210 protein-coding genes, 3 tRNA genes, 2 pseudogenes and 1 other annotated feature (2 of these 216 only partly in view) are annotated in these 230686 nt (G+C 57.6%); of the genes and pseudogenes, 101 read left to right on the forward strand and 114 right to left on the reverse strand.

The annotated features are described in order from the left end of the window. On the reverse strand, positions 1-127 hold the 5' portion of the coding sequence (gene mrcB / locus AS136_RS09920; RefSeq protein WP_063266759.1) for a bifunctional glycosyl transferase/transpeptidase. 2432 nt of this gene lie to the left of the window's left edge; the window shows 127 of its 2559 coding nt (coding positions 1-127); the start codon lies at positions 125-127; the stop codon falls past the left edge of the window. A 587-nt stretch (positions 128-714) separates the two neighbouring features. Here mrcB and gspS point away from each other — a divergent pair. Then, on the forward strand, positions 715-1089 hold the full coding sequence (gene gspS, locus AS136_RS09925; protein WP_012968915.1) for a type II secretion system pilot lipoprotein GspS: 375 nt from the start codon (positions 715-717) through the stop codon (positions 1087-1089). A 39-nt stretch (positions 1090-1128) separates the two neighbouring features. Here gspS and gspB read toward each other — a convergent pair whose 3' ends face one another. Together gspB and pulA are read right to left on the reverse strand one after the other, a co-directional pair. Further along, complete coding sequence (gspB, locus tag AS136_RS09930) at positions 1129-1686, reverse strand: type II secretion system assembly factor GspB (protein ID WP_012968916.1); 558 nt, start codon at positions 1684-1686, stop codon at positions 1129-1131. A gap of 256 nt (positions 1687-1942) precedes the next feature. After that, positions 1943-5251 (reverse strand): pullulanase-type alpha-1,6-glucosidase, encoded by a 3309-nt coding sequence (gene pulA / locus AS136_RS09935; RefSeq protein WP_063266760.1) that lies wholly within the window; start codon positions 5249-5251, stop codon positions 1943-1945. 184 nt (positions 5252-5435) lie between these two features. On the opposite strand from pulA, the gene AS136_RS28470 reads away from it, so the two are divergent. From AS136_RS28470 to AS136_RS10000, 14 genes are read left to right on the forward strand one after another with little or no spacing between them, the layout of a single operon-like run. Next, on the forward strand, positions 5436-5573 hold the full coding sequence (locus AS136_RS28470) for a hypothetical protein (RefSeq protein WP_162542770.1): 138 nt from the start codon (positions 5436-5438) through the stop codon (positions 5571-5573). Beyond that, on the forward strand, positions 5558-6400 hold the full coding sequence (gene gspC / locus AS136_RS09940; RefSeq protein WP_016160314.1) for a type II secretion system protein GspC: 843 nt from the start codon (positions 5558-5560) through the stop codon (positions 6398-6400). The genes AS136_RS28470 and gspC overlap by 16 nt, the downstream gene beginning before the upstream one ends. A gap of 9 nt (positions 6401-6409) precedes the next feature. Then, positions 6410-8383, forward strand: a complete 1974-nt coding sequence (gene pulD, locus AS136_RS09945) for a GspD family T2SS secretin variant PulD (RefSeq protein WP_162493344.1) — start codon at positions 6410-6412, stop codon at positions 8381-8383. Then, positions 8380-9873 (forward strand): type II secretion system ATPase GspE, encoded by a 1494-nt coding sequence (gene gspE, locus AS136_RS09950; protein WP_023322081.1) that lies wholly within the window; start codon positions 8380-8382, stop codon positions 9871-9873. The genes pulD and gspE (AS136_RS09950) overlap by 4 nt, the downstream gene beginning before the upstream one ends. A gap of 1 nt (position 9874) precedes the next feature. Next, positions 9875-11089, forward strand: coding sequence for a type II secretion system inner membrane protein GspF (gene gspF, locus AS136_RS09955; RefSeq protein ID WP_023322080.1), 1215 nt, complete (start codon positions 9875-9877; stop codon positions 11087-11089). Between the two features lie 20 nt (positions 11090-11109). After that, positions 11110-11532: a type II secretion system major pseudopilin GspG gene (gspG, locus tag AS136_RS09960; protein ID WP_002889054.1), complete on the forward strand. Its 423-nt coding sequence runs from the start codon at positions 11110-11112 to the stop codon at positions 11530-11532. After that, positions 11532-12047, forward strand: a complete 516-nt coding sequence (gspH, locus tag AS136_RS09965) for a type II secretion system minor pseudopilin GspH (protein ID WP_008807378.1) — start codon at positions 11532-11534, stop codon at positions 12045-12047. The genes gspG and gspH overlap by 1 nt, the downstream gene beginning before the upstream one ends. Continuing rightward, entirely contained in the window at positions 12044-12409 is a 366-nt protein-coding gene (gene gspI / locus AS136_RS09970) for a type II secretion system minor pseudopilin GspI (RefSeq protein ID WP_004894160.1), read from the forward strand. The genes gspH and gspI overlap by 4 nt, the downstream gene beginning before the upstream one ends. Continuing rightward, positions 12406-13002 carry a type II secretion system minor pseudopilin GspJ gene (gene gspJ, locus AS136_RS09975; protein WP_008807379.1) on the forward strand — a complete coding sequence of 199 codons (597 nt, stop codon included), beginning with the start codon at positions 12406-12408 and terminating at the stop codon, positions 13000-13002. The genes gspI and gspJ overlap by 4 nt, the downstream gene beginning before the upstream one ends. Further along, complete coding sequence (gene gspK / locus AS136_RS09980; RefSeq protein ID WP_023322079.1) at positions 12999-13979, forward strand: type II secretion system minor pseudopilin GspK; 981 nt, start codon at positions 12999-13001, stop codon at positions 13977-13979. The genes gspJ and gspK overlap by 4 nt, the downstream gene beginning before the upstream one ends. Next, positions 13972-15168: a type II secretion system protein GspL gene (gspL, locus tag AS136_RS09985; protein ID WP_032738815.1), complete on the forward strand. Its 1197-nt coding sequence runs from the start codon at positions 13972-13974 to the stop codon at positions 15166-15168. Before gspK ends, gspL begins: the two co-directional genes overlap by 8 nt. Then, positions 15161-15646, forward strand: a complete 486-nt coding sequence (locus AS136_RS09990; RefSeq protein WP_012968921.1) for a type II secretion system protein M — start codon at positions 15161-15163, stop codon at positions 15644-15646. Before gspL ends, AS136_RS09990 begins: the two co-directional genes overlap by 8 nt. Beyond that, positions 15636-16382, forward strand: coding sequence for a type II secretion system protein N (locus AS136_RS09995; RefSeq protein ID WP_048267462.1), 747 nt, complete (start codon positions 15636-15638; stop codon positions 16380-16382). Before AS136_RS09990 ends, AS136_RS09995 begins: the two co-directional genes overlap by 11 nt. Further along, positions 16379-17179, forward strand: a complete 801-nt coding sequence (locus AS136_RS10000; RefSeq protein ID WP_023322076.1) for a prepilin peptidase — start codon at positions 16379-16381, stop codon at positions 17177-17179. Before AS136_RS09995 ends, AS136_RS10000 begins: the two co-directional genes overlap by 4 nt. A 46-nt stretch (positions 17180-17225) precedes the next feature. On the opposite strand, the gene hrpB is transcribed toward AS136_RS10000, so the two are convergent. Continuing rightward, positions 17226-19655 carry an ATP-dependent helicase HrpB gene (gene hrpB / locus AS136_RS10005; protein WP_023322075.1) on the reverse strand — a complete coding sequence of 810 codons (2430 nt, stop codon included), beginning with the start codon at positions 19653-19655 and terminating at the stop codon, positions 17226-17228. Between the two features lie 72 nt (positions 19656-19727). Here hrpB and thpR point away from each other — a divergent pair, with 72 nt between their 5' ends. From thpR to panD, 9 genes are all read left to right on the forward strand, one after another. Further along, on the forward strand, positions 19728-20264 hold the full coding sequence (gene thpR / locus AS136_RS10010) for an RNA 2',3'-cyclic phosphodiesterase (protein WP_008807387.1): 537 nt from the start codon (positions 19728-19730) through the stop codon (positions 20262-20264). Continuing rightward, a complete protein-coding gene (gene sfsA, locus AS136_RS10015; protein ID WP_008807388.1) occupies positions 20264-20980 on the forward strand; it encodes a DNA/RNA nuclease SfsA in 717 nt (238 codons plus the stop codon). Before thpR ends, sfsA begins: the two co-directional genes overlap by 1 nt. A gap of 162 nt (positions 20981-21142) precedes the next feature. Beyond that, entirely contained in the window at positions 21143-21598 is a 456-nt protein-coding gene (gene dksA, locus AS136_RS10020; protein WP_007749299.1) for an RNA polymerase-binding protein DksA, read from the forward strand. A 59-nt stretch (positions 21599-21657) separates the two neighbouring features. Next, positions 21658-22539: a tRNA glutamyl-Q(34) synthetase GluQRS gene (gene gluQRS / locus AS136_RS10025; RefSeq protein ID WP_023322074.1), complete on the forward strand. Its 882-nt coding sequence runs from the start codon at positions 21658-21660 to the stop codon at positions 22537-22539. A gap of 62 nt (positions 22540-22601) precedes the next feature. After that, positions 22602-23996 (forward strand): polynucleotide adenylyltransferase PcnB, encoded by a 1395-nt coding sequence (gene pcnB, locus AS136_RS10030; protein ID WP_071582539.1) that lies wholly within the window; start codon positions 22602-22604, stop codon positions 23994-23996. After that, the gene (folK, locus tag AS136_RS10035; protein ID WP_012542831.1) at positions 23993-24472 is read left to right on the forward strand and encodes a 2-amino-4-hydroxy-6-hydroxymethyldihydropteridine diphosphokinase; all 480 of its coding nucleotides are present in this window, start codon (positions 23993-23995) and stop codon (positions 24470-24472) included. The genes pcnB and folK overlap by 4 nt, the downstream gene beginning before the upstream one ends. A gap of 119 nt (positions 24473-24591) precedes the next feature. Beyond that, complete coding sequence (gene panB / locus AS136_RS10040; protein ID WP_012542832.1) at positions 24592-25383, forward strand: 3-methyl-2-oxobutanoate hydroxymethyltransferase; 792 nt, start codon at positions 24592-24594, stop codon at positions 25381-25383. An 11-nt stretch (positions 25384-25394) separates the two neighbouring features. After that, positions 25395-26249, forward strand: a complete 855-nt coding sequence (panC, locus tag AS136_RS10045) for a pantoate--beta-alanine ligase (RefSeq protein ID WP_008807394.1) — start codon at positions 25395-25397, stop codon at positions 26247-26249. Between the two features lie 93 nt (positions 26250-26342). Further along, on the forward strand, positions 26343-26723 hold the full coding sequence (gene panD, locus AS136_RS10050; RefSeq protein WP_004204397.1) for an aspartate 1-decarboxylase: 381 nt from the start codon (positions 26343-26345) through the stop codon (positions 26721-26723). 35 nt (positions 26724-26758) lie between these two features. Here panD and AS136_RS10055 read toward each other — a convergent pair whose 3' ends face one another. From AS136_RS10055 to AS136_RS10070, 4 genes are all read right to left on the reverse strand, one after another. Then, positions 26759-28012: a polysaccharide deacetylase family protein gene (locus tag AS136_RS10055; RefSeq protein ID WP_008807396.1), complete on the reverse strand. Its 1254-nt coding sequence runs from the start codon at positions 28010-28012 to the stop codon at positions 26759-26761. 58 nt (positions 28013-28070) lie between these two features. Then, the gene (locus tag AS136_RS10060) at positions 28071-28511 is read right to left on the reverse strand and encodes a PTS sugar transporter subunit IIA (protein WP_008807397.1); all 441 of its coding nucleotides are present in this window, start codon (positions 28509-28511) and stop codon (positions 28071-28073) included. Between the two features lie 122 nt (positions 28512-28633). Next, entirely contained in the window at positions 28634-29404 is a 771-nt protein-coding gene (locus AS136_RS10065; RefSeq protein ID WP_008807398.1) for an ABC transporter permease, read from the reverse strand. After that, positions 29401-30327 carry an ABC transporter ATP-binding protein gene (locus AS136_RS10070; RefSeq protein ID WP_008807399.1) on the reverse strand — a complete coding sequence of 309 codons (927 nt, stop codon included), beginning with the start codon at positions 30325-30327 and terminating at the stop codon, positions 29401-29403. Before AS136_RS10070 ends, AS136_RS10065 begins: the two co-directional genes overlap by 4 nt. A 184-nt stretch (positions 30328-30511) precedes the next feature. Here AS136_RS10070 and can point away from each other — a divergent pair, with 184 nt between their 5' ends. After that, a complete protein-coding gene (can, locus tag AS136_RS10075; RefSeq protein WP_004204385.1) occupies positions 30512-31174 on the forward strand; it encodes a carbonate dehydratase in 663 nt (220 codons plus the stop codon). Positions 31175-31231: 57 nt separating this feature from the next. Here can and hpt read toward each other — a convergent pair whose 3' ends face one another. Together hpt and AS136_RS28615 are read right to left on the reverse strand one after the other, a co-directional pair. Further along, positions 31232-31768 (reverse strand): hypoxanthine phosphoribosyltransferase, encoded by a 537-nt coding sequence (gene hpt / locus AS136_RS10080; protein ID WP_023322073.1) that lies wholly within the window; start codon positions 31766-31768, stop codon positions 31232-31234. 4 nt (positions 31769-31772) lie between these two features. Continuing rightward, positions 31773-31892 (reverse strand): hypothetical protein, encoded by a 120-nt coding sequence (locus tag AS136_RS28615; RefSeq protein WP_012542835.1) that lies wholly within the window; start codon positions 31890-31892, stop codon positions 31773-31775. 79 nt (positions 31893-31971) lie between these two features. Here AS136_RS28615 and AS136_RS10085 point away from each other — a divergent pair, with 79 nt between their 5' ends. Next, entirely contained in the window at positions 31972-34362 is a 2391-nt protein-coding gene (locus tag AS136_RS10085) for a glucose/quinate/shikimate family membrane-bound PQQ-dependent dehydrogenase (protein ID WP_008807401.1), read from the forward strand. Positions 34363-34444: 82 nt separating this feature from the next. Here AS136_RS10085 and cueO read toward each other — a convergent pair whose 3' ends face one another. Then, a complete protein-coding gene (cueO, locus tag AS136_RS10090; protein ID WP_063266761.1) occupies positions 34445-36082 on the reverse strand; it encodes a multicopper oxidase CueO in 1638 nt (545 codons plus the stop codon). A gap of 146 nt (positions 36083-36228) precedes the next feature. Between cueO and AS136_RS10095 the strand changes: the two genes are divergently transcribed. The 5 genes from AS136_RS10095 to speD all read left to right on the forward strand — a co-directional run bounded on the left by AS136_RS10095 (position 36229) and on the right by speD (position 41009). Then, entirely contained in the window at positions 36229-36576 is a 348-nt protein-coding gene (locus AS136_RS10095; RefSeq protein ID WP_002888808.1) for a YacC family pilotin-like protein, read from the forward strand. A 253-nt stretch (positions 36577-36829) separates the two neighbouring features. Further along, positions 36830-37240, forward strand: a complete 411-nt coding sequence (locus tag AS136_RS10100; RefSeq protein ID WP_023297070.1) for a hypothetical protein — start codon at positions 36830-36832, stop codon at positions 37238-37240. 680 nt (positions 37241-37920) lie between these two features. Then, positions 37921-39183 (forward strand): FKBP-type peptidyl-prolyl cis-trans isomerase, encoded by a 1263-nt coding sequence (locus AS136_RS28620; protein ID WP_131027579.1) that lies wholly within the window; start codon positions 37921-37923, stop codon positions 39181-39183. Positions 39184-39329: 146 nt separating this feature from the next. Further along, entirely contained in the window at positions 39330-40190 is an 861-nt protein-coding gene (speE, locus tag AS136_RS10110; protein ID WP_008807405.1) for a polyamine aminopropyltransferase, read from the forward strand. 24 nt (positions 40191-40214) lie between these two features. Continuing rightward, positions 40215-41009, forward strand: a complete 795-nt coding sequence (gene speD / locus AS136_RS10115; protein WP_008807406.1) for an adenosylmethionine decarboxylase — start codon at positions 40215-40217, stop codon at positions 41007-41009. Between the two features lie 157 nt (positions 41010-41166). Here the strand turns inward: speD and yacL are convergent, their stop codons facing one another. Both yacL and acnB read right to left on the reverse strand, forming a co-directional pair. After that, on the reverse strand, positions 41167-41529 hold the full coding sequence (gene yacL, locus AS136_RS10120; protein ID WP_004204373.1) for a protein YacL: 363 nt from the start codon (positions 41527-41529) through the stop codon (positions 41167-41169). A 187-nt stretch (positions 41530-41716) separates the two neighbouring features. Then, positions 41717-44314: a bifunctional aconitate hydratase 2/2-methylisocitrate dehydratase gene (gene acnB, locus AS136_RS10125; RefSeq protein ID WP_008807407.1), complete on the reverse strand. Its 2598-nt coding sequence runs from the start codon at positions 44312-44314 to the stop codon at positions 41717-41719. A gap of 431 nt (positions 44315-44745) precedes the next feature. Here acnB and AS136_RS10130 point away from each other — a divergent pair, with 431 nt between their 5' ends. Beyond that, positions 44746-46368, forward strand: coding sequence for a DUF3300 domain-containing protein (locus AS136_RS10130; protein ID WP_012968928.1), 1623 nt, complete (start codon positions 44746-44748; stop codon positions 46366-46368). Between the two features lie 11 nt (positions 46369-46379). Beyond that, positions 46380-47186: a DUF2950 family protein gene (locus tag AS136_RS10135; RefSeq protein WP_012968929.1), complete on the forward strand. Its 807-nt coding sequence runs from the start codon at positions 46380-46382 to the stop codon at positions 47184-47186. Between the two features lie 44 nt (positions 47187-47230). Here AS136_RS10135 and AS136_RS10140 read toward each other — a convergent pair whose 3' ends face one another. From AS136_RS10140 to pdhR, 5 genes are all read right to left on the reverse strand, one after another. Further along, on the reverse strand, positions 47231-47515 hold the full coding sequence (locus AS136_RS10140) for a hypothetical protein (protein ID WP_008807410.1): 285 nt from the start codon (positions 47513-47515) through the stop codon (positions 47231-47233). Between the two features lie 164 nt (positions 47516-47679). Then, entirely contained in the window at positions 47680-49104 is a 1425-nt protein-coding gene (lpdA, locus tag AS136_RS10145; protein ID WP_002888731.1) for a dihydrolipoyl dehydrogenase, read from the reverse strand. Positions 49105-49310: 206 nt separating this feature from the next. Beyond that, a complete protein-coding gene (gene aceF / locus AS136_RS10150; RefSeq protein ID WP_012542843.1) occupies positions 49311-51203 on the reverse strand; it encodes a pyruvate dehydrogenase complex dihydrolipoyllysine-residue acetyltransferase in 1893 nt (630 codons plus the stop codon). A gap of 14 nt (positions 51204-51217) precedes the next feature. Then, complete coding sequence (gene aceE, locus AS136_RS10155) at positions 51218-53881, reverse strand: pyruvate dehydrogenase (acetyl-transferring), homodimeric type (RefSeq protein ID WP_008807412.1); 2664 nt, start codon at positions 53879-53881, stop codon at positions 51218-51220. A 137-nt stretch (positions 53882-54018) separates the two neighbouring features. Beyond that, entirely contained in the window at positions 54019-54798 is a 780-nt protein-coding gene (gene pdhR / locus AS136_RS10160) for a pyruvate dehydrogenase complex transcriptional repressor PdhR (RefSeq protein WP_002888699.1), read from the reverse strand. 644 nt (positions 54799-55442) lie between these two features. On the opposite strand from pdhR, the gene aroP reads away from it, so the two are divergent. The 3 genes from aroP to AS136_RS10175 all read left to right on the forward strand — a co-directional run bounded on the left by aroP (position 55443) and on the right by AS136_RS10175 (position 59354). Next, entirely contained in the window at positions 55443-56813 is a 1371-nt protein-coding gene (aroP, locus tag AS136_RS10165; protein WP_008807413.1) for an aromatic amino acid transporter AroP, read from the forward strand. Between the two features lie 184 nt (positions 56814-56997). Beyond that, positions 56998-58404 carry a glycoside-pentoside-hexuronide (GPH):cation symporter gene (locus AS136_RS10170; protein ID WP_008807414.1) on the forward strand — a complete coding sequence of 469 codons (1407 nt, stop codon included), beginning with the start codon at positions 56998-57000 and terminating at the stop codon, positions 58402-58404. Next, positions 58404-59354, forward strand: a complete 951-nt coding sequence (locus tag AS136_RS10175; protein ID WP_012968931.1) for a glycoside hydrolase family 43 protein — start codon at positions 58404-58406, stop codon at positions 59352-59354. The genes AS136_RS10170 and AS136_RS10175 overlap by 1 nt, the downstream gene beginning before the upstream one ends. 120 nt (positions 59355-59474) lie before the next feature. Here AS136_RS10175 and ampE read toward each other — a convergent pair whose 3' ends face one another. Both ampE and ampD read right to left on the reverse strand, forming a co-directional pair. Then, positions 59475-60329: a beta-lactamase regulator AmpE gene (gene ampE / locus AS136_RS10180; RefSeq protein WP_012542846.1), complete on the reverse strand. Its 855-nt coding sequence runs from the start codon at positions 60327-60329 to the stop codon at positions 59475-59477. Continuing rightward, positions 60326-60889: a 1,6-anhydro-N-acetylmuramyl-L-alanine amidase AmpD gene (gene ampD, locus AS136_RS10185; protein ID WP_012968932.1), complete on the reverse strand. Its 564-nt coding sequence runs from the start codon at positions 60887-60889 to the stop codon at positions 60326-60328. The genes ampE and ampD overlap by 4 nt, the downstream gene beginning before the upstream one ends. A gap of 133 nt (positions 60890-61022) precedes the next feature. On the opposite strand from ampD, the gene nadC reads away from it, so the two are divergent. The 4 genes from nadC (at position 61023) to hofC (ending at position 65120) form a co-directional block, all read left to right on the forward strand. Then, positions 61023-61916 (forward strand): carboxylating nicotinate-nucleotide diphosphorylase, encoded by an 894-nt coding sequence (nadC, locus tag AS136_RS10190; protein ID WP_002888684.1) that lies wholly within the window; start codon positions 61023-61025, stop codon positions 61914-61916. A 181-nt stretch (positions 61917-62097) separates the two neighbouring features. Then, positions 62098-62529, forward strand: coding sequence for a prepilin peptidase-dependent pilin (gene ppdD / locus AS136_RS10195; RefSeq protein ID WP_008807418.1), 432 nt, complete (start codon positions 62098-62100; stop codon positions 62527-62529). A 10-nt stretch (positions 62530-62539) separates the two neighbouring features. Continuing rightward, entirely contained in the window at positions 62540-63925 is a 1386-nt protein-coding gene (gene gspE / locus AS136_RS10200) for a type II secretion system protein GspE (protein WP_023322068.1), read from the forward strand. Continuing rightward, on the forward strand, positions 63915-65120 hold the full coding sequence (hofC, locus tag AS136_RS10205) for a protein transport protein HofC (protein ID WP_022066124.1): 1206 nt from the start codon (positions 63915-63917) through the stop codon (positions 65118-65120). Before gspE (AS136_RS10200) ends, hofC begins: the two co-directional genes overlap by 11 nt. 36 nt (positions 65121-65156) lie before the next feature. Here hofC and AS136_RS10210 read toward each other — a convergent pair whose 3' ends face one another. Continuing rightward, a complete protein-coding gene (locus AS136_RS10210; RefSeq protein ID WP_012542849.1) occupies positions 65157-66200 on the reverse strand; it encodes a GMP reductase in 1044 nt (347 codons plus the stop codon). Positions 66201-66543: 343 nt separating this feature from the next. On the opposite strand from AS136_RS10210, the gene coaE reads away from it, so the two are divergent. Genes coaE through yacG form a run of 3 tightly spaced genes read left to right on the forward strand, consistent with a single transcriptional unit; the run spans position 66544 to position 68111 of the window. Beyond that, the gene (gene coaE / locus AS136_RS10215) at positions 66544-67164 is read left to right on the forward strand and encodes a dephospho-CoA kinase (protein WP_016160296.1); all 621 of its coding nucleotides are present in this window, start codon (positions 66544-66546) and stop codon (positions 67162-67164) included. Beyond that, entirely contained in the window at positions 67164-67907 is a 744-nt protein-coding gene (gene zapD / locus AS136_RS10220; RefSeq protein WP_023322067.1) for a cell division protein ZapD, read from the forward strand. The genes coaE and zapD overlap by 1 nt, the downstream gene beginning before the upstream one ends. A 9-nt stretch (positions 67908-67916) precedes the next feature. After that, a complete protein-coding gene (yacG, locus tag AS136_RS10225) occupies positions 67917-68111 on the forward strand; it encodes a DNA gyrase inhibitor YacG (protein WP_008807425.1) in 195 nt (64 codons plus the stop codon). Between the two features lie 52 nt (positions 68112-68163). Here the strand turns inward: yacG and mutT are convergent, their stop codons facing one another. The 23 genes from mutT to leuO all read right to left on the reverse strand — a co-directional run bounded on the left by mutT (position 68164) and on the right by leuO (position 95481). Beyond that, positions 68164-68556, reverse strand: coding sequence for an 8-oxo-dGTP diphosphatase MutT (mutT, locus tag AS136_RS10230; RefSeq protein WP_012968936.1), 393 nt, complete (start codon positions 68554-68556; stop codon positions 68164-68166). Between the two features lie 57 nt (positions 68557-68613). Continuing rightward, positions 68614-71319, reverse strand: coding sequence for a preprotein translocase subunit SecA (gene secA / locus AS136_RS10235; protein ID WP_012542851.1), 2706 nt, complete (start codon positions 71317-71319; stop codon positions 68614-68616). A gap of 62 nt (positions 71320-71381) precedes the next feature. Further along, a complete protein-coding gene (gene secM, locus AS136_RS10240) occupies positions 71382-71879 on the reverse strand; it encodes a secA translation cis-regulator SecM (protein WP_049245540.1) in 498 nt (165 codons plus the stop codon). A 323-nt stretch (positions 71880-72202) separates the two neighbouring features. Beyond that, positions 72203-73120, reverse strand: coding sequence for a UDP-3-O-acyl-N-acetylglucosamine deacetylase (gene lpxC / locus AS136_RS10245; RefSeq protein ID WP_002888632.1), 918 nt, complete (start codon positions 73118-73120; stop codon positions 72203-72205). 100 nt (positions 73121-73220) lie between these two features. Continuing rightward, positions 73221-74372 (reverse strand): cell division protein FtsZ, encoded by a 1152-nt coding sequence (gene ftsZ, locus AS136_RS10250; protein ID WP_002888628.1) that lies wholly within the window; start codon positions 74370-74372, stop codon positions 73221-73223. A gap of 62 nt (positions 74373-74434) precedes the next feature. Next, complete coding sequence (ftsA, locus tag AS136_RS10255; RefSeq protein WP_004204343.1) at positions 74435-75697, reverse strand: cell division protein FtsA; 1263 nt, start codon at positions 75695-75697, stop codon at positions 74435-74437. Further along, entirely contained in the window at positions 75694-76524 is an 831-nt protein-coding gene (gene ftsQ, locus AS136_RS10260) for a cell division protein FtsQ (RefSeq protein WP_008807429.1), read from the reverse strand. The genes ftsA and ftsQ overlap by 4 nt, the downstream gene beginning before the upstream one ends. A gap of 1 nt (position 76525) precedes the next feature. After that, on the reverse strand, positions 76526-77446 hold the full coding sequence (locus AS136_RS10265) for a D-alanine--D-alanine ligase (protein ID WP_008807430.1): 921 nt from the start codon (positions 77444-77446) through the stop codon (positions 76526-76528). Next, the gene (gene murC, locus AS136_RS10270; protein ID WP_008807431.1) at positions 77439-78914 is read right to left on the reverse strand and encodes a UDP-N-acetylmuramate--L-alanine ligase; all 1476 of its coding nucleotides are present in this window, start codon (positions 78912-78914) and stop codon (positions 77439-77441) included. The genes AS136_RS10265 and murC overlap by 8 nt, the downstream gene beginning before the upstream one ends. Before the next feature lie 48 nt (positions 78915-78962). Further along, complete coding sequence (murG, locus tag AS136_RS10275) at positions 78963-80033, reverse strand: undecaprenyldiphospho-muramoylpentapeptide beta-N-acetylglucosaminyltransferase (RefSeq protein ID WP_008807432.1); 1071 nt, start codon at positions 80031-80033, stop codon at positions 78963-78965. Then, positions 80030-81304 (reverse strand): cell division protein FtsW, encoded by a 1275-nt coding sequence (gene ftsW / locus AS136_RS10280; RefSeq protein ID WP_004204337.1) that lies wholly within the window; start codon positions 81302-81304, stop codon positions 80030-80032. The genes murG and ftsW overlap by 4 nt, the downstream gene beginning before the upstream one ends. Beyond that, positions 81304-82620 carry a UDP-N-acetylmuramoyl-L-alanine--D-glutamate ligase gene (gene murD / locus AS136_RS10285; protein WP_008807433.1) on the reverse strand — a complete coding sequence of 439 codons (1317 nt, stop codon included), beginning with the start codon at positions 82618-82620 and terminating at the stop codon, positions 81304-81306. Before murD ends, ftsW begins: the two co-directional genes overlap by 1 nt. Positions 82621-82622: 2 nt before the next feature. Continuing rightward, complete coding sequence (gene mraY, locus AS136_RS10290; RefSeq protein WP_008807434.1) at positions 82623-83705, reverse strand: phospho-N-acetylmuramoyl-pentapeptide-transferase; 1083 nt, start codon at positions 83703-83705, stop codon at positions 82623-82625. Then, complete coding sequence (gene murF / locus AS136_RS10295; RefSeq protein ID WP_012968939.1) at positions 83699-85057, reverse strand: UDP-N-acetylmuramoyl-tripeptide--D-alanyl-D-alanine ligase; 1359 nt, start codon at positions 85055-85057, stop codon at positions 83699-83701. Before murF ends, mraY begins: the two co-directional genes overlap by 7 nt. Then, on the reverse strand, positions 85054-86541 hold the full coding sequence (murE, locus tag AS136_RS10300) for a UDP-N-acetylmuramoyl-L-alanyl-D-glutamate--2,6-diaminopimelate ligase (protein WP_008807436.1): 1488 nt from the start codon (positions 86539-86541) through the stop codon (positions 85054-85056). Before murE ends, murF begins: the two co-directional genes overlap by 4 nt. Beyond that, a complete protein-coding gene (locus AS136_RS10305; RefSeq protein ID WP_008807437.1) occupies positions 86528-88294 on the reverse strand; it encodes a peptidoglycan glycosyltransferase FtsI in 1767 nt (588 codons plus the stop codon). The genes murE and AS136_RS10305 overlap by 14 nt, the downstream gene beginning before the upstream one ends. A gap of 15 nt (positions 88295-88309) precedes the next feature. Beyond that, positions 88310-88675 (reverse strand): cell division protein FtsL, encoded by a 366-nt coding sequence (gene ftsL / locus AS136_RS10310; protein WP_002888550.1) that lies wholly within the window; start codon positions 88673-88675, stop codon positions 88310-88312. Beyond that, on the reverse strand, positions 88672-89613 hold the full coding sequence (gene rsmH / locus AS136_RS10315; RefSeq protein ID WP_008807438.1) for a 16S rRNA (cytosine(1402)-N(4))-methyltransferase RsmH: 942 nt from the start codon (positions 89611-89613) through the stop codon (positions 88672-88674). The genes ftsL and rsmH overlap by 4 nt, the downstream gene beginning before the upstream one ends. A 2-nt stretch (positions 89614-89615) precedes the next feature. Beyond that, positions 89616-90074, reverse strand: a complete 459-nt coding sequence (gene mraZ, locus AS136_RS10320) for a division/cell wall cluster transcriptional repressor MraZ (protein WP_012542858.1) — start codon at positions 90072-90074, stop codon at positions 89616-89618. Between the two features lie 640 nt (positions 90075-90714). Beyond that, positions 90715-91719 carry a catabolite repressor/activator gene (gene cra, locus AS136_RS10325; protein WP_004145952.1) on the reverse strand — a complete coding sequence of 335 codons (1005 nt, stop codon included), beginning with the start codon at positions 91717-91719 and terminating at the stop codon, positions 90715-90717. Between the two features lie 180 nt (positions 91720-91899). After that, positions 91900-92391 (reverse strand): acetolactate synthase small subunit, encoded by a 492-nt coding sequence (ilvN, locus tag AS136_RS10330; protein ID WP_002888536.1) that lies wholly within the window; start codon positions 92389-92391, stop codon positions 91900-91902. Positions 92392-92393: 2 nt separating this feature from the next. After that, positions 92394-94118, reverse strand: coding sequence for an acetolactate synthase 3 large subunit (gene ilvI / locus AS136_RS10335; protein ID WP_023322066.1), 1725 nt, complete (start codon positions 94116-94118; stop codon positions 92394-92396). Between the two features lie 394 nt (positions 94119-94512). Further along, on the reverse strand, positions 94513-95481 hold the full coding sequence (gene leuO / locus AS136_RS10340) for a transcriptional regulator LeuO (RefSeq protein ID WP_072121929.1): 969 nt from the start codon (positions 95479-95481) through the stop codon (positions 94513-94515). A gap of 612 nt (positions 95482-96093) precedes the next feature. On the opposite strand from leuO, the gene leuL reads away from it, so the two are divergent. The 9 genes from leuL (at position 96094) to aroD (ending at position 106274) form a co-directional block, all read left to right on the forward strand. After that, the gene (gene leuL, locus AS136_RS26650) at positions 96094-96180 is read left to right on the forward strand and encodes a leu operon leader peptide (protein ID WP_004222662.1); all 87 of its coding nucleotides are present in this window, start codon (positions 96094-96096) and stop codon (positions 96178-96180) included. A 95-nt stretch (positions 96181-96275) separates the two neighbouring features. Further along, on the forward strand, positions 96276-97847 hold the full coding sequence (gene leuA, locus AS136_RS10345; RefSeq protein WP_008807443.1) for a 2-isopropylmalate synthase: 1572 nt from the start codon (positions 96276-96278) through the stop codon (positions 97845-97847). Then, positions 97847-98938, forward strand: coding sequence for a 3-isopropylmalate dehydrogenase (leuB, locus tag AS136_RS10350; RefSeq protein ID WP_008807444.1), 1092 nt, complete (start codon positions 97847-97849; stop codon positions 98936-98938). The genes leuA and leuB overlap by 1 nt, the downstream gene beginning before the upstream one ends. 2 nt (positions 98939-98940) lie before the next feature. Continuing rightward, positions 98941-100341, forward strand: a complete 1401-nt coding sequence (leuC, locus tag AS136_RS10355) for a 3-isopropylmalate dehydratase large subunit (protein WP_008807445.1) — start codon at positions 98941-98943, stop codon at positions 100339-100341. Positions 100342-100351: 10 nt separating this feature from the next. Further along, the gene (leuD, locus tag AS136_RS10360) at positions 100352-100957 is read left to right on the forward strand and encodes a 3-isopropylmalate dehydratase small subunit (protein WP_008807446.1); all 606 of its coding nucleotides are present in this window, start codon (positions 100352-100354) and stop codon (positions 100955-100957) included. A gap of 397 nt (positions 100958-101354) precedes the next feature. Beyond that, positions 101355-103388 (forward strand): oxidoreductase, encoded by a 2034-nt coding sequence (locus tag AS136_RS10365; RefSeq protein WP_023322065.1) that lies wholly within the window; start codon positions 101355-101357, stop codon positions 103386-103388. Positions 103389-103399: 11 nt separating this feature from the next. Continuing rightward, positions 103400-104263, forward strand: coding sequence for a shikimate dehydrogenase (locus AS136_RS10370; RefSeq protein ID WP_008807448.1), 864 nt, complete (start codon positions 103400-103402; stop codon positions 104261-104263). Between the two features lie 10 nt (positions 104264-104273). Continuing rightward, positions 104274-105488 (forward strand): MFS transporter, encoded by a 1215-nt coding sequence (locus tag AS136_RS10375; RefSeq protein WP_038422109.1) that lies wholly within the window; start codon positions 104274-104276, stop codon positions 105486-105488. A gap of 30 nt (positions 105489-105518) precedes the next feature. After that, complete coding sequence (aroD, locus tag AS136_RS10380) at positions 105519-106274, forward strand: type I 3-dehydroquinate dehydratase (RefSeq protein WP_023322063.1); 756 nt, start codon at positions 105519-105521, stop codon at positions 106272-106274. Between the two features lie 37 nt (positions 106275-106311). Here the strand turns inward: aroD and AS136_RS10385 are convergent, their stop codons facing one another. Beyond that, positions 106312-107208: a LysR family transcriptional regulator gene (locus AS136_RS10385; RefSeq protein ID WP_012542863.1), complete on the reverse strand. Its 897-nt coding sequence runs from the start codon at positions 107206-107208 to the stop codon at positions 106312-106314. Positions 107209-107439: 231 nt separating this feature from the next. Between AS136_RS10385 and AS136_RS10390 the strand changes: the two genes are divergently transcribed. Continuing rightward, positions 107440-108750, forward strand: coding sequence for an MFS transporter (locus AS136_RS10390; protein WP_012542864.1), 1311 nt, complete (start codon positions 107440-107442; stop codon positions 108748-108750). Between the two features lie 44 nt (positions 108751-108794). Here AS136_RS10390 and AS136_RS10395 read toward each other — a convergent pair whose 3' ends face one another. Together AS136_RS10395 and sgrT are read right to left on the reverse strand one after the other, a co-directional pair. Next, positions 108795-109979, reverse strand: coding sequence for a sugar efflux transporter (locus tag AS136_RS10395; RefSeq protein WP_023322062.1), 1185 nt, complete (start codon positions 109977-109979; stop codon positions 108795-108797). Positions 109980-110250: 271 nt separating this feature from the next. Further along, a complete protein-coding gene (sgrT, locus tag AS136_RS26660; protein ID WP_012542866.1) occupies positions 110251-110403 on the reverse strand; it encodes a glucose uptake inhibitor SgrT in 153 nt (50 codons plus the stop codon). Positions 110404-110490: 87 nt separating this feature from the next. Here sgrT and sgrR point away from each other — a divergent pair, with 87 nt between their 5' ends. The 4 genes from sgrR (at position 110491) to thiQ (ending at position 115690) form a co-directional block, all read left to right on the forward strand. Continuing rightward, complete coding sequence (sgrR, locus tag AS136_RS10400) at positions 110491-112146, forward strand: HTH-type transcriptional regulator SgrR (protein ID WP_023322061.1); 1656 nt, start codon at positions 110491-110493, stop codon at positions 112144-112146. Positions 112147-112435: 289 nt separating this feature from the next. Further along, entirely contained in the window at positions 112436-113419 is a 984-nt protein-coding gene (gene thiB / locus AS136_RS10405; protein WP_023322060.1) for a thiamine ABC transporter substrate binding subunit, read from the forward strand. Beyond that, positions 113395-115005 carry a thiamine/thiamine pyrophosphate ABC transporter permease ThiP gene (thiP, locus tag AS136_RS10410; RefSeq protein ID WP_023322059.1) on the forward strand — a complete coding sequence of 537 codons (1611 nt, stop codon included), beginning with the start codon at positions 113395-113397 and terminating at the stop codon, positions 115003-115005. Before thiB ends, thiP begins: the two co-directional genes overlap by 25 nt. Next, entirely contained in the window at positions 114989-115690 is a 702-nt protein-coding gene (thiQ, locus tag AS136_RS10415; protein WP_023322058.1) for a thiamine ABC transporter ATP-binding protein ThiQ, read from the forward strand. Before thiP ends, thiQ begins: the two co-directional genes overlap by 17 nt. Here thiQ and AS136_RS10420 read toward each other — a convergent pair. Both AS136_RS10420 and araC read right to left on the reverse strand, forming a co-directional pair. Further along, positions 115677-116444 carry a DedA family protein gene (locus AS136_RS10420; RefSeq protein ID WP_008807458.1) on the reverse strand — a complete coding sequence of 256 codons (768 nt, stop codon included), beginning with the start codon at positions 116442-116444 and terminating at the stop codon, positions 115677-115679. The two genes, thiQ and AS136_RS10420, sit on opposite strands and share 14 nt — an antisense overlap. A gap of 128 nt (positions 116445-116572) precedes the next feature. Further along, entirely contained in the window at positions 116573-117418 is an 846-nt protein-coding gene (araC, locus tag AS136_RS10425) for an arabinose operon transcriptional regulator AraC (protein WP_004204301.1), read from the reverse strand. 336 nt (positions 117419-117754) lie between these two features. On the opposite strand from araC, the gene araB reads away from it, so the two are divergent. The 6 genes from araB to rluA all read left to right on the forward strand — a co-directional run bounded on the left by araB (position 117755) and on the right by rluA (position 128037). After that, the gene (araB, locus tag AS136_RS10430; protein WP_012968947.1) at positions 117755-119464 is read left to right on the forward strand and encodes a ribulokinase; all 1710 of its coding nucleotides are present in this window, start codon (positions 117755-117757) and stop codon (positions 119462-119464) included. Positions 119465-119474: 10 nt separating this feature from the next. Then, positions 119475-120977, forward strand: a complete 1503-nt coding sequence (gene araA, locus AS136_RS10435) for an L-arabinose isomerase (RefSeq protein WP_008807461.1) — start codon at positions 119475-119477, stop codon at positions 120975-120977. A gap of 137 nt (positions 120978-121114) precedes the next feature. After that, positions 121115-121810: an L-ribulose-5-phosphate 4-epimerase gene (gene araD / locus AS136_RS10440; protein WP_023322057.1), complete on the forward strand. Its 696-nt coding sequence runs from the start codon at positions 121115-121117 to the stop codon at positions 121808-121810. Between the two features lie 104 nt (positions 121811-121914). Next, the gene (polB, locus tag AS136_RS10445) at positions 121915-124272 is read left to right on the forward strand and encodes a DNA polymerase II (RefSeq protein ID WP_008807463.1); all 2358 of its coding nucleotides are present in this window, start codon (positions 121915-121917) and stop codon (positions 124270-124272) included. Between the two features lie 186 nt (positions 124273-124458). Continuing rightward, positions 124459-127365 carry an RNA polymerase-associated protein RapA gene (gene rapA, locus AS136_RS10455; protein WP_016160286.1) on the forward strand — a complete coding sequence of 969 codons (2907 nt, stop codon included), beginning with the start codon at positions 124459-124461 and terminating at the stop codon, positions 127363-127365. Between the two features lie 12 nt (positions 127366-127377). Further along, entirely contained in the window at positions 127378-128037 is a 660-nt protein-coding gene (gene rluA, locus AS136_RS10460) for a bifunctional tRNA pseudouridine(32) synthase/23S rRNA pseudouridine(746) synthase RluA (protein WP_008807465.1), read from the forward strand. Positions 128038-128079: 42 nt separating this feature from the next. Here the strand turns inward: rluA and citX are convergent, their stop codons facing one another. Together citX and AS136_RS10470 are read right to left on the reverse strand one after the other, a co-directional pair. Further along, a complete protein-coding gene (gene citX, locus AS136_RS10465; protein WP_008807466.1) occupies positions 128080-128619 on the reverse strand; it encodes a citrate lyase holo-[acyl-carrier protein] synthase in 540 nt (179 codons plus the stop codon). A gap of 179 nt (positions 128620-128798) precedes the next feature. Beyond that, complete coding sequence (locus AS136_RS10470; RefSeq protein WP_008807467.1) at positions 128799-130163, reverse strand: 2-hydroxycarboxylate transporter family protein; 1365 nt, start codon at positions 130161-130163, stop codon at positions 128799-128801. Positions 130164-130486: 323 nt separating this feature from the next. Here AS136_RS10470 and AS136_RS10475 point away from each other — a divergent pair, with 323 nt between their 5' ends. Both AS136_RS10475 and AS136_RS10480 read left to right on the forward strand, forming a co-directional pair. Continuing rightward, positions 130487-132112, forward strand: a complete 1626-nt coding sequence (locus tag AS136_RS10475) for an ATP-binding protein (RefSeq protein WP_023322056.1) — start codon at positions 130487-130489, stop codon at positions 132110-132112. Further along, entirely contained in the window at positions 132102-132800 is a 699-nt protein-coding gene (locus AS136_RS10480; RefSeq protein WP_008807469.1) for a response regulator, read from the forward strand. The genes AS136_RS10475 and AS136_RS10480 overlap by 11 nt, the downstream gene beginning before the upstream one ends. A gap of 32 nt (positions 132801-132832) precedes the next feature. On the opposite strand, the gene djlA is transcribed toward AS136_RS10480, so the two are convergent. Continuing rightward, a complete protein-coding gene (djlA, locus tag AS136_RS10485; protein WP_008807470.1) occupies positions 132833-133660 on the reverse strand; it encodes a co-chaperone DjlA in 828 nt (275 codons plus the stop codon). Between the two features lie 243 nt (positions 133661-133903). Here djlA and lptD point away from each other — a divergent pair, with 243 nt between their 5' ends. The 6 genes from lptD to apaH are packed head-to-tail and all read left to right on the forward strand — an operon-like array spanning position 133904 to position 140639. Next, positions 133904-136252, forward strand: a complete 2349-nt coding sequence (lptD, locus tag AS136_RS10490; RefSeq protein WP_008807471.1) for an LPS assembly protein LptD — start codon at positions 133904-133906, stop codon at positions 136250-136252. Positions 136253-136306: 54 nt separating this feature from the next. After that, positions 136307-137593 (forward strand): peptidylprolyl isomerase SurA, encoded by a 1287-nt coding sequence (gene surA / locus AS136_RS10495; RefSeq protein ID WP_008807472.1) that lies wholly within the window; start codon positions 136307-136309, stop codon positions 137591-137593. Positions 137594-137598: 5 nt separating this feature from the next. Next, positions 137599-138588 (forward strand): 4-hydroxythreonine-4-phosphate dehydrogenase PdxA, encoded by a 990-nt coding sequence (pdxA, locus tag AS136_RS10500; protein ID WP_023322055.1) that lies wholly within the window; start codon positions 137599-137601, stop codon positions 138586-138588. Next, complete coding sequence (gene rsmA, locus AS136_RS10505; protein WP_008807474.1) at positions 138585-139406, forward strand: 16S rRNA (adenine(1518)-N(6)/adenine(1519)-N(6))-dimethyltransferase RsmA; 822 nt, start codon at positions 138585-138587, stop codon at positions 139404-139406. Before pdxA ends, rsmA begins: the two co-directional genes overlap by 4 nt. Before the next feature lie 2 nt (positions 139407-139408). After that, positions 139409-139786 carry a Co2+/Mg2+ efflux protein ApaG gene (gene apaG, locus AS136_RS10510; protein ID WP_004204274.1) on the forward strand — a complete coding sequence of 126 codons (378 nt, stop codon included), beginning with the start codon at positions 139409-139411 and terminating at the stop codon, positions 139784-139786. A 4-nt stretch (positions 139787-139790) separates the two neighbouring features. Beyond that, positions 139791-140639 (forward strand): bis(5'-nucleosyl)-tetraphosphatase (symmetrical) ApaH, encoded by an 849-nt coding sequence (gene apaH, locus AS136_RS10515; RefSeq protein ID WP_008807475.1) that lies wholly within the window; start codon positions 139791-139793, stop codon positions 140637-140639. Positions 140640-140931: 292 nt separating this feature from the next. Here the strand turns inward: apaH and folA are convergent, their stop codons facing one another. From folA to AS136_RS10545, 6 genes are all read right to left on the reverse strand, one after another. Continuing rightward, positions 140932-141411 carry a type 3 dihydrofolate reductase gene (gene folA, locus AS136_RS10520; RefSeq protein WP_008807476.1) on the reverse strand — a complete coding sequence of 160 codons (480 nt, stop codon included), beginning with the start codon at positions 141409-141411 and terminating at the stop codon, positions 140932-140934. 174 nt (positions 141412-141585) lie between these two features. Next, positions 141586-143451 carry a glutathione-regulated potassium-efflux system protein KefC gene (kefC, locus tag AS136_RS10525; RefSeq protein ID WP_063266762.1) on the reverse strand — a complete coding sequence of 622 codons (1866 nt, stop codon included), beginning with the start codon at positions 143449-143451 and terminating at the stop codon, positions 141586-141588. Then, the gene (gene kefF / locus AS136_RS10530) at positions 143444-143977 is read right to left on the reverse strand and encodes a glutathione-regulated potassium-efflux system oxidoreductase KefF (protein WP_008807478.1); all 534 of its coding nucleotides are present in this window, start codon (positions 143975-143977) and stop codon (positions 143444-143446) included. Before kefF ends, kefC begins: the two co-directional genes overlap by 8 nt. Before the next feature lie 95 nt (positions 143978-144072). Further along, complete coding sequence (locus tag AS136_RS10535; protein ID WP_008807479.1) at positions 144073-145377, reverse strand: MFS transporter; 1305 nt, start codon at positions 145375-145377, stop codon at positions 144073-144075. 70 nt (positions 145378-145447) lie between these two features. Next, on the reverse strand, positions 145448-146398 hold the full coding sequence (locus AS136_RS10540) for a 2-hydroxyacid dehydrogenase (RefSeq protein WP_022066144.1): 951 nt from the start codon (positions 146396-146398) through the stop codon (positions 145448-145450). Between the two features lie 210 nt (positions 146399-146608). Then, complete coding sequence (locus AS136_RS10545; RefSeq protein WP_008807481.1) at positions 146609-147601, reverse strand: LacI family DNA-binding transcriptional regulator; 993 nt, start codon at positions 147599-147601, stop codon at positions 146609-146611. A gap of 236 nt (positions 147602-147837) precedes the next feature. Here AS136_RS10545 and idnO point away from each other — a divergent pair, with 236 nt between their 5' ends. The 3 genes from idnO to AS136_RS10560 are packed head-to-tail and all read left to right on the forward strand — an operon-like array spanning position 147838 to position 149612. Beyond that, a complete protein-coding gene (gene idnO, locus AS136_RS10550) occupies positions 147838-148602 on the forward strand; it encodes a gluconate 5-dehydrogenase (RefSeq protein WP_008807482.1) in 765 nt (254 codons plus the stop codon). A 15-nt stretch (positions 148603-148617) separates the two neighbouring features. Further along, complete coding sequence (locus AS136_RS10555) at positions 148618-149148, forward strand: gluconokinase (protein WP_008807483.1); 531 nt, start codon at positions 148618-148620, stop codon at positions 149146-149148. After that, on the forward strand, positions 149145-149612 hold the full coding sequence (locus AS136_RS10560) for a NanQ anomerase/TabA/YiaL family protein (RefSeq protein ID WP_008807484.1): 468 nt from the start codon (positions 149145-149147) through the stop codon (positions 149610-149612). Before AS136_RS10555 ends, AS136_RS10560 begins: the two co-directional genes overlap by 4 nt. Positions 149613-149659: 47 nt before the next feature. On the opposite strand, the gene AS136_RS10565 is transcribed toward AS136_RS10560, so the two are convergent. From AS136_RS10565 to AS136_RS10585, 5 genes are all read right to left on the reverse strand, one after another. Continuing rightward, positions 149660-149893, reverse strand: coding sequence for a YgdI/YgdR family lipoprotein (locus tag AS136_RS10565; RefSeq protein WP_002888059.1), 234 nt, complete (start codon positions 149891-149893; stop codon positions 149660-149662). Between the two features lie 167 nt (positions 149894-150060). Continuing rightward, a complete protein-coding gene (gene carB, locus AS136_RS10570) occupies positions 150061-153285 on the reverse strand; it encodes a carbamoyl-phosphate synthase large subunit (RefSeq protein ID WP_008807485.1) in 3225 nt (1074 codons plus the stop codon). 17 nt (positions 153286-153302) lie between these two features. Continuing rightward, the gene (carA, locus tag AS136_RS10575; protein ID WP_012542883.1) at positions 153303-154451 is read right to left on the reverse strand and encodes a glutamine-hydrolyzing carbamoyl-phosphate synthase small subunit; all 1149 of its coding nucleotides are present in this window, start codon (positions 154449-154451) and stop codon (positions 153303-153305) included. 457 nt (positions 154452-154908) lie between these two features. Next, positions 154909-155730 (reverse strand): 4-hydroxy-tetrahydrodipicolinate reductase, encoded by an 822-nt coding sequence (gene dapB / locus AS136_RS10580; protein ID WP_008807487.1) that lies wholly within the window; start codon positions 155728-155730, stop codon positions 154909-154911. 294 nt (positions 155731-156024) lie between these two features. Continuing rightward, a complete protein-coding gene (locus AS136_RS10585) occupies positions 156025-156654 on the reverse strand; it encodes an alanyl-tRNA editing protein (protein ID WP_016160278.1) in 630 nt (209 codons plus the stop codon). A 92-nt stretch (positions 156655-156746) separates the two neighbouring features. On the opposite strand from AS136_RS10585, the gene AS136_RS10590 reads away from it, so the two are divergent. Continuing rightward, a complete protein-coding gene (locus tag AS136_RS10590; protein WP_008807489.1) occupies positions 156747-157676 on the forward strand; it encodes a LysR family transcriptional regulator in 930 nt (309 codons plus the stop codon). Here the strand turns inward: AS136_RS10590 and AS136_RS10595 are convergent. From AS136_RS10595 to AS136_RS29335, 8 genes and pseudogenes are all read right to left on the reverse strand, one after another. Next, entirely contained in the window at positions 157624-157989 is a 366-nt protein-coding gene (locus tag AS136_RS10595) for a DUF805 domain-containing protein (RefSeq protein ID WP_016160277.1), read from the reverse strand. The two genes, AS136_RS10590 and AS136_RS10595, sit on opposite strands and share 53 nt — an antisense overlap. Positions 157990-158019: 30 nt before the next feature. Beyond that, complete coding sequence (gene rihC / locus AS136_RS10600; protein WP_023322053.1) at positions 158020-158934, reverse strand: ribonucleoside hydrolase RihC; 915 nt, start codon at positions 158932-158934, stop codon at positions 158020-158022. Positions 158935-159001: 67 nt separating this feature from the next. Beyond that, positions 159002-159952, reverse strand: coding sequence for a 4-hydroxy-3-methylbut-2-enyl diphosphate reductase (ispH, locus tag AS136_RS10605; protein WP_002887979.1), 951 nt, complete (start codon positions 159950-159952; stop codon positions 159002-159004). A 1-nt stretch (position 159953) separates the two neighbouring features. Next, a complete protein-coding gene (gene fkpB / locus AS136_RS10610) occupies positions 159954-160403 on the reverse strand; it encodes an FKBP-type peptidyl-prolyl cis-trans isomerase (protein ID WP_002887976.1) in 450 nt (149 codons plus the stop codon). 117 nt (positions 160404-160520) lie between these two features. Further along, positions 160521-161021, reverse strand: a complete 501-nt coding sequence (gene lspA / locus AS136_RS10615) for a signal peptidase II (RefSeq protein ID WP_008807492.1) — start codon at positions 161019-161021, stop codon at positions 160521-160523. Continuing rightward, positions 161021-163837: an isoleucine--tRNA ligase gene (ileS, locus tag AS136_RS10620; protein WP_032733435.1), complete on the reverse strand. Its 2817-nt coding sequence runs from the start codon at positions 163835-163837 to the stop codon at positions 161021-161023. Before ileS ends, lspA begins: the two co-directional genes overlap by 1 nt. 43 nt (positions 163838-163880) lie before the next feature. Then, a complete protein-coding gene (gene ribF / locus AS136_RS10625) occupies positions 163881-164819 on the reverse strand; it encodes a bifunctional riboflavin kinase/FAD synthetase (RefSeq protein ID WP_008807494.1) in 939 nt (312 codons plus the stop codon). Positions 164820-164826: 7 nt separating this feature from the next. Beyond that, positions 164827-165032: pseudogene (locus tag AS136_RS29335) on the reverse strand (DUF2575 domain-containing protein); the annotation flags it as partial. 116 nt (positions 165033-165148) lie between these two features. Here AS136_RS29335 and rpsT point away from each other — a divergent pair. Continuing rightward, positions 165149-165412: a 30S ribosomal protein S20 gene (rpsT, locus tag AS136_RS10630; RefSeq protein WP_002887965.1), complete on the forward strand. Its 264-nt coding sequence runs from the start codon at positions 165149-165151 to the stop codon at positions 165410-165412. Positions 165413-165531: 119 nt separating this feature from the next. Here rpsT and nhaR read toward each other — a convergent pair whose 3' ends face one another. From nhaR to dnaK, 4 genes are all read right to left on the reverse strand, one after another. Then, entirely contained in the window at positions 165532-166428 is an 897-nt protein-coding gene (gene nhaR, locus AS136_RS10635; protein WP_008807495.1) for a transcriptional activator NhaR, read from the reverse strand. Positions 166429-166482: 54 nt separating this feature from the next. Further along, a complete protein-coding gene (nhaA, locus tag AS136_RS10640; protein ID WP_008807496.1) occupies positions 166483-167658 on the reverse strand; it encodes a Na+/H+ antiporter NhaA in 1176 nt (391 codons plus the stop codon). Between the two features lie 175 nt (positions 167659-167833). Next, the gene (gene dnaJ / locus AS136_RS10645) at positions 167834-168967 is read right to left on the reverse strand and encodes a molecular chaperone DnaJ (RefSeq protein ID WP_008807497.1); all 1134 of its coding nucleotides are present in this window, start codon (positions 168965-168967) and stop codon (positions 167834-167836) included. A gap of 87 nt (positions 168968-169054) precedes the next feature. Beyond that, the gene (dnaK, locus tag AS136_RS10650) at positions 169055-170971 is read right to left on the reverse strand and encodes a molecular chaperone DnaK (RefSeq protein ID WP_008807498.1); all 1917 of its coding nucleotides are present in this window, start codon (positions 170969-170971) and stop codon (positions 169055-169057) included. Between the two features lie 386 nt (positions 170972-171357). Between dnaK and AS136_RS10655 the strand changes: the two genes are divergently transcribed. The 3 genes and pseudogenes from AS136_RS10655 (at position 171358) to satP (ending at position 173194) form a co-directional block, all read left to right on the forward strand. Then, positions 171358-171762, forward strand: coding sequence for a DUF2541 family protein (locus AS136_RS10655; RefSeq protein ID WP_063266763.1), 405 nt, complete (start codon positions 171358-171360; stop codon positions 171760-171762). 27 nt (positions 171763-171789) lie between these two features. Further along, positions 171790-172539 (forward strand): annotated as a pseudogene (gene msyB, locus AS136_RS10660) (acidic protein MsyB). 88 nt (positions 172540-172627) lie between these two features. Continuing rightward, entirely contained in the window at positions 172628-173194 is a 567-nt protein-coding gene (satP, locus tag AS136_RS10665) for an acetate uptake transporter (protein WP_012542907.1), read from the forward strand. A gap of 56 nt (positions 173195-173250) precedes the next feature. Here the strand turns inward: satP and AS136_RS10670 are convergent, their stop codons facing one another. From AS136_RS10670 to tal, 3 genes are all read right to left on the reverse strand, one after another. Then, the gene (locus tag AS136_RS10670; protein WP_012968977.1) at positions 173251-174555 is read right to left on the reverse strand and encodes an MFS transporter; all 1305 of its coding nucleotides are present in this window, start codon (positions 174553-174555) and stop codon (positions 173251-173253) included. 119 nt (positions 174556-174674) lie between these two features. Beyond that, positions 174675-175262: a molybdopterin adenylyltransferase gene (mog, locus tag AS136_RS10675; protein ID WP_008807503.1), complete on the reverse strand. Its 588-nt coding sequence runs from the start codon at positions 175260-175262 to the stop codon at positions 174675-174677. Between the two features lie 99 nt (positions 175263-175361). Continuing rightward, positions 175362-176315 carry a transaldolase gene (gene tal / locus AS136_RS10680; RefSeq protein WP_004204228.1) on the reverse strand — a complete coding sequence of 318 codons (954 nt, stop codon included), beginning with the start codon at positions 176313-176315 and terminating at the stop codon, positions 175362-175364. A gap of 202 nt (positions 176316-176517) precedes the next feature. Between tal and AS136_RS10685 the strand changes: the two genes are divergently transcribed. Further along, positions 176518-177948 carry an alanine/glycine:cation symporter family protein gene (locus AS136_RS10685; protein WP_016160272.1) on the forward strand — a complete coding sequence of 477 codons (1431 nt, stop codon included), beginning with the start codon at positions 176518-176520 and terminating at the stop codon, positions 177946-177948. A 77-nt stretch (positions 177949-178025) separates the two neighbouring features. Next, positions 178026-178799: a peroxide stress protein YaaA gene (gene yaaA / locus AS136_RS10690; protein ID WP_008807505.1), complete on the forward strand. Its 774-nt coding sequence runs from the start codon at positions 178026-178028 to the stop codon at positions 178797-178799. A gap of 39 nt (positions 178800-178838) precedes the next feature. Here the strand turns inward: yaaA and AS136_RS10695 are convergent, their stop codons facing one another. The 7 genes from AS136_RS10695 to yjjY all read right to left on the reverse strand — a co-directional run bounded on the left by AS136_RS10695 (position 178839) and on the right by yjjY (position 185596). Next, positions 178839-179138 (reverse strand): DUF2502 domain-containing protein, encoded by a 300-nt coding sequence (locus AS136_RS10695; protein ID WP_012968980.1) that lies wholly within the window; start codon positions 179136-179138, stop codon positions 178839-178841. 194 nt (positions 179139-179332) lie between these two features. Continuing rightward, complete coding sequence (thrC, locus tag AS136_RS10700) at positions 179333-180613, reverse strand: threonine synthase (RefSeq protein ID WP_023322049.1); 1281 nt, start codon at positions 180611-180613, stop codon at positions 179333-179335. A gap of 3 nt (positions 180614-180616) precedes the next feature. Beyond that, a complete protein-coding gene (gene thrB / locus AS136_RS10705) occupies positions 180617-181546 on the reverse strand; it encodes a homoserine kinase (RefSeq protein WP_008807508.1) in 930 nt (309 codons plus the stop codon). 1 nt (position 181547) lies between these two features. Further along, complete coding sequence (gene thrA / locus AS136_RS10710; RefSeq protein WP_008807509.1) at positions 181548-184010, reverse strand: bifunctional aspartate kinase/homoserine dehydrogenase I; 2463 nt, start codon at positions 184008-184010, stop codon at positions 181548-181550. Positions 184011-184035: 25 nt separating this feature from the next. After that, positions 184036-184153, reverse strand: a sequence feature (Thr leader region). Beyond that, entirely contained in the window at positions 184092-184160 is a 69-nt protein-coding gene (gene thrL, locus AS136_RS26685) for a thr operon leader peptide (RefSeq protein ID WP_004222578.1), read from the reverse strand. It overlaps the preceding feature by 62 nt. A 212-nt stretch (positions 184161-184372) precedes the next feature. After that, positions 184373-185059: a tRNA/rRNA methyltransferase gene (locus AS136_RS10715; RefSeq protein WP_008807510.1), complete on the reverse strand. Its 687-nt coding sequence runs from the start codon at positions 185057-185059 to the stop codon at positions 184373-184375. A 396-nt stretch (positions 185060-185455) separates the two neighbouring features. Beyond that, positions 185456-185596, reverse strand: coding sequence for a YjjY family protein (yjjY, locus tag AS136_RS28180; protein ID WP_001541509.1), 141 nt, complete (start codon positions 185594-185596; stop codon positions 185456-185458). 95 nt (positions 185597-185691) lie between these two features. On the opposite strand from yjjY, the gene arcA reads away from it, so the two are divergent. Then, positions 185692-186408 (forward strand): two-component system response regulator ArcA, encoded by a 717-nt coding sequence (gene arcA, locus AS136_RS10720; protein ID WP_002887843.1) that lies wholly within the window; start codon positions 185692-185694, stop codon positions 186406-186408. Positions 186409-186470: 62 nt separating this feature from the next. Here arcA and creD read toward each other — a convergent pair whose 3' ends face one another. Genes creD through creA form a run of 4 tightly spaced genes read right to left on the reverse strand, consistent with a single transcriptional unit; the run spans position 186471 to position 190489 of the window. After that, a complete protein-coding gene (creD, locus tag AS136_RS10725) occupies positions 186471-187829 on the reverse strand; it encodes a cell envelope integrity protein CreD (protein ID WP_023322048.1) in 1359 nt (452 codons plus the stop codon). 60 nt (positions 187830-187889) lie between these two features. Next, complete coding sequence (creC, locus tag AS136_RS10730; protein ID WP_023322047.1) at positions 187890-189314, reverse strand: two-component system sensor histidine kinase CreC; 1425 nt, start codon at positions 189312-189314, stop codon at positions 187890-187892. Further along, entirely contained in the window at positions 189314-190003 is a 690-nt protein-coding gene (gene creB, locus AS136_RS10735) for a two-component system response regulator CreB (protein ID WP_008807513.1), read from the reverse strand. Before creB ends, creC begins: the two co-directional genes overlap by 1 nt. 12 nt (positions 190004-190015) lie before the next feature. After that, positions 190016-190489 (reverse strand): protein CreA, encoded by a 474-nt coding sequence (gene creA / locus AS136_RS10740; protein ID WP_023322046.1) that lies wholly within the window; start codon positions 190487-190489, stop codon positions 190016-190018. 209 nt (positions 190490-190698) lie between these two features. Between creA and robA the strand changes: the two genes are divergently transcribed. Then, the gene (gene robA / locus AS136_RS10745; RefSeq protein WP_023322045.1) at positions 190699-191568 is read left to right on the forward strand and encodes an MDR efflux pump AcrAB transcriptional activator RobA; all 870 of its coding nucleotides are present in this window, start codon (positions 190699-190701) and stop codon (positions 191566-191568) included. Here robA and gpmB read toward each other — a convergent pair. Then, the gene (gene gpmB / locus AS136_RS10750; protein ID WP_008807516.1) at positions 191565-192212 is read right to left on the reverse strand and encodes a 2,3-diphosphoglycerate-dependent phosphoglycerate mutase GpmB; all 648 of its coding nucleotides are present in this window, start codon (positions 192210-192212) and stop codon (positions 191565-191567) included. The two genes, robA and gpmB, sit on opposite strands and share 4 nt — an antisense overlap. A gap of 113 nt (positions 192213-192325) precedes the next feature. Here gpmB and yjjX point away from each other — a divergent pair, with 113 nt between their 5' ends. Further along, positions 192326-192841 (forward strand): inosine/xanthosine triphosphatase, encoded by a 516-nt coding sequence (gene yjjX, locus AS136_RS10755; RefSeq protein WP_008807517.1) that lies wholly within the window; start codon positions 192326-192328, stop codon positions 192839-192841. Here yjjX and trpR read toward each other — a convergent pair. Together trpR and sltY are read right to left on the reverse strand one after the other, a co-directional pair. Next, on the reverse strand, positions 192828-193157 hold the full coding sequence (gene trpR, locus AS136_RS10760) for a trp operon repressor (protein ID WP_008807518.1): 330 nt from the start codon (positions 193155-193157) through the stop codon (positions 192828-192830). The genes yjjX and trpR overlap by 14 nt on opposite strands. A gap of 88 nt (positions 193158-193245) precedes the next feature. Then, positions 193246-195183, reverse strand: coding sequence for a murein transglycosylase (gene sltY / locus AS136_RS10765; RefSeq protein ID WP_008807519.1), 1938 nt, complete (start codon positions 195181-195183; stop codon positions 193246-193248). Positions 195184-195411: 228 nt separating this feature from the next. Here sltY and ettA point away from each other — a divergent pair, with 228 nt between their 5' ends. Beyond that, complete coding sequence (ettA, locus tag AS136_RS10770) at positions 195412-197079, forward strand: energy-dependent translational throttle protein EttA (protein ID WP_012968984.1); 1668 nt, start codon at positions 195412-195414, stop codon at positions 197077-197079. Between the two features lie 93 nt (positions 197080-197172). On the opposite strand, the gene nadR is transcribed toward ettA, so the two are convergent. From nadR to serB, 3 genes are read right to left on the reverse strand one after another with little or no spacing between them, the layout of a single operon-like run. After that, the gene (gene nadR / locus AS136_RS10775) at positions 197173-198405 is read right to left on the reverse strand and encodes a multifunctional transcriptional regulator/nicotinamide-nucleotide adenylyltransferase/ribosylnicotinamide kinase NadR (protein WP_002887802.1); all 1233 of its coding nucleotides are present in this window, start codon (positions 198403-198405) and stop codon (positions 197173-197175) included. Between the two features lie 21 nt (positions 198406-198426). Beyond that, entirely contained in the window at positions 198427-199809 is a 1383-nt protein-coding gene (gene radA, locus AS136_RS10780; RefSeq protein WP_002887800.1) for a DNA repair protein RadA, read from the reverse strand. Positions 199810-199818: 9 nt separating this feature from the next. After that, on the reverse strand, positions 199819-200790 hold the full coding sequence (gene serB / locus AS136_RS10785; RefSeq protein ID WP_016160266.1) for a phosphoserine phosphatase: 972 nt from the start codon (positions 200788-200790) through the stop codon (positions 199819-199821). A gap of 104 nt (positions 200791-200894) precedes the next feature. Here serB and AS136_RS10790 point away from each other — a divergent pair, with 104 nt between their 5' ends. After that, positions 200895-201542 (forward strand): YtjB family periplasmic protein, encoded by a 648-nt coding sequence (locus AS136_RS10790; protein WP_012542920.1) that lies wholly within the window; start codon positions 200895-200897, stop codon positions 201540-201542. Continuing rightward, positions 201542-202558, forward strand: a complete 1017-nt coding sequence (gene lplA / locus AS136_RS10795; protein ID WP_023322043.1) for a lipoate--protein ligase LplA — start codon at positions 201542-201544, stop codon at positions 202556-202558. Before AS136_RS10790 ends, lplA begins: the two co-directional genes overlap by 1 nt. Positions 202559-202638: 80 nt before the next feature. On the opposite strand, the gene deoD is transcribed toward lplA, so the two are convergent. The 12 genes from deoD to AS136_RS10850 all read right to left on the reverse strand — a co-directional run bounded on the left by deoD (position 202639) and on the right by AS136_RS10850 (position 213709). Next, positions 202639-203358 (reverse strand): purine-nucleoside phosphorylase, encoded by a 720-nt coding sequence (gene deoD, locus AS136_RS10800; RefSeq protein WP_002887789.1) that lies wholly within the window; start codon positions 203356-203358, stop codon positions 202639-202641. Positions 203359-203460: 102 nt separating this feature from the next. After that, complete coding sequence (gene deoB / locus AS136_RS10805) at positions 203461-204684, reverse strand: phosphopentomutase (RefSeq protein ID WP_012542922.1); 1224 nt, start codon at positions 204682-204684, stop codon at positions 203461-203463. 52 nt (positions 204685-204736) lie between these two features. Further along, positions 204737-206059, reverse strand: coding sequence for a thymidine phosphorylase (gene deoA / locus AS136_RS10810; protein ID WP_008807525.1), 1323 nt, complete (start codon positions 206057-206059; stop codon positions 204737-204739). A gap of 113 nt (positions 206060-206172) precedes the next feature. After that, positions 206173-206952 carry a deoxyribose-phosphate aldolase gene (gene deoC, locus AS136_RS10815; RefSeq protein WP_002887784.1) on the reverse strand — a complete coding sequence of 260 codons (780 nt, stop codon included), beginning with the start codon at positions 206950-206952 and terminating at the stop codon, positions 206173-206175. A 416-nt stretch (positions 206953-207368) separates the two neighbouring features. Then, on the reverse strand, positions 207369-208154 hold the full coding sequence (locus tag AS136_RS10820; protein WP_022065753.1) for a TatD family hydrolase: 786 nt from the start codon (positions 208152-208154) through the stop codon (positions 207369-207371). Beyond that, positions 208151-209224: a patatin-like phospholipase family protein gene (locus AS136_RS10825; RefSeq protein ID WP_016160262.1), complete on the reverse strand. Its 1074-nt coding sequence runs from the start codon at positions 209222-209224 to the stop codon at positions 208151-208153. Before AS136_RS10825 ends, AS136_RS10820 begins: the two co-directional genes overlap by 4 nt. Positions 209225-209377: 153 nt before the next feature. After that, a complete protein-coding gene (locus AS136_RS25990; RefSeq protein ID WP_002887716.1) occupies positions 209378-209539 on the reverse strand; it encodes a DUF1328 domain-containing protein in 162 nt (53 codons plus the stop codon). Positions 209540-209668: 129 nt separating this feature from the next. Next, on the reverse strand, positions 209669-210289 hold the full coding sequence (gene osmY, locus AS136_RS10830) for a molecular chaperone OsmY (protein ID WP_023322042.1): 621 nt from the start codon (positions 210287-210289) through the stop codon (positions 209669-209671). A gap of 219 nt (positions 210290-210508) precedes the next feature. Continuing rightward, positions 210509-212098 carry a peptide chain release factor 3 gene (gene prfC / locus AS136_RS10835; RefSeq protein ID WP_008807529.1) on the reverse strand — a complete coding sequence of 530 codons (1590 nt, stop codon included), beginning with the start codon at positions 212096-212098 and terminating at the stop codon, positions 210509-210511. A 90-nt stretch (positions 212099-212188) separates the two neighbouring features. Continuing rightward, the gene (gene yjjG, locus AS136_RS10840; protein ID WP_012542924.1) at positions 212189-212866 is read right to left on the reverse strand and encodes a pyrimidine 5'-nucleotidase; all 678 of its coding nucleotides are present in this window, start codon (positions 212864-212866) and stop codon (positions 212189-212191) included. A 14-nt stretch (positions 212867-212880) separates the two neighbouring features. Beyond that, positions 212881-213327: a ribosomal protein S18-alanine N-acetyltransferase gene (rimI, locus tag AS136_RS10845; RefSeq protein WP_008807531.1), complete on the reverse strand. Its 447-nt coding sequence runs from the start codon at positions 213325-213327 to the stop codon at positions 212881-212883. Continuing rightward, positions 213296-213709 (reverse strand): DNA polymerase III subunit psi, encoded by a 414-nt coding sequence (locus tag AS136_RS10850; protein ID WP_023322041.1) that lies wholly within the window; start codon positions 213707-213709, stop codon positions 213296-213298. Before AS136_RS10850 ends, rimI begins: the two co-directional genes overlap by 32 nt. A gap of 102 nt (positions 213710-213811) precedes the next feature. On the opposite strand from AS136_RS10850, the gene rsmC reads away from it, so the two are divergent. The 4 genes from rsmC to AS136_RS10870 all read left to right on the forward strand — a co-directional run bounded on the left by rsmC (position 213812) and on the right by AS136_RS10870 (position 215331). Next, the gene (rsmC, locus tag AS136_RS10855; protein WP_032732473.1) at positions 213812-214840 is read left to right on the forward strand and encodes a 16S rRNA (guanine(1207)-N(2))-methyltransferase RsmC; all 1029 of its coding nucleotides are present in this window, start codon (positions 213812-213814) and stop codon (positions 214838-214840) included. Positions 214841-215011: 171 nt separating this feature from the next. Next, a tRNA-Leu gene (locus AS136_RS10860) sits at positions 215012-215098 on the forward strand. A gap of 28 nt (positions 215099-215126) precedes the next feature. Then, a tRNA-Leu gene (locus AS136_RS10865) sits at positions 215127-215213 on the forward strand. Positions 215214-215244: 31 nt separating this feature from the next. Next, positions 215245-215331, forward strand: a tRNA-Leu gene (locus AS136_RS10870). 21 nt (positions 215332-215352) lie between these two features. Here the strand turns inward: AS136_RS10870 and AS136_RS10875 are convergent. Then, entirely contained in the window at positions 215353-215592 is a 240-nt protein-coding gene (locus tag AS136_RS10875) for a DUF1435 domain-containing protein (RefSeq protein ID WP_012542928.1), read from the reverse strand. Positions 215593-215662: 70 nt separating this feature from the next. On the opposite strand from AS136_RS10875, the gene AS136_RS28625 reads away from it, so the two are divergent. The 3 genes from AS136_RS28625 (at position 215663) to fhuF (ending at position 217803) form a co-directional block, all read left to right on the forward strand. Next, positions 215663-215833 carry a hypothetical protein gene (locus tag AS136_RS28625; RefSeq protein WP_162823401.1) on the forward strand — a complete coding sequence of 57 codons (171 nt, stop codon included), beginning with the start codon at positions 215663-215665 and terminating at the stop codon, positions 215831-215833. 23 nt (positions 215834-215856) lie between these two features. Further along, on the forward strand, positions 215857-216903 hold the full coding sequence (locus AS136_RS10880; protein ID WP_008807534.1) for a GGDEF domain-containing protein: 1047 nt from the start codon (positions 215857-215859) through the stop codon (positions 216901-216903). Positions 216904-217014: 111 nt separating this feature from the next. Then, entirely contained in the window at positions 217015-217803 is a 789-nt protein-coding gene (fhuF, locus tag AS136_RS10885; RefSeq protein ID WP_016160257.1) for a siderophore-iron reductase FhuF, read from the forward strand. 48 nt (positions 217804-217851) lie between these two features. Here the strand turns inward: fhuF and AS136_RS10890 are convergent, their stop codons facing one another. Beyond that, positions 217852-219195, reverse strand: coding sequence for a PTS cellobiose transporter subunit IIC (locus AS136_RS10890; protein WP_008807536.1), 1344 nt, complete (start codon positions 219193-219195; stop codon positions 217852-217854). A 333-nt stretch (positions 219196-219528) separates the two neighbouring features. Here AS136_RS10890 and AS136_RS10895 point away from each other — a divergent pair, with 333 nt between their 5' ends. Then, positions 219529-219987, forward strand: coding sequence for a YbaK/EbsC family protein (locus tag AS136_RS10895; RefSeq protein WP_008807537.1), 459 nt, complete (start codon positions 219529-219531; stop codon positions 219985-219987). Between the two features lie 5 nt (positions 219988-219992). Here AS136_RS10895 and bglJ read toward each other — a convergent pair whose 3' ends face one another. The 4 genes from bglJ to pobA all read right to left on the reverse strand — a co-directional run bounded on the left by bglJ (position 219993) and on the right by pobA (position 223697). Then, the gene (gene bglJ, locus AS136_RS10900) at positions 219993-220667 is read right to left on the reverse strand and encodes a DNA-binding transcriptional activator BglJ (RefSeq protein ID WP_016160256.1); all 675 of its coding nucleotides are present in this window, start codon (positions 220665-220667) and stop codon (positions 219993-219995) included. Further along, a complete protein-coding gene (locus tag AS136_RS10905) occupies positions 220628-221350 on the reverse strand; it encodes a helix-turn-helix transcriptional regulator (RefSeq protein WP_008807539.1) in 723 nt (240 codons plus the stop codon). Before AS136_RS10905 ends, bglJ begins: the two co-directional genes overlap by 40 nt. Before the next feature lie 264 nt (positions 221351-221614). Beyond that, a complete protein-coding gene (locus AS136_RS10910; protein WP_049163119.1) occupies positions 221615-222496 on the reverse strand; it encodes a helix-turn-helix domain-containing protein in 882 nt (293 codons plus the stop codon). Positions 222497-222512: 16 nt separating this feature from the next. Further along, entirely contained in the window at positions 222513-223697 is a 1185-nt protein-coding gene (gene pobA / locus AS136_RS10915) for a 4-hydroxybenzoate 3-monooxygenase (RefSeq protein ID WP_063266764.1), read from the reverse strand. A gap of 281 nt (positions 223698-223978) precedes the next feature. Between pobA and AS136_RS10920 the strand changes: the two genes are divergently transcribed. The 6 genes from AS136_RS10920 (at position 223979) to opgB (ending at position 229698) form a co-directional block, all read left to right on the forward strand. Further along, complete coding sequence (locus AS136_RS10920) at positions 223979-224755, forward strand: threonine/serine exporter family protein (RefSeq protein WP_008807542.1); 777 nt, start codon at positions 223979-223981, stop codon at positions 224753-224755. Continuing rightward, a complete protein-coding gene (locus tag AS136_RS10925; protein WP_012542936.1) occupies positions 224746-225219 on the forward strand; it encodes a threonine/serine exporter in 474 nt (157 codons plus the stop codon). Before AS136_RS10920 ends, AS136_RS10925 begins: the two co-directional genes overlap by 10 nt. 102 nt (positions 225220-225321) lie before the next feature. Then, on the forward strand, positions 225322-225861 hold the full coding sequence (gene dnaT, locus AS136_RS10930; protein ID WP_008807544.1) for a primosomal protein DnaT: 540 nt from the start codon (positions 225322-225324) through the stop codon (positions 225859-225861). A gap of 2 nt (positions 225862-225863) precedes the next feature. Beyond that, positions 225864-226601 carry a DNA replication protein DnaC gene (dnaC, locus tag AS136_RS10935; protein WP_008807545.1) on the forward strand — a complete coding sequence of 246 codons (738 nt, stop codon included), beginning with the start codon at positions 225864-225866 and terminating at the stop codon, positions 226599-226601. Between the two features lie 65 nt (positions 226602-226666). Then, positions 226667-227161 (forward strand): YjjA family protein, encoded by a 495-nt coding sequence (locus AS136_RS10940; protein WP_039102823.1) that lies wholly within the window; start codon positions 226667-226669, stop codon positions 227159-227161. Between the two features lie 245 nt (positions 227162-227406). Next, on the forward strand, positions 227407-229698 hold the full coding sequence (gene opgB, locus AS136_RS10945; RefSeq protein ID WP_012542938.1) for a phosphatidylglycerol--membrane-oligosaccharide glycerophosphotransferase: 2292 nt from the start codon (positions 227407-227409) through the stop codon (positions 229696-229698). 60 nt (positions 229699-229758) lie between these two features. Here the strand turns inward: opgB and AS136_RS10950 are convergent, their stop codons facing one another. Next, on the reverse strand, positions 229759-230686 hold the 3' portion of the coding sequence (locus AS136_RS10950; RefSeq protein ID WP_162823402.1) for an Rpn family recombination-promoting nuclease/putative transposase. 23 nt of this gene lie beyond the right edge of the window; only the last 928 of its 951 coding nucleotides appear in the window; its start codon lies beyond the right edge, outside the window; the stop codon is at positions 229759-229761.

A 230686-nucleotide genomic window follows, 5' to 3' on the forward strand; every position in this document is an offset into this window, starting at 1 on the left:
CATAATCATCGTCATCATACTCATCGTCGTAGTCCTCTTCCCGGACCCGGCGACGGGTAACTTTTTGTTTTGTCGGACGTGAGGGTCTCCCCTTACGTCCGATAGGCTCGCGGTCATCTCCCGCCATGCTTTTTCTCCGCAACGTTCAGGCGCAAGGGCCTGATTCTCAATACTTCCCCTGCACAGAGGAAGAAGAAATCTCTCAAATTAACGTCCAGGCTGCTTATCCTTCGGACGACAACCTGCTGGCAGGCAGGACATACCGCCAGCCTTTCATGAGGTTGGTTTGCTTCGTTTTACATGATATTAACAATAAGAATTCACCATAAAATCATTATGTTAAACGCATCATCAGCAGAAATGGTCAGAACATAGCACGTAATGTTCAGGGCATACAGGATAGCACTAAAATGCGACATTCTTAACCAGCATTTTACCGCCTGCGCACGTAACAAGATGGGAAAGAGTATGTTTTTTAATAACATAAAAAATGGCGCTCGCCCTGATGCCAAATGCGGCGGCATCGCCTCACACTGAAAATATATTTCCCGGACGACAACATTTATTATTGAGAGAAGTAAAGGGAATTAATCGAGTTTCTGCCAATAAAAATGAGAGCCTGTTAACATTTATGCAGAATAATATTTTATGATGACACCAGGAAAATCTTTGTTAAACTAGCGGCCAGTGATTCATTATTTTGATTACTTTACTATGCGCATTCCGCTTATATTTTCGCTTTGCGTGGTCGCCGTGCTCTCTGGCTGCCAACAGAAACCCGCCTCAACGCTCAGCCCGGCCATCAGCAGCCAGGCGCAGCTGGAGCAGCTCTCGTCGGTAGCAGCCGGGACGCGCTATCTCAAGAATAAATGTAATCGTAGCGATCTGCCCGCCGATGAAACGATATATCGGGCAGCGGTGAATGTCGGCAAAGCGCGCGGGTGGGGAAATATTGACGTGGCGACGTTAAGCCAAAATAGCGACCGGCTTTATCAACAACTTTTGCAGGACAGCACTCCGGAAGCCACACAGTGTAGTCAATTTAATCGCCAGCTCGCTCCCTTTATTGCCAGCTTGCGCAGCGACTAAACAAAATATTCTCAACGCGCATTTTATTGCGCGTAGCCCTTATTCCCCTTTCGGCTCCTCGTCAATTTTCCCGCCGGGCCAGTCATCCAGCGCCGCCAGGGTAAATGTTGTGCCGTTGAAGCTAAAGATCGTCACATCCTGCTGGATCTGCTCCACCACCAGATTGGGCAGCGGGGAATCACCCTCCGACCACGCTTTGCCGTTTAACACAATGCTGCGCTTTTCCGGTAGCGAGGCGTAGACATGGGCGCTGTAGCGCAGGGGCGGCAGCGTATCGCTGTCCACTACCGGCGCCGCTGGCGCGCTGGGTTTTACCGCCGACGGCGGGTTTTTTGGCGCGGTCTCCCCGGCGGCGGTTAACGGCAAAAGCGCCGCATGAGCCACCGGCAGAGGCAGCGTTTGCGGCGGTGACGGATGGCGCCACTGCTCGCCGCCAAACCAGCCGAGCGCGATAAATAATCCGGCGTACAGCGGGATAATCCAGCCGGGGATCTGCACCATCCGACCGCGGCTCACCGGCGCGTCTGCCTGCGCGGACGGCGGCTGATGCGCCACCAGAGGCGGGATGCCTCTTTCACTATCATCACGAACAATCACAACCGTCTCCTGTTCCCTCACGGTGCAGAGAAGGCGCCCTTACTGGCGCCCCAGACTGCTGACAAAGTGCATTCTTCAGAGATTGCCCGGCGGCGCTACGCTAGTGCGGGCCGACAGATAACCGCATAACTGTTTGATATTGCAGTCTTTCGTAGGCCGGGTAAGGCGTAAGCCGCCACCCGGCAGAAAGGCGAGCATAATAACGAAACAGGTTTGTCATCAGCCAGAGGCGCCCTTACGGGCGCCCCACGTTATGTTATTTACTGCTCACCGGCAGGCCAGCGCCCTGCGATTCCCCCTGTGGCAGCTCGAGGACCGCTACCGACCAGGCCGGCAGCGTGACCGAGCCGTCAGCGGCAACCTGCACGCCGCTCGCCAGCGAACGGTCGCCTGCCGCCTGCTGGATGGCGCTCAGCTGCAGCGATGTGCCGGCGAAGTCCTGCAGCGTCCGGCTTTCCGGTGCGGCGTTGATCGCCACCACGATGCCGTCGACACGGCTGTCCAGACTGGCGCCAGCCTGCATCCCATCATCGATGGTCATCACCAGCAGACCCGTCTGCTGATCGGCGCCGGTATTGCGGAAGTCCACGCGCTTCATCACCGTCGCGCCGTCACCGAGGGTAAACAGCGGAGAGGATTTACGCAGCGCGGTCAGCTCCTGATAAAACGCGGTCATCTGCTTGAGCTCCGTTTCACCCGGGGTCGCCACCGCGTCTTTTACCCGGGCGATGATGTCATAGTTGCTGCCATCATCGCTGCTGCGCGGCATACCGACGTTGTAGTTGTTGTCCTGCAGGGAGTAATCCACGCGGTTAAACCAGTCACCGGAATCATACGAATCGCGGGTAAAAGATTTAGAGCGCAGCAGCTCCGAGCCCTGCTGGTCAAAGGCGATCCCCTGGCCGAGCATCACGGTCGCCAGCGACACCGCCTGCATCCGGACGCGGGTATTGAGATCCGCCTCCTGAGCAGCTTTATAGCTGATCATGTCCCACAGCGTTTGGTTGTCGTGTTTTGACACATAATTCACGACTTCCGTCGGGTCAGCCGCATAGCCGCCAGGCGCGCCGTTATAGCCAATCTCGCTGCCTTTCTTCACCGCGCCGTCTTTGTCGATCAGCACGAAGTCCGCGAGGTTACCGGCCATGCCCAGACGGGTCAGATCGGCGAGGTGGCGCGCCTGATCGTCGGTCATGCTGGTCAGCTCATTTGGCTGAACGCCGGCGCCGCTGCCCCCCCCCTGATTCTGGCGCAATGCATCGCCGGAATCGAACGGCCCGCCACCGCGCACGGCGTCGCGCAGACGATCGGAGAACGTGCCGATCCCGGTGCCTTTCAGATTGATTTGCGAGGCAATTTCAAAGCGATCGCTCTGGTTGGAATCCCAGCCTTCACCAAAGAAATAAATGTCCGGGTTCAGCGCTTTAATGCGCTCCCAGGCCGAGAGGATCTGCGCTTTCGGATGATAGCCCATCAGGTCGAAGCGGAAGCCATCGATCTTATAATCGGTGGTCCATACCGCCAGTGAATCGGCGATAAGCTTGGCGAACATCCGGTGCTCTGGCGCCGAGTCGGAGCAACAGGTGGCCGATTCCACGCTGCCGGTGGTTTCATTCAGGCGCTGATAGTACCAGGGGACGATCTTATCCAGCACCGAGGTGCGATCGGTCGGGCCGGCGGCGTTGGTGTGGTTGTACACCACGTCCATAATGACGTTCATTCCCAGATCCTGCTTGATCGCCTGAATCATGGTGCGGAACTCTTTAATGCGCGCCGTGCCTTCCGGATCGGTGGCGTAGGATCCTTCCGGCACCGTGTAGTGGAACGGATCGTAGCCCCAGTTATAGGAGTCGGTCTGCGCCACCAGCGTATTCAACGCCTGCACCTGCGGGTTATCCTTGCTGTCGTTCTGCTTCAGCTGGGTCAGCACCTCTTCGACCGTCGAACCGCTGTCGCAATAGCCCGCGAACTCGCTGCTCTTCACCGCGCTGTTGATCTCGCACAGGCGACTGAACGGCTGCTGAATATCGGCGACTTTGTCGCTGAACTCATTGACCGTCGCCAGATCGAAGACCGGCAGCAGCTCAATATGGGTCACGCCCGAGGCCGACAGCTGTTTCAGATGCTGGACCATATTGCTCTCCTGGGCGGTGAGCGCCAGATACTTACCGCGCAGTTCGGCGGGAACGGTTTGATCCCAGGCGGAGAGATCGCGAATATGCGACTCGTGGATCGTCATTTTCGCCAGGTCGGCTTTGGTTTTCTGCGCGTGCGGCATCGTCAGCCCGTCCCAGCCTTCCGGCTTCAGCGCGCTGTCGTTGAGATCGACCACCTGGCTGTACTCCGAGTTGGTCGACAAACTATGGGCGTAGGGATCGGTCACTTCGTACTGCTCGACTTTACGCGACTGCGGGTGGTAGACGGTCATCGCGTAGCGGTAGAACGCGCCCTTCAGGTCGCTCCCGCCCTGCCAGGACCAGGCGCCGGAGGCGCTGTCGCGGGTCATCGGATGGCTGGCCACCACCTTCTTGTCGGCGCTGTAGACCACCAGCTCAACCTGCTGCGCCGTGGGCGCCCAGACGCGGAAGGTCACGCCGCTATCGGTTAGCTGGGCACCATAGCTCAGCGCCTCGGCGGCAGCGGCATAGGTATCGTCCAGCACGCCGGCGGTCTGCACCTGGGTGGCGGAGCTAAGGATCCCGTCGCTTTCGGCGGATATCGCCACCGTCTCGCCCTGCAGCAATTCATCGACGTTGACATCATCCGGCAGCTTAAAGGCAGGATAGCTGGCGAGATGCGGGAAGCGCATGCTCACCTGCTGGCTGACAGTAGTGGGGGTCAGCTTGACATATTTATCGGTAAATTCGCCGTTACTGTCGGCGGCCACCTTACTGCTGTGGCTGTAATAGAGGCGCACAATGGGTTTATTTTCCCCGCCCGGCCACAGCAGGGTGGTTTTATCGATCCAGTGCGCATCGGCCAGCGCCACGCCAAAGGCGGCGCGGAAGGCGTCGGCGCGGGAGTCATAGACCGCGCTGTTGCCAGCGATGACCGATACCGTGCGATCGGTGAAATCGCCAAAAGAGACGCGCAGATCACTGTCGATAAGCTTATTGGTGCCATCGCGGACGATAACGTTGATACATCCGCTCTCTTTAGTCAGCGGGATCACCCAGTAAGGGCCATATTTGTCGCTGCCGGTCGGCGTAGTGCTGACATCATTCCAGTCCGCCACCGGCGCGCTCAGCGCATCACAGGTTTCGTTATTCCATAGATAGAGGTTTTTAGTCGCATAGTCGGCCGGCGTGCTGCTGGTGATGCCGGCGATATCGACAAGGTGAATGACAGCCTGGTTGGCGGAAGCCTGCGCCGCTTCGCCAGGGACGGCAACGTCCGGTAAGCGGACGACCACATCCTGCGGGTCGGGCGTACCGGGCGTGCCTGGGTTGCCAGGATTGCCTGGTGAACCCGGTGAGCCAGAGGGTGAAGAGGAAGAGCTGTTATCACAGCCACTCAATAATACTAACGATCCAAGAAATAGGGCATGACAGGTATATCTGAGCATTCGATAGTCCCTAATATGCTTATTAAATTATAAAAGGTAAGAAAGGATGAATATCTTTACAGCGCGCTAATTAGATATTTTTGCTTTCCGGGGCGCAATCATCCCCCACAAATGAGAGGGGGGCGTAGGAAGCCGGGGGAGTAAATCAATAAAGGGAATGACGACCCGAAACCGCAAACTGATTATGATTCGCCAAGCTTATCGCCACTCTCCGGCAATAAATAATTCAAAAGCCAATAATCACCTACCTGTTTCGGTAGGGTATTACGCCAACGTGCAGAAAAATAAATTAGTAAAGGAATTAAAATGCCAGTTTCTGTGATGGGGTTAACAAATATAAATAAAGGGATAATTAAATTATTACCACAAATTGTGACGCTCATCATATTAATAACCGCTATCCCCCAGCTGGCGAAATTAACCTGGCGCGTGGTATTCCCTGTGAGTCCTGAGGATATTTCCGCCCTGCCATTAACCGCTTCTCCAATGGCGGAGTCGGAATTAAAAACCGAACGGCCTGTATTTACCCTGTTTGGTCTGGCGGCAAAAAACAACCCCGCGCCAACGGATGCAACCCACCTCAATCAGGTGCCGGTTTCCAGCCTGAAACTACGCCTTACGGGTCTGCTCGCCAGCAGTAACCCGGCACGATCCATCGCCATTATAGAAAAAGGAAATCAGCAGGTTAGCCTTAGCGCCGGCGATACTATCCCGGGGTATGATGCGCGGATCGTCGCCATTCTTCCCGACCGGATCATCGTTAACTATCAGGGACGCAAAGAGGCTATTTTGTTATTTAACGATACCCGCGCGCCGTCGTCATCGCCCGCTACAGCGGCCACTCCGCCTCTTGTGAAGCAACTCCGCGAACAGCCGCAAAATATCCTCACTTATTTATCTATTTCGCCGGTGCTCAGTGGCGACAAACTGCAGGGCTATCGCCTTAATCCAGGCAAAGACGCCTCGCTATTTCGTCAGTCCGGCCTGCAGGAAAATGATTTAGCCATTGCCCTAAATGGCATTGATTTACGCGATCAGGCGCAAGCACAGCAGGCGCTGCAACACCTGAATGAACAGACCGAAATAACGCTGACCGTTGAGCGAGAAGGTCAACGACACGATATCGCTTTCGCGCTGGGGGATGAATAATTGCCAACCATAAAACGACTGCGGAAAATGCTGACTGTGCTGCTGATATTAACGCCGCTGCTATTTCGTCCGGCCATCGCAGAAGAATTTTCCGCCAGCTTTAAAGGCACCGATATCCAGGAATTTATCAATACCGTCAGCAAAAACCTGAATAAAACGGTGATTATCGATCCCAGCGTGCGCGGCACCATTACCGTACGCAGTTACGATATGCTCAATGAAGAGCAATATTATCAATTCTTCCTTAGCGTGCTGGATGTGTATGGCTTCGCCGTGATCAATATGAATAACGGCGTACTGAAGGTGGTGCGGGCTAAAGATGCGAAAACCTCGGCCGTCCCGGTCGCCAGCGAGGCAGCACCGGGCGAAGGCGATGAAGTGGTCACCCGGGTGGTGCCCCTGACCAACGTCGCCGCCCGCGATCTCGCCCCGCTGCTTCGCCAGCTGAACGATAACGCCGGCGCCGGCAGCGTGGTCCATTATGAGCCCTCCAACGTATTGCTGATGACCGGCCGCGCAGCGGTCATCAAACGCCTGCTGACCATTGTCGAGCGCGTCGACAACGCCGGGGATCGCAGCGTGGTGACCGTTCCCCTCTCCTGGGCCTCCGCCGCGGAGGTGGTCAAACTGGTTACCGAGCTCAATAAAGACAGCAGCAAGTCGGCACTGCCGGGCTCGATGGTGGCGAACGTGGTGGCCGATGAGCGCACCAACGCGGTACTGGTCAGCGGCGAGCCGAACTCGCGCCAGCGCATTATCGCCATGATCAAACAGCTCGACCGCCAGCAGGCGGTGCAGGGCAACACCAAAGTGATCTACCTGAAGTACGCCAAAGCCGCCGATCTGGTGGAGGTCCTCACCGGGATCAGCAGCTCACTGCAGAACGATAAGCAAAGCGCCAAACCGGTGGCCGCGATCGACAAAAATATCATTATCAAAGCCCACGGCCAGACCAACGCCCTGATCGTCACCGCGGCGCCGGACGTGATGAACGATCTTGAGCGAGTGATCGCCCAGCTCGATATCCGCCGCCCGCAGGTGCTGGTGGAGGCGATTATCGCCGAAGTGCAGGATGCCGACGGCCTCAACCTCGGTATCCAGTGGGCCAATAAAAATGCCGGCATGACCCAGTTCACCAACAGCGGGCTGCCGATCTCCACGGTTATCGCTGGCGCCAACCAATACAACAAAGACGGTACCGTCAGCAGCTCGCTGGCCAGCGCTCTGGGCTCGTTTAACGGTATCGCCGCCGGCTTCTATCAGGGGAACTGGGCGATGCTGCTCACCGCCCTCTCCAGCAGTACCAAGAACGATATTCTGGCCACCCCCAGCATCGTCACCCTCGACAACATGCAAGCCACCTTTAACGTCGGCCAGGAAGTTCCGGTATTAACCGGCTCGCAAACCACTTCCGGCGACAACATCTTTAATACCGTCGAGCGCAAAACCGTCGGCATTAAGCTGAAGGTGAAACCGCAGATTAACGAAGGCGATGCCGTGCTGCTGGAGATTGAGCAGGAGGTATCAAGCGTCGCCGACTCGGCCTCCAGCACCAGTAGCGATCTCGGCGCGACCTTCAATACCCGGACGGTGAATAACGCCGTGCTGGTCGGCAGCGGTGAAACGGTGGTGGTTGGCGGGCTGCTGGATAAAAGCGTCACCGATACCGCCGACAAAGTGCCGCTGCTCGGCGACATCCCGGTGATCGGCGCCCTGTTCCGCTCCGAGAGCAAGAAAGTGTCGAAACGCAACCTGATGCTGTTTATCCGTCCGACCATCATTCGCGATCGTGATGAGTACCGTCAGGCCTCTTCCGGCCAGTACACCGCATTCGACAATGCGCAAACCAAACAGCGGGGCAAAGACAGCAGCGAAGCGACACTCAGTAATGACCTGCTGCACATCTATCCAAAGCAGGAGACCCAGGCCTTCCGCCAGGTCAGCGCCGCCATTGACGCCTTTAACCTCGGAGGCCGCCCATGACGCCAGCCGCCGAACGCCGTCCGCTGCTGCCCTTTGCCTGGGCCCGCGCGCATCATCTTGTGCTGCTCAGCGACGGCGAACGCTGCGAAGCGCTGTGCCGCTCCGATACCGCCGCCCGGGCGCTGCTGGAAGCGCGTCGCCTGGCGGACGGACCGATGAGCGTCAGCCGTCTGGCTCCGGACGCGTTCGAGAAAGTGCTGGTGCTCAGCTATCAGCGCGACTCGGCGGAAGCGCACCGCATGATGGCCGATATCGGCAATGAGCTCGACCTCTATACCCTCGCCGAAGAGCTACCGGACACCGACGATCTGCTCGACAGCGAGGACGACGCGCCGATCATACGCCTGATCAACGCCATGCTCACCGAGGCCATCAAAGAGAAAGCCTCGGATATTCATATCGAAACCTATGAGCGCCATCTGCAGATCCGCTTTCGCGTCGACGGCGTGCTGCGCGAAATTCTGCGCCCGCAGCGGCGGCTGGCCGCGCTGTTAATTTCGCGTATCAAGGTGATGGCCAGCCTGGATATTGCTGAAAAACGGATCCCTCAGGATGGGCGGATGGCGCTGCGCATCGGCGGGCGGGCGATCGACGTGCGCGTCTCCACCCTCCCCTCCAGCCACGGCGAACGCGTCGTCCTGCGCCTGCTGGACAAAAACAGCGTCAACCTGGATCTGCTGACGTTGGGCATGCCCCCCGCTCTGCTCGATCGGGTCGACGCGCTGATCGCCCGGCCACACGGCATTATTCTGGTCACCGGGCCGACCGGGTCAGGGAAAAGCACCACCCTGTATGCCGCCCTCAGCCGCCTCGACGCCCACGAACGCAATATCATGACCATTGAAGATCCGGTGGAGTATGAGCTGGAGGGCATCGGCCAGACTCAGGTCAACGCCAAAGTCGATATGACTTTCGCCCGCGGCCTGCGCGCCATACTGCGCCAGGATCCGGATGTGGTACTGGTGGGGGAAATCCGCGATGGCGAAACCGCCCAGATCGCCGTCCAGGCCTCGCTGACCGGACACCTGGTGCTGTCGACCCTGCACACCAACAGCGCGCTGGGCGCCATTTCCCGTCTGCAGGATATGGGCGTGGAGCCTTTTTTACTCTCCACGTCGCTGCTGGCGGTGATGTCGCAGCGGCTGGTGCGCCAACTGTGCCCGCACTGTCGTCAGCCCACGCAGGCGGATGCCGACACCGCCCGGCAGATGGCGGTCCCGGTCGGCGCGCGGCTGTGGCAGCCCAAAGGCTGTCCGGAGTGTAATTTCATCGGCTATCGCGGACGCACCGGTATTCATGAACTGCTGCTGGTTGACGACCGCGTCCGCGCCGCCATCCACCGCGGCGAGAATGAGATCACCCTGATCCAGCAGCTGGGGCCAGCCTGGCAAACCCTGCGCCATGCCGGACGCGACAAAGCGCTGGCGGGGATCACCAGCTGGGAAGAGGTGATGCGGGTCACCGAACAGCAAACGACGGAAAGCGTCTGAGATGGCCCTGTTTCGCTATCAGGCACTGGACCCGCAGGGCAAAACCCGCCGCGGCGTTCAGCAGGCCGACTCCGCCCGCCACGCCCGCCAGCTGCTGCGGGACAACGGCTGGCTGGCGCTGGAAGTGACCGCCGCCGACCCGGCGCGCCGGCTGTGGCGCGGCGGATCCCTCACCCGGCGCACCAGCGCCGGTGATTTAGCCCTGCTCACCCGTCAGCTGGCCACCCTGGTTGCCGCCGGGATCCCGCTGGAAAAGGCGCTCGATGCCGTCGCCCAGCAGTGCGAAAAGGCGCCGCTAAGAACGTTAATGGCCGGGGTGCGCAGCAAAGTACTCGAAGGCCATTCGCTGGCGGAGGCGATGCGCGGCTATCCCGCCTGCTTCGATGGACTGTTCTGCGCCATGGTGGCGGCTGGCGAAACCTCCGGCCATCTCGACGGCGTGCTGAACCGACTGGCGGACTATACCGAGCAGCGCCAGCAGCTTCGCGCCCGCCTGCTGCAGGCGATGATCTATCCCATCGTGCTGACGCTGGTCGCCATCAGCGTGATCGCCATTCTGCTCTCCACTGTGGTCCCAAAAGTCGTTGAGCAGTTTGTTCATCTGAAACAGGCCCTGCCGTTCTCCACCCGGCTGCTGATGAGCCTGAGCGATATCGTGCGCAGCGCGGGGCCCTGGCTGGTGCTGCTGTCGCTACTGGCGCTGCTGACGCTGCGTTATCTGCTGCGCCAGCCCGCCCGGCGGCTCGCCTGGGACCGGATGCTGCTGCGCCTGCCGGTCATCGGCCGCGTGGCCCGCAGCGTGAACAGCGCACGCTACGCCCGCACCTTAAGCATTCTCAATGCCAGCGCGGTGCCGCTGCTGCTGTCGATGCGCATCAGCGCCGACGTCCTCAGCAACGCCTGGGCGCGCAGCCAGCTGGCGGCGGCCAGCGAATCGGTACGCGAAGGCGTCAGTCTGCATCGGGCGCTGGAATCCACCGCCCTGTTCCCGCCGATGATGCGCTACATGATCGCCAGCGGCGAGCAGAGCGGCGAGTTGACCGCGATGCTGGAGCGCGCGGCGGAGAACCAGGACCGGGAGCTGAGCGCGCAGATCCAGATGGCCCTCAGTCTGTTTGAACCCCTGCTGGTGGTCACCATGGCCGGCATGGTGCTGTTTATCGTGCTGGCCATCCTGCAGCCGATCCTGCAACTGAACACCCTTATGAGTATGTAACTGTATTAATGGAGAAAACTATGCAACGGCAACGCGGTTTCACGTTACTGGAAATTATGGTGGTGATCGTCATTCTCGGCATTCTCGCCAGCCTGGTGGTGCCCAACCTGATGGGCAACAAGGAGAAAGCGGACCGCCAGAAAGTCGTCAGCGATCTGGTGGCGCTCGAGGGGGCGCTGGATATGTATAAACTGGACAACAGCCGCTACCCCAACACCGAGCAGGGACTGCAGGCGCTGGTGACCGCCCCGGCCGCCGAGCCGCACGCCCGCAACTACCCGGAAGGCGGCTATATCCGCCGCCTGCCGCAGGACCCGTGGGGAAATGAGTATCAGCTGTTAAGCCCGGGTCAGCATGGTGCCATCGACGTCTTCAGCGTCGGCCCGGACGGGATGCCCGACACCAATGACGACATCGGCAACTGGACCCTCGGGAAGAAATAGTGTCTCAGCGCGGTTTCACGCTCCTTGAGATGATGCTGGTCCTGCTGCTGATTGGCGTCAGCGCCAGCATGGTGCTGCTGGCGTTTCCCTCCGCCCGCACCCAGGAGGCTACGCAGATCCTGGCGCGCTTTCAGGCGCAGCTGGATTTTGTCCGCGAGCGCGGGCAGCAAACCGGTCAGCTCTTCGGGATCGTCATCCACCCTGACCGCTGGCAGTTTATGCGCCTGCAGCCTGCCGACGAAGACGCTCCGGCGGCGGCTGATGACCGCTGGGGCAACGCGCAGTGGCTGCCACTGCAGGCCGGACGCGTCACCACGGCGGAAACCCTCCCCCGGACCAGGCTGACGCTGCGCTTTCCCGACGGCCAGGCGTGGACGCCAGGCGAGCAGCCCGACGTGCTGATCTTCCCAGGCGGCGAAGTCACACCGTTTCAGCTGCGGATTGACGCCGCGACGGGCATCACCATCGACGCCCAGGGTGACAGCCAGCCGCTGGCGGCGCGGGAGCAGCCATGAAACGCCAGGCCGGGATGACGCTTATCGAAGTGATGGTCGCGCTGGTGATTTTCGCCCTCGCCGGTCTGGCGGTGATGCAGTCCACCCTGCAGCAGACGCGCCAGCTTGGGCGTATGGAAGAGAAAATCCTCGCCAGCTGGCTGGCGGATAATCAGCTGGTGCAGCTGCGGCTGGAGAAACGCTGGCCCGCCCTCAGCTGGTCCGAAACCACCGTGGAAGCCGCCGGAACGCGCTGGTTTGTCCGCTGGCAGGGAGTGGAAACCGCGCTGCCGCAGCTGCGGGCGCTGGACGTGGAGGTCCGGCGGCAAAAAAGCGATCCCGCGCCGCTGGCGACCCTGCGCACCTGGGTGACGCCGCCATGATAACGAAAATGCGCGGTTTCACCCTGATTGAAACGCTGCTGGCGCTGGCTATCCTCGCCGTCCTTAGCGCCGCCGCCGTGATGGTGCTGCAGAACGTCATCCGCGCCGATGGCCTGACCCGCGAGAAGAGCCAGCAGATCGCCGCCCTCCAGCGCGCCTTTCGCCAGATCGCCGACGATGTCACGCACATCATTCCCCGTCGCGCCAGAAACAGCGACACGCTTTTCTTCGCCGGACGTTTCCAGTTGCAGAGCGACGACTGGGGGCTGGCCTTCAGCCGCAGCGGCTGGCCGAACCCACTGGGGATCCTCCCACGTTCGGAGATCCAGAACGTCAGCTACCGTCTGCGCCAGCAACAGCTTGAGCGACTGAGCTTCGATCAGCAGGATCCGCTGACCGGCAGCCAGCCGACGGTTCGGGTGGTATTGCGCGAGGTGACGGCGTTTCGTCTGCGCTTCTACGCCGACGGACGCTGGCAGGAGACCTGGGATCGCTCGCAGACGCTGCCGCAGGGGCTGGAGATCACCCTGACGCTGGCGAACAGCGGGGAGATCACCCGCCTGTTTTTACTCACCCCGGGAGGCAGCCAGTGAAAAATCGGCAACGCGGCGTCGCGCTCCTGATGGTGCTGTTCATCCTCGCCCTGATGATGATCCTCGCCAGCGCCATGACCGAACGCACCGCGGTCATGTATCAGCATACCGCCGTGACCCTCGATAATCTGCAGGCCAGATGGTACGCCCTGGCGGCGGAAAACATGGCCGCCGCGCTCCTGCAACGCGACGCGCTGGACTCACCCAGTCAAACGAACCTGGCGCAAAGCTGGGCGCAGGAGGGGCGCCGCTTTACCCTCGACGATGGCGAAATCCTCGCCACGATCCGCGACGGGCACGCCTGCTTTAACCTCAATGCCATCAACCATCGCGCGGATGAAACCAGCGGCGGAACGCCCTACCCGACCGACGTCTTCGTCCGGCTGTTGGCGCTGCTCGGCGAATCGCCGCTGCGCGCCAGCCAGATCGCCGCCGCCCTTGGCGACTGGACGGACAGCGACGGCCAGCCGCGGCTGAACGGAGCAGAGGATGAGGTCTATATGGCGCAAACCCCGGGCTATCTCGCCGCCAACCAGCCGATGCAGGATGTCAGCGAGCTGCGCCTGCTGGCGGGTATGGACGCCGCCCTCTATCAGCGCCTGCTCCCCTTCGTCTGCGCCCAGCCGGATGACGCGCTGCAGGTCAATGTCAACACCCTGCGGCCCTCCCAGGCCCCCCTGCTGGTGGCCCTCTTTCCCGGCGAGCTGACGCTGCAGGAGGCGCAACAACTGCTGCACAACCGCCCGCGAACCGGGTGGAGCAGCGTCGCTGCGTTTCTCGCGCAGCCGACGCTGCAGAAAACCGATACCACGCTTGCCCGCCCCTGGCTGACGGTGCACAGCACGCGCTTTATCGCCGCCTTTACCGTGGCGACCGGCAATCTTCGCTTTCAGCTGCACAGCGTCCTGCAACAGGAGGGGCGCACGTTTACCGTCGTCCAGCGGCGATATGGACTTTCTATGGTGGTCGATGAATAAGTTTAACGCTTCTCCCCAGGCCATGCTGATCGTGCGCTTCGCCCCCGGGCTGGCGCCGCTGCACTGGCAACTCTTCGCCCCCGGCGAGCCACACCACGAGGCCAGCGGCCGGTGGCCGGCTGACGACGCCAGCCCTTTCCCGGCGCTGGCGGCGCACTACCCCGCCTGGGTGCTGATCCCGGCCAGCGACTGCGCGTTTCACTCGCTCACCCTGCCGGCGGGCTTGCGTAAACCGCCGCTGCAGGTCGCCCCATTCCTGCTCGAAGAGCAGCTGGCCGACGATGTCGAAGCCACCCATTTTGCCCTGCTCCACCGCCAGCAGGCGCAGTGCGAGATCGTCGCCGTACAGCGGCAAAAAATGCGCGACTGGCTGGCCCGCTGCGAGTCGCTCTCCCTTCGGCCCCTGGCGTTGACGCCCGACGTGCTGGCCCTGCCCTTGCATCCGCCAGCGTGGAGCGCGGTGCAGGTGGACGAGCAGTGGCTGTTCCGCCACCAGCCGTGGGGCGGCATGGCGGCGGAAAACGTCTGGCTGACGGAGCTGCTGCAGAGCGAGGCGGAAGAACCAGTCATCGACAGCTATTCACCGCCGCCCGCGGCGCCGGGCGTCTGGCGGGCGCAACCTGCGCAGACATTGCTGACCCTTGCCGCACGCTATCCGGCAACGCAGCAGCTCAGTCTGCTGCAGGGGGAGTTTGCCGTCCGTCGGCGGCGGCCTGCACAGGCGACCTGGCGTTCGGCGCAATATGCCGCACTGGCTCTGGCGTTACTGGTGGGGACAAACAGCGTGCTGGACCATCTCGATCTGGCGCGTCAGGCCGAGGCGGCGCAGCAGGCCAGCCGGGCTTTCTATCACCGCTGGTTTCCGACGGAGAAAAAGGTGATTAATCCGCGACTGCAGATGCAGCAACACCTGCAAACCCTCACCCGTCAGGCGCAGCATGCCCCCCTCGTCGATCGCCTCAACGCGCTGCAAAACATCCTCAGCGACACGCCGGGGATCCGCCTGCGGACGCTGAGCTGGGATGCCGCGGGCAACCGTCTGCAGTTGGATATCGCCGCGGTCTCTTCCCGGGCGCTGGAGCAGTTCACCCAGCGGGCGCAGCCGCGGTTTCGCGTCCGGCCAGGCGACATGACCACGAAACCGGATGGCATTGAGGGACAACTGACGCTGGAGGAAAACAATGGCTAATCTGCTTATCTGGTGGCGGCAGCGCACGCCGTCCGAACAGCGCCTGCTGCTCGGACTCGCGGGGCTGCTGGTGGTATGCGCCCTCTGGTACGGATTGTGGCAGCCCTGGCGAGCCCGTGAGGCGCAGTGGCGACAAACCCTGATGAAAGAGCAGGCCAGCCTGCGCTGGATGACGCAGCAGAGCCCGCGCCTGCAGCAGCTCAGCCAGCAGCCCACGCCGACGGCAAAAGAGGCGCTCACCGCCCTGGTGATGCGCGAGGCGGCGAGCCACGGGCTGGCCGTCGCCCGCCTGCAGCCGCAGGGAAAACGTCTGCAGGTCACCCTCCAGCCCTGCACCTTCCAGGCGCTGATGGCGTGGCTCGACGCCCCGGCGATGCGTGGCGTCAACGCGGTCTCCCTGTCCGTGACCGGGCAGCCGTCGCGGCCCGGCTGGGTTATGGTCAACCATCTGCTGCTGGAGCGCGACGATGAAAGCTAAAGGGATCGCGGGCGGACTGCTGCTGGTCCTCTATCTGCTGTGGCTGGCTGCTACCGCCCCGGCGCGCCTGCTGGTCCCGATGCTGCCGCCCGGCGTACAGGTGGGCAGCCTCAGCGGCAGCGTCTGGCGCGGCGCGGCGCAACCGGTCTACTGGCATGGCGAACGGCTTGAACGACTGGCGTGGTCGCTGACCCTGGCTGGCTGGCAGGTCTCTCTCAGCGATCCCCGCGGTGTGGAGGGTCAGGCCCGGCTGTGGGGCCTGCGCGATCTGCGCCTGCAGGAGGGGCGGCTCACCGCCCCCGCCAGCCTGCTCAGCCGCTGGCTGATGTCGACCATGCCCGTCAGCGCCGAGGGAGAGGTCACTTTCAGCCTGGCCGAAGCGCACTTCAGCGAGGGGCGCTGCCGACAAATCACCGCCGGAGGCGCGCAGTGGCGTCAGGCCCGACTGCACTCCCCGGTCGGCAGCCTGGAGCTGGCCCAGGTTAATGGCACCTTCCGCTGTACGGCGGACGGCGCCGTGGCGCTGACCCTCCGCCAGGATTCTCATCAGCTGAGCCTCAGCGGCCAGGGGACCCTGTCGCCCGATGGCCGCTATCTGTTTCGCGGTACGCTACAGCCCCGGCAGGGAATGCCGCCGCTGTTGGCGCTGCTGGTGACGCGCCCCGCCTCTAAAAACGAGCCGGGTCGCACACCGTGGCAGATTCAGGGAAAATGGTTACCCCAGGAGCAAAAATGACGATATTAACGGCATTATCGCTGCACTTTCCCCTTGTCTGGTATGGCTTCCTGCTGCTGTTCGGCCTGGCGCTGGGCAGCTTTTACAACGTGGTGATCTATCGTCTGCCGCGCATGTTGACCCAGACCGCGGACGACGAGCGGATAACCCTCAGCACCCCGGGCTCCTCCTGCCCGCAGTGCCGCCAGCCGATCGCCTGGCGGGACAATATCCCGCTGCTCAGTTTCCTCTGGCTGGGCCGTCGCGCCCGCTGCTGTCAGGCGCCCATCGCGTGGAGCTATCCGCTGACCGAGCTGGCCACCGGCCTGCTGTTTATCCTCGCCGGGGCGCTGCTCGCGCCGGGCCTGCCGCTGGCGGGCGGCCTGCTGCTGCTCTCGTTCCTGCTGATGCTGGCGCGGATTGACGCCCGGACCCAGCTGTTGCCCGACCGTCTGACGCTGCCCCTGCTGTGGGCCGGGCTGCTGTTCAATCTTAACGAGGTGTACATTGCCCTGCCGGACGCGGTCGCCGGGGCGATGGCCGGTTATCTGGCGCTGTGGTCGGTCTACTGGCTGTTCCGCCTGCTGACCGGGAAAGAGGCGCTGGGCTATGGCGATTTTAAGCTGCTGGCGGCGCTGGGCGCCTGGTGCGGCTGGCAGGTTCTGCCGCAGGTGCTGTTGCTCGCCTCGGCCTGCGGGCTGGTGTGGACCCTGCTGCAGCGCCTGTGGACCCGGCAGTCGCTGCAGCAGCCGCTGGCCTTCGGCCCCTGGCTGGCGCTGGCCGGAGGGGGCATTTTTCTCTGGCAGCAGATGGTCTAGCGGTTACTGCCCGCCTGGCCGGGCAGGATACCGCCCGGCCAGCCGACTACGAATATTTTTTGCTGCGCCGGGTCGGGGCGGTGTTGGCCGGATCGTCCGGCCAGACGTGTTTCGGGTAGCGTCCCTTCATCTCTTTTTGCACCTCGCGGTAGCTTCCCTGCCAGAAGGCGCTCAGATCGCGGGTGATCTGCAGCGGACGCTGGGCGGGCGACAGCAGCTCCAGCACCAGCGGCACCCGCCCCTCGGCGATAACCGGCGTCGTGGCCTCGCCGAACATCTCCTGCATACGTACCGCCAGCGCTGGCGGGTTCTCCGCATGGTAACGGATCGCCAGACGGCTGCCGGTCGGCACGGTATAGTGCGTCGGCAGCTCGCGATCCAGCTTCTGGCGCAGCGGCCACGGCAGCCAGTCCTGTAGCGCCTGACGCAGATCCAGTGCCTTCAGCGCCCGCAGCGAGTGAACGCCGTTCATCTGCGGCAGCAGCCATGCCTCCAGCGAGGCCAACAGCGAAGCGTCATCCACCGCGGGCCACGCCTCTTCCGGCAACCACTGCGCCGCACACTGCAGCCGCAGTCGCAGCTGCTCAGCCTCTGGCGTCCAGTTGAGCACACCGAGGCCTTTCTCACGAATACCGTTGAGCATCGCCTGATGCAGCTCCGCCTCAGAGGGCTTCGCCAGCGGCTGGGTCTTGATCACCAACTGGCCTATCACCGTCCGCCGCCAGGCTTTCAGCGTCCCCTGCGCTTCATCCCACTCCACCGTGTCGGAACGCTGCGCCAGCTCGGGACGGGCGGCGATCAGCTCGCCGATATCCACTGGCAGAGCCAACAGCATGCGGGCATCCGGCGAGGCGCTGCCCTGCAGCAGCAGCGGAGCGATCAGCCACTCATGGCGGCCCAGCGCGTCGTCGGCGTCCAGCATCGCGCCCATGCCGTTCGCCAGCTGGTAGCGCCCCTCCTGACCGCGGCGGCGGGCGATGCGATCGGCGAAGGCCGACGCCAGCAACCCCGCCATTCCTCCGGCATCGGGCTGGCCGCCGCGGCGGGCCAGACGCTTCATCAGCTGCTGCGCCCGCTGCTGCCAGTTGGCCTGCTGACGGGAAAAGACGGCGCCCAAATCCACCAGCCCGCCGCGCGGAGGCTCCTCAAGGATCGCCGCCAGCCTGGCCGCCGTCGCCGCCTCGTCATCGGTCTGCGCGGCGGCCAGCATCGCCGCCAGCCGGGGCTCGTTGCCGAGGGTCGCCATTTTGCGGCCAAACGCCGACAGCCGCTCGCCGTCCAGCGCCGAGAGCGCCTCCAGCAGGCGGCGCGCGGCGGCCAGGTTCACCGCGGGCGGCTGATCCAGCCAGGCCAGCGCGGCCGGATCGTGGCAGCCCCACTGCAGCAGCTCCAGCAGTAGCGCCGACAGATCGCTGTGCAGGATCTCCGGCTCGCTCTGCGCCGCCGCCCGTTCCGCCTGTTCTTTGCCGAGCAAATGCAGGCAGATCCCCGGAGAGAGACGACCGGCGCGTCCGGCACGCTGCGTCATCGATGCCTGGCTGATGCGCTGCGTCACCAGCCGGGTCAGGCCGGTGCGCGGGTCAAAGCGGGCGACCCGCTCCTGGGCGCTGTCGACCACCAGGCGGATCCCCTCGATGGTCAGACTGGTCTCGGCGATATTGGTGGCCAGCACCACTTTGCGCTTCCCGGCCGGCGCCGGGAGGATCGCTTTGCGCTGCTCGCTTAGGGGCAGCGCGCCGTACAGCGGGCAGAGGATGACATCCTCCGCCACGCGCTCCGTCAGCTGTTCCTGAACGCGCTGGATCTCACCGACGCCGGGCAGAAACAGCAGCATCGATCCCTGCTCATGTCGCAACAGCTCCGCTGCCGCCACCGCCACCGCCTCATCAAAGCGCTGGTGCGTGGGAAGCGGGTTGAAACGGCGCTCCACCGGATAAGCGCGTCCCTCCGAGACCACCACTGGCGCCTCAGGCAGCAGACGCTGCAGGCGATCGTTATCGAGGGTCGCCGACATGATCAGCAGCTTGAGATCGTCACGCAATCCCTGCTGGACGTCGAGCAGCAAGGCCAGCGCCAGATCCGCCTGCAGGCTACGCTCGTGAAACTCATCGAGGATCACCAGCCCCACACCCGCCAGCTCCGGATCGCGCTGGATCATGCGCGTCAGGATCCCCTCCGTAACCACCTCCAGGCGGGTCTGCGGCCCGACGCAGGTTTCGGCGCGCATGCGGTAACCCACGGTCTCCCCCGGCTTTTCGCCAAGCAGTTCAGCCAGCCGCTGCGCGACATTACGCGCCGCCAGGCGCCTCGGCTCCAGCAGGATAATGCGTCCCGCGATGTTGCCCTCGGCGAGGATCTGCAGCGGCAGCCAGGTCGATTTCCCGGCGCCGGTCGGCGCGTTGAGCAAAACCTGCGGCGCGTGCTGCAGGGCGGATAACAGTTCTGGGAGGACGGCGGCAACCGGCAATGAGGACACAAAAGGCTCCGGGGGTTAACATTCAGGGGCTCGCATTGTAGCATCCCCCTAATTCATTACCGAGTCTCTATCATGTCTGAGCCGAAAAGGCTGTTTTTTGCGCTTGAACTGCCGTCTGCCGTCCAGAAACAGATCGTCCAGTGGCGGGCAAGCCACTTCCCCGAGGATGCCGGCAGGCCCGTCGCGGCGGATAACCTCCATCTGACGCTGGCGTTTCTCGGCGAGGTGAGCGCGGAAAAACAGCGGGCGCTGGCCGCCCTCGCCGGCCGCCTCCGCCAGCCGGGCTTTACCCTGACGCTGGACGATGCCGGACAGTGGCTGCGCTCGCGAGTGGTCTGGCTCGGGACCCGTCAGCCGCCGCGCGGCCTGCTGCAGCTCGCCAGTATGCTGCGCGCTCAGGCGGCGCGCAGCGGCTGCTATCAGAGCCCGCAGCCGTTTCATCCGCATATTACCCTGTGGCGCGATGCCCGCCAGGCGGTGCCGATCCCGGCTCCCGGCTTTCACTGGTCGTTTCCAGTGAACGAGTTCGTGCTCTATGAGTCCAGCTTCGGCCGGGGGCGCACGCGCTACACGGCGCTGGAACGTTATCCGTTTCATAAGGAAAGTTGATGCAGTTTGATCCGCCGTTACAGCCCGCTATTTTGCTTAAACGTTACAAACGATTTCTTGCTGACGTGGTTACCCCCGATGGCCGTGAGCTGACGCTTCACTGCCCCAATACCGGCGCAATGACCGGTTGCGCCGCCCCGGGCGACACCGTCTGGTATTCCACTTCTGACAATGCGAAGCGCAAATATGCCCACACCTGGGAATTAACTGAAACGCAACAGGGCGCGGTTATTTGCGTCAATACGCTGCGCGCGAATTCGCTGGCAAAAGAGGCGATTTCCGCCGGAATAATCCCTGAGCTTTCCGGCTATAACCAGCTGAAAAGCGAAGTGAAATATGGCGAAGAGAATAGCCGTATCGATATTATGTTACAGGCAGATGACCGACAAAACTGCTATATTGAAGTGAAATCGGTTACGTTGGCGGAGAAAGAATACGGTTATTTTCCCGATGCGGTGACCACGCGCGGCCAGAAGCACCTGCGGGAGCTGATGGCCGTCGCGGCAAATGGCGACCGTGCGGTGATTTTATTTGCCGTTTTGCATTCGGCAATTGACCGTTTCTCTCCCGCGCATCATATTGATGCCAGATACGCACAGCTGTTAACAGAAGCCCGCGACAAGGGGGTGGAAATTCTCGCCTGGAAGGCGGAACTTTCTACGACGAAGATGACTCTGAATAAGCCGATTGCCGTGGTGTTAAACCCCGGGAAATAAGTGGCTAAATAGTGTTCGGGTCGCAAGCGCGAATACGCTTTTCTTCACAGGGTTGTCAAGTGTAACGTTTAGATAATTGCTATCCGGAAAAGCATCTGCTATTTATAGCGGCCTGATTTTCCCCCACATGGGGATCGATAGTGCGTGTTAAGGAGAAGCAACATGCAAGAAGGGCAAAACCGTAAAACATCGTCCCTGAGTATTCTCGCCATCGCTGGGGTGGAGCCGTACCAAGAGAAACCGGGCGAAGAGTATATGAACGAAGCCCAGCTGGCGCACTTCAAGCGTATTCTTGAAGCATGGCGTAATCAACTCAGGGATGAAGTGGATCGCACCGTAACGCACATGCAGGATGAAGCTGCTAACTTCCCGGATCCGGTAGACCGTGCCGCCCAGGAAGAAGAGTTCAGCCTGGAACTGCGTAACCGCGACCGCGAACGTAAACTGATCAAAAAGATCGAGAAAACGCTGAAAAAAGTTGAAGATGAAGACTTCGGCTACTGCGAATCCTGCGGCGTGGAGATCGGCATTCGCCGTCTGGAAGCGCGTCCGACTGCGGATCTGTGCATTGACTGCAAAACCCTGGCGGAAATTCGCGAAAAACAGATGGCGGGCTAATCCCCTGCTGCCTCACTCTCTGGCGGGAGTCTCTCCCGCCTGGTTCTGTTGTCCGTAACATGACTGACTCACGCTATATTGGGCGCTTTGCTCCCTCCCCCTCCGGTGAACTCCACTTCGGCTCTTTGATTGCCGCGCTCGGCAGCTACCTGCAAGCCCGCGCGAACCAGGGTATCTGGCGCGTTCGTATTGAAGATATCGACCCGCCGCGCGAAGTCCCCGGGGCCGCCGACACCATTCTGCGCCAGCTTGACCACTACGGTCTGCACTGGGACGGCGAGGTGCTCTGGCAGTCGCAACGACATGAAGCTTACCGCGAGGCGCTGGCCTGGCTGGGTGAACAAGGGCTGAGCTATTACTGCACCTGCACCCGCGCGCGGATCCATGCCGTAGGCGGGATCTACGATGGTCACTGCCGCGACCTCGGGCTGGGGGCGGAAAACGCCGCGCTGCGCCTGCGCCAGACCCGTCCGGTGCTGCAGTTCACCGATCGCCTGCGCGGCACGCTGGTCGCCAACGAGCCGCTGGCGCGCGAGGATTTTATTATCCACCGTCGCGACGGCCTGTTTGCCTACAATCTGGCGGTGGTGGTTGATGACCACTTTCAGGGGATCACCGAGATCGTCCGCGGCGCTGACCTGATTGAGCCGACGGTCCGGCAGATTTCACTGTATCAGCATTTTGGCTGGCAGGCGCCGGACTACCTCCATCTGCCGCTGGCCCTCAATGCTGACGGGAATAAACTCTCTAAACAAAACCACGCACCGGCGCTGCCGGAAGGCGATCCGCGCCCCGAAATTGTCCGGGCGCTCCGGTTTCTTAATCAGGACATCGCCCAGGACTGGCAAGCCCTGAGCATGGACGATTTACTCAGTCAGGCCGTCGCCAACTGGCAGCCCGCAAAAATCGAGCATTCTCAAATGGCTCCCGCTGAGCTATGATTAGCCGCTATTTTTATACTGTACAGTTGATCTGAAGTCCGTCTGACACTACGAGGTGCACCATTTTTACCCGAGTCGCTAATTTTTGCCGTAAGGTGCTAAGCCGTGAGGAGCGCGAGGCAGAAGCCGCCGTCGAACCCATGCCTATGACGGTGATCCCGCGTGAGCAGCATGCTATTTCCCGCAAAGATATCAGTGAAAACGCCCTCAAGGTCATGTACCGCCTCAACAAGGCAGGCTACGAATCCTGGCTGGTCGGCGGCGGTGTCCGCGACCTGCTGCTTGGCAAAAAGCCGAAAGATTTTGACGTCACCACCAACGCCACACCGGATCAGGTGCGCAAGCTGTTCCGCAACTGCCGTCTGGTCGGGCGACGTTTCCGCCTGGCGCACGTCATGTTCGGGCCGGAAATCATTGAAGTGGCCACCTTCCGCGGCCACCACGAAGGGCACACCACCGATCGCGTGACCTCCCAGCAGGGCCAGAATGGCATGCTGCTGCGGGATAACATCTTCGGCTCGATCGAAGAGGATGCCCAGCGTCGCGACTTCACCATCAATAGCCTTTATTACAGCGTGGCTGACTTTACCGTTCGCGACTACGTCGGCGGCATGAAGGATCTGCAGGACGGCGTGATCCGCCTGATCGGCAATCCGGAAACCCGCTATCGCGAAGATCCGGTACGCATGCTGCGCGCGGTGCGCTTTGCCGCCAAGCTGGATATGCGTATCAGCCCGGAAACGGCTGAACCGCTGCCGCGCCTGGCCACCCTGCTCCACGACGTGCCGCCGGCACGCCTGTTTGAAGAGGTGCTTAAGCTGCTGCAGGCCGGGTATGGCTACCAGACCTACATGCTGCTGCGCGAATACAACCTGTTCCAGCCGCTGTTCCCGACCATCACCCGCTACTTTACCGAACGCGGCGACAGCCCGATGGAACGGATCATCAGCCAGGTGCTGAAGAACACCGATAACCGCATTCATAACGACATGCGCGTCAATCCGGCCTTCCTCTTCGCGGTGATGTTCTGGTATCCGCTGCTGGAGACGGCGCAAAAAATCGCCCAGGAGAGCGGCCTGGCATACTACGATGCCTTCGCTCTGGCGATGAACGATGTCCTGGACGAAGCCTGCCGTACGCTGGCGATCCCTAAACGCATCACTACCCTTATTCGTGATATCTGGCAGCTGCAGCTGCGCATGTCCCGTCGCCAGGGCAAACGCGCCTGGAAACTGATGGAGCATCCGAAATTCCGTGCCGCCTACGATCTGCTGGAGCTGCGCGCCGGGGCGGAAAACAACAGCGAACTGCAGCGTCTGACCAAATGGTGGGGCGAATTCCAGGTCGCCGCGCCGCCGGAACAAAAAGACATGCTCAACGACCTCGGGGACGATCCGGCGCCACGCCGTCGCCACCGTCGTCCGCGCAAACGCGCGCCGCGTCAGGGTAACGCATGACCCTGGTCTATATCGCGCTTGGCAGTAACCTTGCTTCTCCGCTGGAGCAGGTGCAGGCAGCCATCCGCGCGCTGGGCGATATTCCGCACAGCCGCGTGGTGAACGTCTCTTCGTTCTACCGCACGCCGCCGCTGGGCCCGCAGGATCAGCCGGACTATCTCAACGCCGCCGTCGCGCTGGAAACCACCCTGGCGCCCGATGCGCTGCTCGATCACACTCAGCGCATCGAGCTGCAGCAGGGTCGGGTGCGCAAAGCTGAACGCTGGGGACCGCGCACGCTCGACCTCGACATCATGCTGTTTGGCGATGAGGTCATCAATAGCCCGCGCCTGACCGTTCCGCACTATGATATGAAAAACCGCGGCTTTATGCTCTGGCCGCTGTTCGAGATCGCTCCGGATCTCCATTTTCCTGACGGCCCTGCGCTGCGCGCCGTGCTGGATGATCTGGGCGCGGAAAAACCCGCGAGCTGGTAATCCCCTCTCCTTTTTTAGCATTTGCGGCGATCGTCGTAATCGGTTGCCCAAAATCATTGCCCCTCTGAATGCTGCTGTTAGAATGCCGGTTAATATGACTTTCATCATCAGGAAATGTTATGAAACCGACCACCATTGCCCTGCTGCAGAAATGCAAACAGGAAAAGAAGCGCTTTGCCACCATTACCGCCTACGACCATAGCTTCGCGAAGCTGTTCGCCGATGAAGGCATTAATGTGCTGCTGGTGGGCGATTCCCTGGGAATGACGGTACAGGGTCACGACTCCACCCTGCCGGTCACCGTGGAAGATATCGCCTATCACACCCGCGCCGTCCGCCGCGGTGCGCCGAACAGCCTGCTGCTTGCCGACCTGCCGTTCATGGCCTACGCCACCCCCGAACAGACCTTCGAAAATGCGGCCATCGTGATGCGCGCTGGCGCCAATATGGTCAAACTCGAAGGCGGCGCCTGGCTGGCCGATACCGTGAAGATGCTGGCGGAACGCGCGGTGCCGGTTTGCGGCCACCTCGGCCTCACGCCGCAGTCGGTAAACGTATTCGGCGGGTATAAAGTGCAGGGGCGCGGCGATGCAGCGCAGACCCTGTTTGACGACGCATTAGCGCTGGAAGCGGCTGGCGCGCAGCTGCTGGTGCTGGAGTGCGTCCCGGTAGAACTGGCGAAACGCATTACCGACGCCCTGACCATTCCAGTGATCGGCATCGGCGCGGGCAACGTCACCGACGGGCAGATCCTGGTGATGCATGACGCATTCGGGATCACCGGCGGCCACATCCCTAAATTCGCCAAGAATTTCCTTGCCGAAGCGGGCGACATCCGCGCCGCGGTACGGCAGTATATTGCCGAAGTTGAATCCGGGGTCTATCCGGGCGAAGAACACAGTTTCCATTAAGGAGTCTTGTTGTGCTGATTATTGAATCCGTGCTGCTGCTGCGTCAGCATATCCGCCGTCTGCGTCAGGAAGGTAAGCGTATCGCGCTGGTTCCGACGATGGGCAACCTGCATGATGGTCATATGAAGCTGGTTGATGAGGCTAAAGCCAGCGCGGACGTGGTGGTGGTCAGTATTTTCGTCAATCCGATGCAGTTTGACCGCGCCGACGACCTGGCGCGCTATCCGCGTACCCTGCAGGATGATTGCGAAAAGCTGAACAAGCGCCATGTCGACTTTGTCTTCGCGCCGACGCCGGCGGAAGTTTATCCCCAGGGCACCGAAGGCCAGACCTACGTCGACGTCCCCGGCCTGTCCACTATGCTGGAAGGCGCCAGCCGCCCGGGCCACTTCCGCGGCGTGTCGACCATCGTCAGTAAGCTGTTCAATCTGGTTCAGCCGGACGTCGCCTGCTTCGGCGAGAAAGACTTTCAGCAGCTGGCGCTGATCCGCAAGATGGTCGCCGACATGGGCTACGATATCGAGATTATCGGCGTGCCAATCGTCCGCGCGAAAGATGGCCTGGCGCTGAGCTCGCGTAACGGCTACCTGACCGCCGACCAGCGCAAAATCGCTCCCGGCCTCTACAAAGTGCTGAGCGCGGTGGCGGAAAAACTGGCCGCCGGCGATCGCCAGCTCGATGAGATCATCGCTATCGCTGAACAGGAGCTGAATGAAAAAGGCTTCCGCGCCGACGACATTCAGATCCGCGATGCCGACACCCTGCTTGAGCTGACGGATGCCAGCCAGCGCGCGGTGATCCTGATGGCCGCCTGGCTGGGTCAGGCCCGCCTGATCGACAACCAGATCGTCACGCTCGGTCAGTAGACAGCGGGTAAAAATCGGGCAATACTTGCCCGGGCTTTTCTCAGGGCGGACGACCTGTCCGCTCTGCTACATTAAGGTTGAAGGGTAGAAGTTATGATGCGTAATATGCTGCAGGGCAAGCTCCACCGCGTAAAAGTCACGCAGGCTGACCTGCACTATGAAGGTTCATGCGCCATTGACCAGGATTTCCTGGATGCGGCCGGTATTCTGGAGAATGAAACCATTCACCTCTGGAACGTCACCAACGGCAACCGTTTCTCCACCTACGCCATTGCCGCCGAGCGGGGCTCCAGAATCATCTCCGTCAACGGCGCCGCCGCGCACTGCGCCAGCGTCGGCGATATCCTGATCATCGCCAGCTTCGTCACCATGTCGGACGAAGAGGCGCGCCGCTGGCAGCCCAACATCGCCTACTTCGAAGGCGACAATGAAATGAAGCGCCAGGCGAAAGCCATTCCGGTGCAGGTCGCCTGATGACCGCGGCGCTGCGCTCAGGCACAGCGCCGGTATTACCCCTGCGGCTGGTTACTGATCAGCCGCGACATCGTCTCCAGCGAATCCGTGCGTAAGATATATAACCGCTTTAGCAGAAACGGATTGTCCCCCGGCTTCACCTTCCCACGCACCGTCGTCACCGCCATATGAAACCCGGCGTCATTCGCCGCCTGCACCGCCGTGGCGTTATAGCCGCCGAAGGGATAGGAAAGGTAGAGAACATGCGGATTAAACTGGCTGAGCGCCCGGCGCGAGCGGGCGAAATCAAACAGAATATTATGGTAATTGCGGCTGAATAAAATCGGCCGGCGGCCGGCGTCAACCCGATGCAGGAAGTGGGTATGCGACTGAATATCAAAAACATCCTGGATCTGCCGGAGTTCAGAAATACTCATGAACTGCAGCGATTTCGGATCCCATTTCTGCGGATGGCGCTTAATACGCGAGGAGATAATAAACGCGGTGGCATGAAAACCGTACTGCTTTAGTACCGGATAGGCGTAACGGTTTACCGATTTCAGGCCGTCATCGAAGGTGATGACCACTGCCCGCGCCGGAAGGTTGATTTTATTACGCACATAGCCTTCCAGCTGATACAGGGTCAGCGTGGTATAGCCCTGATCGCGCAGCCAGGTCATCTGGTTGTTGAAGGCGCGTACCGAGGTGGTGGTCGAGGTATGGCGGAAACGGGTGTTCTCTTCGTCGCGCAGAATGTGATGATAGGTCAGTACGGGAATACCATTATCTTCCTGTGCATCCAGACTGCTGACCCACGCCAGCCGGTCGCCAATGCGGATCTGAAACCAGGTCTGATTGAGCCGGTCTTTTAGCTTGCTGAGGATCGGATAGCGCAGGTTAGTGGCCAGCGTACCAAACGGCACGCTGCTCACGGCGGGTGTGTTGTAGAGCGGCGTATCTTTCCAGGTGAGCAAATTCTGGTTACTCAACGGTTTATTGAGATCCCCCAGTCGGTCCTCCACTCGCTGCTTACCCTGTACCGGCTCGAGGTGGCCTTTATCAATAAACCCGGTGCCGAAGCCGAAGCGAAATTCATAATAGTCAGCCGCCGTCGGGACGACCGCGAGGATCTGCCCGGCACGCACATTGCCGACGCTGACCACATGATTCCCCACCTGCGCCCAGATGACCGCATCTTCGGTGGTCTGCATATAGTGTACAGGCTTGCCCTGCTGGCTAAGCAGACTGGCGGAAGCGCTGAGCGAGGTCAGTAAAAGAAGCAGTGTAAAAAATCGGGCAAGCATGCGCATCGAACCGGTAAACCATCAACGGCAGTTATTGTAACAAAAGCAGCATCTGTCACGCTGCTTAATTTCCGAAGGTATCATGGCGCAAGCGGAACGGGGGATTCTTCTGCTGCTGATGCCACAGGCTGCTCACCATCGGCCCGCCTGCGCTGACGATGGCCTGGCGAAACGCCTCGCTGCTTAACGTGTTCCGCAGCAGATACATTCGCTCAAGTAATGAATAGCTGACGCCGGAGATCACTTCGCAGTGGGTATGTTTGTGGCTCATCAACGCCGCGGCCCGATAAGGCGCCGCGCCGGTTCTGTCGGTCAGGAAAATGACTCCGTCCCCGGAGTCGGTGGCATGCAGCGCATCGCACATCATCCGGCTCAACATATTACTGCTGAGATTGCGCCAGTAATTGACCGCCCGGCACTGGGCCAGCGGACCAAATTTTCGTTCAAGACGATCCAGCATCTCCTGCGCCAGCTCATCGTGGCAGGTAATGACCCAACCAAGCATGCTTCCCTCCTTAGCCAGCCAACAATGTAGCAAGGGGAGGATGGCGTATCGGTGATGGCGGTCAAAGATAAGCGGTTAGCGCTTCGCGTATTGGCATCAGGAAGCGCTAACCGTGATGAGCATCAGCTGCGCAGGCCGCGGCCGCGCTGGATTAACGACCAGCAAAGCAGATAGAAGGCGACGATGAAGACCACCAGCACCGCAAAGGTGGTCACCAGCGGCACATCGTTGATACCCAGGAAGCCGAAGCGGAAACCGCTGATCATGTAGACGATGGGATTCAGATGCGACAGCCCCTGCCAGAACGGCGGCAGCAAGGTCAACGAGTAGAACACCCCGCCGAGGTAGGTCAGCGGCGTCAGCACAAAGGTCGGGATCAGGCTAATGTCGTCAAAGGTCTTGGCAAACACCGCGTTCAACAGACCCGCCAGCGAGAACAGCACCGCGGTGAGGATCAGCGTCAGGGCGACAAACAGCCAGGAGTGAACCTGGAACGGCACAAAGAACAGCGACACCGCCGTCACCAGGATCCCCACGCACAGTCCGCGCGCCACGCCGCCGCCAACGTAGCCAGCGATGATCACATGCGTCGGCACCGGCGCCACCAGCAGCTCTTCAATATTGCGCTGAAACTTGGCGCTGAAGAACGACGAGGCGACATTGGCATAAGCGTTGGTGATCACCGCCATCATGATCAGGCCCGGCACGATAAACTGCATATAGGTAAAGCCGTGCATCTCGCCGATGCGCGACCCGATCAGGTTGCCGAAAATCACGAAGTACAGGGTCATGGTGATCACCGGCGGCACCAGCGTCTGGATCCAGATGCGCATAAAACGGTGGATCTCTTTGGTCCAGATGCTTTTCAGCGCGACCCAATAAAGCTGCATCATGCTGACTCTCCTTTTCGCTCATGCACCAGCGTGACAAACAGCTCTTCCAGACGGTTAGCTTTGTTACGCATACTCAATACCTGCACCCCCTGGGCGCTCAGTTGGGCAAAGACGCTGTTAATCCCCTGCTCGCGCAGAACCTCGACTTCCAGCGTCGAGGTATCGACCAGTTGATACTGGTAGCCTTCGAGCTTCGGTACCGGGCTTTTTGGCGCGAGGTCAAGAATAAAGGTCTCTGACTTCAGCTTCGACAGCAATGCTTTCATCGAGGTGTTTTCCACCAGCGCGCCGTGCTGGATGATGCCGATGTTACGGCATAGCATTTCGGCCTCTTCGAGATAGTGGGTGGTCAGGATAATGGTGGTTCCGCGATCGTTCAGATCCTTAAGAAAGCCCCACATTGAGCGACGCAGTTCAATATCGACGCCAGCGGTCGGTTCGTCGAGGATCAGCAGCTTCGGCTCATGCATTAGCGCGCGGGCGATCATCAGGCGACGCTTCATCCCGCCGGAGAGCATCCGCGCGCGTTCGTTGCGTTTTTCCCACAGATCGAGCTGTTTTAGGTATTTTTCGCTGCGGGCGACAGCTTCTTTGCGTTCCACGCCGTAGTAGCCCGCCTGGTTAACGACAATCTGCTGCACGGTCTCGAACGGGTTGAAGTTAAATTCCTGCGGCACCAGGCCAAGCTGACGCTTGGCATTGACGACGTCTTTTTCCAGATCGTAGCCAAAGACATTGACCTGACCGGAGGTTTTATTCACCAGCGAACTGATGATGCCGATAGTCGTGGATTTTCCGGCCCCGTTCGGCCCCAGCAGGGCATAGAAATCCCCCGCCTCGACCTGCAGGTCGATTCCCCGCAGCGCCTGAACCCCGCCGGGGTAGGTTTTTTTGAGCTGTTTTAATTCCAGAGCAATGGTCATTAAATATCTCTTCTCGTGTCGTGACACGTCATTAACCCGCCTGACTCACGTTTGCGTTCTACTGGCGCTGGCGCCGCCAACGCATCGGTAGCCTGACGTATCACGGGTTAAGATGGTTTTAAAAAAGGTGAGCTTACCCTATATTAGCGCAACGCACTTACTTGGTTACAGGCCGATAACGTCCATGAATGATATAGATACACTCATCAGCAATAATGCACTATGGTCAAAAATGCTGGTGGAAGAGGACCCCGGCTTTTTTGAGAAACTGTCGCAGACGCAGAAACCGCGCTTCCTTTGGATTGGCTGCTCTGACAGCCGCGTTCCCGCTGAGCGACTTACCGGCCTGGAACCTGGCGAACTGTTTGTCCATCGTAACGTCGCTAACCTGGTGATCCACACCGACCTGAACTGCCTGTCGGTGGTGCAGTATGCCGTCGATGTCCTCGAAGTCGAGCACATTATTATTTGCGGCCACTACGGCTGCGGCGGCGTGCAGGCGGCGGTGGAAAACCCGGAGCTGGGGCTTATCGACAACTGGCTCCTGCATATCCGCGATATCTGGTTCAAGCACAGCTCACTGCTGGGTGAAATGCCGGAGGAGCGCCGTCTGGATACCCTTTGCGAACTCAACGTGATGGAGCAGGTGTACAACCTGGGACATTCGACGATTATGCAATCGGCGTGGAAGCGCGGACAGAAGGTCACCATCCACGGCTGGGCATATGGCATTCACGACGGGCTGCTGCGCGATCTGGATGTCACCGCCGTGAGCCGGGAAACCCTCGAACAGCGCTATCGCCACGGCATCTCCAACCTCAAGATCAAGCACATCAACCACAAATAGCCTTCAGGCTTAGCCCCCCTGGAGAGCGCAGCGCGCGCTGTCCTGGGGGGATATCTCTTACTCGTCCAGCAGGGTAACTTTGCCAATATACGGCAGATGACGGTAGCGCTGGGCGTAGTCGATACCGTAGCCCACCACGAACTCGTCCGGAATGGCGAAACCGACGAACTCAACCGGGACATTCACTTCACGACGGCTTGGTTTATCCAGCAGCGTACAAATGGCCAGCGATTTCGGCTCGCGCAGGCTGAGGATCTCACGCACTTTAGACAGGGTATTGCCGGAATCGATGATGTCTTCCACGATCAGTACATCTTTACCACGGATGTCTTCATCCAGATCTTTGAGGATTTTCACATCACGGGTGGTGGACATGCCGCTGCCGTAGCTGGAGGCGGTCATAAAATCGACTTCATGCGGCACCTGCACTTCACGGCACAGGTCGGCCATGAACATAAATGAGCCGCGCAGCAGCCCCACCAGCACCATTTCGCTGCCGCTGTCCTGGTAATGTTCGTTGATTTGACGACCCAGTTCCGCGATGCGCGCTTTGATCTCGGTTTCCGGGATCATCACTTCTACAGTATGTTTCATAAGACTAACCATTTGATTCTAAATATAAATCATCAAAGCCGCTGCTTTCGCCCCGACGATGACCGGCAAGCCATCCAGTATACCAGCAAAAAGAAATCTTCGGTGCAGGGATTAATAAAGCCATATTTGTGATTCCGATCACACTTGTTAAAACCTATAATTAATTGCAGTTAAAAAATTAACAAACACATGAGTAACTTTCTATGGCTGAAACAAAGTCTCAACAATCAAGGCTCCTGGTGACGCTGACTGCGCTATTTGCAGCGTTCTGCGGCCTCTATCTTTTAATCGGCGGAGCATGGCTGGTCGTGCTTGGCGGCTCCTGGTACTACCCTATCGCCGGTCTGGTGATGCTGGGCGTGACCGTAATGCTGCTGCGCGGCAAACGCGCTGCGCTGTGGCTGTACGCTGCGCTGCTGCTGGCGACCATGATCTGGGGCGTCTGGGAAGTCGGCTTCGACTTCTGGGCGCTGACGCCGCGTAGCGATATCCTCGTCTTCTTTGGCATCTGGCTGATCCTGCCCTTTGTCTGGCGTCGTCTGCCGGTGCCTTCCGCTGGCGCCGTTGGCGCGCTGGTCGTCGCCCTGCTGATCAGCGGCGGCATGCTGACCTGGGCTGGTTTTAACGACCCGCAGGAAGTCAACGGCACCCTGAGCGCCGACGCCACCCCGGCCGCGCCGATCTCCAACGTTGCCGACGGCGACTGGCCGGCCTATGGCCGCAACCAGGAAGGCCAGCGCTTCTCTCCGCTGAAGCAGATTAACGCCGACAACGTGAAGAACCTGAAGGAAGCCTGGGTATTCCGCACCGGCGACCTGAAGCAACCGAACGACCCGGGTGAAATCACCAACGAAGTGACGCCGATTAAAGTCGGCGACACGCTCTTCCTGTGTACCGCCCACCAGCGTCTGTTCGCGCTGGACGCGGCCACCGGTAAAGAGAAGTGGCATTTTGACCCGCAGCTGAACGCCGATCCGTCGTTCCAGCACGTCACCTGCCGCGGCGTCTCTTATCACGAAGCCAAAGCGGATAACGCGCCTGCCGACGTCGTCGCCGACTGTCCGCGCCGTATTATCCTGCCGGTGAACGATGGCCGCCTGTTCGCGGTGAACGCCGACAACGGTAAGCTGTGCGAAACCTTTGCCAATAAAGGTATTCTCAACCTGCAGACCAACATGCCGGTCACCACGCCGGGTATGTATGAACCCACTTCTCCGCCGATTATCACCGATAAAACCATCGTGATTGCCGGCGCGGTCACCGATAACTTCTCAACCCGCGAGCCGTCTGGCGTCATCCGCGGCTTTGATGTGAATACCGGTAAACTCTTGTGGGCCTTCGATCCGGGTGCGAAAGATCCGAACGCCATCCCGAGCGATGAACATCACTTCACGCTCAACTCACCGAACTCCTGGGCGCCTGCCGCCTACGACGCTAAGCTGGATCTGGTCTATCTGCCGATGGGCGTGACCACCCCGGATATCTGGGGCGGCAACCGCACGCCGGAGCAAGAGCGTTACGCCAGCTCGATTGTGGCGCTGAACGCCACCACCGGTAAGCTGGCCTGGAGCTACCAGACCGTCCACCACGATCTGTGGGATATGGATATGCCCTCCCAGCCGACGCTGGCTGACATTGAGGTTAATGGTAAAACCGTACCGGTCGTCTATGCCCCGGCGAAAACCGGCAACATCTTCGTACTGGATCGCCGTAATGGCGAGCTGGTGGTCCCGGCCCCGGAAAAACCGGTTCCGCAGGGCGCTGCCAAAGGGGATTACGTCGCCAAAACCCAGCCGTTCTCCGATCTGAGCTTCCGTCCGAAGAAAGATCTGACCGGGGCGGACATGTGGGGCGCCACTATGTTCGACCAGCTGGTGTGTCGCGTGATCTTCCACCAGATGCGCTATGAAGGTATCTTCACCCCGCCATCTGAGCAGGGCACTCTCGTCTTCCCGGGTAACCTGGGGATGTTTGAATGGGGCGGTATCTCCGTCGATCCGAACCGTCAGGTGGCTATTGCCAACCCGATGGCGCTGCCGTTCGTCTCTAAACTGATCCCACGCGGCCCGGGCAACCCGATGGAGCCGCCGAAAGATGCGAAAGGCTCTGGCACCGAGTCCGGCGTGCAGCCACAGTACGGTGTCCCGTACGGCGTCACCCTGAATCCGTTCCTGTCGCCGTTCGGTCTGCCGTGCAAACAACCGGCCTGGGGCTATATCTCCGCGCTGGATCTGAAAACCAACGAAGTGGTATGGAAAAAACGTATCGGTACGCCGCAGGACAGCCTGCCGTTCCCGATGCCGGTTAAGCTGCCGTTCACCATGGGGATGCCGATGCTTGGCGGTCCGATCTCCACGGCCGGTAACGTCCTGTTCATCGGCGCGACTGCAGATAACTACCTGCGCGCGTACAATATGAGCAACGGCGAGAAGCTGTGGGAAGCCCGTCTGCCAGCCGGCGGTCAGGCCACCCCAATGACCTACGAAGTGAATGGCAAACAGTATGTTGTCATCTCTGCCGGCGGTCACGGCTCGTTCGGTACCAAAATGGGCGATTACATCGTCGCCTATGCGCTCCCGGATGACGCCAAATAAAACGCAAAACGGCAACGAAAGTTGCCGTTTTTTTTGTGTTTATCCCTTCTCCCCATGGAAGATGGCAGCAGGCCGCCGAGCCCTAAACCGTGAATCCCAACATCATCCCGGTGTCTTCATGCTCCAGCAGGTGGCAGTGGGCCATATAGGCAAACTCCTTCGGCGCCGGATGATCAAACTTCACCAACACTTCACTGACGTCACCTTCCACGCGGACGGTATCTTTCCAGCCGCTGCGGTGCGCGGCTGGCGGCTTGCCGTTCTCGCTGAGGATACGGAACTGGGTGCCGTGGATATGGAACGGATGCAGCATCATGTCGCCCTTACCCGATATCACCCAGCGCTCATACTGGCCTCTGGCCGCGGCAAACATCGGCACATTCATGTCGAAGGCTTTGCCGTTGATGCGGTTGGCGTTATGGAAATCAAACCCCTTGCCTGACGACATGCCATGATCCCGACCAGCCTCGTGGTTCATATTGCTCATATTGCTCATATTGCTCATATTGCTCATATTGCTCATGTCGCCATGGTGCATATTGCTCATGTCGCCCATGCCGCCATGCCCCATCATGCCGTGGTCCATTCCCGCCATCGCCTGGTCGCCATACTTCTCCATCAGCGCCTGCATGCCCATCCTGTCGAGCATCGGATCCATCGACAGCTGGAGCTGACGCTGCGTCAGCCCCGTCAGGGACGGTAGCGCCGGCAGCGTGGCCAGCGTATCCAGCAGTTTGCCGGAGGCGGGAATGACCAGCGGCTGAACGCGCAGCACCGGCTGCGGTTTATCAAAAGGCGCAATGGCCATGCCCATCTGGCTCACCGGCAGGGTCACCAGATCGAAAGGTTTACCGTCGCTGGTGTCCACCAGCACCTCAAAGCGTTCCCCCATCAACACCGGCAATTCATCGACCTTCACCGGCTCGGCCAACAGACCGCCGTCACTGGCCACCACGTACAGCGGACGCCTATCGCTGGTGGCAAAATTGAGGGAACGGGCATTACAGCCGTTTAGCAAGCGCAGACGTAGCCAGCCCCGTGGGGCGGCATGTTCGGGATAGAGAGCGCCATTGGTCAGCAGCGTATCGCCAAACCAGCCGACAGCGGCGCTCATCACATCCAGCTGGTAGTCGATCTCGCCGGCGGCGGTGAACTTCTTGTCCTGGACAATCACCGGCACATCATCGATTCCCCATTGCTTAGGCAGCAGCAGGCGTCCGCTCTCTTCATCCTCGATCAGCACCAGGCCGGCCAGCCCCATGGCCACCTGCCGGCCGGTGGTCCCATGTTGATGCGGATGAAACCAGCAGGTGGCCGCCCGCTGCGTCGGCGTGAAGCTCACCGTACGGGTGGCGCCCGGGGCGATAACCCCCTGCGGTCCGCCGTCGACCTCGCCCGGGACCTCCAGGCCATGCCAGTGCAGCGTGGTCTCTTCCGCCAGCTGGTTGGTAATGTCAACCGTAATGGTCTTCCCCTGCGTCAACTGTAGCGCAGGACCCAGCAGTGAACCGTTATAGCCCCAGGTGGTGGCGTGCAGAGCGCCAAACTGTGTTTTGCCCGCCTGGATCGTCAGGGCGATACGGTTGCGCGCATCGGCCGTCAACAGCGTCGGTATCGGCAGAGCCGGGCGACTGGCCGCAAAAACCGCACGGCTCCATAGCGGTAATGCGCTGGCCACGCTAACCGCGGCGGTCAGTTTGAGGAAGTCTCGACGTTGCATATTCACATCCTTTTTATTCTGCGGGCGAATATTTGAGCTTAAACCCTACCGTAACGGGAAGGTCAAGCAGAAGAGTAAGAATAAAGATCGGCGCTGTGTAAAGAAGTATGCTAATTTGAAGCGTCGGTGATCTAATGGTAGAAAAAATGAAGACGCTTTTCAGAACAATGGTACTCGGCAGCCTGCTTGCTCTCTCCGCCAACAGCTACGCGCTCAGCGAATCAGAAGCAGAAGATATGGCTGATTTAACCGCGGTTTTTGTGTTTCTGAAAAACGACTGTGGCTACCAGAACCTGCCCAATACACAGATCCGACGCGCGCTGGTGTTCTTTGCCCAACAGAACCAGTGGGACCTGAGCAACTACGACAGCTACAACATGAAAGCGCTTGGCGAGGATAGCTACCGCGATCTCAGCGGTATTAACATCCCGACGGCGAAAAAATGCAAAGCGCTGGCCCGCGATTCGCTCAGCCTGTTGGCTTACGTCAAATAATGACCGGCGCGGACGGTCACGCTCCGCGCCTTTGCCGTTTCATTTGTCACATTTAAATATTTATATCTATATTTATTATTGTATATAAACAAACATTATTTAATTGCAAACCTATCAATTCGCCAAATAAATTAAACCCCTAATAATGATGAATGACTAAAAAACTAATAAAATATCATTAGCCATATATTGCAAAATAAAAATCACCCTTCTAGAATCCGGTGAAAATATCCCTACTTCATGGACTGAAATTGTGAATATCTCGCCGACTCTCTGTATTATCCCGCTCGCCGCACTTTTATTAGTGGGCTGTAGCAATACCTCTTCTCGCCAGCAGGTAAAACCGATCACCACGCCGCTCACATCACAGCAGCAGGCTGAGCAGGAGCGAGCGGCCAGCGAACAGGAGCGTATTGAGTCCTGCCGAAAGGCGCTGGATTCACTTAAAGAGGTGAACCCACAGCAGGCAACTAAACTCAGCAATGAGTTCAATGCCCTGGTGCGTTCGGCATCGCAATACAACAATGTGCGCGATAAAGTGGCCGATCCCACCCGACTGGGCATTGACTCCATGTACCAGTTTAAATCCATCAAACTGTGTTCCGATATCCAGAAAACGCTGATCGATACCCTGGTACAGCGTGGTGAAAACAAACTGCCATGAACAAACCCGCCACGCTGACCCCTAAAGCACCACTGCTGATGCTCGTCGCGGCGCTGGCGCTTTCAACCTCATTCTACGCCGGTGCTACGCCGGCTTTTCTCGATTACGCCCAGCAGCAAACTCAGCAAGCTCAGGCGCAAGAAGAGAAAAGCTCTGCGGCCACAGCAAAGCAAGCGTCAGACGCTCGCCAGAACGCGGACAATAAAAAAACGACGGCCAATAACGCACAGTTGCAAAAAAGAATCGCCAGCCAACAGGCAACGATTGCGCAAAAAGATAAAATTATCCAACAATTAAAAAAACAGCTTACCGCCACACCAGCCACGGATACATCCATTGCGAATGAGCAAGCGGCGTTAAATAATAAAATAAAGCAATTACAGCTCGCCTTAACCGCCGCCACGGCGGAAAATGAGACGTTAATTAAAAAGGAAGTCGTTGCCCGGAATAATACTCTGCAACAGAGCCAGGCTGCCGCACTTAAGCAGATCCAACAATTAACGTCGCAGCTTCAGAGCGTCGAAGCGGAAAATAAACGGCTCAGCACCAGCCTCACCACGCTGAATACAGATAAACAAACGCTGACCTCCCGGCTGGCCGCCGCGGAAAAAGCACAGCAGACCGCACTCGGCCAGCTCACCGCCCTCGACACAGACAAGCAGACACTCACCGCCCGGCTGATGGCTGCGGAAAAAGAGAAACAGGCCGCCCTCGACCAGGCCAAAGCCCTTAACGCCGACAAACAGCCGCTGGCCACCCGACTGGCCGTGGTGGAAAAAGAGAAGCTGGCTGCCCTCGAGCAGGTTAAAGCGCTGACCACCGATAAGCAGTCGCTGACTATCCGGCTCGCCGCTGCGGAGAAGGCACAGCAGGCCGCCCTCGACCAGGCCAAAACACTGAACGCTGATAAACAGCCGCTGGCCAGCCGACTGGCCGCGGCGGAAAAAGAGAAGCTGTCCGCCCTCGACCAGGTCAAAGCGCTGACCACCGATAAGCAGTCGCTGACTATCCGGCTCGACGCCGCGGAGAAAACACAGCAGGCCGCTCTCGACCAGGTCAAGGCGCTAAACGCCGACAAGCAGTCGTTAACCGCCCGGTTGGCCGCCGCGGAAAAAGCGCCAACAACCCGCCCTGACACCGCTGCAGCGCCAAAAAATGAGCCGCCGGAAATGGCGGCGGTTGTTGCAGCCTACCGCCTGCAGGCGGATAAAGACAACGCCCAGCTACGGATGAAAGAAGATGAAATCCAACTGCTGAGAACACAGCTTTCTGTACAGTCTAAAACGCGCAGCGGCGAGAGCGCCGCCGCCAAACTCAGCGCATCGGGAGAACAGCAGGCTTATGCGATCGGCGCCTCGATGGGAGCAGAAGCCCTTAACGTTCTCACCACCCGTCGCACTCAGGGAATTACCGTCGACGCCGGGCTGGTGCTGCGGGGTATCGAAGATGCTTTTAGCGGCCAGCTTCGTCTCGGAGAACAGGAGCGTAACAAGGCGCTGTTTGACGTCTCGCAGCAGGTTTTCCAGAACCTGAATAAAATCGAGCAGAAAAACATCAGTGCCGGTAAGAAATATCAGCAGGCGTTTGCGCGCAAAAAAGATGTGGTCTTCAAAGATGGCGTCTACAGTCGCGTCGATTATCCGGGCAAAGGAAAAATAAGCGGTAACGATCTGGTCACCGTAGTAATCAAAGAGATGCTGACGGACGGGACAGTGATCAACGATATGGAAGCGAAAGATCAGGCGCTCACCCAGAAGCTGGATGCCTATCCCCCGGTGTTTCGCGGCCCGCTGCAACGCCTGCAGAACCATGGCTCCTTGACGCTGGTCGTCCCGCCCGAAAAAGCCTATGGCAGTAAAGGATTACCGCCGAAAATCCCGCCAGGCGCCACCATGGTTTATTCCGTGCGGATAGTAGATAGCCAACCCGCACCGGCGAAATAACCCTCCCCCCACCGCTCTCCCCGGGCGGTGGCGGTTATTCCTGCCGCATTGCTGCAATAACCGCCGTGCATCCTCATCTATAGTTGTCTATGATGTTGCACTCGTTTTACGGGTGTAACAGATGTTAACGAAGGAGGAGCCTCACCGTGGCCGATAATCCACTGTGGCATGAAACGCTGCATGACCATTTTGGTCAGTACTTTAGCGTTGATAACGTGCTGTACCACGAAAAAACCGATCATCAGGATTTGATCATCTTCGACAACCGCGCCTTTGGCCGGGTGATGGCGCTGGATGGCGTCGTGCAAACCACCGAACGCGATGAGTTTATCTATCACGAAATGATGACCCACGTGCCGCTGCTGGCCCACGGCAACGCGAAGCATGTCCTGATCATCGGCGGCGGCGACGGCGCGATGCTGCGCGAAGTCTCTCGTCACCGTAGCATCGAAACCATCACCATGGTGGAAATCGATGCCGGGGTGGTCTCATTCTGCCGTCAGTACCTGCCCAACCATAGCGCCGGGGCCTACGACGATCCGCGCTTCACGCTGGTGATTGATGATGGCGTCAATTTTGTTAACCAGACGACGCAAACGTTTGACGTGATCATTTCGGACTGTACCGACCCTATCGGTCCGGGCGAAAGCCTGTTCACCTCGGCTTTTTATGAAGGCTGCAAACGCTGCCTGAACCCGGGGGGCGTGTTCGTTGCCCAAAACGGCGTTTGTTTCCTGCAGCAGGACGAAGCGGTCGGTAGCCATCGCAAACTGAGCCACTATTTTCGCGACGTCAGCTTCTACCAGGCGGCTATCCCAACCTATTACGGCGGGATCATGACTTTTGCCTGGGCGAGCGACAACGAGGCGTTGCGCCATCTCTCCAGCGAAATCATTCAGGCGCGCTTTCACAAAGCCAACCTGACCTGCCGTTACTACAATCCGGCAATCCATACGGCGGCCTTCGCCTTACCACAATATCTGCATGATGCTTTGTCCGCACCGTGACGCGAAGTAAGGGGGTGAACTAAATTGAAAAAATTGAAGCTGCATGGCTTTAACAACCTGACCAAAAGCCTGAGTTTTTGTATCTACGATATCTGTTACGCCAAAACGGCAGAGGAGCGTGACGGCTACATCGCTTATATCGACGAACTCTATAATGCCAATCGCCTGACGGAGATCCTGACAGAAACCTGTTCTATTATTGGCGCCAATATCCTGAATATCGCCCGCCAGGATTATGAACCCCAGGGCGCCAGCGTGACCATTCTGGTCAGCGAAGAGCCTGTCGATCCCAAGCTTATCGACCAGACCGAACATCCAGGTCCGTTACCGGAAACCGTGGTCGCCCATCTCGATAAGAGCCATATCTGCGTGCATACCTACCCGGAGAGCCATCCGGAAGGTGGACTGTGCACCTTCCGCGCCGATATTGAAGTCTCTACCTGCGGGGTCATTTCTCCGCTTAAAGCGCTGAACTATCTGATCCACCAGCTGGAATCGGACATTGTGACCATTGACTACCGCGTGCGCGGCTTTACCCGCGATATCAATGGGATGAAGCATTTTATCGATCATGAAATCAATTCGATTCAGAACTTTATGTCCGATGACATTAAGTCGTTGTATGACATGGTCGATGTGAACGTTTATCAGGAAAATATCTTCCATACCAAAATGTTGCTCAAGGAGTTCGACCTTAAGCACTACATGTTCCATACCCGACCGGAAGAATTGACCGCCGAAGAGCGCAAGGTCATTACCGACCTGCTGTGGAAAGAGATGCGCGAGATTTACTACGGCCGCAATATTCCTGCCGTGTAATATTGGAAATGCCCGGCGGCGCTTGCGCTTGCCGGGCCTGGGATTCTGCGCCGCCTGGTCGCCCGGGTAAGGCACCAGCCGCTACCCGGGGATTTCCCCTGCTCACGCTACGCTTAGCAGGGCTACGCTCTTGCGCCACCCGACATAAAAGGCGTCATTAACGCTGCTGCATAAATTCACGATAAGCGGCAACGACCTGCAGGAAATCCTCCACGCCGCAGAGAGAGAGACTTTCTTCGTCGTAGTAGCTCATCCCCTCCTCGATTTCGTCGCCGGAAAACTCCAGCTGATTGGCGCGGATCATCACCTCTTCGCCATCCAGCCACAGCGTATATTCATGGCCAGCCCGCTGCCAGGAACGTTCACTGCCCTTCACGGTGCGTGCAGCCTGCTCTACTTCATCAAGCAGGGCAAGATTGTCTTTCACCTCTTCGTTGAACCAGTGGCCGATCGCCTCGTGATCCATCGACATTCGCACCTTTACCACTCCGGTAATATCGCGCAGAAATTCGTAGTCCATAGTCTTTTCCTCTGCAAGGGCAATGCGTCACCGCTGCACTGTACCCATGCAGTAATTATCGCAGCAGACAGAAAGAAAAAAAGCGTAACGGGCAGGAGGTTTGGAAATAAAAATGCCCGGTGATGCAATGTTCACCGGGCATTGGGGAGTTTATCGCCAAACGGTCAGCCGGGCTGACCGAATGGTTTTACACCGCGGTCTGGAAGATCACGCCGTCAGCTTTTTCAGTGTACTGATCCAGCTGGTTGAAGTTCAGATAACGGTAGGTATCTTCCGCTGTCTTATCCACCTGCGCCACGAAGGTCTGGTACTCTTCCGGCGTCGGCAATTTGCCGAGCAGAGAAGCCACCGCTGCCAGCTCGGCAGAGGCCAGATAGACGTTAGCGCCGGTACCTAAACGGTTCGGGAAGTTACGGGTGGAGGTGGAGACCACCGTCGCACCGTCGGCCACGCGAGCCTGGTTACCCATACACAGGGAACAGCCAGGGATTTCGATACGCGCCCCGCTCTTACCAAACACGCTGTAGTAGCCTTCTTCGGTCAGCTGCGCGGCGTCCATACGGGTTGGCGGCGCCACCCACAGGCGAGTCGGCAGCTGGCCTTTGTGGCTGTCCAGCAGCTTACCGGCGGCACGGAAGTGGCCGATGTTGGTCATGCAGGAACCGATGAACACTTCGTCGATCTTCTCGCCCTGCACGTCAGACAGCAGACGGGCATCGTCCGGATCGTTCGGCGCGCACAGGATTGGCTCTTTGATATCCGCCAGATCGATGTCGATCACTGCCGCGTATTCCGCGTCAGCGTCGGCTTCCAGCAGCTGCGGATCCGCCAGCCATTTTTCCATGCCCTGGATACGGCGTTCCAGCGTACGGCGGTCGCCGTAGCCTTCGGCGATCATCCACTTCAGCAGGACGATGTTGGAGTTCAGGTACTCAACGATCGGCTCTTTGTTCAGCTTGATGGTACAGCCGGCAGCAGAACGCTCAGCGGACGCATCGGTCAGTTCAAATGCCTGCTCGACTTTCAGATCCGGCAGACCTTCGATCTCGAGGATGCGACCAGAGAAGATGTTTTTCTTACCTTTCTTCTCAACGGTCAGCAGGCCCTGCTTGATGGCATACAGTGGGATGGCATGAACCAGGTCGCGCAGGGTGATACCCGGCTGCATTTTCCCTTTGAAGCGCACCAGCACCGATTCCGGCATATCCAACGGCATGACGCCGGTCGCAGCGGCAAAGGCCACCAGACCAGAGCCCGCCGGGAAGGAAATACCGATTGGGAAACGGGTATGGGAGTCGCCGCCGGTACCCACGGTATCCGGCAGCAGCATGCGGTTCAGCCAGGAGTGGATAACGCCATCGCCCGGACGTAGAGAAACACCACCGCGGTTCATGATGAAGTCCGGCAGGGTATGGTGCGTGGTCACGTCAACCGGCTTCGGATAGGCCGCGGTGTGGCAGAAGGACTGCATCACCAGGTCCGCGGAGAAGCCCAGGCACGCCAGGTCTTTCAGTTCATCACGGGTCATTGGACCGGTGGTGTCCTGAGAACCGACAGAGGTCATTTTCGGCTCGCAGTAGGCGCCCGGACGGATACCGGCAACGCCGCAGGCGCGGCCAACCATTTTCTGCGCCAGAGAGAAGCCGCGGGTGCTTTCCGCCACGTCTTTCGCCTGACGGAAGACGTCGCTGTGCGGCAGCCCCAGCGCTTCGCGCGCTTTGGTGGTCAAGCCGCGGCCGATGATCAGCGGAATACGGCCACCGGCGCGCACTTCGTCGATCAGCACATCGGTTTTCAGCTCGAAGCTGGCCAGCAGTTCGTTGGTTTCGTGATTACGCACTTCGCCTTTGAACGGGTAAACGTCAATCACGTCGCCCATGTTCAGGTTTGACACATCAACTTCGATAGGCAGCGCACCCGCATCTTCCATGGTGTTGAAGAAGATTGGCGCGATTTTGCCGCCCAGGCACAGACCGCCGCCGCGCTTGTTCGGCACGTTCGGGATATCGTCGCCCATAAACCACAGCACCGAGTTGGTCGCGGATTTACGCGAGGAACCCGTACCGACCACGTCGCCGACGTAGGCCAGCGGATAGCCTTTCTGCTGCAGGGCTTCGATTTGTTTAATCGGGCCGACGACGCCCGGCTGGTCCGGATCAATACCTTCGCGGGCGTTTTTCAGCATCGCCAGCGCATGCAGTGGGATATCCGGGCGCGACCAGGCATCCGGCGCCGGAGACAGGTCATCGGTATTGGTTTCGCCGGTGACCTTGAAGACGGTAACGGTGATTTTCTCTGCCAGCTGCGGGCGGTTCAGGAACCACTCAGCGTCAGCCCAGGATTGCATGACCCGTTTAGCGTGCTCGTTACCTGCTTTCGCTTTCTCTTCTACGTCGTAGAAGTTATCGAACATCAGCAGAGTATGAGACAGCGCTTTCGCGGCAATCGGCGCCAGTTTCGCGTCGTCCAGCGCATCGATCAGCGGATGAATGTTGTAACCACCCTGCATGGTGCCCAGCAGTTCAACGGCTTTTTCAGGGGTTACAAGAGGGGAGGTCGCTTCGCCTTTGGCGATCGCGGCAAGGAATCCAGCTTTAACATAGGCGGCTTCGTCGACGCCCGGCGGTACACGGTTAATCAGCAGGTCTAACAGGAATTCTTCTTCGCCCGCAGGCGGGTTTTTCAGCAGTTCTACCAGCGCGGCCATTTGGGTTGCATCTAAGGGTTTGGCAACAATCCCCATGGCGGCACGCTCAGCTACGTGCTTACGGTATTCTTCTAGCACGACGGTTCTCCTCGCTTCTCATTGTCATAATGCGGCCTACACGTCTTCAATCAATCTGCTTCGGTATTGGCAGTTTGCCGCCTTGACGCATCTTGAAGGATTTAGTGGCTGGGCGATTTTCTTCACGCTCCTGTGAGACAGCAGTTTGTAGGGTAAATGCCCGATACCGCGTCGGCAGCATAGCAGGATTTTTGAAAGGTGTTAATCTGTTTACAAAAAAGCAACATTAAAATTTAGCTGAATCGTTAAGGGCAGGATATTGCAGGCTTTCTGTTCAAATACCGCGACAAAAATTCCTTTCCGCGTACAACTCCCCGGGCCGATCCCAACAATAATCAATAAAAAGCCATACCGCTTACTTATACTCAGCAAACGCGCCGTTTTCGCCGATACTTTAGCGAGATGGGTTACTTTTTGGGTCAGGAGCTTCTATGTCACTGCCGTTCAAACCCCATATCATCGCCCTGCTCTGTAGCGCTGGCTTACTCGCGGCGGCGGGAACACTCTATGTGCAAAGCCGTACTCCAGAGAAGGTCACTGAGGCGGCGGCGCAGCCTGCACCGGCACCAACGCCAACCTCACCTCCTGCCGCAGCGCAGCCGGTGACCACCACCTACACCCAGGCGCAAATTGATCAGTGGGTCGCGCCCATCTCGCTCTACCCGGACAGTCTGCTGTCGCAGGTGTTGATGGCCTCCACTTATCCCGACAACGTCATGCAGGCGGTACAGTGGTCCCAGGATCACCCCGCGATGAAAGGGGATGCGGCGGTTCAGGCAGTTGCCAGTCAGCCGTGGGATCCCAGCGTCAAATCCCTTGTCGCTTTCCCTGCCCTGCTGGCGATGATGGGCGAAAATCCGCCGTGGGTGGAGAACCTCGGCAATGCGTTTTTGGCCCAGCCGCATGATGTGATGGACTCGGTGCAGCGCCTGCGCACTATTGCCCAGCAGACCGGGACACTGAAATCCACGCCACAGCAGAAAGTGATTGTCACCCCTGCCGCACCGGTTTCCGCCAGCAGCACGGCAGCAACGTCCACCACCCACTCGGCGGCGCCTGCGCCCACGCAGGTTATTAAAATAGAACCGACCAATCCGCAGGTGGTCTATGTTCCCAGCTATAACCCCTCCACCGTCTATGGCACCTGGCCAAACAGCGCCTATCCGCCGGTCTACCTGCCGCCGCCTCCCGGGGAGCAGTTTACCGATAGCTTCGTCAAAGGCTTCGGTTACAGCCTGGGCGTGGCCACTACCTGGGCGCTGTTTAGCAGCATCGACTGGGATGATGATGACCACCACCATCACGATGACGACTATCACCACGGCGATTACTCGCATAATGGCGATAACATCAATATTAATGTAAATAATTTCAATCATATAACGGGAGAAAACCTGCCGGGCAACCACGTTAACTGGCAGCATAATCCTGCCTATCGCGGTCACACACCGTATCCCGATAATACGGTTGCTCAACGCTTCCATCAGACCAACGTTGCTGGCGGGCTGAGCGCTACCCAACATGCGCCAGTCGATCGCGAAGCGCAGCGCCAGGCAGCGATGACCCAGCTGCAGCATAACGTACCGGCGGCGACAGCGGGCAACCTGGCGGCAAACAACGCCTCACGCGATGCCCAGCGTCAGGCAGCTTCGGCGCAATTGAAACAGGCCACCCAGCGCAGCAACTATCGCGGTTACGACAGCACACCAACCTCGACCCAGCAGCAGCGTCGCGAGGCGGCGAAAACGCAGTTGAAAAATCCCACGCCGCAACAACAGCAGCGTCGGGAAACCGTTAAGAGCCGCGAGCAGAACCTGACACCTCAGCAGCAACAGCATCGGCAGCAGATCCAGTCCGCCACGCCCGCGCAGCGTCAGCAGCAGGTTAGTCATTTACGCGCCAGCGCTCTTAGCGGCAACGAAAGCCGCGCCCCCTCCTGGCAAGCGCAGCAGGAACGGGGACTGCAAAGTCGGCAGTTTTCCGCTGTAAACCGCGAGGAGCGTGGCGGCGCCAGAGAACGTCTTTCCGAACACCATGAACTGCGCCGCCGCTGAGGATGAGCAGAATGAGAAACCTATTACCTATTGCCCTGTTCACATTGATGCTGTCACCGTTAGCCGCCTTCGCCCAGCAGCAGTTTTCTACCCCGGAGCAGGCCGCGAGCGCGCTGGCTGAGGCGCTCAGCCAGCAAAATGAAGCGGCGCTGAGCAAGGTGCTCGGCGATAACTGGCAGCAATTTTTACCTACCGATGGGATCGACCCCAGCGCCGTCGACCGTTTTCAGCGCGACTGGCAGGTAAAACATGTCATCGTGCAGCAGGGTGATAACGCCTGGCTCGACGTCGGCAGCGAGGCATGGCGGTTGCCGGTGCCTATCGTAAAAACGTCTCAGGGCTGGCGCTTTGATATGGCCGCAGGCGAAGAGGAGATCCTCACCCGCGCCATCGGTCGCAATGAACTGTCAGCGATAGCCGCCATGCACGCTTACGTTGACGCCCAGCAGGATTACTACCAGCTTAATCACCGCTGGGCGCAGAAAATCATCAGCAGTGAAGGCAAAAAAGATGGGTTGTACTGGCCGACGTCGCCGGGTGAGACGCCCAGCCCGCTGGGGCCGGCATTCAGCCCGACGGAGCCCGGCGCCGGTTATCATGGCTATCGTTTCCGCATTATCGCAGGCCGCGATGACCAGGATGCGGCCTTGCTTGCCTGGCCTGTGGAATGGGGTGAAACCGGAGTGATGAGCTTTATGATCGATCTGCACGATACCGTTTATCAGGCTAATCTCGGCGAAGAGAGCGCCGCAAAAGCGCAGGCCATCACGCGCTTTGCCCCCGATGCTGACGCCGGCTGGCAGGTTGTCAAACCATAAAAAAACGCCAGGTTGCCCTCAAGCAACCTGGCGTTTCTATTCGCTTAGCCCTGATGGGGCATCAGAGACGGATCGCCAGCAAAAGTCGGCTTTGTGCTGGATAATGCCGCTTCATCAGCGCTGATGCTTCCGGAGTTCGCCGCCCATACCCCCTCATTCGTCTTCGTCACCTGCTGATGCTGGGCATTCAGATCCTGCCCCATCGCCGCGATATGGGTCGTTTCCGTGCCACCGCTGTTGTCCGCCCAGGGGATGGTGGCGTCAGCCGCGCAGGCCACACCGGATAGGCACGTTGCAGCGACCAGCGCTGCGGTTAAAAAGCGTTTCATCTCACACCTCAACTATATCGTTAACTGCCTATAAGTTTATGGCGTGATTATTTTCAAAGTATGTATGAGGTGTAGCGGTTTATGAACGGAGACATAGTTCTAAACATCAGGCATAAAAAAAGCGGCTCTTAGAGCCGCTTATGCATTTTAGCTGAAAGAAAAAGTTACTTTTTCTTCGCTTTGGCGTTTGGCAGATCGGTGATGCTGCCTTCGAAGACTTCTGCCGCCAGGCCAACAGACTCGTGCAGAGTTGGGTGAGCATGGATGGTCAGCGCGATGTCTTCAGCGTCGCAGCCCATTTCGATAGCCAGGCCGATCTCACCCAGCAGCTCGCCGCCGTTGGTGCCGACAATCGCGCCGCCGATAACACGGTGGGTCTCTTTGTCGAAGATCAGTTTGGTCATACCGTCTGCGCAGTCGGAAGCGATAGCACGGCCGGAAGCAGCCCACGGGAAGGTGGCGGTTTCGTAGCTGATGCCTTTCTCTTTCGCTTCTTTCTCAGTCAGACCAACCCATGCCACTTCTGGCTCAGTGTAGGCGATGGACGGGATCACTTTCGGATCGAAGTAGTGTTTCAGGCCGGAGATAACTTCTGCGGCAACGTGACCTTCGTGTACGCCTTTGTGCGCCAGCATCGGCTGACCGACGATATCGCCGATAGCAAAGATGTGCGGCACGTTGGTGCGCATTTGTTTGTCAACGCGGATAAAGCCGCGATCGTCCACTTCCACGCCCGCTTTGCCTGCGTCGAGGTTTTTGCCGTTCGGTACGCGACCGATAGCGACCAGCACGGCGTCGTAACGCTGCGCTTCAGCCGGCGCTTTTTTGCCTTCCATGGAAACGTAAATACCGTCTTCTTTCGCTTCAACGGCAGTCACTTTGGTTTCCAGCATCAGGTTGAATTTCTTGCTGATGCGTTTAGTGAAGACTTTCACCACGTCTTTATCGGCCGCCGGGATAACCTGGTCGAACATTTCAACCACGTCAATCTCTGAACCCAGCGCATGGTATACGGTACCCATTTCCAGACCGATGATACCGCCACCCATGACCAGCATGCGTTTCGGTACAGATTTCAGCTCCAGGGCGTCGGTGGAGTCCCATACGCGCGGATCTTCATGCGGGATAAACGGCAGCTGAATCGGACGGGAGCCCGCCGCGATGATGGCGTTGTCGAAGTTGATCACGGTTTTACCGTTTTCGCCTTCCACTTCCAGGGTGTTGGCGCCGGTAAATTTACCCAGACCGTTAACCACTTTCACTTTACGGCCTTTAGCCATGCCAGCCAGGCCGCCGGTCAGCTGAGTGATAACTTTTTCTTTCCAGGTGCGGATCTTGTCAATGTCGGTTTTCGGTTCGCCGAAAACGATGCCGTGTTCGGCCAGCGCTTTCGCTTCTTCGATAACTTTTGCCACGTGCAGCAGCGCTTTAGACGGGATACAACCCACGTTCAGGCAAACGCCACCGAGGGTGCTGTAACGTTCTACGATGACGGTTTCCAGACCTAAATCAGCGCAACGGAAGGCTGCAGAGTAACCTGCGGGGCCTGCCCCAAGTACCACGACCTGAGTTTTGATTTCAGTACTCATCATGACCTCTGTAATTTATATCCGGCGGGTCTGACGCTATTATTCTTACGCCCAAGTCCACCGGGACGTTCTATCCGCGTGTATTTTACAAAATTGTTAACAATTTTTAAACAACAAACGGCAAACGATTTTGTCCTTTGTTGCTGATAATCCCCAACAGCCTGAGGTTATCAGAAAAAAGCCGGCCGTCAGGCCGGCTTTTTCGATTACATCACCAGGCGGCGAATGTCGCTCAAGGTGTTGTTAATGATGGTAATGAAGCGGGCACCATCAGCACCGTCGATGACGCGGTGGTCGAAGGACAGAGAGATCGGCATCATCAGACGCGGAACGAACTCTTTACCATTCCATACCGGCTCCATCGCGGACTTAGACACGCCCAGGATGGCCACTTCCGGCGCGTTAACAATCGGCGCGAAGTGGGTAGTGCCCAGGCCGCCGATGCTGGAGATGGTGAAGCAACCGCCCTGCATTTCGCCAGCCGTCAGCTTGCCATCGCGCGCTTTCTTCGAGATGGTGGTCAGTTCACGAGACAGCTCGGTGATGCTCTTCTTATTCACGTCTTTGAAGACCGGAACCACCAGACCGTTCGGGGTATCAACCGCCACACCGATGTTGATGTATTTCTTCAGCGTCAGGCGCTGACCATCTTCGGACAGCGAGCTGTTGAAGCGCGGCATCTGCTCAAGCGCAGCGGCAACGGCTTTCATGATGAAGACCACTGGGGTGAATTTCACGTCCAGTTTACGCTTCTCAGCTTCGGCGTTCTGCTGCTTACGGAACGCTTCCAGATCGGTGATATCAGTTTTGTCGAAGTGGGTAACGTGCGGGATCATCACCCAGTTACGGCTCAGGTTAGCCCCAGAGATTTTCTGGATACGGCCCAGTTCCACTTCTTCGATTTCACCAAACTTGCTGAAGTCAACCTTCGGCCATGGCAGCATACCCGGGATACCGCCGCCAGCGGCAGCCGCCGGTGCGGATTCAGCGCGTTTAACCGCGTCTTTCACATAAGCCTGAACGTCTTCGCGCAGGATACGACCTTTACGGCCGGTGCCTTTCACTTTTGCCAGGTTAACGCCGAACTCGCGCGCCAGGCGGCGAATCAGCGGCGTCGCGTGAACGTAAGCATCGTTTTCAGCGAATTCAGTTTTGCCTTCTGCTTTCGCAGCCGGTGCAGCGGCAGGCTTAGCGGCCTGAGCCGGTGCAGCAGCCGGTGCCGGAGCAGCAGCCTGAGCCGGCGCGGCGGCAGGCGCAGCGCCTTCCACTTCGAAGACCATGATCAGGGAACCAGTTTTGACTTTATCGCCGGTGCTGATTTTGATCTCTTTGACGGTACCTGCGAATGGCGCCGGCACTTCCATAGACGCTTTGTCGCCTTCGACGGTGATCAGGGACTGCTCAGCAGCCACTTTATCGCCGACTTTGACCATCACTTCGGTGACTTCAACTTCGTCGCCGCCGATGTCCGGTACGTTAACGTCTTTCGCACCGCCAGCCGCAGCTGGAGCAGCCGCCGCCGGAGCAGCAGCCTGAGCAGGTGCGGCGGCAGGCGCAGCGCCCGCCACTTCGAAGATCATGATCAGGGAGCCGGTGGACACTTTGTCACCGGTGTTGATTTTGATCTCTTTCACGGTACCCGCGAACGGCGCCGGCACTTCCATAGAGGCTTTATCGCCTTCTACGGTGATCAGGGATTGCTCAGCGGCGATGGTGTCGCCCACTTTAACCATGATCTCGGTAACTTCAACTTCATCGCCGCCGATATCCGGGACGTGAACTTCTTTCGCTGCCGCGGCAGCTGCTGGCGCAGCCGGAGCGGCTTCTTTCTTCTCTTCCTGCGCAGGTGCAGCGGCTGCTGCACCCTCGGCGGAATCGAAAATCATAATCAGTTTGCCAGTCTCGGTTTTGTCGCCGACGGAGACTTTAATCTCTTTCACGACGCCAGCCTGCGGAGACGGGACTTCCATAGAGGCTTTATCGCCTTCTACGGTGATCAGCGACTGTTCAGCTTCTACTTTGTCGCCCACTTTGACCAGGATCTCGGTGATTTCAACTTCATCAGCCCCGATGTCCGGTACTTTGATTTCGATAGCCATTATTCTTTTACCTCTTACGCCAGACGCGGGTTAACTTTTTCTGCATCGATGTCGAATTTCGCGATAGCGTCAGCCACCACTTTCTTATCGATTTCACCACGTTTAGCCAGTTCGCCCAGCGCTGCAACGACCACATAGGAAGCATCGACTTCGAAGTGGTGACGCAGGTTTTCACGGCTGTCGGAACGACCGAAGCCATCGGTACCCAGTACGCGGTAATCATCAGCCGGTACGTAAGTACGAACCTGCTCAGCGAACAGTTTCATATAGTCAGTGGATGCCACGGCCGGAGCGTCGTTCATTACCTGAGCGATATACGGCACGCGCGGGGTTTCCAGCGGGTGCAGCATGTTCCAGCGTTCGCAATCCTGGCCATCACGCGCCAGTTCGGTGAAGGAGGTGACGCTATACACGTCAGAGCCCACGCCGTAGTCTTTCGCCAGGATCTGCGCTGCTTCACGAACGTGACGCAGGATAGAACCGGAGCCCAGCAGCTGAACTTTACCTTTGCTACCTTCGATGGTTTCGAGTTTGTAGATACCTTTACGGATACCTTCCTCGGCGCCTTCCGGCATGGCCGGCATGTGGTAGTTTTCGTTCAGCGTAGTGATGTAGTAGTAAACGTTCTCTTGTTTCTCACCGTACATACGCTCCAGGCCATCATGCATGATGACCGCCACTTCGTATGCATAGGACGGATCGTAAGAGATACAGTTCGGGATAGTCAGCGACTGAATATGGCTGTGGCCATCTTCGTGCTGCAGACCTTCGCCGTTCAGCGTTGTACGACCGGAAGTACCACCGATCAGGAAGCCGCGAGCCTGCTGGTCGCCTGCCTGCCAGCACAGGTCGCCGATACGCTGGAACCCGAACATCGAGTAGTAGATGTAGAACGGGATCATCGGCAGGTTGTTGGTGCTGTAAGAAGTCGCCGCAGCCAGCCAGGATGCGCCTGCGCCCAGCTCGTTGATCCCTTCCTGCAGGATCTGGCCTTTCTCGTCTTCTTTGTAGTAAGCAACCTGCTCACGGTCCTGCGGGGTGTACTGCTGGCCGTTCGGGCTGTAAATACCGATCTGACGGAACAGACCTTCCATACCGAAAGTACGCGCTTCGTCGGCGATAATCGGCACGAGGCGGTCTTTGATGGATTTGTTCTTCAGCATCACGTTCAGGGCACGAACAAATGCGATAGTGGTAGAGATCTCTTTATTCTGCTCTTCCAGCAGCGGAGCGAAATCTTCCAGCGTCGGCAGCTCCAGCTTCTCAGAGAAGTTCGGCTGACGGCTCGGCAGATAGCCGTGCAGTTTCTGGCGCTGAGCGTGCAGATAGGTGTGCTCTTCGGAACCTTCCGGGAAGGTGACGTACGGCAGTTTTTCGAGATCGGCATCGGCAACCGGCACGTTGAAACGATCGCGGACGTAACGAACGCCGTCCATGTTCATTTTCTTAACCTGGTGGGCGATGTTCTTACCTTCAGCGGTGTCACCCATGCCGTAACCTTTAATGGTATGGGCGAGGATTACGGTCGCTTTGCCTTTGGTTTCCTGCGCTTTTTTCAGTGCAGCGTAAACTTTCTTCGGATCGTGGCCGCCGCGGTTCAGGGCCCAAATCTGCTCGTCAGTCCAGTCGGCAACCAGCGCCGCGGTCTCCGGATATTTACCGAAGAAGTGCTCGCGCACATATGCACCGTCTTTGGATTTGAAGGTCTGGTAATCGCCGTCAACGGTTTCTTCCATCAGCTGGATCAGCTTACCGCTGGTGTCTTTACGCAGCAGCTCATCCCAACGACCGCCCCATATAACCTTGATAACGTTCCAGCCAGCGCCCGCGAAGATGCCTTCCAGTTCGTTGATGATTTTGCCGTTACCCGTTACCGGGCCATCAAGACGCTGCAGGTTACAGTTGATAACGAAGACCAGGTTGTCCAGCTTCTCGCGGGTGGCGATGGTGATCGCACCTTTAGATTCCGGCTCGTCCATCTCACCGTCGCCCAGGAAAGCATAAACGGTTTGTTTGGAGGTGTCTTTCAGACCACGGTGTTCCAGATATTTCAGGAATTTAGCCTGATAAATTGCCCCGATTGGGCCCAGACCCATAGAAACGGTCGGGAACTGCCAGAATTCCGGCATCAGTTTCGGGTGCGGATAAGAGGACAGACCTTTACCGTGAACTTCCTGACGGAAATTGTTCATCTGCTCTTCAGTCAGACGACCTTCCAGGAAAGCACGCGCATACACGCCCGGAGAGATGTGGCCCTGGAAGTACACCAGATCGCCGCCATCCTGCTCGTTGCGTGCGCGGAAGAAGTGGTTGAAGCACACTTCGTAGAAGGTTGCGGAAGACTGGAAGGAAGCCATGTGGCCGCCCAGTTCGAGATCTTTTTTCGATGCGCGCAGAACGGTCATGATCGCGTTCCAGCGGATCGCAGAACGGATACGACGTTCCAGATCCAGATTACCCGGGTATTCCGGTTCATCTTCAACGGCAATAGTGTTGACGTAACCGCCGGTCGATGCGCCAGCAGCCACTTTCACCCCGCCTTTGCGGGCTTCAGAAAGGAGTTGGTCAATAAGATACTGAGCACGCTCAACACCTTCTTCACGGATGACCGATTCGATCGCCTGTAGCCAGTCGCGAGTTTCGATCGGATCCACGTCATTTGGTAAACGTTCTGACATGGGGGGTATTCCTTATCTATCTAATCGTTGATTAATCTGGAACCTGTCCCATTGAACTCTTCGTTCTTCACCTTTGAACAACCAAAAATTCAATAAGACAGGTTCTGCGTTTAGTTGCCGCGCTCTAAAAATGGCGCTTAAGAACCGGAGTTCTCGTCCTTTCGTTGCTGTAAACGACGCAGTGAGCGCTCTCTACGACTCTGCTCACGGCTACGGTCCAGCAAAATTTCCTCAATGAACGCCAGGTGACGGTGCGACGCCTCACGCGCCTGCTCCGGCTCCCCGGCCATTATCGCCTCGAAAATGCGAGTACGATGGTTGCTGACCAACGGGAGCATTTCCCGGCGGGCATACAGCAATTCAAAGTTCTGACGAACGTTTTGTGCCAGCATCGGCTCCATACACCTTAGCAGATGGAGCAAAACCACATTGTGTGCCGCCTCGGTGACGGCGATTTGATACTGGACGACGGCGCCGGACTCAGCGTCCAGATCGCCCGACTGCTGCGCCCGTTCAATGGCCTGATGCAGCTCGCGGATACGATCGCGATCTTCATCATTGCTGCGCAGCGCCGCGTAATAAGCCGCGATGCCTTCCAGCGCGTGACGGGTCTCAAGCAGATCGAATTGGGATTCAGGGTGATCGGACAGCAGCTCGACCAGCGGATCGCTGAAGCTCTGCCACAGGCGGCTCTGAACAAACGTTCCACCTCCCTGACGACGAAGCAACAAGCCCTTGGCTTCGAGGCGTTGAATCGCCTCACGCAGCGAGGGGCGGGAAACGTCGAACTGCTTAGCCAGTTCGCGTTCGGGCGGAAGTTTTTCACCGGGGCGCAAGGTCCCCTCAAGGATCAGAAACTCCAGCTGCTGCTCTATCACATCGGATAATTTTGGTTGGCGGATTTTGCTGTAGGCCATATTCCCTGTCTCTGCCATTAGCCCGGAGTCAATTGGTCTTACCAATTTAAAGTTCGTAGCGCTAAAGTAACAAAGTATTCACCTTCTGTCCATACAGGTTTTGATTGAAATCAGTAAACCGCGGACATTTTAACAACCTTACAGAAATAACATTTCAGAAATGTAACCTTGCACAAATGTTACGTTTACTCACAAAGGGGTAGCGTTAACTTTATGGAAACGAAAAATTACGCTATCTGAACCGATTCAACTGCGCCATAGATGAATAAAAAATCAAATTAACAGAATAAATAACCACTCATGGGTAATGCGATGGAATAATACTGAATGTGTCTATTGATGTCTTTTTAGACACATCGTCATCATCCCTTCATAAAGCAGGTGCATTCGGTCGCGCTTAACACTATTCTCCCTCAGACGAAAGGCCTTTTTTTGAATTACCACACCGCCTTCCGTAAACAAAACAATACAGAAACGGAAGTCGCTAAATACACAAACACAACAATATGTGCGCGCCATCACTCAGGTAAAAAGTGGGCCACTTCGCCCAAATTTTCGCTGGCTATGCTTTCTGGCAGGGACAGCAGAGCAGCAGCAACCTGACGGATGACGTACACAAAAAATAACCACACACGAGGTTTCATATGGAAGGTCAACAGCACGGCGATCGGCTGAAGCGCGGCCTGAAAAACCGCCACATTCAGCTTATCGCGCTGGGCGGGGCTATCGGCACCGGCCTGTTTCTGGGAAGCGCGTCCGTCATTCAGTCCGCCGGCCCGGGTATCATTCTTGGTTACGCTATCGCCGGCTTTATCGCCTTTCTGATCATGCGTCAGTTGGGTGAGATGGTGGTGGAAGAGCCGGTAGCAGGTTCGTTTAGCCACTTCGCATATAAATACTGGGGCGGCTTTGCCGGCTTCGCTTCCGGCTGGAACTACTGGGTGCTGTATGTCCTGGTGGCCATGGCGGAACTCACCGCCGTCGGCAAATATATCCAGTTCTGGTGGCCGGAAATCCCGACCTGGGCCTCGGCGGCGGTCTTCTTCATCGCTATCAACGCCATTAACCTGACCAACGTGAAAGTGTTCGGGGAAATGGAGTTCTGGTTCGCGATTATCAAAGTGGTCGCCGTGGTGGCGATGATTCTGTTCGGCGGCTGGCTGCTGTTCAGCGGCAACGGCGGCCCGCAGGCGACGGTACGTAACCTGTGGGATCAGGGTGGCTTCCTGCCGCACGGCTTTACCGGACTGGTAATGATGATGGCGATCATCATGTTCTCCTTCGGCGGTCTGGAGCTGGTGGGGATCACCGCGGCGGAAGCGGATAATCCGGAGCAAAGCATTCCGAAAGCCACCAACCAGGTTATCTACCGTATCCTGATCTTCTATGTTGGCTCGCTGGCGGTGCTGCTCTCCCTGCTGCCGTGGACCCGCGTGACCGCGGACACCAGCCCATTCGTCCTGATTTTCCATGAGCTTGGCGATACGCTGGTGGCAAATGCCCTTAACGTCGTGGTGCTGACGGCGGCTCTGTCGGTTTATAACAGCTGCGTCTACTGCAACAGCCGTATGCTGTTCGGCCTTGCCCAGCAGGGTAACGCGCCGAAAGCGCTGCTCAGCGTCGACAAACGCGGCGTGCCGGTGAATACCATCCTCGTCTCGGCCCTGGTGACCGCGCTGTGCGTACTGATAAACTACCTGGCGCCGGAATCCGCCTTCGGCCTGTTGATGGCGCTGGTGGTCTCGGCCCTGGTTATCAACTGGGCGATGATCAGCCTGGCGCATATGAAATTCCGTCGCGCCAAACAGCAGCAGGGGGTCACCACTCGCTTCCCTGCCCTCTTCTACCCGCTGGGTAACTGGGTGTGCCTGCTGTTTATGGCGGCAGTGCTGGTGATTATGCTGATGACCCCGGGGATGGCGATTTCCGTTTGGCTGATCCCGGTATGGATTGCGGTGCTGGGCGTGGGCTATCTGTTTAAACAGAAAGCCGCCGCCACCATAAAAGCACAATAATACATCTCATAAATATTTCTCTTTGCTCTGCGCCCCTCCCTGAATAACGGGCGCAGAGCATTGTTATCTGCTTCACACTTTCCCCTCCATAGCTGATATATCCATATCGTTAACGAGTTCCTGCAACGTATTTCCCTCGATAGCAGCCAATAATTCTCTCCATACTGCAACGGAGAGACCGCACATGGCAGACAATAGACTATCAATAAAGGAAAAGATTGGTTACGGGATGGGTGATGCCGGATGCAATATCATATTTGGCGCCATCATGCTGTTTGTTAACTATTTTTATACCGATATCTTCGGCCTGGCGCCGGCGCTGGTCGGCGTACTGCTGTTGTCGGTGCGCGTCATCGATGCGGTGACCGATCCGATTATGGGCGCCCTTGCCGACCGTACCCGCAGTAAATATGGCCGCTTTCGTCCATGGCTACTGTGGATTGCCTTCCCCTACGCCCTGTTCAGCGTGCTGATGTTCACTACTCCTGAGTGGACCTATAACAGCAAAGTTATCTATGCGTTCGTGACCTACTTTCTGCTGTCGGTGACCTATACCGCGATTAACATCCCCTACTGCTCGCTGGGAACGGTGATGACCGCTGATCCGAAAGAACGCGTTGCCTGCCAGTCCTATCGTTTTGTGATGGTGGGTATCGCCACGCTGCTGCTGTCATTGACGCTGCTGCCAATGGCCGACTGGTTCGGCGGCGCCGATAAAGCGAAGGGCTACCAGATGGCGATGACCGTGCTGGCCTTTATCGGCATGTGTATGTTCCTGTTCTGCTTCGCTACCGTGCGTGAACGCATACACCCGGCGGTGCAGACGAATGATGAACTGAAAAAAGACCTCAAAGACGTGTGGAAAAATGACCAGTGGGTGCGCATCCTGCTGCTCACGCTGTGCAACGTCTGCCCGGGCTTTATTCGCATGGCCGCCACCATGTATTACGTCACCTGGGTGATGGGACAAAGCACCCATTTTGCCACCCTGTTTATCAGCCTCGGCGTGGTCGGGATGATGATTGGCAGCATGCTGGCGAAAGTCCTCACCGACCGCTGGTGCAAACTGCAGGTTTTCTTCTGGACCAACATCGTGCTGGCGATTTTCTCCTGCGCCTTCTACTTCTTTAATCCGCACGCCACCACGCTGATTATGGTGCTCTACTTCCTGCTCAACATCCTGCATCAGATCCCCTCTCCGCTGCACTGGTCGCTGATGTCCGACGTTGACGACTATGGCGAGTGGAAAACCGGTAAGCGCATCACCGGCATTAGCTTCTCCGGCAATCTGTTCTTCCTCAAGGTCGGCCTGGCGGTCGCCGGAGCAATGGTAGGTTTCCTGCTGTCATGGTACGGCTACGACGCCGGCGCGAAAGCGCAAAGCGCCTCCGCCCTCAACGGCATCGTGCTCCTATTCTCGGTCATCCCCGGCGTCGGCTATCTGATCACCGCCGGCGTGGTGCGCCTGCTGAAGGTTGACCGCACCCTGATGCGCCAGATTCAAAGCGATTTAGAGAAGCGCCGCAGCAACTACAGCGAGCTGAACGAATACCAGGAACTGAAAACCAGTGAACACGTAAGGAAAGCCTGATGAACAACTGGCCAAACCCCTTTATTGAACAGCGCGCAGACCCCTTTATTCTGCGCCACCTTAATCACTACTACTTTATTGCCTCGGTACCGGAATATGACCGGCTGGAGATCCGGCGCGCGGCCACCCTTGAAGGATTGCGCGATGCTGAGCCGGTAGTGGTCTGGCGCGCGCCGCAAAGCGGGCCGATGAGCCAGCTGATTTGGGCGCCGGAGCTGCATGAAATAGACGGTAAGTGGTATATCTATTTTGCCGCCACCCATACTCACGATCTGGATGCGCTGGGGATGTTCCAGCATCGCATGTTCGTTCTCGAGTGCGCCGACAACGATCCGCTGACCGGTCGCTGGCAGGAAAAAGGCCAGGTGGTCACGCCTTTCGATACCTTCGCCCTCGATGCCACTACTTTTATCCATCAGGGCAAACGCTGGTATCTGTGGGCGCAAAAATCCCCGCATATCGAAGGCAACTCAAACTTATATCTTGCTGAAATGGCCAACCCGTGGACGCTAAAAGGCGAGCCGGTCATGCTGAGCAAGCCGGAGTTCGACTGGGAGTGCCGGGGATTTAAGGTCAACGAAGGTCCTGCGGTGCTGGTGCATGGCGATAAGCTGTTCATCAGCTATTCCGCCAGCGCCACCGATGAAAACTACTGCATGGGGTTGTTATGGATCGACCGGCAGGCCGATCCGCTGCAGCCGACGAACTGGCATAAAGCCCCGCAGCCGGTCTTTCGTACCAGCTATGAAAACCGCCAGTATGGCCCGGGCCATAATAGTTTTACCCAAACGCCGGCAGGGGAAGATGTGCTGGTGTATCACGCGCGGAATTACACCGAGATAGAAGGCGATCCACTGTATGACCCCAATCGCCATACGCGGTTAAAACTCGTCAGCTGGAGGGAGGACGGGATGCCCGACTTCGGCATCCCGCCGGCGGATACGCTGTAGCGGTTCGGAATGAAGCCCGCTGACGCGGGTTCTGCAGGCCGGGTCAGGCGAAGCCGCCACCCGGCAACAAGAGTCCCGCAGGTGCATGTATCGTGGCAGGCTGAGCGCGGGCTCAGGCCGTTAAACCAGGGTGCCGTAAATCGTCAGCAGCGCCATGATCACCACCACCACCAGCGAGGTTTTCTTGGCCATCGACACCGCGGCCTTCGGGGTCGCCACTTTATCCACGTGCGGTTCACGAGCCAGGGAATACTGCGCCAGGCGGGTCAATACCTGATACTGCGATGAATGGCGGTCGCCTAACGATGCAAACCACGCCGGGAGCGCTTTCTCTCCATGCCCCACCAGAGCATAGACAACCCCCACCAGACGCACCGGCAGCCAGTCCACGATATGCAAGAGACCATCGATTCCAGACTGCAAACGATGATGCGGCGTCTGGTAGCGCGCCAGCCACGTCTGCCAGGCACGCAGGACGCTATAAGCGATAAGCGTCAGCGGCCCCCACGCGCCCCCCACCACAAACCAGAAAAGCGGCGCCAGGTAATATCGATAGTTAATCCACAGCAGCGCATTTTGCAGCTCACTCAGATATTCACGCTCATCGCAGCCCGGCGGTACGCCGTGGATCAGCGTCAGCTCGCTGGCCATGGCATCGCAGGCGCGACTGTCATTGCGCGACGCCGCTTTCAGATAGGCATGATAATGCAGCCGAACCTTGCCTGCCCCGATGCACAACAGGCCCAGCAAGATCCAGAACACCAGCAGAGGTACGTTAAATAGCTGCCCCTGCAGCAGGCGCTGAATGAGATACACCACCGCGACAGCCACCACCGTCATCAGCAGCGTGCCCAGCAGCGAAAAATGTTTTATCCGGCGGAACACCACCTCCAGCCGATGATCAAGCTGCCAGTGTTCGCCCAGCTTAAACAGCCGTTCGGCGATAAGCACCAGCAGCGTCGTAAACAGCGTCATGATGTCTCCTTATCTGACGGCGCACTGAGTAGCGCCCGGAATTTTATCCAGTCAAAGGCCGGTCCTGGATCGGTTTTCCGCACGGGCGCGATATCGCTGTGGCCCGCGATGTTTTCGGCGATAGCCGGGTAAATCGTGATCAGTAGTTCCGTCACCGCCGCCAGCTGCTGGTACTGCGCATCGGTATACGCCAGGGTATCCGTGCCTTCCAGCTCAATGCCAATGGAAAAGTCATTGCAGCGTTCTCGCCCCTGATAGCAGGAGATCCCCGCATGCCACGCACGCTTATCGAAAGGCACATACTGCACGATTTCGCCATCACGGCGAATCAGACAATGTGCCGAAACGCGCAGATGAGCAATCTCGGCAAAGAAAGGATGCGCATGCGGATCCAGGGTGCCAGTGAACAGCGCATCAATCCACGGACCACCAAATTCACCCGGTGGCAGGCTAATGTTATGCACCACCAGTAAGGAAGGGGCTTCTTCATCCGGACGGCAGTCATGGTGCGGCGAGGGAACCCGACGCGCGCCGACCAGCCATCCCTCGTTCAACTGCATGCGGGATCTCCTTTCGCGAACTCATGCTTCCGGGCCACACGCCGGCCCAAAGGATGAAGTGTGTATGGTACTGAAACGTCGTTCAGGTTAGCATGTTTCCCACTTCTGAATCTTATCTATCTGGAGCTTTATCATGTCGCCTCGTCGTTACAACCCCGACCGCCGCCGTGACGTGCTGCTGGAACGTATTAACCTCGATATTACCGATGCTGTCGCACACTCCCTGCGGGAAGATTTGGGCGGCGAAGTCGACGCCAACAACGATATTAGCGCGCAATTATTGCCGCAGGATGCACGCTCCCATGCGGTGGTCATTACCCGCGAAGATGGCGTCTTCTGTGGCAAACGCTGGGTGGAAGAGGTCTTTATTCAGCTCGCCGGTGACGACGTGAATATCACCTGGCACGTGGCCGACGGCGATGCGGTCAAAGCCGACCAGCCGCTGTTCGAGCTGGAAGGCCCGTCGCGTATTCTGCTCACCGGCGAACGCACGGCGCTGAACTTTGTGCAAACTCTCTCCGGCGTCGCCAGCGTCGTCCGTCGCTACGTCGACCTGCTGGCCGGCACCAAAACCCAACTTCTGGATACCCGTAAAACGCTGCCAGGGCTGCGTACCGCGCTGAAATACGCGGTACTCTGCGGCGGCGGAGCCAACCACCGCCTGGGCCTGTTCGACGCTTTCCTGATTAAAGAAAACCATATCATCGCCTCCGGCTCGATCCGTCAGGCGGTGGAAAAGGCGTTCTGGCTACATCCTGATGTGCCGGTGGAAGTGGAAGTGGAAACCCTGGATGAGCTGGAGCAGGCGTTAAAAGCCGGGGCGGACATCATTATGCTCGATAACTTCACCACCGACCTGATGCGCGAGGCGGTGAAAATCACCGCAGGCCAGGCGGCGCTGGAGGTCTCCGGTAACGTCACCTTCGACACCATCCGCGAATTTGCCGACACCGGCGTCGACTATATCTCCGTCGGCGCCCTGACCAAACATGTGCAGGCGCTCGACCTGTCGATGCGTTTTCGCTAAGTAATTGGCCTTCACGCTGCCGGGCGTGAGGGCCTGATTTTGCGAGCCGACTCGCAGCCGTTCATGCCCACCATGTAAGCAAAGTAAAAACCCTGGAATCTGGTTTCCCGGATTGTTTTCGCCTCCTCGCCTGGTATCCCAAATCCCGTCACAGTGCTCCTGTCACAACAAGGAGCGACTTATGGATAAACAACGTGGTTTCACCCTGATTGAACTGATGGTGGTCATTGGGATCATCGCTATTCTCAGTGCCATTGGCATCCCGGCCTACCAGAACTACCTGCGTAAAGCCGCCCTCACCGACCTGCTGCAGACCTTTGTCCCTTACCGGACGGCCATCGAACTTTGCGCGCTCGATCATGGCGGCCTGACGGTATGTGACGGCGGCAGCAACGGCATTCCCTCGCCGACAACCACACGCTACCTCTCCGCTATGAGCGTGGCCAAAGGGGTCGTCACCCTCACCGGCCAGGAAAGCCTGAACGGACTGGGCGTCACTCTGACGCCGACCTGGGATAACGCCGAGGGCGTCACTGGCTGGCAGCGCGTCTGCACTATCACCGGCAACAGCGCCCTTCAGCAGGCCTGCGAAGACGTCTTCCGGGTGAAGTAAGGGCAAACACATGAAAACAGAACAGCTGATCCCTCTCTGTCGCCGCTATCACGCCATGTTGCTGCATAGCGACGAGCAGACAATAGCCATTGCGGTGGTCGATACCCCACCGGCGGAGCTGATGGAGGCGCTGCGCTTCGCGACGCAAAAGCGAATCGATATTGAATGCTGGAGCCAGGAACAGATGGACAAGCGTCTGCAGGCCCAGGAAAAGCAGGCGCAACTGGCGCAAAACGCGGGGCCGGAAAATATCGCCGAACGGGTCAACCAGATCCTCGAACAGGCTCTGCGTCAGCGGGCGTCCGATATTCATATCGAACCCACGGAAACGCATTTACGCATCCGCCTGCGGGTCGATGGCGTCCTCCATGCCCTGCCGTTGCTGGCCCCCGAGCTGGCGGCACCGATTATCGCGCGACTCAAGGTCATGGCCAGTCTCGATATCGCCGAGCATCGTTTACCACAGGATGGTCAGTTCGCGCTGAACCTCAGCGGACGACCGCTCTCCTTTCGCATCGCCACTCTACCCTGCCGCTATGGCGAAAAAATTGTCCTGCGTCTTCTGCATCAGGTTGACCAGGCCCTGGATCTGGAGGCCCTCGGACTCTCCTCTTCCCAGCTGGCGGCTTTTCGCCAGGCGCTTAATCAGCCGCAGGGTCTACTGCTGGTCACCGGCCCGACCGGAAGCGGTAAAACGGTGACCCTCTACAGCGCCCTGCAGGCCAGAAACCGGGAGCAAGTGAACATCTGTAGCGTCGAGGATCCGCTGGAGATCCCCATCGCCGGGATGAATCAGACGCAAATTAATCCGCGTTCCGGGCTCACCTTTCACAGCGTACTCCGCGCCCTGTTACGCCAGGATCCGGATATTGTCATGGTAGGCGAGATTCGTGACGCCGAGACCGCTGAAATAGCCCTGAAAGCCGCCCAGACCGGCCATCTGGTGCTTTCCACCCTGCACACCAACTCCACCAGCGAAACCCTCACCCGCCTGCAGCAGATGGGCATCGCCCGCTGGATGATATCTTCAGCGCTCTCGCTGGTTATCGCCCAGCGCCTGGTCCGCAAGCTGTGCCCCCACTGTCGGCGCAATGTCGGTAGCGCCGCCGACCTGCCGCACAGCCTGTGGCCACGCCCGCTGCCGCGCTGGCAGGCGGCTGGCTGCGAACACTGTTATCACGGTTATCACGGCAGGCTGGCGCTGTTTGAGGTCATGCCTGTCACCCCCGGGTTACGCCAGGGAATAGTCCAGGGGCTGAATGCCATTGAGATTGAATCTCTGGCGCGAGCCGCGGGGATGATGACGCTTTTTGAAAGCGGTTGTCAGGCTATCGAACAGGGGCTGACCAGCCTTGAAGAGGTGGTGCGGGTGCTGGGGATCCCCCATGGCGACTAAGCGTCTCTGGCGCTGGCGCGGTATCGATGCGCACGGCGCCCCTTGCCAGGGGATGCTATGGCAAGCCAGTCGTCTGGAGGTGCTGCACGACCTTCAGCAGCAGCGCGTCATGCCGCTGGCCGTGCGCCGCTGTGCAGTGAAGCTGAATCTCTGGCACCCACGCTACAGTAGCGAAACGATCCGTCAGCTCGCCACCCTGCTGCAGGCCGGCCTGCCGCTGGCGGACGGTTTATCTCTGCTGGCGCAGCAGCAACCACACCCGCAATGGCAAGCGCTGCTTGAGTCCCTGGGCCGCGAACTGGCTCAGGGTGTAGCTTTCACTACCGCGCTGGCGCAGTGGCCGCAAGCCTTTCCGCCGCTTTATCTGGCGATGATTAGCACCGGCGAACTGACAGGCAAGCTCGATATTTGCTGCCAGCAGCTGGCCAACCAACAGCAGGAGCAGCAGCGGCTCGCCGGCAAGGTCAAAAAAGCGCTGCGTTACCCGCTGATCGTACTCGCCCTGGCGCTGCTGGTGGTGCTGGGGATGCTCTATTTTGTCCTGCCCGAGTTCACCGCTATCTACCAGACGTTCAGTACGCCGCTGCCGCTGTTGACGCGGATGGTCGTTGCGGCAGGCGACATGCTAAGTCGCGGCTGGCCGCTACTGCTGGCCCTTTTCCTGAGCCCGCTGCTGCTCAACCAGCTGGTCCGGCGGCGTAGCGACTGGTTGCTGCGTCGCCAGCGATTGCTGAACGCGCTCCCTCTCATCGGCCCCCTGATCGGCGGCCAACAGCTGAGCCTGATCTTTACCATCCTGGCGTTAACCCAAAGCGCCGGTATTAGCTTTCTGCAGGGTTTGCAAAGTGTTGAAGCAACTCTGTCGTGCCCACTCTGGCGCCAGCGCCTGGCGCAAGCCCGTACGCTGATAGCCCAGGGGGAACCGATTTGGCAGGCGTTAAGCCGGTGCGGCGGTTTTACTCCGCTGTGCCTGCAGCTCATCCGTACGGGTGAAAGCGCGGGGGCGCTGGATCAAATGCTGGAAAATCTGGCGCACCATCATCGAGAGCAAACGCATCAGCGAGCCGACAGTCTGGCTGCGCATCTCGAACCCATCATGCTGGTGATAACCGGTTCACTGGTCGGCATTCTGGTGGTGGCGATGTATTTGCCCGTTTTTCATCTGGGCGATGCCATTGGCGGGGCGGGAGGGTGAGAAACGCTGGCGCAGCACAGGCGCCAGCGAAGCCGCTTACAGGCTATTGAATATCCGGTTCTCTTGTTCCTGAACGCGGATAAAGGTCGTCCGTTTGGTCAGCTCTTTCAGACGCGACGCGCCAACATAGGTGCAGGCTGAACGCAGGCCGCCAAGGATATCGCGAGCAGTATTATCCACCGGGCCACGCAGCGGTAGCTTAACGGTTTTACCTTCCGCCGCGCGGTATTTCGCGACACCGCCAACATGGCGCGTCATCGCCGACTCGGAGCTCATGCCATAGAACAGCATGAATTTTTCCCCGTTCTCTTCAACGATGGTTCCGCCGCTCTCTTCATGGCCCGCCAGCATGCCGCCGAGCATCACGAAATCGGCGCCGCCGCCGAAAGCTTTCGCCACATCACCCGGCATGGTGCATCCGCCGTCGCTGATGATCTGGCCGCCCAGGCCGTGCGCCGCATCAGCGCACTCGATCACGGCGGAGAGCTGCGGATAGCCGACGCCAGTTTTGACGCGGGTAGTGCAGACGGAACCCGGGCCAATCCCGACTTTCACAATATCGGCGCCGGAGAGGATCAGCTCTTCGCACATTTCACCAGTGACCACGTTTCCGGCGATAATGGTTTTCTGCGGCCAGGCTTCACGGGCTTTCGCCACAAACTGCACGAAGTGCTCAGAGTAGCCGTTAGCCACGTCGATGCACACAAATTTCAGTTGCGGATTCTGAGAGAGGATCTGTTGCGTCTTTTCGAAATCCGCATCGGAAGTGCCGGTGGAAACCATCACATGCTTGAGGACATCTGCGGACGCGCCCTGTACAAACGCCTGCCATTCCTCAACGGTGTAGTGCTTGTGTACCGCAGTCAGAATACCAAAAGTGGCCAGCGCTTTCGCCATACTGAAGGTGCCGACGGTATCCATGTTGGCCGCAATAATTGGCACACCGGACCAGGTCTGGCCTGAATGTTTGAAAGTGAATTCACGTTCCAGCTCAACATCAGAACGGCTTTTGAGAGTAGAGCGTTTCGGGCGGATAAGAACGTCTTTGAAACCAAGCTTCAGATCTTCTTCAATACGCATGTGCGAATTCCTGGGGTTAATTGCATTATTGTGAGAGCACAACTCCAGTGACGTTATCATACGCACGAATCAGGCCTGCGCAAGACTGCGATTTTCACTTTTTTTACGCTACAATCGTATAAATTTACCTGGTGAATGGAGAAAAAAGCGCTTATGCCTTTCCTCGCCAGCGTATTATTTTTAACCATTTGATTTGCTTGATTAAAAGAAACAGAATAGCGGGCGGCGATCCCGGTTGGCACGTGACTATCACGACATGATCACTATCACCTCTCCGACGTGCGGCCAGTCATCGCTGTCTGAATGCAAAAAATACGAGCAATCCGTTTCAGGGTCAGAAGATATGGGGTACACAGTCGCGTTAACAGGTGGGATCGGCAGCGGTAAAAGCACGGTCGCCGACGCCTTCGCGCAGCTCGGGGTTAACGTTGTTGATGCCGATGTTATCGCCCGCCAGGTGGTCGAACCTGGCACCCCAGCGCTCCAGGCCATCGCCGGCCACTTTGGGTCGCAGATGATTGCCCCCGACGGCACGCTGAACCGCCGCCTGCTGCGGGAAAAAATTTTTGCTCACGTGGAGGATAAAGCCTGGCTTAACGCGCTGTTGCATCCGCTGATCCAGCAGGAAACGCGCCGCCAGATGCAGGCTGCTACCTCCCCTTATCTCCTCTGGGTCGTACCTTTGCTGGTCGAAAACCGCCTGTCCGGTCAGGCCGATCGCGTACTGGTCGTCGATGTGCCAAAAGAAACGCAGATCGAACGCACCATGCTGCGTGACAAGGTCAGCCGCGAACATGCAGAACATATTCTTGCCGCTCAGGCCACGCGCGAGCAGCGCCTGGCCGCCGCGGACGATGTTATTGAAAACACTGGCACGCCGGATGCCGTGGCATCGGATGTTGCCCGCCTGCACGAAAAGTATTTAATGCTGGCATCGCAGGCCGCCTCACAGGAAAACTCGTAATGCATACCCCCGTTCTGTTTGAACATCCTCTTAATGAGAAAATGCGTACCTGGCTGCGCATCGAATTTCTGATCCAGCAAATGGCTTTCCATCCGATGATTGCCACTCATGCCGATGCGCTCCATTTTTTCCGTAACGCCGGCGATCTGTTGGATGTGCTGGAGCGTGGCGAGGTGCGTACCGACCTGGTTAAAGAACTGGAGCGCCAGCAGCGCAAGCTCCAGTCCTGGGCTGAAGTACCGGGCGTCGATCAGGAGCGCATTAACGAACTACGCCAGCAGCTGAAGCAATCCTCCAGCACCCTGATGGCCGCGCCGCGTATTGGCCAGTTTCTGCGTGAAGATCGCCTGATTGCGCTGGTGCGTCAGCGCCTGAGTATTCCAGGCGGCTGCTGCAGCTTCGATTTACCGACCCTGCATATCTGGCTCCATATGCCACAGGCGCATCGGGATGAGCAGGTGGCCAACTGGCTCGCCAGCCTCGATCCGCTGATCCAGTCCCTGAACCTGATCCTCGACCTGATCCGTAACTCTGCGCTGTTTCGCAAACAGACTAGCCTCAACGGCTTTTACCAGGATAATGGCGAAGATGCCGATCTGCTACGTCTGCGTCTCGATCTGGCTCACCAGCTGTATCCGCAGATCTCCGGCCATAAGAGCCGTTTCGCTATTCGTTTCCTGCCGCTGGACAGTGAGTATGGGATCGTGCCGGAGCGCTTTGATTTTGAACTGGCCTGCTGCTAAGGAGATAACATGTCTGAAGAGACCATCGTCAACTGCCCGACCTGCGGCAAAAACGTGGTGTGGGGCGAGCAGAGTCCCTTTCGTCCATTCTGCAGCAAGCGCTGTCAGCTGATCGATCTGGGAGAATGGGCCGCAGAAGAGAAACGCATCCCCAGTGCGGGCGATCTCTCCGACAGCGATGACTGGAGCGAGCAGCAGCCCTGATTTACCGGCACGCTAACCCGATAATTATCGGGTTAGCGTTGTAGCTTGACGCTCAGCCCAGGCCGATCAGTTTGTTGATAACCGGTTCATTCGCCGGGGGGAACGCCTCTGGATCCAGTGTCTGACCCGCCATCCACCGTCCCGGTTGCCCTTCTTTACCCCATGGCTCGCCTTGCCAACTTTCCACAAGGAAAAACCACAGCGTTATATGGCGGTCAGGGAACTGATACTCCAGCTTATCGAATAGCGTTGCAGACCTTACCGTAATTCCAACCTCTTCCTGCAGCTCGCGAATTAGCGCCTGCTCCGGCGTCTCATCAGATTCAATCTTCCCGCCCGGGAACTCCAGCTTATTCGCCATATGGGCATCAGCGGCGCGCTGGGTAATAAAGATTTCGCCTTGCGGATTGCGAATTATCCCGACGGCGATTTGCAGTTTTTTCATTGGATCAGCTCCATAAAAAAGGCGCAGAACTCTGCGCCTTTGTTTTTTTATCAGGCCTTAGCTCAGACGGCCGTGGCACTGTTTATATTTTTTACCGGAACCGCACGGACAGGGATCGTTACGCCCCACTTTACGCTCGCCGGTTTGTGCCGCCAGATCCTCGGCAGCGGCCTCATCGTCGCTCTGATGGCTGAGCTGCTGCATCTGCGCCAGGCGCTCGGCTTCTTCACGACGCTGTTGCTCCATCGCTTCGACTTCTTCCGGCATACGCACCTGGACTTTGCTCAGGGTGCTAATCACTTCATACTTCAGTGACTCCAGCATCGCAGCAAACATAGAGAACGATTCGCGCTTGTACTCCTGCTTCGGATCTTTCTGCGCATAGCCACGCAGATGGATACCCTGACGCAGATAGTCCATCGCTGCCAGGTGCTCTTTCCACAGGGAGTCCAGGGTCTGCAGCATCACACCTTTCTCAAAGTGACGCATCATCTCGGCACCGACCACTTCTTCTTTACGCTGGTAAGTTTCTACCGCGCTCTGCAGAATACGTTCACGCAGGGTCTCTTCATGCAGCTCTGGCTCTTTATCCAGCCACTCTTTGATCGGCAGCTCGAGGTCGAAGTCGTTTTTCAGACGCTCCTGCAGGCCTTCAATATCCCACATCTCTTCCAGCGACTGCGGCGGAATATGCGCATCGATAGTCGCTTTAAAGACGTCTTCGCGGATGCTGTTGATGGTTTCGCTGACATCAGACACGTCCAGCAGTTCGTTACGCTGAGTGTAGATCGCGCGGCGCTGGTCGTTAGCCACATCATCATATTCCAGCAGCTGCTTACGAATATCAAAGTTACGGCTTTCCACTTTACGCTGGGCGTTGGCGATAGCCTTAGTCACCCATGGGTGCTCGATGGCTTCACCCGGTTTCATCCCCAGTTTGCGCATCATGCCGGACACACGATCGGAGGCGAAGATACGCATCAGGGCATCTTCCATCGACAGGTAGAAGCGGGAAGAACCGGCATCACCCTGACGACCCGCACGGCCACGCAGCTGGTTATCGATACGGCGTGATTCATGACGCTCAGTACCGATAATGTGTAGACCGCCTGCGGCCAGAACCGCATCATGGCGCACCTGCCAGTCCGCTTTGATTTTTTCAATCTGTTCCGCCGTCGGATTTTCCAGCGCGGCGACTTCCGCCTGCCAGCTACCGCCGAGCATAATATCGGTACCACGACCCGCCATGTTGGTGGCAATGGTCACCGCTGCCGGATAACCCGCCTGGGCGACGATATCCGCTTCGCTGGCGTGGAACTTGGCGTTCAGTACGTTGTGCTTGATGCCGGCTTTGGTCAGCTCGCGCGAAACTACTTCGGATTTTTCGATCGAGATAGTCCCCACCAGCACCGGCTGGCCGGCAGCGGTGCGGGTTTTAATATCTTCGATAATCGCCTGAATTTTTTCCGCTTCGGTCATATAGACCAGATCCGCCATGTCCTTACGGATCATCGGACGGTTGGTCGGCACGACAACGGTATCCAGCTTATAGATAGAGCTGAATTCGAAGGCTTCGGTATCCGCTGTACCGGTCATCCCCGCCAGTTTCTCGTACAGGCGGAAGTAGTTCTGGAAGGTGATAGAGGCCAGCGTCTGGTTCTCGTTCTGGATCTCCACGCCTTCTTTGGCTTCTACCGCCTGGTGCAGACCATCGGACCAACGGCGGCCTTGCATCGTACGGCCAGTGTGCTCATCGACGATGATAACTTCGCCATCTTTAACGATGTAGTCAACGTCGCGGGTGAACAACGCATGGGCGCGCAGCGCGGCGGTCACATGGTGCATCAGCATGATGTTGGTCGGGGAGTACAGCGACTCACCTTCTTCCATAATGCCTTCCTGCACCAGCAGCTCTTCGATGAGCACCAGACCGCGTTCGGTCAGGTTAACCTGGCGGGCTTTCTCATCAACAGAGAAGTGGCCTTCACCGGTAAAGGTATCCGAATCCTCTTTTTCCTGACGGATCAGGTGCGGGATGATTTTGTTTACCTTACGGTACATTTCAGAGCTGTCTTCCGCCGGACCGGAAATGATCAGCGGGGTACGCGCTTCGTCGATCAGGATGGAGTCCACCTCATCCACCAGCGCATAGTGCAGTTTACGTTGAACGCGCTCTTCCGGGCTGAAGGCCATGTTGTCGCGCAGATAGTCGAAGCCGTATTCGTTGTTGGTGCCGTAGGTAATGTCGGCAGCGTAGGCTTCACGCTTCGCCGGCGCCGGCAGACCGGACATATTGATGCCCACGCTCATACCAAGGAATTCGAACAGCGGACGGTTGTTTTCGGCGTCACGCTGCGCCAGATAGTCGTTGACGGTCACCACGTGGACGCCTTTACCGGTCAGCGCGTTGAGGTACGCCGGCAGGGTCGCGGTCAGCGTTTTACCTTCACCAGTACGCATCTCGGCGATGCAGCGATCGTTAAGCACCATACCGCCCAGCAGCTGGACGTCGAAGTGGCGCATGCCGAACACACGCTTACTGGCTTCGCGAACGACGGCAAAGGCTTCCGGGATCAGGTTTTCCAGCACTTCGCCTTTTTCCAGGCGCGCGCGGAATTCAGCAGTTTTCGCTTTCAGCTCATCATCAGAGAGTTTTTCCATCGCCGGTTCCATACCGTTGATGATATTGACAACTTTGCGCATACGACGCAGCGTACGGTCGTTACGGCTGCCGAAAACCTTAGTTAACATTTTAATAAGCATAATAAAATCTCAAACGCCCCGCGGTGCGGAGTCACAAAAAATAGGATGGTCCGTGGTTATTTTCAGCTGAGACGTTGAGGTCCTGCGCGGATCCCCGCCACCTGGCTAATCCAGGCGCTCACGCGGAAGGCAGAATATGAGGAAGAGATGTAAGCCACCTGGCGGATCACCACCGGCGGCGTGCTGTCCTGGGTCAGCAGCGCGCTGAGCGTATCAAGCAGCGCCAGATGTTGGGCCTGCAGCGGGGAAGTTTCTTCCGCCACCGGCAATGCCTGTGGCGCCATCGCGAAGGAGAGATGACGAATAACGGTGCGAATGGCGTGCTGATGCCAGTAGTCGACGGTAAAGTTCGGCCGACGATTACTCTCCAGCAGCGCCAGCTGAGAGAAGTTAACTTTGCTCGGATTATGGTTGCTGGACGTTGCCTTCGCCGGCGTCGCGGTTTCGTGGCTGTTGCTAAGCGCGGGCAGGCCGAAGCTGGCCGCGACCATCCCCAACAGGAGATGCGGCCAAAAATACCGTCTGCCAAACTGTCGCCAGCGCGTCAGCAATCCACTCACTTTCATTACCTTTCGTTGGTATACCCGTCGTCGTTCAGGCTGCCTCTTAATTAGCGTTTTTTGCAGGACACCCTGACATCCACGGGGTAAAGCAACCCGGAGAAATAATTTTGCGCTCAAATACTAACATTATTACCGCGCTGAGGCAGCATGAATGAAGGCGATTGCCCGGGGAAAACGCTTAATAAAACAGCGAACGCGCGCTAATTATTGCCCGACAATCACTGCGAAAAATAACTGGAAGGGGTTATAAAAGAAAAACGACTGGTTCCCTGGTCGGAGAGAGTACCAGGTTACCAGTCGAATTTACTGAATGGTCAGGCTTACGCCAGAACCATCGACGGCGCGCGGAACGCCATAGGCAGTTTTGCGTCGTCTTCGAAGGTCACATACTCCCAGGCTTCCTGTTTTGCCAGGACCGCCTGCAGCAGTTTGTTATTCAACGCGTGACCCGATTTGTACGCCGTGAATGCGCCGATAATGTTGTGACCACACATAAACAGGTCACCGATCGCATCCAGCATTTTGTGGCGAACAAATTCGTCTTCAAAGCGCAGACCGTCTTCGTTCAGTACGCGATAATCGTCAACAACGATGGCACAATCGAAGCTGCCGCCCAGGCACAGGCCGCGGGACTGCAGATATTCGATATCGCGCATGAAACCGAAGGTACGCGCACGGCTAATCTGACGCATGAACGCATCGGCCGAGAAGTTCAGCGTATAGCGCTGGGTGCTGGCATCAATCGCCGGATGGTTAAAATCGATGGTGAAATCCAGCGAAAAACCATTGTACGGTTTGAATTCAGCCCATTTGTCGCCATCTTCGACGCGAACCGTCTCTTTGATACGAACAAATTTCTTGGCGCAGTTCAGTTCATCGATGCCGGCGTCCAGCAACAGATAAACGAACGGAGCCGCACTGCCGTCCATAATCGGGATTTCCGGCGCATCGACTTCAACAATAATGTTGTCGATACCCAAGCCAGCCAATGCGGCGTTCAGGTGTTCAACCGTAGAAATCCGCACGTCATGCTCATTAACCAGGCAAGTACAGAGCATGGTATCACGCACAGATTTGGCATCAGCCGGAAAATCTACCGGTGGATTCAAGTCGGTGCGACGATAGATGACCCCGGTATTTGCCGGCGCAGGGCGTAACGTCAGTGTGACTTTCTTGCCGGTATGCAAACCGACACCAGTCGCCTGAACGATACGTTTAAGAGTCCTTTGTTTGATCATCGTATAATCTCGCCAATTTACCTATCCAACCGAAGTGTACACCACTATCGGGAGGCCAGTTTAGCACAAAGAGCGCAGATGCCCAACTTCCAGTCGATTCTTAATCGGCTTGCTTACGCAGGAAGGCTGGGATATCCAGATAATCCGGCTCTTTCGCGGTTTGCGGCGTATTGTCGTTCACCACTTTTGCTGCCGGCTTCTGCTCTTGCGTCAGCGGCGACATACCGTGCTGCTGGTAGCGATCCATCACCGGCTGCTGAACCTGTTTGTTGGTCACCAGGGTAATTTCCGGACGCTTGTCCATGCCGATACCAGTCGCCACCACGGTCACGCGCAGCTCGTCGTTCATATCCGGGTCCAGAGAAGTACCGATAACTACGGTCGCGTTATCCGACGCAAAGGCACGGATGGTGTTACCCACGGTTTCGAACTCATCCAGACGCAGGTCGAAGCCCGCAGTGATGTTAACCAGTACGCCGCGCGCGCCGGACAGGTCGATATCTTCCAGCAGCGGAGAAGAGATAGCCATTTCAGCCGCTTCTTCCGCACGGTCTTCACCACTCGCCACGCCGGAGCCCATCATCGCGTAGCCCATTTCTGACATCACGGTACGGACGTCCGCGAAGTCGACGTTCATCAGGCCCGGACGCGTAATCAGTTCGGCGATACCCTGCACCGCGCCTTTCAGTACATCGTTTGCCGCGCCGAACGCGTCGAGCAGAGAAATACCACGGCCGAGTACTTTCAGCAGCTTGTCGTTCGGGATGGTGATCAGTGAGTCAACGTGCTTGGACAGCTCGGTGATCCCCTGCTCAGCAAACGCCATGCGCTTCTTGCCTTCGAAATTAAACGGCTTCGTGACCACCGCAACGGTGAGGATACCCAGATCCTTCGCCACTTCCGCAACCACTGGCGCCGCACCGGTACCGGTACCGCCGCCCATACCTGCCGCGATGAACACCATGTCTGCGCCATCAAGGGCCGCACGCAGCGCTTCGCGGTCTTCGTCCGCCGCATTGCGGCCGACTTCCGGGTTCGCGCCCGCACCCAGACCTTTGGTAATACCGCTACCAATCTGGATAGTCTGGCCAACAGCCGTTTTACGCAGCGCCTGCGCATCGGTGTTCACCGCGAAGAATTCAACACCCTCAATGCGCTCGCGCACCATGTGTTCAACGGCGTTACCGCCGCCGCCACCGACGCCGATGACTTTAATCACCGCGTCGTTGGTCAGTTCCATAGGTTCAAACATAGTTTCTCTCCGTCTTGTGCCTGTCGCCTGAGAACGCTAATTGTCTGCGTTCTCTTAAAAAATTAAAACTCTTTTCGCAGCCAGCTGTTGAGTCGTTTAATCCACGAACCCACTGACGCCGTCACGCGTTTTTCGACTTCCGCTTCACCACTGAGATGTGACTCTTTGCCGTAGTGCAGCAGCCCAACCGCCGTCGAATAATACGGCTCCTGAGCGTAATCCGTTAAACCAGTAATGTTCAGCGGCGCGCCAATACGCACCTGGGTATGGAATACCCGCTGCGCGCAGGCCGCCAGGCCTTCAATTTGCGCCGCGCCGCCGGTTAACACAATCCCTGCCGCCAGATGATGTTTGACACCCTGCTGGCGAAGCTGTTCCTGCAGCTGCAGGATCTCTTCGTTGACCAGATTAAGCAGCTCGGTATAGCGCGGTTCAATCACCTCTGCCAGCGTCTGACGCTGCAGGCTGCGCGGCGGACGTCCGCCTACGCTCGGGACTTCGACGTTTTCGTCTTTACCGACGATGGAACCTAATGCGCAACCGTGACGAACCTTAATCGCTTCGGCATCGCTCGGCGGCGTACCAAAGGCATAGGCGATATCGCTGGTCACCACGTTCCCGGCGTACGGGATCACTTTGGTGTGACGCAATGCGCCGCCGGTGTAGACGGCGATATCCATTGTACCACCGCCGATGTCCACGACGCAGACGCCCAGCTCACGTTCATCTTCTGTTAATACCGAATAACTGGCCGCTAACCCGGCGAAAATAAGTTGGTCAACTTTCAGACCGCAACGTTCCACCGCTTTAACAATGTTTTTCGCCATATCGTTATGGCAGGTAATCAGATGCACCTTCGCCTGCATACGCACGCCGGACAGCCCTACCGGGTTTTTAATCCCTTCCTGGTAGTCGATGGCATATTCCTGCGGAATCACGTGCAGGACGCGATGTTCATCGCGGACGCGAACCGACTTCGCGGTGTGGACCACGTTCTCAACGTCATCCAGCGTCACTTCTTCTTCCGAAATCGGTACCATCCCGATTTCATTCTGACAGCTTATATGTTTACCCGAAAGTGCCAAATAAACTGATGAAATCTGGCAATCCGCCATCAGTTCGGCCTGGTCGATGGCGCGCTGTACGCATTTCACCACCGACTCGAGGTCGTTCACACCGCCTTTATCCATACCACGTGATGGGCAACTGCCCACGCCGATGATATTAATCATGCCGTCGGGCAGAACTTCCCCTACTAAAGCGGCCACCTTAGCGGTGCCAATCTCCAGTCCAACTACCAGTTTTCTGTCCGTCGCCTTGATCATTGTTGTTCTGCCTGTGCCTGATTCTGTTGTTGATTAGTTTCCTCTACGGGAGCAGGTACCCAGCCCACTGCCGCACCCGAGTCATAACGCAAATCAACGTAGCTAATCCGTTTGCCGTCGGTCTGCGCCTGCTGCTGGAGAACCGGGTAGAGTTCCATAAAGCGCTGAAGCCGTTTCATGGTATCGCCACGGCCAAGGTTGAGCTTAATGTCATTATTAAGCGTCAACTGCCAGGAGCGACGGGCGGTCATCGCCGCCACTTTCAACGTGAATTTATCCTTTGCCAGCACCTGCCCCATGTCACGATACCCTTGCAGCACTTCGTTCTCACTGCCTTCCGGGCCGTATAACATCGGTAAATTCTGTTTGCTGGTGCGATCCGCCGGTACGCTGAAGGCATTTCCTTCTGCATCCACCATATGTTGATCATTCCAGCGCGCAATCGGCACATATTCAACCAGATGAATCTTCAATTCATCGGGCCACTGCTTACGGACGCTCGCCTGCTTAATCCACGGCAAGCGTTCAATTTGACTCTGAATAATGTTCACATCCTGAGTCATGAAAGTACCCGGTGAACCCAACGCCAGAATCGCCTGGCGGATGTCATCATTGCGCGTATAGTGACGCTCGCCGGTCACCACCATCTTCGACAGCGGCAAGCGCTGCGCATCTTCCATCCAGCCAAGAACCATCCACCCGCTGACCAGCACGGTAAACAGCACCGCCAGCAGGAAAACGATCCCTGCCAGCCGCGTTCCATTACTCCGACGCGAAGAAGAAACGTCCTCTTCATGGTTCCGCGTATTCAGCGCAGCCTGCGACATATCACCCCGCCAGGTCCAGAATTCGTACAACAAGCTGGGAGAAGCTCATTCCTGCCTGACGCGCCGCCATCGGTACAAGGCTATGGCTGGTCATGCCCGGGGAAGTATTTGCTTCCAGCAGATAAAACTGGCCATCGCTGTCCAGCATCACGTCAATACGGCCCCAGCCTTTACAACCCAGAACATTCCAGGCTTTAAGCACCAGGCTCTGGATGTCTGACTCACGCGCGGGATCTTCAAATCCAGGGCAGAAATATTGCGTCTCATCAGACAGATACTTCGCCTCATAATCATAGAAGGTTCCCGCGGCCTGGATACGTATTGACGGTAAAATTTCTTCACCGACGATGGCGACGGTAAATTCCGGCCCACTAAGCCATTTTTCGACCAAAACTTCATCATCATGCTGAAAAGCCAGCGCCAATGCACTCGGTAAATCACAGCTTTCGCTGACTTTCGACATCCCGACGCTGGAGCCTTCACGGCTCGGCTTGATGATGACCGGCAGGCCCAGCGCCGCAATCTGTTGTTCAACGGCAGCAGAAAGTCCTGCAGTAAACTGGGCGCGGGTCAGCGCGACCCACGGCGCGACCGGCAATCCCGCCCCCTGCCACAGCCATTTGCTGCGCAGTTTATCCATCGACAGCGCAGAGGCCATCACCCCGCTGCCGGTATAAGGCAACTGGATCAGATCCAGCAGCCCCTGCAATGTGCCATCTTCCCCGCCGCGGCCATGGAGGGCAATAAACGCTTTCTTAAAGCCCAGATTTTTTAACTGGGTAATATCGATGTCGCGCGGGTCGACCGGATGGGCATCCACCCCGCCTTCACGCAGCCCGGCCAGCACCGCGGCGCCTGAATTCAGCGACACTTCACGTTCAGCGGAGGTTCCACCGAAAAGCACCGCGATTTTATCAGCCATGGCGCTCTTCCTCCGTTTTTTGCGGAGCCAGTTTGATTTCAGCCAGGTGACGGGCAATTTTTCCGATATTGCCCGCGCCCTGCACCAGCACTAAATCGTTACCGGTCAGCACCGACGCCAGCATCTCCGCGGCCTGGGCCGGGTCAGAGACCAGGATTGGGTCAACTTTACCGCGACCGCGGATCGTACGGCACAGTGAGCGGCTATCGGCGCCCGGGATCGGCGCTTCGCCCGCCGGATAGACATCCAGCATCAGCAGCGCATCGACCTGGGTCAGCACGTTGGCGAAATCGTCATACAGATCGCGGGTACGGGTATAACGGTGCGGCTGGAACAGCATCACCAGATTTTTATCCGGCCAGCCAGCGCGCGCGGCTTTGATGGTGGCGTCCACTTCCGTCGGGTGGTGGCCGTAGTCATCGATCAGCATCGCGCTGCCCGGCTTGCCGTTGACTTCCGCCAGCGGAAACTCGCCAAGAAAATCAAAGCGGCGTCCGGTTCCCTGGAAACTTTCCAGCGCGCGCAGGATCGCCTGGTCGTCAATCCCCTCTTCCGTCGCCACGGCCACCGCCGCCGCCGCGTTCAATGCGTTATGGCGTCCCGGGGCATTGAGCGTGACCTGCAGGATCTCTTTATCCTGACGCACCAGGCGAAAATGGCCTTGAGCCCCAAGCTGACGGTAGTCCTCGACGCGAACGTCGGCGTCGTCGCTAAAACCGTAGGTGGTGATCTGCCGGCCGACGCGCGGCAGCAGTTCACGGATCACCGGATCGTCCACGCACATCACCGCGCGTCCGTAGAACGGCAGGTTGTGCAGGAAGTTAATAAAGGTCTGCTTCAGATTTTCGAAGTCGCCATGGTAGGTATCCATATGGTCGGCTTCGATGTTGGTCACAATCGCGACCATCGGCTGCAGATGCAGGAACGACGCATCGCTCTCATCCGCTTCCGCAATCAGATAACGGCTATGGCCGAGACGGGCATGCACGCCCGCCGCTTTCACCAACCCGCCGTTGACGAAGGTCGGGTCGAGCCCGGCTTCGGCGTAAATACTGGACACCATCGCGGTGGTAGTGGTTTTGCCGTGAGTTCCGGCAATCGCAATCCCGTGGCGGAAGCGCATCAGCTCCGCCAGCATTTCCGCACGGCGGATCACCGGAATGCGCGCTTCGTGTGCGGCAACGATTTCCGGGTTATCTGCGGAAATCGCGCTGGAAACGACCACAACGCTGGCATCGCGCACGTTTTCCGGGCGATGGTTGAAATAAATAGTGGCGCCAAGCTGCGACAGCTGTTGGGTCACCGGATTCGGCGCCAGGTCGGAGCCGCTGATCTGGTAACCTTCATTAGCCAACACTTCGGCAATACCGCCCATACCGGCACCGCCGATGCCGACAAAGTGAATGTGCCGGACGCGACGCATCTCGGGCACTATGGAACGCAGTTTTGCCAAATCTTGTGTATTCATTCTTTACGCCATCAACTTCTGTCATTCGGGCGGTGAAAATCACCGCAATTAGCGCGCCAAAGCTACGGCGCTGACCTCTTCTGCTACTCGCTCGGTAGCGTCCGGAATCGAAGCGCCACGCGCTCGTTCCGCCATATCCAGCAACGTTTCCCGATCCCAGCTCGCCAGGGTAGAGGCAACCGCCTCTACCGTGAACTCAGGCTGTTCAAGAATTTTCGCCGCGCCGGCTTTCTCCAGCGGCAGCGCATTCCAGTACTGCTGACGATCTTTGTGCTGGAAGGGTACAAACAGCGCCGGTAAACCTGCAGCCGCGATTTCGCTGACCGTCAGCGCGCCGGAACGGCAAACCACGACATCAGCCCAGGCATAGGCCGCGGCCATGTCATCAATAAATTCCGTCACTTTATGCTGCGGCTGCCCCGCAGCGGCATAGGCCTGTTGCACGGTTTGCTGGCCACCTTTGCCGCTCTGATGCCAGATGGTCACCGCATCACCGAGCTTCGCCGCCACCTGCGGCATAGTCTGGTTCAGGACGCGCGCGCCCTGGGAGCCACCGACCACCAGCACGCGAATCGGTCCATGACGCCCCACCAGACGCTGACCCGGCAGCGGCAGCGCCAGTACATCGGTACGCACCGGGTTCCCGACCACGTCCGCATGCGGGAACGCGCCGGGAAACGCCTGCATCACTTTCTTCGCAATCTTCGCCAGCCATTTGTTAGTCAGACCGGCAATACCGTTTTGTTCGTGGAGGACCACCGGGATCCCCAACGACCACGCCGCCAGACCGCCAGGCCCGGAGACATAGCCGCCCATGCCCAGCACCACATCCGGCTGGAAACGCTTCATGATCGCTCGCGCCTGACGCCAGGCGTTGAAGATACGCACCGGCGCCAACAGTTGCGCTTTTATCCCTTTACCACGCAGGCCGGAGATACGGATAAAATCAATCTCGATGCCGTTTTTCGGCACTAAATCCGCTTCCATACGATCGGCGGTACCCAGCCAGCGAACCTGCCAGCCCTGGTCCATTAAATGGTGCGCGACCGCCAGCCCCGGGAACACATGCCCGCCGGTACCGCCCGCCATCACCATCAACCGCTTTTCCTGACCGCTCATCGAACACCCCGTGTAAACGCCTGGGCTTTTTCCAGACGCGTTTCATAATCTATTCGCAACAACAACATGATGGCCGTCGACATAATCAGCAGACTGGAACCACCATAACTGATCAGCGGCAGCGTCAGACCTTTCGTCGGCAGCATCCCCGCCGCCGCCCCGACGTTAACTAACGCCTGGAAGCTAAACCAGATACCAATCGCACAGGCGAGGAAGCCGGAGAAGCGATGATCGATCTCCAGCGCTTTACGGCCAATCGACATGGCGCGGAAAGCGACGAAGAATACCATTAAAAGCGCCAGTACCACACCGATATAACCGAGTTCTTCGCCGATAATGGCGAAGATAAAGTCAGTGTGCGCTTCCGGCAAATACTCCAGTTTTTGCACTGAGTTGCCGAGGCCCTGCCCCCACATCTCGCCGCGGCCAAAGGCCATCAGCGACTGGGTCAGCTGGTAACCACTGCCGAACGGGTCTTCCCATGGGTTCCAGAAGGAGGTCACGCGGCGAATACGGTACGGTTCGGCGAGGATCAGCAGGACCACCGCCGAGATACCCATGCCGATAATGGCGATGAACTGCCACAGCTTCGCGCCGGCAAGGAAGAGCATCGCCAGCGTGGTGACGAACAGCACCACCACGGTACCGAGGTCAGGCTGCGCCAGCAGCAGGATCGCCAGCACGAAAATCACGCCCATCGGTTTTAAGAACCCGCGCAGGTTGTTACGCACTTCATCCGCTTTACGCACCAGATAGTTGGCGATATAGCAGAACAGCGACAGCTTGGTGAACTCCGCCGGCTGGATGCGCAGCGGGCCGAGGGCGATCCAGCGCGATGCCCCGTTTACCGAGCTACCCACCACCAGCACGATCAGCAGCATAACGATCGAAGCGATCAGCATCGCGGTACTGTGGCGCTGCCAGAAATCCATCGGCAGGCGCAGCGTCACCAGCGCGAGGACAAAGGCCAGCACAATGTACAGGCCGTCGCGCTTGGCAAAGAGGAAAGGATCGTTCGCCAGGCGCTGCCCCACCGGCATCGACGCCGAGGTCACCATGATAAAGCCGATCGCCGCCAGGCCGAAGGTCAGCCATAGCAGCATCCGGTCATACATCACCAGACTGTCGTTATCTTTCGGGCGCGAGCCCATCACCCAGCCTTTTAGCGCGGCGAACAGCCAGGCGAAGATAAACATCCCCGGCAGTCGCGGCAGTCTCAACCGAGGCAAGCTCAGCTGCGGCATTCTCAGGCGTGGGAGAGAGAAACGCATCAACCTAACTCCTTCGCCAGACGGGCAAACATATCGCCCCGTTGTTCAAAATTCTTAAACTGATCCAGGCTGGCGCACGCCGGCGACAGGAGAACCATGTCGCCCGCTTTCACCAGGGGCGCTATCTGACGCATCGCCTGTTCCATGGTTTCAGTTTGTACCGCCACGTCAGGACGCAGCTCGGCGAGCTCGGCGCCGTCGCGACCAAAGCAGTACAGACGGATACGATCGCCGCCGAGGTAGCGCTTCAGCGGGGTGAAATCAGCGGACTTGCCGTCGCCGCCCAGCAGAAGATACAGCGTGCCATCCAGCTGCAGGCCGTTCAGCGCCGCCTCGGTGCTGCCGACGTTGGTTGCCTTCGAGTCGTTAATCCAGCGTACGCCGTTGTGATCCAGCACCAGCTGAAAGCGATGGGCCAGACCAGTGAAGGTGGTTAATGCCTTGAGGCTACTGGCCCGCGGCAGGCCCGCGGCATCGGCCAGCGCCAGTGCCGCCAGGGCGTTGCTGTAGTTATGCTGACCGGTGAGAGGCATCTCTTTCACATTGAGGACTTTCTCACCTTTAACGCGCAGCCAGGTTTCGCCCTGCTGACGGTTAAGGTGGTAGTCACCGACATCGACACCAAAGCTGATGCAGCGATCGTCCGCCCCGCGTACCGGCATCGTGAGCGCATCGTCCGCGTTCACCACGCAGGTTTTTGCATTCTCGTAAATCCGCAGCTTCGCCGCGCGATACTGCTGCAGCCCCAGCGGGTAGCGGTCCATATGGTCCTCAGTCACGTTGAGGATGGTTGCCGCCACCGCCTGCAGGCTGGAAGTCGTTTCCAGCTGGAAGCTGGAGAGCTCCAGCACATATAGCTCACGATCGGTGTCCAGCAGCATCAGCGCCGGCAGGCCGATATTACCGCCCACGCCGACGTTAACCCCGGCCGCTTTCGCCATCTCGCCCACCAGAGTAGTGACAGTGCTTTTGCCGTTAGAGCCGGTAATGGCGATAATCGGCGCCTGCGCCTCACGGCAGAACAGTTCGATATCACCAACGATCTCTACGCCTGCATCGGCCGCCGCGCTCAGTGAAGGATGGGCCAGCGCGATGCCGGGACTGGCGACAATCAGATCCGCCGCCAGCAGCCAGGTATCATTGAGTCCACCGACATGGCATTCGACCGATTCGGGTAATTTATCCAGCCCCGGAGGCGCGACGCGGGTGTCCATCACGCGCGGCGTCACGCCGCGCGCCATGAAAAAGTCCACGCATGACAGGCCGGTCATACCCAGCCCAATAATGACGACTTTTTTACCCTGATAATCTGCCATGATTAACGTACCTTCAGCGTCGCCAGGCCAATCAGCACCAGCATCAGCGAAATAATCCAGAAGCGCACGATAACGCGCGGCTCCGGCCAGCCCTTCAGTTCATAGTGATGGTGAATCGGCGCCATACGGAAGATGCGCTGACCGCGCAGCTTAAAGGAGCCAACCTGCAGGATCACCGACAGAGTTTCCACGACGAAAACGCCGCCCATAATCACCAGCAGGAATTCCTGACGCAGCAGCACGGCGATAATGCCCAGCGCGCCGCCAAGCGCCAGCGAACCGACGTCGCCCATAAAGACCTGCGCCGGATAGGTGTTAAACCACAGGAAGCCCAGACCCGCGCCGACAATCGCCGTACAGACGATCACCAGCTCGCCAGCATGGCGCAGATAAGGAATGTGCAGGTAGTTGGCGAAGTTCATGTTGCCGGTAGCCCATGCCACCAGCGCAAAGCCGGCAGCGACGAAGACGGTCGGCATAATCGCCAGGCCGTCGAGGCCATCGGTCAGGTTGACGGCGTTGCCGGTACCGACGATAACGAAGTAAGCCAGCAGGATATAGAGCAGGCCCAGCTGCGGCATCACGTCTTTAAAGAATGGCACCACCAACTCGGTCGCCGGGGTGTCTTTCCCGGCCAGATAGAGCGCGAACGCCACGCCCAGCGCGATCACCGACATCCAGAAATACTTCCAGCGGGCGATCAGGCCTTTGGTATCTTTGCGCACGACTTTACGGTAATCATCAACAAAGCCGATGATCCCGTAGCCGATTAATACCGTCAGTACGCACCAGACGTACGGGTTGGAGGGGTAAGCCCATAGCAGAACGGAGACGGTGATCGCAGTGAGGATCATGATCCCCCCCATGGTCGGCGTGCCGCGTTTGCTGAAATGGGACTCTGGACCGTCGTTACGTACGACCTGGCCGAAGGAGAGTTTTTGCAGACGGGCGATCATGCGCGGGCCCATCCACAACGAGATGAACAGCGCGGTCAGCAGGCTGACGATGGCGCGAAACGTCAGATAAGAAAAGACGTTAAAGCCGGAATAATATTTGACCAAATGTTCGGCCAGCCATACTAACATGTCCCAGTCTCCTGTAATGCGCGTACTACCTCTTCCATGGCGGCACTACGTGAACCCTTCACTAAAATGGTCATTATCTTGTGCTCCGCCAGCAGCTCGCGCAGGCGAGCCACTACTGCGGCTTTATCATTAAAATGTTCGCCCACGCCGCTGGCGCGGCTGATATCCGCGCTCAAGGTGCCGACGCTGAGGACGCAATCCAGCCCCGCCGCTTTCGCTGCCTCGCCGACTTCGCGATGGCAGGCCGCGCTTTCCGCGCCAAGCTCCGCCATATCGCCGACCACCATCGCCCGGAAGCCGGGCATCTCTGACAGTACCTGCACTGCCGCGGTCATCGAACCAACGTTGGCGTTGTAGGAGTCATCCAGCAGCAGCTGGCTCTCCGTCAGCCGGATCGGGAACAGACGCCCCGGAACGGCCTTCAGCTGCGCCAGACCGGCTTTTACCGCCGCCAGATCGGCGCCTACCGCCATCGCCAGCGAGGTCGCCGCCAGCGCGTTAGCGATGTTATGGCGTCCCGGCAGCGGCAGCAGGACGTCAACGTTGCCGGTTGGGGTCTGCAGCGTAAATTCGGTACCGTGGCTGGTGATCTGCACGTTGGTCGCCGTGAAGTCGCTGTTGGCCGCATTCGGTGAGAAGCGCCACACTTTGCGATCGCCAATCACCGCCTGCCAGTTCAGCCAGTCGTTGTTATCAGCATTGAGAATGGCGATGCCGTTTTCCGGCAGACCGGTATAGATTTCGCCCTTCGCCTTCGCCACGCCCGCCAGCGAGCCGAAACCTTCGAGGTGCGCCGCAGCAAGGTTGTTGACCAGCGCGGCTTCCGGACGCGTCAGGCTGACGGTCCAGGCGATTTCGCCCTGGTGGTTGGCGCCGAGTTCGATCACCGCGTACTGATGCTCTTTAGTCAGGCGCAGCAGCGTCATCGGTACACCGATATCGTTGTTCAGGTTGCCAGCGGTATACAGTGTGTTGCCGCACTGGCTAAGGATCGCCGCGGTCATCTCTTTGACCGAGGTTTTACCGGACGAGCCGGTCAGGGCGACGACGCGGGTCGGTACCTGCTGACGCACCCAGGCGGCTAACTCGCCGAAAGCCTGGCGGGTATCTTTCACGATCACCTGCGGGAGATCGCAGGCCAGCGGACGGCTCACCAGCAGCGCGCCGGCGCCAGCTGCTTTCGCCTGTTCGGCAAAATCATGAGCGTCGAAACGCTCGCCTTTCAGCGCCACAAACAGGCAGCCCGCCGTCACTTTACGGGTATCGGAGGTCACCTCGTCGATAGCGATGTCGCTACCCTGCCGTTCGCCATGGGCGATCGCGGCGAGCTGGCTTAACGTAAAGCGAATCATGCTACCGCTCCCAGCAGACGCGCGACGGTGACGCGGTCGGAATAATCCAGACGGCGATTGCCGACGATCTGGTAATCTTCATGGCCTTTACCCGCCACCAGCACCACGTCGTTCTCTTTCGCCTGCATCACGGCGTTGGTGACCGCTTCCGCGCGGCCTTCCATCACCTTCGCATGACCCGCATCGAGCATGCCGGCCAGAATATCGTTGATAATCGCCCGCGGCTCTTCGGTGCGCGGGTTGTCATCAGTGACCACCACGATGTCGGCAAATTCTTCAGCGATAGCGCCCATCAGCGGACGCTTGCCTTTGTCACGGTCGCCGCCGCAGCCGAAAACGCACCACAGCTTGCCGCTGCAGTGCAGGCGCGCGGCCTGCAGCGCTTTTTCCAGCGCGTCAGGCGTATGGGCGTAATCCACCACCACGGCCGGTTTACCGGGCGCGCTGAACACTTCCATACGGCCGCATACCGGCTGTAAACGCGCTGCGGTTTTCAGCAGATCGGCCAGCGGATAGCCCAGCGCCAGCAGCGTCGCCAGCGCCAGCAGCAGGTTGCTGACGTTAAAGGCGCCCATCAGGCGGCTTTCGATTTCACCGTTGCCCCAGCTGGAGTCAAACTGAATGGTCGCGCCGCTGTCGTGATAGTTGACCGCGGTGGCCTTCAGCCAGCGGCCGTGGCAGTTCGGATTGATATGATCTTCCATCGACACCGCCACCGCATCCGGCAGCTTCGCCAGCCAGCGACGCCCCACTTCATCGTCAGCGTTGACGATGGCCTGGCCGCAATGGTGGGTCGAGTACAGCAGCCATTTCGCCGCTTCGTAGTGCTCCATGTCGCCATGGTAGTCGAGGTGGTCGCGGCTCAGATTGGTAAACACCGAGGCGGCAAACTGCAGCGCCGCCACGCGGTGTTGCACCAGACCGTGGGAAGAGACTTCCATCGCGCCGAAGGTTGCCCCCTGCCCGACCAGACTGGAGAGCACATGCTGAACGTCTACCGCAGAACCGGTGGTATTTTCGGTCGGCACGACTTTATCCAGCAGGCCGTTGCCAACGGTCCCCATCACTGCGCTGGTTTCGCCGAGCAGCTTCGCCCACTGCGCCAGCAGTTGAGTGGTGGTCGTTTTACCGTTAGTACCGGTGACGCCCACCAGACGCAGCTGCTGCGACGGCTGATGATAAAAACGCCCGGCCAGCGCCGATAAGCGTTCGTTAAGCTGGCTCAGGTAAATAACCGGCACGCCGTGCATTTCACGGATCTCACCGTCTTCAGCCTCGCCCTGCGCTTCAGCAATAATGGCAGCCACACCTTGCGCTATCGCCTGCGGGATATAACGACGCCCGTCCGCCTGATGACCCTGTACCGCGATAAAGAGATCGCCGGAAGCAGCCACCCGGCTGTCCAGCGTCATCTCTCGCAGAATGCGCTCCGGTGCGTTTGGCACCCACGGAGCGAGTAGGTCGCGCAAATTACGATCTGCCACCTGTTCCCTCGCCTTGATTAATTACAAATTCACTTTTTTCGCCCGTTGCCAGCGCATCCGGCTCGATGTTCATGGTGCGCAATACGCCGCCCATGATGGCACCGAAGACCGGCGCGGAAACGGCGCCACCGTAGTATTTACCTGCCTGCGGGTCGTTGATCACCACCACCAGCGCGAAGCGCGGATGGCTGGCGGGCGCAACGCCTGCGGTGTAAGCAATATATTTGTTGATATAGCGGCCATCCGGCCCCACTTTTTTCGCCGTACCGGTTTTAATCGCGATGCGATAGCCTTTGATCGCCGCTTTCACGCCGCCGCCGCCGGGCAGCGCCACGCTTTCCATCATATGAACGACGGTACGAACGAGTGATTCCGGGAAGACGCGCTCGCCCGGAACCGGTGGATCAACCTTGGTAATTGACAGCGGGCGATAGATGCCATAGCTGCCAATCGTTGCGTAGACTCGCGCTAACTGTAACGGGGTTACCATTAGCCCGTAGCCGAAAGAAAAGGTGGCCCTCTCTATGTCAGACCACCGTTGTTTTTGAGGATATAAGCCACTGCGTTCTCCGACCAACCCCAAATTGGTCGCCTTTCCAAGCCCAAAACGTGAGTAAGTATCTACTAACGCTGAGGACGGCATCGCTAACGCCAGCTTAGAAACACCGACGTTACTCGACTTCTGTAGCACCCCGGTCAGGGTCAATTCGCTATAACGCGCCACGTCTTTGATTTCGTGGCCGTTAATTCGATAGGGAATGGTATTCAGCACGGTATTTTCGTTGACGATGCCGCGCTGCAGCGCCGTCATCACCACCATCGGTTTCACCGTCGAACCCGGTTCGAATACGTCGGTGATAGCGCGGTTACGCATGGTGTCTTTCGCCGTACCGGCGAAGTTGTTCGGGTTATAGGAGGGGCTGTTGGCCATCGCCAGCACTTCCCCGGTGTTAACGTCCACTAACACGGCGCTGCCCGACTCGGCTTTGTTAAAGGCCACGGCGTTGTTCAGCTCGCGATAGACCAGCGCCTGCAGACGTTCGTCGATGCTCAGCGCCAGGTTGTGCGCCGCCTGGCTGTCGGTAGAAGAGATATCTTCAATAACCCGGCCATAGCGGTCTTTACGCACGATACGCTCGCCCGGCTGGCCGGTAAGCCATTTATCAAAGCTTTTTTCGACCCCTTCAATCCCCTGGCTGTCGACGTTGGTAAAGCCAATGAGGTGAGCAGTCACTTCTCCGGAAGGGTAATAACGACGGGACTCTTCACGCAGATGAATGCCCGGCAGCTTTAGCTTTTTGATGTAGTCGGCCATGTCAGGGTTTACCTGACGCGCCAGATAGATAAAACGCATCCGCGGATTGGTATTGATGCGCGTTGCCAGCTGATCCAGCGGCATATTGAGGGCGTCCGCCAGCGCCTTCCAGCGCGTATCCAGGGTGACCCCGCCAGCATCATGCAGCTCCTTCGGATCGGCCCAGATAGCCTTCACCGGTACGCTGACCGCCAGCGGCCGCCCGGAGCGGTCGGTAATCATCCCGCGCGCGGTAGACACTTCCTGGACGCGCAGCGAGCGCATATCGCCCTGACGCACCAGCATGTCGGGGCTGACCACCTGGAGCCAGGCGACACGACCCAGCAGGAAAGTCAGCGCCAGCAGAATACAGCCGCACAGCAACGCAAAACGCCAACTGATAAAGTTGGCCTGTTCTTCCTGACGCTTTGCTTTTGGCGTTTTTGGCGCTGCTTTCATCCGTCGCAATAATCCTTATTTCTGTACAACGATATTTTCTTGTGATGGATCGACGTGTTGCATCTGCAACTTCTCGGTCGCGATCCGCTCAACCCGACTGTGATCGCCGAGCGCGTTCTCTTCGAGGATCAGGTTGCGCCACTCGATATCCAGGGCGTCGCGTTCCAGAACCAGTTGTTCACGCTGCGCGGTCAGCAGGCGCGTATGGTGCGCGGTGGTGACCACGGTAATCGCCGTAATAATGATGCAAATGAACAGGCAGAGTGGCAGTTTCCCAAACCGCAGAAGGTCGTCCCCGATCACGCCAGGCAAAGCATGGCGCTCGTTGCTTCCAATCGACCCTTTAACCTTGCTTAAGGCCTCTGTCACTCTGCCGATCATGCGTTCGTCCTCTCTGCAATACGCAGCACTGAACTACGGGCACGTGGATTCTCTGCCACCTCTTCTTCGCCCGGCATCAACTTGCCTAGTGCTCGTAACTCACGGCCGCCCAGTTTTTTGAGCTGCGCTTCGGTCATCGGTATTCCCGCCGGAACCTGCGGACCGCGGCTTTGTTCACGCATAAAGCGCTTCACAATGCGATCTTCCAGCGAATGAAAACTAATGATCGATAGCCGCCCACCCGGGGCCAGCACGCTGAGCGAGCTTTTTAGCGCCTGCTCTATCTCCTCCAGTTCACTGTTTACCCATATGCGCACCGCCTGGAAGGTACGGGTCGCGGGATGTTTATGCTTATCTTTTACCGGCATCGCCGCAGCAATGACCTCCGCCAGCTCTTTGGTGCGGGTCATCGGTTCAATACGGTTACGTTCGACGATCGCGCGGGCGATACGTTTACCGAAACGCTCTTCGCCGAAGGTTTTAATCACCCAGGCGATATCGGCTTCTTCTGCCGTCTGCAGCCACTCGGCCGCGGACTGACCGCGCGTCGGATCCATGCGCATGTCCAGCGGCCCGTCGCGCATAAAGGAAAAGCCGCGTTCCGCATCGTCAAGCTGCGGGGAAGAGACGCCGAGATCGAGCAGAATGCCGTCGATCTTACCGGTAAGATTACGCTCGTCGACGTAGTCAGCGAGCTGTGAAAAAGGACCATGTACGATGGAAAAGCGGGGATCATCGATGGTTTTCGCGACGGCAATCGCCTGTGGATCGCGATCGATTGCCAGCAAGCGTCCTTCCGCTCCCAGCCGGGAGAGGATCAGGCGCGAGTGACCACCGCGGCCAAAAGTACCATCAATATAGATACCGTCTGGACGAATATTGAGGCCGTTGACGGCTTCATCCAGAAGTACCGTAGTATGTTTATAATTTTCCATCATTTTTATAAGGACAAATCCTGCAGGCGCTCCGACAGTTCACCGGTCGCGGACTGCTCAGCGTCGATATCTTCCTTGACCCGTTGATACCAGGTCGTTTCATCCCACAGTTCAAACTTATTAAACTGCCCGACCAGCATCACTTCTTTTGTCAGCCCGGCATGCTGCCGTAACACCGGCGCGATGAGCAATCGTCCGGCATTATCCATCTGACATTCGCTGGCATGACCCAGAAGCAAACGCTGTACGCGCCGCTCAACGGGATTCATGCTCGATAAACGCGACAATTTCTGCTCGATGATTTCCCATTCAGGCAATGGATAAAGCAGCAGGCACGGGTGATGAATGTCAATGGTGCATACCAATTGACCGGCAGCGTCCTCGATCAGCCCATCGCGATAGCGCGTTGGCACGGCCAGGCGGCCTTTGCTGTCGAGATTGACCAACGTTGCTCCACGGAACATGCCAGCCTCACCCCTTTTCGCCACTTTATCCCACAAATTCCCACCAGAAGGAGTTTACGGAGCGGAGGAAAAGCTTGTCAAGCCAGCACGGATGCCAACAGAGCTCAAAAACCCATTATTTACAGCCGACATTAGCCCTGATGAAAAAATCATCAACAGGCGAGGCAAATTAACGTTATGAATACGTGTAAGAAAATAACCAACAAACTCGTAACAGTTATAAACAACAAAATATCTTCGGCGGGAAAATATAAAGTGTCAGTTTGCGACGCGAGCGGCATTTTAGGCCATTATGCCGGTCGTTAACAGTACCTGTTGCTGGCTGAGGGGCGGACCAGACGCGGGATAGGGCAGAAGAGAAAGGCTGGGGCGTACAAAATGAGTGTTAATTCAGCAATTAACCTGGTGAATGTAACAAAATAATACAATTAAAGCCTGCGCAATCATTTTTTGTGTCCCGTTTTGAGTAACAAAACGATTGCCAGCGAATTAAACAAAATAACACGTAAAGAAGTTTAGGGATTTGTCTGAAATATATTCAGTTTTGCATTTTGGACGTCAATTGCCTGATTAATCGCCAAAGGCCTGCTTTCCGGCAGGCCCGCCAGGAATATTCCTGGGCTCTGGCGATATTGCGCGCTTAGCGGCGATTCAGGCTACCACGACGATAGAGATTACGGCGAATACGGCTCAGGCCCGGCTTTGGCTTGCGCGGTTCATCGAGGCTGGCGAGGACGATCTCCAGCACCCGCTCAGCGACATCGCGATGGCGCTGAGCCACCGCCAGCACCGGGCACTGCAGAAAATCGAGCAGCTCATTATCGCCGAAGGTGGCGATCGCCAGCTCGGAGGGCAGTTTGCCCTCACGGCGCAGCGTCACATCCATCACGCCCTGCAGCAACGGGAAAGAGGTAGTAAACAGCGCCTGAGGCATCGGATGGGTTTCAAGCCATTTCTCAAACAGCTGAGCCGCCGCTTCGCGCTCATAGCTGTTGGCATAGAGATAATGCACCTCGCGCGGATCGTCCTGCCAGGCTTTGCGGAAGCCCTGCTCGCGCAGGAAGCTCACCGACAGTTCCGGCAGCGCGCCGAGATAAAGTACCGTTTCGCCAGGGAAGGTCCGCAGCTCGGCAGCGAGCATTTCAGCGTCATCCTGATCAGCGCCGACCACACTGGTGAAATGCTCGCGGTCAAGGGCGCGGTCAAGCGCGACAATCGGAAACGGATCGTTAGCCCAGCGTTGATAGAAAGGGTGCTCCGGCGGCAGCGAGGTAGAGACAATGATAGCGTCCACCTGGCGCTGCAGCAGATGCTCAATGCAGCGCATCTCGTTATCGGGTTGATCCTCAGAACAGGCAATCAGCAGCTGATAGCCACGCTGACGCGCCTGACGTTCGAGATAATTTGCAATGCGGGTATAGCTGGTATTTTCGAGATCCGGGATCACCAGACCGATAGATCGTGTGCGTCCTGCACGCAGGCCAGCGGCGACCGCATTCGGATGATAGTTATGCTCCCGCACCACAGCCATCACCTTTTCGACCGTTTTATCGCTTACGCGGTACTGCTTCGCTTTGCCATTAATCACATAGCTCGCGGTGGTTCTTGAAACACCGGCCAGCCGGGCGATTTCATCCAGTTTCACAATTGCCCCTTGGGTAAGAAGTGCCAAACATAACCATTATTCAGGTATGGAACCCTTTTTATAACATCTAAGCGCAGAATAGTTAGCGCAGCAACCGCTTTCGCTTACAGTTCCTACTGATTTCGCAAAAAAAAAGCCCGACAGTCGCTGCCGGGCTATTTTTGCATCAGTTCCCGATCCTCAGCGCATGATTTTATCACCGCGAGACAGGCCGACCACACCGGAGCGAGCCACTTCTACGATCCGAGCGACATCGCGCAGCGAAGCCAGGAAAGCATCAAGCTTATCACTGGTTCCGGCGAGCTGAACGGTATAGATAGAAGGCGTCACATCGATAATCTGTCCGCGAAAGATTTCGGTGTTGCGTTTCACTTCTTCACGGCCATAGCCGCTGGCCTGAACCTTCACCAGCATGATTTCGCGTTCGACATGGGCCCCCTGCCCCAATTCGCTGACTCGCAGCACATCCACCAGCTTGTGCAGCTGCTTTTCAATCTGCTCGATCGCTTTTTCATCGCCCACGGTCTGGATGGTCATTCTGGAGAGCGTAGGGTCGTCCGTCGGCGCCACAGTCAGGCTTTCTATATTATAGCCGCGCTGGGAAAAGAGGCCGATAACGCGGGACAATGCGCCCGATTCGTTTTCCAGTAATACCGATAATATCCGGCGCATAATCAGGTCCTCTCCGTTTTGCTCAACCACATCTCATCCATGCCGCCGCCGCGGATCTGCATGGGGTACACATGCTCACTGCCGTCGACGGTGACATCGACAAACACCAGCCGGCGCTGACGCACCTGCTCCAGCGCATCAGCAAGCTTTGACTCCAGCTCCTGCGGCTCGCTGATGCGGATCCCGACGTGACCATAGGCTTCCGCCAGACGCACAAAGTCCGGCAGCGATTCCATATAGGACTGGGAGTGGCGCCCGGAATAGAGCATATCCTGCCACTGCTTCACCATCCCGAGATAGCGGTTGTTGAGGTTAAGCACCAGGACCGGTAACTCATACTGCAGCGCAGTAGAGAGTTCCTGAATGTTCATCTGGATACTGCCGTCACCGGTCACGCAGACCACCATTTCGTCCGGCAGAGCCATTTTGACCCCCAGCGCAGCCGGTAGGCCAAAGCCCATGGTGCCGAGACCACCGGAGTTAATCCAGCGCCGTGGTTTGTCGAAGGGGTAATAAAGGGCGGCGAACATCTGGTGCTGGCCCACATCGGAAGTGACGTAGGCATCGCCCTGGGTCAACCGCCAGATAGTTTCAATCACCGCCTGCGGTTTGATTTTATCGCTCTGGTCGTCGTAGCGCAGACAATGGCGGGCACGCCACTGCTCGATCTGTTGCCACCAGTCGCGAATGTCGTCCAGCGGCTGCTGCGTCTCTTCCTGGTCCAGTAGCTCCAGCATCTGCTCCAGTACCAGCCGGGCATCGCCGACGATCGGCACATCTGCCGGCACGGTTTTCGAGATCGAGGTCGGATCGATATCAATATGCAGCACCGTCGCGTTCGGACAGTACTTGGCCAGATTGTTGGTGGTCCGATCGTCAAAGCGGACGCCGACGGCGAAAATGACGTCCGAATGGTGCATGGTCATGTTGGCTTCATAGGTGCCGTGCATACCCAGCATCCCCAGCGCCTGCGGGTGCGTCGCCGGGAAAGCGCCAAGCCCCATCAGAGAGGAAGCAACCGGCAGCTTCAGCTTTTCCACCAGTTCACGCAGCTGGGGTTCGCAATGCGCATTGATCGCCCCGCCGCCGACGTAAACGACCGGCTTACTCGCCGCCACCAGGGTCTGCAGGGCGCGTTTAATCTGTCCCTTATGACCGCTGGTGGTCGGGTTATACGAACGCATACTCACCGCCTCCGGCCAGGCGTACGGCAGCTTTTTCGCCGGATTGAGAATATCTTTCGGTAGATCGACCACCACCGGTCCGGGGCGACCGCTGGCCGCCAGCCAGAAGGCTTTCTTCAGGACACCGGGAATATCTTCGGTCTGCTTCACCAGGAAACTGTGCTTCACCACCGGACGGGAAATCCCCACCATGTCGCACTCCTGGAAGGCATCGTAGCCGATCAGCGATGTCGCCACCTGCCCGGAGAGGATCACCAGCGGAATGGAATCCATATAGGCCGTCGCGATGCCGGTGATGGCGTTCGTCGCCCCTGGTCCAGAGGTGACCAGCACGACGCCAACCTCGCCGGTCGCCCGCGCCAGGCCATCCGCCATATGCACTGCCGCCTGCTCGTGGCGAACCAGCACATGATCGATACCGCCAAGGGTATGTAACGCATCATAGATATCGAGGACTGCGCCTCCGGGATAGCCGAATACTTGCTTGACGCCCTGATCGACAAGCGATTGGACGACCATCTCGGCTCCTGACAACATCTCCATGGTTTGCCTCCAGGCTTATTGTTTTACGACAGCGGAACTCAATTTCCGCGCGCTCGCACGATGCGGAGGAGAGACCCTCCGCACTGAGGTGAATGGACTGCATGCCACTACCATAACTGCTCGCCAGCAGGCAGGCAATTCGCCGCAGGGGATGTGTTATCCCCGTAATAAGAAGAAAAGAAAGCGGAGAAGTGAAAATATGGTGGATTGCTTCAGAGATAAGAAAAGGGAATGGTAAATACTCGGAGAAAAGGCGTGATAGCAGGAATTGATCCATTTTTCACGAACCCAACGAATGCCTCGAACAGGTCAAACAGAACAAAATTCTGCATTATCGAATTTACATCATATAAAAAAAGGAGCCGAAGCTCCTTTTATCCTCGTTGCCATCGGCTCAGCGCTTGCAAATATCCACCAGCAGCTCTTCCATCCACTGATGGCCTTTATCGCGGCCAGCCGCTTCATGCCACGAGAGATAGCAGGTCCGGCTGTTAACCTTCAACGGCAAAGGTAATATTTGCAGGGCTAATTTATCGGCAAACTCATTGGCCAGCCAGCGCGGGGCAATCGCCACCATCTGAGTTTGCGATACCACGTTTAATACGCTGACCATCGCATTACCCTGATAGGCGATACGCGCCTGTTTATCGGCCGTGTCATACCACGGTAAACTGAATGAGGCATACCGATCGAGAGCCACCGTAGCATGCTCCTCACGATAAATATCCGCCTCCATCACCGGCCCGGAAATACGGGGGTGGTTGCGACTGGCCACCAAAACCATTTCGTCTTTGAATAACGGGACGCAGGCAAACTCAGGGCGACGGAACTCTTCATAACCGATCACAAATTCCGTTTCCTGATAACGTAACTGATGTTCCGTATTTTGATTCAGCGCGGATTTAAAGACCAAATGAATATTGGGTGCGATCTCCGCAACTTTATTAAAAATAACCGACGTCAGGATGTTATCCAGCGGGCTGCAGACGCACAGATGGAAAACGCGCTCACTGCTTAGCGGTTCAAAACCGGAGCCCGGCAATTCGTTTTGGACCAGCTGCAGAGCCTGGCGCACAGAACCAAAAAGCTGATAGGCCCGCGCCGTCGGCTGAATACCGCGGCCATAGCGCACAAACAGCTCATCATTAAACATCACTTTCAGACGTGAAACCGCGTTACTCACCGCGGGTTGAGACATGCCGAGCGTATGGGCGGCACGGGTGATATTCTGCTCTTGCATAACCGCATCAAAAACGGTGAGCAGATTGAGATCAACCATCCGTAGTTGAGGTTTAACGACTTCCTGTCCGGGGGCTGATTTATATTCTGGAGTGTCAATTAACATATCTAATTCCGCCGTCACGATGAATTCCCTTTACTAAACCGCTATAATTAGCGTCGAAAATATCATTTATCATGCAAATGACATTTGCAAAATAGCAAAGGAGATTTTTAGGAATATATCAAGGCTATGAGTGGCAGTGAAAAAGCGGGACTACCAGGAAAATGAACCACTCAAACCATACCGGTTACTTAATGATGGTGAGTGTAACCATAATCCGTAAAAATAAAAACAACACTAATAGTTAACTGTAACTTAAGCAATAATAAAGTATTTTATTTTTAACCTCATAAAATTAACAACTGCTTATCATTGAAAAATAATCCGCTAATGAGCAAATACATTCATAAGGAAAATAAATATAATATTTTCATTCAGATAGCTTTTTTTGCCGCCTCGTTCACGGTTCATCGTGACCGAGGCGTTGAATGCAAAGCACTTTTTCAAATGAAACAAATGAGGGTGCGCCTCCCTTTGTCCAAAATAGGATCTTCGGCAAAACGGGGCTTACATCAGCACAATTTGCTAATTCACATCGTGAGCCAATAACGCTTTTTCCGTGCCAGGGGTTGACTTTAAAACGGCTATCCAGTAACTCTAAAAGCATAACGATTTCATCTGGAGTTTGACGCAATGATTCGCACCGCTCGTATCACCAGCCTACTACTACTAAACGCATGCCATTTGCGCGGTAGGCTGTTGGGCGACGTTCAGCGTTAAGTCATCTTCCAGCAAGACTATAAAACCCGCGCCTTGGCGCGGGTTTTTTTATGCTCGTCAACAAGGCGCCAGGACACAGACTAAGGATCCAAACCATGAGCCAGCAAGTCATTATTTTCGATACGACCTTACGTGATGGCGAACAAGCGTTACAGGCAAGCCTGAGTGTCAAAGAGAAGCTGCAGATCGCTCTGGCCCTTGAGCGTATGGGGGTCGACGTAATGGAAGTCGGTTTCCCGGTCTCTTCCCCGGGCGATTTTGAATCGGTGCAAAGCATCGCACGCACCATCAAAAACAGCCGTGTTTGCGCTCTGGCGCGCTGCGTTGAGAAAGATATCGATGTGGCAGCAGAATCCTTAAAGGTGGCTGAAGCTTTCCGCATCCATACCTTTATTGCGACCTCGCCGATGCATATCGCCACCAAACTGCGCAGCACGCTGGATGAAGTGATTGAGCGCGCGATCTATATGGTGAAGCGGGCGCGCAACTACACTGACGATGTCGAATTCTCCTGTGAAGACGCCGGCCGCACGCCGATTGCCGATCTGGCTCGCGTCGTGGAAGCGGCGATCAACGCTGGCGCCACCACCATTAATATCCCGGACACCGTCGGCTACACCATGCCGTTCGAATACGCCAACATTATCAGCGGCCTGTATGATCGCGTGCCGAATATCGACAAAGCGATTATTTCCGTCCACACCCATGATGACCTGGGCATCGCCGTCGGTAACGCCCTCGCCGCGGTCCACGCCGGTGCGCGCCAGGTAGAAGGCGCGATGAACGGTATCGGCGAACGCGCTGGCAACTGTGCGCTGGAAGAAGTGATCATGGCGATCAAAGTGCGCAAAGACATCATGAACGTGCACACCAACATTAATCATCATGAAATCTGGCGCACCAGCCAGACCGTCAGCCAGATCTGCAATATGCCTATCCCGGCCAACAAAGCCATCGTCGGCACCGGCGCCTTCGCCCACTCCTCCGGCATCCACCAGGACGGCGTACTGAAGAACCGCGAAAACTACGAAATCATGACTCCGGAATCCATCGGCCTGAACCAGGTACAGCTGAACCTGACTTCCCGCTCCGGTCGCGCGGCGGTGAAACACCGGATGGAAGAGATGGGTTACCAGGAGAGCGATTACAACCTGGATCATCTGTACGACGCGTTCCTGAAGCTGGCGGACAAAAAAGGCCAGGTCTTCGATTACGATCTGGAAGCGCTGGCGTTTATCAACAAGCAGCAGGAAGAGCCGGAGCATTTCCGCCTGGACTACTTCAGCGTCCAGTCTGGCTCCAGCGATATCGCCACTGCTTCAATCAAGCTGGTCTGCGGGGATGAAATCAAAACCGAAGCCGCTAATGGCAACGGTCCGGTCGACGCCATCTACCAGGCTATTAACCGCGTGACAAACTACAACATTGATTTAGTGAAGTATGGCTTAAGTGCGAAAGGCCACGGCAAAGACGCCCTGGGCCAGGTGGATATCGTCGTTGACTACAACGGCCGCCGTTTCCACGGTGTTGGTCTGGCCACAGATATCGTTGAGTCGTCAGCAAAAGCCATGGTTCACGTGCTGAACAACATCTGGCGCGCCGCCGAAGTCGAAAAAGAATTGCAACGCAAAGCTCAGAATAAAGAGAACAATAAGGAAACCGTGTAATGTCGAAGAATTACCATATTGCCGTTTTGCCGGGTGATGGCATTGGCCCGGAAGTGATGAACCAGGCGATGAAAGTACTGGAAGCCGTGCGCCAACGTTTTGCCATGCACATTACCACCAGCCAGTATGACGTCGGTGGGGCGGCTATTGACCGTCAGGGGACTCCCCTGCCGCAGGCGACCGTCGCCGGATGCGAACAGGCGGATGCGATCCTGTTCGGCTCCGTCGGTGGTCCGAAATGGGAACACCTGCCGCCCGCCGAGCAGCCAGAGCGCGGTGCGCTGCTGCCGCTGCGTAAGCACTTCAAACTGTTCAGCAACCTGCGTCCGGCCAAACTGTACCAGGGGCTGGAGGAGTTCTGCCCGCTGCGCGCCGACATCGCTGCCAACGGCTTCGACATTCTCTGCGTTCGCGAACTGACCGGCGGCATCTACTTCGGCCAGCCAAAAGGCCGCGAAGGCAGCGGTCAGCATGAGAAAGCCTTTGATACCGAGGTGTATCACCGCTTTGAAATCGAACGTATCGCGCGCATCGCTTTTGAATCCGCTCGTAAGCGTCGTCACAAAGTGACCTCCATCGATAAGGCCAACGTCCTGCAGTCGTCCATTCTGTGGCGCGAAATCGTCACCGAGATCGGCAAGGAGTATCCGGACGTTGAGCTGGCGCATATGTATATCGATAACGCCACCATGCAACTGATTAAAGATCCGTCCCAGTTCGACGTGCTGCTGTGCTCCAACCTGTTTGGCGACATCCTCTCCGACGAGTGCGCGATGATCACCGGCTCTATGGGCATGTTGCCGTCCGCCAGCCTCAACGAGCAAGGTTTTGGCCTGTATGAACCAGCGGGCGGCTCGGCGCCGGACATCGCGGGCAAAAATATCGCTAACCCGATCGCGCAGATCCTCTCTCTGGCCCTGCTGCTGCGCTACAGCCTCGACGCTGACGAAGCGGCGACCGCCATTGAAAGCGCCATCAACCGTGCTTTAGAGGAAGGGGTTCGTACCGGCGACCTGGCGCGCGGAACGGCGGCGGTCAGTACTGATGAAATGGGCGATATCATTGCCCGCTATGTCGCAGAAGGGGTGTAATCATGGCGAAGACGTTATACGAAAAATTATTTGATGCGCACGTAGTGTATGAGGCGCAGAACGAAACCCCGCTGCTGTACATCGACCGCCATCTGGTGCACGAAGTGACCTCCCCGCAGGCGTTTGACGGCCTGCGCGCGCATGGCCGCCAGGTGCGCCAACCGGGTAAAACCTTCGCGACCATGGATCACAACGTCTCGACGCAGACCAAAGATATCAACGCGTCCGGCGAGATGGCCCGTATCCAGATGCAGGAGCTGATTAAGAACTGTAAAGAGTTTGGCGTTGAGCTGTATGACTTAAATCACCCATACCAGGGTATCGTCCACGTCATGGGCCCGGAGCAGGGCGTCACCCTGCCGGGGATGACCATTGTTTGCGGTGACTCCCATACCGCCACCCACGGCGCGTTCGGGGCGCTGGCGTTCGGTATCGGCACCTCCGAAGTGGAGCATGTGCTGGCGACCCAGACCCTGAAACAGGGCCGCGCGAAGACCATGAAAATCGACGTGCAAGGCAAAGCGGCGCCGGGTATTACCGCTAAAGATATCGTGCTGGCCATCATTGGTAAAACCGGTAGCGCCGGCGGCACCGGCCATGTGGTTGAGTTCTGCGGCGAAGCGATCCGCGATCTGAGCATGGAAGGGCGTATGACCCTGTGCAACATGGCGATCGAGATGGGCGCCAAAGCGGGCCTGGTCGCGCCGGACGAAACCACCTTCAATTACGTACGCGGCCGTCTGCATGCGCCGAAAGGCAAAGATTTTGACGATGCCGTCGCGTACTGGAAAACCCTGAAAACCGACGATGGCGCGACGTTTGATACCGTGGTGACGCTGCAGGCGGCGGAGATTGCCCCGCAGGTGACCTGGGGCACCAACCCGGGCCAGGTGATCTCAGTGACGGATAATATCCCCGATCCGGCGTCATTCAGCGATCCCGTGGAACGCGCCAGCGCCGAAAAAGCGCTGGCCTACATGGGCCTGAAATCCGGGATCCCGCTGACGGATGTGGCTATCGATAAAGTGTTTATTGGCTCCTGCACCAACTCGCGAATCGAAGATTTACGCGCCGCGGCGGAAATCGCTAAAGGGCGTAAAGTGGCGCCGGGTGTCCAGGCGCTGGTGGTGCCGGGTTCCGGTCCGGTGAAAGCGCAGGCGGAAGCGGAAGGCCTGGATAAGATCTTCATCGAAGCCGGCTTTGAGTGGCGCTTACCGGGTTGCTCGATGTGTCTGGCAATGAACAATGACCGCCTGAATCCGGGCGAGCGCTGTGCCTCCACCAGCAACCGTAATTTTGAAGGCCGTCAGGGCCGCGGCGGACGCACGCACCTGGTGAGCCCGGCAATGGCCGCAGCGGCAGCTGTTACCGGTCATTTCGCCGATATCCGTAATCTGAAGTAAGGAGACCATCATGGCAGAGAAATTTACCCAACATACCGGCCTGGTGGTTCCGCTGGATGCTGCAAACGTCGATACCGACGCGATTATTCCCAAGCAGTTTTTGCAGAAAGTGACTCGCACCGGCTTCGGCGCCCACCTGTTTAACGACTGGCGCTTTCTCGACGATAAAGGCCAGCAGCCGAACCCGGATTTTGTGCTGAATTTCCCGCAATACAAAGGGGCGTCAATCCTGCTGGCACGTGAAAACTTCGGCTGCGGCTCCTCGCGCGAGCACGCGCCGTGGGCGTTGACCGATTACGGCTTTAAGGTCGTGATTGCGCCAAGCTTTGCCGATATCTTTTACGGCAACAGCTTCAATAACCAGCTGCTGCCGGTGACCCTGAGCGACGAGCAGGTCGACGAGCTGTTCAAGCTGGTGCAGGCCAACCCGGGCATGACGTTTGAAGTGGATCTGGAAGCGCAGGTAGTTAAAGCTGGGGATAAAACCTACAGCTTTAAGATCGACGACTTCCGCCGCCACTGTATGCTCAACGGCCTGGATAGCATCGGCCTGACGCTGCAGCACGGAGAGGCGATTTCCGACTATGAACGCAAGCTGCCGGCGTTTATGAATTAACCTTCGGGCCCGGTCATTTGACCGGGCTTTTTAATTTTATCGCGGCGGAAATTGCGATCTCACGCACAAAAACCAATATTGATTCGCTGATTGTCAGGCCTTGACCCCACCCTGCCCCACACCATAAAGAAGAATCATTCCGCTTTCCTTCTCTTCCTCTTCGTTGTTTATGTATTATCCCTTCACTGCAAGTAAAAATAAGGCACGAGTGTTTAATATAAAAATATAAGAATGTGAAAGAAGCGTTAATCTCATAGAGAACCCCTATAGCTCAGAACAAAAAAAAACATTATTTTTCGATTTTTCCCCTCGCTATCTTTGCCCACAGAGAAATATTAACTAAGGACACGCCCGGGCCCCCGCATATCGGCCTCCCGGCCTCCTGTGGAGAGAAGAGATGAGCCACTATCCGCACCTTTTCAGTCCGTTGACCATCAACGGCATGACGCTAAAAAACCGCATTATCATGCCCCCTATGGGCACCAATATGGCCACGCTCAACGGCGAGGTGTCGCAGGAACAGCTGGAATACTATGAACTGCGGGCCAAAGGCGGCACCGGACTTATCACCATCGAAAACATCTGTATTGATTTTCCCTTTGCTTCCAACGGCACCACGCAGTTACGCATCGATAACGATCAATATATTCCGCGGCTGTTTAAATTAACCGAGACCCTGCATAAACATGGCGCCTGCGTATCCATTCAGTTAAATCATGCTGGCGCTTCGGCGTACGCCTACCGCCTTGACGGTCAGACGCCACTCTCTTCCTCCACGACGCCCTCGAAAAAGCACGGAAATATTCCACGCCCAATGACGCATGAGGAAATTTATCATGCCGTTGAAAAGTTTGGTGATGCCGCGGAGCGCGTTCGTCGTGCGGGTTTTGACAGCGTCGAAATTCATGCCGGTCATTCCTATTTAATTAGCCAGTTTTTATCGCCGTTATTTAACAAACGCACCGATGAATTTGGCGGCACCGTCGAAAATCGCACCCGGATATTAAGTCTGATTATCGATAAAGTGCGCGCCTGCGTGGGGCCGCGTTTTCCGGTCAGCCTGCGCATCAGCGCCGACGACTTCCTCAAGGGGGGCAATACCCTCGAAGATTCCCTGCGCATCCTTGAACTCTGCCAGGATAAGGTCGATATCATCAACGTCTCTGCGGCGCAGAATGACAACCTGAATCTGCAAATCGACCAGATGTCGCTGGAGGATGGCTGGAAGCGCTACCTCTCCCGCGCGGTGCGCGATAAATTCCATAAGCCCACGGTCATCGCCGGCAATATTCGCTCACCACAGGTGGCCGAGGATATTCTCGCCAGCGGCGATGCCGACCTTATTGCCATTGGCCGCGGCCTGATTGCCGAGCCGGAGTGGGTGCAGAAGGTGCAAGGCGGTAAAGAGCGCCTGATGCGCAAATGCATCTCCTGCAATATCGGTTGCGCTGACCATCGTATCGCCCGCTCGCGCCCGCTGCGCTGTTCGATTAACCCGGACATCATCCACGGCGATGCCTACAAAATGCGCCGCGTCAGTCGCGAAACGAACGTGGTGGTCATCGGCGCTGGCACCGCCGGGATGGAAGCCGCCTGCACGGCGGCGGAAGTCGGTTGCCATACCTGGCTGCTGGAGGCGAAAAACCACGTCGGCGGCCTCGCCAGCGATATCTCCCGTCTGCCGGAGAAAAAGCGTATCGCCGATTTCCCGCAGTTTATGAAAAATCGCATCGCCTCGCTGGACAACCTGATGCTGCAGGTCGGCAAACGTGCCGACGTGGCCTCAGTTTCCGCCCTGCATCCGCATCTGATTGTCAACGCCACCGGCTCAACGCCGCTGCTGCCGCCCATTGAGGGCTTGCGGGAAAACATTGATACCGCGGACGGCAAAGTCTTTTCCATTACCGGCATGATCGACAACCTGGCGAAATTTACCAATATCGAGGGTAAACGCATCGCCGTCGTCGGCGCTGGCGCCGTTGGCCTCGACGTTATCGAATACTTTACGGCGCGCGGCGCGCAAGCGGTATTAATCGAAATGCAGGACGCCGCCGGTCGCGATCTCGACATCATTACCAAAAATGCCATGTTGACCATGCTCGACGAGCACCAGGTCGAACAGCACATGAATACCCAACTGATGGCAGTCGCTGCCGACCATTTCCGGGTGAAAAATACACAGCAAACCTTCGATATCCCCTTTGACTACGGCTTTGTCTGCCTGGGGATGCGCGCCAACCGGACGGGTCTCGACGAGATCGAGCGCTGGGCCAATGCCAATAACGTCAAAATCATGAATATCGGCGACAGCCTGATGGCGCGGCGCATTATCGACGGCATCCGCGAAGGCCGCAACGTGCTGGATACCCTGGAAGACATGGGTGCGCTGGGCAGTCGCGAAGCACAACGAATTCCCTTTCTAACTTATTGAGGATTTTTGTCATGGCAGAACGTATTACTGGACACACTGAGCTGATTGGCCTGATCGCCACCCCGATTCGCCACAGCATGTCACCCACCATGCATAACGAGGCTTTCGCCCATCTCGGGCTGGACTATGTTTATCTGGCTTTTGAAGTCGGTAATCAGGAGCTGAAGGACGTTGTGCAGGGCTTTCGGGCAATGAAGCTGCGCGGCTTTAATGTCTCTATGCCGAACAAAACCGAAATTTGCCAGTATCTCGATAAGCTGTCGCCGGCGGCGCAGCTGGTCGGGGCGGTCAACACCGTGGTCAACGACGATGGCGTACTGACCGGACATATCACCGACGGCACCGGCTATATGCGCGCCCTTAGCGAAGCGGGTATCGATATCATCGGCAAGAAGATGACCGTCCTCGGCGCCGGCGGCGCGGCGACCGCCCTCTGCGTCCAGGCGGCGCTGGATGGCGTGAAGGCGATCTCCATCTTTAACCGCCGCGATAAATTCTTCGCCAACGCCGAAGAAACGGTAGCTAAGATCCGCAACAACACCAACTGCGAGATCCATCTGTTCGATCTCGACGATCATGACAAGCTGCGCGCCGAAATCGACAGCAGCGTGATCCTGACCAATGCCACCGGCGTTGGCATGAAGCCGTTCGAAGGCCAAATGTTGCTGCCGAACGACAGCTTCCTGCGCCCGGATCTGATCGTCTCTGACGTCGTCTACAACCCGCGTAAAACCCACCTGCTGGAAGTGGCGGAGAAAAAAGGTTGCCGCACCCTGAACGGTCTGGGGATGATGCTGTGGCAAGGCGCGCGCGCGTTCGAAATCTGGACGGGTAAACAGATGCCGGTTGATTACATCAAGAGCATTCTGTTCTAAGAGGCGAATGATGAAAAATAAATACATCCCTACTGCGGCAGGGCTGTATCTCAACTACCTGATTCACGGCATGGGGGTGCTCTTAATCACCCTCAACATGGCCCATCTTCAGGAACAGTGGGGAACAGACGCTGCTGGCGTATCCATCGTTATCTCCTCGTTAGGTATCGGCAAGCTGGCGACCATTGTGACCGGCTTTTTGTCGGATCGCTTTGGCCGTAAGCCTTTTATTTATCTGGGGATCCTCAGCTATCTGATCTTCTTCGTCGGCATCCTGCTGACTAAAAATATCTATCTGGCCTACGTCTTCGGCATTATGGCGGGCCTGGCGAATAGCTTCCTCGACTCCGGAACCTATCCGGCGCTAATGGAGTCTTTCCCGCACTCCGCCAGCCGGGCCAACGTGCTGATCAAAGCCTTCGTTTCCGCCGGACAGTTCCTGCTGCCGTTCATTATCAGCTTCCTGATCTGGGCGAATCTGTGGTTCGGCTGGTCGTTCGTCATTGCGGCGGGACTGTTTGTCCTGAGCGGCATCTACCTGCTCAAAATGCCATTCCCGGATAGCCAGTCGGCGAAAAAAGAGGAGGCCCCTACGGCGCAGGCGGAAGCAACTGCCCGGCCGCAGGCTAATAAGCTGGATATGGTGATCTTCACCCTGTACGGCTACATTGGCATGGCAACCTTCTATCTGGTCAGCCAGTGGCTGGCGCAGTACGGTCAATTCGTGGTCGGTCTGCCCTACGCCTCGGCGATTAAACTGCTTAGCATCTATACCGTCGGTTCGCTGGTCTGCGTCTTCGTGACCGCCGCCTTCGTCAAAGAGGTGTTCAGCTCGGCCATCGCCATGATCATCTATACTGGCCTGTCGATGATTTCGCTGCTGCTGGTGTGCCTGTTCCCGACGCCGATGATGGTCACCGGCTTCGCCTTTATCATCGGCTTTGCCGCCGCCGGCGGGGTACTGCAGTTGGGAGCAACAATCATGGCGATGAGTTTCCCGGACGGAAAAGGTAAAGCAACCGGGATCTTCTACACCGCCGGCAGTATCGCCAGCTTCACGATCCCCCTGATCACCGCAAAGCTTTCGCAGATCAGTATTGCCAGCATTATGTGGTTTGATTTTGCAATCGCCGTGATCGGCTTTGTGATCGCCCTGTACATCGGCTATCGTCAACTGCAGGCTCGGGCGGCGCAAAAAGTGTCCCGCACCGCAGTCACCGCCTGAGGTTCAACGCGAACAATAATGGATACCTACATGACAAATGCAGTAACCGTAAAGAACATCACCTTTCAGGAAGGGGAAACCCTCATTTGTGTACCGCTGATCGGCAAAACCCTCGATGAGATACTGGGTAACGCCCATAGTCTGGTCGATGCCGGCGCCGATATTATCGAATGGCGCGTTGACCACTTTACCCAGGTCAGAGACATGACCCAGGTGATGGCCGCGCTGGCGGAAATCCGTGGCGCGCTGAAAGCGCTCCCGCTGCTGTTCACCTTCCGCAGCAAGAAAGAAGGTGGCGAAACCGAGATCAGCGACGAAGCGTACTTCGCGCTCAATCGCGAAGCCGCGCGCAGCGGACTGGTTGATGTTATCGATATCGAGCTATTCAATGATGAAGCGCAGATCCGCGCGCTGATTAACGATGCGCATGCCGCGGGCGTCAAGGTGATCATGAGTAACCATGATTTCCACAAGACTCCCGCTCAGGAAGATATTATCTATCGCCTGCGCCGCATGCAGGATCTGGGCGCCGACCTGCCGAAGATCGCGGTGATGCCGCAGTCGCCGCAGGACGTTCTGACCTTGCTTGCCGCTACGCTGACCATGAAAGAAAAATATGCCACTCGCCCGCTGATTACCATGTCGATGGGCAAATCCGGTGGCGTTAGCCGGGTGACCGGGCGCTTATTCGGCTCGGCGATGACCTTCGGTACCGTAGGACAGGCTTCTGCGCCAGGACAGATCGCCATCGCCAAACTACGTGAAGTGATGGATATTCTCTCCTGATGCCCGAATGGCCCGGAGGCGATCTCCGGGCCATCCGCTAACAGAGATTCTGGCTGTCGTGGATAACCACATTTTTAAATGACTGTAGCGCCGGGGAAAGTAACCGATCTTTCATTGTCGCCAGATAGATATAGCGTGGGGGGATGGTGTTTTTAATCTTCAGGATATGAACGTTGTAATAGGAGAGCGCGGAGATCCGCGGCATAATCGCGATCCCATAGTCAATACTGACCAACCCGGCCATCGCGGTATCCTCATCCACGTAGCAGGCGATCTCCGGCACCAGCTTTTGCTGCATAAACACATTATCGATAAACGGACGTAAACCGCTATTCTCTGAAAAATAGATATAGGGATAATGAATCGTCTCTACCAGATCGACCTCATGTTCATACAGGCGGGCCAACGGATGATCCTTCGCCGTGACCACCACCAGCTCCTGCTGAATAACAGGAATAAAATCGATATCCGGCTCATCCGCAATATAAGAGCAAATCGCCAGATCGACTTTGCCTGCTTTCAGCTCCTGCAATAGGGTCAGCGATGTCCCCTGAGTAAAAGAAAAAGTAACGTTGTGACATTCAGGTGAAAGAGAATATTGATTAATTAACTGCGGAACAACATATTCGCCCATCGTGTAAATAAAGGCGATGCGAATATTCTCTTTATTCTCGGCGCCATTTTTTTGTAATGTCATCCGGCCATTCTCCAGCGAGGCCAGCGCATCTTCGACATACGGCAAAAAACGCTTGCCGTTTTGCGTAATTTTAACGTTCCGTCCCTGTCTGGCGAACAGCGCGACCCCTAACTCCTTCTCCAGCTCCGATATCGCATGGCTTAGCGAGGGCTGGGTGATGCACAGACTGGAGGCGGCTTCGGTGTAATGTTCGGTTTCAGACAGACGTTTAAAATAATAAAGTTGCTTTAGGTTCATTATTTTTGCCCGTATAATATAAGAATAAATGCACTGACGCTAATATACCATGCAAGCCACCAATAATGTGCGGGAGCGGGTAAATATCGGCGTTACATCAAATATTCTTTTGTGAAGCGTATGAATGTGCAACAAAGCGTTGCCATTCATAGATACTATCTATAGTTCCTGGAGATGTTTTTGCATGTGCGAATATATGCAAAAATATTTTAAACTTTAAAGGAACTCGCTATGAGTATGTCAAACTCTCAGGAAGTCCTCACTTCCTCATCGGGGACGAAAAAAAGAAGCCGCGTTCGGATAGTTATTTTACTGCTGTTGTCCGTCGGAACGATGATCAATTATCTCGATCGCACCATCCTGGGTATTGTCGCCCCACAATTAACCCAGGAAATTCATATCGATCCAGCGATGATGGGCATCATTTTCTCCGCCTTTGCCTGGACCTATGCGCTGGCGCAGATCCCTGGCGGGGTATTTTTAGACCGTTTTGGTAACAAGCTCACCTATGCCCTGTCTATTTTCTTCTGGTCGCTGTTTACTCTGCTGCAAAGTTTTACCCTCGGGCTGAAAACCCTGCTCCTCCTGCGCCTGGGGCTTGGCGTCAGCGAAGCGCCCTGCTTTCCGGCCAACAGCCGCATCGTCAGCACCTGGTTTCCCCAGCATGAGCGCGCGCGGGCGACGGCAACATATACAGTTGGCGAATATATAGGGCTGGCCGCTTTCTCGCCGCTGTTATTTTTAATCCTCGAACACCATGGCTGGAGAACGCTGTTTTTTCTCACCGGCGGATTAGGTATTTTATTTACGTTGGTGTGGTGGCGTTTTTATCACGAACCGCATGAATCACGCACGGCTAATAAAGCAGAGTTGGATTACATCGGCGCAAACAACATTAACAATAAAATCCAGAACGTTCCATTTAACTGGCGTGACGCCAGGCGTCTGCTGGGCTGTCGTCAGATCGTAGGCGCCAGTCTGGGCCAGTTTGCCGGGAACACCACGCTGGTGTTTTTTCTGACGTGGTTTCCCAGCTATCTTGCCAACGAGCGCCATCTTCCCTGGCTTCACGTCGGATTTTTCGCCACCTGGCCCTTCCTCGCCGCCGCGATCGGCATCCTCTTCGGCGGCTGGATCTCGGACCGGTTGCTGAAGCGAACCGGCTCCGTCAACATCAGTCGAAAGTTACCAATAATTTCCGGTTTACTACTGTCCAGCTGTATTATTGCGGCAAACTGGGTAAGCGCTAACAGCACCGTAATCATTATTATGTCGGTGGCATTTTTTGGCCAGGGGATGGTCGGTCTGGGCTGGACCTTAATTTCTGATATTGCCCCGGAAAATATGGCAGGCCTCACCGGCGGCATATTTAACTTTTGCGCCAATATGGCATCTATTATTGCGCCACTGATAATTGGCGTGATTATCTCCGCAACGGGTAATTTCTTTTACGCGCTGATCTATGTCGGCCTGACGGCGCTGATCGGCGTGATTGCCTACATTTTTATCATCGGCGATATCAAGCGTATCGTCCTGGAGTAGTCAGCTTGCCCCGGCGACGCGGCTCGCCGGGGCAAGGCAGATTGTCAGATATCCTTCACCCTGCTGGTCAAAAACAGTGTCACCAGCGAAATCGCGGCGATTGCCCAGTAGACGCTGGCGTGGCCATAACTTTGCGACAGCGCCCCCTGCATCACGCCGGCGAGGATCACGCCGGTGGAAATACTGTTGGTGAACAGGGTGGTCGCCGCCCCCGCCCGACCCGGCATTAAGTCCTGGAACCACAGCATACCGATCCCGGCGATAATACCGATAAAGACCGCGTTAAATAGCTGCAGGGCCAGCAGCGCCGTACGGCCATGAAACAGAATCAACCCGGCATAAAACAGCACACCGGCCGCGACCGCCGCCACCATCATTTTACGTTTACCAAAGCGCTTCACGTAGTAACCGGCGAGGATCATCGCCGGTATTTCCAGTCCGGCGGCGGTGCCCATCAGGATCCCGGCCAGGCTGTCGGGAAGACCGAGATCGTTACTGATCCACAGCGGCATATCAATGATATACATCGTGTTGCAGGTCCACATCAGCGTGGAGGCGATAAACAGCATGCGCACGTTCTTATCCTGCCAGCCGCCGGCCTGCACCAGCGCCGCCGCCTCTTCCGAAGGCTGTTCCACCCGCGGGACCGAGGGCAGTTTAATGGCAATCAGCGCCAGACTAATCACAAAGATGCCCGCCGCAATGGAAAACATGGTGGTAAAGCCATAATTGAGGGCCAGCATAAAGGCCAGCGGCGGGCCAATCACCCACGCCAGCGACAGCTGCGCACGCATGATCGAACTGAACATCACCACTTCCCGCGCCGAGCTGTCGGCATACTCCCGGGCCAGGGCGAAGAGCTGCGGCATGGCGGCATTGGCGATGGACGCCAGCATCACCCCGCAGGTAATTAACGTCAGGTAGTGACGGTTGAAGGCAAACAGCAGCGCATTGCCCACCGCCATCAGGCAGCAGAGCATAATTAACCGCCGCCGATCGCCGCGGCTATCAGAGCGCTTAGCCAACGCCAGACTCACCAGGATCCCGGCAATGGCATTTACCGTGTAGAACAGGCCCACCCAGAACGGCTGCGCCCCTACTTCGCGGCTGAGAAACAAACTCAACGTCGGCGCCTGCAACGCGCCCGCCACGCCCATCATAAAAGCAACCAGCATAAAGGCGGCATACACGCCGTTTAGCCGTCGTCCCATCGTCATCAACCACAGCATGGAATGTCCTTAACACACGCGAAGTAAACGAAAAAAGCCAGCAGAGGATTTCTGCTGGCGGGTGATTCTATACTCTATGGGTTTCATGTTGCAGGACAAAACGGTTAACCGTTTTGCACAGCGCTTGTGCTGGCCCTGAAAGGGTGAGCGTGGCCAGAACGTCAGACCCTGAGCGCATCGACAGCGAAACGAGCGGTCGCGGCCAACGCCCCTGCAGCGTGAAAAACGACGAGTATAACACCAATACTCAGTCACACATGATGTCTGCAAGTCAATGATCAGAGGCCTTTGACGTCACTCCCCACTGCATCAGTTCTCCCAGGATTTCCTGTTGTCGTCCTGCCATCAGGCGGGCCAGCCAGGACGCATCCTGCGTCGCAGAAAAATAGCGCTGGTAGAACGATTTTGCGGTAGACCTCATCATATTCACCTCCTCGCTTCATCGGGATTCATTATTGGCTTAATATGGGGAGTAATAAATTGCTGAGTTTTGCGCAGGAGTTCCCCTTTTATGTCTTCCAGCCGTCTGCAACAACAGTTCATCCGCTTATGGCAGTGCTGCGACGGCAAGTCGCAGGAGACCACCCTCAACGAGCTGGCGGAAATGCTGAGCTGCTCGCGTCGCCATATGCGCACCCTGCTCAATATGATGGAGTCCCGCGGCTGGCTGGCCTGGGAGGCGGAGGCAGGCCGCGGCAAGCGTTCGCGGCTAACCTTTCTCTATACCGGCCTCGCCCTGCAGCAGCAGCGTGCCGAAGATCTCCTCGAGCAGGATCGCATCGATCAGCTGGTGCAGCTGGTCGGCGATAAGGCCGCCGTCCGCCAGATGCTGATCTCTCATCTTGGCCGCAGCTTTCGCCAGGGACGCCATATCCTGCGCGTGCTCTACTATCGTCCGATGAAGAATTTACTGCCCGGCAGTGCGCTGCGGCGTTCGGAAACGCATATTGCCCGGCAAATTTTCAGCGCCCTGACGCGGGTAAATGAGGAAAATGGGGAACTGGAAGCCGATATTGCCCACCATTGGCAGCAGCTGACCCCCACCCACTGGCGCTTTTTCCTCCGCCCGGGCATCCATTTTCACCACGGCCGTGAGCTGGAGATGGCGGATGTGATCGCCTCTCTGCAGCGCAGCAATGCCCTGCCGCTCTATTCACATATCGAACGCATCGAATCGCCCACCGCCTGGACCCTGGATATTCATCTGTGCCAGCCCGACCGCTGGCTGCCCTGGCTGCTGGGCCAGGTGCCGGCGATGGTGCTGCCGCAGGAGTGGCAGACCATGAACCACTTTTCCTCCATGCCGGTCGGCACCGGCCCTTATGCTGTGGTGCGTAACAATCAGAACCAGCTCAAGATCCATGCCTTTGAAGACTATTTTGGCTACCGGGCGCTGATCGATGAGGTGAACGTCTGGGTGCTGCCGGAAATTAGTGAAGAGCCCAATGGCGGCCTGACGCTGCAGGGCAATACCGAAAGCGAAAAAGCGGTGGAGAGTCGCCTGGAAGAGGGCTGCTATTACCTGCTGTTCGACTCGCGAAGCCCGCTGGGGGCCAACGACGCGGTGCGTCGCTGGTTAAGCTATCTGTTTCAGCCCGCCAACCTGCTCTACCATGCGGGCGAACACTACCAGGGCAACTGGTTTCCCGCCTACGGCCTGCTGCCGCGCTGGCATCACGCCAGCAACCACGCCTGCGAGAAGCCGGCGGGGCTGGAGACCGTCACCCTCACCTATTACCGCGATCACGTCGAACATCGGGTGATCGGCGGGATTATGCGCGACCTGCTGGCAGCGCATCAGGTAAAACTGGAGATCCAGGAGCTGGAGTATGATGCCTGGCATCGCGGCGAGGTGGTCAGCGATATCTGGCTTAACAGCGTTAACTTCACCTTACCGATCGAATTCTCACTCTTCGCCTATCTGTACGAAGTCCCGCTCATTCAGCGCTGCATCCCCATTGACTGGCAGGCAGACGCCTGCCGCTGGCGCGCGGGAGAGTTTAATCCGGCCACCTGGAGCCAGCGGCTGCTGGCCGGGCAACATATCGTGCCGCTGATCCACCACTGGCTGATGATTCAGGGGCAGCGCAGTATGCGCGGCGTACGGATGAACACCCTCGGCTGGTTCGACTTTAAATCCGCGTGGTTTGCGCCGCCGGAGCCGTAAGCGCTTTCCGTCATCTGACAAAATCATTACACTAAGGCCGTTCTCAACGGGGTGCTAATAAACATACGCAATATCATTCACGTTGCATCAAGGCAGCAAGCGGGTGAATCCCCTGGAGCATAGATAACTATGTGACTGGGGTGAACGCGCGAAGCTAACGCAGATGCGGCTTGAAGGATGAAGCGTATGGGCTGAGAAAATACCCGTCGAACCTGATCCGGATAACGCCGGCGAAGGGATTTGAGGCTCACTCAAAATCCTTTGCCACCCCTTTTTTCTGAGGTGCAAAGTGTTGAAAAAATTACTCCCGCTGCTGGCGCTGGTCGCCATGCCCGCTCTGGCTAAGCCTGTCCTCACCGTCTATACCTATGACTCCTTCTCTGCCGACTGGGGCCCCGGCCCGGCGGTCAAAAAAGCCTTTGAAGCGGACTGCGGCTGCGAACTGAAGTTCGTCGCCCTGGAAGATGGCGTTTCGCTACTGAATCGCCTGCGCATGGAAGGCAAGAACAGCAAGGCCGACATCGTGCTTGGCCTGGATAACAACCTGCTGGAAGCCGCGGCGCAGAGTAAACTGTTCGCCAAAAGCCACGTACCTGCCAGCGCGGTCAGCGTGCCGGGCGGCTGGGATAATGACACCTTTGTCCCCTACGATTACGGCTATTTCGCCTTCGTCTATGACAAAAACAAACTGGCTAACCCGCCGAAAAGCCTGAAAGAGCTGGTTGAGAGCCCGCAGAAATGGCGCGTCATCTACGAAGATCCCCGCACCAGTACCCCGGGGCTGGGCCTGCTGCTGTGGATGCAAAAGGTCTATGGCGATAAAGCACCCGAGGCCTGGCAGAAGCTGGCGGCGAAAACGGTCACCGTCACCAAGGGCTGGAGTGAAGCCTACGGTCTGTTCCTGAAAGGGGAAAGCGACCTGGTCTTAAGCTACACCACCTCGCCGGCTTACCACATTATTGAAGAGAAGAAAGACAACTATGCGGCGGCGAGCTTCGCCGAAGGCCATTATCTGCAGGTCGAAGTTGCCGCGCGTACCGCCGCCAGCAAGCAGCCGGAACTGGCGGAGAAGTTCCTCAAATTTATGGTCTCGCCTGGCTTCCAGAACGCCATCCCCACCGGGAACTGGATGTATCCGGTGACTCAGGTCGCGCTGCCGGCCGGGTTTGATACCCTGGTGAAGCCGCAGACCACCCTGGCGTTTACCCCGCAGCAGGTCGCCAGCGAGCGTCAGACCTGGATTAATGCATGGCAACGCGCCGTCAGCCGCTAAACCTTCGCGGGCTATTGCCGGGCCTTTTTGCCGCCACCCTGCTCTGCGCCGTCGCGCTGGCGGCGTTTCTGGCGCTGTGGTTTAGCGCCCCCGGCGCGGGCTGGCAATCGGTCTTCAGCGATAGCTACCTGTGGCACGTGGTGCGCTTCTCCTTCTGGCAGGCGTCGCTGTCAGCGCTGTTCTCGGTGGTGCCGGCGATCTTTCTCGCCCGCGCCCTTTACCGGCGTCGCTTCCCGGGCCGCACACTGCTGCTGCGCCTGTGCGCGATGACCCTAATCCTGCCGGTGCTGGTGGCGGTGTTCGGCATCCTCAGCGTCTATGGCCGCCAGGGGTGGATCGCCGCGCTGTTCCACGCGCTCGGCTGGCAGTGGGATTTCTCGCCCTACGGTCTGCAGGGCATCCTGCTGGCGCACGTCTTTTTCAATATGCCGATGGCCACCCGCCTGCTGCTGCAGGCGCTGGAGAGTATCCCTGGTGAACAGCGGCAAATTGCCGCCCAGCTTGGCATGCGCGGCTATGCCTTCTTCCGCCTCGTCGAATGGCCGTGGATGCGCCGGCACATTCCCGCCGTCGCTGCGCTGATTTTTATGCTCTGCTTCGCCAGCTTCGCCACCGTGCTGTCGCTGGGCGGCGGCCCGAAGGCCACCACGATTGAGCTGGCTATCTACCAGGCGCTGAGCTTTGACTACGATCCGGCGCGAGCGGCAATGCTGGCGCTGATCCAGATGCTTTGCTGCCTCGCGCTGGTACTGCTCAGCCAGCGTCTGAGTAAAGCGGTGGCTATCGGCGTCAGCCATGTCCGCGGCTGGCGCGACCCTGACGATCGTCTGCACAGCCGCCTGAGCGACGGACTCTTGATCGGCGCCGCCCTGCTGCTGCTGCTCCCGCCTCTGCTGGCGGTCATCGTCGACGGGATCAACCGCAACATGCTGAACGTGCTGGCGCAGCCGGCGCTCTGGCAGGCATTGAGTACCTCTCTGCGCATCGCCATCGCCGCCGGGCTGTTGAGCGTAACCCTGACGATGATGCTGCTGTGGAGCAGCCGGGAGCTGCGCGCCCGCCAGCGGCCGCTGGCCGGGCAGGCGATGGAGCTGAGCGGCATGTTAATCCTTGCCATGCCGGGGATTGTGCTGGCCACTGGCTTTTTTCTGCTGCTCAGTAACAGCGTCGGACTGCCGGAGTCCGCCGACGGCATCGTCATCTTCACCAATGCCCTGATGGCGATCCCCTACGCGCTTAAAGTGCTGGAAAACCCGATGCGCGACGTGACCGCTCGCTACAGTATGCTGTGCCAGTCGCTGGGTATTGAAGGCTTCACGCGGCTGCGGGTGGTTGAGCTTCGCGCCCTCCGGCGCCCGCTGGCCCAGGCGCTCGCCTTTGCCTGCGTGCTGTCGATTGGTGACTTCGGCGTGGTGGCCCTGTTCGGCAACGAGGCGTTCCGCACCCTGCCTTTCTATCTCTACCAGCAGATAGGCGCCTACCGCAGCCAGGACGGCGCCGTCACCGCCCTGCTCCTGCTGCTGCTCTGTTTCTTATTATTTACGCTGATTGAAAAACTTCCGGGGCGTGATGCTAAAACTCAATGATGTGACCTGGCTGTACCAGCATCTGCCGATGCGTTTTACCCTTGACGTCGCGCGCGGCGAGCGCATCGCGGTGCTCGGCCCCAGCGGCGCCGGAAAGAGCACCCTGCTGAATCTGATCGCCGGTTTTCTACCGCCCGCCAGCGGCAGCCTGCGGATCAATGGCGAGGCGCATAACGCGACGCCGCCGGCGCAGCGTCCGGTCTCGATGCTGTTCCAGGAGAATAACCTGTTTAACCATCTCACGGTTCGGCAGAATATCAGCCTCGGGATCCACCCGGGCCTGAAACTGAGCCGCGAGCAGCAGGCGCAGGTGGCGGCAATGGCCGGACAGATGGGAATTGATGCGCTGCTGGAACGCCTGCCGGGCGAGCTTTCCGGCGGTCAGCGGCAGCGCGCGGCGCTGGCCCGCTGTCTGGTGCGCCAGCAGCCGGTGCTGTTACTGGATGAACCCTTCTCAGCGCTTGACCCGGCGCTGCGTCAGGAAATGCTGTCCCTGGTCGCCGATGTCTGCGAGCAGCAGCAGCTCACTCTGCTGATGGTCTCCCACAGCGTGGAAGATGCCGCGCGCATCGCGCCGCGCTCGATAGTGGTCGCCGAAGGGCGGATTGTCTGGGATGGCGCCACCGCCGAGCTGTTAAGCGGCAACAGCAGCGCCTCACATCTGATGGGCATCAGCGCGCAATAACCTTGTGCAGGATCGCCAGATAGACCGGCATCAGCGGATGGCGGCAGACCAGAGTCAGCGCCGTCGCGGCGACCACCACCATCAGCGGTGACAGCCACAGTAGTCGGCCGCGCGGCAGCCAGCGGGTCAGGCGATCGCCTGAGGTTTTCGCGCTCCGCCACAGCCGCCAGCACAGCCACCCTGCCAGCCAGGCCAGCAGCGCCGCCCCCAACAGCAGCCATTTAAAGCTGGCGCTGTTTTCATCGGCCGGAATATCAATCGCCGCCCCGGCGAGAATGCCGGGCAGGAAATAGAGCGGCGGCCAGAGCAGGCAGCCGATAATATTCGGTAGCACAAACTTCGCCACCGGCAGATCGAGCATCCCGGCGACCATCGGCACCAGCGGTCGCGTCGGCCCAACAAAGCGGCCGATCAGAATGGTGATCATGCTGTGCTGATGCAACGCATGCTCGGTCTTCTCCAACAGGGCACGGTTTTTCTTCATAAACGACCAGCGGTGCAGCGGCTTTTTAAAGCGCCAGCCGAGCCAGAATGAGATCCAGTCGCCCAGCAGACAGCCGACAATCCCCGCCAGCCACGCCTGCCAGAAGTTAACCTCACCGCTGCCGATAAGCGCCCCAAGGCCGGCCATCATCACCGTTCCGGGTAAGATAAGCCCCACCAGCGCCAGCGACTCGAGAAAGGCCACCAGCATCACGGCTAACAACGAGTAGACCGTGGATTGGGTGATAAAGTGTTCCAGCAATGCTTGCATAATGTACCCGGTTAAAAAACGAAGCCCGGATTCTCCGGAGCCATCGCGCCCTCGTCAAGCCACCAATTGTCTTAATAGTTTACTGGCTGTGATATTTAAGCGGGTCATCATTTCACTTTCTTTACTTTTTATTCACATCCTGCACGGAATTCGCTCGGGCTGGCGCCGGTGCATTTTTTAAATACGCGCGAAAAATAGAGCTGATCTTCAAAGCCAACGTTGCGCCCGACGGTGGCGATCGGCATCCGTGTCGTGCTCAGCAGCAGTTTGGCCTGGCTGATGCGCTGATCTTCCCGCCAGCCGAGCACGCTGATCCCCAACTGCTGGCGGAACAGGTGCGACAGACGCGAGGGCGACAGGCAGACGTGCTGGGCGACGCTGGCAATATCAAAATGGCTGTCCGCCAGATGGTCGCTGATGTACTGGCAGGCGTCGCGCACCCGGTTATCCAGCGGCGGATGCAGCGATTCGTTGATCGCCTCCATGCGCCGCAGCAGCAGCTGTTCCAGCAGATTTATCGCCAGCAGTTCGGAATAGCGCCCCGCCCCCTGCCCGGCATCGACGATCTGGCCGAACAGTTCGCCAAAGCGCGCCTGCCACTGTTCATCCGGACGGAAAAAGCCGGTCTGGGCGAAGATCGTCGGCCAGTTGAGCCACTCGTGCCAGTAGGCGCGTGGCCGGAAGTAGACCCACTGGTGATACCACTCGCTGGCGTCGGGATGGCGGCCGTAGTGATGGATTTCCCCTGGCGGGAACAGCAGCATATCACCCGGCCGGCAGACGAACTGCTCGCCGTGGTTGTTGATAACACCCTCGCCGCGGATCGTCAGGTTGAGAATATAGCCTTTCATGCCCAGCGGGCGGTCGATAAAGAAATCCAGGTATCCCTGCGCCTCAATCGGCGTGAGGCCGGTGACCAGATGAGCGTTAAAAGAGTAGCCCGGCAGCAGCGGATCGTTTTGCGTTTCGGCCATACGCGTGGTTCTCCCCGAAGGTATTAGTGACACCAATTGTCCATATTCATCATTTTATCGCTCTCGGCCCTGTCGCGACTGCGACGGCGGTGGGAATTTCGCTAAAAAGCCGCACGGTAAGCGAAAAATCGCCAGCAGCGTGCATTCCACCGTGATATACCGGGTAACAAAAGTGTCTATAAATACGGCAGGAAAGTCCACATCGAATATTTGCACGGCGTCACACTTTGCGAGGTGACAGCAAAATAATCCATAAGATTAGCGAATCCGGCCTGACGGATTTTGCCGGGGATATCTACTGTTGCTGCATGAATGATTTCTGCATGGAGTAACAAGATGGCAATTGCGATTGGCCTCGACTTTGGTAGTGACTCAGTCCGCGCCCTGGCGGTGGAATGTGCGTCCGGCGCAGAGCTGGCGGCAAGCGTAGAGTGGTATCCGCGCTGGCGGGAAGGACAGTATTGCGATGGGGCTAACAACCGGTTCCGCCACCACCCGCGAGATTACATCGAGTCCATGGAAGCGGCGCTGAAAAGCGTGCTCGCTTCGCTGAGCGCCGAACAGCGCGCCGACGTCGTGGGCATTGGCGTCGACAGCACCGGCTCAACCCCGGCTCCCGTTGATGCCGAGGGCAACGTGCTGGCGCTGCGCGAAGAATTCGCTGACAACCCTAACGCCATGTTTGTCCTGTGGAAGGATCACACCGCGGTCGAGGAAGCCGAGGCGATCACCCGCCTGTGTCACCAGCCGGGCAAAGAGGATTACTCGCGCTATATCGGCGGTATCTACTCCAGCGAATGGTTCTGGGCCAAAATCCTTCACGTCACCCGCGAAGATAGCGCCGTCGCCCAGGCTGCCGCCTCGTGGGTAGAGCTTTGCGACTGGGTACCCGCCCTGCTCTCCGGCACCACCCGTCCGCAGGATCTGCGCCGCGGCCGCTGCAGCGCCGGACATAAATCGCTGTGGCACGAAAGCTGGGGCGGTCTGCCGCCGGCCAGCTTCTTCGATGAGCTTGATCCCATCATTAACCAGCATCTGGCCTGGCCGCTGTTCACCGATACCTGGACGGCCGATGTGCCGGTCGGCACGCTGAGCGCAGAGTGGGCCCAGCGTCTGGGTCTGTCGCAGACCGTGGCCATCTCCGGCGGCGCCTTCGACTGCCATATGGGCGCCGTTGGCGCCGGGGCGCAACCTAACGCGCTGGTGAAAGTCATCGGCACCTCCACCTGCGACATCCTGATTGCCGATAAAGAGAGCGTCGGCGAGCGCACGGTAAAAGGCATCTGCGGGCAGGTTGACGGCAGCGTGGTTCCGCACTTTATCGGCATGGAGGCAGGCCAGTCCGCCTTCGGCGATATTTACGCCTGGTTTGGCCGCATTCTCGGCTGGCCGCTGGAACAACTGGCTCAGCAGCAGCCGGCGTTGCGCGAGCAAATCAAAGCCAGCCAAAAACAGTTACTGCCGGCGCTCACCGAAGCCTGGGCCAATAATCCGTCCCTCGATCACCTGCCGGTGGTGCTCGACTGGTTCAACGGCCGCCGCACGCCGAATGCCAACCAGCGTCTGAAAGGGGTGATCACCGATCTTAACCTGGCGACCGACGCGCCGGCGCTGTTCGGTGGCCTCATCGCCGCCACCGCCTTTGGCGCCCGCGCCATTATGGAGTGCTTCACCGAGCAGGGGATCCCGGTTAACAACGTGATGGCCCTCGGCGGTATCGCACGGAAAAACCAGGTCATCATGCAGGCCTGCTGCGATGTGCTGAACCGCCCGCTGCAGATTGTCGCCTCCGATCAGTGCTGTGCGCTGGGGGCGGCTATCTTCGCCGCCGTCGCCGCCGGCGTCTATGACGATATTCCCGCCGCCCAGCAGCGGATGGCAAGCCAGGTGGAAACCACCCTGCAGCCACGCCCGGCGCAGGCGCAACGTTTCGAACAACTCTATCAGCGCTACCAGCAGTGGTCGGTCAGCGCTGAACAACACTATCTCCCTTCGGCTGCAAAGGCGGAAAAAGCCCCGCAATCTCAGGCAGCGCTCACCCATTAAGGATACGAAAATGACGATTTTTGATAACTATGAAGTATGGTTCGTTATTGGCAGCCAACATCTGTACGGCCCGGAAGCCCTGCGCCAGGTGACGAAGCATGCCGAACATGTGGTGAACAGCCTGAATGCGGAAGCCAAACTGCCGTGCAAACTGGTCCTTAAGCCGCTGGGCACCACTCCGGACGAGATCACCCATATCTGCCGCGACGCCAACTACGATGACAAATGCGCCGGGTTAGTGGTCTGGTTGCATACCTTCTCGCCGGCAAAAATGTGGATCAACGGCCTGACCATCCTCAACAAGCCGCTGCTGCAGTTCCATACGCAATACAATGCCGCGCTGCCGTGGGACAGCATCGATATGGACTTTATGAACCTGAACCAGACCGCGCACGGCGGCCGCGAGTTCGGTTTCATCGGCGCCCGTATGCGCCAGCAACACAGCGTGGTCACCGGCCACTGGCAGGATAAAGAAGCCCACCAGCGCATCGGCGGCTGGATGCGCCAGGCGGTCTCCAAACAGGATACTCGCCATCTGAAAGTGTGCCGTTTCGGCGATAACATGCGCGAAGTGGCAGTGACCGACGGCGATAAAGTCGCGGCGCAGATCAAGTTTGGCTTCTCAGTGAACACCTGGGCGGTCGGCGATCTGGTGCAGGTGGTCAACAGCATCAGCGACGGCGATATCAGCGCGCTGGTCGATGAATATGAAAGCAGCTACCGTCTGACCCCGGCAGCGCAGGTTCACGGCGAGAAGCGCCAGAACGTGCTGGACGCCGCGCGCATTGAGCTGGGGATGAAACGCTTTCTCGAGCAGGGCGGGTTCCACGCCTTTACCACCACCTTTGAAGATCTCCACGGCCTGAAACAGCTTCCGGGTCTCGCCGTGCAGCGCCTGATGCAGCAGGGCTACGGCTTTGCCGGTGAAGGCGACTGGAAAACCGCCGCTCTGCTTCGCATCATGAAGGTGATGTCAACCGGTCTGCAGGGCGGCACCTCCTTTATGGAGGATTACACCTACCACTTCGACAACGGCAACGACCTGGTGCTCGGTTCGCATATGCTGGAAGTGTGCCCGACGATCGCTACCGCTGAGAAACCGATCCTCGACGTCCAGCCGCTGGGTATCGGCGGCAAAGCGGATCCGGCACGTTTGATCTTCAATACCCAGACCGGCCCGGCGATTGTCGCCAGCCTGATCGATCTGGGAGATCGCTTCCGTCTGCTGGTCAACACCATTGAAACCGTCCCGACGCCGCACGATCTGCCGAAGCTGCCGGTGGCCAACGCTCTGTGGAAAGCGCAGCCGGATCTGCGTACCGCTTCGGAAGCCTGGATCATCGCCGGTGGCGCGCACCATACCGTCTTCAGCCATGCGCTGAACCTCGACGATATGCGCCAGTTCGCCGAGCTGCACAATATCGAGCTGACGGTCATCGACAACGATACCCGTCTGCCGTCCTTCAAGGACGCGCTGCGCTGGAATGAAGTGTATTACGGTTCAAAACGCTAAGAGGCCGTCCCCTCACCCTTTCCCTCTCCCCGTTGGGGAGAGGATACCGTCAGGGCGCCATGCCGCCTTTTTCCCTCTCCCGCCGGGAGAGGGTCGGGGTGAGGGATACCCGACTCGCCTGCTATTCGGAGCACACTATGTTAGAAGATCTTAAACGCCAGGTTCTGGAAGCCAACTTAGCGCTGCCGCAGCATAATCTGGTGACCTTAACCTGGGGCAACGTCAGCGCCGTCGACCGCGGCCAGGGCGTACTGGTTATCAAACCCTCCGGCGTGGATTACCGCGTGATGACCGCCGACGATATGGTGGTGGTCAGTCTGGAGACTGGCGAGGTGGTGGAAGGCAACAAGAAGCCCTCGTCGGATACCCCTACTCATCGCCTGCTGTATCAGGCCTTCCCGACGCTGGGCGGTATTGTGCATACCCATTCGCGCCACGCCACCATCTGGGCGCAGGCCGGGCAATCCATTCCAGCGACCGGCACCACCCACGCTGACTATTTCTATGGCCCGGTTCCCTGCACCCGGTTGATGACCGATGCGGAGATCAACGGCGAATATGAGAGGGAAACCGGCAACGTGATTGTCGAAACTTTCCGTCAGCAGGGAATCGACCCGGCGCAGATGCCCGGCGTGCTGGTGCATTCCCACGGCCCGTTTGCCTGGGGTAAGAATGCCGAAGACGCGGTGCATAACGCCATCGTGCTGGAAGAGATCGCCTATATGGGCATCTTCTGTCGCCAGCTGGCGCCGCAGCTGCCGGATATGCAGCAGACGCTGCTCGATAAGCACTATCTGCGTAAGCACGGGGCCAAAGCCTACTACGGCCAATAATCACCCTGCTCGCCACCTTAGCGCCGAATACCTGTATAAAACCCCAGCATCCATCATGAAACCAGGCTATAATCAGGCCTGGTTTTTTATCGGCGAGAATACCCGTGACCCAGCCACGAGCAGGTTTTCTACTCACCCGTCACTGGCGGGACACCCCGCAGGGCAGCGAGCTCTCCTTCTGGCTGGCCACCGACGACGGCCCGCTGCAGGTCACGCTGCCGCCGCAGGAGTCCGTTGCCTTTATCCCCGAAGCGCAGCAGGCGCAGGCTGAACAGCTGCTGCAGGGGGAGAAAGGCTTCCGCTTCGCTCCACTGACCCTGAGAGATTTCCACCGGCAGCCGGTTGTCGGCCTTTACTGTCGCGCCCATCGTCAATTGATGCGTCTGGAGAAGATGCTCCGCGACAGCGGCGTCACCGTCTACGAGGGTGACATCCGTCCGCCGGAGCGCTACCTGATGGAGCGCTTTATCACCGCCCCGGTGTGGGTAGAAGGCGAAACGCGCGGCTCACAGCTGGTCAACGCGCGCATGAAACCGAACCCTGACTATCGCCCGCCGCTGAAATGGGTGTCGCTGGATATCGAAACCAGCCGCCACGGCGAGCTGTACTGCATCGGTCTGGAAGGCTGCGGCCAGCGGGTGGTCTACATGCTGGGCCCCGAACCGGAAACGCCGCCAGACGTCGACTTCGAGCTGGTCTTCATCGCCAGCCGTCCCCTGCTGCTGGAAAAGCTCAACGCCTGGTTTGCCGAACACGACCCTGACGTGCTGATCGGCTGGAACGTGGTGCAGTTCGATCTGCGGGTCCTGCAAAAGCACGCCGAGCGCTATCGTATCCCGCTGCGTCTCGGCCGCGGCAACAGCGAGCTGGAGTGGCGTGAGCACGGTTTTAAGAACGGCGTCTTTTTCGCCCAGGCCAACGGGCGGCTAATTATCGACGGCATCGACGCGCTAAAATCCGCGTTCTGGAACTTCTCCTCCTTTTCACTGGAGGCCGTGGCCCGCGAACTGCTGGGTGAAGGTAAAGCCATTGACAACCCGTGGGATCGGATGGACGAGATCGATCGCCGCTTCCATGAAGACAAACCGGCGCTGGCGATCTATAACCTGCAGGATTGCGAGCTGGTCACGCGGATCTTCCACAAAACGGAGATCATGCCGTTTCTGCTCGAACGGGCGACGGTTAACGGTCTGCCCGCCGATCGCCACGGCGGATCGGTGGCCGCCTTCAGCCATCTCTATTTCCCACGCATGCACCGCCTGGGCTACGTGGCGCCGAACCTCGGCGACGTCCCCCCGCAGGCCAGCCCCGGCGGCTACGTGATGGACTCCCGCCCCGGTCTGTATGACTCGGTGCTGGTGCTGGACTATAAAAGCCTGTATCCGTCGATTATTCGTACCTTTCTAATCGATCCGGTCGGCCTGGTGGAAGGCCTGGCGCAGCCCGATGATCAGCACAGCATCGAGGGCTTCCTTGGCGCCCGCTTTTCGCGCGACAAACACTGCCTGCCCGGCATTGTCAGCCAGATCTGGCACGGCCGCGATGAAGCCAAACGCCAGCATAATAAGCCGCTCTCCCAGGCGCTGAAGATTATCATGAACGCCTTCTACGGCGTGCTGGGCACCAGCGCCTGCCGCTTCTTCGACCCGCGTCTCGCCTCGTCGATTACCATGCGCGGTCACGCGATCATGCGCCAGACCAAAGCGCTAATTGAAGCCAAAGGCTACGACGTTATCTACGGCGATACCGATTCCACCTTCGTCTGGCTGAAACGCCCGCACAGCGAAGCACAGGCAGCGGAGATCGGCCGCGAGCTGGTCAGCGACGTCAATGCCTGGTGGGCGCAGGAGCTTGGTAAAAGCCAGCTGACCAGCGCCCTGGAGCTGGAGTATGAAACCCACTTCTGCCGCTTTTTAATGCCGACGATCCGCGGCGCCGATACCGGCAGCAAGAAGCGCTATGCCGGGATGATTCAGGAGGGCGATGCCCAGCGCATGGTGTTCAAGGGGCTGGAGACGGTACGCACCGACTGGACGCCGCTAGCCCAGCAGTTTCAACAGGAGTTATACCTGCGCATCTTCCGCAACCAGCCGTATCAGGATTATGTGCGGGAGACTATCGCCAGGCTGATGAATGGCGAACTCGACGAGCAGCTGGTTTATCGCAAGCGCCTGCGCCGACCGCTGGCCGAGTATCAACGTAACGTGCCGCCGCACGTGCGCGCCGCGAGGCTGGCGGATGAACACAACGTGAAGCTTGGGCGGGCGCAGCAGTATCAGCAGCGCGGCACCATCAAATACGTCTGGACCACCAGCGGCCCGGAGCCGGTGGATTACCAGCAGTCGCCGCTCGATTACGATCACTATTTAACAAAGCAGTTGCAGCCGGTGGCGGAAGGGATCCTGCCCTTCGTCAACGATGACTTTGCTACAATAGTGACAGGACAGCTGGGGCTATTTTAATTTTTTCTTACTCATTCCGCAGGCACAAAAGCCGAAAAATGAAGGGTGCGGAGGAGGTGACGAACGTTCCTCCATCCAGTAATATAGCGCCCTTTCCATTCCTGGCCCCAATTTTGACGCATCTCCGATTATTCATGGAGATGATCAACTATTGCCTGCAATTAAAGAACAAAGAGCCGAACACATATGCCTTTTACACTTGGTCAACGCTGGATTAGCGACACAGAGAGCGAACTAGGATTAGGGACGGTGGTAGCGCTGGATGCGCGCATGGTCACTCTCCTTTTCCCCGCCATCGGCGAAAACCGTCTGTACTCTCGCAACGATTCCCCGATCACCCGCGTGATGTTTAACCCGGGCGACACCATTACCAGCCATGAAGGCTGGCAGCTCCACGTTGACAAAGTGAATGAAGAGAACGGGCTGCTGTCCTACACCGGCACTCGCCTGGACACCCAGGAAGCGAACGTGACTCTGCGTGAAGTGCTGCTCGACAGCAAACTGGTGTTCAGCAAGCCGCAGGACCGCCTGTTTGCCGGTCAAATTGACCGTATGGACCGCTTTGCCCTGCGCTACCGTGCGCGTAAGTTCCAGAGCGAGCAGTACCGCATGCCGTGGAGCGGCCTGCGCGGCCAGCGCACCAGCCTGATCCCGCATCAGCTGAACATCGCCCACGACGTGGGCCGTCGTCACGCGCCGCGCGTCCTGCTGGCCGATGAAGTGGGCTTAGGTAAAACCATCGAAGCCGGGATGATCCTCCACCAGCAGCTGCTCTCCGGCGCCGCCGAGCGCGTGCTGATTGTGGTCCCGGAAACCCTCCAGCACCAGTGGCTGGTGGAAATGCTGCGCCGTTTCAACCTGCGTTTCTCACTGTTCGACGACGAACGTTACGCCGAAGCGCAGCACGATGCCTACAACCCGTTCGAAACCGAACAGCTGGTGATCTGCTCTTTAGACTTCGTGCGCCGCAGCAAACAGCGCCTGGAGCATCTGTGCGACGCCGAATGGGACCTGATGGTGGTCGACGAAGCGCACCACCTGGTGTGGAGCGAAGAGGCGCCGAGCCGTGAATATCAGGCCATTGAACAGCTGGCCGAGCGCGTGCCGGGCATCCTGCTGCTGACCGCGACGCCGGAACAGTTGGGGATGGAGAGCCACTTTGCGCGCCTGCGTCTGCTGGATCCAAACCGCTTCCACGATTTTGCCCAGTTTGTTGAAGAACAACAAAACTACCGCCCGGTCGCCGATGCCGTCGCCCTGCTGCTGGCGGGCAACACGCTGAGCGATAGCGAACTCAATACCCTTGGCGATCTGATCGGCGAGCAGGATATCGAGCCGCTGCTGCAGGCTGCCAACAGCGACCGCGAAGACGCTCAGGCCGCGCGCCAGGAGCTGGTCTCGATGCTGATGGACCGCCACGGCACCAGCCGCGTGCTGTTCCGAAACACCCGTAACGGCGTGAAAGGCTTCCCGAAGCGCGAGCTGCACACCATTCGTCTGCCGCTGCCGACCCAGTACCAGACGGCCATCAAGGTCTCTGGCATCATGGGCGCCCGCAAAACCGCGGAAGAGCGCGCGCGCGACATGCTCTATCCGGAGCAGATCTATCAGGAATTTGAAGGCGATACCGGCACCTGGTGGAACTTCGACCCGCGCGTCGAGTGGCTGATGGGCTACCTGACCAGCCATCGCTCGCAGAAGGTCCTGGTGATTTGCGCCAAAGCCGCCACCGCGCTACAGCTGGAGCAGGTGCTGCGCGAGCGCGAAGGCATCCGCGCCGCGGTGTTCCATGAAGGGATGTCGATTATCGAACGCGACCGCGCCGCGGCGTGGTTTGCCGAAGAAGACACCGGCGCGCAGGTGTTGCTGTGCTCCGAAATCGGCTCCGAAGGACGTAACTTCCAGTTCGCCAGCAACCTGGTGATGTTCGACCTGCCGTTTAACCCGGATCTGCTGGAGCAGCGTATCGGCCGTCTCGACCGTATCGGTCAGGCGCACGATATCCAGATCCACGTTCCATACCTGGAAAAGACCGCGCAGTCGGTGCTGGTGCGCTGGTATCACGAAGGGCTCGATGCCTTCGAACATACCTGCCCGACCGGCCGCACCGTCTACGACAGCGTCCATGATGAACTGATCAACTATCTTGCGGCGCCAGAATCCACCGACGGCTTTGACGATCTGATCAAATCCTGCCGCCAACAGCATGACGCCCTGAAGGCGCAGCTGGAGCAGGGCCGCGACCGTCTGCTGGAGATCCACTCCAACGGCGGCGAGAAAGCGCAGGCGCTGGCGGAGAGCATCGAAGAGCAGGATGACGACACCAGTCTGATCGCCTTCTCGATGAACCTGTTCGATATCGTCGGCATCAACCAGGACGACCGCGGTGAAAACCTGATCGTCCTCACCCCGTCCGACCATATGCTGGTCCCGGATTTCCCGGGCCTGCCGGAAGACGGCTGCACCATCACCTTCGAGCGTGACGTGGCGCTGTCGCGTGAAGATGCGCAGTTCATCACCTGGGAACATCCGCTGATCCGCAACGGTCTGGATCTGATCCTCTCCGGCGATACCGGCAGCAGCACCATTTCCCTGCTGAAGAATAAGGCGCTGCCGGTCGGCACCCTGCTGCTGGAGCTGATCTACGTCGTCGAAGCGCAGGCGCCGAAGCAGCTGCAGCTTAACCGCTTCCTGCCGGCGACCCCGGTTCGCCTGCTGCTGGATAAAAACGGCAACAACCTCGCCGGCCAGGTGGAATTTGAAAGCTTCAACCGCCAGCTGAGCGCGGTCAACCGCCACACCGGCAGCAAACTGGTCAACGCGGTGCAGCAGGACGTTCACGCCATTCTGCAACAGGGCGAAGCGCAGATCGCCAAAGCGGCGCAGGGGCTGATCGACGCAGCGCGTAACGAAGCCGATGAAAAGCTGACGGCGGAACTGTCGCGTCTCGAAGCGCTGAAGGCGGTGAACCCGAACATCCGTGACGACGAACTGGCGGCCATCGAAAGCAATCGCCAGCAGGTGCTGGAGGCGTTAGGACAGGCCGGATGGCGTCTGGACGCGCTGCGTCTGATCGTCGTTACTCACCAGTAACGGAACGCGAAAATGGCGATGGAAAACTACAATCCGCCGCAGGATCCCTGGCTGGTGATCCTGTATCAGGATGAGCACATCATGGTGGTCAACAAGCCGAGCGGCTTGTTGTCCGTACCCGGTCGTCTTGAGGAGCATAAAGACAGCGTGATGACGCGCATTCAGCGCGACTTCCCGCAGGCCGAATCGGTGCATCGCCTTGATATGGCCACCAGCGGCGTGATTGTGGTGGCGCTGAATAAGGCCGCAGAGCGTGAGCTGAAACGTCAGTTCCGCGAGCGCGAGCCGAAAAAACAGTACGTCGCCCGCGTCTGGGGCCATCCGCAGCCGGCGGAAGGTCTGGTGGATTTACCGCTGATTTGCGACTGGCCGAACCGGCCAAAGCAGAAGGTGTGCTACGAAACCGGCAAAGCGGCGCAAACCGAGTATGAGGTGCTGGAGTACGCGGAGGACAACACCGCCCGCGTGCGCCTGAAGCCGATTACCGGGCGCTCGCATCAGCTGCGCGTGCATATGCTGGCGCTGGGGCATCCGATCCTTGGCGACCGCTTTTATGCCACGCCGGAGGCGCTGGCGATGGCCCCGCGTCTGCTGCTGCACGCCGAGACGCTCACCATCACCCACCCTGCCTACGGCAACGCGATGACCTTTCGCGCGCCGGTCGATTTTTAGGATGTCCCCGGTAGCGCCTTGCCGCCGGGGAATACTGACCCGTTAGTCGCGGGCAAACCACGCATCAATCATCTGCTCAACGCGCGCCACGACGAGATCGGTGTCGTGGCGACGGCTGCGCGCGCAGGCGTGCGCCGGCTCATCACACAGCAGACAGCGGCGCTGCGACTCACCCAGCGACTGACGTCCCACCTGCCCGTTCTGTGGACAGATCACATCGATATCCCACAGGCGTCCCAGCGGATGGCTCTGCTCCAGCGTGCTGCACATCGCTTTGATTTCGCTGGCCGGGTGCGCCACGCACCACAGCGCTTCGGGCCCGGTCGGCAACCACAGCACCTGACGATCCAGCGCTTGCCAGCGGTGCTTCCACAGCAGCTGGTCGCAGGCCTGGAGGGCAACGCCCATCATGTTGCGATAGCGAATGCTGTCTTTCACCGCCCCCGGGGTCACCAGGGTCAGGGAAATAACAGGCTGCTGATAATGGGCCAGCCAGTCAGCCTGGCGGGCTGCACGCTGCTCTTTCGCCGCCAGCAATGCATCGATGCTGACGCCCGCCTGGGCGGGAGTATCCACTGACATTAATTCCTCTCCTACATATGATAAATGCGACAGCGCCTGGGCTGTCATGATGATGGATGCGATAGCCGATCGCGCGCTGATTGTAACGCTAAATGCGGAGCATTTAGGATACAGAACGCAGATATTTTCTGCGTTCTGTAGCGGAAAATGGCAGATTTATCGCTTAGCGCAGCGTTTAATCACGCCAGATAGTGGCTGAGGAACAGCAGTCCCAGCGAGACATTTATCGCCCCGCCGATGCGGGTAGCGATCTGCGCGAACGGCATCAGGCTCATGCGGTTACCGGCGGTCAGGATCGCCACATCGCCGGTGCCGCCCTGCCCGCTCTGGCAACAGGAGACAATCGCCACATCGATCGGGTGCATCCCTATTTTTTTACCCACAAAGAACCCGGTCGCCACCAGCGCCGAGACGGTACTGACAATCACCAGCAGGTTGGTCAGCGTGAAGGCGTTTACCAGTTCCTGCCACGGGGTGATCGCCACGCCGACGGCAAAGAGGATCGGGTAAGTCACCGCGGTGCGGAAGAATTTATACACCATCTGCGATCCCTCCTGCAGGCGTGGAGAAACCACGTTAGCCAGCTTTAACAGCACCGCGAGGAACAGCATGCCCACCGGCGCCGGCAGGCCAATCAGTTTGTGGCCAAGCATCCCCATCATATACAGCAGCACCGCCAGCAGCGCGCCGGAGGCCAGGGTCCCGACGTCGGTTTTGCCGCTCACACCTTCGCTCTCGCCGAGGCTACGGGTTTCATTGCTGCGGTTCGGCATCAGTTGCCCTTCACCGGTGAGATGCGGAGAACGCTTGCCGAGCTGGTTGAGGCAGCCGGAGATAACGATCGCCGTCAGACTGCCGAGCATCACCATCGGCAATATCCGGCCCAGCGCCACGCCCTGCTCCATATGCATCAGCGCGGCGTAACCCATTGACAGCGGGATCGCCCCTTCCCCCACGCCACCGGCCATGATCGGCAGCACGATAAAGAAGAACACCTGGAACGGCTCCATGCCCAGCAGCGTGCCGACGCCGATGCCCACCAGCATGCCGACCACTTCGCCGCACAGCATCGGGAAGAAGATCTTCAGAAAGCCCTGAATCAGCGTGGTGCGGTTCATACTCATGATGCTGCCGACGATGATGCAGCAGATGTAGAGATAGAGGATATTGGTGGATTTATAGAATTTGGTGGTGGATTCCACGACCACATCCGGCAGCAGACCGTAGTGGACCAGCGCGGAAGGAATAAAAGTGGCGCAGATCGCCGCCGCGCCGAGTTTTCCCAGCACCGGCAGGCGCTTACCAAACTCGCCGCAGGCGAAGCCAAAGAAAGCCAGGGTGGCCACCATCACCACGATATCGCTCGGCAGTTTACCGCCAAGGCAGTCGAGGGCAATCAGCCCCCCGGCCAGTAAAAACAGCGGCAGCGGGACGATCCCTACCTTCCAGTTATCCATGATGTGCCACCAGCGCTGCTTCAGCGTGGTTTTCGGCGTATTGATCGGTTCAAGGGTTGCAGAGAATGCATTGTCTGTGGTGCTCATAAATTCAGCCCTGTCGTTATTATTCATTTTCAGCGTAAAGGGACAGCGGCGTCGTTAATGTGAAGCTCCCCAGATTAAAAAAGAAGTTTTAATGGTCACTATGGTTTTTATGGTTTCTATTCACGGAACCGCTAAGGGGTGATATATCTCTGATTTATTATTGTGGTTTTTATGGTTTTTATTCTCCCTGACGCGTTATTTCCGCTGAGTCCCCCGCCGACAGCCAGCGCCTGCGCAGGCGATCACAACTTCTTCTTAACATTTACGTCACGTGACAGAAAAATGATAGAGTGCCGGTATGGTGAATACGCAGTACGGGACCTATGAAGCTCTCTTTTCAATATAAGCTGTTTATTTCGCTGGTCGCCTTTTTCTCGGTCCTCTTTATAGCGCTGGGCATTTATTATTATTTTGACGCCAGCCGCCAGCTGTATCAGGAGATGAGTGGCCGGGCCAAAATTCAGGCTGAAGAGATAGCCCTGATGCCAAATTTGCGTCAGCAGGTCAGCCAGCACGATCCGCAGGCGATCCGGGCGTTTATGCAGCAAATCGCCGCCCATAGCGACGCCAGTTTTATCGTCATCGGCGATCGGCAGGGCGTGCATCTGTTTCACTCCGTCCATCCGGAGTGGGTTGGCACGCGGCTGGTCGGCGGCGACAATCAGGCGGTGCTGGAGGGGCACTCCATCACCACCATTCGCAAAGGCGGCCTCGGCGTCTCACTGCGCAGCAAAACGCCCATCGTCGATGACGAGGGGCAGGTGATCGGCATTGTCTCCGTTGGCTACCTCACCAGCTATCTCGACAGCATCACGCTGACCAAAGTGATCAATATTTTTATCGCCGCCATCCTGCTGCTCATCGCCCTGTTTATCTTCTCCTGGTACTTTACCCGCAGCATCAAGAAGCAGATTTTTTCGCTCGAGCCGCGGGAGATCGGCCTGCTGGTACGTCAGCAAAAGGCAATGATGGAGTCGATCTTTGAAGGGGTGATCGTCATCGATCACCAGCGGCGCATTGAGGTGATTAACCATGCCGCCCGCAGCCTGCTGGGGCTCAGCCAGCCTGCCCGTCAGCTGCGCGGCCAGTCAATCGACAGCGTCATTTCGCCGCAGCCGTTTTTCGCCAGCGGCGACATGCTCGAGCGTGACACTCATGACGAGCTGTGCCGCTTCAACCAGCTGACCGTGCTCGCCAGCCGGGTGCGCATTATGCTGGAGAATACGCTGCAGGGCTGGGTGATCACCTTCCGCGACCGCAACGAAATCAATGCCCTCACCGCCCAGCTCAGCCAGGTGAAGCGCTATGTCGACAACCTGCGCATCATGCGCCACGAACAGCTCAACCGGATGACCACCCTCTCCGGTCTGCTGCATATGGGTCACTATGACGAAGCGATCCGCTATATTCAGGCCCAGTCGGAGCATGCCCAGGAGCTGCTGGACTTCATCTCCTCGCACTTCCACTCGCCGACGCTGTGCGGCCTGCTGTTGGGCAAAGCGACCCGCGCCCGCGAAAAAGGCGTGGCCCTGAGCTTCGACCCGGCCTGTCGTATCGATCGTCCGCTGCCGTCGTTAAAGGAATCCGAACTGATCTCCATCATCGGCAACCTGCTGGATAACGCCATCGAAGCCACGCAGCGCGCCGAGCTGCCGCACGAGCCGGTGGAAGTGCTGATTCAGCTCAACGCCCGGGAACTGATCATCGAAGTGGCTGACCGCGGCGTCGGCATTCGTCCCGATATTCGCGACCGTATTTTTGAACGCGGCGTGACCACCAAAACCCGTGGCGATCACGGCATTGGTCTGTATCTTATTGAACATTATGTCACTCAGGCGGGCGGCACCATCGAAGTCGCCGACAACGCGCCGCGGGGAACCATCTTCACCCTGTTTATCCCGGCCGACGCCCCCGCCTGTCCGCAAACGGAGGCCCACGATGCATCATGACCTGGTCGATGTGCTGATCATTGAAGATGAGAGCGAGCTGGCGCGCCTGCACGCCGAGCTTGTGCAAAAACACCCGCGACTGCGGCTGGCAGGCATGGCGGCCTCCCTCGCTCAGGCGCGGCAGTTGCTCCACGCCAGTCCGCCGCAGCTGGTGCTGCTGGATAACTATTTACCGGACGGCAAAGGCGTCACGCTGATGACCGACCCGGTGCTGGCAACCACCCATTGCTCAGTGATCTTTATCACCGCCGCCAGCGATATGGAAACCTGCAGCCTGGCCATCCGCAACGGCGCCTTCGACTATATCCTTAAGCCCGTCTCCTGGAAGCGGCTGAGCCAGTCGCTTGAGCGCTTTATCCAGTTTTACGATCAGCAGCGGGAATGGAAAATCGTCGATCAGCAGAACGTCGATTCTCTCTACCAACTGCAGGCGAAGAACTTCCGCGTGGATAGCGGCAGTAAGGGCATTGAAGAGAAGACGCTGGCGCTGGTGCAGGGATTGTTTAGCGGCCGGGAAGCACACTGTTTTTCCGTCGATGAGGTGGTCAGCGCCGCCGGGCTCAGCAAAACCACCGCCCGGCGCTATCTGGAACACGGTGTCGAGACCGGCTTTCTGGAAGTGGAGATGCTGTATGGAAAAATCGGCCATCCGCGGCGGCTGTACCGACGCGCACAGCCTAAAAACTAAAACCCCTCGCCGGACGGGAGGGGCGGGAAAACTCAGAAGCCGCGCTGCTCTTTGATCAGCTCCCAGGCCTTCTGGATCTCCTGAGCTTTCTGTTTGGCCATCTCCATCATCTCCGGCGGCAGCCCTTTCGCCACTAGCTTGTCCGGATGATGTTCGTTCATCAGCTTACGATAGGCGCGCTTCACCGTCGCCGCGTCATCGGTCGGTTTCACCCCCAGCACATTGCAGGCATCTTCGAGGGTTGGCCCGCGCTGCGCCTGCTGCCAGCCGGCATTGCCGCCGTGCTGACCATACGATTGCTGCTGCGAACCGCCGCCAAACTGGGCGCCGCCCTGCATCATCCGCAGGAATTGATCGAACTGGGCGCGGGAGATGCCAAGCTCGTCAGCGATGACGAACAGCACTTCACGTTCGTTGGGGTGCAATTCGCCGTCAGCGAACGCCGCCTGCAGCTGAATTTCCAGAAACATCCGAATCAGATCGAAGCGCCCAAAGCAGACGCTGCGCAGCTGACGCATCTTCTCGCGCAGCGGATAGTTGTCGGCCTTGCCGTCGCGAAACGCCTGCTGCGCCGCCGTACGCGATGCGCCGTGCAGGTTCATGCGATCCATCAGCACATTGGCGACATGAATATCAGCTTCGGTGACGCGACCCTTGGATTTGGTCAGATGCCCCATCACTTCAAAGGTGGTGGAAAAGAAGAGCGACTGGCGTTCCTGTTGATTGGCGAAGAGATTCAACCGGCGACTGCGCGCCCGGTCAAACATATGGCCCACCAGGAAGCCGAGCACGACACCCCAAAACCCACCGCCCATCAGCAAAGCCACTGCCACGCCAATCACTTTACCCAAATACTGCATAGACTCCCCAACTGTTTATCGCCGTTAAGCTCGAATATGACCGCACGTTACCCGGCACTCGCGCCTCGGTCAATTGTGGGACATAGCCTATAATTTGCTTTATCATACTCGTCATTCAACAGGGTGCCTAACGCTCGGGCTCGAAACGGGCAGGATTAACACTAGCGTGATAATGTTGAGTAAGTTAGGCTCTGACCGTTTGCAAGCCGCTGCCACAAGATGATGGAACAATAAATACAACGTATGAAAAAACGTATTCCCAGCCTCCTGGCTACGATGATTGCCAGCGCCTTGTATAGCCAACAAGGCCTCGCTGCCGATCTCGCAACGCAATGTATGCTTGGCGTGCCAAGCTTTGATCGTCCGCTCGTGGAAGGGCGGCCTGGCGATCTGCCGGTGACGATTAACGCCGATCATGCGAAGGGCAACTACCCGGATAATGCCGTCTTCACCGGCAACGTCGATATTAACCAGGGGAACAGCCGCCTGCGTGCCGACGAAGTGCAGCTGCATCAGCAGCAGGCCGCGGGCCAGGCGCAACCGGTGCGAACGGTGGATGCGCTGGGCAACGTCCATTACGACGATAACCAGGTGATCCTCAAAGGGCCTAAAGCCTGGTCAAACCTGAACACCAAAGATACCAACGTTTGGCAGGGCGATTATCAAATGGTCGGACGCCAGGGACGCGGCACGGCGGACCTGATGAAACAGCGCGGCGAAAACCGCTATACCATTCTGGAAAACGGCAGCTTTACCTCCTGTCTGCCGGGCTCCGACACCTGGAGCGTCGTGGGCAGCGAAGTCATCCACGACCGTGAAGAGCAGGTTGCCGAGATCTGGAACGCCCGCTTTAAGCTGGGCTCAGTACCGATTTTCTACAGCCCTTACCTGCAGTTGCCGGTGGGCGACAAACGTCGTTCCGGTTTCCTGATCCCGAACGCCAAATACAGTACCAAAAACGGTGTGGAATTCTCCCTGCCGTACTACTGGAACATTGCGCCGAACTTCGATGCCACCATCACCCCGCACTATATGAACAAACGCGGCGGCGTGATGTGGGAAAACGAATTCCGCTACCTGACCCAGCTCGGCAGCGGCTTAACTGAATTCGACTACCTGCCATCGGATAAAGTCTACGAAGACGATCACTCGAGCGACAGCAACAGCCGCCGCTGGCTGTTCTACTGGAACCACTCCGGGGTTATCGATCAGGTATGGCGTCTGAACGCTGACTACACCAAGGTCAGCGATCCTGACTACTTCAACGATTTCAGCTCGAAATATGGTTCCAGTACCGACGGCTATGCGACGCAGAAATTCAGCGCCGGTTACGTCAATCAGAACTTTGACGCGACGGTATCGACCAAGCAGTTCCAGGTCTTTGACCGGGAATCGAGCAACTCCTACTCGGCTGAGCCGCAGCTCGACATCAACTACTACCAGAACGATGTCGGCCCGTTCGATACCCATCTGTACGGTCAGGTCGCCCATTTTGTTAACTCGAATAACAACATGCCGGAAGCGACCCGCGTTCACCTCGAACCGACGATCAACCTGCCGCTGTCCAACGCCTGGGGCAGTCTGAATACTGAAGCCAAGCTGCTGGCGACCCACTACCAGCAGAGTAACCTCGATAAGTACAACGCCGCCAACGGCACTGACTACAAAGAGTCTGTCAGCCGCGTAATGCCGCAGTTTAAAATCGACGGTAAAATGGTCTTTGAACGCGACCTGCAGGAGGGATTCACCCAAACGCTGGAACCGCGCATGCAGTATCTGTACGTGCCGTACCGCGATCAGAGTGAAATCGGTAGCTACGACTCCACGCTATTGCAGTCGGACTACACCGGCCTGTTCCGCGACCGTACCTATAGCGGTCTGGACCGCATCGCGTCAGCCAACCAGGTCACTACCGGCATCACCTCTCGCGTGTATGATGCCGCCGCCGTGGAACGTTTTAATATTTCCGTTGGTCAAATCTACTATTTCACCGAGTCACGCACCGGTGATGACAACATCAACTGGGAGAACAACGACACCACGGGTTCACTGGTATGGGCCGGCGATACCTACTGGCGCATCGCCGATGACTGGGGTTTACGCGGAGGGATCCAGTACGACACCCGTCTGGATAACGTCGCCACCGGTAACGGCACCATTGAATACCGTCGCGATGAAAACCGCTTAGTCCAGCTTAACTATCGTTACGCCAGCCCGGAATATATTCAGGCTACACTGCCTTCATATTCCACGGCGGCACAATATAAACAGGGTATTTCGCAGGTGGGGATGACCGCCAGTTGGCCGATCGTCGATCGCTGGTCCGTGGTCGGGGCATACTACTTCGATACCAATACCCGGAAAGCAGCAAACCAGATGTTGGGTGTTCAGTATAACTCCTGCTGCTACGCCATCCGTCTTGGCTACGAACGTAAAGTCAACGGCTGGGATAGCAACAACAACGGCGGCGAGAGCAAATACGACAACACCTTCGGAATCAATATTGAATTGCGCGGTCTGAGCTCTAACTACGGCCTCGGCACCCAGCAGATGCTGCGTTCGAACATTTTACCGTACCAGAGCTCCCTGTGATGCGGCTGGTTTACAACATCGTCCGCATTTGCGGTTAATTGAAATGGAAAAAGTATGAAGAACTGGAAAACGCTGCTTCTCGGTATCGCCATGATCGCGAATACCAGTTTCGCTGCCCCTCAGGTGGTCGATAAAGTAGCGGCCGTCGTCAATAATGGCGTCGTGCTGGAAAGCGACGTCGATGGTTTGATGCAATCAGTTAAGCTCAATGCGGGTCAGGCTGGCCAACAGCTGCCGGATGACGCGACACTGCGCCATCAAATCCTCGAAAGACTGATCATGGACCAGATCGTATTGCAGTTGGGGCAGAAGATGGGCGTGAAGGTCTCTGACGACCAGCTCGATCAGGCCATCGCCAACATCGCCAAACAAAACAACATGACCATGGATCAGATGCGCAGCCGTCTGGCCTATGAAGGCATCAACTACAACACCTACCGTAGCCAGATCCGCAAAGAGATGCTGATTTCGGAAGTGCGTAACAATGAAGTGCGTCGCCGTATCACCGTGCTGCCGCAGGAAGTCGAAGCGCTGGCAAAACAGATTGGCGACCAGAACGATGCCAGCACCGAGCTTAACCTGAGCCACATCCTGATCCCGCTGGCGGAAAACCCGACCGCGGATGAAGTTGCCGCAGCTCAGGAGCAAGCAAATGCCATCGTTGAACAAGCGCGCAACGGCGCTAACTTCGGTAAACTGGCCATCACCTACTCCGCTGACCAACAGGCGCTGAAGGGAGGCCAGATGGGCTGGGGTCGTATCCAGGAGCTGCCAGGTATTTTCGCCCAGGCGTTAAGCACCGCCAAAAAAGGGGATATCGTCGGCCCGATCCGCTCTGGCGTCGGCTTCCACATTCTGAAAGTCAACGACCTGCGCGGCGGGACTCAGAACATCTCCGTCACCGAAGTGCATGCCCGTCATATTCTGCTTAAGCCGTCGCCGATCATGAATGATGCCCAGGCCCAGGCCAAACTGGAACAGATCGCGGCTGACATTAAGAGCGGGAAAACCACCTTCGCCAAAGCGGCGAAAGCGTTCTCTGAAGATCCGGGTTCAGCAAACCAGGGCGGTGATTTAGGTTGGGCGACGCCGGACATCTTCGATCCGGCATTCCGCGATGCGCTGATGCGTCTGAACAAAGGGCAGACCAGCGGACCGGTGCACTCCTCCTTCGGCTGGCATCTGATCGAACTGCTGGATAGCCGTCAGGTCGACAGAACCGACGCCGCGCAGAAAGATCGTGCATACCGCATGCTGATGAACCGCAAATTCTCTGAAGAAGCGGCAACCTGGATGCAGGAACAGCGCGCCAGTGCGTATGTTAAAATTCTGAGCAACTAATATCGATGCCTGAAATCCGTAAAGTTGTCATCACTCCCGGCGAACCCGCCGGGATTGGCCCTGACCTGGTCGTGCAGCTTGCCCAGCGCGACTGGCCAGTTGAGCTGGTGATCTGCGCCGACGGCGCCCTGTTAACTGACCGAGCCCAGCGGCTCGGTCTTCCTTTATCTCTCCTCCCATACGATCCTGCGCAACCGCCCGTTCCGCAACGCGCTGGTACGCTGACGCTGCTTAATGTACCGCTGAACGTCCCGGCGGAACCCGGCGTGCTGAACGTGCAAAACGGCGCCTATGTCGTGGATACGCTGGCGCGCGCCTGCGACGGCTGCCTTAGCGGCGAATTTGCGGCGTTAGTGACCGGCCCGGTGCACAAAGGCAACATCAACGACGCCGGCATCGCCTTCACCGGTCATACCGAGTTCTTCGAAGAGCGCGCGAAGGCCAGCAAAGTGGTGATGATGCTGGCGACCGAGGAGCTGCGGGTGGCGCTGGTGACGACCCATCTGCCGTTGAAAGCCATCAGCGAAGCAATAACGCCCGAGCTGCTGCGCGAGATCATCACCATTCTCGATCACGATCTGCGCACGAAATTTGGCATTGCCCAGCCGCATGTGCTGGTTTGCGGGCTTAACCCGCACGCTGGCGAAGGCGGCCATATGGGAACGGAAGAGATAGACACCATTATTCCGGTGCTGGAAGAGATGCGCGCGAAGGGGATGAACCTCAGCGGTCCGCTGCCGGCAGACACCCTCTTTCAGCCCAAATACCTTGACCATGCCGATGCGGTACTCGCGATGTACCACGATCAGGGCCTGCCCGTGCTAAAATACCAGGGCTTTGGCCGCGGCGTGAACATTACGCTCGGTTTACCTTTTATTCGTACCTCCGTCGACCACGGCACCGCACTGGAATTAGCGGGTCAGGGAAAAGCGGACGTCGGCAGTTTTATCACGGCGCTTAATCTCGCCATCAAAATGATTGTTAATACCCAATGAATAATCGAGTCCATCAGGGCCATTTAGCCCGTAAACGCTTCGGGCAGAACTTCCTCAACGATCAGTTTGTGATCGACAGCATCGTCTCGGCGATTAATCCGCAGAAAGGCCAGGCGATGGTTGAAATCGGCCCGGGTCTCGCCGCGCTGACCGAACCGGTCGGCGAACGTCTTGACCAGCTGACCGTTATCGAACTGGACCGCGATCTGGCGGCTCGCCTGCAGACGCACCCGTTCCTCGGACCGAAGCTGACCATCTATCAGCAGGATGCGATGACCATGAACTTCGGCGAACTGGCGGAGAAAATGGGCCAGCCGCTGCGCGTCTTCGGCAACCTGCCGTACAATATCTCGACGCCGCTAATGTTCCATCTGTTCAGCTATACTGATGCCATTGCCGATATGCACTTTATGCTGCAGAAAGAAGTGGTCAATCGTCTGGTTGCCGGGCCGAACAGTAAGGCGTATGGTCGGTTAAGCGTGATGGCGCAATATTATTGCCAGGTTATCCCGGTACTCGAAGTGCCGCCGAGCGCGTTTACCCCGCCGCCTAAGGTTGACTCCGCGGTGGTTCGCCTGGTGCCGCACCGCACCATGCCGTATCCGGTAAAAGAGGTCCGGGTACTGAGCCGCATCACCACCGAAGCCTTCAACCAGCGCCGTAAGACCATCCGCAATAGTCTCGGCAATCTGTTTAGCGTTGAAGTGTTGACCGAGCTGGGCGTCGACCCGGCAGTGCGTGCGGAAAATATTTCTGTAGAGCAGTACTGTAAGATGGCCAACTGGTTATCCAACAATCTGCCTTCGAAGGAGAGCTAACCATGATTAATTCGCCTCGTGTTTGCGTTCAGGTGCAAAGCGTCTATATCGAATCGCAGTCTTCTCCGGAAGAAGAGCGTTACGTCTTCGCTTATACCGTCACCATTCGCAATCTGGGGCGGAGTCAGGTTCAGCTGCTTGGCCGCTACTGGCTCATCACTAACGGCCACGGTCGTGAGACTGAAGTTCAGGGTGAAGGGGTGGTCGGCGAGCAACCACATATTCCCGCTGGCGGTGAATATCAATATACCAGCGGCGCGGTCATCGAAACGCCGCTGGGAACCATGCAGGGTCATTATGAGATGATCGATATCGACGGCGCGCCGTTCCGTATCGAGATCCCTGTGTTCCGTCTCGCAGTTCCAACGCTCATTCATTAAAACAATGTCAACATACCTTATTGGCGACGTTCACGGTTGCTACGATGAACTGATCGCATTATTAGCGCAGGTTGAATTCGACCCGAGCACCGATACGCTATGGCTGACCGGCGATCTGGTGGCCCGTGGCCCGGGGTCGCTGGAGGTCCTGCGCTATGTCAAATCTCTGGGCGACAGTGTGCGACTGGTGCTGGGCAACCATGATCTCCACCTGCTGGCCGTCTTCGCCGGTATCAGCCGTAACAAGCCGAAGGATCGTCTGAAATCCCTGCTGGAAGCCCCGGATGCCGACGAGCTGCTCAACTGGTTGCGTCGCCAGCCGCTGCTGCAGGTGGATGAAGAGAAAAAGCTGGTGATGGCCCACGCGGGCATCACGCCGCAGTGGGATCTGGAGACCGCCCAGCAGTGCGCGCGCGATGTAGAAGCGGTGCTCTCCAGCGACTCCTACCCTTTCTTCCTCGATGCCATGTATGGCGATATGCCGAATCACTGGAGCAACGAGCTGAGCGGTCTGGCGCGCCTGCGCTTTATCTCTAATGCTTTTACCCGCATGCGCTACTGCTTCCCCAACGGCCAGCTGGATATGTATTCGAAAGAGGCGCCCGAGGACGCCCCGGCGCCGCTTAAGCCATGGTTTGCCATTCCTGGCCCGGTCAGCAATGCCTACAGCATTGCCTTTGGCCACTGGGCTTCACTGGAGGGACGCGGTACGCCGGAGGGGATTTACGCCCTGGATACGGGCTGCTGCTGGGGCGGAGAACTCACCTGCCTGCGCTGGGAAGATAAGCAGTACTTCACCCAGCCGTCGAACCGCCAGAAAAGCCTCGACGAAGGCGAAGCCGTCGCGTCCTGAGTCTTCCCGGATGGCGGCGCGTTGCGCCTTATCCGGGCTACATTGCCTTGCGATTTGTCGCCCCGGGCAAGAACGGCGGGCGCGGAGCCACTTTTGTGTCGGGTGGCGGCTAACGCCTTACCCGACCTACATTTCCTTGCGATTTGTCGCCCGGACAGCGCTCCCGAAAGACGAGGCCCGCGACGGGGAACATGACGAGATACTGAGTGCGCCTTCGTCGCGGAATTCACGCAAAAGAAAACCCCGGTCACGCCAGGCGCGACCGGGGTTTTTTCATTGCTATCCTTCCCGCTTAACGGCGTTCGAGGATCTCAAAGCAGTAGCTGTGGGAGTTCTGCGCGTCAGCGTCATGAAACTCGCTGAACACCGACTCCCACTCGTCCGGGTCGTAATCCGGGAAATGGGTATCGCCTTCCACTTCCGCATCAATGTGCGTCAGATAGAGCTTATGCGCTTTCGGCAGGAACTGCTCATAAACGCGGCCGCCGCCAATCACCATAATCTCTTCCACATCGCCGCAGGCAGCAATCGCTTCCTCCACTGAGGAGACCCACTGCACGCGATCGTCGCTGCCGGGTTTGCTGCTGATCACGATATTTTTACGCCCCGGCAACGGGCGCCCAATGGATTCCCAGGTCAGACGCCCCATCACCACCGGCTTATTTAACGTGTTGCGTTTGAACCAGGCGAGATCGGCAGGCAGGTTCCATGGCATGGCGTTTTCCATACCAATGACGCGATCTACCGCTAACGCCGCAATCAGACTGATCATTCATTCATTCCCGAGTGCAAAAAATTGTCGCCACTATACGGAAAGCGTACTACTTCGTCGACTGGCCGGAAGGTAAAGAATAAGAAAATTTTCTGATTTGCTGGCAAGCCCACGTTCACACCGTGGGCCGCCAGAACCGGTTCTAAACGGAAAACAAAATGTTACTGACGAGCGTCAGGCTGAGGGCTTATTTTCCGGCTCATCGGCAATATCCCCGGTGTGCCTGCCCTCTTCCGTCCCCTGCCAGCCGTGACGCTGCACCAGCGACAGATGATGACGATCTTCGTTGATGATGCCGGTGAGCATATCGCTGGTCCGCTTGAAGACCGCCACCCGCGACGCCGCGTCGTTTTCCGCCATCGCCACCATCTCTTCGACCATCTGCAGGTTGAAGCGACGGAACAGATCGGCCCGCTCGCGGGCTTCATAGGCGCCGAGTCCCAGCGCCTCCAGCGTCATTCGGCCGGACTTCAGCGCCGCCTCGAAGGTTTCACGCTCCGGCGCCTCGACGCCAGCCTGGCGCAGCTTGATGTAATGATCGACATCGCGGGCGCGGGAGATGATCTGCAGATGCGGAAAATGCTCTTTTACCCTTTCCACCAGCTCAAGGCTGACGTGCGGATCGTCTATGGCATTGATCAGTACTTCCGCCTTTTCGGCGCCGGCCGATTCCAGCAGGTCGACCCGGGTGGCATCGCCGTAGAAAACCTTCATATCAAATTTGCGCAAGGTATCAACATGATCCGGGTCGTGATCGAGGATAACCATCTTCACCCCGCTGGAGAGCAACAGTCGCCCGGCAATCTGCCCGAAGCGGCCAAAGCCGGCAACAATCACCCGCGGCTGCTCTTCATCAATCTCGTCAGCATCCCGCGCCTGGCCGCTGGCCGATTTCTCCAGACGGGTCAGCAGGACCAGCAAGACCGGCGTTGCCGCCATCGACAGCGCCACCGCCAGGGTCAGCGCCTTAGCCCATTCGCCGTCCAGCACATCCGCCATCCGCGCGGCGCCAAAGACCACAAACGCGAACTCGCTTCCCTGCCCCAGCAGCACCGCAAACCAGCGGCGCTGGGCGCGTGGCACGCCCAGCGGCCTGGCGATAAGCCACAGCATCAGCATTTTTATCGCCAGGAAACCGACCAGCAAAATAACGATACGCAGCGGATGGGTCACGAGAGTGCCGAAGTCAATCGACATGCCGACGCCGATAAAGAACAGCCCCAGCAGCAGCCCTTTAAACGGCTCGATATCGCTCTCCAGCGCATGACGATACTCGGAGCTGGCCAGCAGCACCCCGGCGAGAAACGCCCCCATCGCCATCGACAGCCCGACTTCCTCCAGCAGCAATCCAAAGCCGAAGATCAGGAACAGCGCCACGGCGCTGAACACTTCGCGCAGGCCGGAACGGGCGACAAAGCGCAGCAGCGGACGGGTCAGATAGCGCCCCAGGGCCACCACCAGCGCCAGCGCCGCGGCCACCTTCAGCGCGGAGAGGGCAAACGCCACCAGCGAGGTGGCGCCGCCGCTGGCCGCCAGCAGGGGGATCATCGCCACCAATGGGATCGCCGCGATATCCTGGAACAGCAGCACCGCGAAGGCGCTCCGCCCCATCTGCGACACCGTCAGATTGCGCTCATTCATCGCCTGCATCGCAATGGCTGTGGAAGAGAGCGCCAGGGTCATGCCTATCAGCTCGGCCACCTGCCAGCGCAGGCCCAGCAGCATGCAGAACAGACCGATCAATACCCCGCAGGCTACCATCTGCAGCGCGCCGCCGCCGAACACCGAGGCGCGTAGCTTCCACAGCCGCTGCGGATCCAGCTCCAGACCAATCACGAACAGCATCAGCACCACGCCGATCTCGGCAAAGTGCAGAATCGCCTCGGCGTCAGTCACCAGCCGCAGCCCCCACGGGCCGATAATACAGCCAGCGATCAGATAGCCCAGCACCGACCCCAGCCCCAGGCGGACGGCGATGGGCACAATCAGCGCCGCGGCGCCCAGGTAAATCAGCGCTTGTATCAGCGTATGGCTATCCATTCTGGTGTGCCTCCTGCCAGTCGATTAAGCGTTGACGATAATGGCGGGCCTGCGCCTGCAGCGTTTCGTCATCGCAGATAAAAGTGCAGTGCATGGCGAACGGCGGCAGCCATTTCATTCCGCAGTAAAGCGCGGTTGCCTGCAACGGCTGCGCCAGCACCGGAAAACCGGGGAATGAGCCGATGTCGAAGTGGCTTTCACCGCCGCCGGTGGTCACCGCCCACATCAGCGATTTACCGCGCAGGGCAATACCGTTGTGACCATAGGCCCAGCCGTGCGCCAACACTTTGTCCATCCACAGCTTCAGCAGCGGCGGTACGCTATACCACTGCATAGGGTGCTGCCAGATAACCAGATCGGCACGGGCCAGCGCCGCCTGCTCGGCGGCGACATCGATATTAAAGTCGGGATAGAGTTGATAGAGGGAGCGTATCTCTACGCCTTCAAGCGTCCCTGCCTGTTCAAGCATTCGCTTATTCGCATGAGAATGCTGCGGATAAGGATGCGCATAAATTATCAGAATCATTGATTGGCCTGCGTTTGCTCTTGTCGTAATCAGCAAGAGTGTAGACAGTTAAGCGAACCGCTTACAATGATAACTGTGATTTATGTCGCGGGGGTTTACGCATTTCGGGGTTGCTTCTTGATCGCCACATCAGAATCGCTGTCGACCAGATCGCATTGCTTCGGTAGCAGAAAGGTCATTGTGCCGGCGATAATCAACGAACCGGCCAGGGCGCAGACCGCCACATTCTGTCCGTAGAGATACATCATCACGCCCACCAGATAGGGGCCACAGAATCCGCCGAGGTTGCCCAGGCCATTGATCACCCCGCGTGCGCTGCCCGCCACCTCCGGCGAAGCGATACGCCCCGGCATCGACCAGAACGGACTGGTAGCCGATTTGAGAAAGAAGCCGCAGATCACCAGCGCGATATAGGCCGCCACCATGTGGTCGCGCAGCACCACCGACGCCACCAGCGCTGCCGCAAAACTGTAGAGCGAGAAGCGAACCCACAGACGACGCTTACCGCTGTGGTCGCTGAACAACGAAATCACATAGATCCCGGCCAGCGTGGCGACAAACGGCAGCACCGCCAGGAAGCCAACGCTGGCCATGTTGCCGCCGGTTAACCCCTTCAGAATGGTCGGCAGCCACAACGTGTAGCCATAATCCCCGGTCTGGTAGAAAAAATTGAGGATCACCAGCTTCATCAGTCCGGCATTACCAAACACATCCTTCACCGGGGCCTTGCTGACTGGGGCTTCGGCCTGCTTCGCCGCACGCTCGGCGGCCAGGGTGGTCACCAGATAGTCACGCTCGCGGGCGGGCAACCAGTGGGCCTCTTGCGGACGGTCGCTGATCATAAACCACCACACGACCAGCACCACCAGCGACAACAGCCCTTCGATGATAAACAGCCAGCGCCAGTCAAGCGCCGCAATAATGGCGCCGGAGACCGGCGCGGTGAGCATGCCGCCGAGCGGGGCAAACATCATCACAAACGCGTTCGCGCGACCCAGCTCTTTTTCCGGAAACCAATTGCTGACCATGGTCAGCACTACCGGCAGCATTCCCCCTTCCGAAACCCCGAGAATAAATCGCAGCACCAGCAGTTGATATTGATGAGTCACAAACCCTGTCGCCACGGAAACGATAGCCCAGGCTACCAGCGACCAGGCAATAAATTTTTTACCGCTGCCGTTAACCGCAATTCGCCCACCGGGAATTTGCAAAAATAAATAACCAATAAAAAAGATACCACTGGCCACGCCGGCCATTTGGCTGGTAATGCCTAAATCGGCCTCCATGCCGCCTGGCAGGGCAAAGCTAATATTAACCCGGTCCATAAATGACATAATGCAGGCAATTAACACCGGCACAATGATACGCAGCCAACGGGTGCTGGGAATTTTCTCGTTCATATATTTGCACTCTCTATGCAGAGGTTATTGTTTTGATTGAGATCGCGCGGGTACAGAAATAAAAAGCTAATTAATCGATAGCGTTTGGCAGCGCTGCGCCGGCAAACCAGGCGGCGACGTTAGCAAAAACCACTTCGCTCATTTTCTGTCGTGTTTCCTGCGTGGCGCTGGCGACATGCGGCTGCAGCACCACGTTATCGAGGGCGATCAGCGCCGCCGGGACCTGGGGTTCCTGTTCGAAAACATCGAGCCCGGCCCCGGCGATAACGCCGTTTTGTAACGCGTGGATCAACGCCTTTTCATCCACCAGCGAACCGCGGGCAATATTGATAAGCCAGGCATGCGCCGGCATCACGTTAAACACCGAGGCGTCGATGATGCCGCGGTTCGCCTCGCCGCCGGATGCGGCAATCACCAGAAAATCGCTCTCATGCGCCAGGGTATGCAGGTCGGCACACCACTGATAATCGAGGCCCGCTATCTTTTTACGGTCGGTATACAGCACCTGCATATCAAAACCCCGCGCCCGGCGGGCGATCGCCTGGCCAATATTCCCCATACCCAGCAGGCCAATACGCTTCCCGCTGACCTGAGTCGCCAACGGCATACCACCGCTCAGCCAGCGTCCCTCGCGGACAAAGCGATCGCCCTGACAGAGCTGACGGGAACCGGCCAGCAGCAGCCCCATCGCCAGGTCAGCGACATCATTCGTCAACACCCCGGAGGTGATGGTGACGGCAATTTGCCGCGAGCGGGCATACGCCAGATCCACCGCATCGGTACCGACGCCGAAGATGGCAATCAGCCCAGCCTGAGGCAGCAACTCAAGGACGCTGTTTGCTACGCCGACGTCGCCGCGAGTGACCACGACGGCAATGTTCTCTCCTTGCTCACGCAGAAAGGCGATCGGATCGTCCTGCTCGTAGAGACGCAGCAGCGGGAAATGCTCCGCCAGCTGCCGCTGCAGGGTTTCAATTACGGGGGCCACTAAAAGGACGGCGCGGGGAATAACACTCTTCATCAGATCACCTGTTTGACGTTTGGTTACGACGGTAGCCACTATCAAACGGGTTTTTATCGGGGGATTTTGCGATCTGTATCACGCTGAATCGTGTTAAAAATGCGTGTTACCGGACGCGTGATCGTGAATACAAAACGGCGACCAGACAGGCGATGGACCGCGCGCGCATTAACCTTTCGCTAACACGCGGCAGGCGCTGGCTGATGGACGTTAAATCGTTTCGCCCATCGACAGGCGGTAGTGGAGATCCACTTTTTCAATGGTGGGCAGTCCTTTGATTTTCTTTATTAAAATCTCTGTCGCCACCTTCCCCATCTCGAAGCGCGGCGTCAGGACGCTGGCCAGCCGGGGAGAGACGATCTGGCCGATCTCCAGGCCATGAAAGCCCGCGATAGCCAGCTCCTGGGGCACGCTGATACCGGACGCCAGGCACTCCTGTAACACGCCCACCGCCAGGTCGTCATTAGTGCACAGGATACCGTCCATATCGGCGTACATTTGCCGCGCCAGGGTCATCATGCCGGTGCCAATGGAAACCGACGAGACTTTATTCGGCGCAATGCGCCCCACCGCCAGCCCGGCATTCTCCATCGCCCGACAGTAGCCCAGATAACGCTGCTCGTCGCGGACGTCGGACATCGAGCCGAAGTAGATGATCCGTCGTTTACCGCTGGCCAGCAGCATGGTGGTCATATCGAAGCCGGCCTGGAAGTTATCGAATCCGACGTTGATGCGTCCTGGATTCTCCGCCAGCCCCATCACTTCGGCGATCGGGATCTTCGCGGCATTCAGATACTTGTCCGCCCGCAGGGAGTGCACCGACTCGGTCAGCAGCAGTCCTTTCACATTAAATGCCAGCACGGCGGCAATCTGCTCCTCTTCACGCTGGCGATCGTAGTCGTAATTCACCACCAGCGTCTGGTAACCATGCCCGGCGGCGACAGATTCGATGCCGGCCAGCAGATCGGCAAAAATTTGATTATGAAAGGAGGGAATGAGTACGCCAATCCGCGGCACGGCGACGCTGGTCATCGCCGGATTATCCGGGTCGGGCTGATAGCCGATCTCCGCTATCACGCTGGCAATACGCTCCGCCGTCTCCGGTTTCACCTTTTCCGGGGTGCGCAAATAGCGGCTAACGGTCATCTTGGTTACGCCAGCCAGCTCGGCAATATCATGGAGAGTAATGCGTTGTGCTTTCATCTGTGTGTCCGCCAAATACCTGACTGCTTCAGGCCATTATGCCTGTCGGGGGGGCAAAAGAGAATGCCAGTCCGTAGCCGTTAACCTGTTGAGTCAGCGAGATTTACCGGCAGCGTCACGTTTAAAGTAACCCCTTTTTGTAACACGGTTCCGAGTGATCTTCATCACAGTTTCCCCCGGTAAAAATCCGTGAGATAGGGCACAGGTTTTCTTCAGCCGCTAATCAGGATATCGAGATGAACGATCTTTTCAGCTTACAAGGTAAACGCATTTTAATTACGGGCGCAGGACAGGGGATCGGTTTTGTCATGGCTCAGGGTCTGGCGCAATATGGCGCAGAAATCATTATTAATGACCTTTCTGCCCCGCGAGCGGACGATGCGGTGATGAAGCTCCGCGACGAAGGCGCCACCGCCCATGCTGCGGTATTTAACGTGACCGATGCCGAGGCCGTTGAAGAAGCCATTGCCAATATCGAAGCGCATCTTGGCCCGATTGACGTGTTATTCAATAACGCCGGGATCCAGCGCCGCCACCCGTTTACCGAATTCCCGGTGCAGGAATGGAATGACGTGATTTCAGTTAACCAGACGGCGGTATTTCTCGTCTCTCAGGCCGTCGCGAAGCGCATGGTTGACCGCCAGCAGGGAAAAATCATCAATATCTGCTCCATGCAGAGCGAGCTGGGGCGCGACACCATCACCCCCTACGCCGCCGCCAAAGGCGCGGTGAAGATGCTAACCCGCGGAATGTGCGTTGAGCTGGCGCGGCACAACATTCAGGTCAACGGCATTGCCCCGGGCTACTTTAATACGGCGATGACCCGGACGCTGGTTGAGGATAAGGCGTTTACCGACTGGTTATGCAAACGCACCCCTGCCGCCCGCTGGGGCGATCCGCAGGAGCTGGTCGGCGCTGCCGTCTTTTTATCGTCAAACGCGTCGAATTTCGTCAACGGCCATCTGCTGTTCGTTGACGGCGGCATGCTGGTCGCGGTCTGAGAGAAGGAGCGCATGATGGCAGGACAATGCATTATTTTGATGGGCGTCTCCGGAACCGGCAAATCCACCGTCGGTCAGGCATTGGCCCACGCGCTGGGAGCGAAATTTATCGACGGCGACGACCTTCATCCACGCAACAATATCGTCAAAATGGCCACCAGCCAGCCGCTGAATGATGAGGATCGTCAGCCGTGGCTGACGCGTATCGCCGACGTCATTTTCAGTCTTGAGCAGAAAAACGAGTCAGGTGTATTGGTCTGTTCCGCATTAAAAAAGCGCTATCGCGACCGCCTGCGTGAGGGGAACGCGAAGCTACGCTTCCTGTGGTTGACCGGGGATTATGACTGCATTTTGCAGCGAATGCGCCAGCGTAAAGGCCACTTTATGCCAGAAGCGTTACTGCGTAGCCAGTTTGCCGCCCTGGAGACGCCAGACGCCAGTGAAAGCGATGTTCTGGCCGTCGATATTACCCCCGACGTCGCCAGTATTGTCGCTCACTCATTAACGTTACTTCATTCGCAACAACCGCAGAGGATCCCGGCATGATTATCGATACCTTAACCGCCGCCGCCGAAAATGAGCTCTATCCGCCGGTGATCCGCCAGGCGCTGCAGGCCGTGTTACAGCAACAACCGCACGCGCTGCCGCCGGGGAAATATACCGTCGAGAGTGATAATGTGTTTTTTACCGTCGTCGAAGGCCATACCCGGCCGCTGAGCGAGCAACGCCCGGAATATCATCGTCAATATCTCGACATTCACATTGTGCTGAAAGGTGAAGAGATCATCGGTGCCGGGAATAAAGGGCTGCCGGTCGTTGAAGATGGTCACTTCAACACGACGCAGGATATCGGTTTCTGTCAGGCTATCGACAGCGAAACGCTGATTCATCTCTACCCGGAAGAGCTGGCGATCCTCTTCCCTGGCGAATTACACCGCCCGATGGCCTGCCTCGAACAAGGCGCAGCGTTGCGTAAAATCGTGGTTAAAATCGATCGCGCGCTACTGTAACGCGATCGTTCGGCCCCGCACACTCCCCGCGGGGCCTGGGATAACCATTAGTTATCCAGCTCATCCATGGACTTCACCTGGTCGCGGTTAATCTGCTCCACGCGGCCGGTTTCGGCATTTTTGTATGAGACGAGGCCGGTGTCATCATCCACCTGCGGTTTGCCGCTGGTGACAATGGTCTTGCCATCGGTGGTTTTGATCGACTGATTCGATGAGCAGCCGGCCACGAACATGATTGCCGTCGCTGCCAGTGCGGATGCCACCAGAATATTGTTCCGCATTGTATCCTCCTGTCTTTTCATCAATAGGTATCGTTATGGTGCTCACTATAGTTAGCCTGACCCGACAGGTGGTTAAAAGCAGAACTCTCCGAAGATGACTGCAGCCAAAAAAAGGGCTGACGATGTCGTCAGCCCTGGTTTGTTGCTCTCCGGCCAGGCCGGCGCGCTTATTTGGTGATTTGCGCGTGCATTTCCTGAACCGAAATCACCTTCTCGGTGGCGTCAGCGTTCAGCGCCATCGCGGTGGCAAAGCCGCCGTTCAGGGTGGTGTCGTAATGCACCTTGTACTGCAGCGCGCTGCGGCGAATCAGCTTGGAGTCTTCAATCGCCTGGCGACCTGCGGTGGTGTTGATGATGTAGGTGTATTCGCCATTCTTGATACGGTCCTGAATGTGCGGACGACCTTCATGCACCTTGTTCACCAGACGCGGGTTGATACCGGCTTCGCCCAGCACAATCGCCGTACCGTGGGTCGCATCCAGCTCAAAGCCAAACTTCAGCAGCTTCGCCGCCAGGTCGACCACGCGCTCTTTATCGCCTTCGCGGACGGAGAGCAGCGCGCGGCCCTGTTTCTTCATGGTTGAGTTGCTGCCCAGCTGCGCTTTGGCGAACGCTTCCGCGAAGGTACGACCCACGCCCATCACTTCCCCGGTAGAGCGCATTTCAGGCCCTAACAGCGGGTCAACGCCCGGGAATTTGTTGAACGGCAGAACCACCTCTTTCACCGAGTAGTACGGCGGGATGATCTCTTTGGTCACGCCCTGCTGCGCCAGCGTCTTACCGGCCATTACGCGCGCCGCGACTTTCGCCAGCGGGACACCGGTGGCTTTGGAGACGAACGGCACGGTACGCGCCGCACGCGGGTTCACTTCAATCAGATAAACTTCGTTATCTTTCACCGCGAACTGGACGTTCATCAGACCACGAACCTGCAGCTCGAAAGCCAGCTTCTGCACCTGCTCGCGCATCACATCCTGAATTTCCTGGCTCAGCGTATACGCTGGCAGGGAACAGGCTGAGTCGCCGGAGTGTACGCCCGCCTGCTCGATATGCTCCATGATGCCGCCAATCAGCACCATTTCGCCGTCGCAGATGGCATCGACATCCACTTCAATCGCGTCGTCGAGGAAGCGATCCAGCAGTACCGGTGCATCGTTGGAGACGCTAACCGCGGTCTGGAAGTAGCGGCGCAGATCCTGCTCGTCGTAAACAATTTCCATCGCCCGGCCGCCAAGCACGTAAGATGGACGAACCACCAGTGGGTAGCCAATCTCTTTCGCTCTCTCTACCGCCTGCTCAATGGCAGTGACGGTGGCATTCGCCGGCTGCTTCAGCTTCAGACGGTCAACCGCATGCTGGAAGCGCTCACGGTCTTCCGCGCGGTCGATAGCGTCCGGGCTGGTGCCGATAACCGGTACGCCTGCGGCTTCCAGGGCGCGCGCCAGCTTCAGCGGCGTCTGGCCGCCGTACTGGACGATAACGCCCTTCGGCTTCTCGATGCGCACGATTTCCAGCACGTCTTCCAGGGTCACCGGCTCGAAGTACAGACGGTCGGAGGTGTCATAGTCGGTAGACACGGTTTCCGGGTTACAGTTGACCATGATGGTCTCGTAACCGTCTTCGCGCAGCGCCAGAGAGGCGTGTACGCAGCAGTAGTCAAATTCGATACCCTGGCCGATACGGTTCGGGCCGCCGCCGAGGACCATGATTTTATCGCGGTCAACGGACGGGTTGGACTCACACTCTTCTTCATAAGTGGAGTACATGTAGGCGGTATCGGTAGCGAATTCGGCGGCGCAGGTGTCCACGCGCTTGTAGACCGGATGCAGGTCATACTGGTCGCGCAGCTTGCGAATTTCCGCTTCCCGCACGCCCGCCAGTTTCGCCAGACGCGCATCGGCAAAGCCTTTACGCTTCAGGGTACGCAGGAAGTCGGCGTCGAGGCCGTTGATGCCCACTTCCACCACTTTCTCTTCCAGACGCACCAGCTCTTCAATCTGCACCAGGAACCAGCGGTCGATATTGGTCAGGTTGAAGACGCCGTCTACCGAGAGGCCGGCGCGGAAGGCATCCGCGATGTACCAGATACGCTCGGCGCCAGCGTCTTTCAGCTCGCGGCGAATTTTAGTCAGCGCTTCCGGGTCGTCGAGGCTCACTTTCGGGTCGAAGCCGGTGGCGCCCACTTCCAGGCCGCGCAGCGCTTTCTGCAGCGATTCCTGCTGGGTGCGGCCAATGGCCATCACTTCGCCGACGGATTTCATCTGGGTGGTCAGACGGTCGTTCGCGCCAGCGAATTTTTCGAAGTTGAAGCGTGGAATTTTGGTGACCACGTAGTCGATGGACGGCTCGAAGGAAGCCGGAGTGCGGCCGCCGGTGATGTCGTTCATCAGCTCGTCAAGGGTGTAGCCCACTGCCAGCTTGGCCGCCACTTTAGCAATCGGGAAGCCGGTGGCTTTCGAGGCCAGCGCCGAAGAGCGGGAGACGCGCGGGTTCATTTCGATAACGATCAGGCGACCGTCTTTCGGGTTCACCGAGAACTGCACGTTAGAGCCGCCGGTTTCCACACCGATTTCACGCAGGACCGCCATCGAGGCGTTACGCATGATTTGGTATTCTTTGTCGGTCAGGGTCTGCGCCGGGGCAACGGTGATGGAGTCGCCGGTATGGATCCCCATGGCATCGAAGTTTTCAATCGAGCAGACGATGATGCAGTTGTCGTTCTTATCGCGCACCACTTCCATCTCGTACTCTTTCCAGCCGATCAGCGATTCATCGATCAGCAGTTCGTTGGTCGGAGAGAGATCCAGGCCGCGTTCGCAGATTTCTTCGAACTCTTCGCGGTTATAGGCGATACCGCCGCCGGTGCCGCCCATCGTAAAGGACGGACGGATAATGCACGGGAAGCCAACGTCGGCGGCAACCGCCAGCGCTTCTTCCATGGTGTGGGCGATGCCGGAGCGCGCGGTGTCGAGGCCGATTTTCTTCATCGCCACGTCGAAGCGACGACGGTCTTCCGCTTTATCAATCGCGTCCGCAGTGGCGCCGATCATGGTCACGCCGAACTCTGCCAGCACGCCCTGACGTTCCAGCTCCAGCGCACAGTTCAGCGCGGTCTGGCCGCCCATGGTCGGCAGCACGGCATCCGGGCGCTCTTTTTCGATAATTTTACGTACCACTTCCCAGTGAATCGGCTCGATGTAGGTCGCATCAGCCATTTCCGGGTCGGTCATGATGGTCGCCGGGTTGGAGTTCACCAGAATAACGCGGTAGCCCTCTTCACGCAGGGCTTTACAGGCCTGCGCGCCGGAGTAGTCAAACTCACACGCCTGACCGATAACAATCGGGCCCGCGCCCAGAATCAGGATACTTTTTATGTCTGTACGTTTTGGCATTGCTCTTTTACTCCTGATTATTTCGCGGACTGACGGTAGAGCTCAATTAACTCGATAAAGTGGTCGAACAGCGGCGCGGCATCATGCGGCCCCGGGCTCGCTTCAGGGTGCCCCTGGAAGCTAAACGCCGGTTTGTCGGTACGATGAATGCCCTGCAGGGTGCCGTCGAACAGCGACTTGTGGGTCACGCGCAGGTTGGCCGGCAAGGTGGCTTCGTCAACCGCAAAACCGTGGTTCTGCGCGGTGATCATCACCACATTGTTATCAATATCTTTCACCGGATGGTTGCCGCCGTGGTGGCCGAACTTCATCTTAATGGTCTTCGCACCGCTCGCCAGCGCCAGCAGCTGATGGCCAAGGCAGATACCGAATACCGGAATATCGGTCTCAAGGAATTTTTCAATCGCGTCGATAGCGTAATCGCACGGCGCCGGGTCGCCTGGGCCGTTAGAGAGGAAAATACCGTCCGGATTCATTTTCAGCACGTCTTCGGCAGAGGTCTGCGCCGGCACCACCGTCAGGCGGCAGCCGCGGTCCACCAGCATGCGCAGGATGTTGCGTTTCGCGCCGAAGTCATACGCCACAACGTGGAACGGCAGCTCGCTTTCCGCTTTCGCTTCCGGCAGGTCGCCCGCCAGAGTCCAGCTGCCCTGCGTCCAGCTGTAGGTTTCTGCGGTGGTCACTTCCTTCGCCAGATCCATGCCGTTCAGACCCGGGAACGCTTTCGCTTTCTCCAGCGCCAGCTGAGCATCCGGGCTGTCGCCCGCGATGATGCAGCCGTTCTGCGCCCCTTTCTCACGCAGCAGACGCGTCAGCTTGCGGGTATCGATATCGGCAATCGCCACGATGTTATGGCGCTTCAGATAAGAAGAAAGATCTTCAGTATTGCGGAAGTTGCTGGCAATCAGCGGCAGATCGCGGATCACCAGACCCTGCGCGTGTACCTGAGAAGATTCTTCATCGGCGGCGTTGGTGCCGACATTACCAATATGAGGATAAGTAAGAGTGACGATTTGGCGGGAATAGGAAGGATCAGTGAGGATTTCTTGATAACCGGTCATTGAAGTATTGAAAACGACTTCCCCAACCGCCGTGCCGGTTGCCCCGATGGCCCGACCGTGAAACTGGGTTCCGTCTTCCAGAACCAATAGCGCTGACTTAATCAAAACACCCTCCAGAGAATATCCACTCACTTTATTTGCATATTAATTCATAAACACGATCTGAATCAATGCAAATCTGTTGCCCGCAGATTTTTGGCAAACGGCGGCATTCTGGAGAGATGTCGGATAAAAGTCAACTTAAAGCGGAGATTTTTAATGTCATTTTACGCCACTGGCGCATTACATGTGATTTTTACGCCAAAAAGATCAACAAACCTGGCTGAGAAAACGCTTGCGGACGGGAAAGAGTGTAAAACCTGGCGACGAAGCGCTAAAAAGTGGACCAAATGGTCAAAATTTACATTTCATTCACCAAAAACAGCATGAAGATTATTATTTATAGCTATCACAACGTAAAACACACACCAAATCCATAAAAATAAAAAAGGGCAACAATATATTGCCCCTTGCATCAATAACTTATTGATTGCAATAACCACATCACGATGGGTAATAATCGTTATAAACTGTTCAAATCCAGCACATCACGCATGTCAAACAGACCATTTTTCTTGTCTTTCAGCCACAATGCAGAGCGAACCGCGCCATTAGCAAAGGTCATCCGGCTGGAGGCTTTATGGGTGATTTCAATACGCTCACCGATATCAGCAAACATCGCCGTATGCTCCCCGACGATATCGCCCGCACGGACGGTGGCGAAGCCAATGGTGCCCGGAACGCGTTCGCCGGTATGACCTTCACGACTGTAGACGGCGCATTCCTTCAGATCTTTGTTCAATGCTCCGGCGATCGCTTCGCCCATCGCCAGCGCGGTGCCTGACGGCGCATCCACTTTATGCCGGTGGTGCGCTTCGATAATTTCGATGTCGGTGTAGTCGCCCATCACCTTTGCCGCCTTCTCCAGCAGCTTTAACAGGACGTTGACGCCGACGCTAAAGTTAGCGGCGAAGACAATGGCAATCTCCTGCGCGGCGTCGCGAATCGCCTGCTTGCCAGCGTCGTCAAAACCGGTGGTGCCGATGACCATCCCTTTGCCGTGCTCACGGCAAAACGCCAGATGGTTCAGCGTGCCTTCCGGGCGGGTAAAATCGATCAACACGTCGAAATCATCTTTTACCGCCGTCAGGCTGCTCTGCACCGCGACGCCCGCTTTGCCGGCGCCCGCCAGCTCCCCGGCGTCGCTGCCCACCAGGCTTGACCCTTCGCGCTCCAGCGCCGCGCCCAGCGCCACGCCTTCCATCTGCAATGCAGCCTGAATTAACTGGCGTCCCATCCGGCCGCCCGCGCCGGCGATGGCCACGCGGATTTGTGCATCATGCATAGCTATTCTCTTTTGTTAACATTACGTAAATTGTTTTCAGAGTAACCAGCCCGTCAGCGGGCCGCTACTCAAAAACGCCGATAATTAGAAATTTATGACAAACGGCGGACGATATCAGTAAAAACTATACGATTGTGCTGAAATGCGTGCTTTGCGGGTGCTCTCTCGGAGACAATAATCGACGTTTTCGTCATCTGTCGGTTTCAAGAAATAAGATGCACTAAATCTGGCAAACTCGACCGACCAGCATTGAAATGCTGTGGAAACATTATACTTTCGGTAGAGCAGAAAGCCTTATGCCAGGATATAGCTGACCACCAGCTGCCCCTTCTTCATCTTTATCTGACTGATAACAATGTCGCCCAGCTCCGCCAGACGGGCGACGTGGGTGCCACCGCAGGGATAAGCGGGCAGTTCGCCGAAGCCCACCTGGCGCAAGCCATCAGCGAACGTCACCTGACGCGGTAAGTCCTGCGCCTGCCAGGCCTTCACCGGCGCCAGTAGCGCACTGGCGTCCGGCAGCGCGGCATTGTTCCTGCTGGTAAAGGTTATCCGCCCTTCTCCGGGCCAGTGGTGCGCTTTCACCGGTTGCCAGCCAAGCTGTTCGCCCGCCAGGCCAAGCAGGTGGCCGGCAGAATGCAGACGGGCATGCAGCTGTCTCGCGGAGGCATCAATTTTCATCTCCACGTCACCGAGGGGAAGCGCTTGCGACAGGATATGCAGCACGCTGTCGCCGCGCACAATAACCGTCTCAACCACCTGCCCAGCTATCCAGCCGCGGTCTGCCGGTTGACCGCCTCCTTGCGGGTGAAACAACGTCCGATCCAGTTCGATGGCGTAACGGCCATCCACTTCTGCGGTGCAGGCGATGATCTGGGCGCGCCCGTCGGTAGCATCGCTGGTGTAATAAACTCGTTCAGTCATGGTGATTCTCCTCTCTGTCCGACCAGTATATTGATAATATCGACAGCGATAATCCCACCACCCGCCAATGCACTTTTGCCCCGGGAGCACAAATGAATCTAAACCTCCTGCCGGACCTCGCCCTCTTCGTCCAGATTGTCGACCAGGGCAGCTTTTCCGCCGTCGCCCGCCAGAGCGGACTGACGCCCTCCGCCGTGAGCCGCAGCGTGTCGCGGCTGGAGCGGGAGATGGGCAGCAAGCTGCTGCATCGTACCACCCGCAAGCTGCGACTGAGCGATGCCGGGGAAACAGTGTATCAGCATGCCCAGCAGATGCTGGAAGCGGCGCGGCAGGCGATAGATTCCGCCAGCAGTCGCCAAACGGTCGCTCAGGGAAAGCTGACGCTCAGCGTACCGAAAGCCGTCGGCCGCTTTGTGATCCACCCGCTGATGATGGCGTTTTTCCATCGCTACCCGCAGGTGGACGTCTGCCTGCGGCTGGAAGATCGCCCTCTGGATTTTATCGATGACGGTATTGATTTGGCGCTGCGCATCACCGATACCCCTTCCCCTGGTCTGCATGGCAAACCGCTGATGCCAATCAGGCACGTTATCTGCGCCACTGAGCCCTATTTACAGCAGCACGGTACGCCGTATACGCCGCAGGATCTGCGCGCGCATTGCTGCATTAGTCTTGGCGAAACGCCCGCCGACGCGCGCTGGAAGTTCCGCCGGGAAGGGAAAAGCGAAACAGTGCAAACCTACGGGCGGTACGCCGCCAACCATACCGCCGTCCGCCTCGACGCGGTTAAGCAGCATCTGGGCATTGGCAGCCTGCCGCTGTTTACCGCTCGCGAGGCGCTGGCGAAGGGCGATATCGTGCAGGTGCTGCCCGAGTGGGAATTCATCAGCAGCTACTCCGGCGACCTGTGGCTGCTGTGGGCGGGAGATAAGCATATGCCCGCCAGGATGCGGGTGATGATTGATTATCTCAGCGAGACGGTGCCGGCGTTGAACGCAGGCAGCACAGAGCCAGCGAAATAATTGCAAACCACGGAATGATAACCCCCAACACAAACCAGATCCCGGAGCGGCCGATATCATGCATTCGCCGGCAGCCAACAGCCAGCAAGGGGAGCGCCATCAGCAGCAGCCAGAGCGCGGCAAAGGGAATGACAACAAAACTGAGGATACCGTATTGAGGGTTAACGCTGGTTGCCAGACACCAGGCCGCCAGCGGCATGGTGGCGATCAATACATTGATGAGAAAAAACGTCCAGAACTGCTGCCGGCTGGCGCGGCCACTAAAATTAAAGGTCTCTTTCCAGCCGCTCAAATACGCCTGTCCATAGGTCATTGCTTCTTTCCTTGAAAATCGAGTGATTTATCACGGCGCCAGGGCAATCACCTCCGCTGCCCAGCGCTGAAACCCTTCCACGTCGATATCCAGCGCCACCTGGGCGTTCGCCGGCTGGCCCAGTCGCCCTTCGATATCCACCACCGTGGTGCCCGCGGTCCAGGTCCCCTGCGTCTCCACCGCCACAAAGCACGGCTGGAGAGTGAACAGTTCCGGGCGCGCCAGCCACGCAATAGCGCAGAGATCGTGCATTCGCAAACCACTGCTCATGCTGCCGCTGCGATAGTGGCTAAACAGAGCATGAAGCATTTTACCGGTCTGGTTCAGCGTCGGTAGCGTCGCCAGGTAATCTGCCGCCAGCAGCGCTCGGTTGGTGACGTCCAGCCCGCACATCACAATCTCCAGCCCGCTGTGGAACACTTTCGCTGCGGCTTCCGGGTCGATAGCGATATTGAATTCCGCATTCGGCGTGAAGTTGCCGCGGCCCGCGGAACCGCCCATGATCACCAGTCGGCGAATATTGAACACACATTCCAGATACTGGGTCAGCAGCAGCGCAATATTGGTCAGCGGGCCAATCGCCACCAGTGTGATCGGCTCGGCAGCGTGCATCAATGCATCGCGGATCGCCTGGAAGGCCGGCTTCGCCAGCGGCTGACGTTGATGCTCAACAAAGTCATACCCCTCCATGCCGGATTCGCCATGCACCGAGGCGGCGTCGCGCAACGGACGCACCAGCGGCATCGACGCCCCCTGCGCCAGCGGCACATCGGCATTCCAGAAGTGCAGCAGCTGCAGCGCGTTACGGGTCGTCTTCTCCACCGAAACGTTGCCCGCCACGGTGGTCATCAGTTGCAGCTCCAGCTCGGGCGCGAACAGCGCCGCGGCAATGGCGGCAGCATCGTCGATGCCCGGGTCAGTATCAAGAATGATCGGTAAGCGCATGGTTTCTCCCTAAAAAAAATGCCAGACGTTAAGTCTGGCATCTTCTCATACTGCTGGAGGAAAGAACTTACTCTACTTCACGGACATCCACACGCAGCTCTTTCGGCACTTCAAAGACGATATTCTCTTCCCGGCCTTCCAGTGGCACGGCTTCGCCGCCGCCCAGCTCCTGCAGGCGGGTAATGACGTTCTGCACCAGAATATCCGGCGCCGATGCGCCCGCCGTCACGCCGACACAGGCCGCATCCTTGACCCACGCTTCCTGGATATCGGAGGCGTCGTCAATCAGGTAAGCCGCTTTGCCCATCCGCTGCGCCAGCTCGGCGAGGCGGTTAGAGTTGGAGGAGTTTTTCGACCCGACCACCAGCACCACGTCAGCCTGCTCCGCCAGCGCGCGCACGGCTTCCTGACGGTTAGTGGTGGCATAGCAAATGTCGTCTTTGCGCGGGCCGACGATTTTCGGGAAACGCGCGCGCAGGGCGTCAATAACGTCAGACGTATCGTCGACGGAGAGCGTGGTCTGGGTCATAAACGACAGCCGGGCGTCGTTTTTGACTTCCAGCTTGAGAACGTCTTCCGGCGACTCGACCAGGTACATGCCCCCTTGCGGGTTATTGTACTGCCCCATAGTGCCTTCGACTTCCGGGTGGCCGGCATGGCCAATCAGAATCGACTCTTCGCCGCGGCGGCTGGCGCGGGCGACTTCCATATGGACTTTGGTCACCAGCGGACAGGTGGCGTCGAACACCGTCAGGTCGCGGCTCTTCGCTTCATTCCGTACCGCCTGCGATACGCCGTGAGCGGAGAAAATCAGGATCGCGCCGTCAGGCACTTCGCTGATCTGTTCGATAAAAATGGCGCCGCGCTTGCGCAGGCTATCCACCACATAGCGGTTGTGCACCACTTCATGGCGAACATAAATCGGTGCGCCATACAGCGTCAGCGCGTTTTCTACAATGCTGATAGCGCGGTCAACGCCAGCGCAAAAACCGCGCGGGTTAGCCAACAGGATCTGCATGTTACTCCTCCAGCGCCGGATCGATCTCCAGCACTTCAATATCAAAATGAACGGTGCGCCCGGCCAGCGGATGGTTGAAGTCGACGGTGATGGAATCGCCGTTCACTTCGCGGATCACGCCAGGCATTTCGCTGCCATCCATTGCGGTAAAGAGCATAATCGCGCCGATTTCCGGTTCGCCAGCGTCGATAAACTCACGGCGAGAGAAATACTGAATCAGGTCCGGGCTGGGTACGCCAAAGGCGGCGTCAGGCTCCAGCGAAAAGGCCTTTTTCTCCCCCTCTTTCAGACCGAGAAGCTGTTGCTCCAGCCCTTCAGACAGAGAGGTGTCGCCGAGGCGAAACAGCGCCGGTTTGCCGTTGCTGCGGGTGGACTCGGCGGTGGAGCCGTCGTCCAGTTTCAGTGTGAAGTGCACCAGTACCGCGCTGTTGCTCTGTACGGATTTAGACATGCAAATTGCTCGCTTGTTTTAGGTCACCGGTTGCCCGGTGGCGCTATGCTAACCGGACCGACGGGCGGCCACAAATTCTGTAGGCCGGGTAAGCGTAGCGCCACCCGGCATTGACATTTACGCCTGCTCTTTCGCGGTCGGTTTCGGCAAGAAACCTTCCAGCACAATCAGCGCTGCGCCGATGCAGATCGCACTATCGGCGAGGTTGAAGGTGGCGAAATGCCAGTCGCCGACGTAGAAGTCGATCATATCGACCACGAAGCCGTGCCACAGGCGATCGAACAAGTTACCCAGCGCACCGCCGATAATCAGGGCGTAGGCAATATTGTTCAGCTTTTGCGTCGCCTTCGAACGGTACATCAGTACCGTCAGCACCACACAAATGCCGATCGCGATCCCGGAAAAGAACCAGCGCTGCCAGCCGCCGCTGTCGGCGAGGAAACTAAACGCCGCGCCATAGTTGCGGGCATAATGCAGATTAAGCGACGGGAACAGCGGAACCGTCTCCCCCAGAGCGAAGTTCTGGAGGATCAGGAATTTGCTACCCAGATCGATAATCAGCACGGCTACGACGACCCACAGCCAGCGTAGCCCCGTTGAACAGATCGATTTACTCATCAGGCGAATTTACGTTGCTCGCCGTTACCGGCGACGTTGCTCACACAGCGACCGCAGATTTCTGCGTGTTCCGCTACCTTGCCGACGTCACTGGTGTAATGCCAGCAGCGTGGGCACTTCTCGCCCTCGGCTTTACTCAGGACCACTTTCAGCCCTTTCAGCAGATCGCTCTGCCAGGCATCAGCCGGCGCCTGCGCATAATCGGCAACGTTGGCGCCGGAGGTCAACAGGACAAATCGTAATTCATCGCCCAGCGCGTTGAGCTTGGCCGCCAGGTCGGCATCGGCATACAGCGTGACCGCTGCTTCCAGAGAGCCACCGACTTTCTTATCCGCACGCGCTTGCTCGATCACCTTGTTGACTTCGCCGCGCACCTTGAGCAATTCATCCCAGAAACCGTCGTTCATCGCTTCATCGTCGGCCAGGCCGAACAGACCTTCATACCACTCGCCGGTGAAGACATATTTCTCACGATCGCCCGGCAGGTAGCCCCAGATTTCGTCCGCGGTGAAGGACATGATCGGCGCCATCCAGCGCACCAGCGCTTCCACGATATGGAACAGCGCGGTCTGGCAGCTGCGACGCGCCACGCTGTCCGCTTTCGCGGTGTACTGGCGGTCTTTGATGATGTCGAGGTAGAACGAGCCCATTTCGATGGAGCAGAAGCGCATCAGGCGCTGTACCACTTCATGGAAGTCGTAGGATTCGTAGGCTTTCAGGATATCTTCCTGTGCCGCCTGCGCGCAGCCGACTGCCCAGCGGTCCAGCACCACCATCTCTTCCGGTTTAACCATGTCTTTCGCTGGATCGAAACCGTTCAGGTTCGCCAGCAGGAAGCGGGCGGTGTTACGGATACGACGATAGCTGTCCGCGGCGCGTTTGAGGATCTCATCGGAGACCGCCATTTCGCCGGTGTAGTCGGTGGAAGCCACCCACAGACGCAGGATATCGGCGCCCAGCTTGTTCATCACGTCCTGCGGGCTAACGGTGTTACCGATAGACTTGGACATTTTGCGGCCCTGGCCATCGACGGTGAAGCCGTGGGTCAGTACCTGGCGATATGGCGCTTTGCCTTTCATCGCCGTGGAGATCATCAGTGAAGACATGAACCAGCCGCGATGCTGGTCAGAGCCTTCCAGATACATGTCCGCGGCGTGACCGGCGAATTCCGGACGCACATCAACCACGGAAGAGTGGGTCGACCCGGAGTCAAACCACACGTCGAGGGTATCCGGCACTTTCTCGTAGCTGTCGGCGTCATCGCCAAGGATGTCGCGGGAATCGAGATCCCACCACGCCTGGATGCCGTCAACTTCAACGCGTTTCGCCACTTCTTCCATCAGTTCGAGGGTACGCGGGTGCAGTTCGTGGGTTTCTTTGTGCACGAACAGCGACATCGGCACGCCCCAGGTACGCTGACGGGAGATACACCAGTCAGGGCGGTTAGCGACCATCGATTCGATACGCGCCTGGCCCCAGTCCGGGATCCACTGCACGCCTTTGATCTCTTTCAGCGATTGCGCGCGCAGGCCTTTCTGATCCATGCTGACGAACCACTGCGGGGTGGCGCGGAAGATGATCGGCGATTTGTGTCGCCAGCAGCACGGATAGCTGTGCTGCATTTTTTCCACGTGCAGCAGCGCGCCGCTGTCACGCAGCATCTCAACGATGATGTCGTTGGCTTTGAAGACGTTGATGCCATCCAGAGACGGATAGGTACCAGGCAGGTAAGCACCGTCCGGGCCAACCGGGTTGGCGATTTCCAGACCGTATTTCTGGCTGATGGTGTAGTCGTCCGGACCGTGGCCGCCGGCGGTATGCACCGCACCGGTACCCGCGTCCAGCGTCACGTGGTCGCCAAGGATCGCCGGCACGTCGAAATCGAGGAACGGATGCTGGAAGCGCATCAGTTCAAGTTCTGAACCTTGTACCGCCGCCAGGATACGGTAATCCGTAACGCCAAGGCGCTTCATTACGCTCTCAACCAGGTCTTTCGCCAGGATCAGCGCCTGACCGTCAACCTGCACCAGCGCGTAGTCGAATTCCGGCGACAGAGAGATGGCGCGGTTAGCCGGCAGGGTCCACGGCGTGGTGGTCCAGATAACCAGGGAAACCGGGCCGTTGACGTCGGCTACGCCGAATTTCGCCAGTACCGCGGCTTTGTCTACCGCGTGGAACGCCACATCGATAGACGGAGAGGTTTTGTCGTAATACTCCACTTCCGCTTCCGCCAGCGCGGAACGGCAGTCAACGCACCAGTGCACCGGCTTAGCGCCTTTATGCAGATGACCGTTGCCGATGATTTTACCCAGCGCACGGATGATGTTGGCTTCGGTTTTGAAGTCCATGGTCAGGTACGGACGCGACCAGTCGCCCAGCACGCCCAGGCGGATAAAGTCTTTACGCTGACCGTCGATCTGCTCCGCGGCATATTCGCGGCACTTGGCGCGGAATTCAGCGGCGGTGAATTTCTCACCCGGCTTACCGTATTGCTGCTCGACTTTCAGTTCGATCGGCAGACCGTGGCAGTCCCAGCCCGGAACGTACGGCGAGTCATAGCCCGTCAGTCCTTTGGACTTAACGATAATGTCTTTCAGAATCTTGTTAACCGAGTGACCAATATGAATGCTGCCATTCGCATAAGGAGGGCCATCATGCAGAATGAAGGTTTTTTTGCCTTTTTTGGCTGCACGAATGATGCCGTACAGGTCATCATCGGTCCAACGCGCCAGCATTCCCGGTTCGCGTTTGGCGAGGTCGCCACGCATAGGGAACCCTGTTTCCGGCAAATTCAGGGTCGATTTATAGTCACTCATCAGATTCTCGGTTCCGTATTTCGGTTTGATAAACACCAGCGGCTCAAGCCTGGCTGGTCAGCCCAAATAATTCGCGGGCCGTTAACTCATCACGTGCGATTTGCGCCTTCAGCTCGTCCAGCGACGCAAACCGCTGCTCGTTACGTATCTTTTTACGCAGTACTACATTGATATGGCGACCGTAGAGGTCCATTACAACGTCCAACAGATGTACTTCAAGCTGCTGACGCACGCCCGCGACCGTTGGACGGGTGCCAATATTGGCGACGCCCGCTATGGGTTTGTCGCCCAGCCCTGTCACTTCTACCGCATAGACCCCTTTAACCGGGGAAACCTGACGACGCAGCGGTAAGTTCGCCGTCGGAAAACCTATGGTACGGCCCAGTTCATCACCATGAACGACGCGTCCGGAGATGCTAAACGGATGGCCCAGCAGCGTCTCCGCCAGCAGGAGATCGTCATCCGCCAGCGCCTGACGCACCGCCGTACTGCTGATACGCACCCCACCTTCGCAGAAAGTCTGGGTGCTGGTCACGTCGAAGCCGTATTCCGCTCCGGCCTTTTGCAATAACAAAAAATCCCCCTGGCGACCAGCGCCAAAGCGGAAATCATCACCGACGGCAAGGAACTGCACACCCAGGCGGCGCACCAGCAGTTCGCTGATAAAATCCTGCGCGGTTAGCGCGGCGAACCGGCGGTCAAAGCGAACGCACAATACATAGTCGACCCCGCTTTCAGCCAGATAGCCCAGCTTTTCACGCAGGCGGGTCAACCGCGCCGGGGCTTTATCGGCGGCAAAGAGCTCCAGCGGCTGGGGTTCGAAAATCATCACCACCACCGGTAAACCGCGCTGGCGGCCCTCTTCGCGCAACCGCTGCAGCAGTGCCTGATGCCCACGATGCACGCCGTCAAAATTACCAATGGTCAGCACGCACCCGTGCGGCGCCTGACTGAGATTATGTATGCCGCGTATCAGCTTCATGTCTGGCTCAAAACAGTGAAAATCGTCCGAGTATACCTTGTACAACTGTCAACGTTAACCAGCGATTGCACCTCGGCAACGAAAGTTCTCAGGAATTCATTCACTCAGCGCGAGAAAGCGGGAAAACTGGCCGCGCCCGGCGATTTTTATGGTGGAAAAGCTGTATTCGCCTGCAACAAGCTGGTAGAATCTTGCGCCATCACTACGTAATGAAGCGCTGTGGTGTTAAACGGCGCTTATTTGCACAAATCCATTGACAAAAGAAGGCTAAACGGGCATATTCCTCGGCCTTTGAATTGTCCATATAGAACACATTTGGGAGTTGGACCTTGGCTAATATCAAATCAGCTAAGAAGCGCGCCGTTCAGTCTGAAAAGGCTCGCAAGCACAACGCAAGCCGTCGCTCTATGATGCGTACTTTCATCAAGAAAGTATACGCAGCTATCGAAGCTGGCGACAAAGCTGCTGCACAGAAAGCATTTAACGAAATGCAACCAATCGTGGACCGTCAGGCTGCTAAAGGTCTGATCCACAAAAACAAAGCTGCGCGTCATAAAGCAAACCTGACTGCACAGATCAACAAACTGGCTTAATCGCCTGCTTGCTGAACTTTGTTAAAGAAACCCGCGAAAGCGGGTTTTTTTATGCCCGCCATCTTCCCCCGCTAACGCGCGCTGGCGCGGCCAGCGCCACGCCAGCCCACGCCGGCAGGCTATCGGGGTTCGGTAAACAGTGACGAGTAATCGCGATTACAGATGCGCTGAACCGCGGGATGCTGAATCATTCGCTCGGCAAAAATAGCGTGATACTCCTCCATCACGCTATCCATGCGGCCAATTTCGATAATCGATTCGTCATAGTAGAAATCATGCGCATAGAGCGTCGGCGCGACAAATATCGCATTATGCGCGGCGCCGAAGGCTTTCATGAGCGCCGCATCGTCAAATTCGCCGAGGATCTCCACCTTCAGGCCCTGCACGTTAATCCAGTTCAGCAGTTTACGCCCCAGCATCGAACGCCGACCGGGGATCAGCAGCCGTCGCTCTTCCAGACAGGCCGGAAACGGCTTCGTCGGCGCCGGGTTCATGCACCAGAAGCTGACGCTGCACTCGCCAATCTTCACCGAAAATAGCCCTTCCTGCTGTGTCGAGTCGATCGGACAGTCAGAGATAATCATATCGAGCTTATGCTGGCTCAGTTGCTCCAGCAGCAGCTCATGGGTGGATTCAAAACAGCGCAGATGGATCTGCTCACTCTCAACGACGGCGGCATCCAGCACGCCGCTGACCAGCCGCTTGGATAACGCATCAGCGACGCCGACATCAAACAGCAGATTCGACTCTTTGCGGTAGTTGACGATGTCGAGCATCTCCTGGCTGAGGGTAAACATGCGGTCGGCATAGCGGAAGACCAGCTCGCCCAGCTCACTCGGCTCCAGTCCCCTTCCTTTTCGCTTAAACAACTTACCCTGCAGGCGCTCTTCCAGGGCTTTGATCTGCCCGGTAATCGTCTGCGGCGTCAGAAACAGCGCCTCCGCCGCGCCAACGACGGACCCTTCTTTATACACGTGCCAGAAGTAGTACAGATGGTTGTAGTTGATATGTGACATGCTTCTCTCCCTGATAATGTCCAGGAGAGCCACGCAGGCTCTCCTGCAGAAAGGTTATACCGCGAGGCGAGTCTCCGTCACGCGCTGACGCAGTATGAGATATCCGATGACTGCTGATAGCACTGAGCCAATCAGGATGCCAAGCTTGGCCCAGTTGATCAACGCGGGGTCGACGCTGCCGAAGGCCAGAGTGGCGATGAAAATCGACATCGTAAAGCCAATCCCACACAGAATACCCACCGCCATGATCTGCTTGCAGGTGGTCCCCTCCGGCAGCGAGGCCCACTTCAGCTTCAGCGCCAGCCAGCAGAACAGGCTGATCCCCAGCGGCTTGCCGATAAACAGCCCGGCCATAATGCCCAGCGGCAGAAGCGACGTCAGTCCGGCCAGGGTGACTCCCTGCAGAGAAACGCCAGCGTTGGCGAAGGCGAACAGCGGCAGGATCATAAACGCGACCCACGGGTGCAGGACATGCTCAAGCGCTTTGGCCGGTGACTTGCCATGCTTTTCCTCGAGCGGGATCATAAAGCCGACGATCACCCCGGCAAGGGTCGCATGAACGCCAGACTTCAGCACCGCCGTCCACAGCACCGCGCCAACCAGAATATAGATCCCGGTACGCCGCACGCCGCTGAGGTTCAGGGCCACCAGCACCGCAATTGCCGCCGCCGCCACGCCCAGCGAAAGCATGGACAGGTCGTGGGTATAAAACAGCGCGATAATCACGATAGCCCCGAGGTCATCAATAATCGCCAGCGCCATCAGGAAAATCTTCAGCGCCGTCGGTACCCGGCTACCTAACAGCGCCAGCACACCGAGCGCAAAGGCAATATCCGTCGCCGCGGGGATCGCCCACCCCTCTCTGGCGACAGGATCCTGGGCGTTAAAAGCCAGATAGACCAGGGCCGGCACAATCATCCCGCCGAGCGCGGCAATCACTGGAAACACCGCCTGACGACGGCTCGCCAGCGACCCCTGAATCAGCTCACGTTTGACCTCCAGGCCAATCAGTAAAAAAAACACCGCCATCAGGGCATCATTGATCCATAACAGCATGTTCTTATTGATCTCCAGCGCCCCCACTCGCAGCTGAACTGGCGTCTCCAGGAAGGAGTGATACAGACCGCTGGTCACGCTGGTATTGGCCATCACCATCGCCAGCGCGGCGGCAATGATTAAGACAATGCCGCCGGAAGCATCGCTACTAAAGAATCGTTGCAGATGTTTCACTTTTACTTTCATCCTGTTGGTGAATAACTCGATAAAAGCATAATACACACACTGATAACTCGAAAAAATCAGATTTAAATTGCTTTAAAGTTCGTTTTTTACGAATAAAAGAGGAGGCGTAAGGCAAAAAAAGCCCGGGCAGCAAGGCCCGGGCCGGATATCAGGAAAAGCGGAATTAGCGGGTCAGGTCGTCAAAGAACTTCTTCACACCGTCGAAGAAGCTTTTCGAACGCGGGCTGTTGTTTTCCCCGGTCGGGCCGCCGAAGCTCTCCTGCAGCTCTTTCAGCAGCTGCTTCTGCTTCTCGTTCAGCCCTACCGGCGTCTCCACCACCACGCGGCACAGCAGATCGCCCTGGGCGCCGCCGCGAACGGATTTCACACCTTTGCCGCGCATGCGGAACAGCTTGCCGGTCTGGGTTTCACCCGGCACTTTCAGACTGACGCGACCGTCGAGCGTCGGCACTTCAATCTCACCACCCAGCGCCGCCATCGTGAAGTTGATCGGGACTTCGCAGTACAGGTTATTACCTTCACGCTCAAAGATAGCGTGCTGCTTCACCTGGACCTGTACGTACAGATCGCCTGCCGGTGCGCCATGCTCGCCAGCTTCGCCTTCGCCCGCCAGACGGATCCGATCGCCGGTGTCCACACCTGCCGGAATTTTAACCGACAAGGTTTTCGTTTTCTCTACACGCCCATGACCATGACATTTGTTGCATGGATCTTTAATCAGCGTACCGCGTCCCTGACAGTGCGGACAGGTCTGCTGTACCGCAAAGAAGCCCTGACGCATCTGCACCTGGCCTGCGCCATGACAGGTCGGACAGGTCTGCGGCTTGCTGCCGGCCTTGGCGCCGCTGCCGTGACAGACGTCGCACTCTTCCAGCGTCGGAATACGGATCTCTTTGGTGACGCCGCGCACCGCTTCTTCCAGCGTCAGCTCCATGTTGTAACGGAGATCGGCGCCGCGCGCCGCGCGCTGACGACCACGTCCGCCGCCAAAGATATCGCCGAAAACATCGCCAAAGATATCGCTGAAATCCGCACCGCCGCCAAAACCGCCGCCGCCGCCCATGCCGCCCTGTTCGAAGGCCGCGTGGCCGTACTGATCGTAGGCCGCACGCTTCTGGGCATCAGTCAGGATTTCATACGCTTCTTTGATTTCTTTAAATTTGGCTTCGGCCTCTTTATCACCCTGGTTGCGGTCCGGGTGATACTTCATGGCCAGGCGCTTGTAAGCCTTTTTGATTTCACGCTCTTCCGCTGTTTTGGAGACGCCTAAAATCTCGTAGTAATCTTGCTTTGCCATCGGTGTTTTTCAGCCCCTTAACATGCGTGCACGGGCGGAGAGGAAACCTCTTCGCCCGTGCCAGTGTTTTACCCGTTCAAAGGGCGATTATTTTTTATCTTTCACTTCTTCGAACTCAGCGTCGACAACATCGTCGTCTTTCGCGTTGCTCGCCTGAGCGTCAGCGGAACCCGCCTGCTGCTGAGCGTGCTGCTGCTGAGCAATTTCCATCAGCTTCTGAGAAGCCTGCGCCAGCGCCTGCATTTTCGCTTCGATATCCGCTTTGTCTTCGCCTTTCAGGGAAGTTTCCAGCGCGGTCAGCGCAGACTCAATAGCGGTTTTGTCATCAGCCGGCAGTTTATCGCCTGCTTCTTCAACCTGCTTACGAGTGCTGTGCAGCAGATGGTCACCCTGGTTACGGGTCTGTACCAGCTCTTCGAACTTACGGTCAGATTCGGCGTTAGCTTCTGCTTCGCGAACCATTTTCTGAATTTCTTCTTCATTCAGACCGGAAGACGCCTTGATGGTGATCTTCTGCTCTTTACCGCTGTTTTTGTCTTTCGCGGAAACGTGCAGGATACCGTCAGCATCGATGTCGAAGGTGACTTCGATCTGCGGCATACCGCGCGGCGCCGGGTTAATACCATCCAGGTTGAACTGACCCAGTGATTTGTTATCAGACGCGCGTTTACGCTCACCCTGCAGCACATGGATGGTTACCGCAGACTGGTTGTCTTCTGCAGTAGAGAACACCTGGCTGTGCTTGGTCGGGATAGTGGTGTTTTTGTTGATAAGCGCTGTCATCACGCCGCCCATGGTTTCGATACCCAGCGACAGCGGGGTTACGTCCAGCAGCAGAACGTCTTTCACATCACCCGTCAGTACACCACCCTGAACCGCTGCGCCGATCGCCACAGCTTCATCCGGGTTAACGTCTTTACGCGGCTCTTTACCGAAGAACTCAGCGACTTTTTTCTGCACCATCGGCATACGAGTCTGACCACCAACGAGGATCACGTCGTTGATATCGGAAACGGACAGACCAGCATCCTGCAGGGCCACTTTCAGCGGCTCGATGGAACGGTTAACCAGGTCTTCTACCAGGCTTTCCAGTTTCGCGCGAGTCACTTTGATATTCATGTGTTTCGGACCGGTCGCATCTGCAGTGATATACGGCAGGTTAACGTCGGTCTGCTGAGCAGAAGACAGTTCAATCTTCGCTTTCTCAGCGGCTTCTTTCAGGCGCTGCATGGCCAGCGGGTCGTTACGCAGGTCAATGCCCTGATCTTTCTTGAACTCATCAACGAGGTAGTTGATCAGACGCGTATCGAAGTCTTCACCGCCCAGGTGGGTGTCACCGTTGGTCGCCAGTACTTCAAAGGTTTTCTCGCCGTCAACTTCGTCGATTTCGATAATAGAGATATCGAAAGTACCACCACCGAGGTCGTATACCGCGATAGTGCGGTTACCAACTTCTTTATCCAGACCGTAAGCCAGCGCCGCCGCGGTCGGTTCGTTGATGATACGTTTGACTTCCAGACCGGCGATACGGCCAGCATCTTTGGTTGCCTGACGCTGCGCATCGTTGAAGTAAGCCGGTACGGTGATAACCGCTTCAGTTACCGGTTCACCCAGGTAATCTTCAGCCGTTTTCTTCATTTTTTTCAGCACTTCAGCAGAGATCTGCGGCGGTGCTGTTTTGGTGCCTTTCACATCCAGCCATGCGTCGCCATTGTCTGCGGCAACAATTTTGTATGGCATGATAGAAACGTCACGCTGAACTTCTTCGTCCTGGAAGCGGCGGCCAATCAGGCGTTTAATCGCAAACAGGGTGTTTTGCGGGTTTGTCACTGCCTGACGTTTAGCCGGCTGACCAACCAGAGTTTCACCATCCTGGGTATAGGCAATGATAGAAGGCGTGGTGCGATCGCCTTCGGCGTTCTCCAGCACGCGTGCAGTAGTGCCATCCATAATCGCTACACAAGAGTTGGTAGTACCCAGGTCGATACCAATAATTTTACCCATCTAAACGTCTCCACTAAAAATTCGATCAACATGTGGTTGTGAACCTGTAATAAGGGCGAAACGTGCGGTTTCAACTGCCCAGACATCATTTTTTTTCAGGTTCTTCACTGCGGTTGACTACAAGATGGGGTCGCCCACCCCGGCATCAAGGGGCAAGCCTAAAAATTTTTTGCACCGGGCCCCGACCTGAGTCGTGAAAAGCGTCCCGAGCGACATTGTCAGGCGCCAAAAGAGGCAGCGAAATACATATATAAATGATGAATGTGAAAACAAAATATATTCATAATATCATTGACATAACCCGCAATACTTGCGCGCTAATGGCCCTACGCCCCTGGTGATAATATCCCTCGCCGTCGCACTTTACTTATTCAGGGGACAGATTGATGAAACCACTATTCCGGATTTCCGCGGGGCTTATCCTCGGCTTATCGTTTATCACCTCGGCGGCCACCAACGACCATAAAATCCTCGGTGTGGTAGCCATGCCGCGCAATGAAACCAACGACCTGACACTGAAACTCCCGGTCTGTCGGGTCGTCAAACGCATTCAGCTCAGCGCCGAGCGCGGCGATGTACAGCTCTCCGGGGCGACGGTCTACTTTAAGGCCAGCCGCGGCGCCAGCCATACGCTGAACGTCCCCGCCGGGATAAAAGAGGGCAGCACCTCCGGCTGGATCAACATCAATAGCGATAACGACAGCAAACGCTGTGTGAAGAAAATCGCCTTCTCCGGCCACACGGTCCACTCCTCAGATATGGCCTCATTAAAAATTGTCGGCGACGACTAACCTCGTTATCCTGAGGAGGGATGATTTATGCATATTAACTATCTGGCAGATGACGATCTGGCCTTTCTTCCTGAGTGCAGCGAGGCGCATCTGGAAGCTTTTACCCGTATTCTGACCCACGGCGAAAACGGCAAACCCCGCCTCTCCAGCACGCTGCTGCGCAACGAGACCTTTTTAGCAATGGAGGGCCACCCTGAACGCTATCGCCGCAACTGGCAGCTGATTGCCGGAGAGCTACAGCATTTTGGCGGCGACAGCATCGCCAACACCCTACGCCGCCACGGCAAATTTTATCGCGCGATCCTGCTGGATGTGTGTAAACGGCTGAAGGCGAAGGTCGACAAACAGATGACGACGCCGCAGATCGAATAGCAGTTACTGGAACATTTCCTGCAGCACAGCTGGAATAAGCTGGATGCGGAGCAAAAGGCACAATTTCTTGCCGCGGTCGATTGCCGGAGCCATGAGCTGGAAAATCTGTTGCCCCATCTGCTGAGGCACCGCAAGCTAAGCGAAGGGGTCGCCCTGTTGCTGGACGAGCGCTTAACCGCCATTCTGCGCACCCATGCCGCCGTAAGCGTTATTGGTCATGGTCTGGTGCGCGGCGCCGGGCTGGGCGGGCCGCTCGGCGCCGCGCTGAACAGCGTCAAAGCGGTGAGCGGCAGCGCTTACCGGGTCACCATCCCTGCGGTCCTGCATATTGCCTGTTTACGGCAAATGATCCAGCCGCCGTCGGGCGCAACAGAAATTGGTGAAAAATACCCCGCCAGATCATAGACAGCCCTTCAGCGCCTCATTATTATGCCGCGCCCCGCCGCCAAGTCGCGGGGTAATGCTTCCCTTTTAATGATAATTTTGAGGAATTATGGGCAACACTAAGTTGGCTAATCCGGCACCGCTGGGCCTTATGGGCTTCGGCATGACCACTATTCTGCTTAACCTGGCGAATAGCGGCCTGTTCGCATTCGATGTAGCTATCCTGGCGATGGGCATTTTTTACGGCGGCATTGCGCAAATTTTTGCCGGCCTGCTTGAATACAAGAAAGGCAACACCTTTGGCTTAACCGCTTTTACCTCCTACGGCAGCTTCTGGCTGACGCTGGTGGCTATCCTCCTGATGCCGAAAATGGGTCTGGCGGAAGCGCCTAACGCGCACTTCCTCGGCATGTACCTCGGCCTGTGGGGCGTCTTTACCCTGTTTATGTTCTTTGGCACCCTGAAAGCAGCCCGCATGCTGCAGTTTGTCTTCCTGAGCCTGACCGTGTTGTTCGCGCTGCTGGCGATTGGTCATCTGGTGGATAACGAAGGCATTGTGAAAGTCGCTGGCTGGGTCGGCCTGGTTTGTGGCGCCAGCGCTATTTACCTGGCGATGGGTGAAGTGCTGAACGAGCAGTTCGGCCGCACCGTGCTGCCGATCGGCGAACCACGTTAATCGTCCGCCGCCGTCCTGTCACAGGGCGGCGGCAGGTCATCATCGGTAAACCAGACTCAACGCTGCAGTTCCCCTTCCGGCAATCCCGCCGACGCCATCAGCCCCTGACGCAGCCAGATACCTAATCCTAGCCCCATCAGCGAGAGGGCCAGCACATACCAGGCTGGCGCCATCGGCGACACGCCCATCAGCATGGTGACCGCAATCGGCGTCAGGCCGCCAAAGATCGCGTACGACAGGTTGTAGGAAAATGAGATGCCGGTGAAGCGCACTTCAGCCGGGAAGGCCCGCACCATGACATAAGGCACCGCCCCTACCACCCCGACGCAGAGCCCCACCGTGCCGTAGAGCAGAAACAGCCGCTGCGGGCTGGCGCCGGACAGGTGGTAAAATGCCCAGCTGGCAACCGCCAGCAGCAGGCTGCCGACGATGAAAGTCCGGCTGGCGCCAAAGCGATCCGCCGCCAGCCCGGCGAGCAGACAGCCGATGCACAACATAATCGTGGCGATGCTATTGGCCTGCAGGGTAATCGCCGGCGCGAAGCCATAGTGTTTCTGCAGCCAGACCGGCGACATCAGGATCACCACCACCACGCCTGCCGACAGCAGCCAGGTCAGCAGCATAGAGATCACCACCGCCTTCTGGTGCTTCAGCGCTACCGCTTTTACCGGCAGCTCCTGCGCCAGCGCTTTACGCTGCTGCATCTCAAGAAAAATCGGCGTCTCCTGCAGCCAGCGACGCAGATACATCGCAATCAGACCAAATACACCGCCCAGCAGGAAGGGGATCCGCCAGCCGCCGTCGTGGATCCCCTGCGGCGTCAGGCTGGTGTTGATAAGCGTCGCCACCACCGACCCCAACAGAATGCCAACCGTCAGGCCGGCCGTCAGAGTACCGCAGGCGATACCAATGCGTTTTTCCGGGACATGCTCGGCGACAAACACCCAGGCGCCAGGAACTTCCCCGCCGATCGCCGCCCCCTGCAGAATACGCATCAGCAGTAACAGCAACGGCGCGACGATGCCCACCGAGCTATAGGTTGGCAGCAGGCCAATCGCCAGGGTCGGCAGCGCCATCAGCAGGATGCTGAGGGTGAACATTTTCTTGCGTCCCACCAGATCGCCAAAGTGGGCCATGATGATCCCCCCCAGCGGGCGCGCCAGATAACCGGCGGCGAAAATGCCAAAGGTTTGTACCTGACGGAGCCATTCGGGAATATCTGCGGGAAAGAAGAGCTCACCGACGACGGCGGCAAAGAAAACGAAAATGATAAAGTCATAAAACTCCAGCGCGCCGCCCAGGGCGGCCAGCGTCAGCGTTTTATAATCCTGGCGGTTTAGCGGTCGGTTTGCATATGACATAACGCGATTTCATCCTGAGGTGTGCAGCGTGATTTATAGCGTGTAAAGTAAACAGCACTATATCGTAAATAAAACGGCACACCATCAGCGATGCAGGTTATGTCACAAATGCATTAAATTCAGGATAAAGTTTCGCGCCTGGCGCTCTTAGGACGAAATGCTTCTACCACACGGCCATCGGTTTCCACATAAGGCCCCTCCAGCAACTGTACACAATAAGGTACACTTGCAAAAATACCGTGCACCAGTACCTTGCCGTCAGCATCTTTTACCCCTTCCAGGGTCTCCTGAATCGCTTTCGGTTGTCCGGGAAGGTTGAGGATCAACGCCTGCTTGCGGATCACCCCGACCTGCCGGGAAAGGATAGCCGTCGGCACAAAGTGTAGGCTAACCTGGCGCATTTGCTCGCCGAAGCCCGGCATCTCGCGATCGGCAATCGCCAGCGTTGCGTCAGGCGTCACATCGCGACGTGCAGGGCCGGTTCCGCCGGTGGTCAGCACCAGATGGCACCCCATCTCGTCAACCAGTTCGCACAGCGTTTGCTCAATGATCACCTGCTCATCCGGAATCAGGCGGGTTTGCAGTTCGAAAGGGGTGGTGAGGGCACGCGCCAGCCACTCTTCCAGTGCCGGGATGCCTTTATCCTGATAGACGCCGCTGGAGGCGCGATCGGAGATGGAAACTAAGCCGATTCGTAAGGTATTCATGGTTATTCCGTTCAAACTGTGGCGTTAAACGAAATGATACACTGCCGGAGGCGGGACAGACAGTGTAATGTGGCCGACGGGCGTCGGCCACCTGCGGGATTACAGCAGTTCGCCGATCATTTTTTCCAGTTTTTCCTGGTCGATCGCAAACTTACGGATACCTTCCGCCAGTTTGTCTACCGCCATCGGATCCTGGTTATGCTGCCACAGGAACTCAGATTCGGTAATACGTTCCGGACGCGCTTTCACTTCGCCGGTATAAACCAGTTTACGCTCAACGGCGCCTTCGCTTTCAGACAGCTCTTTCAGCAGCGCCGGGGCGATGGTCAGGCGGTCACAGCCGGCCAGTTCCAGGATTTCGCCAACATTACGGAAGCTGGCGCCCATCACCACGGTTTCATAGCCGTGCTGCTTGTAGTATTCGTAGATTTCGCTGACGGAAACCACGCCCGGATCTTCTGCCGGCGCGTACTCTTTCTTGTCGGTGTTAGCTTTGTACCAGTCGAGGATACGGCCAACAAACGGCGAAATCAGGAAGACGCCCGCTTCGGCGCAAGCGCGAGCCTGAGCGAAGGAGAACAGCAGCGTCAGGTTACAGTTGATGCCTTCTTTTTCCAGCTGTTCAGCGGCGCGAATGCCCTGCCAGGTGGAAGCCAGCTTGATAAGAATACGATCGTTGCTGATGCCCGCGTCGTTATACAGCTTGATGATGCGCTTGGCTTTCGCGATAGACGCTTCAGTATCATAGGAGAGGCGTGCATCCACTTCAGTGGAAATACGGCCCGGGATCAGTTTCAGGATTTCGAGACCGATGTTCACCGCCAGCTTGTCGGAAGCATCGAGGATCTGCTGCGCGCGATCGCTGCTCTGGCTACGTGCCCAGGCCACAGCGTCATCAATCAGCTTACGGTACTCAGGGATCTGAGCCGCGCCGAGAATCAGGGAAGGGTTGGTGGTGGCATCCTGAGGCTGATACAGCTTCATTGCCGCAATATCTCCGGTGTCAGCGACGACAGTGGTGTACTGACGCAGAGAAGTTAATTTATCCGTCATGATATATTTCTCTTAAACAGCAGTTAAGGGGATGTAACCGGTCTGCCCAGATGATAACACGCTGCCGGGTCAGCGCAACCGCCGACGAGAGAAGAGCGCAGAGTGTGATAAACTGTGCCGCTTAATTTGCTGAAAGCGAAAGGATTGTCACTTAATTGGTAACGCTTACACAAGCGTACCGGCATGGACAAGAGGATGTTTAATGCCTGATTTTCTCTCATTTATCAATGAAATACTCTGGGGCTCAGTGATGATTTATCTGTTACTGGGGGCGGGGATCTGGTTTAGCTGGCAAACCCGGGGTATTCAGTTCCGTTACGTGCGCAAATTCGGCCGCAGTCTGAAAAAAAGCCTGCACCCGCAGCCGGGCGGTTTAACATCCTTCCAGGCGCTCTGTACCAGTCTTGCCGCCCGGGTCGGCAGCGGCAACCTTGCCGGGGTGACGCTAGCGATCGCTGCCGGCGGGCCTGGGGCCGTATTCTGGATGTGGGTTTCCGCCCTGCTCGGCATGGCCAGCAGCTTCGCTGAGTGTTCTCTTGCGCAACTATACAAAGAGCGCGACAGCCAGGGACAGTTTCGCGGCGGCCCGGCGTGGTATATGGCGCGCGGTCTCGGCATGCGCTGGATGGGTGTCCTGTTTTCGATCCTTCTGCTGCTGGCCTATGGATTTATCTTTAATACCGTGCAGGCCAACTCGGTGGCCCATGCCCTGCACTATGCGTTCGATCTGCCAGCGGCAGTCAGCGGCGGCGTGCTGGCCATTTTCGTTTTCCTGGCCATTCTCCGTGGCCTGCGCGGCGTGGCGCGCCTGATGCAATGGCTGGTGCCCATCATGGCGCTGCTGTGGATCGCCACCAGTCTGCTCATCGGCCTGTGGCACGTCACCGCCCTGCCGACCATTTTTGCCACCATCTTTCGCTGCGCCTTCGGCTGGCAGGAAGCCGCCGCCGGCGCGGTGGGCTACTCCATCAGCCAGGCACTGACCAGTGGCTTCCAGCGCGGCATGTTCTCCAATGAAGCAGGGATGGGTTCTTCGCCTAACGCCGCCGCGGCCGCCGCCTCCTGGCCGCCGCACCCGGCAGCGCAGGGGATCGTGCAGATGATTGGCGTGTTTATCGATACCATCGTGATCTGTACTGCCAGCGCGATTATCGTCATGCTGGCGCCGCGCCCCGACAATGAATATACGCTCAATGGCATTCAGGACTTGCAACATGCGATGAGCGTGCTGGTCGGCGGCTGGGGAGCCGATTTTATCGCCCTCATCGTGCTGCTGTTCGCCTTTAGCTCTATTGTGGCCAACTACGTGTATGCGGAAAATAATCTGGTCTTTCTGCGTCTGGATAAGCCTCGCTACATCTGGGGGCTGCGAATACTCACCGTCCTGATGGTGCTGCTGGGGACCCTGGTAAGCCTGCCTGTCGTCTGGCAGAGCGCGGATATCATCATGGCGCTGATGGCGATGACCAACCTGACGGCCATCCTGCTGCTTTCCCCGACGGTGCGGATTATCGCCAGCGATTATCTGCGCCAGCGGCGGCTGGGTATCCAGCCCACTTTCGATGCCGCCCGCTACCCGGATATTCACCAGCAACTGGCCCCGGGCGCCTGGAATGAACTGCCGCGCGAATAGCGCGGCAATCGCAGCTATCGATCCCACCATGCACTTTTTTTGTTAAAATTCGTCGAAATTACCTGCAAGGACTGGATATGCTGATTCTGATTTCACCTGCTAAAACGCTCGATTATCAAAGCCCGCTGGCAACGACTCGCTATACCCAGCCCGAACTCCTCGAGTATTCTCAACAGCTTATCGGCATCGCTCGTAAGCTGACCGCGCCGCAAATCGGCAAGCTAATGAGCATTAGCGACAAGCTGGCGGATCTGAACGCCACCCGTTTCCACGACTGGCATCCTGACTTTACGCCGCAAAATGCCCGCCAGGCGATCCTTGCCTTTAAGGGCGATGTCTACACCGGCCTGCAGGCAGAGACGCTCACCGAGGACGACTTTGACTTCGCCCAGCGACACCTGCGCATGCTCTCCGGCCTGTATGGCGTGCTGCGCCCGCTGGACCTGATGCAGCCCTACCGCCTGGAGATGGGGATCCGTCTGGAAAACCCGCGCGGCAAAGATCTGTACCAGTTCTGGGGCGAGACCATTACCGAGAAGCTGAATCAGGCGCTGCAGGCTCAGGGCGACGATATCGTCATCAATCTGGCTTCCGATGAGTATTTTAAATCGGTGAAAACGCAAAAATTGCAGGGTCAGCTGATCAAGCCGGTCTTCCTCGATGAGAAAAACGGTAAATTCAAAGTGATCAGCTTCTATGCGAAAAAGGCGCGCGGTCTGATGAGTCGCTACATTATCGAAAACCGCTTAACCCAGCCGGAGCAGCTCAAAGCCTTTAATAGCGAAGGCTATTTCTTTGATGCGGAGGCTTCGGAGAAAGGCGAACTGGTGTTTAAACGCCACGAGCAGTAGGCCTCGATGCCCCCGGCCTCTCAGCGGGGGCAAAGATGATCAGTCGTCGTGGTGATGCCGCTCGTGCCCATGGCCATGATGGCCTTGATCGTCATCATCGTCGCGATCATGGTGGCGATAATCATCATGCGGGCGCCAGCGATCGTCACGCCAGTCATAATGGTGAGCCCACCAGTCACGATCGCGCCAATGATCGCCATCCCAGTAGTGCCCATAATCATCGCGATCGCCGATTTGCAGCTTCACCGCCGGGAGCAGGGTGATTTCGTCGGCATGAACCAACGCAGGAGCGACCAGCAATATAGAAAGTGCCAGCAAAGCAGATTTCAGCGTTGTCATAAGTGACCTCTTCTATCCGTCCCCGTTATGGGCCGATAGCAAAATATTAACGCCACAAAACTATTCTGATTATTCTCTGCAATCTGAATCTAGAGTGCGCCGCATTTATTGCTCGTTCGTACACAATATCTCCATCTTCGAGCGTAAAAAAACCGGGCACCAGGCCCGGTTTAGCTGGTGGATGAACGACAATACTAGCCCATCATCAGCTTACGCAGCGCGGCGAAATCCGCCGGCAGATTGTGGGACAGCAGCGGCAGGTCGGCGCGGTCAGCCAGCTCCTTCGGCAGCGGCAGGGTTTCCTGCAGGATCTCTTCCACGCTCTCTTTGAATTTCGCCGGATGCGCGGTACCGAGGAACAGGCCGTACTCTCCCGGCTTCAGCTGATCGCGCAGCGCGCGCCAGGCAATCGCCGCGTGCGGCTCAGAGATGTAGCCGATGGCCTTCAGCTCGCGCATCGCCGCTTTGGTGGTCTCATCATCGACCGCGGCGTAACCCAGCTCGCTCAGGCGCCAGATTTTACGGCGGAACAGCTCCTCGACGCGCGGCCAGTTGTTCGGCTGGCTGACGTCCATGGCGTTAGACAGCGTCGCCTGGGTGGCTTTTGGCGCCCACTCGCCGCCCTGCAGATAACGGGGAACGGTGTCGTTCGCGTTGGTGGCGGCAATAAAGCGCTTAATCGGCAGACCCAGCGACTTGGCCAGCAGACCAGCGGTCAGATCGCCGAAGTTGCCGCTTGGCACGGAAATCACCAGCTGATTGCGAGCTTCCTGCGGCAGCTGCGCCGCCGCTTCGAAGTAGTAGCAGATCTGCGCCAGCAGGCGGCTGATGTTGATGGAGTTAGCCGAGTTGAGCCCCAGCGTGGCCTTCAGCTCTTCATCGTCAAACGCCTGCTTCACCAGCGCCTGGCAGGCATCAAAGTCGCCATCAATCGCCACGGTTTCAATGTTGCCGCCGAGGGTACAGAACAGCTTCTCCTGCAGCGGGCTGATCTTACCGCGCGGATAGAGGATCACGACCTTAACGTTCGGCAGACCGTAGAAGGCATGCGCCACCGCCGCCCCGGTGTCGCCGGAGGTTGCGGTGAGAATGGTGACCGGCTTATCGCCGGCGATATGGGTCAGCATCTGCGCCATAAAGCGGCCGCCAAAATCTTTAAACGCCAGCGTCGGGCCGTGGAACAGCTCCAGGCAGCCGACATCGTCCTGAACCTTGCTTACTGGCGCCGGAAACGCAAACGCTGCGCGCACCCGCTGCTGCAGGACATCCTGCGGGATCTCATCGCCGATAAAGGCCGATAAAATTTTGGCGCTGCGGGTGACAAAATCCTGCGCCAGCATGTCGTCGATTTCAGTCAGGCTGAATTCCGGCAGATCGTGCGGAAAGAACAGACCCTGATGCTTGCCAAGTCCCTGGGTGACGGCCTGCGCAAAGCTGACCTGCTCGTTATGATCTTTTAAGTTATACAGTTTCATTGGTTATCCCACTACGCGTGCGCCCGCCGTGTCCAGCCGGCAAATATGAACAAAGCCTTCCTGATTCTGCAGATAGTGCGCGCCAAGCCAGTCGGCGACGCGCTGTGCGGTGTCCGGTTTATCACACAACGCAAACAGCGTCGGGCCAGAGCCGGAGATGCCGCAAGCCTGCGCACCGATCTCCATTGTCGCCTGGCGCGCTTCGCTAAAGCCCGGCAACAGTTTGGTACGGTACGGTTCGGCAATGACATCTTTCATCAATTTTGCCGCCAGCTGCGGCTGGCGGGTGTAGCAGGCATGAATAAAGCCCGCGAGGTGGCGACCATGGGCGATACAATCCTGGCGGCGGTATTGTGCCGGCAGAATCGCCCGCGCTTCGGCGGTGGATACTTTAATCCCCGGATAGGCCAACACCCACAGCCACTCATCAAACCCCGGCACCTGCTGGCTGATAATCCCGTTCTCTTCGATCATCAACTGCATGCCGCCAAGATAGCACGGCGCCACGTTATCGTAGTGAATGCTGCCGGAGATACGCCCTTCCATCTCCCCCATCAGCGCCAGCATCCGCGTCTCGTTGAGCGGCTTACCGCAGAACTCGTTCATGGCCACCAGCGCGGCGACCACCGAGCAGGCGCTGGAGCCGAGCCCGGAGCCGATCGGCATGTTTTTTTCCAGGGTCATCGTCACCGGTACCGTCTTACCGATCTCCCGGCAAAAGCTTTCCCAGCACTGATAAACAATGTTTTCCTGCGGCGCCGTCGGCAGTTTGCTGGCGAAGCGTCCCAGATTGTGCAGACTGAATTGCTCCGCCGCTTCAACAGTGACGTTATCGCCCAGCAGCGTGCCATCCACCGGCGTGACCGCCGCGCCCAACACATCAAACCCGACGCTCATATTGGCACTGGAAGCCGGGGCATATACTTTGACCATCTTAAACTCCTAACTTCCAGGACAAGGTGCGCAGCAGGTCGGCAAATACGCCGGCCGCCGTGACGTCGTTCCCGGCGCCATAGCCGCGCAGCACCAGCGGCAGTGGCTGATAATAGTGGCTGTAAAAGGCCAGCGCGTTCTCACCATTTTTGACTTTGAATAATGGATCGTTGCCGTCAACGGCGGCAATTTTCACGCGGCAGGTACCATCCTCTTCGATGTTACCGACGTAGCGCAAGACTTTACCTTCATCACGTGCCTTAGCAACCCGCGAGGCAAACCCATCGTCCAGCGAGGGCAGACGGGCCATAAAGGTTTCGACGTCGCCGCTGGCGTCGAAGTCCGCCGGCAGCGCCGACTCCACGATAATGTCTGACAGCTCCAGTTCACGCCCGGTCTCACGGGCCAGAATCAACAGCTTACGCGCGACATCCACCCCGGATAAATCGTCGCGCGGATCCGGCTCGGTATACCCCATCTCACGGGCCAGCGCCGTCGCGGCTGAGAAACTCACCCCCTCGTCCAGCTTGCCGAAGATAAAGGACAGAGAGCCGGAAAGGATCCCGGAGAAGTGGCGCAGCTCATCGCCGGCGTTGAGCAGGTTCTGCAGGTTCTCAATCACCGGCAGGCCAGCGCCAACGTTAGTGTCATAGAGGAACTTACGGCGCGAGCTGCTGGCCGCATGGCGCAGCTGGTGATAGTAATCCAGCGAAGAGGTATTGGCCTTTTTGTTCGGCGTCACCACATGGAAACCTTCGCGCAGGAAGTCGGCGTACTGATCGGCGACCGCCTGGCTGGAGGTACAGTCGACGATCACCGGATTGAGCAGGTGGTACTCTTTCACCAGGCGGATCAGACGGCCAAGATTAAACGGCTCTTTCGCCTCAGCCAGCGCTTCACTCCAGTTCTCCAGATTCAGGCCATGAACGCTGGTCAGCAGCGCCTGAGAATTGGCTACACCGCAGACGCGCAGATCGATATGTTTGTTCTTCAGCCATCCCTGCTGGCGCTTGATCTGCTCCAGCAGCGCGCCGCCGACGCCGCCGACGCCGATGACAAACACTTCAATCACCTGGTCGGTGTTGAACAGCATCTGATGGGTCACGCGCACGCCGGTGGTGGCGTCGTCATTGCTGACCACCACCGAAATAGAGCGCTCGGAAGAGCCCTGGGCAATCGCCACGATATTGATATTGGCGCGGGCCAGCGCCGCAAAAAATTTCGCCGAGATACCGCGCAGGGTACGCATCCCGTCGCCCACCACGGAGATGATGGCCAGACGCTCCATAATGGCCAGCGGCTCCAGCAGCCCCTCTTTCAGCTCGAGATAAAACTCATCTTCCATCGCCCGTTTGGCACGCGCGCAATCGCTCTGCGGCACGCAGAAACTGATGCTGTACTCCGAAGAGGATTGGGTGATCAATACCACCGAGATGCCAGCGCGGGACATGGTGGCGAAGACGCGTGCCGCCATGCCGACCATACCTTTCATCCCCGGACCGGAGACGTTGAACATCGCCATATTGTTGAGGTTAGAGATGCCTTTCACCGGCAGGTCGTCTTCATCGCGACTGGCGCCGATGAGCGTTCCCGGCGCCTGCGGGTTGCCGGTATTTTTGATCAGGCATGGGATCTGAAACTGAGCGATAGGGGCAATGGTGCGCGGATGCAGCACTTTCGCGCCAAAGTAGGAGAGCTCCATCGCCTCCTGATAAGACATTGATTTCAGCAGACGCGCATCTGGCACCTGGCGCGGATCGCAGGTATACACCCCGTCGACATCGGTCCAGATTTCGCAACAGTCCGCGCGCAGGCAGGCGGCCAGTACCGCCGCCGAATAGTCGGAGCCGTTACGCCCCAGCACCACCAGTTCTCCCTTCTCATTGCCGGCGGTAAATCCGGCCATCAGGATCATATGGTCTGCCGGGATCTGGCTGGCGGCAATGCGGCGGGTGGATTCGGCGATATCGACGGTGGATTCCAGATAGTGGCCCACGGCGAGCAGTTTTTCGACCGGGTTAATCACACTGACTTTATGTCCACGGGCTTCCAGCAGACCCGCCATGATGGCGATGGAGAGCTTTTCGCCACGGCAGATCAGCGCGGCATTAACCCCATCCGGGCATTGGCCCAGCAGGCTGATGCCGTGCAGGACATGCTTAATCTGAGCAAATTCCTGCTCAACGAAGGCTTTCAGTTGGGCAAGCGGGAAAGCGGGCTGGGCATCGGCAAGGCCCTGGAGAAGTTCGGCAAAAATGCGTTCAGCGTCGGCAATATTCGGGAGGGCATCCTGGCCACCGATCGTTTTTTCAATCATCGCCACCAGGTGGTTGGTGATCTTCGCCGGGGCAGACAGTACGGTCGCTACCTGCCCCTGCCTGGCATTACTCTCCAGAATATCGGCAACCCGCAGAAAACGTTCCGCATTTGCCACTGATGTACCGCCGAACTTCAACACTCGCATGGTTCTTACCCCTTGATCTCTTGTCAAAAAAAAAGCCCGCACTGTTCAGGTGCGGGCTTTTTTCTGTGTTTCCTGTACGCGTCAGCCCGCACCGTTACCTGTGGTAATGGTGGTGGTGATAATGGTGGTAATCATGCCGATGCGATTCATGGATGTTGTGTACTCTGTATTTTTATCTGTCTGTGTGTCCTGCCTATATTGGTTAAAGTATCTGCCTTCTTAAGTCAATGAATTTCTCAATTAACCCCATTTCAGCCAGCTTACGTATTGCGCCGTCATGGCAAGAAAAAACATCCAGTTCGGCGGAATTCAGCCCACAAAAACAGCACATATAACTATAAACAAAAAAATATGACAGAGCTTTATTCTGGCAGGTTTTTTTCAATATCATGCAGCAATCGATGCAACATTGCCGTGTCGCGCTGCTGCAGCAGCCCCATTCGTTGCGCCAGCCAGTCGGCCAGTTTGGCATCCTCTTCCACGCCTAAACGCGAAAGCAATGCCTCGGTGCGGATGCGTAATGCCTGCAGCTGATGATGATCTGCCGCGGCGGCGGCGGGAGCCGTTTGTTGCATAAGCGATGCTAATTGATAACAGTAGACCATCACCGACTGGCCGAGATTGAGCGATGGATAATCCGCTACCATCGGCACGCCGGTGAGCACATCGGCCAGGGCCAGCTCCTCATTGCTCAACCCGGAGTCTTCACGGCCAAAAACCAGCGCCGCGTGCGTCATCCACTGCGCCTTCTCCTCCAGCAGCGGCAACAGTTGCTGCGGCGTGGCGTAGTAGTGAAACCGCGCGCGACTGCGGGCGGTGGTGGCGACGGTAAAATCGACGTCGTGCAGCGCCGCAGCAAGGGTTGGATAGGTAGTGACGCCATCGAGGATGTCACCTGAGCCATGCGCCACCCAGCGTGCCGCTGGCGCCAGGTGGGCTTCACTGTCCACGATCCTGAGATCGCGAAATCCCATCGTTTTCATTGCTCTGGCAGCGGCACCGACGTTTTCTGCCCGGGCTGGGGCGACTAAAATAATCGTTAAACGCATTGCGGTTTCTTTCTCTCTCTCAGGCGTTGGCGAAGCGCTGGACCCACCATTTTACGCGGTGAAAATTTACAAATTTGCAACAAAAATCACTAAAATTGCGTTTGCTTACCCATAAAAAAATCTAAACTGTTCTCAGGAGGCCATGACGAGGAGTATGTTAACAGAACCCATTTATCCATATGATGGGCAATGAAATTTCATCTGAGCCATCGTTCCATGCATTGGATTCACTGTATTTATTAATTTATCCACGCAACTAGTTGAGCTGTGTAAGGATTGTGACTATAAAGAGCATGACGATGCAATGATTTCACAAGACTGTTAACGTGCTACAATTGAACTTGATATATGTCAACGAAGCGTAGTTTTATTGGGTGTTCGGCCTCTCTTAGCCTGTTATGTTGCTGTTAAAATGGTTAGGATGACAGCCGTTTTTGACACCGTCGGGTCCAGAGGGAAAGTACCCACGACCAAGCTAATGATGTTGTTGACGTTGATGGAAAGTGCATCAAGAACGCAATTACGTACTTTAGTCATGTTACGCCGCGCATGTTAATTTGCGACATGCAGCAGGCAGGTCAGGGACTTTGGTACTTCCTGTTTCGATTTAGTTGGCAATTTAGGTAGCAAACATGCAGACCCCGCACATTCTTATCGTTGAAGACGAGTTGGTAACACGCAACACGTTAAAAAGTATTTTCGAAGCAGAAGGTTACGATGTATTCGAAGCGACCGATGGCGCGGAAATGCATCAGATCCTGTCTGAAAATGATATCAACCTGGTAATCATGGATATCAACCTGCCGGGTAAAAATGGTCTTCTGCTGGCGCGCGAGTTGCGTGAGCAGGCTGACGTCGCGCTGATGTTCTTAACTGGCCGCGACAACGAAGTGGATAAGATCCTTGGCCTCGAAATCGGCGCTGACGACTATATCACTAAACCGTTTAACCCGCGTGAGCTGACCATCCGCGCGCGCAACCTGCTCTCCCGTACCATGAATCTCGGTACCGTGAGCGAAGAGCGCCGCAGCGTGGAGAGCTACAAGTTCAATGGTTGGGAACTCGATATCAACAGCCGCTCACTGGTGAGCCCGAACGGCGAGCAGTACAAGCTGCCACGCAGTGAATTCCGCGCGATGCTGCACTTCTGCGAAAACCCGGGCAAAATTCAGTCTCGCGCCGAGCTGCTGAAGAAAATGACCGGTCGTGAGCTGAAGCCGCATGACCGTACCGTTGACGTGACCATTCGTCGGATTCGTAAACACTTCGAATCCACTCCGGATACCCCGGAAATCATCGCCACCATTCACGGTGAAGGCTACCGTTTCTGTGGCGATCTGCAGGAATAATGCGTTTTATTCCGCAGCCATGATGTGAAAACGGCGCCTCAGGGCGCCGTTTTTTTATGTCGTCACTCTTTCCAGAGGCGCAGCTTGTCGTCATCGGCAGCCGGCGGCGGGGGCGCACTGCCTTTCGGTAACGATAACGCATACCAGTCCACCCGGCGGGTCAAAAACATCAGGACGCTCAGCGCCAGTACCAGTACCCCGGTACCCAGCAGTAGCGCGCTGTCCTCGGAATGCAGCAGAAACCACATCACCCCATCCAGCAGTAGCAGCGCGGCGACAAACAGCAGGCTGTTACGCCATCCCCTGAGCACTGCCTGTAAATAGACCCCGTTCATCACCGCGCCGGACAGGCTGGCCGCCAGCCACGCGGCGGTAAACCCAACGTGCTCCGAGAGCGCCAGCAGCACCAGGTAAAACAGCACCAGCGACAGGCCCACCAGCAGATATTGCATCGGATGCAGGGGACGACGGGTCAGGCTCTCGAACACGAAAAAGGCCATAAAGGTGAGCCCGATTAACAGGATGGCATATTTTGTCGCCCGATCGGTTAGCTGGTACTGGTCGGCAAGCGACATCACATCGGCACTGAACGCCGGCAGTCGCGACCACGGGATCTCCATATCATCCTTAAAATAGCTCCCCATATCGTTGGCGAACCAGCTGCTTTGCCAGTGGGCGCGATAGCCGGCAGCACTCACTTCCCGTTGCGTTGGCAGAAAGCTGCCGAGAAAGCCGGGATGCGGCCAGTTACTGGTTAACTGCAGCTCGCTGTTACGCCCGATCGGCACCAGCGAAAACTCTCCCGTCCCGTTCAGATCGAGTGAAAAGGCAATCTCAAGCGGCTTGTTGTCCTCCGCCAGCGCAGGCATTGGCATATGAATACCTGCGCCATCGCCGCTTATCCCCAGCCCCGGCTCCACGCTTAATACGTTACCGTTGACCTCCGGGGCATGGATGGCGCCAATGCCGCGGGCATCGCCGACGCTCACCACCAGCCGCGGCGGGCCTAAGACGATATTCGTTTTTCTCAGCGCCGCCAGACGCAGCGGATCAAACGAGGCCTTAATCTGCAAGGCGTTATGCCAGACCTGGCCGCTGTAGATGCCCACCCTCCTCGACTCCACGGTCTGTTTGCCGGTGACCGCCAGCGACTCCGGCAGCCAGTAATACACCCAGCTCCGCTGATAGTTGACCTCTTTTTGGTTCTCCATGCGGGTCAAGGTCTCGGTCACCGGAATGGCGATCAGCGGCCCGGCGAGTTTTTGCGAGCCGCTGGTGCTTTGCTCAATGGCATCCACCACTTCGCTACGATAATCCGCCCGCTCATTAATAAGCTCCCTGACCATCATTAACGGCAAAGATAACAGCACAACACAACCGATTAACGTGGTGATTTTCCAGAATAACGGTGATTTCAACATAGCCTTTCTCCCTATCGTGATGGCCTCACTGTAGAGCGGCTATGTGGGGGGAATTTGAAGCTATGTGAAGGGACGGTGAAGTCGCAGCGTGGCGACCACGCCGCCTTCGGGCCGATTGTGCAGATTGATATCGCCGTGATGCAGGCGCGCGACTTCACGAACGAACGCCAGTCCCAGGCCGCTGCTCTTATGGCCGTCTTCGCGCGGTAGCGAGTAGAATCGCTCAAAGATTCGTTCCAGGGCATAGTCCGGAATACCGCACCCGTTGTCGATAACGCTCAATTGCACCTCTTCATTTCGCTTCTCCGCAGCCAGGGCGATCTCGCCGCCCTTGGGGGTAAAGTCAATCGCGTTGTCGAGCAGATTACCCAGCGCCTGGGCCAGCAGCTCGCCATCGCCATTGACCAGCATCCCACTCTCCCGCCAGCGCAGGGTGATAGCTTTCGCCGCCAGAGCGATGTCACGCTCCTCCGTCAGCCGTTGGTATAGCGCATCTATCGACACCGGCTGCGGCTTTATCTCCAGCCGGCTTTCCAGTCGCGCCTGGTGGAGCAGCCGCTCCACCAGCAGTTGCATCCGGGTGTTTTGCGCGAGGATATTATCAGTAAACCGCGCCGCTACCTCAGGCGGCGGCCCTTCGCGCAGGATCTCCGCCGCGCCGCGGATGGCCGCCAGCGGGCTTTTCAGTTCATGGGTCAGGTCATAGACATAGTTTTCGATGGCATTCTTACCTTCGAGCTTTACCCGCATGCTCTCCAGGGCCTGGGCCAGCTTGCGCAATTCGCTGCTGCCAACCTCCGGCAGCGGCAGCGGGCGCTCAGCGGTCACCGAGTCCGCATAGCGCACCAGCTTGCCGATAGAGAAATTGATCCACCAGACGACGCCGACGCCAATCAACAACGCAATGCCCAGCAGGGCGCCGCCGGCCCAGAGGATCCGCCGTTCGCTGCGCTTGATGACCGGCGTCATCGCCAGGTTGGGTTTACCGACGCTCAGCACCCCGATAATCCGCCCCTTATCCATCACTGGCGCGGCGATATACATGACTGAGCTGGTTTCATCATGCGGATCGCTGCGCGTACTGCGCGCGCCGTACTGGCCGCGCAGGGTGAGCCAGACGTCATTCCAGCGCGAATAGTCCTGCCCTGTCGCCTGTCCGCTGGAGTCAAACACTACCTTGCCCCTGGCATCGGTCAGATAGACACGGTACTCATTACGCACCTTTTTAATTCCGCCAATATGGGCGTTGATCGGCTGCTGGTTGAGCTGTTGAAAGGCCTGAGCCAGCCTGCCCTGCTGCGGATTTGCCGCCAGCAAGTCCTCACGCGCCAGCGCCGCCAGCAGCGTGGCGGTATCGTTGAGGGTCCCCTCCGTCGCCCCGCGCACGCCTGGCTTCACTTCCTGGACAAAGATCGACAGCACAAACCACGCGGCGATAGCGACGATAAGAAAATAGCCCAGCAGCAGGCGCATGCCGATACGCATCAGCCACGCCCCAGGCTGTAGCCCATGCCGCGATGGGTATTGATCGGCGTAACCTCGGGATTCACGGCCCGCAGCTTGGCGCGCAGGGTTTTGATATGGGTATCGACGGTACGGTCGAGGCTTTCCCAGGCATCGCTCCACACCAGCTCCATCAATTGCTGACGGGAGAAGACGCGACCAGGCGCGTGAAGCAGGGTTTTCAACAGCAGGAATTCGTAGCGCGTCAGGTTCAGCGGCTGGCCGAACCAGCTTATCGACGCCGCCTGCTCATCGAGCACAAACTCGCCGACGCGCACCACCGGCGAAGGCGCGGCAAACTTCTGCAGTCGCCGCAGCACGGTTCGCACCCGCGCGCAGACTTCGCGCGGCGAAAACGGCTTGGCGATATAATCGTCAGCGCCGATTTCCAGCCCCAGCAGCTTATCGACCTCGTCGCTCCGCGCCGTCAGAAACAGCACCGGCAGCGCCGGATAACGCGTCAGCATGCGCCGACAGAGCTCAAAGCCGCTGATATCCGGCAAGCCGACGTCGAGGATGGCGACATCGGGCGCCTGATGCGCCGCCGCCTCCAGCGCGGGCAACCCGCGGCCAAAGACGGTGACCTGGAAGCCCTCCTGCTGCAGCGGGTAAACCAGGGTATCAGCGATACTCTGTTCATCCTCGACTAACCAAATCCGTGGCTGCTGCATGCGCGCTCCCGTTTATTTATTCCATGGCATGATCGGCACGGCGCTGATGGCGTTCTTCGGCGAGCCATCAACCACTTTATCCGAGTAGGTCAGATAGACCAGCGCATTGCGCTTGGCATCATAGAAGCGCACGACCTGCAGTTTTTTAAACACCAGCGAGGTGCGCTTCTGGAACACCACGTCACCCTGGCTTTTGCCGTTTTTGATTTTGTCCGTCAGCTCAATCGGCCCGACCTGCTGGCAGGAGATGGCCGCGTCGGAGGTATCTTCCGCCAGCCCCAACCCGCCTTTGATCCCGCCGGTTTTCGCCCGGCTGATATAGCAGGTCACGTTCTGCACATCCGGATCGTCAAAGGCTTCGACGACAATTTTGTGATCCGGCCCTAACCATTTGAAGACCGTATCCACGGAACCAATCTGCTCCGCCTGAGCCATCTGGCAGCCGGCCAGCAGCAGCAGGCTCATCGCAAACTTCTTGTATTTCATATTGTTACCATTATTAAAAAATATAGCTGAGTGATTATCACGCACTTAGCAGAAAAGGTTTATAGATCACAGCTTTACAAAATTATCGTTCAGCTCCACTGACCTTCCGCATTTAAAAGCAAAAAAAACACTGAATGCTAAAACATCAAAAAATGCTATTATCCGCTACTTTAATATCAGGCACCTGTGTTTAAGGATGGGGACATTTTATGGATCAAGCAGGGATTATTCGCGATCTCCTTAGCTGGCTGGAAGGTCACCTGGATCAGCCGCTTTCTCTGGACAATGTGGCGGCGAAGGCAGGTTATTCCAAGTGGCATTTACAGCGAATGTTTAAGGATGTCACCGGCCATGCCATCGGTGCCTATATTCGCGCGCGCCGGTTATCGAAATCTGCTGTCGCATTACGTCTAACCGCCCGTCCAATCCTTGATATTGCGCTTCAGTACCGTTTCGACTCCCAGCAGACCTTCACCCGGGCATTTAAAAAGCAGTTCTCGCTGACGCCGGCGCTCTACCGCCGCTCCCCGGACTGGAGCTCGTTCGGTATGCGTCCGCCGCTGCGTCTTGGCGAATTCACGCTGCCAAAACATGAATTTGTCGCCCTGCCCACCACTCAGTTGCTCGGCGTCACCCAGAGCTATACCTGTAAGCTCGAGGAAATCTCCGATTTCCGCAACCAGATGCGCGTCCAGTTCTGGCGGGACTTCCTCGGCAATTCGCCGTCGATCCCTCCGGTGCTCTACGGGCTGCATGAGCCGCGTCCGAGCCTGGAGAAAGACGATGAGCAGGAAGTGTTCTATACCACCGCGTTGACGCCGGAGATGGCTAATGGTCATCTGCAGAACGCCCACCCGGTCACCCTGGAGGGCGGCGAGTATGTCATGTTCACGTATGAAGGACTGGGCACCGGCCTGCAGGAATTCATCCTGACGGTCTACGGTACCTGCATGCCGATGCTAAACCTGACCCGTCGCAAGGGGCTGGATATTGAACGCTTCTACCCTGAAGATGAAAACCGGGATCAGGCTACGCCGATTCAGTTACGCTGCGAGTATCTGATCCCGATTCGTCATTAACGCTGCAGCTCGTCCATCGCGGGGGCGTCAAGATGCGAGACGTCGCCCGCCGTTTCCACCACCCAGCCGGAAGCCAGCCACGGGCTTTGCTGATAGTCAACGCGCGAGATAGAGCAGTTGCGCAGTCGCAAACGACGCTCAGCGTATGCTGGCAGCCCTAAAATCGTGCTTACCAGGCAGCCCAGCGCAATCCCATGACTCACCAGCAGCGGTCGGCTACCGGCCGGTAATTCCAGACAGGATGCCAGCGCCGCATGCATCCGCTCGCTGAGCTCCTGCATCGATTCGCCCTGCGGAATACGGCCATCCGGCGTGCCGTTGACCAGCTGGCGACGCCAGCCCTCTTCTTCGTCGCTGAGCGAGTCGATATGGCGCTTCTCCAGCACCCCCATATCCAGCTCGCGCAGACGCGCATCGGCGATCACGCTGCAGCCGCAGGCTTCGGCGATAATCTCTGCTGTGCGGCGGGTTCGTCCCAGATCGCTGGTAATAATATGGGTGATCCCCAGCGTCCTGGCGCGCTCGCCAACCTGCCAGGCCTGGCGCTCACCGTGTGCGGTCAGCGGGCTATCGGACTGACCCTGAATACGTCGCTCGGCGTTCCACTGCGTTTCACCGTGGCGAACAAGGTATACCTGTAACATGCTTTTTTTCCGTTCTGGACTCGTTATCAACCGGGTTTGGGCATTACCGCCTGCCCTGAGGGTGATTTAGAGTATACTGCGATGACGTTAGTTTATTCTGAGTTGTTTTGATTATGCACCATGTTGTCTCAGCGACCACTAATCCCGCCAAAATTCAGGCAATTCTGCAGGCTTTTAACGAGATTTTCGGCGAAGGATCCTGCCATATTGAGTCCGTCTCCGTCGAGAGCGGCGTGCCGGAACAGCCCTTCGGCAGCGAGGAAACGCGCGCTGGCGCACGAAATCGCGTCGCCAATGCGCGTCTTGTCCAACCCAGTGCCGATTTCTGGGTGGCCATTGAGGCCGGTATCGACGATGGCAGCACCTTTAGCTGGGTGGTCATTGAAAGCGCTGATCGGCGCGGAGAAGCGCGCTCAGCCACACTGCCGTTACCTGAGGTTATTCTTGAGCAGGTTCGCGCTGGTGAAGCCCTGGGACCGGTCATGTCGCAGTATACCGGCATCGACCAGATCGGTCGTAAAGAGGGAGCGATTGGAGTTTTCACCGGTGGAAAATTAACCCGCAGCAGCGTTTACCATCAGGCGGTCGTGCTGGCGTTGAGCCCGTTTCATAACGCTATTTATCGCTAGCCAGCAGCGTCTGTTCCAGCCACTGACGCAGTTCGGCCGGCGCTGATTTCAGGCTGTTCGACCCGCGGGTAATGGTCGCAATCCCGGCGCCGAGCTCATTTTTCAGTTCGCGCTGGCTCATCTCACCGCGCAGCAGCTCTTCAATAATGCGCACCCGGGTGCCCAGCGCTTCGCGCTCGTCGGGGGTCAGCATCAGCTGCAGCAATGGCAGATGCAGATCCTCAGCATAGGCCTGTTGTAACAGCGCCACAAAGCGCAGCCACTCCTGATGACGTTGTTCGGCAACGGCCGCGGAATAAGGAGATTGTTGGGTCATATCGCGCCACCATATTGAGACGGGCAGCTTACGCTGCCCGTCGAATGTACTCTTCAACGAGTACAAAGCATAACATACTTCCCGGCGATCAGTAACGCTGCCGCCACTCCGCATCGCTGAAGAGCTTATCCTGCTGCCCCATAAAGTAGCGATAGTAGGCGTCATAGGAGAGGACATTCTTCACGTAGCCGCGGGTTTCCGAGAACGGAATACTCTCGACAAACGCCACCGCATCGATCCGTCCGGCGCTGTTCCCCTGCCAGGTACGAACCCGGCCCGGCCCGGCGTTATAGGCCGCCGAGGCATAGATACGGTTATTGCCGAACTGCTGGTAGACATACTGCAGATAGCTGGTGCCGATGTTGATGTTGGTTTCCGGATCCAACAGCTGCGACGGGCCGCTGTAGCCGGGAATGCTGAACATGCTGACGGTATGCGTCGCGGTGCCCGGCATAATCTGCATCAGTCCGCTGGCGCCAACCGGCGAGCGCACTTTCGGGTTCCAGGCACTCTCCTGACGGGCAATCGCCATCGCATAGCTCTGCGGGATATCTTTGCCACTGATGTAACGCGCGAACAGATCGTTATACGCCAGCGGGAAGCGCTCCTCCAGCTGATCCCACAGTTTGCCGGCGATCGTCGCCTGCACGCTCAGATCCCACCAGTGCTGATCAAAAGCGTAACGCGCCAGCTGCGCCTGCTGGGATTTGGTTCGGCTGGTGACGAGGTTCGCCCATTCGGTGCGCGCGGTGTTATCCATATTCCAGTACATCAGCTCGCGTACCCGCGCCATCTCCGGACCGGAAGCCAGCGCCGGATCGATCGTTCCCGAGGCTTTATCGATGCGGAAGGTATACTCCTCGCCAAGTCGCTGCGCAGCGACCATCGGATAGAAGCCTCGCTGTTGCATCAACGAGCGAAGGATCGCCTGCGCCTCCTCGTCCCTGCCGCGCTCAAGCAGCAGATCCGCTTGCCAGTAGCGCCATTCGTCTTTCTCTTTCGCCTCCATCGGCAGGCGCGCCAGCCAGGTGTTCAGGCCATGGCGATCGCCCGTTCCCAGCGCCATCCGCACGCGCCGCTCCACCAGCGGCGTGGACTGTGAGCGCATAATCGCGTCATCGCGCCAGATAGCCTGCTCTTCGGTTACATCGGTACCCATCAGGCGCCAGGCGACAATATCACGTAGCTCCTGAGTCTGATCCTCATTGAGCTGCTGAGCCTGCACCAGCGAAGGGATCATCAGGCGGGCATTTTCCACATCCTGACGGGCGACGCTGGCGAAGGCGACGGCGGCCATCTGACGGGTAAAGTCTGTCGCCCCGGTGGTGCGGGCGAAGGTCAGAACGCTGTTTGGATCGTTAGCCAGGGCGACGACGGCGGAAGCGATGCTCTGATAGTTGCCGGGCATTTGCTGAGCCAGCGATTTGACCAGCCCGATATTGCCGGCCTTCATCGCCAGGCGGATCCGTTCGAGATAGGCCAGCGGATCCTGCTGTCCGGAGTCACGCCAGGCGCTGAACAGCGGCTCACAGGCGCCAGGCTGGTTCTTGCCCGTCAACCACAGGTCTTTCGCCCCGCTCCAGGCTTCCTGCGACTGCCCCACGCTCAGCTTGGCGTAGTAATAGTTGCACTGTGCCTCGGTGCTGGTCGGCTTATCGGGACTAAACGCCAGTAGGCCGCGCCAGTCGCTGCGCCGGGCCAGTTCATTCACGAAGCGCGAACGTAAGGAACGCGCCGGGGGCAGCGTCGGATTGGCGTCAATAAAGTTTTTCACCACCAGCGCCGGCTGGTTCATCAGATCGTCGGTGATCTGCCGGTACTGCAAATAGGGGTATAGGGGATAGGTGCTTAACGTGGGCATCAGCTGGTCGACCACATCCATCTGCCGGTTATCCCACGCCTGCTTAATTTGTGCGTAGCGGTTGCGCTGTTCATCCAGTGAATCCGCATGCGCCAGCTGACTCAACGTCAACAGACCAACGCTGGCAGCCAAAAGATGCCACGCCATTTTTTTGGCTTTTTCCACAAGCTCTTCCTCTTTCCGGTGCATTTTCGCAGCATCGTGCCGCTTAAAAGCCCCCGCCGGTTCGGCAGGCAGCTTTACTTATGCTAATCAGACAACGCTAAACGCGCCATGTCCTGGACATTTTTTTACGCTTCTGTGAATCCTGTCGCCTCGCTGGGATTAGCGCGCGAAAAAGGCTACACTTCGGCTTTGAACTATCTATCAAAATAGAAAGAGGCGAAGTCCAACGTGGCTCAATTCGTTTATACCATGCATCGTGTCGGCAAAGTGGTTCCGCCGAAACGTCATATTTTGAAAAATATCTCCCTCAGCTTCTTCCCTGGCGCGAAAATCGGTGTGCTCGGTCTGAACGGCGCCGGTAAGTCTACCCTGCTGCGCATCATGGCCGGTATCGATACCGAGATCGAAGGTGAAGCGCGTCCGCAGCCAGGCATCAAAATCGGCTACCTGCCGCAGGAGCCGCAGCTCAACCCGGAACACACCGTGCGCGAGTCCGTTGAAGAAGCGGTCGCCGAAGTGGTTAACGCGCTGAAGGGTCTGGACGAAGTGTATGCCAAATACGCCGAGCCGGATGCGGACTTCGATAAGCTTGCCGCCCAGCAAGGCAAGTTCGAAGAGATTATCCAGGCGCACGACGGCCACAACCTGAACGTGCAGCTGGAGCGCGCGGCCGATGCCCTGCGCCTGCCGGACTGGGATGCGAAAATCGCGAATCTTTCCGGTGGTGAACGCCGCCGCGTCGCGCTGTGCCGCCTGCTGCTGGAAAAACCAGATATGCTGCTGCTCGACGAACCGACTAACCACCTGGACGCCGAGTCCGTCGCCTGGCTGGAACGCTTCCTGCACGATTTCGAAGGCACCGTGGTGGCGATTACCCACGACCGTTACTTCCTCGATAACGTCGCCGGTTGGATCCTCGAACTTGACCGCGGTGAAGGTATTCCGTGGGAAGGCAACTACTCCTCCTGGCTGGAGCAGAAAGATCAGCGTCTGGCGCAGGAAGCTTCTCAGGAAGCGGCGCGTCGTAAATCCATCGAGAAAGAACTCGAGTGGGTTCGCCAGGGCGCGAAAGGCCGTCAGTCCAAGGGCAAAGCCCGTCTGGCGCGCTTTGAAGAGCTTAACAACGTCGAATACCAGAAACGCAACGAGACTAACGAACTGTTCATTCCGCCAGGCGCGCGTCTGGGCGATAAAGTTCTGGAAGTCAGCCATCTGCGCAAATCCTACGGCGACCGCGTGCTGATTGACGATCTGAGCTTCTCGGTACCGAAAGGCGCTATCGTCGGCATCATCGGTCCGAACGGCGCGGGTAAATCCACCCTGTTCCGTATGATGTCCGGCCAGGAGCAGCCAGATTCCGGCACCATCACCCTGGGTGAAACCGTTAAGCTGGCCTCCGTCGATCAGTTCCGCGACGCGATGGACAACAGTAAGACCGTGTGGGAAGAAGTGTCTGGCGGCCTGGATATCATGAAGATCGGCAACACCGAGATGCCGAGCCGCGCCTACGTGGGCCGCTTTAACTTCAAAGGCGTCGATCAGGGCAAACGCGTTGGCGAGCTGTCCGGCGGTGAGCGTGGTCGTCTGCACCTGGCGAAACTGCTGCAGGTCGGCGGTAACGTCCTGCTGCTCGATGAACCAACCAACGACCTGGATATCGAAACCCTGCGCGCGCTGGAAAACGCCCTGCTGGAGTTCCCGGGCTGCGCGATGGTTATCTCGCACGACCGCTGGTTCCTTGACCGTATTGCCACCCACATTCTGGATTACCAGGATGAAGGTAAGGTTGAGTTCTTCGAAGGTAACTTTACCGAATACGAAGAGTATAAGAAACGCACCCTCGGCGCCGACGCGCTGGAGCCGAAGCGAATCAAGTACAAGCGTATCGCGAAATAAAACGCAAAAAGGCAACTTCGGTTGCCTTTTTTAGGGTTTGCTCCCTCTCCCACCGGGAGAGGGTTGGGGTGAGGGCTACAGCCCGCAGAGCCCCTACCCCTGCTCGCCCATCAGCTGCTTCACCAGCTCAACGCAGCGCAGGAACCGGGCATCGTAGTCCGACTCCTTAACATGGACAAACTCGATCTCGTTCTCTTTCAGCAGCGACACCAGCAGCGACTGAAACTCTTTACGATCCACCGAACTCCCAAGGCTGCGTAACCCATCGGCCACCCACGGGGTATTGTTCTCCAGCAGGATCACCAGGTCGAAACGGTATTCATCAATCAGCGCCTGCACGAACGGGTGCTCACGCCCCTCGTACTTCAGGCAGAAGGCCTGAGTGCTGACGAAGTCGGTATCGATAAACGCTACCTTGTTGGCGTATTTCACTGCAAAATCAATATACTGCGCATGTCCGAGGGCAATTTTATCGTAATCCGAATACTGGAGCGCCATCTCATCGCCGCCAAGATGCGAAAAGACATAATCCCGACCATACTCCCAGGCGCTGGTGGTATTGAAGATATTGGCGAGCTTATTGACCAGCGTCGATTTACCGCTCGACTCGCCGCCGAGGATCGCCACCGTCCGCACAAAGAACGGTTTCACTTCCGTCGGAATATATTCCCAGTAGCGGAACGGGTTCTCGCGGATCTGCCCGCCGCTAATATTCATAAAGGTCCGCTTAGGATCGATAAGCACCGTCTCGATCCCCAGATGCTCAAGGTACTGCGGCGCATCGGCCTCTTCCGAGGTATAGATCCGGTTCGGCTCGATCCCTTTTTCACTCATAAAAGCGCGGATCCCATGGCTCCAGACGTCCCAGCCATGCGGATAGGGCTCCATCCCCTCTTCATTGAAGGCGTGGATGCGAATATTCTTCTGATATTTAAAGGTCTGCAGCAGCCAGCGCAGGCGGTCAGGCACCGTCGGCTGCTGCGACATGGCGCTCTCTTCAAACAGCTCGCGGTCGCGGGTATCGTCATAGCCCATGATGATATGTAGCTCATCGACCTGGCTACAGGCGCGCTGTATCAGATAGATATGCCCGGTATGCAGCGGGTAAAACTTACCAAACACCACGCCGACGCTTTTCTGCCGGCGGGGAAACTCCAGCCCGAGGAAACGATGCAGCGCTTCAAGCTTCTGCGCGCTCGGGCTTTTGATTTTGGCATTCAGCAGCTGGCTGAGATACCCCTTGGTCATTCCGCTGGCTTCCGCCACCTGCTGCAGGGTACAGCCTTTCTGCTTAATGGCGCTTTTTAAATAGTCAAATGACGACATCGCTAATCTCCTTTTAACTTATTATAAGTCGTCAAAAACGCTTAGCGCGTCTGAAAGCTTTTTCACACCAAAGATTTGCATGCCTTCCGGTACTTTTTTCGGCACATTGGCCGCCGGGACGATGGCGCGGCGGAAACCATGCTTCGCCGCTTCGGATATACGCTCCTGACCGCTCGGCACCGGGCGAATTTCCCCGGCCAGCCCGACTTCGCCAAAGACCACCAGATCCTGCGGCAGCGGGCGATCGCGCAGGCTGGAAACCATCGCCAGCAGCAGCGCCAGGTCAGCGCTGGTTTCGGTGACCTTCACCCCGCCAACCACGTTGACGAAGACGTCCTGATCGGCCATCTGCAGGCCGCCGTGACGATGCAGCACCGCCAGCAGGATCGCCAGACGGTTCTGTTCCAGCCCCACCGCCACGCGGCGCGGGTTGGACATCATCGAGTGATCCACCAGCGCCTGGATCTCCACCAGCAGCGGGCGGGTCCCTTCCCAGACCACCATCACCGAACTGCCGGAGGTGATTTCATCTCCCCGGCTAAGGAAGATAGCGGAGGGGTTGCTGACTTCGCGCAGGCCCTGCTCGGTCATGGCGAAAACGCCGAGTTCATTGACCGCGCCAAAGCGGTTTTTGTGGCTACGTAACGTGCGGAAACGGGAATCGGCATCCCCGTCCAGCAGCACCGAGCAGTCGATACAGTGCTCCAGCACCTTCGGACCGGCCAGCGAGCCGTCTTTGGTGACGTGGCCGACCATCACAATCGCCACGCCGCGAGTTTTAGCAAAGCGCGTCAAATAAGCCGCGGTTTCACGTACCTGGGCGACACTGCCCGGCGACGACTGCACGTCGGCCATATGCATCACCTGGATGGAGTCGATCACCATCAGCTGCGGCTTTTCTTCATCGGCGATCTGACAGATCTGCTCAATGCTGGTTTCCGAGAGCATGTTCAGGTTGGCCGTCGGCAACCCGAGACGATGGGCGCGCATCGCCACCTGTTGCAGGGACTCCTCCCCGGTGACGTACAGGGTTTTCATCCCCTCCGCCAGTTTGCAGAGGGTTTGCAGCAGCAGCGTCGATTTCCCGGCGCCGGGGTTGCCGCCAATCAGGATCGCGCTGCCCGGCACTACGCCGCCGCCCAGCACGCGGTCAAACTCTTTAAAGCCGGTGGAGAAACGCGGCAGCGCCTCCAGGCTGATATCTGACAGCTTCTGCACCTTCGACACGCCGGCGTTACCGGCATAGCCTGAAAGACGCTCGTTTCTCGCCACCTGCGGCGACGCGGCGATGCGCATCTCGGTGATGGTGTTCCAGGCATGGCAGGCGCTGCACTGCCCCTGCCAGCGCGGATAATCCGCACCACATTCATTACAGACAAATGCGCGTTTTGGAGCTTTCGCCACGTTTACCTCTTACTTTTGGTTCATGCTGCCCGAGAGAATACAGAATACCCCCATCAGGTCAGCGTGGCGGATAGTTACTTCCGCCTGTTCATTCACTTTAGGCTTCGCGTGATAGGCGATGCCGAGGCCTGCCGCCTTAATCATCGGCAGGTCGTTGGCGCCATCACCGATAGCCACGGTTTGCGCCGTTGGGATCTCATACTTTTCCGCCAGCTTGCGCAGCGTATTGGCTTTATATTTCGCATCGACGATATCGCCGAGCACGTTGCCGGTGAGCTTGCCGTCGCGGATCTCCAGCTCATTGGCGAACACCGCGTCGAGATGCAGCTTGTCGCGCAGGTACTCGGCAAAGAAGGTGAAGCCGCCGGAGGCGATCGCCACTTTCCAGCCTAACGTTTCCAGCTTGAGCACCAGCTGTGCCAGGCCCGGCATCAGCGGCAGCGCGTCGCGCACCTGCAGTAAAATACTGGCATCCGCATCTTTCAGCGTCGCCACGCGCTGGCGCAGGCTGGCGGTGAAGTCCAGCTCCCCGCGCATCGCCCGCTCGGTCACTTCCGAGACCAGCTCGCCGGTGCCGGCCAGTTTCGCAATCTCATCGATGCATTCGATCTGGATCGCCGTGGAGTCCATGTCCATCACCAGCAGGCCCGGGGTGCGCAGATGGGGGATTTTACCCAATGGCGCGACGTCCAGCCCCGCCTCATGCGCCAGTCGCGTCGCACGGGGAGTCAGCGAACCGGCCAGGCGGATCACCTGATAATCCTCGACCACCCAGGAGGCAACGATCACTAACGCGGCGCCCAGCTCGCGCTGCCAGTCCGTCAGACGGCGCTTATTCAGCCCACGCCCGTACAGCAGCCAGCCGCTGCGCCCAGCGTGATAATCCAGCGGCATGACCTCATCGCCGCTCAGGGAAAGCGGCAACCCAGGCCACAGGGAAACGTCTTCAGGCAGGTCGCACCAGGTCAAACTGTTAGGCATTACGGCTCCACATCTCTTCATTCAGGCGAGGAAAATAACGCATGAGGCTACCTTGTAACCAGCGCTTCTGGCAACATTAAGCTGCAAATTTTCAAAGGTGGAATATGGTTCGCGCAAAACTGAAATTCCGGCTGCATCGTGCGGTCATTGTCCTTATCTGTCTGGCGCTGCTCGTCGCACTGATGCAGGGCGCCTCGTGGTTCAGTCAGAACAGTCAGAAACAACGCAATCCACAGCTGGAAGAGCTGGCCCGCACGCTGGCGCAGCAGGTGGTACTGAATCTCGTGCCGCTGATGCGCAGCGAAACACCGGACGAGAAGCGCATTAATCAACTGTTGACGCAGCTGACCCATAACAGCCGCGTACTGGACGCCGGCGTGTATGACGAACAGGGCGACCTGGTGGCACGCTCTGGCGAAAGCGTCGAGGTTCGCGACCGGCTGGCGCTGGACGGCAAAAAAGCCGGCGGCTACTTCAACCAACAGATTGTCGAGCCGGTGCCAGGGAAAAACGGTCCGCTGGGCTACCTGCGTCTGACCCTCGATACTCATACCCTGGCGACCGAGGCGAAGCAGGTGGATAATACCACCAATATATTACGCCTGATGCTGTTACTGTCCCTGGCTATCGGCGTGGTGCTAACCCGCACGCTGCTGCAGGGCAAACGCACACGCTGGCAGCAATCGCCCTTCCTGCTCACCGCCAACAAGCCGGTTGAGGATGAAGACGATGAAAAGAAAGGAAATCTATAATGTCCACATTGCGCCTCCTGCTCTCTGACTCTTACGACCCGTGGTTCAACCTGGCGGTCGAGGAGTGTATTTTCCGCCAGATGCCCGCCACCCAGCGGGTGCTGTTCCTGTGGCGCAATGCCGATACCGTGGTCATCGGCCGCGCGCAGAATCCGTGGAAGGAGTGTAATACCCGCCGCATGGAGGAAGATCACGTGCGGCTGGCCCGTCGCAGCAGCGGCGGCGGCGCGGTGTTCCACGACCTCGGCAATACCTGCTTTACCTTTATGGCAGGCAAACCGGAGTACGACAAAACCGTCTCCACCGCTATCGTGCTGGCGGCGCTCAATTCACTCGGCGTAACCGCCGAAGCCTCCGGGCGCAACGATCTGGTGGTCAAAACCGACAGCGGCGACCGCAAAGTGTCTGGATCCGCCTATCGCGAGACCATCGACCGCGGTTTCCATCACGGCACCCTGCTGCTGAATGCCGATTTAAGTCGCCTCGCTAACTACCTTAACCCGGACCAGAAAAAGCTACAGGCCAAAGGCATTACCTCGGTGCGCGGTCGCGTGGCGAACCTGGTTGATCTGCTGCCGGGCATTACCCATCAGCACATTTGCGAGGCGATTCAGGAGGCGTTCTTCAGCTATTACGGCGAACGGGTGGACGCCGAGGTGATCTCCCCGGACAACACGCCGGACCTGCCGAATTTTGCCGAGACCTTCGCCCGCCAGAGCAGCTGGGAGTGGAACTTCGGCCAGGCGCCGGCCTTCTCTCATCTGCTGGACGAGCGCTTTCGCTGGGGCGGCGTTGAGCTGCATTTTGACGTCGAGAAAGGCCATATCACCCGCACGCAAGCCTTTACCGATAGCCTGAACCCGGCGCCGCTCGAGGCCCTGGCGGCACGCTTAGTTGGCTGTCAGTATCGGGCGGAAGTCTTGCAGCAGCAGTGTGAGGCGCTGGTCGGCGATTTCCCGGAGCAGGAAGCGGAACTCAAAGAACTGTCGGCGTGGATAGCCGGCGCGGTGCGTTAATAAAAAAAGCCCGCTGCGCTTAGCGGGCCTGGAAAACCGTAGGCCGGGTCAGGCGAAGCCGCCACCCGGCACAACAGGTCTTATTCTTTATCGCCCAGCAGTACCGATTCCAGCGCGATTTTGATCATATCGTTGAAGGTCGTCTGACGCTCAGCGGCAGTGGTCTGCTCGTGGGTACGGATGTGGTCGGAGACGGTGCAGATGGTCAGCGCTTTCGCGCCGAACTCCGCCGCCACGCCGTAGATCCCGGCCGCTTCCATTTCCACGCCGAGGATGCCGTATTTTTCCATCACGTCGAACATGGACGGGTCTGGCGTATAGAACAGGTCAGCGGAGAAGATGTTGCCCACGCGCGCGTCAACGCCCAGCGCTTTCGCCGCGTCTACCGCGTTACGCACCATGCCGAAATCGGCAATCGCCGCGAAATCATGGTCTTTGAAACGCAGACGGTTCACTTTAGAGTCGGTGCACGCGCCCATGCCGATCACCACGTCACGCAGTTTGACATCTTCACGCACCGCGCCGCAGGAGCCCACGCGGATGATTTTCTTCACGCCGAAATCGGTGATCAGCTCTTTGGTGTAGATTGAGCAGGACGGGATACCCATCCCGTGGCCCATCACGGAGATTTTGCGGCCTTTATAAGTACCGGTGAAGCCCAGCATGCCGCGCACGTTGTTCACTTCACGAACGTCTTCAAGGAAGGTTTCTGCAATGTGCTTCGCGCGCAGCGGGTCGCCCGGCATCAAAACGACGTCAGCGAAATCGCCCATTTCTGCGTTAATGTGAGGAGTTGCCATCTTCAGTTCCTTTTACATTGTTGTTTTTGCCGGGTGGCGGCTACGCCTTACCCGGCCTACAAATCGTAGGCCCGGATCGCTGTGCGCCACCGGGCAATGACCTCAGAACATGGCTTTGCCATATTCCATGTCAGACGTACCAAAGTATTTCGCAATAGTCTGGCCGATGTCCGCGAAGGTTTCACGGTGACCGAGCGAACCCGGTTTCACTTTCGGGCCGTACACCAGCACCGGAATATGCTCGCGGGTATGGTCGGTACCGGTCCAGGTCGGGTCACAGCCGTGGTCGGCGGTGAGGATCAGAATGTCGTCTTCGCCAACCAGCTCCATCAGCTCCGGCAGACGGCGATCAAACAGCTCCAGACCCGCCGCGTAGCCGGCGACATCGCGACGGTGGCCCCAGGAGGAGTCAAAGTCGACGAAGTTAGTGAAGACGATGGTCTCGTCGCCCGCTTCCTTCATCTCTTTGATGGTCGCGTCGAACAGCGCGTCCAGCCCGGTGGCTTTCACTTTCTTAGTGATGCCGCAGTTGGCGTAGATGTCGGCGATTTTACCCACGGACACCACGTGGCCGTTCTTCTCGTCAACCAGCTTCTGCAACACGGTCGGCGCCGGCGGTTCGACCGCCAGATCGTGACGGTTGCCGGTACGCTGGAAGTTACCGGCTTTGTCGCCGATAAACGGACGGGCGATGACACGGCCAATGTTATAGCCGCCTTCGGTCAGCTCTTCACGCGCGATTTCGCACAGCTCATACAGCTTGTCGAGGCCAAAGGTCTCTTCGTGACAGGCGATCTGGAACACTGAGTCAGCGGAGGTATAGAAGATCGGTTTCCCGGTTTTCATATGTTCTTCGCCGAGCTGATCGAGGATCACCGTCCCGGAGGAGTGGCAGTTGCCGAGGTAGCCCGGCAGGTTCGCACGCTTCACCAGCTTATCCAGCAGCTCCTGCGGGAAGCTGTTTTCATGGTCGCTAAAGTAGCCCCAGTCAAACAGCACCGGCACACCGGCGATTTCCCAGTGACCGGACGGCGTATCTTTACCAGAAGAGAGTTCATGCGCCCAGGCATAGGCACCAATCACTTCGGCATTGCCATCCATTCCGGCGGCAATTTTACCGGTAGAACCTTCATGCGCTTTCACCAGACCCAGACGGGTCAGGTTCGGTAAATTCAGCGGGCCCTTGCGGCCATTGTCAGCCTCGCCTTTGGCGCAGGCTTCCGCAATGTGGCCCATCGTATCGGCGCCGACGTCGCCAAAGCGGTCTGCGTCTTCCGTTGCACCAATCCCAAAGGAGTCCAGCACCATGATAAATGCACGTTTCATCTTGTTCTCCATACATCTTGCGCTGCAAAAAAGCGATCAGATCAGTATATCGCTATTCAGTGATGCGGCGATAGACTGTCGGTGTAATTTCCGGGGCTTTATCGTCCAGTTTAATGGCCGCTTTGACCGCTTTCGCGGCCTCCTGCCAGCTGTTCTCGTCTTTGGCATGGATCACCGCCAGCGGACGCTGTCCGTCAACGTGGTCACCCAGACGCGCCATATCGGTAAAGCCAACGCTATAGTCAATGGTATCTGATGCCTGGCGGCGGCCGCCGCCCATAGAAACCACTGCCATTCCCAGCGCGCGAGTATCCATCGCGCTGATAAAACCTTCGGTATCAGCATAGACCGCTTTGCTCAGCATCGCCGTCGGCAGATAATGATCATAATTCTCGACAAAGTCGGTCGGCCCTTTCTGCGCCGCGACCATGCGGCCAAAGACTTCCGCCGCTTTACCGTTATCCAGCACCGCCTGCAGCTTCGCGCGCGCCTCGGCGTCATCCGCCGCCAGCTTGCCGGAGATCAGCATTTCCACACACAGCGCCATCGTCACGTCGAACAGGCGTGGGTTGCGATATTCGCCGGTCAGGAACTGCACCGCTTCGCGAACTTCAACAGCGTTGCCGGCGCTGGATGCCAGCACCTGATTCATATCGGTCAGCAGCGCGGTGGTACGCACGCCGGCGCCGTTGGCAACACCCACGATCGCTTCGGCCAGCGCGGCAGAGAGTTCATAAGTCGGCATAAAGGCGCCGCTGCCGACTTTGACGTCCATCACCAGCGCGTCCAGCCCTTCCGCCAGTTTCTTGGCCAGAATCGAGGCGGTAATCAGCGGGATGGAGTCCACCGTCGCGGTAATATCGCGGGTGGCATAGAAACGTTTGTCGGCCGGAGCAAGCGAGCTGGTCTGCCCGATAATCGCCACGCCGACATCTTTAATAATCTCGCGAAAGCGGTTGTCGTCCGGGAAGATATCGAAGCCCGGGATCGCTTCCAGTTTATCCAGCGTACCGCCGGTATGGCCGAGGCCACGCCCGGAGATCATCGGTACATAACCGCCGCAGGCGGCCACCATTGGCCCCAACATCAGCGAGGTCACGTCACCCACGCCGCCGGTGGAGTGTTTATCGACGATCGGGCCGTTGAGGTTAAGGCTTTTCCAGTTGAGAACGGTGCCGGAATCCCGCATCGCCATGGTCAGCGAAACACGCTCCGGCATGGACATATCGTGGAAGAAAATGGTCATCGCCAGCGCGGCGATTTGCCCTTCTGAGATAGTATTGTCGCGGATGCCGTTGATGAAAAAGCGGATCTCTTCATCGCTTAATGCATGACCATCACGTTTTTTACGAATAATTTCTTGTGCGAGAAACACGGTAACCTCCCAAAGAGAATAAATTGCCGGATGACGGCGCGAGCGCCTTATCCGGCCTACAGGCATCCATTCGTAGGCCGGATAAGCGCAGCGCCATCCGGCAAATCAAGGGATTAGTAGCTGCTGGCGCTCTTGCCGTCGCCGTGACCCAGCGCTTTCAACAGGCTAGCCAGCAGGCTGGATGCGCCAAAACGATAGTGACGAGAATCGGCCCAGTCGGCGCCGAACAGTTCATCAGCGATCGCCAGGAACTGCTGCGCATCTTCCGCGCTGCGTACGCCGCCGGCAGGCTTGAAGCCAACGGTTTTCTCAACGCCCATATCGCGGATCACTTCCATCATGATGCGCGCGCTTTCCGGCGTGGCATTCACCGGCACTTTGCCGGTCGAAGTTTTGATAAAGTCAGCGCCTGCCTTGATAGAGATTTCAGACGCTTTGCGGATCAGCGCTTCTTCTTTCAGCTCACCGGTTTCGATGATCACTTTCAGCAGCACGTTGGCCGCCGCGCAGGCCTCTTTACAGGCTTTCACCAGCTCGAAACCGACCTGCTCGTTGCCGGCGATCAGCGCGCGGTACGGGAAGACCACGTCCACTTCATCGGCACCGTAAGCGATCGCTGCGCGGGTTTCCGCCAGCGCAATGTCGATATCGTCATTACCGTGCGGGAAGTTGGTGACCGTGGCGATGCGAATATCCGGCGTTCCTTGCTCGTTCAGCGTTTTACGGGCAATCGGGATGAAGCGCGGGTAGATACACACCGCCGCAGTGTTACCCACCGGGGTTTTCGCCTGATGACACAGGGCAATGACTTTCTCATTGGTGTCGTCGTCATTCAGGGTGGTCAGGTCCATCAGTTTTAACGCGCGCAGGCTGCTTGCTTTTAAATCAGTCATTTCATACTCCGCCGGCGTCATGCCGGATCAATAGTTTGTTCACCTTGCGAGTCTGTTACTATTGTAACATCCACTCGCTGTTACACTTCGACATTCATCACAGTTAATGAAAACTACTTACTAATTTGCATTACTGTGATGTGATTCAAGTCACAATTAATCATCCATTATCGCGACGCTTACCTGTACGTCCTGTTTAAGCATAACCGGCAAAGCGCAGTGAGTGATGATGTTATTATTCTAACATATCCTACTAAGGTTTCTCGACGCCATGGCGCACAATTTGTGCACATCGTCGCCATAAACAACAGTTTATTATTGAGATATAAAGAATTTTAGATGGACAAAAAAATGATGGAATTATCACAGCAGGCCAAAATCGAGGCCTGCTTCGTCTCAGGCGGAAAAGGAGAGGCTTAGCCCGCGAGCGCGGAAAAGAGGCTTTTTGTATTCGCCATCACCGCGGCTTCAATCGTCGGTGCCGGTTCCGCGCGCAGTTCACATAGCGCGTCAAATACGCGCGCCACCTGTTCAGGGCGGTTGGGCTGACCCTGAAAACCATTCAGCGGCATATCCGGCGCATCGGTCTCCAGCAGCAGCGCGGAAAGCGGCAGACGCGCCATCACTTCGCGGGTTTTGCTGGCGCGCGGATAGGTAATAGTGCCGCCAACGCCAATCTTATAGCCGAGCTGAACGAAGCGCTCGGCCTGCTGTAGGCTGCCGGCGAAGCCATGTACCACGCCGGTGCGCGGCAGGGCATGTTTTTTCAGCAGCATCGCCAGCTTATCGTGGGTACGTCGGGAGTGGAGGATCACCGGCAGATCGTAACGCTTCGCCAGCCTCAGTTGCTCCTCCAGCAGCGCTTGCTGGCGGTCAAACTGCGGATCGTCGCGATAGAGATCGAGGCCAATCTCCCCCACCGCCACCAGTTTTGGCGGACGCAGGGACAGACACCTCTCCAGCTGCGCCAACCCCTCATCGGCATGCTGCTCAATGACGATCGGATGCATGCCCAGCGCGGCGTACAGCGCCTCATGCTGCGCCGCCAGCGCCAGCACCCGGTTAAAACGCGCAGCGGAGATGGCCGGGACAATGATCTGCCCGACACCGGCCTGGGCCGCGCGCGCCAGGCTGGCGGTTTCATCCTCGGCGAAGGGAGGAAAATCGAAGTGGCAGTGGGTATCGATAAAACGGTGGCTCATGCCAGATCCTCATGATCAAAGCTGGCGTCATTCGCCTGCGGTGCAGGAATGACAGTCGCCTGAGGCGCTTCATTGGCCACCGGTACGGGCGGCACCACCACCGGCGCAGCCCGGGCAATACGCGGCGCATGGCGCAGCAGCGGCGGCTGGTCGGCCAGCAGTTTACCCACCGTCGCCAGGAAATAGCGGCCACACTGACGTCCGGTTTTGTAGTCCTCCAGCAGCGCCGGCAGCCGACTGCCAAGCGCCATACTGCGCAATGGCCGCTGCGGGTAGATTTCGAAGATCCGCAGCTTGCCGGGTGGCTTCTCGATGAACTGCTGGATAGCGCGGTAAGTGTTTTCGTGGTGGTGCACCAGATTGACCAGCGGCTGCAGGCTGCTCTCCCCCAGCCAGCGCTCCATCCGCTTAAACCACTGCGGGGTATAAAACATCTGCGAGGGGACGGTACGGATCACCACGATGGTCTGCGCGCCGCGGCGGGCCGCCTCCTGCACCGGGATCGCATCGCTGACGCCGCCGTCAAGGTAGCTGACGCCGTCGAGCAACACGCCGCTGCGATAAAAGCCGGGGATGGCGCTGGAGGCGCGGATCAGGTCCAGCCACGTTTGCGGCGTCGGCGAAAAATAGCTGGCAGAGTAATCGTCACCGCGGCAGGCGCACAGCCACAGCTCTTTCCCCAACGCGAACTGCGCTTCAGCATAATTCATGGCCAGCGGCATCTGCTGCGAAGTGGCCTCCACCAGCCAGTCGAGATCGATAAGGTTGCCGCCGCGCACAAAGCGCATCGGATCGAAAAATTGGCGTGAGGTGGTGTAGCGGGTGATAACTTTGCGGGCATAGCCTTGCTGATTACACATGTAGGCGGAGAGGTTTTGCGCGCCGGCGGAGGTCCCCAACATCAGATCAAAGGGGTTAAATCCGGCGCGCATAAATTCGTCCAGCACCCCGGCAGTAAAAATCCCTCGCTGTCCCCCGCCTTCGCATACCAGCGCCAGCTTACCTGGTCGGAAGGGTTTAACCGCCAGCGGGGCGATATTGCCCAGCGTGACGGGAATGCGTTGCCCCACCCTGCTTTCCTGTTCGATTGGTCTTCTCCTGACAAGGTAACGCAATTTGCCCACCGCTTAAACCGCGAAAGCCAGTCCGCAGGACTGGCTTTGTGTAAGATGACGTGTCAGTAAAAATGCTCAGGCTTCAGCATCGCCCGCATCGCGGGCCACCTAAGGACGTCTGCGTCCTGTAAACAGGCTCACCAGGAACAGGATAATCCCGACGACAAAGACGATTTTCGCGGCGCCAGCGGCAGTACCCGCCAGACCACCAAAGCCCAGGGCCGCAGCAATTAATGCAATGACCAGAAAAATAATTCCCCATCGAAACATACTTTTCTCCTTACCATAATGGACGGTGAACAGCGGTTTGCGCACCCTTTCTGTATAGCTCATCGCTCAGAGGATGCTGCTATTCGTTCGGCAACCTTGGCCAGACAACACTTTTGTTAATAACTCGATTTACTTAACGCTAAGATCGTTGCGGACGCTTTTCACGCCGGAGACCGCTTTCGCAATCTCTGCCGCACGCTCCGCCTGCGCCGCGGAAGCCACCGTACCGGTCAGATACACCGCGCCGGCGTTGGTTTCGACTTTCACATTGCGCGAAGGGACAATGTCATCCGCCAACAGCTTGGCTTTCACTTCGCTGGTAATGGCGGTATCCCCGGCATAGCCTTTCAGCGTCGCCGTCTCGCTCGATGATTTATGATGGACCGTCAGCTTGTCGTTAACGTGCGAGACGCCTTCGACCCCTTTCGCTACGCTCAGTGCCTGACTTTTCTGTTCAGTACTGGTGACGTCGCCGCTGAGGGTGACCACTTTATTCTCCGTTTTCACCGAAATATCGCCGGAGTTAATATCTTTATGGTCGATCAACGCCGCTTTTACCCGCGCGGTAATGGTGCTGTCATCCATAAAATCGCCGACTTTATTAATCGAATTGTCTACCGCCTCTCCCGCATTGCTGGCAGCCGACTTCGCACTGTCTACCGTTGTTTTTTCCGTCTCTGCCGAGGCGTTCAACGCGGCTAAGCCTAAGAAGAGCGCCAGCAACATATTGGCATTCTTTAGTCTGGTCATCGTGATGTCCTCGTTTTTTCACCAGCGCTGGCGTCTGAAAGCAGTGAATTACGCCAGCATTTTTAAAATCACGAATTAAATATAGTAGACAGACGAAGGGGTTGCGGATGATATGGACAAAAAACAGACGAATTAGCGGTGTTTTAAGAACTTTCCAGAAGGAGGGAAACGCGAGCGTGGAAAGAAAAAAGCGCGGGCTATGCCGCGCTTCATCAGGGATTAGTGCTCGCGCGTTTTGCGGAACACCACGTCAGGATAACGCTCCTGCGTCAGGTTCAGGTTGACCATTGTCGGGGCGATATAGGTCAGATTATCACCGCCATCCAGCGCCAGCTGAACTTCGTTTTTACGTTTGAACTCTTCGAATTTCTTCACATCCGTGGATTCAACCCAGCGCGCGGTGGCCACGTTGACCGATTCGTAAATCGCTTCCACGTTGTATTCGCTTTTCAGACGCGCGACGACCACGTCAAACTGCAGCACACCAACGGCGCCGACGATCAGGTCGTTATTGGCGATCGGACGGAAGACCTGTACCGCGCCCTCTTCAGAGAGCTGAACCAGCCCTTTCAGCAGCTGTTTCTGCTTCAGCGGATCCTTCAGGCGAATACGACGGAACAGTTCCGGTGCGAAGTTCGGAATACCGGTGAACTTCATCATCTCGCCCTGGGTGAAGGTATCGCCAATCTGAATGGTGCCGTGGTTATGCAGGCCGATAATATCGCCCGGATACGCTTCTTCAACGTGAGAACGGTCGCCGGCCATAAAGGTCAGCGCGTCGGAAATCACGACGTCTTTACCGATACGCACCTGACGCAGCTTCATGCCTTTTTCATATTTGCCGGACACCACGCGCATGAAAGCCACACGGTCGCGGTGTTTCGGGTCCATGTTGGCCTGAATTTTAAACACGAAGCCGGTAAATTTCTCTTCCGTGGCGGTGACTTCACGCGTGTCGGTGTTACGCGGCATCGGCGCCGGCGCCCACTCCACCAGGCCATCCAGCATATGGTCAACGCCGAAGTTACCTAACGCGGTCCCGAAGAACACCGGGGTGATTTCGCCCGCCAGGAACAGATCTTTATCGAACTCGTTTGACGCGCCCTGCACCAGCTCCAGCTCGTCGCGCAACTGCTGCGCCAGGTCTTCCCCCACCGCTGCGTCGAGTTCCGGGTTGTTGAGCCCCTTCACGATGCGCACTTCCTGAATGGTGTGGCCTTTACCGGTCTGATACAGGTAGGTTTCATCTTTGTAGAGATGATAAACGCCTTTGAACAGCTTGCCGCAGCCGATAGGCCAGGTAATCGGCGCGCAGCCGATTTTCAGCTCATTCTCAACTTCATCCAGCAACTCCATCGGATCGCGGATATCACGGTCGAGTTTGTTCATAAAGGTGAGGATCGGCGTGTCGCGCAGACGGGTAACTTCCATCAGCTTACGGGTCCGGTCTTCAACGCCTTTCGCCGCGTCGATCACCATCAGACAGCAGTCAACCGCCGTCAGAGTACGGTAGGTATCTTCGGAGAAGTCTTCGTGCCCCGGCGTATCCAGCAGGTTCACCAGGCAGTCGTGATACGGGAACTGCATCACCGAGGTGGTGATTGAGATCCCACGCTGCTTTTCCATCTCCATCCAGTCGGACTTTGCATGCTGGCTGGAGCCACGGCCTTTTACGGTACCGGCGGTCTGAATCGCCTGTCCGAACAGCAGCACCTTTTCGGTGATGGTGGTCTTACCGGCATCCGGGTGAGAAATAATGGCAAAAGTGCGGCGTTTGGCCACCTCTTGCAGATAAGGAGACAACGTCATAATTAATCTTCTAAGTAAACGCAGCAACGGGCTGCGCATGTGGAATACGAAAAATTGCGGCTATTTTACCCATCAATGGGGGGGAGGCAATCAGTGTTTACACAGGAGCTGCTCCAGTTCGCTTAACGAGGTCACCGTCCAGTCGGGCTGCAGGTCTACCGGCAGCGTTTGCTGGTGCGCATTCAGCCAGCAGGTCGCCAGGCCGGCATTCACGCCGCCGCGGATATCCGACTCAGCGGTATCACCGACCATCAGTACTCGCGAGCGCGGTGGATTACCCGCCTGCTCCAGCGCGTAATCGAAGATGCGCGCATCCGGCTTGGCGACGCCGACTTCTTCAGAAATAATCAGTAAATCAAAGTGATCGCGTAAACCTGTGCGTTCCAGACGAGTCTGCTGCAGCGAGGTAAAACCGTTGGTGATGATGCCCATCCTGACCTTGCCCTGCAGCGCGTTAAGCAGCGAGACCGCCCCCGGCAGCGGGGCACAGATTTCCGCCATCGCATTCATAAACGCGTCGTTGAGCTCACCCGGCTTAACATTCAAACGTTCCGCCCAGCTGTCAAAGCGCTGGTGCTGCAGCTGCAGCGAGGTGATGACGCCGTTTTGATAATCCACCCACAGCGGCTTATTCACGGCCTGATAGTCCTGAAAATCTTCGGCGGTAAATGTCACGCTGTAGTCGAGAAACATCCGCTGTAAGCCGCTGAAAGAATCAAACGAAAACAACGTTTCATCGGCATCAAAGAAAATCCAGTCCCATTTCATCGTATCACCTTGTCTTACATACTGATTGGCAGAGCCATAATAATGGCGTCTTCGCGCCCGTCGACCGTCGGATAGTAGTTGCGGCGGATGGTCGCTTCGTTAAAACCCACGCTTTCATAGAGCGCAATGGCGGCAGCGTTGGAAGCGCGCACCTCCAGCCATAGCGTGACGACTCCGCGTTTTTCAACTTCATCAATAACATGTTCCAGCAGTTCCCGTCCCAGGCCACGGCGCTGGTATGCGGGGTCGACGGCGATGTTAAACAGCGTCGCTTCATCAAGGACAATCTGAGTAATGGCAAATGCCGCCATTTCCCCATCCACTGCCAGTTGGTAATTCAGATAACGTTCACCCTGATTGCTGGCAAAGGTCTGTTCGCTCCACGGGAAAGCGTGGGCGCGTTTTTCGATTTGCCAGGCGTTGGATAAATCAGCCGTGCTGAGGGTAGAAATCGTGTTCATGTGCGCAGATTTGTTGCCAGAACGCCCTGCGAGCAGGCGCGCTGGTCTGAAGTTCATCAAAAGCGGGGGTGGACACCTGGGCGCCCGCCAGCGGCAGCGACGCCTCTGTGCCCAACCGCCAGCTGTTGCAACGGCTGTCCTGCGGCAGCATCGCCACCCGCTCGGGGGTAAGCTGCAGGACCTGATCTGGCGTCACGGCCAGCGCGCGTAATATGTCGCCAATCAGCGGCTCTGTCAGCGACGGCGGGGTTTCTGCCACCATCACCAGACGAATATGTTCAGGAAGCGAGATAGCGATTTCGCCCTGCAACGCCCCCGGTCGGCGCAGCGACCACTGGGTAATGCCCAGCTGCTGTAATTGCCAGTCTCGTCGGGATGTCATAGCGAAACACTCCTGGTAAACAAGCGCGCAATATAGCAAATCCGTCGTATCTGCGCCAACAAACTACTATAATCGGCGCCAGTCTTAATGAAGGAGTGTTTCATGTCCGCTTTTACCCCGGCAAGTGAAGTCTTGCTGCGCCACAGTGATGATTTCGAGTCCGCCCGCGTTCTGTTTGCCGGTGACCTGCAGGATGACCTGCCTGCGCGTCTGGATACCGCGGCCAGCCGCGCTCATACCCAACAGTTCCACCACTGGCAGGTGCTGAACCGTCAGATGGGTGACAACGTCCGTTTTAGCTTAGTGGCCGAGGCCGCCGACGTCGCCGATTGCGACACCCTGATCTACTACTGGCCGAAGAACAAACCCGAGGCGCAGTTCCAGCTGATGAACCTGCTCTCTCTGCTGCCGGTGGGAATCGATATTTTCGTCGTCGGGGAAAACCGTAGCGGCGTTCGCAGCGCAGAGCAAATGCTGGCCGAATATGCCCCGCTGAATAAAATCGACAGCGCCCGTCGCTGTGGCCTCTACCATGGTCGTCTGGAAAAGCAGCCGGCCTTCGACGCCGAAGCATTCTGGGGCGAGTATGCGCTGGATAATCTGACGATTAAAACGCTGCCTGGCGTGTTTAGTCGCGACGGTCTGGACGTCGGCAGTCAGCTGCTGCTGTCCACTCTCGAGCCGCATACCAAAGGGAAAGTGCTGGATGTCGGCTGCGGCGCGGGCGTGCTGGCCGCAGTGCTGGCCAGCCATTCGCCGAAGGTGCGTCTGACCCTGTGCGACGTCAGCGCCCCGGCGGTCGAAGCCAGCCGCGCGACGCTTGCCGCTAATGGTTTTGCAGGCGATGTGTTTGCCAGCAACGTCTTTTCGGAGGTCAATGGTCGCTTCGACATGATCATCTCCAACCCGCCATTCCATGATGGGCTGCAGACCAGCCTCGAAGCGGCCCAGGCGCTGATCCGCGGCGCGGTTCGCCATCTGAACAGCGGCGGCGAAATGCGCATTGTCGCCAACGCCTTCCTGCCGTATCCCCAGGTGCTGGATGAGACATTTGGCTTCCATGAAGTGATCGCCCAAACAGGACGGTTTAAGGTCTATCGCACCATCATGACCCGCCAGGCGAAAAAATAATCGTCTTCTGGCGCCAGCGGCCCACTTGCGGTGCCGCTGGCTCTTCTTCGCGGCAAACCCGCCCATTTTTGCAGCAATCGATACAACCTGCATAATTAACTATTGACGTGCCGCCGAAAACCACTAGAATGCGCCTCCGTGGTAACGATACTTTCATAGTGTCGATGGTATGCGAAGGTGGCGGAATTGGTAGACGCGCTAGCTTCAGGTGTTAGTGTCCTTACGGACGTGGGGGTTCAAGTCCCCCCCCTCGCACCATAATCCACAAAGATATTGCTCGCACTGGGCGAAGGTGGCGGAATTGGTAGACGCGCTAGCTTCAGGTGTTAGTGTCCTTACGGACGTGGGGGTTCAAGTCCCCCCCCTCGCACCAACGAGGCAATATCCTAAAGAAAGAATACTGTGCGAAGGTGGCGGAATTGGTAGACGCGCTAGCTTCAGGTGTTAGTGTCCTTACGGACGTGGGGGTTCAAGTCCCCCCCCTCGCACCAATATTCTTTTCTCTTCCGGCATTATCCCCCCAGTTTAAAATCCAGAATCATCAGCATTATTCCACCAATCAATGCAACGCAAGATGGCAGCAGGATAAAGTGGCGCAGTTGACGATGCCATATCATCGCTGCGGACATCAGCATGCCCACCGTGACCAGCGCCCGCCACACATCGGCCGAGACTCCGGCATACCCGAGAGCGGCAATCAGCACGCCGGGAACCACCACACCCCAACCACTCCCTAATGCCCGCTGCAACATGGTTTCACCTCTCAAAACGATAATGATAACCAATATCATATGATAACATTTATCATTTGTCATTTGCGATGTGCTTTGCGTCTTTTTCTTTACGTTCGCGGTAATGACATACATTCATGAAGGTGATAAATTAAGCGGATTATCGATATATATTAAATATTTTGCTTATTTTGCAAATAACTTTTTTTTGCACATTGTTATCAGACTCTTCATTTTTGGCTTTCATCATTTTGAAATTTAACGACTAATAATGATTCTTCCGATATGACTGCACAAACCTGGCGAGCACACTACGCACAAAAATATCAATATTCCTTACGGCTTTTTTTACTGCTTAATTTCATTTCCTCCTCTCTGTCGCTGGTCAGCCCACTATTTACGGTAGTTCGTTTTACGCTGCCCTGCGCCCTGATCGTGGCCTGCAGCGGGCTGTTGCTGCTCTGGCACTGGAAATGGCCGCAAGCGAAAATAAATATTCCGGCTATCTCGTTGTTATTTGGCATGCTCTGGGCATGGCACGTGGTGGCAAAAGCGATGCTATTGACACCGCCGCATTTTAACTATCTGGTAATCGCCCTATTAAGCATTCTGTTTATCGGCACCATCGCTTTTTCCAATAATATCACTGCCTTTACCCTTCACTCTTTACCGACTTTCCTTATCTGCCTGATAATGTCAGAGGGGGAACAATGGTTGCGCATGACCTACTGTTTTGTGCTGCCTATTGCCGGTATTACCCTGCAAAATATTATCCAGAAGCGCAACGATGCCTTCACGCAAGGATTAATGGATAAGCTGATGCAGGAACGCAACACGCTCAACGATCTCAGTATGCTGGATCCCCTGACCGGTTTGTATAATCGCCGCGGGCTACAGAACCGCCTCGACACCCTGCTGGCGCTGGACGGAGACAACCACTTTGTGCTGCTCCTCGATATCGATCACTTTAAAGCCTATAACGACCACTATGGTCATATGATGGGCGACCAGGCGCTGATTCGCGTCTCTGCCGCGATCCGCAACGCCGTGCGCTCACGCGATATTGTCGCTCGTTTTGGTGGGGAAGAGTTTATGGTCCTGCTGACCAACAGCAGCGAGGAAACCGCCTGGCAGGCTGCCGAACGCATTCGCCAGCGGGTCTATGATCTGAAGATCCCGCATATGTTTAATGAAAGTGTCGCCACAAACGTGACCATCAGCATTGGCCTGACGCCGCTCATTGATGACAACATTGAGCAAGCGCTGGCACGAGCCGATGGCGCACTGTATGAGGCCAAAAATAAAGGACGCAATATTATTCTTGCCAGTTAGCTTTTCCTTCGCGCGCCGCGGTATCGCGGCGCCGACAAACTCCTTGCCATGCCGCCTGCAAACAACTAATATCAGGAATCATTATCATTTAGATTTGTATCTGGAAATCAAATGGCCTGGCGCTCCCTTTCTCTTAGCGACGAACTCATCTGGCGGGCTCCCTTCCCGACGGCTGAACGCGCGCTGGCGGAGAGTCTTCGGGCAAAAATCACTGCCCTGCGCCCTCATCTGCTGGATTTCCTGCGTCTGGATGAGCCTGCCCCGCCGCATGCGTTAACGCTCGCCGAGTGGTCGCAACCCATCGCGTTACGCTCCCTGCTGGCCACCTGGTCCGATCATATCTATCGTCATCAGCCCACGCAGCCGCGTGAACAGAAGCCCCTGCTCTCGCTCTGGGCCCAGTGGTATATCGGCCTGCTGGTGCCGCCGCTGATGCTGGCGCTGCTTAATGAACCGCAGGGACTCAGCCTGGCGCCAGAACATTTCCATGTCGAATTTCACGAGAGCGGTCGGGCTGCCTGCTTCTGGATTGATGTGCATAACGATGCCAGGATAGCAGCGCTTTCACCGCAGGCGCGGATAGATGCCCTGGTGATTCGTACCCTGCAGCCGGTTGTTGAGGCGCTGGAAGCGACGGGCGAGATCAATGGCAAACTTATCTGGAGTAATACCGGCTATCTGATCAACTGGTATTTAGGTGAAATGCGCACGCTGCTGGGCGATGAGCAGGTCGCCGCTCTGCGTCAGCACTGCTTCTTTGAAAAACAGCTCGCCGATGGTCAGGATAACCCGCTGTGGCGAACGGTGGTGCTGCGTGAAGGGCTGTTAGTCCGACGCACCTGCTGCCAGCGCTATCGCCTGCCGGATGTCCAACAGTGCGGCGACTGCACGCTGAAATAACGCCCCCTACCTCAAAATTAACGGGCGGCCCTTGCCGCCCGTTGCTATTTATGCGGTCTGTTGACTCTCCTGCTCCGCCCGCTCGGCCTCTTCCGCTTCCTGAGCAAGCAGCTGTTTCTCATACACCTTAAAGAACGGGAAGTAGATAATCGCCGACACGCAGGCCAGAACGATCACCAGAACCGCCGCCCGAAAATCCCAGCCCAGCGCCCAGGCGCCGCCAATCGGTGCTGGCGCCGTCCACGGTACCACCGAGATAACGCGGCCAATCAGATCCAGCTTCATTGCTGCCCAGGCCAGCACCGCGTTCACCATTGGCGCCAGCAGGAACGGAATAAAGAACACCGGATTCATGACGATAGGCGTCCCAAAGATAACCGGCTCGTTAATGTTAAACAGGCTTGGCACCACGCTCAGACGGCCAATGGAGCGCAAATGCGCTGAGCGGCTACGCAGATAACAGAACACCAGCCCCATGGTCGCCCCGGAACCACCAACCACTATGAAGAATGTCCAGAACGCCTCCATGAAGATATGCGGCAGAGGCGCCCCCTGGGCCAGCGCCTGCTGGTTCATACCGAGGTTGGTCAGCCAGAACATCTGCAGCATCCCGGACACAATCGCGGCACCGTGGATCCCGGCGAACCACAACAGGTGGCCAATAAGCACCGCCAGCAGAATTGCCGGCAGAGAGTCGGCTGCCGAAACCAGCGGTTTGAAGATGGCCATAATGGCCTGCGGGATCAGCATGTCAAAATGGTGCTGGATAAACAGACTCAGCGGATACAGCGTCAGCACGACCACCAGCACCGGGATCAACAGATCAAAGGAGTTTTTGATCATCGGCGGAACCTGGTCCGGCAAGCGGATCCCAATGTTGTGCGCTTTCAAAAAACGCATCATTTCCACGCAATAGATCGCCACCAGAATCGCGGTAAAGATCCCGGTCCCCCCGAGGCTATCCACCGGCAGCGTGCCATTGGTCTTCGGCGCAGCAATCAGCAAAAAGGCCATGATCGACAGCATTGCGCACATAAAGGGATCGAGCTGATTGGATTTCTCGTAGTGCTTACCGAGGTTATAGGAGATCGCCGCGCAGATGTAGATCGACATGATCCCCATCGTCATATCAAAGGGGGTCAGAATACGCCCCTCAAACTCTTTTGCCAGATCCAGCCAGGCGCGGGCAAAACCCCAGGTGGTATCCGGTGAGAAAGGTGGATAAGCAAACACCAGCAGGAACGATCCGACGATCATAAATGGCATCGCTGAGATAAAACCGTCACGGATAGCCATGACGTGGCGCTGCGATGAGATCCGCCCTGCTATGGGGCTTATGTAATTTTCTACAAAGCGAAATATCAAATTAAACGCAGCATGGTTAGCAGACATAGTAGCCCTCCTGACAGGCTATTGATACTGGCCCAACAACGATTACCCTGCCGTTACGATGACCGCTTTTTGATGCAGCAGGCCGCTGATGGATTACCGGCTATACTGCTCATGACGCAACGATTCATACACGGCTCTTATGTTATAAATAAAGTGAGAAGTGACTGTTCCAGTATTCATCTCTACGCGCCCAACCGCAACCGGTTACAGTAACCGGTTACGGTGAATGTGAAGGAGATCGACAAAATAGAAAGAATCTGGATTGTCCGCGCTGTTATTTACACTCCGCCAGGCTTGTGACAGATTTAACCAGGCTTAAATCAGGAGAATCCAATGAGTCTGCAGTCTGTACGGCAGTTTTTTGCCGAACACGCCCCCGATATCGAAATTATTGAGTTAAATCAGAGTACCGCCACCGTCGCGCTCGCCGCTGCCGCACACAACGTTGAGCCTGGACAAATCGCCAAAACGCTGTCGCTCAAGATCAAGGATAAGATTGTACTGATCGTCGCCAGGGGCGATGCGCGGCTGGATAACAAAAAGCTGAAAGAGACCTTTGGTGCGAAAGCCAGAATGTTAAGCAGCGATGAGGTGGTGACCTGGACCGGTCATCCGGTAGGCGGCGTGTGCCCTTTTGGTCTGGAAAATCCGCTGGCCGTCTATTGCGACGTCTCGCTCAGGCACTATCAGGAGGTGCTACCCGCAGCGGGAGCCATTCACAGCGCCGTTCGTATTGAACCAGAACGATTGGCGCAGCTCACCGATGCGACATGGGTAGACGTGTGTTTATAGCCGCGTTACGCCACCTGTTTAACGGCGTTGTTCGCGCTGCTCATCGGTAGATGCAGCAAGATATCCGCCGCGTTTAATAAACCGATGTCTGAGCGAACCCCGAGCTTGGTCATGGCGTTAAATTTATGCGCGCGGATAGTTTTAATGTTCCGGTTCAGCTGTATCGCAATATCAGAAAGCGAATATCCCCACGACATATACCGAAGGATGGCGTGCTCCGTTGGACTTAGCGGATCGTTGCACGCCTCTCTGTCGCAAAATTGTTCGCTGCCGCTGAGGTGATGATTGTCCAGCAACTGTAACAAACGCTCCTGTAACCCGCGTCGCGGCGCGGATTTATTCAGTATGCCGTGCAGACAAGCCGGCATAAGATGGCCGATCAGATGCATTTCACTTTCATTATTAGCCAGAATAATTGCCTGGACTTCCGGCCGACACCGCGCCATTTCATGAACAAAAAGCAGACTCTCAGCTCGTGAAGAACGGCTTCCCGAAAGAGAAAAGATAATGGCCGACCAGGAAAACGATGTTTCCGCCGCCCTGAGCATACTGACATTTTTAAACAGATGAATATGATATCGGCTATTATCTTCACGACTAAAGATATAGCGCCAGGCCATTTCCGTCATCACACATTTCTCTACGATGGCGACATGGCGGGTTGTGCTATTTTTTTCCATTCCATTTGCTCCCCGTAAGCTGAATTGATATTCAGCTCTTGCATTCCCTGCACGCTGTTGATCCAGGCATACATTTCAGCATTGCTTCGCAGTGATAAGCGTCGCATTGCGCTATTTTTCTGCGCACTGATGGTTTTATTGCTCTTTTTCAACAGCGCAGCGATCTGATTGATTCCCCATCCCTTTGCCAGAAGACGCAAAACCTTGCGTTCCGAAAGGGTCAGCATCGCCGCAGAGTGGTAGCTTGCGAAATCGCTATCCTCGTCTCCGGTGAACAACGTCCGGCTAATTTGCTCAGCGGCACGACTGCCGGCGCAAATCACCTCAATCAACCGGTTAACCGGCTCACTCTCCGAGATCAGCGAACTTTCAGGGCGAATTAAAAGCTCAACGGCCAATGGATAGAGGCTGTCACTGACCATAAAAACCCAGTGAATATCACGATACTGCGTCATCAGAGAGTAATACCGCTCGCAGACGGCACGGGGATGCGCAATCTCGCCGGAGATATCCGCGACGACCAGCACTGCCCGCCGCAGTTGCAAAAGGGTGAGCTCATCATGAGAACGACAAAAACTGAGTTCGTAATCAGGGAGATTTTCATTAAAGATAACCTTTAACCCTGACTGCATGACGGGAATTTTACTAATAACAACACCAAACTTACCTTGTCCTGGTAACATAACACCTCCGCTTCCTGTCGAAGTTCCTTCGCCTGCCGGCAAACAATCGGCGCTTAACATCATCGCCTTATCATTCTCTGAATGAATATAAAAAGTATATTCATGGCCTGCGTACACGGTATACGTAACGACCGAACCGTGGTCATACCGTGTAAATATTATTGCTGTGTATACTTGCGATTAATATTAGCACAGACGCTCCTGCGCTAATAAATTAGAAAAGATAAAACTATTATTTAGCAAAAATAATTTCAGGCACGTGAGTTATAAAGCATTATCTTTGATTGTTTCTCTAAATGCTTTAGGCGACATCCCGCTATAGCGGCGGAAAAAGCGAGAAAAATAGGCAGCATCACTAAACCCTAAGTAATCAGAGAGTTGTGTTACCGTCATGCGGGTGTACTGCAGATTGCGTCGCGCTTCCAGCATCAGGCGTTGATGCAATACCCCCAGCGCGCTACAGCCATAGAACTCGCGGCATAAATAATTTAAGTGCGTGACCGACAACCCAATTAGCTTCGCATACTCCGCCAGCGGGAGATGCTGCCGGTAGTGGCTCTCAATAAGCCGGGAAAAGTGGCGCATCATACTGCGCTTCCGCTCCGCTTTATCTTCCGCGGGCGGTGCGGGGCGGCACTGCCGGTTCAGCCAGGCCAGCAGCGTCCCCAGCAACGAGTACAACATCATCTCCCGGGCATCATGCTCTTCGCAATATTCCTCGCGAAGCGCCGAAAATAGCGTATGCATACGCCCCCGGGAACGGCCTACCGGCACGCACTGCGGTACACTAAGCACATCCAGCGGCTGGCCGAACTGGTTTTCAAACCGGCTCAGCAGCGGCAGCGCCAGGGAGAGCACATACCCTTGTGTCCCGGGTGAAAAATGAAACCCATGAATACAAAGGGCGGGAACCACCTGGATGCAGGACGCCGTCATCACCGCGGTGGCGCCTTCAATTTCGATCTCCGCCCGGCCCTGATGCAGGTAGAGGAGCTGGACCATTTCCGCATGCTGATGAACGCGAATATGCCACTCATACAGACTGCTACGCTGCAAAATCGACTCGCAGTGCAGCAGGTCCGGCGTTGGCCAGCCGCGCTCTTCGCCATACAGCTTAAATACGGGGACGACTTGCATGGGCGGCATAATCACTCCTCTTTAGTCAGGTAACGCGTTCCATGGGCAAGCCCACGTAGTTTTCCGCGATGGTGGTCAGCCCGGCGCGGGAGCCAAGGTAGTAGCGGCGGTCGGCGGCCTGCATTTTGGCGTCGAACGCATTCTGGTCCGGGAAATCATGCAGCAGGCGAGTCATAAACCAGCTAAAGCGTTCCCCTTTCCACACCCGATCCAGCGCCAGTTGCGAGTAGGTCGCCAGCAGATCGCTGCGGCCACGATGATAGTATTCACGCAGGATCCGCCACAGGTAGTTAACATCCGATGCCGCCAGGTTTAACCCTTTGGCGCCGGTTGGCGGAACGATATGCGCCGCATCTCCCACCAGAAACAGCCGCCCATACTGCATCGGCTCCACCACGAAACTGCGCAGCGGGGCAATGCTCTTCTCAAGTGAGTGACCAGTCACTAACCTGGATGCCAGGTCCTCCGGCAAGCGGCTTTTCAGCTCCTGCCAGAAACGTTCGTCCGACCAGGCTTCAACCTTATCGCTCAGCGGAACCTGTAGATAATAGCGGCTGCGCGTAAGTGAGCGCTGACTACACAATACAAACCCCCGCTGATGGTGTGCATAAATCAGCTCCGGATTGACCGGCGGCGTATCCGCCAGCAGGCCTAACCAACCAAACGGCCACACGCTCTCGTAGGTTTTGAGAATGTCAGCGGGAATGCTTTGCCGTGACACCCCGTGAAAACCGTCGCAACCGGCGATAAAGTCGCACTCCAGGCGGCAGGTTTCACCTTCGCTGAGGTAGGTGACCGTCGGTCGGTCGCTTTTCGCGTCATGAATAGCCACCTCGCTCACGCCATAGACGATCGGCGCGCCGCTGGCGGCCCGGGCCGCCATCAGATCGCGGGTCACTTCCGTCTGGCCATAAACCATCACACTCTTGCCGTCAGTCAGCTCGCTCAGTGCGACGGATACCCGCTGGCCATCAAACAGAAACTCCACCCCATGATGCACCAGGCCTTCGGCATCCATCCGCTGCGCCACGCCCGCTTCGCGTAGCAGATCGACGGTGCCGCTTTCCAGAATTCCCGCGCGGATGCGCCCCAGCACATACTGTGGCGTTTGACGCTCGAGGATCACGGTATGGATCCCGGCGTTGTGCAACAACTGCCCCAGCAGCAGCCCGGAGGGACCTGCGCCAATAATCGCGACCTGTGTTTTCATAGGGTTGTCTCACTCTTGCAGGGTTAATTATTTGTATATTTTTTGTTTAATAAAAGTGCTTTCCTGCATTTTTGATAAGTCAGACGGGAAAAAGAAGGGATGAATGGCGGCAAAAATTGCACTTTTCACCAAACTGGCAAAAGTGTGGGATGCTTCAAATTCTGCCGCCCCGCCAGCCGGGACATTTTTGCATATTATTTGATCCCGCCCCCCTCAGCCGCTACGGCGCTTCAGGTTAAAGTATCGACAGATAACCAGACGTCGCGGACAGCAGAGGAATTATGCAGGTTGATCGGTCACAGCAGCGGGCAATCACACGATTGTGCATCCAGTGTGGTCTTTTTTTGTTACAGCACGGCGCCGAAAGTGCGCTGGTGGAAGAGCTATCCACCCGCCTCGGACGGGCGCTGGGAATGGACAGCGTCGAAAGCGCCATCTCGTCTAATGCCATCGTGCTGACCACCATTAAAGATGGCGAATGTCTCACCTCAACGCGTAAAAATGTCGACCGCGGCATCAATATGCATGTGGTAACGGAAGTGCAGCACATTGTGATCCTCGCCGAACATAAGCTGCTCGACTATCGCGATGTCGAGAAGCGCTTTGCGCAGATCGTTCCCTTGCGTTATCCGCGCTGGCTGCTGGTCATCATGGTGGGGCTCTCCTGCGCCTGTTTCTGCAAACTGAACAACGGCGGCTGGGACGGCGCGCTGGTCAGCTTCTGCGCCAGTACGGTAGCCATGTACATTCGCCAGGTGCTGACCCACCGGTCCATGCATCCGCAGATCAACTTCTGCATCACCGCCTTTGTCGCTACCACCATCTCCGGGCTGCTGCTGCGCCTCCCGGCCTTTGCCAGTACGCCGACCATTGCCATGGCCGCCAGCGTCCTGCTGCTGGTTCCGGGTTTTCCTTTGATCAACGCCGTCGCTGATATGTTTAAAGGGCATATTAATACGGGGCTCGCCCGCTGGGCGATCGCCAGCCTGTTAACCCTTGCCACCTGCATTGGCGTGGTGATGGCGATGACCGTATGGGGGCTGCGCGGATGGGCATAATCTCGTTTATTTTCGCACTGGCGGAAGACATGCTGCTGGCGGCAATCCCTGCCGTTGGTTTTGCCATGGTCTTTAATGTCCCCCAGCGCGCCTTGCGCTGGTGCGCGCTGCTGGGGGCGATCGGTCACGGCTCGCGCATGGTCATGATGAGCGCCGGTTTTAACATTGAATGGGCCACCTTTCTCGCCGCGCTGCTGGTGGGCAGCATCGGCATTCAGTGGTCACGCTGGTATCTGGCGCATCCGAAGATTTTTACCGTCGCCGCCGTGATCCCGATGTTTCCCGGCATCTCGGCCTATACCGCGATGATCTCCGCGGTAAAGATCAGCCATTTTGGCTATTCTGAAGAGATGATGATTTTGCTACTGAGCAATTTTTTAAAGGCGTCGTCTATTGTGGGCGCCCTTTCTATTGGCCTGTCGATACCCGGTCTGTGGCTGTATCGTAAGCGCCCTCGCGTCTGACCCCGGCGTCGCGGTACAGCCGCGACGCTCCTTCCGCGATGGGCTCTGTGCTACTATGTGCAGATCACCCCACTCTTTGCAGTTCAGAGTTGAGATAGAGTTATGTCTTCGCGAATTTTAACCTCCCATTTTAGCGGCCTGGAAGAGTTCCTCCAGCAGCACGCGGCGCTGCTGGCGAAATCAACTGACGGCACCGTTGCCGTTTTTGCCAATAACGCGCCGGCATTCTATGCGCTGACGCCAGCGCGGCTGGCGCAGTTGCTGGAGCTGGAAGCCAGGCTGGCGCGCCCCGGCAGCGACATCGCCCTTGACCCGCAGTTTTTCGAGGAGCCATCCGCGGCGCCAGTTGCGGTGCCAATGGGCAAATTTGCCATGTACGCCGACTGGCAGCCTGACGCCGATTTTCAGCGCCTGGCCGCGCTATGGGGCATTGCCCTGAGCCAGCCAGTCACGCCGGAAGAGCTGGCTGCCTTCGTCGCTTACTGGCAGGCGGAAGGTAAAGTGTTTCACCACGTGCAGTGGCAGCAGAAGCTGGCGCGTAGCGTGCAAATCAGCCGCGCCAGCAACGGCGGACAGCCGAAGCGCGATGTGAACAGCGTGAGCGAACCCGACAGTCATATTCCGCGAGGTTTCCGAGGATGAGCATGAAAAACGTGGGCGACCTGATGAAGCGTCTGCAGAAAATGATGCCGGCCCATATCGAACCGGCGTTTAAAACCGGCGAAGAACTGCTGGCCTGGCAAAAAGAGCAAGGCCGGCTGCGTTCCGAAGCGCTGGAGCGGGAGAATCGCGCGATGAAAATGCAGCGCACCTTCAACCGCTCAGGGATCCGCCCGCTGCATCAGAACTGTTCCTTTGATAACTACCGCGTCGAGTGCGAAGGACAGATGAACGCCCTCGCCCGCGCACGTCAGTATGTGGAAGAGTTCGATGGCAATATCGCCAGCTTTATCTTCTCCGGTAAACCGGGGACCGGCAAAAATCACCTGGCGGCAGCCATCTGCAACGAGCTGCTGCTGCGCGGGAAGTCGGTCTTAATCATCACCGTGGCCGATATTATGTCGGCGATGAAAGATACCTTTGGCAACCGGGAAACGAGCGAAGAGCAGTTACTGAGCGACCTCAGCAAAGTCGACCTGTTAGTGATTGATGAAATTGGTATGCAGACGGAGTCTCGCTATGAGAAGGTCATTATCAATCAGATAGTTGACCGTCGTTCTTCATCCAAACGGCCTACCGGGATGCTCACCAACAGTAATATGGAAGAGATGAACAAGCTGCTCGGCGAACGGGTAATGGACCGTATGCGGCTGGGGAACAGTCTGTGGGTTATCTTCAACTGGGAAAGTTACCGGCACCGCGTCACTGGCAAGGAGTATTAAGAGATTTCCGGACGATGACGGCGTTATACTAAAGCGATTATTCAGTCACGCTTATGAGTCCGTCTATGAAATCGTTTAAAAATGGCTTACTTGCCGCTTTTGCCGCCAGTGCATTTACCCTCGCCGGCGCTCACGCTGCCTCCTGGCAGGATTCTCTTAACAGCGCCGCCAGCCAGCTTAGCGGCAGCAGCACCCAGACTGGCAGCGGCGGCATGTCCGTCTCCTCGCTAACCAGCCTGCTCAGCGGCAGCAGCCAGTCTCTGACCGCCAGCAGCATGAATAATGCGGCCGGGATCCTGTCATATTGCGCGCAACAGAAACTGGCCTCCGTGACCAGCGCCGATAACGTCAAAAACCAGGTGCTGGATAAACTGGGACTCAGCACGCCGGAAAAACAGAAACAAGACACCAACTATCTTGATGGCCTGCAGGGCTTGCTCAACAGTAATAACGGCCAGCAGCTGGACCTGAATACGCTTGGCAACAGCTCGCTGGCGAAACAGGTGAAAACCAAAGCCTGCGATCTGGTCTTAAAACAGGGCGTTAACTTCCTCTCCTGATACGTACTGCTCATGCCGCGTTTGTTGCCTTCGCGACGGCAGCGCGGCCTGAAACGGTTTTTTTACCCTTTTTCCCTCTCCGCTTCCCCGCCACACCGATCAAAAAAGGCAACATCTAAACCAATTCTGAATAACTGCACAGTTTCATGACGCTAGAATTGCAGCAAGATGGCGCTGCAATTACAGTGTGGCGTGAAAAGTAATCTATTCTGCCAGCCGACAACTGGCGCTAATGAGGATGAGCTGTGTCAGAGTTGTTATCCATCGCCTTATTTTTAGCTTCGGTGGTGCTGTATGCCTGGAAAGCGGGTCGTAACACCTGGTGGTTTGCCGCCACGCTCACGGTGTTAGGTCTGTTCGTGGTGCTGAATATCACCCTCTACGCCAGCGACTACTTTACCGGCGACGGCATCAACGACGCGGTGCTCTATACCCTGACCAACAGCCTGACTGGCGCCGGGATCGGCAAATACATTCTGCCGGGCGTCGGGGTGGGCGTCGCGCTGGTTGCCGTCTTTGGCGCGCTGGGCTGGGTGCTGCGCCGCCGTCGGCATCATCCTCATCACGTCGGTTACAGCCTGGCGGCGCTGCTGCTGGCGCTGGCCTCCGTGGATGCCAGCCCAGCCTTCCATCAGATCAGCGAGCTGGTGAAATCGCAGTCACGGGAAGGTGACCCGGACTTTGCCGCATACTACAAAGAGCCGTCGAAGCGTATCGACAATCCACAGCTGAACCTGGTCTATATCTATGGCGAAAGCCTCGAGCGTACCTATTTTGATAACGACGCCTTTCCTAACCTCACCCCTGAGCTCGGCAAAATAAAAGATCAGGGCCTCGATTTCAGCAATACCATGCAGCTCCCGGGGACGGATTACACCATCGCCGGTATGGTCGCCTCGCAGTGCGGCATTCCGCTGTTCGCGCCGTTTGAAGGCAACGCCTCGGCCTCGGTCTCCAGCTTCTTTCCCCAGAATATCTGCCTTGGCGATATCCTGAAAAACTCCGGCTATGAAAACTATTTTGTGCAGGGAGCCAACCTGCGCTTTGCCGGCAAAGACGTGTTTCTCAAATCCCACGGCTTCGATCACCTGTACGGGGCGGAAGAGCTCAAAACTACGGTAGCGGATCCCGCCTATCGCAACGACTGGGGCTTCTATGACGACACCGTGCTCGATGAGACGTGGAAAAAATTCGAAGAGCTGTCGCGCTCCGGTAAACGCTTCTCGCTGTTCGCCCTGACGGTGGATACCCACCACCCCGACGGCTTTATCTCGCGCACCTGCGAGCGTAAACGCTATGACGTGGACGGTAAGAAAAACCTCTCCTTCAGCGCCGTTAGCTGCAGCCAGGAACATATCGCCGCGCTGATAGAGAAGATTAAAGCCTCACCCTATTTCAAAAACACGGTCATCGTGGTCTCTTCCGATCACCTGGCCATGAAGAACAGCGCCTGGGATTACCTCAACAAGCACGATCGCAGCAATCTGTTCTTCGTCCTGCGCGGCGATAAACCGCAGCAGGAGACCCTGGCGGTGAAACGCAACACCATGGATAACGGCGCGACGGTGCTCGATATTCTCGGCGGCGATAACTATATCGGCCTCGGGCGCAGCAGCCTCTCCGGCCAGTCGCTCTCCGGTATTTTCATGAATATGAAAGAGAAGGTCCTGGCCTGGAAACCGGACGTGATCCGCCTGTGGAACTTCCCGAAAGAGATGAAAAACTTCACCATCGATTCGCAGAAGAACATGATCGCCTTCTCCGGCAGCCATTTCCGTCTGCCGCTACTGCTCAGGGTATCAAACCAGCGCGTTGAACCGCTGCCGGAGAGCGAATACTCCGCGCCGCTGCGCTTCCAGCTGGCCGATTTCGCGCCGCGGGATAATTTCGTCTGGGTCGATCGCTGCTATAAAATGGGGCAGCTGTGGGCGCCTGAACTCGCGCTCTCTACCGACTGGTGCGTCTCGCAGGGGCAGCTGGGCGGTGAGCAAAAGGTTCAGCACGTCGATAAGCCGCAGTGGCAAGGCAAAACCGCTTTCAGGGATACCCTTATCGATATGGAGCGCTATAAGGGGAACGTCGATACGCTAAAAGTCGTCGACAACGATATTCGCTACAAGGCCGACAGCTTCGTGTTTAACGTCGCCGGCGCCCCGGAAGAGGTCAAGCAGTTCAGCGGCATTTCGCGTCCCGAGTCCTGGGGTCGGTGGTCCAATGCCCAGCTGGGCAGCGACGTGAAGATTGAATATAAAGAGCCGCTACCGGAAAAATTTGATCTGGTGATCACCGCCAAAGCTTACGGCCCAAACGCCAATAAGCCGATCCCGGTGCGGGTAGGTGAAAGTGAGCAAGTGCTTACGCTGGCCAATGATGTGACCACTACGACGCTGCATTTCGACAACCCGTCGCGCAGCAACACCCTGACCATCACTCCGCCGGACCCGCAGTCCACCAACGAGGGCAATATCCTCGGTCACTCCCCACGTCAGCTGGGGATCGGCATGGTGGAGATCAAAGTGGTGAAAAGTGAAGGCTAAAACCATCCTGCCCGGCGGGTTTCCGCGCCGGGCAACGGTTGCCGTGGCAGGGCGTTAACCCTACAGCGGCTGTAGTTCATCAGCCGACAGTCCAGTGATTTTCTGAACCATCTCTTTGTCGAGGCCATTTTGTAACATACTGCCGGCAATGCGCAGCGCCTCGCGCCGGCTTCCTTCCTGCAAGCCCTCCTGGTGCCCTTCTTCCCGGCCTTCTAGTCGACCTTCCTGCCGACCTTCTTGCCGACCTTCCTGCTTAAGCTTTTGCGCGATAGACATCAGTGTCTCCTCATACTGTGGCAGACGGCGGGCCAGCCGGCGGAGAAACACGCCCGGCTCGGCCGTATTACCGTACTGCAGCATATAGTGAAACAGCATTCTCAACTGCCGACGGTTAGTGTATCCCAGCATCACAACGGCCGCCAACGACTCCGTTATGCCGCTGAGATCGCGCTGGCGAATATGTTTTTGCATCAGCTCCAGCAGGGCGACCCGCCGATGCTGCACGATGTCATCGTCCGGCATGACCGTGACGTCGATCAATGGAAACTGACTGCCGTAGAGCCTCTTCGCCAGCTGCGGGTCGGCAAATTCATCCAGCCAGTTGAGGGAAAAGGGGTATGGACTGGTCACACCGTGATAAAAAAGCATCGGCACCACCAACGGCAGCGTTTTGTGCCCGGCATCCAGATGGCGCTGCATTGCGGCAATCGCATAGCGCATCAGGCGAAACGCCATATGGTTATCCGGTGAGCTCTGATGCTCTATCACCACATAAACATACCCCGCACCGCAGGTAGTTTGCACCGACCAGAGGACGTCCGAATACCAGGCGCGCAGATCCTCATCGATAAAGCTCGCCGATTGCAGTCTCAGGGTAGCGAAATCGCACTGCTGGCGGATCGCTTCGGGAAGGTAGAGGGCGAGGAAATCATTCGCCGTCTCCGGGTGGCGAAGAAATCGTTTAAAGACCGCATCGTGCGGCGTCGAG

Origin of the sequence: Klebsiella sp. D5A (genome assembly GCF_001620885.1) — a bacterium.
GTDB lineage: Bacteria > Pseudomonadota > Gammaproteobacteria > Enterobacterales > Enterobacteriaceae > Klebsiella > Klebsiella variicola.

What these genes read in the sequence shown, in the direction of transcription:
- AS136_RS10175 (WP_012968931.1), top strand. Translation starts at nt 58,404, where the DNA reads ATGAACAACTGGCCAAACCCCTTTATTGAACAGCGCGCAGACCCCTTT.
- dnaT (WP_008807544.1), top strand. Translation starts at nt 225,322, where the DNA reads ATGTCTTCGCGAATTTTAACCTCCCATTTTAGCGGCCTGGAAGAGTTC.
- panB (WP_012542832.1), top strand. Translation starts at nt 24,592, where the DNA reads ATGAAACCGACCACCATTGCCCTGCTGCAGAAATGCAAACAGGAAAAG.
- rsmC (WP_032732473.1), top strand. Translation starts at nt 213,812, where the DNA reads ATGTCCGCTTTTACCCCGGCAAGTGAAGTCTTGCTGCGCCACAGTGAT.
- thrA (WP_008807509.1), bottom strand. Translation starts at nt 184,010, where the DNA reads ATGCGAGTGTTGAAGTTCGGCGGTACATCAGTGGCAAATGCGGAACGT.
- AS136_RS10535 (WP_008807479.1), bottom strand. Translation starts at nt 145,377, where the DNA reads ATGAACGAGAAAATTCCCAGCACCCGTTGGCTGCGTATCATTGTGCCG.
- apaH (WP_008807475.1), top strand. Translation starts at nt 139,791, where the DNA reads ATGTCAACATACCTTATTGGCGACGTTCACGGTTGCTACGATGAACTG.
- AS136_RS10685 (WP_016160272.1), top strand. Translation starts at nt 176,518, where the DNA reads ATGCCTGATTTTCTCTCATTTATCAATGAAATACTCTGGGGCTCAGTG.
- dnaJ (WP_008807497.1), bottom strand. Translation starts at nt 168,967, where the DNA reads ATGGCAAAGCAAGATTACTACGAGATTTTAGGCGTCTCCAAAACAGCG.
- deoD (WP_002887789.1), bottom strand. Translation starts at nt 203,358, where the DNA reads ATGGCAACTCCTCACATTAACGCAGAAATGGGCGATTTCGCTGACGTC.
- AS136_RS10540 (WP_022066144.1), bottom strand. Translation starts at nt 146,398, where the DNA reads ATGAAGAGTGTTATTCCCCGCGCCGTCCTTTTAGTGGCCCCCGTAATT.
- ftsA (WP_004204343.1), bottom strand. Translation starts at nt 75,697, where the DNA reads ATGATCAAGGCGACGGACAGAAAACTGGTAGTTGGACTGGAGATTGGC.
- ftsL (WP_002888550.1), bottom strand. Translation starts at nt 88,675, where the DNA reads ATGATCGGCAGAGTGACAGAGGCCTTAAGCAAGGTTAAAGGGTCGATT.
- deoC (WP_002887784.1), bottom strand. Translation starts at nt 206,952, where the DNA reads ATGACTGATTTAAAAGCAAGCAGCCTGCGCGCGTTAAAACTGATGGAC.
- AS136_RS10210 (WP_012542849.1), bottom strand. Translation starts at nt 66,200, where the DNA reads ATGCGTATTGAAGAAGATCTGAAGCTTGGTTTCAAAGACGTTCTTATC.
- thiP (WP_023322059.1), top strand. Translation starts at nt 113,395, where the DNA reads ATGGCAACGCGCCGTCAGCCGCTAAACCTTCGCGGGCTATTGCCGGGC.
- robA (WP_023322045.1), top strand. Translation starts at nt 190,699, where the DNA reads ATGGATCAAGCAGGGATTATTCGCGATCTCCTTAGCTGGCTGGAAGGT.
- AS136_RS10595 (WP_016160277.1), bottom strand. Translation starts at nt 157,989, where the DNA reads ATGACCTATGGACAGGCGTATTTGAGCGGCTGGAAAGAGACCTTTAAT.
- thrB (WP_008807508.1), bottom strand. Translation starts at nt 181,546, where the DNA reads ATGGTCAAAGTATATGCCCCGGCTTCCAGTGCCAATATGAGCGTCGGG.
- nadC (WP_002888684.1), top strand. Translation starts at nt 61,023, where the DNA reads ATGTCGCCTCGTCGTTACAACCCCGACCGCCGCCGTGACGTGCTGCTG.
- AS136_RS10135 (WP_012968929.1), top strand. Translation starts at nt 46,380, where the DNA reads ATGAGAAACCTATTACCTATTGCCCTGTTCACATTGATGCTGTCACCG.
- serB (WP_016160266.1), bottom strand. Translation starts at nt 200,790, where the DNA reads ATGCCTAACAGTTTGACCTGGTGCGACCTGCCTGAAGACGTTTCCCTG.
- AS136_RS10695 (WP_012968980.1), bottom strand. Translation starts at nt 179,138, where the DNA reads ATGACAACGCTGAAATCTGCTTTGCTGGCACTTTCTATATTGCTGGTC.
- AS136_RS10170 (WP_008807414.1), top strand. Translation starts at nt 56,998, where the DNA reads ATGGCAGACAATAGACTATCAATAAAGGAAAAGATTGGTTACGGGATG.
- tal (WP_004204228.1), bottom strand. Translation starts at nt 176,315, where the DNA reads ATGACGGATAAATTAACTTCTCTGCGTCAGTACACCACTGTCGTCGCT.
- AS136_RS10305 (WP_008807437.1), bottom strand. Translation starts at nt 88,294, where the DNA reads ATGAAAGCAGCGCCAAAAACGCCAAAAGCAAAGCGTCAGGAAGAACAG.
- creA (WP_023322046.1), bottom strand. Translation starts at nt 190,489, where the DNA reads ATGAAATACAAGAAGTTTGCGATGAGCCTGCTGCTGCTGGCCGGCTGC.
- AS136_RS10920 (WP_008807542.1), top strand. Translation starts at nt 223,979, where the DNA reads ATGCAGGTTGATCGGTCACAGCAGCGGGCAATCACACGATTGTGCATC.
- lspA (WP_008807492.1), bottom strand. Translation starts at nt 161,021, where the DNA reads ATGAGTAAATCGATCTGTTCAACGGGGCTACGCTGGCTGTGGGTCGTC.
- araA (WP_008807461.1), top strand. Translation starts at nt 119,475, where the DNA reads ATGACGATTTTTGATAACTATGAAGTATGGTTCGTTATTGGCAGCCAA.
- AS136_RS10655 (WP_063266763.1), top strand. Translation starts at nt 171,358, where the DNA reads ATGAAACCACTATTCCGGATTTCCGCGGGGCTTATCCTCGGCTTATCG.
- AS136_RS10790 (WP_012542920.1), top strand. Translation starts at nt 200,895, where the DNA reads ATGGTTCGCGCAAAACTGAAATTCCGGCTGCATCGTGCGGTCATTGTC.
- AS136_RS10070 (WP_008807399.1), bottom strand. Translation starts at nt 30,327, where the DNA reads ATGACCATTGCTCTGGAATTAAAACAGCTCAAAAAAACCTACCCCGGC.
- leuB (WP_008807444.1), top strand. Translation starts at nt 97,847, where the DNA reads ATGTCGAAGAATTACCATATTGCCGTTTTGCCGGGTGATGGCATTGGC.
- apaG (WP_004204274.1), top strand. Translation starts at nt 139,409, where the DNA reads ATGATTAATTCGCCTCGTGTTTGCGTTCAGGTGCAAAGCGTCTATATC.
- AS136_RS10590 (WP_008807489.1), top strand. Translation starts at nt 156,747, where the DNA reads ATGAATCTAAACCTCCTGCCGGACCTCGCCCTCTTCGTCCAGATTGTC.
- can (WP_004204385.1), top strand. Translation starts at nt 30,512, where the DNA reads ATGAATGATATAGATACACTCATCAGCAATAATGCACTATGGTCAAAA.
- yjjG (WP_012542924.1), bottom strand. Translation starts at nt 212,866, where the DNA reads ATGAAATGGGACTGGATTTTCTTTGATGCCGATGAAACGTTGTTTTCG.
- aceF (WP_012542843.1), bottom strand. Translation starts at nt 51,203, where the DNA reads ATGGCTATCGAAATCAAAGTACCGGACATCGGGGCTGATGAAGTTGAA.
- AS136_RS10925 (WP_012542936.1), top strand. Translation starts at nt 224,746, where the DNA reads ATGGGCATAATCTCGTTTATTTTCGCACTGGCGGAAGACATGCTGCTG.
- thrC (WP_023322049.1), bottom strand. Translation starts at nt 180,613, where the DNA reads ATGAAACTGTATAACTTAAAAGATCATAACGAGCAGGTCAGCTTTGCG.
- rluA (WP_008807465.1), top strand. Translation starts at nt 127,378, where the DNA reads ATGGCGATGGAAAACTACAATCCGCCGCAGGATCCCTGGCTGGTGATC.
- gspG (WP_002889054.1), top strand. Translation starts at nt 11,110, where the DNA reads ATGCAACGGCAACGCGGTTTCACGTTACTGGAAATTATGGTGGTGATC.
- AS136_RS10905 (WP_008807539.1), bottom strand. Translation starts at nt 221,350, where the DNA reads ATGTTACCAGGACAAGGTAAGTTTGGTGTTGTTATTAGTAAAATTCCC.
- kefF (WP_008807478.1), bottom strand. Translation starts at nt 143,977, where the DNA reads ATGATTCTGATAATTTATGCGCATCCTTATCCGCAGCATTCTCATGCG.
- leuC (WP_008807445.1), top strand. Translation starts at nt 98,941, where the DNA reads ATGGCGAAGACGTTATACGAAAAATTATTTGATGCGCACGTAGTGTAT.
- AS136_RS10895 (WP_008807537.1), top strand. Translation starts at nt 219,529, where the DNA reads ATGAGTCTGCAGTCTGTACGGCAGTTTTTTGCCGAACACGCCCCCGAT.
- coaE (WP_016160296.1), top strand. Translation starts at nt 66,544, where the DNA reads ATGGGGTACACAGTCGCGTTAACAGGTGGGATCGGCAGCGGTAAAAGC.
- lpdA (WP_002888731.1), bottom strand. Translation starts at nt 49,104, where the DNA reads ATGAGTACTGAAATCAAAACTCAGGTCGTGGTACTTGGGGCAGGCCCC.
- rsmA (WP_008807474.1), top strand. Translation starts at nt 138,585, where the DNA reads ATGAATAATCGAGTCCATCAGGGCCATTTAGCCCGTAAACGCTTCGGG.
- osmY (WP_023322042.1), bottom strand. Translation starts at nt 210,289, where the DNA reads ATGACCAGACTAAAGAATGCCAATATGTTGCTGGCGCTCTTCTTAGGC.
- yjjY (WP_001541509.1), bottom strand. Translation starts at nt 185,596, where the DNA reads ATGACTAAAGTACGTAATTGCGTTCTTGATGCACTTTCCATCAACGTC.
- AS136_RS10475 (WP_023322056.1), top strand. Translation starts at nt 130,487, where the DNA reads ATGAAGCTCTCTTTTCAATATAAGCTGTTTATTTCGCTGGTCGCCTTT.
- AS136_RS28470 (WP_162542770.1), top strand. Translation starts at nt 5,436, where the DNA reads ATGATTCGCCAAGCTTATCGCCACTCTCCGGCAATAAATAATTCAAAA.
- AS136_RS10820 (WP_022065753.1), bottom strand. Translation starts at nt 208,154, where the DNA reads ATGAGCCACCGTTTTATCGATACCCACTGCCACTTCGATTTTCCTCCC.
- gpmB (WP_008807516.1), bottom strand. Translation starts at nt 192,212, where the DNA reads ATGTTACAGGTATACCTTGTTCGCCACGGTGAAACGCAGTGGAACGCC.
- pobA (WP_063266764.1), bottom strand. Translation starts at nt 223,697, where the DNA reads ATGAAAACACAGGTCGCGATTATTGGCGCAGGTCCCTCCGGGCTGCTG.
- ribF (WP_008807494.1), bottom strand. Translation starts at nt 164,819, where the DNA reads ATGAAGCTGATACGCGGCATACATAATCTCAGTCAGGCGCCGCACGGG.
- nhaR (WP_008807495.1), bottom strand. Translation starts at nt 166,428, where the DNA reads ATGTCACATATCAACTACAACCATCTGTACTACTTCTGGCACGTGTAT.
- AS136_RS10130 (WP_012968928.1), top strand. Translation starts at nt 44,746, where the DNA reads ATGTCACTGCCGTTCAAACCCCATATCATCGCCCTGCTCTGTAGCGCT.
- AS136_RS10095 (WP_002888808.1), top strand. Translation starts at nt 36,229, where the DNA reads ATGAAGACGCTTTTCAGAACAATGGTACTCGGCAGCCTGCTTGCTCTC.
- mraY (WP_008807434.1), bottom strand. Translation starts at nt 83,705, where the DNA reads ATGTTAGTATGGCTGGCCGAACATTTGGTCAAATATTATTCCGGCTTT.
- murD (WP_008807433.1), bottom strand. Translation starts at nt 82,620, where the DNA reads ATGGCAGATTATCAGGGTAAAAAAGTCGTCATTATTGGGCTGGGTATG.
- lpxC (WP_002888632.1), bottom strand. Translation starts at nt 73,120, where the DNA reads ATGATCAAACAAAGGACTCTTAAACGTATCGTTCAGGCGACTGGTGTC.
- gluQRS (WP_023322074.1), top strand. Translation starts at nt 21,658, where the DNA reads ATGACTGACTCACGCTATATTGGGCGCTTTGCTCCCTCCCCCTCCGGT.
- AS136_RS10420 (WP_008807458.1), bottom strand. Translation starts at nt 116,444, where the DNA reads ATGCAAGCATTGCTGGAACACTTTATCACCCAATCCACGGTCTACTCG.
- arcA (WP_002887843.1), top strand. Translation starts at nt 185,692, where the DNA reads ATGCAGACCCCGCACATTCTTATCGTTGAAGACGAGTTGGTAACACGC.
- gspE (WP_023322068.1), top strand. Translation starts at nt 62,540, where the DNA reads ATGAAAACAGAACAGCTGATCCCTCTCTGTCGCCGCTATCACGCCATG.
- AS136_RS09995 (WP_048267462.1), top strand. Translation starts at nt 15,636, where the DNA reads ATGAAAGCTAAAGGGATCGCGGGCGGACTGCTGCTGGTCCTCTATCTG.
- citX (WP_008807466.1), bottom strand. Translation starts at nt 128,619, where the DNA reads ATGTCAGTGGATACTCCCGCCCAGGCGGGCGTCAGCATCGATGCATTG.
- creC (WP_023322047.1), bottom strand. Translation starts at nt 189,314, where the DNA reads ATGCGTATCGGCATGCGCCTGCTGCTGGGCTATTTTCTTATCGTCGCT.
- folK (WP_012542831.1), top strand. Translation starts at nt 23,993, where the DNA reads ATGACCCTGGTCTATATCGCGCTTGGCAGTAACCTTGCTTCTCCGCTG.
- AS136_RS10715 (WP_008807510.1), bottom strand. Translation starts at nt 185,059, where the DNA reads ATGCGTTTAACGATTATTTTAGTCGCCCCAGCCCGGGCAGAAAACGTC.
- dnaK (WP_008807498.1), bottom strand. Translation starts at nt 170,971, where the DNA reads ATGGGTAAAATTATTGGTATCGACCTGGGTACTACCAACTCTTGTGTA.
- idnO (WP_008807482.1), top strand. Translation starts at nt 147,838, where the DNA reads ATGAACGATCTTTTCAGCTTACAAGGTAAACGCATTTTAATTACGGGC.
- AS136_RS10055 (WP_008807396.1), bottom strand. Translation starts at nt 28,012, where the DNA reads ATGCGCATGCTTGCCCGATTTTTTACACTGCTTCTTTTACTGACCTCG.
- dksA (WP_007749299.1), top strand. Translation starts at nt 21,143, where the DNA reads ATGCAAGAAGGGCAAAACCGTAAAACATCGTCCCTGAGTATTCTCGCC.
- cueO (WP_063266761.1), bottom strand. Translation starts at nt 36,082, where the DNA reads ATGCAACGTCGAGACTTCCTCAAACTGACCGCCGCGGTTAGCGTGGCC.
- ftsW (WP_004204337.1), bottom strand. Translation starts at nt 81,304, where the DNA reads ATGCGTTTCTCTCTCCCACGCCTGAGAATGCCGCAGCTGAGCTTGCCT.
- AS136_RS10060 (WP_008807397.1), bottom strand. Translation starts at nt 28,511, where the DNA reads ATGCTTGGTTGGGTCATTACCTGCCACGATGAGCTGGCGCAGGAGATG.
- pdxA (WP_023322055.1), top strand. Translation starts at nt 137,599, where the DNA reads ATGCCTGAAATCCGTAAAGTTGTCATCACTCCCGGCGAACCCGCCGGG.
- AS136_RS10560 (WP_008807484.1), top strand. Translation starts at nt 149,145, where the DNA reads ATGATTATCGATACCTTAACCGCCGCCGCCGAAAATGAGCTCTATCCG.
- creB (WP_008807513.1), bottom strand. Translation starts at nt 190,003, where the DNA reads ATGCAGCAGCCACGGATTTGGTTAGTCGAGGATGAACAGAGTATCGCT.
- AS136_RS10850 (WP_023322041.1), bottom strand. Translation starts at nt 213,709, where the DNA reads ATGACATCCCGACGAGACTGGCAATTACAGCAGCTGGGCATTACCCAG.
- AS136_RS09990 (WP_012968921.1), top strand. Translation starts at nt 15,161, where the DNA reads ATGGCTAATCTGCTTATCTGGTGGCGGCAGCGCACGCCGTCCGAACAG.
- ilvI (WP_023322066.1), bottom strand. Translation starts at nt 94,118, where the DNA reads ATGGAGATGTTGTCAGGAGCCGAGATGGTCGTCCAATCGCTTGTCGAT.
- rsmH (WP_008807438.1), bottom strand. Translation starts at nt 89,613, where the DNA reads ATGATGGAAAATTATAAACATACTACGGTACTTCTGGATGAAGCCGTC.
- yjjX (WP_008807517.1), top strand. Translation starts at nt 192,326, where the DNA reads ATGCACCATGTTGTCTCAGCGACCACTAATCCCGCCAAAATTCAGGCA.
- araD (WP_023322057.1), top strand. Translation starts at nt 121,115, where the DNA reads ATGTTAGAAGATCTTAAACGCCAGGTTCTGGAAGCCAACTTAGCGCTG.
- AS136_RS10375 (WP_038422109.1), top strand. Translation starts at nt 104,274, where the DNA reads ATGAAAAATAAATACATCCCTACTGCGGCAGGGCTGTATCTCAACTAC.
- pdhR (WP_002888699.1), bottom strand. Translation starts at nt 54,798, where the DNA reads ATGGCCTACAGCAAAATCCGCCAACCAAAATTATCCGATGTGATAGAG.
- pulA (WP_063266760.1), bottom strand. Translation starts at nt 5,251, where the DNA reads ATGCTCAGATATACCTGTCATGCCCTATTTCTTGGATCGTTAGTATTA.
- AS136_RS28620 (WP_131027579.1), top strand. Translation starts at nt 37,921, where the DNA reads ATGGCTGCGGAAAAAGAGAAACAGGCCGCCCTCGACCAGGCCAAAGCC.
- thiQ (WP_023322058.1), top strand. Translation starts at nt 114,989, where the DNA reads ATGCTAAAACTCAATGATGTGACCTGGCTGTACCAGCATCTGCCGATG.
- ppdD (WP_008807418.1), top strand. Translation starts at nt 62,098, where the DNA reads ATGGATAAACAACGTGGTTTCACCCTGATTGAACTGATGGTGGTCATT.
- bglJ (WP_016160256.1), bottom strand. Translation starts at nt 220,667, where the DNA reads ATGGAAAAAAATAGCACAACCCGCCATGTCGCCATCGTAGAGAAATGT.
- djlA (WP_008807470.1), bottom strand. Translation starts at nt 133,660, where the DNA reads ATGCAGTATTTGGGTAAAGTGATTGGCGTGGCAGTGGCTTTGCTGATG.
- sgrT (WP_012542866.1), bottom strand. Translation starts at nt 110,403, where the DNA reads ATGATGAGGTCTACCGCAAAATCGTTCTACCAGCGCTATTTTTCTGCG.
- AS136_RS28615 (WP_012542835.1), bottom strand. Translation starts at nt 31,892, where the DNA reads ATGGCTTTATTAATCCCTGCACCGAAGATTTCTTTTTGCTGGTATACT.
- dnaC (WP_008807545.1), top strand. Translation starts at nt 225,864, where the DNA reads ATGAAAAACGTGGGCGACCTGATGAAGCGTCTGCAGAAAATGATGCCG.
- AS136_RS10890 (WP_008807536.1), bottom strand. Translation starts at nt 219,195, where the DNA reads ATGTCTGCTAACCATGCTGCGTTTAATTTGATATTTCGCTTTGTAGAA.
- AS136_RS10480 (WP_008807469.1), top strand. Translation starts at nt 132,102, where the DNA reads ATGCATCATGACCTGGTCGATGTGCTGATCATTGAAGATGAGAGCGAG.
- AS136_RS10545 (WP_008807481.1), bottom strand. Translation starts at nt 147,601, where the DNA reads ATGAAAGCACAACGCATTACTCTCCATGATATTGCCGAGCTGGCTGGC.
- mog (WP_008807503.1), bottom strand. Translation starts at nt 175,262, where the DNA reads ATGAATACCTTACGAATCGGCTTAGTTTCCATCTCCGATCGCGCCTCC.
- AS136_RS10265 (WP_008807430.1), bottom strand. Translation starts at nt 77,446, where the DNA reads ATGGCTGATAAAATCGCGGTGCTTTTCGGTGGAACCTCCGCTGAACGT.
- AS136_RS10585 (WP_016160278.1), bottom strand. Translation starts at nt 156,654, where the DNA reads ATGACTGAACGAGTTTATTACACCAGCGATGCTACCGACGGGCGCGCC.
- thpR (WP_008807387.1), top strand. Translation starts at nt 19,728, where the DNA reads ATGTCTGAGCCGAAAAGGCTGTTTTTTGCGCTTGAACTGCCGTCTGCC.
- secA (WP_012542851.1), bottom strand. Translation starts at nt 71,319, where the DNA reads ATGCTTATTAAAATGTTAACTAAGGTTTTCGGCAGCCGTAACGACCGT.
- trpR (WP_008807518.1), bottom strand. Translation starts at nt 193,157, where the DNA reads ATGACCCAACAATCTCCTTATTCCGCGGCCGTTGCCGAACAACGTCAT.
- AS136_RS10370 (WP_008807448.1), top strand. Translation starts at nt 103,400, where the DNA reads ATGGCAGAACGTATTACTGGACACACTGAGCTGATTGGCCTGATCGCC.
- gspJ (WP_008807379.1), top strand. Translation starts at nt 12,406, where the DNA reads ATGATAACGAAAATGCGCGGTTTCACCCTGATTGAAACGCTGCTGGCG.
- aceE (WP_008807412.1), bottom strand. Translation starts at nt 53,881, where the DNA reads ATGTCAGAACGTTTACCAAATGACGTGGATCCGATCGAAACTCGCGAC.
- creD (WP_023322048.1), bottom strand. Translation starts at nt 187,829, where the DNA reads ATGTTGAAATCACCGTTATTCTGGAAAATCACCACGTTAATCGGTTGT.
- sfsA (WP_008807388.1), top strand. Translation starts at nt 20,264, where the DNA reads ATGCAGTTTGATCCGCCGTTACAGCCCGCTATTTTGCTTAAACGTTAC.
- lplA (WP_023322043.1), top strand. Translation starts at nt 201,542, where the DNA reads ATGTCCACATTGCGCCTCCTGCTCTCTGACTCTTACGACCCGTGGTTC.
- murG (WP_008807432.1), bottom strand. Translation starts at nt 80,033, where the DNA reads ATGAGCGGTCAGGAAAAGCGGTTGATGGTGATGGCGGGCGGTACCGGC.
- carB (WP_008807485.1), bottom strand. Translation starts at nt 153,285, where the DNA reads ATGCCAAAACGTACAGACATAAAAAGTATCCTGATTCTGGGCGCGGGC.
- AS136_RS10910 (WP_049163119.1), bottom strand. Translation starts at nt 222,496, where the DNA reads ATGCCGCCCATGCAAGTCGTCCCCGTATTTAAGCTGTATGGCGAAGAG.
- dapB (WP_008807487.1), bottom strand. Translation starts at nt 155,730, where the DNA reads ATGCATGATGCACAAATCCGCGTGGCCATCGCCGGCGCGGGCGGCCGG.
- fkpB (WP_002887976.1), bottom strand. Translation starts at nt 160,403, where the DNA reads ATGTCTAAATCCGTACAGAGCAACAGCGCGGTACTGGTGCACTTCACA.
- AS136_RS10555 (WP_008807483.1), top strand. Translation starts at nt 148,618, where the DNA reads ATGGCAGGACAATGCATTATTTTGATGGGCGTCTCCGGAACCGGCAAA.
- nadR (WP_002887802.1), bottom strand. Translation starts at nt 198,405, where the DNA reads ATGTCGTCATTTGACTATTTAAAAAGCGCCATTAAGCAGAAAGGCTGT.
- ilvN (WP_002888536.1), bottom strand. Translation starts at nt 92,391, where the DNA reads ATGCGCCGGATATTATCGGTATTACTGGAAAACGAATCGGGCGCATTG.
- lptD (WP_008807471.1), top strand. Translation starts at nt 133,904, where the DNA reads ATGAAAAAACGTATTCCCAGCCTCCTGGCTACGATGATTGCCAGCGCC.
- AS136_RS10085 (WP_008807401.1), top strand. Translation starts at nt 31,972, where the DNA reads ATGGCTGAAACAAAGTCTCAACAATCAAGGCTCCTGGTGACGCTGACT.
- aroP (WP_008807413.1), top strand. Translation starts at nt 55,443, where the DNA reads ATGGAAGGTCAACAGCACGGCGATCGGCTGAAGCGCGGCCTGAAAAAC.
- leuA (WP_008807443.1), top strand. Translation starts at nt 96,276, where the DNA reads ATGAGCCAGCAAGTCATTATTTTCGATACGACCTTACGTGATGGCGAA.
- AS136_RS10470 (WP_008807467.1), bottom strand. Translation starts at nt 130,163, where the DNA reads ATGAGCACCACAGACAATGCATTCTCTGCAACCCTTGAACCGATCAAT.
- araB (WP_012968947.1), top strand. Translation starts at nt 117,755, where the DNA reads ATGGCAATTGCGATTGGCCTCGACTTTGGTAGTGACTCAGTCCGCGCC.
- kefC (WP_063266762.1), bottom strand. Translation starts at nt 143,451, where the DNA reads ATGGATAGCCATACGCTGATACAAGCGCTGATTTACCTGGGCGCCGCG.
- folA (WP_008807476.1), bottom strand. Translation starts at nt 141,411, where the DNA reads ATGATCAGTCTGATTGCGGCGTTAGCGGTAGATCGCGTCATTGGTATG.
- ispH (WP_002887979.1), bottom strand. Translation starts at nt 159,952, where the DNA reads ATGCAGATCCTGTTGGCTAACCCGCGCGGTTTTTGCGCTGGCGTTGAC.
- AS136_RS10875 (WP_012542928.1), bottom strand. Translation starts at nt 215,592, where the DNA reads ATGTTGCAGCGGGCATTAGGGAGTGGTTGGGGTGTGGTGGTTCCCGGC.
- murC (WP_008807431.1), bottom strand. Translation starts at nt 78,914, where the DNA reads ATGAATACACAAGATTTGGCAAAACTGCGTTCCATAGTGCCCGAGATG.
- ileS (WP_032733435.1), bottom strand. Translation starts at nt 163,837, where the DNA reads ATGAGTGACTATAAATCGACCCTGAATTTGCCGGAAACAGGGTTCCCT.
- AS136_RS10000 (WP_023322076.1), top strand. Translation starts at nt 16,379, where the DNA reads ATGACGATATTAACGGCATTATCGCTGCACTTTCCCCTTGTCTGGTAT.
- yacL (WP_004204373.1), bottom strand. Translation starts at nt 41,529, where the DNA reads ATGGACTACGAATTTCTGCGCGATATTACCGGAGTGGTAAAGGTGCGA.
- gspF (WP_023322080.1), top strand. Translation starts at nt 9,875, where the DNA reads ATGGCCCTGTTTCGCTATCAGGCACTGGACCCGCAGGGCAAAACCCGC.
- AS136_RS10395 (WP_023322062.1), bottom strand. Translation starts at nt 109,979, where the DNA reads ATGCTGTGGTTGATGACGATGGGACGACGGCTAAACGGCGTGTATGCC.
- murF (WP_012968939.1), bottom strand. Translation starts at nt 85,057, where the DNA reads ATGATTCGCTTTACGTTAAGCCAGCTCGCCGCGATCGCCCATGGCGAA.
- AS136_RS10065 (WP_008807398.1), bottom strand. Translation starts at nt 29,404, where the DNA reads ATGATGCAGCTTTATTGGGTCGCGCTGAAAAGCATCTGGACCAAAGAG.
- gspL (WP_032738815.1), top strand. Translation starts at nt 13,972, where the DNA reads ATGAATAAGTTTAACGCTTCTCCCCAGGCCATGCTGATCGTGCGCTTC.
- deoB (WP_012542922.1), bottom strand. Translation starts at nt 204,684, where the DNA reads ATGAAACGTGCATTTATCATGGTGCTGGACTCCTTTGGGATTGGTGCA.
- AS136_RS10140 (WP_008807410.1), bottom strand. Translation starts at nt 47,515, where the DNA reads ATGAAACGCTTTTTAACCGCAGCGCTGGTCGCTGCAACGTGCCTATCC.
- aroD (WP_023322063.1), top strand. Translation starts at nt 105,519, where the DNA reads ATGACAAATGCAGTAACCGTAAAGAACATCACCTTTCAGGAAGGGGAA.
- hofC (WP_022066124.1), top strand. Translation starts at nt 63,915, where the DNA reads ATGGCGACTAAGCGTCTCTGGCGCTGGCGCGGTATCGATGCGCACGGC.
- rihC (WP_023322053.1), bottom strand. Translation starts at nt 158,934, where the DNA reads ATGCGCTTACCGATCATTCTTGATACTGACCCGGGCATCGACGATGCT.
- ftsQ (WP_008807429.1), bottom strand. Translation starts at nt 76,524, where the DNA reads ATGTCGCAGGCTGCGCTGAATACGCGGAACCATGAAGAGGACGTTTCT.
- panD (WP_004204397.1), top strand. Translation starts at nt 26,343, where the DNA reads ATGATGCGTAATATGCTGCAGGGCAAGCTCCACCGCGTAAAAGTCACG.
- mraZ (WP_012542858.1), bottom strand. Translation starts at nt 90,074, where the DNA reads ATGTTCCGTGGAGCAACGTTGGTCAATCTCGACAGCAAAGGCCGCCTG.
- AS136_RS10880 (WP_008807534.1), top strand. Translation starts at nt 215,857, where the DNA reads ATGACTGCACAAACCTGGCGAGCACACTACGCACAAAAATATCAATAT.
- yaaA (WP_008807505.1), top strand. Translation starts at nt 178,026, where the DNA reads ATGCTGATTCTGATTTCACCTGCTAAAACGCTCGATTATCAAAGCCCG.
- rimI (WP_008807531.1), bottom strand. Translation starts at nt 213,327, where the DNA reads ATGAACACGATTTCTACCCTCAGCACGGCTGATTTATCCAACGCCTGG.
- AS136_RS10385 (WP_012542863.1), bottom strand. Translation starts at nt 107,208, where the DNA reads ATGAACCTAAAGCAACTTTATTATTTTAAACGTCTGTCTGAAACCGAA.
- gspE (WP_023322081.1), top strand. Translation starts at nt 8,380, where the DNA reads ATGACGCCAGCCGCCGAACGCCGTCCGCTGCTGCCCTTTGCCTGGGCC.
- gspS (WP_012968915.1), top strand. Translation starts at nt 715, where the DNA reads ATGCGCATTCCGCTTATATTTTCGCTTTGCGTGGTCGCCGTGCTCTCT.
- fhuF (WP_016160257.1), top strand. Translation starts at nt 217,015, where the DNA reads ATGGCCTGGCGCTCCCTTTCTCTTAGCGACGAACTCATCTGGCGGGCT.
- sgrR (WP_023322061.1), top strand. Translation starts at nt 110,491, where the DNA reads ATGTCTTCCAGCCGTCTGCAACAACAGTTCATCCGCTTATGGCAGTGC.
- leuL (WP_004222662.1), top strand. Translation starts at nt 96,094, where the DNA reads ATGATTCGCACCGCTCGTATCACCAGCCTACTACTACTAAACGCATGC.
- araC (WP_004204301.1), bottom strand. Translation starts at nt 117,418, where the DNA reads ATGGCCGAAACGCAAAACGATCCGCTGCTGCCGGGCTACTCTTTTAAC.
- AS136_RS10670 (WP_012968977.1), bottom strand. Translation starts at nt 174,555, where the DNA reads ATGTCATATGCAAACCGACCGCTAAACCGCCAGGATTATAAAACGCTG.
- prfC (WP_008807529.1), bottom strand. Translation starts at nt 212,098, where the DNA reads ATGACGTTGTCTCCTTATCTGCAAGAGGTGGCCAAACGCCGCACTTTT.
- AS136_RS10365 (WP_023322065.1), top strand. Translation starts at nt 101,355, where the DNA reads ATGAGCCACTATCCGCACCTTTTCAGTCCGTTGACCATCAACGGCATG.
- ampE (WP_012542846.1), bottom strand. Translation starts at nt 60,329, where the DNA reads ATGACGCTGTTTACGACGCTGCTGGTGCTTATCGCCGAACGGCTGTTT.
- AS136_RS10390 (WP_012542864.1), top strand. Translation starts at nt 107,440, where the DNA reads ATGAGTATGTCAAACTCTCAGGAAGTCCTCACTTCCTCATCGGGGACG.
- gspC (WP_016160314.1), top strand. Translation starts at nt 5,558, where the DNA reads ATGCCAGTTTCTGTGATGGGGTTAACAAATATAAATAAAGGGATAATT.
- yacG (WP_008807425.1), top strand. Translation starts at nt 67,917, where the DNA reads ATGTCTGAAGAGACCATCGTCAACTGCCCGACCTGCGGCAAAAACGTG.
- AS136_RS10940 (WP_039102823.1), top strand. Translation starts at nt 226,667, where the DNA reads ATGAAATCGTTTAAAAATGGCTTACTTGCCGCTTTTGCCGCCAGTGCA.
- AS136_RS25990 (WP_002887716.1), bottom strand. Translation starts at nt 209,539, where the DNA reads ATGTTTCGATGGGGAATTATTTTTCTGGTCATTGCATTAATTGCTGCG.
- mutT (WP_012968936.1), bottom strand. Translation starts at nt 68,556, where the DNA reads ATGAAAAAACTGCAAATCGCCGTCGGGATAATTCGCAATCCGCAAGGC.
- gspI (WP_004894160.1), top strand. Translation starts at nt 12,044, where the DNA reads ATGAAACGCCAGGCCGGGATGACGCTTATCGAAGTGATGGTCGCGCTG.
- ampD (WP_012968932.1), bottom strand. Translation starts at nt 60,889, where the DNA reads ATGCAGTTGAACGAGGGATGGCTGGTCGGCGCGCGTCGGGTTCCCTCG.
- AS136_RS10565 (WP_002888059.1), bottom strand. Translation starts at nt 149,893, where the DNA reads ATGCGGAACAATATTCTGGTGGCATCCGCACTGGCAGCGACGGCAATC.
- ftsZ (WP_002888628.1), bottom strand. Translation starts at nt 74,372, where the DNA reads ATGTTTGAACCTATGGAACTGACCAACGACGCGGTGATTAAAGTCATC.
- hpt (WP_023322073.1), bottom strand. Translation starts at nt 31,768, where the DNA reads ATGAAACATACTGTAGAAGTGATGATCCCGGAAACCGAGATCAAAGCG.
- surA (WP_008807472.1), top strand. Translation starts at nt 136,307, where the DNA reads ATGAAGAACTGGAAAACGCTGCTTCTCGGTATCGCCATGATCGCGAAT.
- rapA (WP_016160286.1), top strand. Translation starts at nt 124,459, where the DNA reads ATGCCTTTTACACTTGGTCAACGCTGGATTAGCGACACAGAGAGCGAA.
- satP (WP_012542907.1), top strand. Translation starts at nt 172,628, where the DNA reads ATGGGCAACACTAAGTTGGCTAATCCGGCACCGCTGGGCCTTATGGGC.
- leuD (WP_008807446.1), top strand. Translation starts at nt 100,352, where the DNA reads ATGGCAGAGAAATTTACCCAACATACCGGCCTGGTGGTTCCGCTGGAT.
- zapD (WP_023322067.1), top strand. Translation starts at nt 67,164, where the DNA reads ATGCATACCCCCGTTCTGTTTGAACATCCTCTTAATGAGAAAATGCGT.